General features: G+C 60.6%; 227 protein-coding genes, 3 tRNA genes, 6 pseudogenes and 1 riboswitch (1 of these 237 cut by a window edge). Of the genes and pseudogenes, 97 read left to right on the plus strand and 139 right to left on the minus strand.

The window, feature by feature from the left end:
* Positions 1–170: 170 nt before the first annotated feature.
* Entirely contained in the window at positions 171–887 is a 717-nt protein-coding gene (locus ACR1XV_RS05040) for a type 1 glutamine amidotransferase (RefSeq protein WP_480529303.1), read from the minus strand.
* A gap of 399 nt (positions 888–1,286) precedes the next feature.
* On the opposite strand from ACR1XV_RS05040, the gene ACR1XV_RS05045 reads away from it, so the two are divergent.
* Entirely contained in the window at positions 1,287–2,279 is a 993-nt protein-coding gene (locus tag ACR1XV_RS05045; protein WP_480529305.1) for a porin, read from the plus strand.
* 208 nt (positions 2,280–2,487) lie between these two features.
* Positions 2,488–3,193 (plus strand): annotated as a pseudogene (locus tag ACR1XV_RS05050) (IS6 family transposase).
* Positions 3,194–3,409: 216 nt separating this feature from the next.
* On the opposite strand, the gene ACR1XV_RS05055 reads toward ACR1XV_RS05050, so the two are convergent.
* The 3 genes from ACR1XV_RS05055 to ACR1XV_RS05065 all read right to left on the minus strand — a co-directional run bounded on the left by ACR1XV_RS05055 (position 3,410) and on the right by ACR1XV_RS05065 (position 7,229).
* Positions 3,410–4,228, minus strand: coding sequence for a hypothetical protein (locus ACR1XV_RS05055; protein ID WP_480529307.1), 819 nt, complete (start codon positions 4,226–4,228; stop codon positions 3,410–3,412).
* A 71-nt stretch (positions 4,229–4,299) separates the two neighbouring features.
* Positions 4,300–5,970, minus strand: coding sequence for a sulfatase-like hydrolase/transferase (locus tag ACR1XV_RS05060; RefSeq protein WP_480529309.1), 1,671 nt, complete (start codon positions 5,968–5,970; stop codon positions 4,300–4,302).
* On the minus strand, positions 5,967–7,229 hold the full coding sequence (locus ACR1XV_RS05065) for a DUF3179 domain-containing (seleno)protein (protein ID WP_480529310.1): 1,263 nt from the start codon (positions 7,227–7,229) through the stop codon (positions 5,967–5,969). Before ACR1XV_RS05065 ends, ACR1XV_RS05060 begins: the two co-directional genes overlap by 4 nt.
* Before the next feature lie 426 nt (positions 7,230–7,655).
* On the opposite strand from ACR1XV_RS05065, the gene ACR1XV_RS05070 reads away from it, so the two are divergent.
* On the plus strand, positions 7,656–9,008 hold the full coding sequence (locus ACR1XV_RS05070) for a tetratricopeptide repeat protein (protein ID WP_480529312.1): 1,353 nt from the start codon (positions 7,656–7,658) through the stop codon (positions 9,006–9,008).
* 41 nt (positions 9,009–9,049) lie between these two features.
* On the opposite strand, the pseudogene ACR1XV_RS05075 reads toward ACR1XV_RS05070, so the two are convergent.
* Positions 9,050–9,211: pseudogene (locus tag ACR1XV_RS05075) on the minus strand (IS3 family transposase); the annotation flags it as partial.
* Here ACR1XV_RS05075 and ACR1XV_RS05080 point away from each other — a divergent pair.
* Positions 9,207–9,407 (plus strand): annotated as a pseudogene (locus tag ACR1XV_RS05080) (transposase); the annotation flags it as partial. The pseudogenes ACR1XV_RS05075 and ACR1XV_RS05080 overlap by 5 nt on opposite strands.
* A gap of 169 nt (positions 9,408–9,576) precedes the next feature.
* Here the strand turns inward: ACR1XV_RS05080 and ACR1XV_RS05085 are convergent.
* Positions 9,577–9,755, minus strand: a pseudogene (locus tag ACR1XV_RS05085) (integrase core domain-containing protein); the annotation flags it as partial.
* 164 nt (positions 9,756–9,919) lie between these two features.
* Positions 9,920–11,380: an alginate lyase family protein gene (locus ACR1XV_RS05090; protein ID WP_480529314.1), complete on the minus strand. Its 1,461-nt coding sequence runs from the start codon at positions 11,378–11,380 to the stop codon at positions 9,920–9,922.
* Between the two features lie 398 nt (positions 11,381–11,778).
* Between ACR1XV_RS05090 and ACR1XV_RS05095 the strand changes: the two genes are divergently transcribed.
* The 3 genes and pseudogenes from ACR1XV_RS05095 (at position 11,779) to ACR1XV_RS05105 (ending at position 16,070) form a co-directional block, all read left to right on the plus strand.
* Complete coding sequence (locus ACR1XV_RS05095; protein ID WP_480529315.1) at positions 11,779–14,145, plus strand: alginate lyase family protein; 2,367 nt, start codon at positions 11,779–11,781, stop codon at positions 14,143–14,145.
* 163 nt (positions 14,146–14,308) lie between these two features.
* Positions 14,309–14,437 (plus strand): annotated as a pseudogene (locus ACR1XV_RS05100) (IS3 family transposase); the annotation flags it as partial.
* A 685-nt stretch (positions 14,438–15,122) separates the two neighbouring features.
* Entirely contained in the window at positions 15,123–16,070 is a 948-nt protein-coding gene (locus ACR1XV_RS05105) for an AEC family transporter (RefSeq protein WP_480529317.1), read from the plus strand.
* A gap of 159 nt (positions 16,071–16,229) precedes the next feature.
* On the opposite strand, the gene ACR1XV_RS05110 is transcribed toward ACR1XV_RS05105, so the two are convergent.
* A complete protein-coding gene (locus tag ACR1XV_RS05110; RefSeq protein WP_480529318.1) occupies positions 16,230–16,586 on the minus strand; it encodes a putative quinol monooxygenase in 357 nt (118 codons plus the stop codon).
* A 420-nt stretch (positions 16,587–17,006) separates the two neighbouring features.
* Between ACR1XV_RS05110 and ACR1XV_RS05115 the strand changes: the two genes are divergently transcribed.
* The 6 genes from ACR1XV_RS05115 to ACR1XV_RS05140 all read left to right on the plus strand — a co-directional run bounded on the left by ACR1XV_RS05115 (position 17,007) and on the right by ACR1XV_RS05140 (position 26,851).
* A complete protein-coding gene (locus ACR1XV_RS05115; RefSeq protein WP_480529319.1) occupies positions 17,007–20,366 on the plus strand; it encodes an adenylate/guanylate cyclase domain-containing protein in 3,360 nt (1,119 codons plus the stop codon).
* A 34-nt stretch (positions 20,367–20,400) separates the two neighbouring features.
* Positions 20,401–21,342 carry a hypothetical protein gene (locus tag ACR1XV_RS05120; protein WP_480529320.1) on the plus strand — a complete coding sequence of 314 codons (942 nt, stop codon included), beginning with the start codon at positions 20,401–20,403 and terminating at the stop codon, positions 21,340–21,342.
* On the plus strand, positions 21,329–21,805 hold the full coding sequence (locus ACR1XV_RS05125) for a hypothetical protein (RefSeq protein WP_480529321.1): 477 nt from the start codon (positions 21,329–21,331) through the stop codon (positions 21,803–21,805). Before ACR1XV_RS05120 ends, ACR1XV_RS05125 begins: the two co-directional genes overlap by 14 nt.
* Entirely contained in the window at positions 21,802–23,706 is a 1,905-nt protein-coding gene (locus ACR1XV_RS05130) for a GMC family oxidoreductase (RefSeq protein WP_480529322.1), read from the plus strand. The genes ACR1XV_RS05125 and ACR1XV_RS05130 overlap by 4 nt, the downstream gene beginning before the upstream one ends.
* Entirely contained in the window at positions 23,703–24,785 is a 1,083-nt protein-coding gene (locus ACR1XV_RS05135; protein WP_480529323.1) for a ferritin-like domain-containing protein, read from the plus strand. Before ACR1XV_RS05130 ends, ACR1XV_RS05135 begins: the two co-directional genes overlap by 4 nt.
* Positions 24,786–25,120: 335 nt before the next feature.
* The gene (locus ACR1XV_RS05140; protein WP_480529324.1) at positions 25,121–26,851 is read left to right on the plus strand and encodes an AAA family ATPase; all 1,731 of its coding nucleotides are present in this window, start codon (positions 25,121–25,123) and stop codon (positions 26,849–26,851) included.
* A gap of 24 nt (positions 26,852–26,875) precedes the next feature.
* Here the strand turns inward: ACR1XV_RS05140 and ACR1XV_RS05145 are convergent, their stop codons facing one another.
* Positions 26,876–27,934, minus strand: coding sequence for a TAXI family TRAP transporter solute-binding subunit (locus tag ACR1XV_RS05145; RefSeq protein WP_480529325.1), 1,059 nt, complete (start codon positions 27,932–27,934; stop codon positions 26,876–26,878).
* Positions 27,935–27,959: 25 nt separating this feature from the next.
* Complete coding sequence (locus tag ACR1XV_RS05150; RefSeq protein ID WP_480529326.1) at positions 27,960–30,503, minus strand: coiled-coil domain-containing protein; 2,544 nt, start codon at positions 30,501–30,503, stop codon at positions 27,960–27,962.
* A 629-nt stretch (positions 30,504–31,132) separates the two neighbouring features.
* Here ACR1XV_RS05150 and ACR1XV_RS05155 point away from each other — a divergent pair.
* On the plus strand, positions 31,133–33,478 hold the full coding sequence (locus ACR1XV_RS05155) for a S8 family serine peptidase (protein WP_480529327.1): 2,346 nt from the start codon (positions 31,133–31,135) through the stop codon (positions 33,476–33,478).
* A gap of 52 nt (positions 33,479–33,530) precedes the next feature.
* On the opposite strand, the gene ACR1XV_RS05160 is transcribed toward ACR1XV_RS05155, so the two are convergent.
* The 6 genes from ACR1XV_RS05160 to ACR1XV_RS05185 all read right to left on the minus strand — a co-directional run bounded on the left by ACR1XV_RS05160 (position 33,531) and on the right by ACR1XV_RS05185 (position 40,146).
* The gene (locus tag ACR1XV_RS05160) at positions 33,531–33,893 is read right to left on the minus strand and encodes a hypothetical protein (protein WP_480529328.1); all 363 of its coding nucleotides are present in this window, start codon (positions 33,891–33,893) and stop codon (positions 33,531–33,533) included.
* A gap of 88 nt (positions 33,894–33,981) precedes the next feature.
* On the minus strand, positions 33,982–35,727 hold the full coding sequence (locus tag ACR1XV_RS05165; RefSeq protein ID WP_480529329.1) for an adenylate/guanylate cyclase domain-containing protein: 1,746 nt from the start codon (positions 35,725–35,727) through the stop codon (positions 33,982–33,984).
* A complete protein-coding gene (locus ACR1XV_RS05170; RefSeq protein ID WP_480529330.1) occupies positions 35,724–37,160 on the minus strand; it encodes a pyridoxal phosphate-dependent decarboxylase family protein in 1,437 nt (478 codons plus the stop codon). The genes ACR1XV_RS05165 and ACR1XV_RS05170 overlap by 4 nt, the downstream gene beginning before the upstream one ends.
* A gap of 1 nt (position 37,161) precedes the next feature.
* Positions 37,162–38,271, minus strand: a complete 1,110-nt coding sequence (locus ACR1XV_RS05175; RefSeq protein ID WP_480529821.1) for a PLP-dependent cysteine synthase family protein — start codon at positions 38,269–38,271, stop codon at positions 37,162–37,164.
* Positions 38,272–38,381: 110 nt separating this feature from the next.
* The gene (locus ACR1XV_RS05180; protein ID WP_480529331.1) at positions 38,382–39,956 is read right to left on the minus strand and encodes a winged helix-turn-helix domain-containing tetratricopeptide repeat protein; all 1,575 of its coding nucleotides are present in this window, start codon (positions 39,954–39,956) and stop codon (positions 38,382–38,384) included.
* Positions 39,957–40,072: 116 nt separating this feature from the next.
* Positions 40,073–40,146: transfer RNA gene (locus ACR1XV_RS05185), tRNA-Cys, on the minus strand.
* Positions 40,147–40,372: 226 nt separating this feature from the next.
* Between ACR1XV_RS05185 and ACR1XV_RS05190 the strand changes: the two genes are divergently transcribed.
* The 3 genes from ACR1XV_RS05190 (at position 40,373) to ACR1XV_RS05200 (ending at position 43,375) form a co-directional block, all read left to right on the plus strand.
* Positions 40,373–41,026, plus strand: coding sequence for a protein-L-isoaspartate O-methyltransferase family protein (locus ACR1XV_RS05190; protein WP_480529332.1), 654 nt, complete (start codon positions 40,373–40,375; stop codon positions 41,024–41,026).
* A gap of 97 nt (positions 41,027–41,123) precedes the next feature.
* Entirely contained in the window at positions 41,124–42,542 is a 1,419-nt protein-coding gene (locus ACR1XV_RS05195; protein WP_480529333.1) for a TolC family outer membrane protein, read from the plus strand.
* Positions 42,543–42,616: 74 nt separating this feature from the next.
* Positions 42,617–43,375: a hypothetical protein gene (locus ACR1XV_RS05200; protein WP_480529334.1), complete on the plus strand. Its 759-nt coding sequence runs from the start codon at positions 42,617–42,619 to the stop codon at positions 43,373–43,375.
* Between the two features lie 3 nt (positions 43,376–43,378).
* On the opposite strand, the gene ACR1XV_RS05205 is transcribed toward ACR1XV_RS05200, so the two are convergent.
* Positions 43,379–44,836: a cobyric acid synthase gene (locus ACR1XV_RS05205; RefSeq protein WP_480529335.1), complete on the minus strand. Its 1,458-nt coding sequence runs from the start codon at positions 44,834–44,836 to the stop codon at positions 43,379–43,381.
* Between the two features lie 59 nt (positions 44,837–44,895).
* Between ACR1XV_RS05205 and ACR1XV_RS05210 the strand changes: the two genes are divergently transcribed.
* Positions 44,896–45,465 (plus strand): cobalamin biosynthesis protein CobQ, encoded by a 570-nt coding sequence (locus tag ACR1XV_RS05210; protein ID WP_480529336.1) that lies wholly within the window; start codon positions 44,896–44,898, stop codon positions 45,463–45,465.
* Between the two features lie 66 nt (positions 45,466–45,531).
* Here ACR1XV_RS05210 and ACR1XV_RS05215 read toward each other — a convergent pair whose 3' ends face one another.
* Complete coding sequence (locus ACR1XV_RS05215) at positions 45,532–45,852, minus strand: DUF6280 family protein (RefSeq protein WP_480529337.1); 321 nt, start codon at positions 45,850–45,852, stop codon at positions 45,532–45,534.
* Between the two features lie 219 nt (positions 45,853–46,071).
* On the opposite strand from ACR1XV_RS05215, the gene efp reads away from it, so the two are divergent.
* Entirely contained in the window at positions 46,072–46,635 is a 564-nt protein-coding gene (efp, locus tag ACR1XV_RS05220) for an elongation factor P (protein WP_480529338.1), read from the plus strand.
* A 47-nt stretch (positions 46,636–46,682) separates the two neighbouring features.
* On the opposite strand, the gene ACR1XV_RS05225 is transcribed toward efp, so the two are convergent.
* Entirely contained in the window at positions 46,683–47,621 is a 939-nt protein-coding gene (locus ACR1XV_RS05225) for an ABC transporter transmembrane domain-containing protein (protein WP_480529339.1), read from the minus strand.
* Between the two features lie 106 nt (positions 47,622–47,727).
* Positions 47,728–48,465 (minus strand): CAF17-like 4Fe-4S cluster assembly/insertion protein YgfZ, encoded by a 738-nt coding sequence (ygfZ, locus tag ACR1XV_RS05230; RefSeq protein ID WP_480529340.1) that lies wholly within the window; start codon positions 48,463–48,465, stop codon positions 47,728–47,730.
* 73 nt (positions 48,466–48,538) lie between these two features.
* Here ygfZ and ACR1XV_RS05235 point away from each other — a divergent pair, with 73 nt between their 5' ends.
* A complete protein-coding gene (locus tag ACR1XV_RS05235) occupies positions 48,539–49,213 on the plus strand; it encodes a TIGR04283 family arsenosugar biosynthesis glycosyltransferase (RefSeq protein WP_480529341.1) in 675 nt (224 codons plus the stop codon).
* Between the two features lie 7 nt (positions 49,214–49,220).
* Here ACR1XV_RS05235 and ACR1XV_RS05240 read toward each other — a convergent pair.
* Positions 49,221–49,976 (minus strand): annotated as a pseudogene (locus ACR1XV_RS05240) (hypothetical protein); the annotation flags it as partial.
* A gap of 165 nt (positions 49,977–50,141) precedes the next feature.
* Here ACR1XV_RS05240 and ACR1XV_RS05245 point away from each other — a divergent pair.
* Both ACR1XV_RS05245 and ACR1XV_RS05250 read left to right on the plus strand, forming a co-directional pair.
* Entirely contained in the window at positions 50,142–50,912 is a 771-nt protein-coding gene (locus tag ACR1XV_RS05245) for an alpha/beta hydrolase (protein WP_480529342.1), read from the plus strand.
* Positions 50,913–51,290: 378 nt separating this feature from the next.
* The gene (locus tag ACR1XV_RS05250) at positions 51,291–51,941 is read left to right on the plus strand and encodes a hypothetical protein (RefSeq protein WP_480529343.1); all 651 of its coding nucleotides are present in this window, start codon (positions 51,291–51,293) and stop codon (positions 51,939–51,941) included.
* Between the two features lie 64 nt (positions 51,942–52,005).
* Here the strand turns inward: ACR1XV_RS05250 and parE are convergent, their stop codons facing one another.
* Positions 52,006–53,964, minus strand: coding sequence for a DNA topoisomerase IV subunit B (gene parE / locus ACR1XV_RS05255; protein ID WP_480529344.1), 1,959 nt, complete (start codon positions 53,962–53,964; stop codon positions 52,006–52,008).
* 157 nt (positions 53,965–54,121) lie between these two features.
* Between parE and ACR1XV_RS05260 the strand changes: the two genes are divergently transcribed.
* The 3 genes from ACR1XV_RS05260 (at position 54,122) to ACR1XV_RS05270 (ending at position 57,354) form a co-directional block, all read left to right on the plus strand.
* Positions 54,122–54,730 carry a carboxymuconolactone decarboxylase family protein gene (locus ACR1XV_RS05260; RefSeq protein ID WP_480529345.1) on the plus strand — a complete coding sequence of 203 codons (609 nt, stop codon included), beginning with the start codon at positions 54,122–54,124 and terminating at the stop codon, positions 54,728–54,730.
* 200 nt (positions 54,731–54,930) lie between these two features.
* On the plus strand, positions 54,931–55,851 hold the full coding sequence (gene ppk2 / locus ACR1XV_RS05265) for a polyphosphate kinase 2 (RefSeq protein ID WP_480529346.1): 921 nt from the start codon (positions 54,931–54,933) through the stop codon (positions 55,849–55,851).
* 150 nt (positions 55,852–56,001) lie between these two features.
* Positions 56,002–57,354: an MATE family efflux transporter gene (locus tag ACR1XV_RS05270; protein WP_480529347.1), complete on the plus strand. Its 1,353-nt coding sequence runs from the start codon at positions 56,002–56,004 to the stop codon at positions 57,352–57,354.
* A gap of 56 nt (positions 57,355–57,410) precedes the next feature.
* Here ACR1XV_RS05270 and ACR1XV_RS05275 read toward each other — a convergent pair whose 3' ends face one another.
* On the minus strand, positions 57,411–58,613 hold the full coding sequence (locus ACR1XV_RS05275) for a pyridoxal phosphate-dependent aminotransferase (RefSeq protein ID WP_480529348.1): 1,203 nt from the start codon (positions 58,611–58,613) through the stop codon (positions 57,411–57,413).
* Positions 58,614–58,704: 91 nt separating this feature from the next.
* Here ACR1XV_RS05275 and ACR1XV_RS05280 point away from each other — a divergent pair, with 91 nt between their 5' ends.
* The 3 genes from ACR1XV_RS05280 to ACR1XV_RS05290 all read left to right on the plus strand — a co-directional run bounded on the left by ACR1XV_RS05280 (position 58,705) and on the right by ACR1XV_RS05290 (position 59,926).
* Positions 58,705–59,097, plus strand: a complete 393-nt coding sequence (locus ACR1XV_RS05280; protein WP_480529349.1) for a helix-turn-helix domain-containing protein — start codon at positions 58,705–58,707, stop codon at positions 59,095–59,097.
* A complete protein-coding gene (locus ACR1XV_RS05285) occupies positions 59,094–59,351 on the plus strand; it encodes a succinate dehydrogenase assembly factor 2 (RefSeq protein WP_480529350.1) in 258 nt (85 codons plus the stop codon). Before ACR1XV_RS05280 ends, ACR1XV_RS05285 begins: the two co-directional genes overlap by 4 nt.
* 77 nt (positions 59,352–59,428) lie before the next feature.
* Positions 59,429–59,926: a MarR family winged helix-turn-helix transcriptional regulator gene (locus tag ACR1XV_RS05290; protein ID WP_480529351.1), complete on the plus strand. Its 498-nt coding sequence runs from the start codon at positions 59,429–59,431 to the stop codon at positions 59,924–59,926.
* Here ACR1XV_RS05290 and ACR1XV_RS05295 read toward each other — a convergent pair.
* From ACR1XV_RS05295 to ACR1XV_RS05305, 3 genes are read right to left on the minus strand one after another with little or no spacing between them, the layout of a single operon-like run.
* Positions 59,873–60,637 carry a DUF1194 domain-containing protein gene (locus tag ACR1XV_RS05295; RefSeq protein ID WP_480529352.1) on the minus strand — a complete coding sequence of 255 codons (765 nt, stop codon included), beginning with the start codon at positions 60,635–60,637 and terminating at the stop codon, positions 59,873–59,875. The two genes, ACR1XV_RS05290 and ACR1XV_RS05295, sit on opposite strands and share 54 nt — an antisense overlap.
* The gene (locus ACR1XV_RS05300; protein ID WP_480529353.1) at positions 60,634–61,338 is read right to left on the minus strand and encodes a DUF1194 domain-containing protein; all 705 of its coding nucleotides are present in this window, start codon (positions 61,336–61,338) and stop codon (positions 60,634–60,636) included. The genes ACR1XV_RS05295 and ACR1XV_RS05300 overlap by 4 nt, the downstream gene beginning before the upstream one ends.
* Entirely contained in the window at positions 61,335–61,763 is a 429-nt protein-coding gene (locus tag ACR1XV_RS05305; protein ID WP_480529354.1) for a VOC family protein, read from the minus strand. The genes ACR1XV_RS05300 and ACR1XV_RS05305 overlap by 4 nt, the downstream gene beginning before the upstream one ends.
* A 177-nt stretch (positions 61,764–61,940) precedes the next feature.
* Here ACR1XV_RS05305 and thyX point away from each other — a divergent pair, with 177 nt between their 5' ends.
* Positions 61,941–62,852 (plus strand): FAD-dependent thymidylate synthase, encoded by a 912-nt coding sequence (gene thyX, locus ACR1XV_RS05310; protein WP_480529355.1) that lies wholly within the window; start codon positions 61,941–61,943, stop codon positions 62,850–62,852.
* Positions 62,853–62,974: 122 nt separating this feature from the next.
* On the opposite strand, the gene ACR1XV_RS05315 is transcribed toward thyX, so the two are convergent.
* The gene (locus ACR1XV_RS05315) at positions 62,975–63,181 is read right to left on the minus strand and encodes a cold-shock protein (RefSeq protein WP_010439113.1); all 207 of its coding nucleotides are present in this window, start codon (positions 63,179–63,181) and stop codon (positions 62,975–62,977) included.
* A 213-nt stretch (positions 63,182–63,394) separates the two neighbouring features.
* Between ACR1XV_RS05315 and ACR1XV_RS05320 the strand changes: the two genes are divergently transcribed.
* Positions 63,395–63,712, plus strand: coding sequence for an ArsC/Spx/MgsR family protein (locus ACR1XV_RS05320; RefSeq protein ID WP_480529356.1), 318 nt, complete (start codon positions 63,395–63,397; stop codon positions 63,710–63,712).
* Between the two features lie 42 nt (positions 63,713–63,754).
* Positions 63,755–64,123, plus strand: a complete 369-nt coding sequence (locus ACR1XV_RS05325; RefSeq protein ID WP_480529357.1) for a hypothetical protein — start codon at positions 63,755–63,757, stop codon at positions 64,121–64,123.
* Position 64,124: 1 nt separating this feature from the next.
* Here the strand turns inward: ACR1XV_RS05325 and ACR1XV_RS05330 are convergent, their stop codons facing one another.
* From ACR1XV_RS05330 to thrS, 5 genes are all read right to left on the minus strand, one after another.
* On the minus strand, positions 64,125–64,652 hold the full coding sequence (locus ACR1XV_RS05330; protein ID WP_480529358.1) for a DoxX family protein: 528 nt from the start codon (positions 64,650–64,652) through the stop codon (positions 64,125–64,127).
* Positions 64,649–65,410, minus strand: a complete 762-nt coding sequence (locus ACR1XV_RS05335) for an HvfC/BufC N-terminal domain-containing protein (protein ID WP_480529359.1) — start codon at positions 65,408–65,410, stop codon at positions 64,649–64,651. Before ACR1XV_RS05335 ends, ACR1XV_RS05330 begins: the two co-directional genes overlap by 4 nt.
* On the minus strand, positions 65,407–66,264 hold the full coding sequence (gene bufB, locus ACR1XV_RS05340; RefSeq protein ID WP_480529360.1) for an MNIO family bufferin maturase: 858 nt from the start codon (positions 66,262–66,264) through the stop codon (positions 65,407–65,409). The genes ACR1XV_RS05335 and bufB overlap by 4 nt, the downstream gene beginning before the upstream one ends.
* Before the next feature lie 70 nt (positions 66,265–66,334).
* Positions 66,335–66,637 (minus strand): BufA1 family periplasmic bufferin-type metallophore, encoded by a 303-nt coding sequence (locus ACR1XV_RS05345; protein WP_170683089.1) that lies wholly within the window; start codon positions 66,635–66,637, stop codon positions 66,335–66,337.
* Positions 66,638–66,859: 222 nt separating this feature from the next.
* Positions 66,860–68,851 (minus strand): threonine--tRNA ligase, encoded by a 1,992-nt coding sequence (thrS, locus tag ACR1XV_RS05350; protein ID WP_480529361.1) that lies wholly within the window; start codon positions 68,849–68,851, stop codon positions 66,860–66,862.
* Positions 68,852–69,069: 218 nt separating this feature from the next.
* On the opposite strand from thrS, the gene ACR1XV_RS05355 reads away from it, so the two are divergent.
* From ACR1XV_RS05355 to ACR1XV_RS05370, 4 genes are all read left to right on the plus strand, one after another.
* Positions 69,070–69,819, plus strand: a complete 750-nt coding sequence (locus tag ACR1XV_RS05355) for an alpha/beta fold hydrolase (protein ID WP_480529362.1) — start codon at positions 69,070–69,072, stop codon at positions 69,817–69,819.
* Positions 69,819–70,811 carry an alpha/beta hydrolase gene (locus tag ACR1XV_RS05360; protein WP_480529363.1) on the plus strand — a complete coding sequence of 331 codons (993 nt, stop codon included), beginning with the start codon at positions 69,819–69,821 and terminating at the stop codon, positions 70,809–70,811. The genes ACR1XV_RS05355 and ACR1XV_RS05360 overlap by 1 nt, the downstream gene beginning before the upstream one ends.
* Positions 70,812–70,828: 17 nt before the next feature.
* A complete protein-coding gene (locus ACR1XV_RS05365) occupies positions 70,829–71,443 on the plus strand; it encodes a hypothetical protein (protein WP_480529823.1) in 615 nt (204 codons plus the stop codon).
* A gap of 84 nt (positions 71,444–71,527) precedes the next feature.
* A complete protein-coding gene (locus tag ACR1XV_RS05370) occupies positions 71,528–72,238 on the plus strand; it encodes an alpha/beta fold hydrolase (RefSeq protein WP_480529364.1) in 711 nt (236 codons plus the stop codon).
* On the opposite strand, the gene ACR1XV_RS05375 is transcribed toward ACR1XV_RS05370, so the two are convergent.
* Both ACR1XV_RS05375 and phaZ read right to left on the minus strand, forming a co-directional pair.
* Positions 72,235–72,813 carry a DUF6151 family protein gene (locus tag ACR1XV_RS05375; protein ID WP_480529365.1) on the minus strand — a complete coding sequence of 193 codons (579 nt, stop codon included), beginning with the start codon at positions 72,811–72,813 and terminating at the stop codon, positions 72,235–72,237. The two genes, ACR1XV_RS05370 and ACR1XV_RS05375, sit on opposite strands and share 4 nt — an antisense overlap.
* Positions 72,810–74,084 carry a polyhydroxyalkanoate depolymerase gene (phaZ, locus tag ACR1XV_RS05380; RefSeq protein WP_480529366.1) on the minus strand — a complete coding sequence of 425 codons (1,275 nt, stop codon included), beginning with the start codon at positions 74,082–74,084 and terminating at the stop codon, positions 72,810–72,812. The genes ACR1XV_RS05375 and phaZ overlap by 4 nt, the downstream gene beginning before the upstream one ends.
* Before the next feature lie 111 nt (positions 74,085–74,195).
* Here phaZ and ACR1XV_RS05385 point away from each other — a divergent pair, with 111 nt between their 5' ends.
* The 4 genes from ACR1XV_RS05385 to ACR1XV_RS05400 all read left to right on the plus strand — a co-directional run bounded on the left by ACR1XV_RS05385 (position 74,196) and on the right by ACR1XV_RS05400 (position 78,043).
* Positions 74,196–75,998, plus strand: coding sequence for a PHA/PHB synthase family protein (locus tag ACR1XV_RS05385; RefSeq protein WP_480529367.1), 1,803 nt, complete (start codon positions 74,196–74,198; stop codon positions 75,996–75,998).
* A 131-nt stretch (positions 75,999–76,129) separates the two neighbouring features.
* Positions 76,130–76,576, plus strand: coding sequence for a phasin family protein (locus ACR1XV_RS05390; RefSeq protein ID WP_480529368.1), 447 nt, complete (start codon positions 76,130–76,132; stop codon positions 76,574–76,576).
* A 136-nt stretch (positions 76,577–76,712) separates the two neighbouring features.
* On the plus strand, positions 76,713–77,264 hold the full coding sequence (phaR, locus tag ACR1XV_RS05395; protein ID WP_480529369.1) for a polyhydroxyalkanoate synthesis repressor PhaR: 552 nt from the start codon (positions 76,713–76,715) through the stop codon (positions 77,262–77,264).
* A gap of 8 nt (positions 77,265–77,272) precedes the next feature.
* Complete coding sequence (locus ACR1XV_RS05400) at positions 77,273–78,043, plus strand: trypsin-like serine peptidase (protein ID WP_480529370.1); 771 nt, start codon at positions 77,273–77,275, stop codon at positions 78,041–78,043.
* On the opposite strand, the gene ACR1XV_RS05405 is transcribed toward ACR1XV_RS05400, so the two are convergent.
* Positions 78,031–79,230 (minus strand): DegT/DnrJ/EryC1/StrS family aminotransferase, encoded by a 1,200-nt coding sequence (locus tag ACR1XV_RS05405; protein ID WP_480529371.1) that lies wholly within the window; start codon positions 79,228–79,230, stop codon positions 78,031–78,033. The two genes, ACR1XV_RS05400 and ACR1XV_RS05405, sit on opposite strands and share 13 nt — an antisense overlap.
* A 228-nt stretch (positions 79,231–79,458) precedes the next feature.
* Here ACR1XV_RS05405 and ACR1XV_RS05410 point away from each other — a divergent pair, with 228 nt between their 5' ends.
* The gene (locus ACR1XV_RS05410) at positions 79,459–80,268 is read left to right on the plus strand and encodes a M90 family metallopeptidase (RefSeq protein ID WP_480529372.1); all 810 of its coding nucleotides are present in this window, start codon (positions 79,459–79,461) and stop codon (positions 80,266–80,268) included.
* On the opposite strand, the gene ACR1XV_RS05415 is transcribed toward ACR1XV_RS05410, so the two are convergent.
* The 4 genes from ACR1XV_RS05415 to ACR1XV_RS05430 form a co-directional block, all read right to left on the minus strand.
* Entirely contained in the window at positions 80,265–81,071 is an 807-nt protein-coding gene (locus ACR1XV_RS05415; protein WP_480529373.1) for an ABC transporter permease, read from the minus strand. The two genes, ACR1XV_RS05410 and ACR1XV_RS05415, sit on opposite strands and share 4 nt — an antisense overlap.
* On the minus strand, positions 81,068–81,955 hold the full coding sequence (locus ACR1XV_RS05420) for an ABC transporter permease (RefSeq protein WP_480529374.1): 888 nt from the start codon (positions 81,953–81,955) through the stop codon (positions 81,068–81,070). The genes ACR1XV_RS05415 and ACR1XV_RS05420 overlap by 4 nt, the downstream gene beginning before the upstream one ends.
* 82 nt (positions 81,956–82,037) lie before the next feature.
* Positions 82,038–82,787, minus strand: coding sequence for a transporter substrate-binding domain-containing protein (locus tag ACR1XV_RS05425; protein ID WP_480529375.1), 750 nt, complete (start codon positions 82,785–82,787; stop codon positions 82,038–82,040).
* 37 nt (positions 82,788–82,824) lie between these two features.
* Positions 82,825–83,601 carry an ABC transporter ATP-binding protein gene (locus ACR1XV_RS05430; RefSeq protein WP_480529376.1) on the minus strand — a complete coding sequence of 259 codons (777 nt, stop codon included), beginning with the start codon at positions 83,599–83,601 and terminating at the stop codon, positions 82,825–82,827.
* 286 nt (positions 83,602–83,887) lie between these two features.
* Here ACR1XV_RS05430 and ACR1XV_RS05435 point away from each other — a divergent pair, with 286 nt between their 5' ends.
* Entirely contained in the window at positions 83,888–84,322 is a 435-nt protein-coding gene (locus tag ACR1XV_RS05435; protein ID WP_480529377.1) for an HIT family protein, read from the plus strand.
* Positions 84,323–84,382: 60 nt separating this feature from the next.
* On the opposite strand, the gene ACR1XV_RS05440 is transcribed toward ACR1XV_RS05435, so the two are convergent.
* The 6 genes from ACR1XV_RS05440 to secG all read right to left on the minus strand — a co-directional run bounded on the left by ACR1XV_RS05440 (position 84,383) and on the right by secG (position 88,576).
* Entirely contained in the window at positions 84,383–84,820 is a 438-nt protein-coding gene (locus ACR1XV_RS05440; protein ID WP_480529378.1) for a tellurite resistance TerB family protein, read from the minus strand.
* Between the two features lie 21 nt (positions 84,821–84,841).
* Positions 84,842–85,291 carry a tellurite resistance TerB family protein gene (locus tag ACR1XV_RS05445; RefSeq protein ID WP_480529379.1) on the minus strand — a complete coding sequence of 150 codons (450 nt, stop codon included), beginning with the start codon at positions 85,289–85,291 and terminating at the stop codon, positions 84,842–84,844.
* Positions 85,285–85,467, minus strand: a complete 183-nt coding sequence (locus ACR1XV_RS05450) for a hypothetical protein (protein WP_480529380.1) — start codon at positions 85,465–85,467, stop codon at positions 85,285–85,287. The genes ACR1XV_RS05445 and ACR1XV_RS05450 overlap by 7 nt, the downstream gene beginning before the upstream one ends.
* 71 nt (positions 85,468–85,538) lie before the next feature.
* Positions 85,539–86,315 carry an isocitrate lyase/PEP mutase family protein gene (locus tag ACR1XV_RS05455; RefSeq protein WP_480529381.1) on the minus strand — a complete coding sequence of 259 codons (777 nt, stop codon included), beginning with the start codon at positions 86,313–86,315 and terminating at the stop codon, positions 85,539–85,541.
* A gap of 91 nt (positions 86,316–86,406) precedes the next feature.
* Complete coding sequence (locus ACR1XV_RS05460; RefSeq protein ID WP_480529382.1) at positions 86,407–88,050, minus strand: CTP synthase; 1,644 nt, start codon at positions 88,048–88,050, stop codon at positions 86,407–86,409.
* Between the two features lie 160 nt (positions 88,051–88,210).
* Complete coding sequence (gene secG / locus ACR1XV_RS05465) at positions 88,211–88,576, minus strand: preprotein translocase subunit SecG (RefSeq protein ID WP_480529825.1); 366 nt, start codon at positions 88,574–88,576, stop codon at positions 88,211–88,213.
* A 151-nt stretch (positions 88,577–88,727) separates the two neighbouring features.
* On the opposite strand from secG, the gene nthA reads away from it, so the two are divergent.
* Genes nthA through ACR1XV_RS05480 form a run of 3 tightly spaced genes read left to right on the plus strand, consistent with a single transcriptional unit; the run spans position 88,728 to position 90,348 of the window.
* Entirely contained in the window at positions 88,728–89,342 is a 615-nt protein-coding gene (gene nthA / locus ACR1XV_RS05470; RefSeq protein WP_480529383.1) for a nitrile hydratase subunit alpha, read from the plus strand.
* Positions 89,339–90,016 (plus strand): nitrile hydratase subunit beta, encoded by a 678-nt coding sequence (gene nthB / locus ACR1XV_RS05475; RefSeq protein WP_480529384.1) that lies wholly within the window; start codon positions 89,339–89,341, stop codon positions 90,014–90,016. Before nthA ends, nthB begins: the two co-directional genes overlap by 4 nt.
* The gene (locus tag ACR1XV_RS05480) at positions 90,013–90,348 is read left to right on the plus strand and encodes a nitrile hydratase accessory protein (protein WP_480529385.1); all 336 of its coding nucleotides are present in this window, start codon (positions 90,013–90,015) and stop codon (positions 90,346–90,348) included. Before nthB ends, ACR1XV_RS05480 begins: the two co-directional genes overlap by 4 nt.
* A 177-nt stretch (positions 90,349–90,525) precedes the next feature.
* On the opposite strand, the gene ACR1XV_RS05485 is transcribed toward ACR1XV_RS05480, so the two are convergent.
* From ACR1XV_RS05485 to ACR1XV_RS05745, 53 genes are all read right to left on the minus strand, one after another.
* Positions 90,526–91,626 (minus strand): phage late control D family protein, encoded by a 1,101-nt coding sequence (locus tag ACR1XV_RS05485; protein ID WP_480529386.1) that lies wholly within the window; start codon positions 91,624–91,626, stop codon positions 90,526–90,528.
* Positions 91,619–91,828 carry a tail protein X gene (locus ACR1XV_RS05490; protein WP_480529387.1) on the minus strand — a complete coding sequence of 70 codons (210 nt, stop codon included), beginning with the start codon at positions 91,826–91,828 and terminating at the stop codon, positions 91,619–91,621. The genes ACR1XV_RS05485 and ACR1XV_RS05490 overlap by 8 nt, the downstream gene beginning before the upstream one ends.
* Before the next feature lie 13 nt (positions 91,829–91,841).
* On the minus strand, positions 91,842–92,321 hold the full coding sequence (locus tag ACR1XV_RS05495) for a hypothetical protein (protein ID WP_480529388.1): 480 nt from the start codon (positions 92,319–92,321) through the stop codon (positions 91,842–91,844).
* Between the two features lie 29 nt (positions 92,322–92,350).
* Positions 92,351–93,250, minus strand: coding sequence for a DNA cytosine methyltransferase (locus ACR1XV_RS05500; protein ID WP_480529389.1), 900 nt, complete (start codon positions 93,248–93,250; stop codon positions 92,351–92,353).
* Positions 93,222–93,419, minus strand: a complete 198-nt coding sequence (locus ACR1XV_RS05505) for a Com family DNA-binding transcriptional regulator (protein ID WP_480529827.1) — start codon at positions 93,417–93,419, stop codon at positions 93,222–93,224. The genes ACR1XV_RS05500 and ACR1XV_RS05505 overlap by 29 nt, the downstream gene beginning before the upstream one ends.
* Before the next feature lie 144 nt (positions 93,420–93,563).
* Positions 93,564–93,944 carry a DNA translocase FtsK gene (locus tag ACR1XV_RS05510; protein WP_480529390.1) on the minus strand — a complete coding sequence of 127 codons (381 nt, stop codon included), beginning with the start codon at positions 93,942–93,944 and terminating at the stop codon, positions 93,564–93,566.
* Positions 93,945–93,962: 18 nt separating this feature from the next.
* A complete protein-coding gene (locus ACR1XV_RS05515; protein ID WP_480529391.1) occupies positions 93,963–94,160 on the minus strand; it encodes a hypothetical protein in 198 nt (65 codons plus the stop codon).
* Positions 94,150–94,386, minus strand: coding sequence for a hypothetical protein (locus tag ACR1XV_RS05520; protein ID WP_480529392.1), 237 nt, complete (start codon positions 94,384–94,386; stop codon positions 94,150–94,152). The genes ACR1XV_RS05515 and ACR1XV_RS05520 overlap by 11 nt, the downstream gene beginning before the upstream one ends.
* Position 94,387: 1 nt before the next feature.
* Positions 94,388–94,801 carry a phage tail protein gene (locus ACR1XV_RS05525; RefSeq protein ID WP_480529393.1) on the minus strand — a complete coding sequence of 138 codons (414 nt, stop codon included), beginning with the start codon at positions 94,799–94,801 and terminating at the stop codon, positions 94,388–94,390.
* A gap of 5 nt (positions 94,802–94,806) precedes the next feature.
* Positions 94,807–96,993: a phage tail tape measure protein gene (locus ACR1XV_RS05530; RefSeq protein WP_480529394.1), complete on the minus strand. Its 2,187-nt coding sequence runs from the start codon at positions 96,991–96,993 to the stop codon at positions 94,807–94,809.
* A gap of 72 nt (positions 96,994–97,065) precedes the next feature.
* Positions 97,066–97,515 (minus strand): phage tail assembly protein, encoded by a 450-nt coding sequence (locus ACR1XV_RS05535; RefSeq protein ID WP_480529395.1) that lies wholly within the window; start codon positions 97,513–97,515, stop codon positions 97,066–97,068.
* 46 nt (positions 97,516–97,561) lie between these two features.
* Positions 97,562–97,642 (minus strand) — tRNA-Met (locus tag ACR1XV_RS05540).
* 6 nt (positions 97,643–97,648) lie between these two features.
* A complete protein-coding gene (locus ACR1XV_RS05545; protein ID WP_480529396.1) occupies positions 97,649–98,149 on the minus strand; it encodes a phage major tail tube protein in 501 nt (166 codons plus the stop codon).
* A gap of 36 nt (positions 98,150–98,185) precedes the next feature.
* Entirely contained in the window at positions 98,186–99,382 is a 1,197-nt protein-coding gene (locus ACR1XV_RS05550; RefSeq protein ID WP_480529397.1) for a phage tail sheath C-terminal domain-containing protein, read from the minus strand.
* A gap of 178 nt (positions 99,383–99,560) precedes the next feature.
* On the minus strand, positions 99,561–99,971 hold the full coding sequence (locus tag ACR1XV_RS05555; protein ID WP_480529398.1) for a hypothetical protein: 411 nt from the start codon (positions 99,969–99,971) through the stop codon (positions 99,561–99,563).
* On the minus strand, positions 99,971–100,696 hold the full coding sequence (locus tag ACR1XV_RS05560) for a hypothetical protein (protein WP_480529399.1): 726 nt from the start codon (positions 100,694–100,696) through the stop codon (positions 99,971–99,973). Before ACR1XV_RS05560 ends, ACR1XV_RS05555 begins: the two co-directional genes overlap by 1 nt.
* Positions 100,697–100,707: 11 nt before the next feature.
* Positions 100,708–101,583 carry a phage tail protein gene (locus ACR1XV_RS05565; RefSeq protein ID WP_480529400.1) on the minus strand — a complete coding sequence of 292 codons (876 nt, stop codon included), beginning with the start codon at positions 101,581–101,583 and terminating at the stop codon, positions 100,708–100,710.
* On the minus strand, positions 101,576–102,172 hold the full coding sequence (locus ACR1XV_RS05570) for a phage tail protein I (protein WP_480529401.1): 597 nt from the start codon (positions 102,170–102,172) through the stop codon (positions 101,576–101,578). Before ACR1XV_RS05570 ends, ACR1XV_RS05565 begins: the two co-directional genes overlap by 8 nt.
* Positions 102,165–103,073 carry a baseplate assembly protein gene (locus ACR1XV_RS05575; protein WP_480529402.1) on the minus strand — a complete coding sequence of 303 codons (909 nt, stop codon included), beginning with the start codon at positions 103,071–103,073 and terminating at the stop codon, positions 102,165–102,167. The genes ACR1XV_RS05570 and ACR1XV_RS05575 overlap by 8 nt, the downstream gene beginning before the upstream one ends.
* On the minus strand, positions 103,070–103,405 hold the full coding sequence (locus ACR1XV_RS05580) for a GPW/gp25 family protein (protein ID WP_480529403.1): 336 nt from the start codon (positions 103,403–103,405) through the stop codon (positions 103,070–103,072). The genes ACR1XV_RS05575 and ACR1XV_RS05580 overlap by 4 nt, the downstream gene beginning before the upstream one ends.
* Before the next feature lie 6 nt (positions 103,406–103,411).
* Entirely contained in the window at positions 103,412–103,615 is a 204-nt protein-coding gene (locus ACR1XV_RS05585; RefSeq protein WP_480529404.1) for a hypothetical protein, read from the minus strand.
* 11 nt (positions 103,616–103,626) lie between these two features.
* Complete coding sequence (locus tag ACR1XV_RS05590) at positions 103,627–104,235, minus strand: phage baseplate assembly protein V (protein ID WP_480529405.1); 609 nt, start codon at positions 104,233–104,235, stop codon at positions 103,627–103,629.
* Positions 104,235–104,765: a hypothetical protein gene (locus tag ACR1XV_RS05595; RefSeq protein WP_480529406.1), complete on the minus strand. Its 531-nt coding sequence runs from the start codon at positions 104,763–104,765 to the stop codon at positions 104,235–104,237. The genes ACR1XV_RS05590 and ACR1XV_RS05595 overlap by 1 nt, the downstream gene beginning before the upstream one ends.
* Entirely contained in the window at positions 104,762–105,241 is a 480-nt protein-coding gene (locus ACR1XV_RS05600; protein ID WP_480529407.1) for a phage virion morphogenesis protein, read from the minus strand. The genes ACR1XV_RS05595 and ACR1XV_RS05600 overlap by 4 nt, the downstream gene beginning before the upstream one ends.
* On the minus strand, positions 105,241–105,666 hold the full coding sequence (locus tag ACR1XV_RS05605; protein ID WP_480529408.1) for a gp436 family protein: 426 nt from the start codon (positions 105,664–105,666) through the stop codon (positions 105,241–105,243). The genes ACR1XV_RS05600 and ACR1XV_RS05605 overlap by 1 nt, the downstream gene beginning before the upstream one ends.
* Before the next feature lie 385 nt (positions 105,667–106,051).
* Complete coding sequence (locus ACR1XV_RS05610; protein ID WP_480529409.1) at positions 106,052–106,519, minus strand: hypothetical protein; 468 nt, start codon at positions 106,517–106,519, stop codon at positions 106,052–106,054.
* A gap of 78 nt (positions 106,520–106,597) precedes the next feature.
* Positions 106,598–107,506 carry a Mu-like prophage major head subunit gpT family protein gene (locus tag ACR1XV_RS05615; RefSeq protein ID WP_480529410.1) on the minus strand — a complete coding sequence of 303 codons (909 nt, stop codon included), beginning with the start codon at positions 107,504–107,506 and terminating at the stop codon, positions 106,598–106,600.
* A gap of 48 nt (positions 107,507–107,554) precedes the next feature.
* Positions 107,555–107,947 (minus strand): hypothetical protein, encoded by a 393-nt coding sequence (locus tag ACR1XV_RS05620; RefSeq protein WP_480529411.1) that lies wholly within the window; start codon positions 107,945–107,947, stop codon positions 107,555–107,557.
* Between the two features lie 44 nt (positions 107,948–107,991).
* Positions 107,992–109,044: a phage protease gene (locus ACR1XV_RS05625; protein ID WP_480529412.1), complete on the minus strand. Its 1,053-nt coding sequence runs from the start codon at positions 109,042–109,044 to the stop codon at positions 107,992–107,994.
* Positions 109,045–109,381: 337 nt separating this feature from the next.
* Positions 109,382–110,605 (minus strand): phage head morphogenesis protein, encoded by a 1,224-nt coding sequence (locus ACR1XV_RS05630; protein WP_480529413.1) that lies wholly within the window; start codon positions 110,603–110,605, stop codon positions 109,382–109,384.
* Positions 110,598–112,169, minus strand: coding sequence for a DUF935 domain-containing protein (locus ACR1XV_RS05635; protein ID WP_480529414.1), 1,572 nt, complete (start codon positions 112,167–112,169; stop codon positions 110,598–110,600). Before ACR1XV_RS05635 ends, ACR1XV_RS05630 begins: the two co-directional genes overlap by 8 nt.
* A complete protein-coding gene (locus tag ACR1XV_RS05640) occupies positions 112,162–112,332 on the minus strand; it encodes a hypothetical protein (RefSeq protein ID WP_480529415.1) in 171 nt (56 codons plus the stop codon). Before ACR1XV_RS05640 ends, ACR1XV_RS05635 begins: the two co-directional genes overlap by 8 nt.
* 137 nt (positions 112,333–112,469) lie before the next feature.
* A complete protein-coding gene (locus tag ACR1XV_RS05645) occupies positions 112,470–114,137 on the minus strand; it encodes a hypothetical protein (RefSeq protein ID WP_480529416.1) in 1,668 nt (555 codons plus the stop codon).
* Positions 114,134–114,703: a DUF3486 family protein gene (locus ACR1XV_RS05650; RefSeq protein WP_480529417.1), complete on the minus strand. Its 570-nt coding sequence runs from the start codon at positions 114,701–114,703 to the stop codon at positions 114,134–114,136. Before ACR1XV_RS05650 ends, ACR1XV_RS05645 begins: the two co-directional genes overlap by 4 nt.
* A 2-nt stretch (positions 114,704–114,705) precedes the next feature.
* The gene (locus ACR1XV_RS05655; protein WP_480529418.1) at positions 114,706–115,023 is read right to left on the minus strand and encodes a VpaChn25_0724 family phage protein; all 318 of its coding nucleotides are present in this window, start codon (positions 115,021–115,023) and stop codon (positions 114,706–114,708) included.
* Complete coding sequence (locus tag ACR1XV_RS05660) at positions 115,020–115,271, minus strand: hypothetical protein (RefSeq protein WP_480529419.1); 252 nt, start codon at positions 115,269–115,271, stop codon at positions 115,020–115,022. Before ACR1XV_RS05660 ends, ACR1XV_RS05655 begins: the two co-directional genes overlap by 4 nt.
* Position 115,272: 1 nt before the next feature.
* On the minus strand, positions 115,273–115,641 hold the full coding sequence (locus ACR1XV_RS05665) for a hypothetical protein (protein ID WP_480529420.1): 369 nt from the start codon (positions 115,639–115,641) through the stop codon (positions 115,273–115,275).
* A complete protein-coding gene (locus tag ACR1XV_RS05670; RefSeq protein ID WP_480529421.1) occupies positions 115,614–116,045 on the minus strand; it encodes a hypothetical protein in 432 nt (143 codons plus the stop codon). The genes ACR1XV_RS05665 and ACR1XV_RS05670 overlap by 28 nt, the downstream gene beginning before the upstream one ends.
* A complete protein-coding gene (locus tag ACR1XV_RS05675) occupies positions 116,035–116,256 on the minus strand; it encodes a TraR/DksA C4-type zinc finger protein (RefSeq protein ID WP_480529422.1) in 222 nt (73 codons plus the stop codon). Before ACR1XV_RS05675 ends, ACR1XV_RS05670 begins: the two co-directional genes overlap by 11 nt.
* On the minus strand, positions 116,253–116,537 hold the full coding sequence (locus ACR1XV_RS05680; protein WP_480529423.1) for a hypothetical protein: 285 nt from the start codon (positions 116,535–116,537) through the stop codon (positions 116,253–116,255). Before ACR1XV_RS05680 ends, ACR1XV_RS05675 begins: the two co-directional genes overlap by 4 nt.
* Positions 116,534–117,115 carry a holin family protein gene (locus ACR1XV_RS05685; protein WP_480529424.1) on the minus strand — a complete coding sequence of 194 codons (582 nt, stop codon included), beginning with the start codon at positions 117,113–117,115 and terminating at the stop codon, positions 116,534–116,536. The genes ACR1XV_RS05680 and ACR1XV_RS05685 overlap by 4 nt, the downstream gene beginning before the upstream one ends.
* Positions 117,106–117,717 carry a holin-associated N-acetylmuramidase gene (locus ACR1XV_RS05690; RefSeq protein WP_480529425.1) on the minus strand — a complete coding sequence of 204 codons (612 nt, stop codon included), beginning with the start codon at positions 117,715–117,717 and terminating at the stop codon, positions 117,106–117,108. Before ACR1XV_RS05690 ends, ACR1XV_RS05685 begins: the two co-directional genes overlap by 10 nt.
* A 79-nt stretch (positions 117,718–117,796) precedes the next feature.
* Entirely contained in the window at positions 117,797–118,231 is a 435-nt protein-coding gene (locus ACR1XV_RS05695; protein ID WP_480529426.1) for a hypothetical protein, read from the minus strand.
* Positions 118,232–118,277: 46 nt separating this feature from the next.
* Positions 118,278–118,913: a regulatory protein GemA gene (locus tag ACR1XV_RS05700; RefSeq protein ID WP_480529427.1), complete on the minus strand. Its 636-nt coding sequence runs from the start codon at positions 118,911–118,913 to the stop codon at positions 118,278–118,280.
* Positions 118,910–119,482, minus strand: coding sequence for a hypothetical protein (locus ACR1XV_RS05705; protein WP_480529428.1), 573 nt, complete (start codon positions 119,480–119,482; stop codon positions 118,910–118,912). Before ACR1XV_RS05705 ends, ACR1XV_RS05700 begins: the two co-directional genes overlap by 4 nt.
* Positions 119,479–119,715, minus strand: a complete 237-nt coding sequence (locus tag ACR1XV_RS05710; protein WP_480529429.1) for a hypothetical protein — start codon at positions 119,713–119,715, stop codon at positions 119,479–119,481. The genes ACR1XV_RS05705 and ACR1XV_RS05710 overlap by 4 nt, the downstream gene beginning before the upstream one ends.
* Positions 119,705–120,367 (minus strand): DUF3164 family protein, encoded by a 663-nt coding sequence (locus ACR1XV_RS05715; protein ID WP_480529430.1) that lies wholly within the window; start codon positions 120,365–120,367, stop codon positions 119,705–119,707. The genes ACR1XV_RS05710 and ACR1XV_RS05715 overlap by 11 nt, the downstream gene beginning before the upstream one ends.
* 26 nt (positions 120,368–120,393) lie before the next feature.
* The gene (locus tag ACR1XV_RS05720; protein ID WP_480529431.1) at positions 120,394–120,708 is read right to left on the minus strand and encodes a helix-turn-helix domain-containing protein; all 315 of its coding nucleotides are present in this window, start codon (positions 120,706–120,708) and stop codon (positions 120,394–120,396) included.
* Complete coding sequence (locus ACR1XV_RS05725; RefSeq protein WP_480529432.1) at positions 120,708–121,718, minus strand: AAA family ATPase; 1,011 nt, start codon at positions 121,716–121,718, stop codon at positions 120,708–120,710. The genes ACR1XV_RS05720 and ACR1XV_RS05725 overlap by 1 nt, the downstream gene beginning before the upstream one ends.
* A gap of 33 nt (positions 121,719–121,751) precedes the next feature.
* The gene (locus tag ACR1XV_RS05730; RefSeq protein WP_480529433.1) at positions 121,752–123,695 is read right to left on the minus strand and encodes a transposase domain-containing protein; all 1,944 of its coding nucleotides are present in this window, start codon (positions 123,693–123,695) and stop codon (positions 121,752–121,754) included.
* A complete protein-coding gene (locus tag ACR1XV_RS05735; RefSeq protein WP_480529434.1) occupies positions 123,692–124,513 on the minus strand; it encodes a ParB/RepB/Spo0J family partition protein in 822 nt (273 codons plus the stop codon). Before ACR1XV_RS05735 ends, ACR1XV_RS05730 begins: the two co-directional genes overlap by 4 nt.
* 1 nt (position 124,514) lies before the next feature.
* A complete protein-coding gene (locus tag ACR1XV_RS05740; RefSeq protein ID WP_480529435.1) occupies positions 124,515–124,853 on the minus strand; it encodes a hypothetical protein in 339 nt (112 codons plus the stop codon).
* A 256-nt stretch (positions 124,854–125,109) separates the two neighbouring features.
* Positions 125,110–125,379, minus strand: coding sequence for a hypothetical protein (locus tag ACR1XV_RS05745; RefSeq protein WP_480529436.1), 270 nt, complete (start codon positions 125,377–125,379; stop codon positions 125,110–125,112).
* A gap of 109 nt (positions 125,380–125,488) precedes the next feature.
* Between ACR1XV_RS05745 and ACR1XV_RS05750 the strand changes: the two genes are divergently transcribed.
* The 3 genes from ACR1XV_RS05750 to ACR1XV_RS05760 all read left to right on the plus strand — a co-directional run bounded on the left by ACR1XV_RS05750 (position 125,489) and on the right by ACR1XV_RS05760 (position 128,252).
* Positions 125,489–126,166, plus strand: a complete 678-nt coding sequence (locus ACR1XV_RS05750; protein WP_480529437.1) for an XRE family transcriptional regulator — start codon at positions 125,489–125,491, stop codon at positions 126,164–126,166.
* Positions 126,167–126,717: 551 nt separating this feature from the next.
* A complete protein-coding gene (locus ACR1XV_RS05755) occupies positions 126,718–128,010 on the plus strand; it encodes an adenylosuccinate synthase (protein WP_480529438.1) in 1,293 nt (430 codons plus the stop codon).
* Positions 128,010–128,252, plus strand: a complete 243-nt coding sequence (locus ACR1XV_RS05760; protein ID WP_480529439.1) for a DUF2842 domain-containing protein — start codon at positions 128,010–128,012, stop codon at positions 128,250–128,252. Before ACR1XV_RS05755 ends, ACR1XV_RS05760 begins: the two co-directional genes overlap by 1 nt.
* A 56-nt stretch (positions 128,253–128,308) precedes the next feature.
* Here the strand turns inward: ACR1XV_RS05760 and ACR1XV_RS05765 are convergent, their stop codons facing one another.
* Together ACR1XV_RS05765 and ACR1XV_RS05770 are read right to left on the minus strand one after the other, a co-directional pair.
* Positions 128,309–128,851 carry a GNAT family N-acetyltransferase gene (locus tag ACR1XV_RS05765; protein ID WP_480529440.1) on the minus strand — a complete coding sequence of 181 codons (543 nt, stop codon included), beginning with the start codon at positions 128,849–128,851 and terminating at the stop codon, positions 128,309–128,311.
* A gap of 225 nt (positions 128,852–129,076) precedes the next feature.
* Positions 129,077–130,768: a hypothetical protein gene (locus ACR1XV_RS05770; protein ID WP_480529441.1), complete on the minus strand. Its 1,692-nt coding sequence runs from the start codon at positions 130,766–130,768 to the stop codon at positions 129,077–129,079.
* Between the two features lie 122 nt (positions 130,769–130,890).
* Here ACR1XV_RS05770 and ACR1XV_RS05775 point away from each other — a divergent pair, with 122 nt between their 5' ends.
* Entirely contained in the window at positions 130,891–131,598 is a 708-nt protein-coding gene (locus ACR1XV_RS05775) for a thiamine diphosphokinase (protein ID WP_480529442.1), read from the plus strand.
* On the opposite strand, the gene ACR1XV_RS05780 is transcribed toward ACR1XV_RS05775, so the two are convergent.
* Genes ACR1XV_RS05780 through ACR1XV_RS05790 form a run of 3 tightly spaced genes read right to left on the minus strand, consistent with a single transcriptional unit; the run spans position 131,543 to position 134,574 of the window.
* The gene (locus tag ACR1XV_RS05780) at positions 131,543–132,457 is read right to left on the minus strand and encodes a DMT family transporter (RefSeq protein ID WP_480529443.1); all 915 of its coding nucleotides are present in this window, start codon (positions 132,455–132,457) and stop codon (positions 131,543–131,545) included. The two genes, ACR1XV_RS05775 and ACR1XV_RS05780, sit on opposite strands and share 56 nt — an antisense overlap.
* Positions 132,458–132,500: 43 nt before the next feature.
* On the minus strand, positions 132,501–133,874 hold the full coding sequence (locus tag ACR1XV_RS05785) for an L-serine ammonia-lyase (protein WP_480529444.1): 1,374 nt from the start codon (positions 133,872–133,874) through the stop codon (positions 132,501–132,503).
* A gap of 1 nt (position 133,875) precedes the next feature.
* A complete protein-coding gene (locus ACR1XV_RS05790) occupies positions 133,876–134,574 on the minus strand; it encodes a glutathione S-transferase family protein (protein ID WP_480529445.1) in 699 nt (232 codons plus the stop codon).
* A 167-nt stretch (positions 134,575–134,741) separates the two neighbouring features.
* Here ACR1XV_RS05790 and rpiA point away from each other — a divergent pair, with 167 nt between their 5' ends.
* From rpiA to ACR1XV_RS05820, 6 genes are all read left to right on the plus strand, one after another.
* The gene (gene rpiA / locus ACR1XV_RS05795) at positions 134,742–135,527 is read left to right on the plus strand and encodes a ribose-5-phosphate isomerase RpiA (RefSeq protein ID WP_480516078.1); all 786 of its coding nucleotides are present in this window, start codon (positions 134,742–134,744) and stop codon (positions 135,525–135,527) included.
* A gap of 129 nt (positions 135,528–135,656) precedes the next feature.
* On the plus strand, positions 135,657–137,015 hold the full coding sequence (gor, locus tag ACR1XV_RS05800; protein WP_480529446.1) for a glutathione-disulfide reductase: 1,359 nt from the start codon (positions 135,657–135,659) through the stop codon (positions 137,013–137,015).
* A 72-nt stretch (positions 137,016–137,087) separates the two neighbouring features.
* Positions 137,088–138,230 (plus strand): FtsH protease activity modulator HflK, encoded by a 1,143-nt coding sequence (hflK, locus tag ACR1XV_RS05805; RefSeq protein WP_480529447.1) that lies wholly within the window; start codon positions 137,088–137,090, stop codon positions 138,228–138,230.
* Positions 138,230–139,108 carry a protease modulator HflC gene (hflC, locus tag ACR1XV_RS05810; protein WP_480529448.1) on the plus strand — a complete coding sequence of 293 codons (879 nt, stop codon included), beginning with the start codon at positions 138,230–138,232 and terminating at the stop codon, positions 139,106–139,108. Before hflK ends, hflC begins: the two co-directional genes overlap by 1 nt.
* On the plus strand, positions 139,108–139,302 hold the full coding sequence (locus tag ACR1XV_RS05815; protein ID WP_480529449.1) for a DUF2065 domain-containing protein: 195 nt from the start codon (positions 139,108–139,110) through the stop codon (positions 139,300–139,302). The genes hflC and ACR1XV_RS05815 overlap by 1 nt, the downstream gene beginning before the upstream one ends.
* 184 nt (positions 139,303–139,486) lie before the next feature.
* Positions 139,487–140,923, plus strand: coding sequence for a Do family serine endopeptidase (locus tag ACR1XV_RS05820; protein WP_480529829.1), 1,437 nt, complete (start codon positions 139,487–139,489; stop codon positions 140,921–140,923).
* Positions 140,924–141,151: 228 nt separating this feature from the next.
* On the opposite strand, the gene ACR1XV_RS05825 is transcribed toward ACR1XV_RS05820, so the two are convergent.
* The 5 genes from ACR1XV_RS05825 to ACR1XV_RS05845 form a co-directional block, all read right to left on the minus strand.
* On the minus strand, positions 141,152–141,820 hold the full coding sequence (locus tag ACR1XV_RS05825; protein WP_480529450.1) for a Crp/Fnr family transcriptional regulator: 669 nt from the start codon (positions 141,818–141,820) through the stop codon (positions 141,152–141,154).
* Between the two features lie 108 nt (positions 141,821–141,928).
* Positions 141,929–142,534, minus strand: coding sequence for an inner membrane-spanning protein YciB (locus ACR1XV_RS05830; RefSeq protein ID WP_480529451.1), 606 nt, complete (start codon positions 142,532–142,534; stop codon positions 141,929–141,931).
* Positions 142,535–142,550: 16 nt separating this feature from the next.
* Positions 142,551–143,453, minus strand: a complete 903-nt coding sequence (locus tag ACR1XV_RS05835) for an EamA family transporter (RefSeq protein WP_480529452.1) — start codon at positions 143,451–143,453, stop codon at positions 142,551–142,553.
* An 88-nt stretch (positions 143,454–143,541) separates the two neighbouring features.
* The gene (ftsY, locus tag ACR1XV_RS05840) at positions 143,542–144,648 is read right to left on the minus strand and encodes a signal recognition particle-docking protein FtsY (RefSeq protein ID WP_480529453.1); all 1,107 of its coding nucleotides are present in this window, start codon (positions 144,646–144,648) and stop codon (positions 143,542–143,544) included.
* A gap of 57 nt (positions 144,649–144,705) precedes the next feature.
* On the minus strand, positions 144,706–145,344 hold the full coding sequence (locus ACR1XV_RS05845) for a lysoplasmalogenase family protein (RefSeq protein WP_480529454.1): 639 nt from the start codon (positions 145,342–145,344) through the stop codon (positions 144,706–144,708).
* An 88-nt stretch (positions 145,345–145,432) separates the two neighbouring features.
* Between ACR1XV_RS05845 and ACR1XV_RS05850 the strand changes: the two genes are divergently transcribed.
* Positions 145,433–145,864 carry a hypothetical protein gene (locus ACR1XV_RS05850; protein ID WP_480529455.1) on the plus strand — a complete coding sequence of 144 codons (432 nt, stop codon included), beginning with the start codon at positions 145,433–145,435 and terminating at the stop codon, positions 145,862–145,864.
* Positions 145,865–145,866: 2 nt separating this feature from the next.
* Here ACR1XV_RS05850 and ACR1XV_RS05855 read toward each other — a convergent pair whose 3' ends face one another.
* Together ACR1XV_RS05855 and xseA are read right to left on the minus strand one after the other, a co-directional pair.
* Complete coding sequence (locus tag ACR1XV_RS05855) at positions 145,867–146,508, minus strand: glutathione S-transferase family protein (protein ID WP_480529456.1); 642 nt, start codon at positions 146,506–146,508, stop codon at positions 145,867–145,869.
* A gap of 3 nt (positions 146,509–146,511) precedes the next feature.
* Positions 146,512–147,999 (minus strand): exodeoxyribonuclease VII large subunit, encoded by a 1,488-nt coding sequence (gene xseA, locus ACR1XV_RS05860; RefSeq protein WP_480529457.1) that lies wholly within the window; start codon positions 147,997–147,999, stop codon positions 146,512–146,514.
* A gap of 75 nt (positions 148,000–148,074) precedes the next feature.
* Here xseA and purD point away from each other — a divergent pair, with 75 nt between their 5' ends.
* Positions 148,075–149,337, plus strand: coding sequence for a phosphoribosylamine--glycine ligase (gene purD, locus ACR1XV_RS05865; RefSeq protein ID WP_480529458.1), 1,263 nt, complete (start codon positions 148,075–148,077; stop codon positions 149,335–149,337).
* A 93-nt stretch (positions 149,338–149,430) separates the two neighbouring features.
* Here the strand turns inward: purD and ACR1XV_RS05870 are convergent, their stop codons facing one another.
* Together ACR1XV_RS05870 and ACR1XV_RS05875 are read right to left on the minus strand one after the other, a co-directional pair.
* On the minus strand, positions 149,431–150,195 hold the full coding sequence (locus tag ACR1XV_RS05870; protein WP_480529459.1) for an FG-GAP repeat domain-containing protein: 765 nt from the start codon (positions 150,193–150,195) through the stop codon (positions 149,431–149,433).
* Positions 150,195–150,518, minus strand: a complete 324-nt coding sequence (locus tag ACR1XV_RS05875) for a 2Fe-2S iron-sulfur cluster-binding protein (RefSeq protein WP_298388772.1) — start codon at positions 150,516–150,518, stop codon at positions 150,195–150,197. The genes ACR1XV_RS05870 and ACR1XV_RS05875 overlap by 1 nt, the downstream gene beginning before the upstream one ends.
* A gap of 251 nt (positions 150,519–150,769) precedes the next feature.
* Here ACR1XV_RS05875 and ACR1XV_RS05880 point away from each other — a divergent pair, with 251 nt between their 5' ends.
* Positions 150,770–151,717: a hypothetical protein gene (locus tag ACR1XV_RS05880; protein WP_480529460.1), complete on the plus strand. Its 948-nt coding sequence runs from the start codon at positions 150,770–150,772 to the stop codon at positions 151,715–151,717.
* A gap of 37 nt (positions 151,718–151,754) precedes the next feature.
* Here ACR1XV_RS05880 and ACR1XV_RS05885 read toward each other — a convergent pair whose 3' ends face one another.
* A complete protein-coding gene (locus ACR1XV_RS05885) occupies positions 151,755–152,444 on the minus strand; it encodes a glutathione S-transferase N-terminal domain-containing protein (protein WP_480529461.1) in 690 nt (229 codons plus the stop codon).
* A 129-nt stretch (positions 152,445–152,573) separates the two neighbouring features.
* Positions 152,574–152,651: riboswitch (SAM riboswitch) on the plus strand.
* 59 nt (positions 152,652–152,710) lie between these two features.
* Here ACR1XV_RS05885 and metZ point away from each other — a divergent pair.
* The 5 genes from metZ to ACR1XV_RS05910 all read left to right on the plus strand — a co-directional run bounded on the left by metZ (position 152,711) and on the right by ACR1XV_RS05910 (position 159,360).
* A complete protein-coding gene (metZ, locus tag ACR1XV_RS05890; protein WP_480529462.1) occupies positions 152,711–153,901 on the plus strand; it encodes an O-succinylhomoserine sulfhydrylase in 1,191 nt (396 codons plus the stop codon).
* 182 nt (positions 153,902–154,083) lie between these two features.
* Positions 154,084–155,187, plus strand: coding sequence for a GTP cyclohydrolase FolE2 (gene folE2 / locus ACR1XV_RS05895; protein ID WP_480529463.1), 1,104 nt, complete (start codon positions 154,084–154,086; stop codon positions 155,185–155,187).
* 274 nt (positions 155,188–155,461) lie between these two features.
* Positions 155,462–156,286 carry a hypothetical protein gene (locus ACR1XV_RS05900; protein ID WP_480529464.1) on the plus strand — a complete coding sequence of 275 codons (825 nt, stop codon included), beginning with the start codon at positions 155,462–155,464 and terminating at the stop codon, positions 156,284–156,286.
* 51 nt (positions 156,287–156,337) lie between these two features.
* A complete protein-coding gene (locus tag ACR1XV_RS05905) occupies positions 156,338–157,786 on the plus strand; it encodes a TrkH family potassium uptake protein (RefSeq protein ID WP_480529465.1) in 1,449 nt (482 codons plus the stop codon).
* A complete protein-coding gene (locus ACR1XV_RS05910; RefSeq protein WP_480529466.1) occupies positions 157,786–159,360 on the plus strand; it encodes a thiamine pyrophosphate-binding protein in 1,575 nt (524 codons plus the stop codon). Before ACR1XV_RS05905 ends, ACR1XV_RS05910 begins: the two co-directional genes overlap by 1 nt.
* A gap of 57 nt (positions 159,361–159,417) precedes the next feature.
* On the opposite strand, the gene ACR1XV_RS05915 is transcribed toward ACR1XV_RS05910, so the two are convergent.
* Positions 159,418–161,154 carry a serine protease gene (locus ACR1XV_RS05915; RefSeq protein WP_480529467.1) on the minus strand — a complete coding sequence of 579 codons (1,737 nt, stop codon included), beginning with the start codon at positions 161,152–161,154 and terminating at the stop codon, positions 159,418–159,420.
* 195 nt (positions 161,155–161,349) lie between these two features.
* On the opposite strand from ACR1XV_RS05915, the gene ACR1XV_RS05920 reads away from it, so the two are divergent.
* Positions 161,350–162,279 carry a glycine--tRNA ligase subunit alpha gene (locus ACR1XV_RS05920; RefSeq protein ID WP_480529468.1) on the plus strand — a complete coding sequence of 310 codons (930 nt, stop codon included), beginning with the start codon at positions 161,350–161,352 and terminating at the stop codon, positions 162,277–162,279.
* An 8-nt stretch (positions 162,280–162,287) separates the two neighbouring features.
* Here the strand turns inward: ACR1XV_RS05920 and ACR1XV_RS05925 are convergent, their stop codons facing one another.
* Positions 162,288–162,920 carry a MarC family protein gene (locus ACR1XV_RS05925; protein WP_480529469.1) on the minus strand — a complete coding sequence of 211 codons (633 nt, stop codon included), beginning with the start codon at positions 162,918–162,920 and terminating at the stop codon, positions 162,288–162,290.
* Positions 162,921–162,998: 78 nt separating this feature from the next.
* Here ACR1XV_RS05925 and ACR1XV_RS05930 point away from each other — a divergent pair, with 78 nt between their 5' ends.
* The 9 genes from ACR1XV_RS05930 to glmM all read left to right on the plus strand — a co-directional run bounded on the left by ACR1XV_RS05930 (position 162,999) and on the right by glmM (position 175,205).
* A complete protein-coding gene (locus ACR1XV_RS05930) occupies positions 162,999–163,520 on the plus strand; it encodes a DUF6446 family protein (RefSeq protein WP_480529470.1) in 522 nt (173 codons plus the stop codon).
* Between the two features lie 3 nt (positions 163,521–163,523).
* Positions 163,524–164,732, plus strand: a complete 1,209-nt coding sequence (gene gltS / locus ACR1XV_RS05935) for a sodium/glutamate symporter (protein ID WP_480529471.1) — start codon at positions 163,524–163,526, stop codon at positions 164,730–164,732.
* Positions 164,733–164,789: 57 nt separating this feature from the next.
* Complete coding sequence (gene glyS / locus ACR1XV_RS05940; protein ID WP_480529831.1) at positions 164,790–166,940, plus strand: glycine--tRNA ligase subunit beta; 2,151 nt, start codon at positions 164,790–164,792, stop codon at positions 166,938–166,940.
* A 58-nt stretch (positions 166,941–166,998) separates the two neighbouring features.
* A complete protein-coding gene (locus ACR1XV_RS05945; RefSeq protein WP_480529472.1) occupies positions 166,999–169,539 on the plus strand; it encodes a putative PEP-binding protein in 2,541 nt (846 codons plus the stop codon).
* A gap of 186 nt (positions 169,540–169,725) precedes the next feature.
* Positions 169,726–170,364: a cell wall hydrolase gene (locus ACR1XV_RS05950; protein WP_480529473.1), complete on the plus strand. Its 639-nt coding sequence runs from the start codon at positions 169,726–169,728 to the stop codon at positions 170,362–170,364.
* 73 nt (positions 170,365–170,437) lie between these two features.
* Entirely contained in the window at positions 170,438–171,811 is a 1,374-nt protein-coding gene (locus tag ACR1XV_RS05955) for a multicopper oxidase family protein (protein WP_480529474.1), read from the plus strand.
* Positions 171,812–171,914: 103 nt separating this feature from the next.
* A complete protein-coding gene (locus ACR1XV_RS05960) occupies positions 171,915–172,835 on the plus strand; it encodes a dihydroneopterin aldolase (RefSeq protein ID WP_480529475.1) in 921 nt (306 codons plus the stop codon).
* Entirely contained in the window at positions 172,832–173,830 is a 999-nt protein-coding gene (gene folP, locus ACR1XV_RS05965; protein WP_480529476.1) for a dihydropteroate synthase, read from the plus strand. The genes ACR1XV_RS05960 and folP overlap by 4 nt, the downstream gene beginning before the upstream one ends.
* Before the next feature lie 31 nt (positions 173,831–173,861).
* Positions 173,862–175,205, plus strand: coding sequence for a phosphoglucosamine mutase (glmM, locus tag ACR1XV_RS05970; protein ID WP_480529477.1), 1,344 nt, complete (start codon positions 173,862–173,864; stop codon positions 175,203–175,205).
* Here the strand turns inward: glmM and ACR1XV_RS05975 are convergent.
* Positions 175,202–176,104 (minus strand): DMT family transporter, encoded by a 903-nt coding sequence (locus tag ACR1XV_RS05975; RefSeq protein WP_480529478.1) that lies wholly within the window; start codon positions 176,102–176,104, stop codon positions 175,202–175,204. The two genes, glmM and ACR1XV_RS05975, sit on opposite strands and share 4 nt — an antisense overlap.
* 78 nt (positions 176,105–176,182) lie before the next feature.
* Between ACR1XV_RS05975 and ACR1XV_RS05980 the strand changes: the two genes are divergently transcribed.
* Both ACR1XV_RS05980 and ACR1XV_RS05985 read left to right on the plus strand, forming a co-directional pair.
* Complete coding sequence (locus tag ACR1XV_RS05980; protein WP_480529479.1) at positions 176,183–176,491, plus strand: ArsR/SmtB family transcription factor; 309 nt, start codon at positions 176,183–176,185, stop codon at positions 176,489–176,491.
* Entirely contained in the window at positions 176,488–176,943 is a 456-nt protein-coding gene (locus tag ACR1XV_RS05985) for an SRPBCC family protein (protein WP_480529480.1), read from the plus strand. Before ACR1XV_RS05980 ends, ACR1XV_RS05985 begins: the two co-directional genes overlap by 4 nt.
* Positions 176,944–176,988: 45 nt before the next feature.
* Here ACR1XV_RS05985 and ilvC read toward each other — a convergent pair whose 3' ends face one another.
* Positions 176,989–178,011: a ketol-acid reductoisomerase gene (gene ilvC, locus ACR1XV_RS05990; protein ID WP_480529481.1), complete on the minus strand. Its 1,023-nt coding sequence runs from the start codon at positions 178,009–178,011 to the stop codon at positions 176,989–176,991.
* A gap of 131 nt (positions 178,012–178,142) precedes the next feature.
* On the opposite strand from ilvC, the gene ACR1XV_RS05995 reads away from it, so the two are divergent.
* Positions 178,143–178,598, plus strand: a complete 456-nt coding sequence (locus ACR1XV_RS05995; protein WP_480529482.1) for an Lrp/AsnC family transcriptional regulator — start codon at positions 178,143–178,145, stop codon at positions 178,596–178,598.
* Positions 178,595–179,053, plus strand: a complete 459-nt coding sequence (locus tag ACR1XV_RS06000) for an Lrp/AsnC family transcriptional regulator (protein ID WP_480529483.1) — start codon at positions 178,595–178,597, stop codon at positions 179,051–179,053. The genes ACR1XV_RS05995 and ACR1XV_RS06000 overlap by 4 nt, the downstream gene beginning before the upstream one ends.
* Here the strand turns inward: ACR1XV_RS06000 and ACR1XV_RS06005 are convergent.
* Positions 179,050–179,751: a GntR family transcriptional regulator gene (locus tag ACR1XV_RS06005; protein WP_480529484.1), complete on the minus strand. Its 702-nt coding sequence runs from the start codon at positions 179,749–179,751 to the stop codon at positions 179,050–179,052. The two genes, ACR1XV_RS06000 and ACR1XV_RS06005, sit on opposite strands and share 4 nt — an antisense overlap.
* Positions 179,752–179,982: 231 nt before the next feature.
* Between ACR1XV_RS06005 and ACR1XV_RS06010 the strand changes: the two genes are divergently transcribed.
* Positions 179,983–181,110 carry an aminotransferase class V-fold PLP-dependent enzyme gene (locus tag ACR1XV_RS06010; RefSeq protein WP_480529485.1) on the plus strand — a complete coding sequence of 376 codons (1,128 nt, stop codon included), beginning with the start codon at positions 179,983–179,985 and terminating at the stop codon, positions 181,108–181,110.
* A 31-nt stretch (positions 181,111–181,141) separates the two neighbouring features.
* On the opposite strand, the gene ACR1XV_RS06015 is transcribed toward ACR1XV_RS06010, so the two are convergent.
* From ACR1XV_RS06015 to ACR1XV_RS06025, 3 genes are all read right to left on the minus strand, one after another.
* Entirely contained in the window at positions 181,142–182,338 is a 1,197-nt protein-coding gene (locus ACR1XV_RS06015) for a UbiH/UbiF family hydroxylase (protein WP_480529486.1), read from the minus strand.
* 74 nt (positions 182,339–182,412) lie between these two features.
* Complete coding sequence (locus ACR1XV_RS06020) at positions 182,413–182,661, minus strand: hypothetical protein (protein WP_480529487.1); 249 nt, start codon at positions 182,659–182,661, stop codon at positions 182,413–182,415.
* Positions 182,662–182,750: 89 nt separating this feature from the next.
* Positions 182,751–183,395, minus strand: a complete 645-nt coding sequence (locus tag ACR1XV_RS06025; RefSeq protein ID WP_480529488.1) for a pyrimidine 5'-nucleotidase — start codon at positions 183,393–183,395, stop codon at positions 182,751–182,753.
* A 101-nt stretch (positions 183,396–183,496) separates the two neighbouring features.
* Between ACR1XV_RS06025 and ACR1XV_RS06030 the strand changes: the two genes are divergently transcribed.
* Positions 183,497–184,144: a GntR family transcriptional regulator gene (locus ACR1XV_RS06030; RefSeq protein ID WP_480529489.1), complete on the plus strand. Its 648-nt coding sequence runs from the start codon at positions 183,497–183,499 to the stop codon at positions 184,142–184,144.
* On the opposite strand, the gene ACR1XV_RS06035 is transcribed toward ACR1XV_RS06030, so the two are convergent.
* Complete coding sequence (locus tag ACR1XV_RS06035; protein ID WP_480529490.1) at positions 184,128–186,005, minus strand: glycosyltransferase family 2 protein; 1,878 nt, start codon at positions 186,003–186,005, stop codon at positions 184,128–184,130. The genes ACR1XV_RS06030 and ACR1XV_RS06035 overlap by 17 nt on opposite strands.
* 80 nt (positions 186,006–186,085) lie before the next feature.
* Positions 186,086–187,252, minus strand: coding sequence for a glutamine-hydrolyzing carbamoyl-phosphate synthase small subunit (gene carA, locus ACR1XV_RS06040; protein ID WP_480529491.1), 1,167 nt, complete (start codon positions 187,250–187,252; stop codon positions 186,086–186,088).
* Positions 187,253–187,435: 183 nt separating this feature from the next.
* On the opposite strand from carA, the gene ACR1XV_RS06045 reads away from it, so the two are divergent.
* Positions 187,436–187,918: a GatB/YqeY domain-containing protein gene (locus ACR1XV_RS06045; protein WP_480529492.1), complete on the plus strand. Its 483-nt coding sequence runs from the start codon at positions 187,436–187,438 to the stop codon at positions 187,916–187,918.
* Here the strand turns inward: ACR1XV_RS06045 and ACR1XV_RS06050 are convergent.
* The 3 genes from ACR1XV_RS06050 to ctaD all read right to left on the minus strand — a co-directional run bounded on the left by ACR1XV_RS06050 (position 187,915) and on the right by ctaD (position 190,822).
* Positions 187,915–188,394 (minus strand): DUF2244 domain-containing protein, encoded by a 480-nt coding sequence (locus ACR1XV_RS06050; RefSeq protein WP_480529493.1) that lies wholly within the window; start codon positions 188,392–188,394, stop codon positions 187,915–187,917. The genes ACR1XV_RS06045 and ACR1XV_RS06050 overlap by 4 nt on opposite strands.
* 46 nt (positions 188,395–188,440) lie before the next feature.
* Positions 188,441–189,040 (minus strand): DsbA family protein, encoded by a 600-nt coding sequence (locus ACR1XV_RS06055; protein ID WP_480529494.1) that lies wholly within the window; start codon positions 189,038–189,040, stop codon positions 188,441–188,443.
* A 123-nt stretch (positions 189,041–189,163) separates the two neighbouring features.
* Complete coding sequence (gene ctaD / locus ACR1XV_RS06060; protein ID WP_480529495.1) at positions 189,164–190,822, minus strand: cytochrome c oxidase subunit I; 1,659 nt, start codon at positions 190,820–190,822, stop codon at positions 189,164–189,166.
* Positions 190,823–191,086: 264 nt separating this feature from the next.
* On the opposite strand from ctaD, the gene ACR1XV_RS06065 reads away from it, so the two are divergent.
* A complete protein-coding gene (locus tag ACR1XV_RS06065; protein ID WP_480529496.1) occupies positions 191,087–191,506 on the plus strand; it encodes an HIT family protein in 420 nt (139 codons plus the stop codon).
* Positions 191,507–191,848: 342 nt separating this feature from the next.
* On the opposite strand, the gene lipB is transcribed toward ACR1XV_RS06065, so the two are convergent.
* Positions 191,849–192,505: a lipoyl(octanoyl) transferase LipB gene (lipB, locus tag ACR1XV_RS06070; RefSeq protein ID WP_480529497.1), complete on the minus strand. Its 657-nt coding sequence runs from the start codon at positions 192,503–192,505 to the stop codon at positions 191,849–191,851.
* 39 nt (positions 192,506–192,544) lie between these two features.
* Positions 192,545–193,204 carry a DsbA family oxidoreductase gene (locus ACR1XV_RS06075; protein WP_480529498.1) on the minus strand — a complete coding sequence of 220 codons (660 nt, stop codon included), beginning with the start codon at positions 193,202–193,204 and terminating at the stop codon, positions 192,545–192,547.
* Between the two features lie 131 nt (positions 193,205–193,335).
* Here ACR1XV_RS06075 and ACR1XV_RS06080 point away from each other — a divergent pair.
* Positions 193,336–193,422, plus strand: a tRNA-Leu gene (locus ACR1XV_RS06080).
* A gap of 965 nt (positions 193,423–194,387) precedes the next feature.
* Here ACR1XV_RS06080 and ACR1XV_RS06085 read toward each other — a convergent pair.
* The 6 genes from ACR1XV_RS06085 to ACR1XV_RS06110 form a co-directional block, all read right to left on the minus strand.
* Positions 194,388–195,383, minus strand: a complete 996-nt coding sequence (locus ACR1XV_RS06085) for an ABC transporter ATP-binding protein (RefSeq protein ID WP_480529499.1) — start codon at positions 195,381–195,383, stop codon at positions 194,388–194,390.
* Positions 195,380–196,414, minus strand: coding sequence for a Gfo/Idh/MocA family protein (locus ACR1XV_RS06090; RefSeq protein ID WP_480529500.1), 1,035 nt, complete (start codon positions 196,412–196,414; stop codon positions 195,380–195,382). The genes ACR1XV_RS06085 and ACR1XV_RS06090 overlap by 4 nt, the downstream gene beginning before the upstream one ends.
* On the minus strand, positions 196,411–197,250 hold the full coding sequence (locus ACR1XV_RS06095) for a carbohydrate ABC transporter permease (RefSeq protein WP_480529501.1): 840 nt from the start codon (positions 197,248–197,250) through the stop codon (positions 196,411–196,413). The genes ACR1XV_RS06090 and ACR1XV_RS06095 overlap by 4 nt, the downstream gene beginning before the upstream one ends.
* 10 nt (positions 197,251–197,260) lie before the next feature.
* Complete coding sequence (locus ACR1XV_RS06100; protein WP_480529502.1) at positions 197,261–198,175, minus strand: carbohydrate ABC transporter permease; 915 nt, start codon at positions 198,173–198,175, stop codon at positions 197,261–197,263.
* A gap of 69 nt (positions 198,176–198,244) precedes the next feature.
* Complete coding sequence (locus ACR1XV_RS06105) at positions 198,245–199,495, minus strand: ABC transporter substrate-binding protein (RefSeq protein ID WP_480529503.1); 1,251 nt, start codon at positions 199,493–199,495, stop codon at positions 198,245–198,247.
* Positions 199,492–200,415 carry an N-acetylmuramic acid 6-phosphate etherase gene (locus tag ACR1XV_RS06110; protein WP_480529504.1) on the minus strand — a complete coding sequence of 308 codons (924 nt, stop codon included), beginning with the start codon at positions 200,413–200,415 and terminating at the stop codon, positions 199,492–199,494. Before ACR1XV_RS06110 ends, ACR1XV_RS06105 begins: the two co-directional genes overlap by 4 nt.
* Positions 200,416–200,565: 150 nt before the next feature.
* Here ACR1XV_RS06110 and ACR1XV_RS06115 point away from each other — a divergent pair, with 150 nt between their 5' ends.
* Genes ACR1XV_RS06115 through nagA form a run of 4 tightly spaced genes read left to right on the plus strand, consistent with a single transcriptional unit; the run spans position 200,566 to position 204,355 of the window.
* Positions 200,566–201,453 (plus strand): glucosamine kinase nucleotide-binding domain-containing protein, encoded by an 888-nt coding sequence (locus tag ACR1XV_RS06115; RefSeq protein ID WP_480529505.1) that lies wholly within the window; start codon positions 200,566–200,568, stop codon positions 201,451–201,453.
* Positions 201,440–202,195 (plus strand): GntR family transcriptional regulator, encoded by a 756-nt coding sequence (locus ACR1XV_RS06120; RefSeq protein ID WP_480529506.1) that lies wholly within the window; start codon positions 201,440–201,442, stop codon positions 202,193–202,195. Before ACR1XV_RS06115 ends, ACR1XV_RS06120 begins: the two co-directional genes overlap by 14 nt.
* A 13-nt stretch (positions 202,196–202,208) precedes the next feature.
* Positions 202,209–203,237: an SIS domain-containing protein gene (locus ACR1XV_RS06125; RefSeq protein ID WP_480529507.1), complete on the plus strand. Its 1,029-nt coding sequence runs from the start codon at positions 202,209–202,211 to the stop codon at positions 203,235–203,237.
* Positions 203,234–204,355, plus strand: coding sequence for an N-acetylglucosamine-6-phosphate deacetylase (gene nagA, locus ACR1XV_RS06130; protein ID WP_480529508.1), 1,122 nt, complete (start codon positions 203,234–203,236; stop codon positions 204,353–204,355). The genes ACR1XV_RS06125 and nagA overlap by 4 nt, the downstream gene beginning before the upstream one ends.
* Here the strand turns inward: nagA and ACR1XV_RS06135 are convergent.
* Positions 204,352–204,654 carry a DUF6476 family protein gene (locus tag ACR1XV_RS06135; protein WP_480529509.1) on the minus strand — a complete coding sequence of 101 codons (303 nt, stop codon included), beginning with the start codon at positions 204,652–204,654 and terminating at the stop codon, positions 204,352–204,354. The two genes, nagA and ACR1XV_RS06135, sit on opposite strands and share 4 nt — an antisense overlap.
* On the opposite strand from ACR1XV_RS06135, the gene ACR1XV_RS06140 reads away from it, so the two are divergent.
* The 6 genes from ACR1XV_RS06140 to ACR1XV_RS06165 all read left to right on the plus strand — a co-directional run bounded on the left by ACR1XV_RS06140 (position 204,653) and on the right by ACR1XV_RS06165 (position 210,030).
* Entirely contained in the window at positions 204,653–205,687 is a 1,035-nt protein-coding gene (locus tag ACR1XV_RS06140; protein WP_480529510.1) for an RluA family pseudouridine synthase, read from the plus strand. The two genes, ACR1XV_RS06135 and ACR1XV_RS06140, sit on opposite strands and share 2 nt — an antisense overlap.
* A gap of 147 nt (positions 205,688–205,834) precedes the next feature.
* Positions 205,835–206,731 (plus strand): RNA polymerase sigma factor RpoH, encoded by an 897-nt coding sequence (rpoH, locus tag ACR1XV_RS06145; protein WP_480529511.1) that lies wholly within the window; start codon positions 205,835–205,837, stop codon positions 206,729–206,731.
* 124 nt (positions 206,732–206,855) lie between these two features.
* The gene (locus tag ACR1XV_RS06150; protein WP_480529512.1) at positions 206,856–207,830 is read left to right on the plus strand and encodes a Gfo/Idh/MocA family protein; all 975 of its coding nucleotides are present in this window, start codon (positions 206,856–206,858) and stop codon (positions 207,828–207,830) included.
* Positions 207,831–207,886: 56 nt separating this feature from the next.
* Positions 207,887–208,156, plus strand: coding sequence for a DksA/TraR family C4-type zinc finger protein (locus ACR1XV_RS06155; protein ID WP_480529513.1), 270 nt, complete (start codon positions 207,887–207,889; stop codon positions 208,154–208,156).
* Between the two features lie 12 nt (positions 208,157–208,168).
* Positions 208,169–209,059 carry a DMT family transporter gene (locus ACR1XV_RS06160; protein WP_480529514.1) on the plus strand — a complete coding sequence of 297 codons (891 nt, stop codon included), beginning with the start codon at positions 208,169–208,171 and terminating at the stop codon, positions 209,057–209,059.
* Between the two features lie 299 nt (positions 209,060–209,358).
* Entirely contained in the window at positions 209,359–210,030 is a 672-nt protein-coding gene (locus ACR1XV_RS06165; protein ID WP_480529515.1) for a Crp/Fnr family transcriptional regulator, read from the plus strand.
* Between the two features lie 50 nt (positions 210,031–210,080).
* Here ACR1XV_RS06165 and ACR1XV_RS06170 read toward each other — a convergent pair whose 3' ends face one another.
* From ACR1XV_RS06170 to ACR1XV_RS06180, 3 genes are all read right to left on the minus strand, one after another.
* Positions 210,081–211,901, minus strand: a complete 1,821-nt coding sequence (locus ACR1XV_RS06170; RefSeq protein ID WP_480529516.1) for a M3 family oligoendopeptidase — start codon at positions 211,899–211,901, stop codon at positions 210,081–210,083.
* A gap of 79 nt (positions 211,902–211,980) precedes the next feature.
* Positions 211,981–212,952, minus strand: a complete 972-nt coding sequence (locus ACR1XV_RS06175) for an alpha/beta fold hydrolase (RefSeq protein ID WP_480529517.1) — start codon at positions 212,950–212,952, stop codon at positions 211,981–211,983.
* Complete coding sequence (locus ACR1XV_RS06180; RefSeq protein WP_480529518.1) at positions 212,952–213,242, minus strand: SCP2 sterol-binding domain-containing protein; 291 nt, start codon at positions 213,240–213,242, stop codon at positions 212,952–212,954. Before ACR1XV_RS06180 ends, ACR1XV_RS06175 begins: the two co-directional genes overlap by 1 nt.
* A gap of 30 nt (positions 213,243–213,272) precedes the next feature.
* On the opposite strand from ACR1XV_RS06180, the gene ACR1XV_RS06185 reads away from it, so the two are divergent.
* The 6 genes from ACR1XV_RS06185 to ACR1XV_RS06210 all read left to right on the plus strand — a co-directional run bounded on the left by ACR1XV_RS06185 (position 213,273) and on the right by ACR1XV_RS06210 (position 219,176).
* Positions 213,273–213,881, plus strand: coding sequence for a tetratricopeptide repeat protein (locus ACR1XV_RS06185; RefSeq protein ID WP_480529519.1), 609 nt, complete (start codon positions 213,273–213,275; stop codon positions 213,879–213,881).
* Positions 213,882–213,902: 21 nt separating this feature from the next.
* Complete coding sequence (locus ACR1XV_RS06190) at positions 213,903–216,719, plus strand: helicase-related protein (protein ID WP_480529520.1); 2,817 nt, start codon at positions 213,903–213,905, stop codon at positions 216,717–216,719.
* A 6-nt stretch (positions 216,720–216,725) separates the two neighbouring features.
* Complete coding sequence (locus ACR1XV_RS06195) at positions 216,726–217,091, plus strand: RNA-binding S4 domain-containing protein (protein ID WP_480529521.1); 366 nt, start codon at positions 216,726–216,728, stop codon at positions 217,089–217,091.
* A 65-nt stretch (positions 217,092–217,156) separates the two neighbouring features.
* The gene (gene fdxA, locus ACR1XV_RS06200; RefSeq protein WP_170682977.1) at positions 217,157–217,495 is read left to right on the plus strand and encodes a ferredoxin FdxA; all 339 of its coding nucleotides are present in this window, start codon (positions 217,157–217,159) and stop codon (positions 217,493–217,495) included.
* 285 nt (positions 217,496–217,780) lie between these two features.
* The gene (locus tag ACR1XV_RS06205) at positions 217,781–218,290 is read left to right on the plus strand and encodes a CarD family transcriptional regulator (protein WP_170572040.1); all 510 of its coding nucleotides are present in this window, start codon (positions 217,781–217,783) and stop codon (positions 218,288–218,290) included.
* A gap of 124 nt (positions 218,291–218,414) precedes the next feature.
* On the plus strand, positions 218,415–219,176 hold the full coding sequence (locus tag ACR1XV_RS06210; protein ID WP_480529522.1) for an ion channel: 762 nt from the start codon (positions 218,415–218,417) through the stop codon (positions 219,174–219,176).
* Here ACR1XV_RS06210 and cobS read toward each other — a convergent pair.
* A protein-coding gene (gene cobS / locus ACR1XV_RS06215) for an adenosylcobinamide-GDP ribazoletransferase (RefSeq protein WP_480529523.1) crosses the window boundary here: on the minus strand, positions 219,173–219,280 show its 3' portion. 657 nt of this gene lie beyond the right edge of the window; only the last 108 of its 765 coding nucleotides appear in the window; the start codon falls outside the window, past its right edge; the stop codon is at positions 219,173–219,175. The two genes, ACR1XV_RS06210 and cobS, sit on opposite strands and share 4 nt — an antisense overlap.

Consider the following 219,280-nt stretch of genomic DNA (forward strand, 5'->3'; position numbering starts at 1 on the left):
GTCCATGAAGCCCAACACGGTGGTTTCGCTGTCCAGAAGCCGGTCCTCAATGGCGCGTTGCAGAATTTGGTGCTCTCGGTTCATGGGGCGGCTCCGGGGCTTGGTGAATTCACTTTGGCTTAAATGAAAACGGCGGCCCGGATGAGCCGCCGTGAGTTGACTGCGTCTGACTATGCGGTCTTGCGCTGGCTTGCGGCCGGGTTGAGGAATGCCGCCATCCAGCCGACACTGACCGGCGTGTCATCCGGCCCGTCACATGATGTCAGCGCAGTTTCTGCAACTGCACCGATGCGTTCGATGCGTTTGAGGATCAGATCGCGATTGATATCGGGATTGAAGTCCGGGTGCTGCTGAATGGCCAGTAAATGCTGACCGATGGTGAAACCGCTGACCGGGCAGAAGTCACTGCTCAGAAAGATCTCGGCCCCTTCGGGCGCGGTGGCCACTTGATCCTGATGCATCGCGTGCAGCATGATGTCGTCGGCCCGTGCGGCAAAGCCGGTATCACGGGTCACGGACACTGGCATCAGACCAACGCCCCAGCCCTTGGGGCTGCGCTCCACCGCGCCGCCAAGTGCATGGGCGATGGCCTGATGCCCGTAGCAGATACCGATCATGCTGATCTTTTGTTCGTCCACCGCTCGGATGAAATCGAACAGCCGGTCCTGCCAATCCAGGTCTTCAAACACCGAGTATTTCCCGCCGGTGATGATATAGGCGTCAAAGGCCGCAGGCTGGGGCAGCGTGTCCTTGACGGCGCTGACGACCGTCCAGTTTGCGTTGGGCAGATGGGGTTCAAGCGCGTTTCTGAACCTCTGAGGCGATGGCAGATGCTTGGGCTTTTCGCCGGGTTCCGTATGTCCGATGTGAAGTATGCAGATATCCATGATGTCCTCCGGGGGCGTTTGGTATCCCATAGGGCGGATTGCGATGGCAGAATACTTTATTGCATTGCCTTATCGCGCCATAAGGCCGATCCCATAATTTCATCTTATGCCCGCCTCGGGTAATTTAATAAGATTTCGATCTTCCGAGACCCAAGCCATAAGCTGGCCAGTCGGATTCGAAAATGAGGTTTGCACATCAATCCAGACATACAGCCAGACCACCCGGGCAATGATCTGGTGTGGATATCGGCGGCACTTGTGACCGACCGGCGGTGTTTTCGCCGCGGCAGACCGAGCCCGACTTTACCCAGCGCGCATGTTGACCAGCCCCGGGCTGACACCTGGCCCAAGCGTGCACCGAAAGAAAACTCCGAAAATCAGAGGAGGAATGAGAGGACTATGATGAATAAGACCCTGTATACACTGACGCCCTTGCTGCTGGCAGCCAGTGTCACCACCGCAGCCGCCGAGATCAAGTTCAGCGGCTACGGACGCTTCGGTATCGGCTATCTCGAGGACCGTTCGACCACCAACGACAACATTTCCGACACCATCCTGGTCTCGCGCTTCCGTCTGAACCTGGACGGCGTTGTCCAAACCGACGGCGGGATCGAGCTCTCGGCTCGTGTTCGTCTGCAGGCTGACGAAAGTTCGACCACTGGCGAAGCTGGTGCGGCAGGGCTGAACGGCGCGCGCTTTTCGATGATCTACGAGGGTCTGCGTGTCGACGTGGGCAACGTCGGTGGTGCCATCGAGAACATGCCGAACCGGTCCGGCAACCAGCCCGGCCTCGAGAGCTTTGTCGATCAAAGATCCGGCGACAACTATGAAATTCTGGGCTACACCTCGACTGGCACGGGCGACAATGCCGTTTTCTTCAAATACGCGATCGGCAACTTCGCGGTCGGTGCATCCTATGACCAGAACTCAACCGACAACGGCAATGTTGCGTTGGGCGGTGCCGATCAGTGGGATGTAAGCGTTCAATACAGCTTTGAGAACGTCACCGTGGCACTCGCCTATGGTGAAACCGACGGACCCGCAGATGGAATCGATCCCAGCCTGCTGATTTTCACGTTGGGGGCGGATCTCGGAGACTTCTCGGGCACTCTCCTTCTGGCGCGGGATGACGACACCGAAGTGAACTCGCTGGGCGAGGAAACCGACGGCACGGCCTACGGCGTGTCGATAGCCTATGACTTGGGTGCGGCGACCACGATTCTGGCGTCGTACGGCGATGGAACCGCGGATGGCGACACCCAGGAAATCGGGATTGGTGCGATCTATGATCTTGGCGCGGGCGCAACACTCCGCGGTGGCGTCGGTAGCATCAAGGAAGGATCCGCTGACCGCCAGATCCGCGCGGACTTTGGTGTACGCTTCAATTTCTAAATCGATTTACAGAGCTGGTTTCCATGCTAGCTCTGTTTTCAAGGCGTGGGGAAAAGGGGCTTGAGGTTGAGGCGCGTCCGTCGACTTCGCTACCGGTTCGAATTGACCAAAACCGGTAATGAGATGCTACCCACTTAAATGTCCTTTGCTAGGGGGTGTCAGAATAACGTTGCTTGAGTGGGGCAGGGCGGTTGCATAGCATTTAGGAATGACTAAGCCTGCCTCCCTCAAGTACTTCAAAACCAGTCCCGAGATTATCCGCCTGGCGGTGACGCCGTACATTCGATTTCCGCTTTCGCTGCGGAATGTCGAAGATTTTCTGCACGAGCGAGGCATCGGCGTGAGCCACGAAACCGTCGCTATTGGTGGATAGGTTTGGCCCGATGTTTGCTTCTGAAATTAGGCGAAAGCGGGTGTAACAATTGCGCGCATTTTCGAAATGGAAGTGGCACGTGGATGAGGTTTTCGTGAAGGTGAATGGCAAACGCCACTATCTCTGGCGTGCGGTCGATCACGAAGGCGAGGTGCTTGAGGCCGTCGTCACGAAGCGTCGAAACAAGGCTGCTGCTTTGAAATTCCTCAAGAAATTGATGAAGCGGCACGGCTCGGTGGACGAGATTGTCACGAATCGGTTTGCGTCTTGTACAGCAGCGCTCCGCGAGCTTGGTGCGTTGAGCAAACAGCGTACGGGCAGATGGCTCAACAATCGCGTCGAGAATTCACATCTTCCGTCCCGACGACGTGAACGCGCAATGCAACGCTTTAGGCGGATGCGAAGTTTGCAGAAATTCGCTGCCGTTCATTCTTCCATCCATAACCATTTCAACCAGGAAAGATCGCTCTCAACTCGAGACACATTCAAGCTGACACGCACGGCCGCTCTTGCCGGGTGGCGTCAGCTTTGCTCCGGATAGGTTCACGGTTTCCGCGGCAAGCTGAGATTGGTTCGAATTTGCCTAATGGAACTAAAGTGTTAAAAGTCAACGAGTTGCTGTAGACTAATGCTCCACGGAAATCTGATGATCGGGTCCGCGGGCGAGATGTACGGTGGCCGCGTCGGCAGATGCTCGTAGGATGCGCTGCCTGTCTTCCAGGTCCCGGCCGGAGATTTGATGGGCAACAGAGTCGGCCTAGTTGAAGAAAACCTTCACGCCGAAATATGGCCCGTGCTGCGTGACGTCATAGGCGAAATCGCCGGTATCAAGTGTGTCGCTGTAATCGACGCTAAAAAAGCGGTAGCCGAACGTAATCGCTGTGTTCTCCCAAGGCTGATAGTCAAATCCGATATTGGCACCGACCTGAAGGTCGTTGCCTCCCGCCCCGAAACCGCCGAGATCCAGCGAAGCGATGGTCGTCCAGCGTTCGTTTAGGCGCCACATACCGCGGGCGCCAATCACAGGCTCAACCCAGTCCTGATCGCCGCCCAAGATGGGTGGGTTTGCGGGTCCGAGCCTTGTGAAATTGATCTCTTGCCGAATCGAGTTATAGCGGACACCCCCCTGCAGATCGACTGTGTACCGTTGGTCGTTCGCACCGTGGGTTCCGTCCGCGACGCGATATGCGCCCAGGATTGCAAACCATTTCTGTCGGACATCCACATTCGCGGCCGAAGCGCGCGGGCCGGGAAGTGTCGCATCCTCTTCTATGCCAACGTAGTTGGCGTCAACGATGATCCCAAGATCACCATTCCATGCCTCGTACCGCCCGGCAGCGGCGAAATCCAGAACGTTCAGCACGTCGCCCAAGTCCAGGTCAAGATCTGCGGAAACGCCCGCGACTGTCGAGGTGCCCGTGGTCCTGAGCGGGGTGAACAGGTAGAAACCAAGCGTATGCCGCCAGCCCTCGTCGTCCTCCCCCGGTGCGGGCAGCGATTGCGCTGATGCACCATAGGCCATTATGCCGGACAAGATAGTGGCGCCTGCGATGCAAGTAATTGAATTCATGGGCATGTCTCATTCTCCTTCCGCGTTTCCCGCTTCCAAGTGGGCGTCCGGCGATGCTTGGTCTTGAACTGTTCTGGTTACTTGCTGGCCGAAGATTGTTTGAGCAGGAACGCTTCCACGGCGGCCTGAGTTTCGGGACGAAGATTTTCGATACCTTCATAGGGAACACCGCGTGCAGGTTCGGTATCGGGGTACTTTTCCTTTCGCTTCAAATGCCGTCCGAGAATGCGCACAAACTCTTGGCCGCCCCAGGCCCCGACCTCGGTTGAAACGGGGTATTTTTCGTGCGTGTCGCGGTAGACGTCAAAGAAATCCGCAAGGATCGCGCTTTCGCCGGCACCCGGAATGCGCAGCTTTAGCTGATCCTTGATAATCGCCTTTGGTGAGTTGACCGAATAGACGATCAGGTGATCCCGCCTGCCTTTGGTTTCGCCCAGCAACAGCAGGGCAGATTGATCGACACCGTCTACCAAACGGTCGCGCGGAATTTCGGAATCCGCGCCCGCAAACCGCGCAAGCGTGGTGTAGAGATCGGAAACATGAACGATATCGCCAACGATCCCGTCAGCTTCGATCATTCCCGGCCAGCGAATAAAGCTATCGACCCGGATGCCGCCTTCGGAGACGTCGCCTTTGCCACCAGCGAAGACCATTGGAGTAAAACCGGATTGGGGTGAGTACTTTGTGAAATGACCATTGTCACCCATCACCACCACGATGGTGTTTTCCGTAAGACCCCGCGCCTCCATCTCGTTGAAAATATCTCCAAGCCAACTGTCGAGAAGCTGCATCTTGTCCACGTAAAGCCCGCCATTTGGAGATTGCGGTCCCGACCGACCCGAACGGGTATTATCGAGAGGGATCAGCGGCCAGTATTGGAGGAAGAACGGTTTATCCCCGCCTGCAAGTTCTCGTAGCTTTTCAAGCGTTTGATCCTGGTAGCGTTGGTTCATGTCGTCGTATTTTTCGGCGGTCCAGCGTTCGCCCGCGGTCATATCAACCTCGCGCGCGATACCGCCTTTTTCAGCTTCAAGACCAGTGACCATGGCTGCGGGGTCGGGGCGAAAGAAATTGTCCAAAACGAACCGGTCATCGAAGTCCGATATCCCGACCGAGACTTGCTCTTTGATCGCGTCGTCATTGAATATCGTCAGTTGCCCCTGTTGGTGCACCGGGAAACCGGCCCAGTCGAAACCCTGATTGTGAGGCCAGGCTTCGGGAATGTCGCCCATGTGCCATTTGCCAACATGGACTGTCGCATAGCCAACATCCGATAGAACCTCAGCCAGAGTGACCTCATTGGCGGGCAACCCGAACCCGGCAATGTCCACGGTGGTATCGCCCATCCCCATCCGAACCGGCAGCCGCCCGGTCATCATCGCAACCCGCGTTGGCGTGCAGGACGGCTCGGTATACATGCGCACCATCCGCATCGCCTCGTCCGAAAAATCGTTGATATGCGGGGTAGAATATCCACGCACGGCATTGAGTTCTGGAATGCCCAGATCGCCAAAGCCGATATCGTCGATCAGTATGTTGAGAATATTCGGCGGCTTGCCCTCATTCGACCTTTGGAACTTTTCCAGCAACTGGTCGACCTCGGCATTGTCCTCGGCCCATTGTTCAGCGTTTTGCGCTTCGAGGATGTAGTATTCTGCGTCGTGGATGATCGGCGTCTCCTGCGCCATCGCGATGTTCGCCGTAAGACAGATGAGAGCCGACAAGCTCGTGGTTTTGGGGCTTTTCATTGGCTCTGCTCCGGTTTGGTTTGATTTTCGGGTTCACGATTGCGCGTGGTTTCAAAGGCATCGGTTTTCTGCCGGTCGATGCGATTGATATCCGTGTTGGGAAAGAACTCGACCCAGACGTGCCAGAACATCCCTGAGCGCAGGGTTTCGACACGGTTCAGCTTTCCGCAATTTGCATTTCCGAAGAAATCGATCTCGGTGACTGGCGCACCGCTGTCATTGTACCAGACGCCGACGCTTTCATAAGCCGGGTCATAAGACACCACGACATCGCGACCACCCACCGTGGCGTTGATCAGCCCGTGATGCGCTGCAATGAAATCATCGGTCCAGCACACCGCGTCACTATCAATCGTCACCCCCCAGACATAGGTCTTGTTTGGAAGGCGATCATCGCTGTGGCTCATGTTATCCATGACCGGCGCGGCCTCTTGATGCTGCTTTGCAATACCCGAGGAGAACACCGTTTCGGTGAATGTATCGAAGAGCCTTAGCAGGGGGTTTGAGGAAGGTTTGTTCAAAAACACCTCTCCATCAGGGTAGGCCTTCTGAAATCCACGAAAACTCATCCGGAAGGTCGGCCAAGGCTGCATCCCGGATCGCCTCGAGGCGTCGCTGTCGAAGTGGCCATAAATCTGCTGGATCGGCTCACCGGTGATGTTGTCGCGCAGGATCAGATTGTTGCCGTGCTGCGCCAGCACCTCGAGATCTAGTCTCTTGCCATCCACGACGGGCTTGTAGGCCAAGCCCAAATTGGCCATCGCGCAATAGGTCATCACGATGTCATCGCCACCCAACCCCCTTGCATTCCCTGCAAGATGCGGGCGCATCAATTGTGCGTCGGAGTGCGCGCGCGCGTGGCCATTGTTCTCGATCACCAGAACGCTTGCGGATGGGTTGATGTAATCGCGCGCTTTCGAGATTGGGAAGTATTGCGCGCTGTTTTGCTGATTGCGTAGACCGATATGCACCCAGACCCAAGGGAAGACGAACAGGAAGATGATCAGCAACGCCACAGCCGGCATGCCTAGGAAAAACAGCCAGCCGGGGCCGCCGCCCATCAGATGACCAACAAGCATCAGGACCAGCGCTCCGATACCAGCAGCCAGATAGGTTCGTTCGTTGCGAATAAAGCGGATCATGTTGTTCCGCTTCACCTTCAATACCATCTGACTGATGTCGCCGAGGTCGCGGAAATACATAAACCCGATGGTCAACGATACGATAAGTCCAACGTAGAACAGAAGATTGGCTAGCATCTGGATCGCCTTTACTGTGCTCTGTTTAGCCTTTGGACGGTTTGGACCCGAACGCGAGGTATCGATGTATCTCGTCCTCAAGTCCGCGAAGGCTATTGTTTAAATCTGAGTAGGTTGGATCGCCGGCATCGCAGGGCAGTAGGGCGGTCAGGCTTTCATAGTCAGCGCAGATTTGAGCGAACACTGTGTCCACACTTCGCAAACGTCCGATTTCGTTCACCCGATCCGGAAACAACTTCGACAGCGTATCCATAGTGATCCCCAAAATGATGTGATCCGAAATCTTGCCTCGCAACGAAGCGCGTCCTCTCCTTTCCTTGCCAATGTTGCCGAAATTTACTTACATATTCAGGTATCTTGACGTATGTTACGACGTAACATGATATTTTTCAGATACTTACGATAATTCTGAAAGCTGCCAGCAGGATGCCGTTAACAAGTTTGCAGACAAATTCGGGTCTTGATCCGAGCGGTCCAAAGCCACCGGAAAGTGAAATCCGACATGCTTTGAAGAGGATTCTGGATAGCCCTGAATTTGATGGCGCTGAGCGTCTGCAATCCTTTCTGAGTTATGTCGTCGAGAAGTATCTGATGGAGCAGGCCGAAGACATTCGTGCCAAATCAATTGCCGAGGACGTCTACGGCAGATCTCTGGACGCAAGTGGCGACCCGATGGCGGTCGTACGTGTTGACGCGGGCCGTATGCGGCGACGGCTGGCCACCTATTACTCCAACTCCGGCAAAGAGCAGCGCCTGCGCGTGCATGTAGACCCCGGAGGGTACGTGCCCCGGTTTGAGCTGCTCGAAACTGGGCGCGGCGAAGGCCAAAAAGTATCGCGGTTGAGATACCTCTTGTCCGGAGCGGCGGTTTTGGCGGCGTTGACCATTGTGGGAGTTGCCATTTTCAAGCAGCCGGACGTGCCGAAAGATGATGGCACCCGGTCGGAACATGCTTTGAAACAGCAAGCCGTTCGAGAAGCGTTGTTTTCGACAAATCCCACAAAACTGCAGGCCGTTAACCTGGCTTCCGAGGCGCGCCCATTGATGTTTCCGGTTCTGGATCGCGAACGGCTGCAAGCGGTTCGCGGTATGTTTGAGCGCGCCATAGAACTGGATGAGACGTATTTCGGTGGCTTCGCAGGCTCTGCGCAAGCGATAAGTATTCTCGCGATCACTATGCCGCCCGGTGATGAGAAGGGTGAATTTCTAAAGCTCGCAAGGACTCGTGCCGACAGGGCCGTAGAATTGGCACCCGATGAGGGGTGGAGCCACTCGGCACTTGCATTGGTCTCCTTCGCCAATCGGGAATTTGCTGCAGCCCTCGAGCAATCAGCGCGCGCGACCAGTCTTGCAGCCGACGACATCCATGTCACAAATTTCGATGCCTTGTTTGCATTATTTGGCGGCGATTTTGACCGCGCCATCATCTCAGCCAATCGTGCGCAGAGCATCGATCCAAACAACAGAAGGTTTCCTTACAGAAGCGTATTGGCATCAGCGAGTTTTCATCTTGGAAACTATCAAGAGTCTGTGGATCGGTTTAATGAGGCAATAAGGCTGGGTGATCCTGTAAGCGCCATTTCCATCGGATATCTTGCGGCAGGATACCAACAGCTCGGCGATTACGAGCAAGCAAGAGCGACCGTGCTGCTTTTGGATGAAGCATGGCCAAGCACTTCCTTGGATACTTTGTTTCGAGCGTTGTTTTCAGATCAAAGCCACGCCGATGATATACTGAAGCCGCTGAGCGAAATATCGGAGGGGCGGCGCGGCAAATAAGCTTTCCGAAACAGTGTGAGGACTGAGGTGCCCCTAGTTTCCTAGGCACCTGCCTTTGTCAGTTTGTGCTGTCTGATTTCGAAGTCAACGGGTGACAGCATGCCGTTATTTGTGTGCTTGCATTTCGGGTTTTAGAAGAGCTCGATGTATTCGAACACATCGCGCCGGGCGTCGCGGGTCGGATAGGGGTTCTTGCGAATACGCGCATGTATCCCTGGTCGGAAGCAACGCAAGGCCACCGTCAAATATGACAAACGCCGCTACAAACGGCGCAATCGGATCGAGATTATGTTCGGCAGGCTCAAGGATTGGCGGCGTGTGGCAACCCGCTATGACAGGTGCCCAAAGGTATTCTTCTCCGCCATCGCTCTCGCCGCCACTGTCATATTCTGGCTATGAAACAACAACGAGTCCTGCCCCTAATTTTCATTTGGTTTGCATCAGCATTACAGAAGCTTACCCCACATCTATCTGATTGCACGACAGATGATAACTAAACAATATTTAATTTGACCTGAGCCCCAAGTTTTTGGCCTTACGCGGCCAGTTTGTCCATCATCGTTTGCTCTGCAAATTCTCTGGGCGTCAGGCTTCCAAGCGCCGAATGTGGTCTGTTGGTGTGTAGTCCTCCTGCCATGCTTCCAGCGTGTCACAGACCTCGGCCAACGAGCCAAAGAGCGTCTCGTTCAGGCATTCATCACGCAACTTGCTATTGAAGCTTTCGATGAGCCCGTTCTGTTGGGGCTTCTCGCCAGCCTCCTGCTCTTTGATCATCTGGATGATCTGCTCGTCAGTGAATCTCGCCTTCATTTGTCCATCCTTTAGTTGGGCGGACTCTACGCAAAACTGGAGGAGTTTCAGGGGCTCAGGTCAGCACATTTGCTGGAGAATCGAAATAGAGGCAGGGAGGCTCAATTTCGCTTGGCCTGCCCTCGCTGCTTTTTCCGGCGGCTCTTGAGTTCCTTAACTAGTAGCCAGGGCATAGCAATAGGTGCTAGAAGAACAATATAGGGTATAGTAAGAAGGTTCGCTCGGCGCTTGAGCTTTTTTCTCTCTCTTACAGAAAGCTTGTAGGCATCTAGTGCTTTATCCCGCTCACGAATCGCTTGATCTCGTTGCAGTTCGGCAGCTGTAGGCTGCTGCCGAATGTGGGCCAATGCCTCAGGTTTTTTCAGAGCATCCCGTGTGTTCTTGAGGACGCGCGCCAGCAAGAGGATGTCAAGTTCGGCGGGCCAACTAGATTTGGATTTCTGTTCCCCGGCATCGGCTAGTTTCGACATTGTGTGACGTGCAGTCATAGACTCTGCCGTGGCTCCAAGCCAGTCTCGCGCTGCCGTCAGTGCCTTGCCAGCCTCGACTTCAGTTGTCAGAGGGTCGACGCCCTTTTGTGATGCAGCAGCTTCGATTAGAGAAACGCCCAGAAGACTGAATGCTGTGTAGTCATGCGGACGGTTACGCTCCAGTTCGACTGGTATGCTCCCATCTGTATCAATCTGTTCAGCAATCGCATCCATCTGGTGCTTTAGAAGATCGGTTGCGCGATCGTCGTCGCCCAAAAAGCTTGCAATGACATAGCAGGAAGAAAAATACCAAACTGTAATGTTGTTCTTTCCGCCGGCCGCTTTTCGGCCCTTTTCACTGTTGAGTAGCCAAGAAAGAAGTTTGGCAAACCAACCTTGTAGACGCTTATGTGTTTCCTCGTCTATGTCCCCTGTCGCAACAAGCATTTCTATTGCTTCAATTACCTGGGACAAGTAACGCACCTCAATCAGGCCGCGCGCCGTTAATTCTTTTCTATCAGGAACGGTTTGGGCATATTCGAAATGAGGAGTCTGAGCTGTCGAAGGATGCAAAAACCAAGCACCAATCTTATTAGCCGCCGCCGAACCTAGCTCGCGATCGGAAGCAAGATATGAGGCGAGCGCCATCGAAAAGACGTCATTCGACAATCTAGTCCAGCGCCCGTAGTCGTAGTTTTCGCTGAAGCAATCCGGATTTACGTGGCCATCGCGCCGCACGTAGGTGGTGTTCTCCGCGTTTTCGTTTTTGGGCCACCAATACTTGGCAAGACTGACATAGTCGTTGGGCGCGTCGGGTTGAAGGCCCGGTTTGTCCCTGACCGTTTCTACTCGGTGCGACACTCCTGATCTCGCCGATGCGACTAGATGCGTTATGGCGTGCCGGACAGATGTTTCCCCCTGATCGTAGAGGTTCCTTAGGTGTTGTAGCTGTGCGCCGCGCAGCACTATCGTGTTTGGCCCACTGTTTTTGCCGTTGTACTCAAATGTCTCTACTGCGGTTTGCAATAGTCGCCGACCGATAGAATCTCGACAGACCAGATCCAGGAGCAACGCGAATTCAAGGGTTGGCATGCATTTTCTCCCAGTGAAGGTAAAAGGGCTGTCCGATAAGGCTATAATGCATTCGAAAACTACCGAAAGCGCAAAAGGTAACTATTTCAGGAAAATCGTGTCGTCGATCAGGTCGCTGAGGTGTGTCATGAACTCAGCGTGTTTGGCTTGGCCCACGCCCTGCTGTCTTCTCTATATCGTTACTGGTTTCACACTCAGGACCGCAAAACACGGCAGCCGACGCGTGTGCAGCGCTGTTATTACTTCTGGTGAGCGGTATTTGGGTGAAACCTTCAATGCATTCACTGTCTGAGGTTGCACTTCCCAAAAGTTAATGAGATTGAACAGCAGTATTTTGAGGACCAGTGATTTCGGAAGCTCGTGTACCGCTTCACCAAAGGCAGAGTCAGGTTGAATAAATGAACATCAAACTGAGAACTGAGACAGAAAGATCCGAGCCATCTCTGGAGGAGCGAATCCGCCGGAAAAAAAATCGCAACTTAACACTCATTCTTCTGTCGCCCGTATTGCTCGTCTTATTTCCCGTGTTGCTGCCAATCTATTTTGTTCACCGCAAACGCAAGCGAAACATGCAGCTTGCAGAGCAAAAGTGGCCCGCAGCACGACGGCGTCTAAAGCCCCGCATGGGCCAAATAGCCGGATCACTTGAGGCCGTTGCACCCGCGGCGAGGGACGAAGCGGAAGAGGATCGCGTTAACTCTTTGCCTGATACGTTTGCTCTTTGCCGCATCATTGGCAACGACCTGATTCCCCGACACCGCGCGGGTCAATCTTTGGCGAACGTGAAGTTTATTCTGGAAAACGAACCTGAGTTTGAAGGCTGCACCAAGCTGTGGATCCTCAACCGAATCTTCGATCCCGAGAACGAATCTAAGCTCGTTGCGCTTCTGGATAAATATCAACAGGTCTATGAGAAAATTCCTTTCGACCCTGAGGAGTTGCAAGCGACCGGCTATGATTTTGAAACATTTGAAGACCCATTGGTCCTTTCTGATGGGACGCTCAGTGCCGTGGATGAGGAAACTCGGGACCGAATGATAACTCAGGCATATCGGGCCAAGAACAACTATGTGATGAATAACAACGGCGCGAGAAATGCAGCGCTTGACCTGTGCTTACGTCACGCCAAATGGGCGCTACCGTTCGACGGTAATTGCTACTTTACCAAGAGCGCTTGGGATTTATTTCACGACGACATTGTTGCAAATAGGGACAAGCGGTATTTTACTGTTCCGATGGCTCGGATGCAGGACAATGCGGAACTCCTCAAGGATGGAACCACGTTCAATGCGACTGAAGAGCCACAACTGGCGTTTCGGTGCGATGCCCCTCTCCGGTTCGACGAGAGGCACCCCTACGGGCGCAGGCCAAAAGTTGAACTTTTTGTGCACCTTGGCATCCAAGGGCCCTGGCAAAAATGGCCGGTGGAGTTTTTTGATGTACCGCCGCGAGCAGTCAGCCCCGAAGGCCACCGGGTGGCGCAGGCAGGCTGGGTAGCGCGACTGTTTTCCGGGCATTCGGTCCTGGAGAAAGAAGACACAAAGAGCTTCAAAAACAGAGGGTTGGCGAGAAATGACGCAATTCGTGCGACTCTGGATATGCTTGAAGCCCGCAAAGTGACCGAGAAATTGAACGACCATGGTCAATTCTTCTACGATCCGGTGCGGCTAGAGGCTTTGTCGACAGAGAACGAAAGTCCGGACTATGCTGCACTACGGTCTGCCGCAGATGAGGCGATGACGAGAGGTCCGTACTCTGTGACCGATAAGCCTGAGCCAGCGCCAAGTGGTGACCCGCATGATTACTATCATCCTGCGCCGTATTGGTGGCCAAATCCGAAGAAGAAAAACGGCCTGCCCTATATTCGTCAAGACGGGAAACGAGTACCTGGGACGCAGCTCTATGAGGCCGCCAGCGAACGCTATGATAGAACCCGCTTGCAACGGCTTTTTGACGACACAACGGTACTTGCTCTTGCGGCGTGTGTGACGGGAGAGAAAAAGTACTCCGACAAGGCAGAAAGTCTGATTCAAACTTGGTTCATCAACGAAGAAACAAAGATGAATCCCAACCTGAATTTCGCTCAGGTTCGCAGAGGACATCAGGGAGACAAAGGGCAAGCCAGGGGCCTGATTGAAACAAAGGATTTCTACTTCTTTCTTGACGCAGTACGACTGTTGGAAAACGACCAGCTTATCCAAGGTTTGAAAGCTTGGTGTTCCGAGTTCATGAAGTGGCTGAGCGATAGCGAACAAGGTATTGATGAATGTAGCGCTGCGAATAATCACGGTACCTGCTTTGACCTTCAGCAGGCATCTATCGCAGTATTTCTGAATGACGTTCAGGCCCTGCAAGAGATCAATCTGAGAGCGCAAGCACGAGTACTCGGCAGTATCACACCGGACGGCGAGCAACCGTTGGAGATGGAGCGTACACTGACTCAGCACTATTGTACATTCAACTTGCAGTCCTGGATAAACCTGTTCAATTTGCTCGAAAACGTGGGACTTCGTTCTTGGAACAGCGCCGCCGGAGAAAGATTGATTTCAGCAATGAAGAGTCTTCTTTCAGAGTCAGTAGCCGGGTGGAGCCATCCGCAGATTGATCCATTCAATGTGGCGCGACTATCTCCAATTGATTGCGCATTGCGCGAGCGGACTGGAGGCGGAATATGGACTACTAATGATGCACCATGTTTCTATTTTCCTCATGACGGGGTCGCACCTTTCTGGCGTCAAGCAAGCGGATACAAAATCTCCCATTGAGCATGGCAGCCCCCCCAAGTCGAATGTCGATGGTGGTCGTCCGCCACATTGGAGTGGACCACCCTTATGTTTAGGACAACGGAGGGTTCACGGTGCGAGATAACTCATCCCTGAACCGGCCACCGAAGCCACAACAGTATCCATTCTCCCACGGGCCCCCTAGTTCACCAGCCGCGAGTGGCAGACGTTGCTCCGACACCCCAATCTGGTACCACGCATGAGCAGACGCAGGAACTGTCACGACAACGCCGCCGCAGAGAGCTTCTTCCAACTGCTGAAGAGAGAACGGATAACCGCTGGCATTCGCTAGTGGTTGAGCGATTGCCGGTTCTGGATTGCGTAAGTTCGGCCAACCTCTGATTTTGCGTGCGCGGGCAACGTGAGGTCCAACGTGTCGCGCAGAGGCCTTATCGACTGGAAGCAAATGGCAGGTCTGGGCTGAAACTAAACAACAGATCTTATGTCGAAGTTGTCGAAGCCAGCGCATTGGACAAGCTGACCAGCTTTTCCCCCGGCACCTATGTTCTGCCCACCTTCCTACCCGGCGATTTCAGCGAGGAGGGCGATCCGAACGTAGCCTATGTCACCTCGCCAGTATCGGCGGCACGGTGCCGAGCAGTACATTTTATACCGGTCGTTGACGCGTCAGACCACGACATTGTCGAATGCCTTCAGACGATTGCGACGCAAAACTACATGGCGCTCGACGCAGTTCTGATAAGCAGGAGCCGAGCGCCGCGACACCCGGCAGTTAAGGACTAGCCCCTGACGGAAGACGTTGGCCAAGACTTCGAGAAACCAAACAAACTGTCCAAAGCTGACAATTGGTTGTCTACCATAAGGAACTTGGATTTCGTCGCAGATCGAGACCAGAAATCGAAGATTTGGCATTGAGCTTGGGTGCTGGCTCGGCGTTTCACTATGGGCTAATGTTGGTCGAACGAACACTAAGTGCTCAAAGACAGGTAGCGTAACAAGTGCAATTTGAAAGCCTGTTCGATTCATTTATCGTGATGCTTGCCCTGATCGGGGCCGCGATCTGGTTTCGGCAAAAGAACGTTATTCAAGCGCATGAACAAGGCGTATTCGCGCGCCTTGTTACGGACTTCGCTCTTCCCGCGCTGATATTTGCAAACCTCAGCAGCGAACCGTTCAAATTTGACAATCTTAAACTGGCTTTCGTCATCTTCATTTCAATCGCCTTGGTCATGGTGGTGGCCTGGACAGCCGGACGGTGGATGCAGTTGGAGCGTCCTGTCCTGGGATCGGTAATCCTGGTTTCGGGAGTTGGAAGCACGTCCACGTTGGGCTACTCGCTTGTTCACGGCATATTCGGCGAAAATACACAGGTGATGAGCCAGCTTGTAATCATGGGCGAGGTTGGTGTCGTCCTGCCGCTTTTTACAATTGGGGTCGCGATTGCCAGCTATTTTGGCGCTGATACGGAAGATGGCCCGGATGTGGTCGATGCGACGAAGTCTTTTGTTCGATCTCCGATCTTCATCGCCTTTGTTCTGGGGATTCTGGTTTCGTCCTTTGATCTCGCTCCGGATCATAAGGTCATGGATCTGCTGACAGGTGCGCTGAGGATTGCAAGCGACTCGCTGACATTTTTGGTCGCTTTCACAATCGGTCTCATGTTGAAGCCTATCTCATTTCGGGAAATTGCAGGGCTGCTTTTTCTGGTATGTGGATTGAAGCTGATCCTTGAACCTGCTGCGGCGGCAGTTTTTGCGCTTGCGCTTGGTTTATCCGAGTTTCAGAAGGACATTCTGATTATCGAAGCGGCTATGCCGTCGGGCGCCTTGGCCGCGGTGATCGCTGCGCGATATGGATGTGATGCGGCCGCGGCATCGGCCCTTTTGATCGCGACCTATGCATTTGGACTATTCGCGATCCCCATTGTCGGTCTAATTGCGTTGTGACGCCACATATCGGGCTTGATGGTTCCAACTCATTGCGTGTTCTGCGACAAACCGAGACCGGTCCGCATTCGTCTGACAGCAGCACCATCGATGCATTCGCGATCCCGCCGCATTTCTCAACTGACCATTTTCGGACTGGTTCGTGCTGCGCAGGTTGTCTTACCCACCCGCCTCGGGGCGCAGAAAGCCCTGAATGCGGTCGATGTTCTGGACCTGTACGAAGGGGCTGTCGCCGCCCGGGCCGGGTTGAAACAGTTTGCCGTATTCTGTCATGAACGCGGAAAAGGTAGGGCCTTGGACATGGTCCTCATAGGCTGTCTCGTCCTTGTAAATCTCAACGAAAACAACGGTGCCCCCGGCGTTTGGGGGCGACGACTTTGCACCACCCGAATGGACGAGGTATCCCCATGTGTCGGGTTCGTTACGTTTGACGTCTTTGGCAAGCTGGCGGAGGGCCGCGATACCCTCGGCTTCGCATTCGGGTTTCAAATACCATGTTGCGATTAAGCTGAACAATTGGCGTTCCTTTCAGGGGTCAGGCTGAAAACTCGTAGCCGGGTCAATGGTCGCGTCGCCATCTTGTGGCGATACGTGGACGACGGGGATGCAGATTGCGGATGCCCCTGCTGGGGGCACCGAACGAACCTGATTATCCGGCGCAATGGGCCGGGCCCGTCTGTTGCCAGCTTAGGCGGTGGGCGGAAGATGCGGCAAGCGGTTTTCCCGCAGCAGAAACCCTTGGGGGTCGCGGCCCATTCTGGCGGTATTCGGGACCTGCGGCCAGATGACTCAATCTGACCGCGTCGACCTAGCCAACGACACAATTGACAATTGATAGGCGACGGATTGTGGACGGTGTGTTACAAGAGGCGAAGAAATTCAGTTTTTGTTTCAAAATTTGTTCTGTTTGACCAACGAATAAAGGCGGCCAGATTGGTGAGTTCTGACGTCAACTGCCCACAGTGCGGTTCGGCCAACCCGGTCGGATCGAACTTTTGCCATAGCTGCGGAAGCGCGCAGGCCCCGGTATGTGGCGCGTGCGGCGAACCTGCGGTGCCCAACGCGAAATTCTGTACGGCCTGTGGCACGTCCCTGTCCGCTCCGAAGGTGGAACGGGGGGTATCCCAGGCAGACGACGCCCCGCAGGCCGGGGCCACCCCCGGAGATGTGGCCGAGCGGCGGCAACTGACGGTTTTGTTCTGCGATCTGGTCGGGTCGACCGCCCTGTCCGAGAAATTCGATCCCGAGGATTATCGTGATCTGATCACCCAATACCGCGATCTGGTGGGCCGGACGGTCGCCAAATATGGCGGTGAGATCGCGAATTATGCCGGTGACGGTGTCGTGGCGATCTTCGGTTACCCGATAGCGCAGGAAGCCAGCCACTATTCGGCGGCGTTGTCTGCGCTTGAGATCGCCAATATGGCACGTGACATTGATGTGGGCGTCTCGGGGCAATCGGTGTCGACCAACGTGCGCATCGGGATCCACACCGGGCCGGTCGTCGTGGGTACGGCCAACAGCGCGTCGATGGATGAAAAGATGTGGTTGTTCGGGGACACGCCGAACGTGGCCGCGCGTATCCAGTCCGTCGCCGATGTGGGGCAGGTGGTGGTCTCGGAAGTGACCCGCCGGTTGATTGGCGAACGTCTGGAGTTTGTCTCGCTGGGCAGCCCGTCGCTGGCCGGTGTCAGCACCCCGCTGGAGCTGTTTCAGGTTCAGCAGAACGTGTCGGGGTTCGAAACGGCCCGCAAGGATTTTTCGCATGACAAGACCCCGATCATCGGCCGGACCGCCGAGATCGCTCTGGTCCGGTCAAGATGGGAGGGCGCGCTGGAAGGCGAAGGGCAGGTGCTGCTGCTGACCGGCGATGCCGGGGTCGGCAAATCCAAGATTGCCTTTGGATTGAGCGACGAGCTGGAAGACGAAGGTGCCTCGCAATTCGTCCTGTTCGGCTCGCCGCTGCATCAGAGCAGCGCGTTTTATCCGGTGAAGAATGCTTTGACAGCGCTGACCGGCATGTCCCCGGATGATGGGCTTGAGGAAAGCCGGGCCAAGGTGACGGGTTTTCTGGCTGGACTTGGGCTGGATGACGCGGGCTGCGCCGGTCCGATCCTGCGGCTGCTGGCGTTGGAAGACACCAGCGCCCCCGCCGAACCGATGGCGCCCGAGCGCGAGAAAGGTGCCCTGATCGAGGCCTTGTTGCGGCTCTGCGCGGGGCTTGAACAGGGCTCGCCGCTGTTGCTGTTGCTGGATGATGTGCATTGGTTCGATGCCTCGACGCTGGAATTCGTCGATGGCTGGGTCGAGCAATTGTCGAACCGGCGTTGTCTGGTCCTGATGACCGCCCGCAGCGAGTTTCAGTCACCCTGGCGCAACCAGTCGCATGTCACCACGCTGGAGCTGAACCGTCTGGTACGGCGGGATATTTTCAAGCTGGTCGAAAGCATCTCGGGCGTCCGGCCCTCGGACGAGATCCTTGGCCAGTTGGCGGACCGAACCGACGGCGTGCCGCTGTTTGTCGAGGAACTGACGAAGATGGCGATGGAGGCCGGGTTACTGGCCAGCCGTGGCCAAAGCAAAGATGAGTTGTCGATGGCCATCCCCGAGTCGCTGCAGGATTCGCTCATGGCTCGGCTGGACCGGTTGTCAGCCAGCCGCGAAATCGTGCAGGTGGCCGCAGCAATCGGGCGAAATTTCGAACGCAACCTGCTGAGCCATGTGCTGGAATGGAGCGAGCAGGATATTGCAGCCGCGCTGGACCAGTTACTTGAGACCGAACTGATCGTTCCGGCGGGGCTGCACGGCGAAGAGGATACCTATCGTTTCCGCCACGCGCTGGTGCAGGATGCGGCCTATCAGTCCATGCTGCGGTCAACCGCGGCGCGGTGGCATGGCCGGATCGCGCGGATACTCGAGGATCATTACGGTGACACGGTCAAGCGCGAGCCGGAAATTCTGGGCCATCACTATAGGCGCGCGGGTGATTACTCTGCGGCCGAGCGAAACCTGATGATCGCCGCCCGTCAGGCGCTGGATCATTCGGCCAATGTCGAGGCGATCAACCATCTGCAGCACGCGTTGGAATGCCTGCAGAAACTGCCCCCGTCGCAAGAGAGGGACCGCTGCGAGATCGACCTACAGATCATGATCGCCGTGCCGCTGGCCTTTGTGCGCGGCTACGCGCATGAATCCGTGCTGTCCGCCTACGCCCGGGCACAATCGCTGTGCCGCGAATACGGCGAGACCGAGCGGCTGTTCAAGGTTGTTTATGGCCAGTTCCGGTCGACGATGCTGGGCGGGGAGTATGCCATCTCAAAGCAGAATGCGGATCGTCTGGTTTCGCTGTGTCAGGATCAGGCCAGCCCGCTGGCTCTGGTTTCGGCGGAACGGTCGCACGGGGCGCTTCTGACCTATCTGGGCCACCCGCGCGAGGCGCTGGCGCATCTGGAGAAAGGGATCGAGCTTGACCTGTCGCTCGAGCATCGGTTCATGGGACTGGACTATGACGTGGTCGATCTATCGGTCGCGCTGCAGGGTTATCGCGCACTGTCGAGCTGGTTGTCGGGCGACACCACCGGCGCGCTTCAGGCGATCCGGGCGGCGCTGACCCATGCTGAAGAGACCGCGCATCCCTTCAGCCAGTCCTTTGCGAATGCCTTCCTTGGATGGATTTCACAGTTTCGGGGCGACGAGGCGACGGTGCAGGACAGTTCCGCCAATCTTATCGCGCTGTCCGAGGAGTATTCGTTTCAGTTCTGGCGCGGCTGGGCGCGGGTGATGAACGGCTGGGCCCGGCGCAATGAGCTGGGCGAGGGCGCGCTGAATGAAATCGAACTGGGGTTGAAGGAATGGCGCGACACAGGTTGCCGGCTGGGCCTGAGTTTCTTCCTGTATCTCTACGCGGATGCGGCCCTTCTGCACGGGCGGCTGGAACAGGCCGAGCAGCTTCTGGACGAGGCTGAAAAGTTCGCGCTCGACAGTGGCGAACAGTTCTGGATCGTCGGGCTCACCCGGCTGAGGGGCAGGCTGGCACTGGCCCATGGCGATGATGAGGCGGGTCTGCAGCAGTTCGAAAAGGCCGTGACGCTGGCGCTGGATCTGGGTCATTTCGGCCCGTTGCTGCGCACTGTTCGGGAATTGGCTGACCTCGACCCCGGTCCGGATTGCCTGAACCGGATCGCCAAGGCGGTCGACGATGCCCCCGGAACCGATATTCCGGCTCTGATTGAGACACATGCCATTTTGAAAAAACTGACAACCGCAATGACGGCGAGTTCTTCGGAGAAAATTTAACAAAGTCATAGCCAGTGGGGAGGACACAGCCAAGATGACCAGGAAGAAATCCAAAGGCGACCGGTGCCATCAGACGGATGTCACCGGCGTGATGCCCAAGCTGCCCAAGCAGTTCGATACGTTCCCCTTCTACTATGCCTCTCTGCAATGCCAATGGATGTATTGGTATACCTCGGTCGAACGGGCCAAACCCTTTGTCGAGGGCACTGGTTTGTGCGTCGCCGAGTTTCCAGACGGCAAGGGCCAGAACAAGGCCGTCATCCTGCTGAACTTTCAACGCTATACCGCGCATTACGACAACTCGCTGGGGACTGTGAACGAGGTTGAATTCAACCTGCTGGCCTATCCCTCGAACCGGGTGCCGGGGGTTCCGAAGATGACCCTGACCGAATATCTGCACGGGCGCGATCAGACCAAGACCATCGGCCATCTGCGGATCCATGTGGCGGCGGACAATGCGATGGCGGTCAAGGCCGGGCGGCAGGCATTTGGCGAGCCCAAGTTTCTGGGGCAATTCAACTACAAGGTGCCGTCGCTGAACGCCAAGATGAAGGGCCAGCCGCCGATTTCCCCGAAAAACTGGTGGATACAGCTGGTCAACCCCGACGACCCTCAGACCATCGTCTACGATCTGACGGCGGATCTCGGCCAGCTGACGGGCGATCAATGGACGATGACGAACTGCACGCCGATCCCCGAGTTTGCAACGGGTCTAGGCCGTACGGTCTGGACCAGATGGACGATCTCGGGCCTGTTCGAGACGGCGATGCTGACCAACCGCGATGGCAAGCGGGTGGCCAAGAGCTTTGAGCTGAAACTGGGCAAGAACGACTTTCCGATGACCCGCGACATGCGCGCATTGTTCACCGACAAGACCCCGGTGGCGGTGCAGGTCTTCGAGAGCCCACCCGCCTGTTTCGAACCGCGCGGCTTCTACGTGGACGCCATCGACGGAGATCGCCATGACCATGCATGACCAGACGCCCGACTATCAGGCCTTTTTGACCGTCAGCGCGGCCCTGACCGGCTATGACAGCGCCGAGCTACAGGGCACGGGCTGCGCCACGGAATACTGGCATCAGTTGCGGCAGGTCCTGCCGGCTGAGATATTGAAACGCTTCCTGTCGCATGCCCCGGCGCTGGGCAAAGGGGAGGATGACGGGATCATCCGCCGGGCCTATCTGTCCGACAAATGTCTGGGCCCGGTGGCCCGTTCGCTGATTCAGCTTTGGTATACCGGGCAATGGGTTCCGCTGCCGCAGGACTGGCGCGAAAGCTACGGGGCCTCGCGCTTTGACGTGGTCAAGATCATCTCGACCCGGTCCTACAAAGAGGGGCTGGTCTGGGACGCCATCGGCGCACATCCGATGGGGGCCAAGCAGCAGGGATTCGGGGCGTGGAGCCTTGAGCCTCCGGCAAAGCGGGGGGCAGACCAATGAACGCGGTAACCGACGACGAGACCACCTATGATGTCGTGATCGTGGGCGCGGGGTTTGCGGGCGGCATTCTGGCGAAGGAACTGGTCTCGGCAGGTCATACCGTGCTGATCCTCGAGGCCGGTGCAGACCATGGCAAGACATGGGAAACCTATCGGTCCTATCTGGATCAGTATTACCTGTCGCTGGCGAAGACGCCGAACTCACCCTACCCCGATCTGCCGACGCTGCCGTCGCCCTCGGTCCTGGACATCACCGCGGTGCGGGGGACCGAGCCCGACACAAATGGCTATTTCGTCCAGCGCGGGCCGCTGCCGTTCGGCAGCAACTATCTGCGCGCCTATGGCGGCACCTCGCTGCATTGGCTGGGGACCAGCCTGCGGATGATGCCCGCCGATTTCGAAATGCAGACCCGGTTCGGCAAAGGGGTAGACTGGCCCTTTGGCTATCAGGACCTGCGCGCCGATTATGAGCGGGCCGAGTGGGAAATCGGCGTCTCGGCCGATGCGGATGAGCAGACGCCCAAGGCGCTGGGCATTCGCACCTCGGGCCCGCATGACGACCGGGGCTATTTCGCCAAGGGCTATGATTTCCCGATGCATTCGGTGCCATCGTCTTATGTCGACAACTTCTTCGCCCGCGCCGACGGCACCCCGATCGAAGTCGGTCAGGACGCGCGGGATACGGTCAAGCTGAAGGTGTCTCGCACACCGCAGGGCCGAAATTCGACCCCGCGACGCCCCAAAACTGCCAAAGGCATTCCGGTCGGGGGCGAGATGCGCCCGCAGTTCCGCCCGCGCGGCGCGACGGGGCCATTTGCCTATATGGGGCAGCGGTGCGAGGGCAACTCAAGCTGTATCCCGATCTGTCCGATTCAGGCGAAATACAACGCCATGAAGACGCTGGAGGATGCCAAACATACCGGCAAACATCTGATGACCACGGTCACACAGGCGGTGGCCTCTAAGGTGGAGCTGGGTGAAAACGGCCGGGTGTCGGGCATCGTCTACAAGAAATACCCGTTCCCCGGCGTTGCCCAATACGATCTGCGCCGCGCCAGAGGCAGGCAGTACGTGCTTGCAGGCGGCGCGGTCGAGAATGTGACACTGGCCCTGTCGTCGGGCATTTGCCGCACCAGTGGCGAGTTGGGGCGCAACCTGATGGACCACCCCTATATGATGACATGGGGCGCAGCGCCCGAACCGGTTGGCCCGTTTCGCGGGCCGGGCTCGACCTCGAGCTATGCGAATTTCCGGGACGGCGTGTTTCGCGACAAAACCGCGGCATTCCGGCTTGAGATCGGCAACTGGGGCTGGAACTTTGCCACCGGTGCGCCGAATTCGGATGTGGCGCGGCTGGTCGAGCAGGAAAACCTGTACGGCAAGGCGCTGCGCGACAAGCTTTATCACGATGTTCAGCGGCAGGTCCGCATCGGAACACTGGTCGAGCAACTGCCCCGCGCCACCAACCGCGTGACCATCGACCCGGCCTATCGCACGCCCATGGGCGAATATCGCCCGGTGATCAGCTATGACATCGACGACTACTCGCGCGCCGGGCTGGCTGCCGCGTCAGACGCCACCGCGCAAATCTTTCAGCGGCTGGGTATCCGCAACCATACGGCCTATGACCCGTCCGATGCCGGGTATTTCACCTATGACGGTCGGGGATACACCTTCTTCGGGGCCGGTCATCTGGTCGGAACCCACCGGATCGGCACCGACCGGCACAACTCGGTGACCAACGACGTGATGCAGGCCTGGGATCACGACAATCTGTGGCTGGTGGGGGCGGGCTCGATGCCGACGATTGCGACGTCGAACCCGACGCTGACCCTGTCAGCCATGGCCTACAGGGCCGCAAGGGCCATCAGGGGTGCCGTTCCGAAAGGGGTTGCGAAATGACTTCGAAGGACAAATTGACCGAGACGCGCAAGCGGCTGTGCGGCCTGCTTCAGGACGCGCTGATGCTCGAGCTTTCGACGATCCCGCCCTATGCGACGGCCTGCTATTCGATACTCGAGCAGGGACAATACGACCGGTCCGAACCCACCATCGTGAATGCCGAACCCATCGAGGTGATCCGCCAGGTCATGGTCGAAGAGATGCTGCATATGGTGCTGGTCGCCAACGTCATGAACGCCATCGGCGGCAAGCCGCAGCTGAACAACCCCGCGCTGTTGCCCAGCTACCCTACGGCCTTGCTGGGCGGGCGCGGCCCGACGGTCCGCCTGCGCCGGTTCACGCCGGAACAGGTCAAAAGCTTTCGCCTGATCGAAGCGGCACCCAAGGATACCGGCCCGGCCAAGAAGGGCGACTACCACACGATCGGGGGGTTCTACATCTACATCCGCGATCAGTTGGAGAAAGCCTGCGATAAGTTCGGGGATGCGGCGATCTTCGTTGGCGACGACAAGCGGCAGATCACCAACGATGACTATTTCGGCGCAGGCGGCGAGGTGATCGAGGTGACCGGCAAACCGCCGCAGCGCCGCAAGGCCGCGCTGAAGGCCATCAAAGAGATCATGGAGGAAGGCGAGGGCGCCGATCTGGGGCATCGGGCCGGAGATGGAGACATCATTCCCGGTCCCGAAGGGCACGAAGACATCGCGCATTACTTCAAGTTCAACGAGATCCTGCACAGCCGCTACTATCACCCCGATGACGGCGTGAACGACCCGCCGTCCGGTGGCGATCTGATCGTCGACTGGAGCGCAGTTTCCCCGATGCGCGACGATCCATCCGAGCGTGATTTCCGAAAAGCCCCCGAGATTGCGGCAATATCCGCCGAGTTCAACCGCGCCTGGACCGGTCTGCTGGACGGGCTGAATACCGCCTTCAACAAGGACAAGGCGGCCCTGCGCATGTTGATCCCGGCGATGTATGACATCAAGTCTCTGGCGCAGAAACTGATGCGCATACCCTTGCCGGACGGATCAGGCGAAACCGCAGGCCCGACCTGGACATATCTAGTGAAGGAATGAACGATTGTTGCCGGTGAGGGGACATTCAGGTCTTAGCGACCGACAACGTGTCATCTCGTTGACGGGGTGACGGCGTGACCCCTGAGGAAAAGCGGGACCTGTCCTTTCGGACCGCTTTTCCCGGCGTCTTGAGCCTAGATTTAATGCTCTTTTTCCGGCAAAATACAACGTGTTGGTTGCGACTGGTGCGGCGCTGACCTCTGACATCGTCCGAGACGGCTTTTAGCACCTTTCGACATCGGCAAAGGGTTCAAGAGTGTGTGGTCATCGGTCGAAACTCGCTGTTTCGGGGCCACAACGGTAAGTGTAGCGGCGTAAAGGGCGAGTTGGGGGATATGGAAGGGACTAAGGCGCAACCGGACGTATCTTCCGGAGCGATTGCCAGGTCAGACGAGCGCGGCCCGGTCTATTGGAGCCAGGCGCATAAACTTGCGTTTGAGCGTCTGAATTTTGCGGTGACCAGCCGGGCCCCCATGACGGTTTTTGTCGGCCGCGACGGGTCCGGGCGGACCTCGATGGTTCGTGAACTGATTGCCAGAAACACCTCGGGTTTCGTTGTCCGGGCGCTGTATGCCGTGGATCAGTTTTCCGGCGACGCGATGGCCGATGTCCTGTCGGCTTTTGATCCCAAAGGCCAGCCGTCAGAAAATGCCAACCGTATCCGGGCCGAATTGGTTCGCCTGCTAGAGTCACTTCACGCGGCGCAAAGGTTTCCGGTTCTGGTTGTCGATAATGCCGATGAGCTGTCGAACCTGTATCTTGGCGCGCTGTGCGAATTGTGCGCGCAGAATGCCGGAGATCGCCCCTTGTTGAAGCTCGTCTTTGTGGGTCGCCCGGGCATGACCGACGTCTTGTCAGGGGTACGGCCCGATCTGACGGGGCCGGCCTTTACGCTGGATTTCATGAACGAAGACGACGTCGCCGGGTATATCCGCGCGCGGTTCCCTGAAATCGAGCAGGGCGACCGGCGGCTTGGCAAGGATGCAATACACGAGATTTTTGGTCTGACCAGCGGGCATCCGGCAAGGATCAATGCCATCTGCGGGCAAATTCTGGACCAGGCCGATCAGGGCGGTCTGCCCAAATTGGACAAGGCGCAGGTCCGCCGTATCGCCGTTCTTGCCGGGACCAAGCGTCTCGATCAGCAGGCCGCCAGCACAGAAGGCGCAGAAGGGTCTGGTGCGGTCCTCAGGCACGCGCTCTCGGGTGCGGGTTTCGAATCAGATGCGCCGGGGTTTGAAACAAGCGCCGACTCTGCTCAATCAGGCGGGGTAGAGAAGGGAACTGGCCGCAAGCTGGCGGTGGCTGCGGCGGTTCTGTTGGGAGCGGCGGGAGTGGCTTGGACGCTGTCGGGGCCGGTGCGCGCGGTTTGGGAGCAACTGGCTGCTTTGCGTGACGAAGCAGCCGCCGGATCGCAAGAACTGACCGATGATGCGCCTGCGGTTGAGGACGTTATTGCTGAGCCACCTCCGCAATCCCGTGGGGCCGGAGCACATGAGGTCCGGCTGGCCCGGATTTCGGACGCACTTGCCGATGCCGAACCGACTGCGACGGGGCAATATCTGGCGGCTCTGGATTTGGCCGCTTCAGCCTCGGATGCGGCGGTTGTCGGCTATGCGCGCGCGGCTCTTTTGGGGCATGCGCGCTCGGCCTACTACCTTGGGCAGATTTACGAGACGGGCGAGGGGGTGCCGGTGGACCTTGTGTTGGCGCGGGCGTGGTATGACATGGCCGCTACCGGGATCGACGGGGCAGCCAGCCGCCTTGAAGACCTTCCTTTGCCCTTCGAAGGCGGGGCGCTGACCGAGCCGTCTCCGCTCTTTGCGCGTAAGCTGGTGGATGGTTCTGTCGAACTGGTCTGGACAAGCGCGGAAGGGGCTGATCCGGCGTCCTACCGTGTCGAACTTGCATCGGCTTCGGGGGATACCGTTCTGAACCTGCCCGATCTGGTGACCTCGGCTGTTCGCACGACCGCGCCCGATGAGGCGTGGCAATGGCGCATCATTGCGCAGGACGGCAGCGGTGCCGAGGTGGCCTCGGACTGGTTCGCGATCGGGCCGGAATAGCACCCGATCGCGCCACGGGTTGGCTTAGCAGCCGATGACTGCGCAGATTCTGCTCCGGTAAGCGGCGTTTGCCTCGCTTTCGATATTGGGCTGTTCGGTCGATGCGGCGACCGGACCGCAATCAAGCTGATAGTCAGCGCTGAGGCCTTCATTGACGCATTGAGAAATATTCCATCCGGGCGGAATGTCGTTGAGATCGACATCATTCCATTTCGGATGGCCCGAGGCCTGCAAGGTCTTGAACTCTTTTGCAATCAGATGGGCAACATCCGACACCGCCTTGCAGCTTTCGCGGTGATAGGCGTTGCGCTGCGGCGTGTATTCATAGGTCATGAGAACGGCCTTGACCGCAACAACATCGATGGTGTCCGTCTGGAACGGGTAGGTGCCCGCCTCAATCTTTGACGGGGTGTAGACTGCCGATAACGTGGGATCGGTTACCGAGAGCAGGTGCAGTTTTTCGGGGTCTATCGCATCGGTCTGGAAAATCTTCGTCGGTGCGCCCGCGACGTAGAAGAAGGCGTCAATCGTGCCATCCTGCAGCATCTGCAACGAGGTGTCGGCATTGATGGTCAGACGCTCGGCCGGGACCACTCCGGCAAGGTCCAGAACCAGCGATGCGGTCAGGAATGTTCCGCTGTCTTCGACTCCAACGGCGACACGGCGGCCATTCAGATCGGCCAGCGAGTTGACGTCGCGCTTGGCCAGAATGTGAACCTCTTCGTTATACAACGGAAATGCGATCCGGACGCCGAAAATGGCACGGGCTATCTCGGGGTCTTCGCTGGAATAGGTTTTCAGATACTCCAGCACATCGCTTTGAACGATGCCCAGCTGCGTGTGCCGACGCTGGCGGACCCCCAGAAAGTTCTCAAGCGACCCGGCGCTTTCGCGGACGTTCAATTCGATGCCACAGGCCGAGGCCAAGCCGCTCATATCGCCACCGATCTGAATATATGTGCCTGTCGGACCGCCTGTCAGAATGTTACGCTCGAACGCCGATGTGGCGGCGGGCGCGGCGATGCTGAAAGCCGCCAACAGCGCCGCACGGCCGAGGAGCTTTCTCAACTTGAACCAATCCATTTTATCCTCCCTTAAACAACAAAAACTAACAGAACTCTCCTGACCTGACCAAATGGAGCAGGGTGTGCCGGTTGATCTCGCCGACAGCGGCTTGCAGCGCGTCAACGGCGCATGTCCCGCTGGCCAGATCGGCGGCCAGCGCGTCCACGATCCCTCCGGGCAGCTCGGCCAGACCGGGTGCGCCGCTCAGGATGGTCCTGACCATATCAATGGATTTTTCATCCCCCCGCACAGAAGGAACAGAAAGAGAGGCAGCGGCGGGCTGCACGATCTGATCCGTTGGCGGAGTGCTCACCTCTGGCACAGTCTGGATCTGGTCAGTGGATTGCGGGGGTTGCGGTTCGACCGCAACCGCGCGGCGCTGCAACTCTCCCAGATTGGTTGCAATACTGGACAGCTCATCGCGATAGGCAGCGGCCTGCTGGCGCAATGCGTCCAACTCGGCACGGGCGGCGGTTGCGCTGGTTTCCACCCGGGCCAGTTCCGCCTGACTTGCCTGTTGCTGTTGTACCGCAGCTTCGGCGGCCTGCTTGGCACGGGTCGCGGTTTCTTCCAACTCAGCAATCTCGGCTGCGGCCGCGTCCCTTTGTTGCGTCGCTGCCGCAGCCTCTTGCGTCGCGCTTTCCAGTTCTGCGCGGGCGGCATCGATCTCGGTCTGCGTCGCGCCCAGCTGGATCTCCGCCTCTGCAATCCGGGCCGTCATATCCGCGAGGGATTGCTCGGCCTCTGCCGCCTCGGCAGCGCGCGCTTCGGCGCCCTGAATGTCGGCGGTCATGCGATCAAGTTCGGCCTGACCTTCCTCTAACGCGGCCTGAAGCCGGGCCAATTCCTGCTCGGCTGTCGCTGCGTTGTCCGAAGTCTGCTGAAGGCTGGCCGAGATGCGATCGCGTTCCTCGGCCGCGGCCTGCGCCTCGGCGTTAAGGTTTGCGGTCTGGGTTTCCAGTTCGGCGGCCTCGGACCGCGCGGCGTCACGCTGGCCAGTGACCTGAGTGACGTCTTCCCGCAGCGCCAGGAGTTCATCCGTCAGCTCGTCGCGGTTCCGACGAAGATCGTCAACAGACGCTGCCAGATCCAATCTGGCTTGTTCGCCGGTCTCAAGGTCATCGGACACGGCTTGCAAGGCGGTGGTCAATTCCGCCAGCCGCGCCTCTTGTCGGTCAAGTTCGCTGCGGGCCGACGCGGATTGCGCGCGCAACGTCTCCAACGCGTCATTTGCGCTGTTTTGCTGCGATGTTTGCGCGTCGATATCGGTTCTCAGCCCCTCAAGCGTCGTGCGCGCCTCGGCAATCTCTGTCTCAAGCGCTTGTTGTTGCGCAAGACTCTCTTCAACATCAGGGACCCGCTGCTGCAAGAGGGCCAGTTGGGACTGAATTTCAGAAAGCGCCGCCTCGGCCTGCTCTTTCTCCTGCAACGCGCTTTCGGTTGCATTCTCAGCGCGCGACCGCGCCGCAGCAAGCGATGCCATCTCGACCGACATCGCCTCGCGGGTCTCGGTCAGTTCGGACTGCGCCGCCGCAAGTTCCTGCTGGACCTCTGTCAGGCTTTGCTCAGCCGATGCCTGCTGGCTCTGGGCTGCGCCCAGTCTGGTCTCGGAATCGGTGATGCTCGCGCGCAGGGCCGCCAGTTCCTCGCCGGTACGTATCAGATCGGCCCCCAGTTTCTTCTTTTGCTCATCCAGGTCCTGAACCGACTGCTCTGCCGAAGCGACACGGGCTGCGGTGTCGGTCGAGTTCTGGGACAAGCCGGTGCTTTCGGCCTCGAGCTTTTCAAGGTCGGCCCGCATCCTGTTTTCCTGTTCCTGCAACGCGTTCAGCGTGACCTCAAGTTCTTCTTTCTGCGCGCTGGCCGCGCTGATTGCAGATTTCAGCGTTTCCTCTTCGTCCCGGCGCAACTGGACCGCCTGTTGGACACGTTTGAGGTCGGCGGTTACCCCCTCGATATTCCCCTGCAACCCCGTCAGGATTGACTGGGCCTCATCAGCCGCGGCCTGCCGTTCGGCCACCGCGGTGGTCAGTTGATCAAGCTCGCCGCGTTTTTCCGAGATGTCAGACGTCATCGCCTCCAGATCAGCCCGGGTCGAGGCCAGCGTTCCGCCCAGCGTGTCCAGCTCGATATTCGCCTCGACCTGGCCGCGGGTCAGGGTGGCGACTTCGGCCTTCAACTCTTCGGCCAGCATACGATCCGCTTCCTTCTTGCTTTCAAGGTCGCGTATCTCAAGCCGGAGCTGTTCCAGGTTGCCGGTATCCGCCGCCGCCGTCTCAAGCTCAAGGTTCAGCTCTGCCAACTGGACCGAGGCCGCTTGGGAAGCGGCCTGCAGGTCGACCAGTTCTGCGCGCTGGGCCGCGATCGTCTGTTCGTTTGCTTCAAGCTCCTTCGCCAGCAGGCTGCGGGCTTCTTCCAGTTCGGCGATACGCGATGCGTTCTCAAGCCGTTCGGAATCGGCTGTGGCGATCTGGGCCTGCAACTCGGACAGGCTGACCTCGGCCGCAGAAATATCTTCGGCGATCCGATCCTTTGAGGACTGCGCGCGCGCAATCTCCTGCTCGAGCAGCGCCAGTATCTTTCGCAATGATGCCGCTGTTTGCGGCTCATCCCCGGGATTTATGGATGGCGTCTCAGCATCTTGTGCCAAAACCACCGGCGTCCACACACCAAAGCTAAAAACAAAAAACGTCAAATAAATCAGCCGCGACGGGACCATACCTCCACTCTCCAAACAAAAAACGGCCCGATAAGCGTCTCACAGAATTGCGAAAAAGTCGAATCATAGCGCGGCTGTTGGAACCAGGGCCGGTCTTGCTGCCGCCGGGACCGTGTTTGGCGAACTCTGGCGATCCTGCCTCAGAGCCTGATCGCGGCCTTGATTTACTGCGGCGACACCCGGCGACAGGGTCTGCCTGAGCGGTTGCGCCTCGGGGATTGGCCGGCGCGCATAGGCGGTCACCTTGAAATTTCGTCACTAACGTGATAAGAGAAAGCGATAAAAATAATTCCCGGAGCGGTATAGTGCCGGGTGCGGAAAATCAGCAAGTGTCCGAGTGTGATCGCACTTGGCGCATTGCAGCAGACTATTAGTTCATAGATTTCAAATTGGTGAGATTACGCGCACAGCGTCGATCACCGGACCATTTCCTGCTTCGGACCATATTTCACAACCGGTCCGGTATCTCGCCAGCTTCTATTTTCAAGGAGTGTATCATGGCGAAGACCCCAAAGCCCAAGACCCGGCGTACCGGAGATAACGACACGATCAGTTTCGAGGTCATTCCGAAATCCGCCAACAAACCGTCGCTGCTGTCGGCAACAGAGCTTTCGGCGGCAAATGTCCGCCAGTATTTTGCCGACCGTGCCGCGATTGACGAGGCCTGCCGCAGGCTGAAAAACGCCAATCTTGACGTTGTGCGGGTCGGTAACACGTCGATCACCGTGCAGGCTCCGGCAGCGCGCGTTGCCAGCCATTTCGGCGTCGAACTGGCGGCCCGTGATGTCGGCATCTTCCAGAATGCGCAGGGGCTGAACGAGACCGCCCCGTCCTTCTTCATCTCGGGCAAGTCCGAGGAAAAGGTGCTGCACGCGGCCGACGATCTGAGTGAGGTTGTCGATGCCGCCGTGCTGCCGACGCCGCATGAGTTCATGCAATCGCCGTTGCCGCCCAGTGTCGGGTATCACCATCTGGACATTCCGGGTGACGTGAACCTGTTTCTGAATACCGACAAGGCGCATCGGCTGGGCTTTAGCGGAAAAGGCGTCCGTGTGGCCATGGTTGATACCGGGTTCTACCGCCACCCGTTCTATATCTCGCGCGGTTACAATGTGGATCAGGCGGTGTTGTCGCCGGACAGTCTGGGAACCAATCCGCTGGACGATCTGAACGGACATGGGACCTCGGAACTGGGTAACGCCTGCGCGGGTGCGCCAAATGCGCATTTCATGCCGGTGAAAACCAATCTGGCGAACGCGACGGCTGCCTTTGCTACTGCCGTGGACCTGCATCCCAACATCATTACCAACAGTTGGGGGCGCAGCCTGCCGACGCCGCCGTTCAACGCCATACCCCCGGACGAGATCCCGCTGGCCGCGGCCATTGCCGAGGCGGTGGCGCGCGGTATTGTTGTCTGCTTTTCGGCGGGGAATGGGCATATCGGCTGGCCGGCGATGCACGAGGATGTCATCGCCATCGGCGGCGTCTTTGCCCACCCCGATGGCACGCTCGAGGCTTCGGACTATGCCAGCAGCTTCACCACGCCGATTTTCCCCGGGCGGCAGGTGCCTGATGTGTGTGGTCTTGTCGGGATGCAACCGCGTGGTATCTACATCATGTTGCCGCTGCAGCCCGGAAGCTCGATCGACACGGGGCTGTCGGGGGGTGCGTTCCCCAATGGCGACGAGACTGCTGCCGATGACGGCTGGGCCTGCATCAGCGGCACGTCGGCGTCTTGCCCGCAGGCTGCGGGTGTCGCTGCCCTGATGCTTGAATGCTGCCCTGATCTGAAGCCGCATGAGGTCAAAAGCATCCTTTCGGGCACGGGCCGGGACGTGACGCAAGGCGCGACCAATGCCGCTGCTAACCAGCCGCCGGGGCCGCATAACGCAACCGTGGGTCCCGATCTGGCGACAGGCGGAGGTCTGATCGACGCGACGGCCGCGGTGGTTGCCACGATGGCGCGCTGCGGGAACAAATGTGGCTGTAGTGACAAGGACGACGGCAAGGAAGAAGAAGAACTTGAGCGTCTCGATTACAAGGTCAAGTTCGTTTGCGGTTGTGCCAAGCCCGGGGTCGTTGCTGCGGGGCGGTACTTTACCGCGATAAACATCATGAATCCAGGCAATGAAACGATCCGGTTCCGCAAGCGTGTCTCGGTTGCGCTGCCAAATGAAAAGCCTGGCCATGTCAGCAAGACATCTGTCCTGCGTCTGGGGCCGAATGAGGCGCTTGAGATTGATTGCGCGGACATCATGGATGCGGTCGGCCTGCCCGAATGCTGTTTTCTGAAGGGTTTTGTAACCCTTCAGTCGCGCGCACCGCTTGAGGTGGTGGCGGTCTACACAGCCGCGGGTGCCGATGAACAGGTCGAGACGCTGGAGATCGAGACGGTTGAACCGACCCGCATCACCAAGAAGAAGTGCCCGCCCGAGACGCCGCCGGAAACGCCGCCGGGCGAGGACCCGGGCAAGAAGCTGCCCGATCTTGTGCCGGTGCCGCCTTTCCCGCCGGGGCCGCCATTCTTCCCCTCCAACTTCTGTGAGACACCGCAGAACCTTGCCATTATCGTGCGGAACCTCGGTCCGGGGGCTGCGGCGGCAACCACGACGCGGGTCGAGTTTTCCAATGTCGGCGGGGCGGTCGAGGTGCCGACGCCACCTTTGGCACCGGCAGGCCAACCCGGCGCCGAGGCCCAGATCTCGGTGCCAATCCCCGGGCGCTGCTACAATCCCGAAAGCTGCGAGTTCCGCATCACGGTGAATGCGGTGGCCGGCGACGGTGTGCTTGAGTCCAACACCGCAAACAATTCGGTCAGCAGCAACTGTGTCGTGCTGCTGTGATTGACGGTACCGTCAGGAAAGCCCCCTCGGGGGCTTTCCGCTGACAATGCGATCAGGGGAAGGTTTCGTGCCGCGTGGGGATTTCGATGCGATCCACAAACGGCGCAAGATCGGGTGGGATGACGGCTGGGTTCCCAATCGACTTCAGCTGCCCGTCGGCCCCGACCTCAAGCTGCAACCCAAACACATTGGCAAGCTGCTCGGGTTGCGCGTTGACGGTCAGCGCCATGGGGCCGCCGGGATAGACCTCGAACCCTAAACGGCGAAGTCCATTTCCCGCCTGCGTCATCACAGTATCGTCGGGGGCACCATGCCCGGAGATGAGAACGGCGATGACCGAGACTGTTTCCATGGTGATATCCTCCTGCTTGGACCGCCCGGCACAGCTGTGCTTGCGGCGGTCATGGGTGAACATCGTGGAGGCGAGCCGTGCCAGAGTGTCATGGCCCTGCCTCTGATAACCAATGTTGGTTGCGGGGGATGCGTTGTCAAGCCAATGGCGCTTAGCGTTCGGGCATGCCCAGCTGGCGCAGATAGACCGATATCCGTTCAAGCGCGGGTGGTGAAAAGACCATAGCCTGTTTGTAGCGTTCGATGGTCAGGTCGGGGAATTTCGAGAACAGGATGGCCTTGGAGGCTTCTGCTTCGGCCTCGCGTCCTGCGGCCAGAAGGACCGGGGCCAGATTGCGATGAATCCAGTAGGCCGTGGGGCGCTCGATAATAGCGCGCTGGAAATAATCGGCGGACAGGTCATAGTTTTCGGTCAGCTGATGCACGCTGGCGATGCCGACATAGTTGTTGAAATTCATCGGGTCCAGTGGGCTGAGCCGGATCGCCTGCTCGAACTGCGGCAGCGCCGCAGCCGGGTTGTCCGAGTAAACCTCAAGCCAGCCCAGCCGCGAATGGGCCCAGGCCGCGTTCGGATCAAGCGAGATGGCGCGCTCCAGCAGGACGCGGGCGATGTCGTAATTGCGGGCAAAGGTGTGGACCGTGCCCAGAACGGCCAGGATCAGCGGGTCCTCGGATGACAGGCGGGCGGCGCGCTCGGCCAGATCCAGCGCCTTTGACTTGGCGGCGCTCATATCCTCGACCCAGTTATAGACGGAATGCTGCGCCCAGCACCACGCGGACAACGCCAGCGCCAGCGGATAGTCCGGGTCGATGGACAGCGCCTTTTCCAGATGCCCCAGCGCGGTCGCGGCCTCGTTCTTGTCCAGCGCCCAGACATGGCGCATGGCCCGCATCGTGTGGTCATAGGCCCCAAGGCTGCCGGGCGGCTTGCGCGAGACCCGTTCGATCTCGGCCTTCTGGATCGAGGGCAGGATGGCCCCCGCCACCTGCTCGGTGATCCGGTCCTGCAGTTCGAACAGATCGTCATCCGATCCGTCATAACGCTCGGCCCACAGATGGGCGCCGGTCGAGGTCTCGATCAGCTGCACGGTGATCCTGATCCGCCCCTGCGCCCGCTGGACCGAGCCTTCAAGCAGGTAGGCCACGCCAAGCTCGCGTCCGATCTGGCCGACATTTATGGGCGTTCCCTTGTAAGCAAAGGCAGAATTGCGGGCGATCACAAAGAAGGATCGGATGCGGGACAGGGCGGCGGTCAGCGCCTCGACCACACCATCGGCGAAATACTCCTGCGAAGGATCGCCGGACATATTGTCAAACGGCAGAACCGCGACCGAGGGTTTGTCGGGCAGGGTAGGGGCCGGGCGCGGGGTCGGGTCATCCGCCGCCTCGGCGGGCCACAGAAAAACCCGTACGGGCTGCGCGATGTTCTTCAGCGCCCGCTCGCCGCCATTGGCGAAGCCTTCGGTGGTCTTGCCGCGCACCTGCTCATGCGCGCCGGCGCTCAGGGCGATCCCGCCAGGGGCGCAGATTTCCTGCAGCCGGGCGGCGATGTTGACGCCGTCGCCATAGATGTCGCTGCCTTCGGTGATAATATCGCCCAGCGTCAGGCCGATGCGCAGGCGGATGTCATCGGACCCGGTTCGGCGCAGCGCCTTTTGCATGGAAATGGCGGAATTGGCGGCATCGACGATGCTTGAAAACACGATGATTGCCCCGTCGCCCATGACCTTGACGATGCGCCCGCGATAGGCGGCCGTTTGCGGCGATACCACCGTCTGACGCAGGTGCTTCAGCCGGTTCAGCGTGCCTTCTTCGTCAAGGCCCATCATTCGGGAATAGCCGACGACGTCGATCATCATGATCGCCGCCAGACGTCTGTCAACCTGAGGTCCGGTCATGGCACCCCCCCGCCGGTCAGCGCCATATCGCGCTGAACTTCGGCCCAGCTTGTCAGGATCAAATCGGCAACCTTGTCGGCCGCCGTGGCCTGCGTCGCATCGCAAATGACCGAGATGCGCATCACCCATTCGTCGCGCCATTTGCTGCCGCCGACAAAGATCGCGCCCTGCGCGGCGATTCTGGCGATGACGGCCTCGGTTGCGGCCTTTCGCTGTTCAACCGGGGCCTCCGCCGGGCCAAAACTGACGACAATCTGGTTCAGCACGACATCGTTCAGAACCCGCACTCCATATGCGTCGCGCAGGCGGGTCGCGATGCGAGCCGCGAGCGTGCAATGACGTCCGACAAGATCCTGCACGCCCTTGCGGCCCAGCGATTTCAGCACAGCCCATGTGGGCAGGCCGCGGGCGCGGCGGGACAGTTCGGGGGTTAGAAAACAGGGCACACGGTCGTTTTCATCCTGAACCGGCAGGTAGCTGGCATTGATCCGCATCGCCTTTTGCAGCGCGGCTGTGTCCCGAACGATGGCATAGCCACTGTCGAACGGGGTCTGCAGCCACTTATGGCCGTCGACACTCCAGGAATCCGCGTGTTCGATATCCGCCGTCAGATGCCGGTAAGCCGGATGGGCCCGGGCCCAGAGGCCGAATGCGCCATCCACATGCACCCATGCGCCTGCGCGCCGGGCAATCTGCGTGATCGGGCCGAACGGGTCGAAGGCCCCGGTGTTGATCTGACCCGCTTGCGCCACGACGATGGCGGGGCCGGTTTGGCCTGCGATCTGACGTTCCAGATCGGTGGCGATCATGCGACCTTCGCCGTCGGTTTCGATACGCTTGACCCGCCGCCTGCCAAGGCCAAGATACCCCAGCGCCGACAGGACCGAGGTATGGGCGTCATCCCCCAGATAGACCGTGATGGGCGGGGCGCCGAACAGGCCGTCGTCATCCGGGTCCCAGCCATGGCGGCGCAGAACGGCCCCGCGCGCGGCGGCCAGCGCGGTGAAATTGCCCACGGTGCCGCCGGTGACAAACCCGACCGCCGCCGCGCGCGGCAGGTCCAAGACCTCAAGCAGCCATCGGGCCGCCGTTTCCTCGACTGCGGCGGCTGTGGGCGAGGACCGGTGAAAGGCCGAATTCTGCCCCCACGCGCTGACCAGCCAATCTGCCGCCACCCCCACCGGGGCAGAGCCGCCCAGAACCCAGCCGAAGAACATCGGATGGACCATATGGGTCAGGCCCTGTTCGCCCCGGTCGGCGAGATCACGGATGACCGCGACCTCGTCCAGCCCCTCTGCCGGAAACGGTTCGTCAAAGACGGCGCGCATCTCGGCATAGGTTTTCTGAGGCGGGCAGGGCCGGTCCTGCACACCTTGCCGATAGGCCAGCGCCCGCTCGTAGGCGGTGCCGAGGGCTGAGAGACGGGCGGTCATGTCAGGGCATCTGATAGCCGGGTGTGGATTGCGAGATCGTGACCTCTTCGTCGGTCATGTCCTCGGCGATGCCGTCGAATAGCGGCGTGCTGAGGTACCGTTCGCCCGTATCCGGCAACATGCACAGCACCGACGCGCCGGGTTCGGCCCTTTCGGCGATGCCGATGGCGATGGCAAAGGTGGCCCCGCCCGAGATCCCGGTCAGGATGCCTTCCTGGCTGGCCAGTTTTGCGGCCCATTCCACGCCGGTCGGGCCGGGGACGGGAATCAGCTCGTCAAAAAAGCCGTTGTCGATGGATTCCTGCAGGACCGCCGGGATGAAGTCCGGGGTCCAGCCTTGAATCGGATGCGGCTCGAACGCCGGATGGCTGGCAAGTGGATCGCCGTCCTGTCCCCGCTCGGTGGCGACGCCGCTGCCGATCAGCTGCGCGTTTGCGGGTTCGGACAGGATAATCTTGGTCTCGGGCCGCTCCTTGCGTAGAACGCGGGCGACCCCGGTGACGGTTCCGCCGGTGCCATAGCCGGTGACGAAGTAATCCAGCCGCTGACCGTCGAAATCGCCCAGAATCTCCTGCGCGGTGGTGGCGGCGTGAATTTCGGCATTGGCCTCGGTCTCGAATTGCCGGGCCAGCAGCCAGCCATGGGCCTCGGCCAGTTCGGCGGCCTTGCGGTACATGCCAAAGCCCTTTTCCGCGCGCGGCGTCAGCACCACCTTGGCCCCCAGCATCCGCATCAGGCGGCGGCGCTCGACCGAGAAGCTATCGGCCATGGTGACGACCAGAGGGTATCCCTTCTGCGCGCAGACCATCGCCAGCCCGATGCCGGTATTGCCGCTGGTAGCCTCGACAACCGTATGACCTGGCTTCAGGGCACCGCTGCGTTCGGCGGCCTCGATAATGTTCACGGCCAGACGATCCTTGACCGACCCGGCGGGATTGAACGCCTCGAATTTCACGAACAGGTTGACGCCTTTGGGCCCCAGATTGTTGATCCGGATGACAGGCGTGTTCCCGATCGTGTCCAGAACACTGTCATAGACACGCCCGTTACCCTGTGTTGTTCTCAGCTTTGATCCGTCATCGCTTTTCCTTACTTGATCGGTTGGCCGCAGCGAACATACCGGGCCGGGATGGGTCCAAGTCTAACGCTGACACTGTGGCCAGGTCCTGAGCGGGTTCTGAGGAAACTCTGTAAAATGACCCTTTCCGGGCCTGTTCATGCTCAGGTTTCGGGGATGCCCTGCTTGGTCAGAGCATCGGAAAAGCGGGTACGGACGTCCGGGTCAGCAAAGGGGAAGGACCGGAAGAAATGGTGCTGCGTGATGTCCTGCCGCGCGGCGCGGGCGCGACCGGCCCACAGCGCGGCCTCGGCGTGATTGCCGGCCAGTTCGTTGGTGAAGGCGGCAATCAGGCTGATCAGGTCATGAGCCCCCGGGGCGTTCGCCGCGCGCACGGCCCAGTCTGCAGCCTCGATATCGCGGCCCTCCATCGCCAGGCTCATGGCGCGGGTCCCCAGCATGGCATAGAGCAGCGGGTCCAGCGGGCTGAGCGTGCGGGCATCGTCGGACAGACGCCGCCCAATACCGCTGGCGCCCGAAACGGTCTCGGTCCAGGCACGGGCATAGATGCCCTGCGCGAAATTCGGGCTCAACGATGTCGAGCGGTCCAGCCAGGTCTTGGCGCTGTCCAGATCGCCGACCAGCCACATTGCGCGGCCCATGTTGAAATTGGCAAACGGGTCCATCGGGTCCAGTTCGACCGCGCGATCAGCGGCTGCGCGGGCGGCCTTCATCGGGATGGTCCGGCTGTCGGAATAATGCATGAAGGCGGTCTTGAAATGGGCAAAAGACAGCGCGCCATGGGCTCGCGCAAAGCCGGGCTCAAGCGCGATGGCCTGTTCGAACAGCGCCACCGCACGGTCATTTTCGTTCGCATCAAACCGGTACAGCGATTGCAGGCCCAGATGATAGGTCGCCCAGGCGTCGATATTCTCGGGCGACCTCAGCCGCGCCTTCGAGGCCTCGTTCAGCGGTATCTGCACCTCGACGGCAAAGATCACCTGCGAGATGATGCTTTCACGAACATCATGCACGTCCTCGAGTTTCGAGTTGAAGCGATCCGCCCAGATCACCTCGCCATCCGCCGTGTTCGACAGCATCACGCTGATGGCCACGTTCGGACCCAGCACCTCGACGCTGCCGGTCAGGCAGTACCTGGCCCCAAGATCACGGCGAATCTCGGCGATGTCGGGCCTGCCAGAGTGAAACCGAAACGAAGACCCCCGCGCGATCACGGCAATCCAGCGCAGCCGGGATATCGACGCGATCAGTTCATGAGGGATCGCGACGCTCAGGGTTTCGGCCTCGGGGGTCGCGCCCATCGTCTCGAACGGAAGAATGGCAATCGTCGGTCGGGCGGCGGCTTCGGACCATGTGTTGTCGCTGTGATCCAGATCCCTTTGCGCGGTGGCGACCTTAGCTGGTTCGCTGACAGTGCTGACGGGGATCATCCAGCGCAGCCCCTTGCCGTGCACGGTCTTGATGACGTCCTGCCGATCCCCCGCATCCTCGACCGCCCGCCGGGCCGATTTGATGCATGTCGAAAGGGCCGCATCCGAGACGATCCTGTTGCCCCAGAGGGCGGCAAACAGTTCCGTCTTGGTGACAAGTCTTTCCCGGTTTTCCACCAGCAGCAGCAGCAGTTGAAACGCCAGCGGTTCGATTTCTACAGTGGATGCGCCGCGCCAAAGCTCCTGACGAGAACGATCAAGCCTGAAATCCCGGAACTGGTAAATCATATTGAGACAATAGCAAACATTCAGGATGCGTCGACTGTTGATCTGCCTGAAACCTTGGGCAAATCCGATAGGAGGCGTCCGGTTTGAATGTCGCGGCGGGTTTGTTGGTGGAGGATTGGAGGCGAGTACCGGAATCGAACCGGTGTACACGGATTTGCAATCCGCTGCGTCACCACTCCGCCAACTCGCCTTTTCAAGTAAAATCAATCACTTGCTGTGGTGTGGAGGGCGTTCTAACAGCTTTCCCGGCGAAGGTCCAGAGCTTTACGTGTGAATCTGGGCCGGTACCTCGACAAAATGACTGCGCGTCCGGCCTGACGATTTTGCCGCGGCGGGTTTCGTCGGATGGCCCGTTGCCGCAGGGGGGCGGATGTGGCACAAGCCCGGTAACTGAGCGAAAAAGAATGAGCGATCACATGACAGATTTCGCAGCCCGGCGCCACACGATGGTTGATACGCAGATCAGACCTTCGGACGTGACCAAATTTCCCATCATCGACGCCATGTTGACCGTCAAACGCGAAAACTTCGTGCCCGACGCGCAGCGCGAGGCTGCCTATGTCGGCGACCTGATTGAACTGGGCGGGGGCCGTTGCCTGCTGGAGCCTCGGACACTGGCCAAGATGCTGGATGCGGTGAATATCTCGAACGACGAGGTGGTGTTGGATATCGCCCCGGCGCTTGGCTATTCGACCGCCGTGGCCGCACGCATGGCAGAACTGGTGGTGGCCGTCGAAGCCGATGAGGCGATAGCGACCGAGGCACAGACGTTGTTGATGGAAGCGGATGCGGACAATGCGATCATGCATACCGGCCCGTTGGAAGAGGGCGCGGCTGAGCACGGCCCCTATGACGTGATCATGATCCAGGGTGGGGTTGAAAACGTACCCGACGCGCTGCTTGACCAGCTCAAGGATCACGGGCGGATCGTCTGCCTGTTCATGGAAGGCGATCTGGGCACGGTGCGGGTCGGCCACAAATCCGCAGGCCGCGTATCCTGGCGCTATGCCTTTAATGCCAGCGCCCCGGTATTACCCGCATTTTGCGCTGAGTGTGCATTTTCGCTATAGTCGAAGCATAGAAGTTTTTTTGACGTCTTGATTACTTGAAAACAAGGGCGCAAACTGCTTTGGCGGTTGCGTAATTTCGATTTGAGAGGATTTGGTCATGCGCGGGATGGCGACAGGAAAGTTGGTCAAAGGGCTGGCTTTGACGGCAGGTATTGTGTTGGGCACGGCGTCCGGCAAACCTGCTTGGGCTGATAATCTGACCGATGCTTTCATCGGTGCGTACAACACCAGCGGTCTGCTTGAACAGAACCGCGCGCTGTTGCGGGCGGCCGACGAAGATGTCGCCATTGCCCTGTCGGCGCTGCGCCCGATCATCAACTGGACCGCACAGGTGAGCCAGGATTACACCCGCGCAACGAACAGCGGCGTGGTGACGCGGAGCGAACCATCCACTTTTTTCACCGGCCTCACGCTGAGCCAATTGGTCTATGACGGCGGCTTCTCTGTTCTGGGCAAGCAGTCGGCGCAGGAAATCGTGCTGTCCACGCGCCAGAGCCTGATTGACATCGAACAGCAGATTCTGTTCCGCGCCGTGAATGCTTATCTGGACGTGGTGCTGCAGGAAGAAACCGTTCAGATTCAGTTGAATGACGTCGAGGTGTCGGCCGAGGAACTGCGGGCCTCGCAGGACCGCTTTGAAGTGGGTGAGGTCACCCGCACGGACGTTGCATTGTCCGAGGCGCAGCTTGCCAGCTCGCAGGCGGAGCTTGCGGTCGCGCGCGGCAGCCTGAGCTCGGCGCAGGCGGAATATGTCAATGCGGTCGGCAAACAGCCCGGGCGCACATCGGGTCAGCCCAAATTGCCGGCTCTGCCGGGATCGGAAGCCGAGGCGATATCCTTCGCGCGCCGCAACCATCCGGCCATTCTGTCGTCTCAGCACGAAGTTCGGGCCTTTGACTTGGGCGTTCAGCAGCAGCGGGCGAATCTGGGTCCGAATGTCAGCCTGAACGCGGATGCCGGGATCACGGAAAGCTATGACAACGATGACAATATCGAAGATGCCAGCATTTCGTTGACGTTCAACCAACCCATCTACGCCGGTGGCGGTCTGGCCGCTGCGGTGCGCCGTGCCATGGCGACCCGGGATGCCTCGCGGGCGAACCTGTTGAACGTACAGAAGAACATCACGCAGGGCGTGTCCGAAGCCTATGCCAACTTCCAGGCCGCCTCGGCCAGTTTGCGAGCGTCGACCGAGCAGGTCCGGGCATCGCAGGTTGCCTTTGACGGTATCCGCGAAGAGGCCACGCTGGGTGCGCGGACCACGTTGGATGTTCTGAACGCGCAGCAGGATTTGCTGGATGCGCAGTTGAACGAGGTCGCCTCGCGCACGGAACGGTCCCGCGCGGCTTATCAGTTGCTGCAGGCGCAGGGGTTGCTGACGGCGGAGCGTCTGGGTCTGGCGGTCCAGATCTATGACCCGACGCTGTATTACAACCTGGTGAAAAACGCTCCGTCGCAGGTCAGCAAGCAAAGCCGCGATCTGGATCGGGTGCTCAAGGCGTTGCGCCGCGACTGATAGGCATCGCTACCGGTTGTGGTGTGCGCCCGGATTGGCTACAATCGGGCGCAGGGCAAGAGCGGTAGTGAATAATGTCAGATAGTGTTGTAAATACCGGTTCTCAGGACGTTCTTTCATCAGTCAAACGACTGGTCGCGGAAGATACGCATGAGGAATCAGAGTTTATTTTCATTCCATCGGCTCCGGCGCCCAAGCCGGGGCGGTTGGTTCTGACCGATGCGCTGCGGGTCAGCGACGAACCGCTCATCGCGGAAAAGCCTGCACCGCTCAAACTGATGCCGCAGCACAGTGCCGTGGACAATGCCCCTGCTGACGCTGCAAATGAACCCAAATCACCGGCCGAGCCGATGCGGTTGCAGCCCCGGGATGTGGTCCGTCAGGGGGATGTAGCGGCCAGCGTTCAGACCCCGGATGCCGCACCGAAGCGCGATCTGGCGGGTAGTCTCAGCGCCAAGATCGAGGCGCTGGAGGCTGCGATTGCGCGGACCGAGGATCAGTGGGAACCCGATGGCGAGAGTGATGACGATTATTCGGGTACCAAGACCAAAGCTGTGGAGTGGCCCGTCGACAACGCTTCGGCACAATCCGCAATCGCCGCGCCGAAGGACGAGCCTGTTGCCACCTTCATCCGCGACCCTGCGGTGAAGGAAGGGACTAGCGGCAAGTCCGATTTGCTGCTGAACCTCGGCCAAGACGAACTGCGCGACCTTGTTGCCCAGATTGTCCGCGAGGAATTGCAGGGTGCGCTTGGCGAACGGATCACGCGAAATCTGCGCAAGATGGTCCGGCGCGAGATCGCCCGGGTCGTGACGGAACAGAGCGTCGATTGAACCTCAGCCGCGATGCGGCTCTTGCGCCAGCGACAGCAGCAGATCCAGATCCATGTGCTGTTCCAGATGATCGGCAAGATCGTCCAGTGCCTGCTCGACTCCATCCTCATATGCCGTTTCCGCAGTCACGCCCAGACCCGCCAGGTAGCTGGCGCGAAACGCATCTGACGTGAAGATCCCGTGCAGGTAGCTGCCGCGCACCCGGCCATTGGCGCTGGCGGCTCCTTCGGGCCGTCCGTCGATCTGCAGCCAGGCGCGGGCGCAGTCGGGGCCATTGGTGCGGCCCATGTGGATTTCGTATCCGCGCACAGGTTCGTGACCGGGCAGGGCGGTCGCCTCGCGTAGCGTGACCTGCTTTTGACCCGCCATCGTGGTGCTGACATCCAGCAGGCCCAGCCCCTGGACCATACCGGGGCGTCCGTCGACCCCGTCGGGATCTGCGATGGTCTTGCCCAGCATCTGATATCCGCCGCACAGCCCCAGCACATGACCGCCGCGCCGCACGTGCGCATAGAGGTCGATGTCCCAGCCCTGCGCGCGGAAATAGGTCAGATCGCCGATGGTGGACTTGCTGCCCGGCAACAGCACCAGATCCGCATCGCCGGGCAGGGGGTGACCTGCCGGGATGATTTCGACTGTCACCCCGGGTTCAGCGGACAGCGGATCAAGGTCATCGAAATTGGCCATCCGTTCGAGTTGTGGGACCACGATCTTGCAATCTCCACCCGCATGAGACCGGATGTCCATCATATCCTCGGCGGGCAGTTTCCACGCATCCTGAAACCAAGGCACAACGCCCAGACAAGGCCAGCCGGTACGAGCGGCGATATCGTCGCGCCCGTCATCGAACAGCGACACATCCCCCTTGAACCGGTTGACGGCAAAGCCCCGGATCATGGCCAGATCATCGGCCTCCAGCACCGCCTGAGTGCCCACGATCTGCGCAATCACGCCGCCCCGGTGGATGTCACCCACCAGCACCACGGGGACATTGGCGGCGCAGGCAAAACCCATATTGGCAATGTCCCCCTTGCGCAGATTGGTCTCGGCCGGGCTGCCCGCACCTTCGATCAGCACCAGATCGGCGTCGTCACACAGGCGGCCAAAGCTTTCCAGCGCAGCGCCCAACAACTTGGATTTGTCCTTGCGATAATCGCCCGCCTTCATAGTGCCCGCCCGCTGGCCCTGCACGATGATCTGCGCGCCGGTATCGGTCTCGGGCTTCAGCAGGATCGGGTTCATATCCGTATGGGTCGGCCTGTTCGCGGCCCATGCCTGCAGCGCCTGCGCCCGCCCGATCTCGCCCCCGTTTTCCGTCACCGCTGCATTATTCGACATATTCTGCGGCTTGAACGGAGCGACCCGCAGCCCCCGCCGCGTATAGGCACGCGCCAGCCCGGCCACCAGAACCGATTTCCCGACATTGCTGCCGGTGCCCTGAATCATGATGGACCGTACCATGGGCGCTCTCCTATGCTGAGGCGCAGATGACCTGATTTGGCGGCAAAGGAAAAGCCCGGATGAACACGCCCGCGCATCTTTTGATCGGCGCTGCCGCCTTTGCCCGCCCCGCCCGGGGGGGTGTCCTGTGGGCGGCGGTGCTGGGGTCGTTGCTGCCGGACCTGTCGCTGTATCTGATGGCCGGTGTGTCGCTGTTCATCCTCAACATCCCCGAGCAGGTTGTGTTCGGGCAGCTTTATTACTCAGCCGCATGGCAAACGGTGTTTGCGATCGACAATTCCTTTGTTCTGTGGGGCATCGCGCTGGCCGTGGGGCTGTGGCGTGGCTGGCGGCTGCTGACGGTGGGCGCGGGGGCAGGTGTGCTCCATCTGATGCTGGATTTCCTGCTTCATGCGGGGGATGGGCGTCCGCAATTCTGGCCGCTTAGCGATTGGGTTTTTCACAGCCCGGTCAGCTACTGGGACAGTAGCCACCATGCGCTGTGGGTGGCCCCGGCCTCGGTCGGGGTTTGCGTGATCGCCTATGGGGTCTTGTGGCGACGCGGTCTGTCCGTTCCGGCCAAACTGATATTCGGGCTTATGCTGGCGGCCGAACTGTGGGTTGCCCGGCAATGGCTGCTGTTTTTCTGACCCCTGGGCAAAGAAAAAACGCGCCCAGTTGAGGGGCGCGTCTTTTGCACGAAATGCAACAGGTGATCAGGCGGCTTCGGCCTGCTGGGCTGCATGTCGGCGTTCGCTTTCTTCCCGCGACAGCGCGACCGAGGTCCGCACACCGCGGCCCACGAATTCCATCAAGCCGTCCACGACGCGTTCGTTCGGGTCGATACCGGCGCAGGACAGCACCTCGCGCCCGTCACGAGAACGGGCCCAGCGGGCGATCTGTTCGGGGCCGTTGCCGTATTTCTTGTCATCAGCAATAGCGTCATCCAGAGCAGCCAACACAACGGCCGCGAAAAGCTTGCGCGCACGATTGCCTTGCTCGTTGTTAAAGGCAGTGCCGTCAACGAAATCTCTCATCTCGTCTTCCTTGTTTTTCTTGCTCTTGCAATTTTCGGCGTGACGGTCCTTATGACCTATTCGCAGCGATTCGGATACAGCTAAAATGCATAGTTGCGTTGCATTTTTTGCATGGCTCGCTGCAAGTGCAGCACTAGGTCTCGTTGTCTTGCCAGGTGTGTTCCCGCCAGATATAGGGACGGCAACTGACGCATCAACCGTTTGTGAAGGATTTAAGTCATGCCCAAGATAAATGGGAACGAAATTCGCCCCGGCAATGTGCTTGAGCATAATGACGGACTGTGGGCAGCGGTCAAAGTGGATCACGTAAAGCCCGGGAAAGGTGGCGCTTTTGCCCAGGTCGAACTGCGCAACCTGCGGAATGGATCAAAGCTGAACGAACGGTTCCGCTCGGCGGACAAGGTCGAACGGGTGCGTCTGGAACAGAAGGATCAGCAGTTCCTGTACGAATCCGACGGCATGCTGGTGTTCATGGATTCCGAGACCTATGAGCAGATCGAACTGCCCGCCGACCTGCTGGGCGAACGCCGCCCGTTTCTGCAGGACGGCATGACCATTGTGGTCGAATTCTACGAATCCGAAGCGCTGAACGCCTCGCTGCCGCAGAAAGTGACCTGCAAGATCGTCGAGACCGAGCCGGTGGTCAAAGGTCAGACCGCTGCGAACTCGTTCAAACCGGCCGTGCTGGACAATGGCGTCAAGGTCATGGTGCCGCCCTTCATCGGTCAGGATGAGATGATCGTGGTGAATACTGAAACCATGGAATATTCCGAACGCGCCTGATCGAAGGCCGTTCCGGTATCAAAGGGGCTGCAGTGCGGCCCCTTTTTCTATGGGGTGGTGCGACGATAGCGTTCGGGATGGTCGCCAAACAGCTCCAGCACCAGTTCGTATTTGATGCGGTTGGCGCTGACCTGCCGGTAAAACGCGATCAGAAAGGCCGTCGGCCCCTGGATACGGCTCAGCCCGCTGGTTGCGGCTACGACGGTGCCCACGTCGGTCTTGCCCTGCAACACCAGCCAGCCGCCCAGCATCAGAACGCCCACGGTACCCGCGCCGTTGATGACGCTCAGCAGGAATTTCGCAGACAGCTTCCACAGGAACATCCTGCGGCGTGTCTCATAAATATCGTCAAACTGTTCTAGAATGGCGTCCGAGGCGGCCTCGATATCCGTTTGCGTCAGCCGGTCGGTCGAACTGCGCAGGACGCGCACACGTTCGGCCACAAACCTGTTCACCTTGCGTTGTGAAACCAGCACGATAATGATCTGCGGCACGATCATGGAAAAGGCGATCAGGCCCAGCCCCGGTTGGGTCGACGAGATATAGCCGATCACGCTGATCAGCGTCCCGATCTGCACCACGGGGTCGGAAAAGGCCCCTCCGGCGAACTTGCCAAGCTCTTCGGCTTCGGCGGATACGGCGGTGGTCATGGTGCCGGACCGCAGATCCTGCCCCGCCTTGTCGATATCCACCGCCCGCGCCAGCAACCGCCCCCGGATCAGGCGGATCAGGTCTTCGCCCAGCGTTCCGGCCCGATACCCAAGCACCCATTTCAGCCCGAGGCTCAGCAGGATGACCCCCATCATGCCAGCCCCCAGCAGGATCAGGTGGTCGACCGAGATATCGTCCGAGGTCAGATGGTTGATGATATCGCGTTGAAACTCCAGCGGGGCCGCCGCCAGGGCCGCGACCGCCAGCGATAGCAGGATGAGGATGACCTGCCGACCGGCGCTGACGCGCCAAATGGTGGTATAAAGGCGTAACATGCGGATATCCCCAAAGATCTGATGACCTTAGTGATACCGCGCGCAGGGTGGGGTTCAAACACGCATGAGGCGGCAGGTGAGGGGCCCGTGCCGCTTGGGCAACAAGTCAGCCGGGCAGCCGCAGGGTTGCGTCCCCCGCCCGCATGTCGTCGCCCGCGCGGTCCAGACGCAGATAGGCGATGGCCCTGCCGCCGGACTGGGTGAACAGCACGCCCGCCGGTTTGCCGCCCGATTGGATCTCGGTGCCAACCGGCGCTGTGCCCGAGACCTTGACGACCCGCAGACCTTTGCGCAGCTCGGTCTTGTGCTTCATGCGCGCGGTGACTTCCTGGCCGACATAGCAGCCTTTCTTGAAATCTAGGCCGTTCAGCGCCTCGAATCCGGATTCGAGGATATAGCTGTCAGTGGTCAGCTCGATGCCGCTTTCGGGGATGCAATGCTGTACCCGGATGGCGTCCCAATCGGTGCCGTCGTCGCTTTCGGGGGCCGCCGAATAGGCGCGCCAACCCAGATCGGGGTGGCGCGGATCGGGCAGGGCGCCTTCGGGCGCGGGGCCGGTGCCGCGCTGCAGGTTCAGATCGGTGGCCTCGATCGTCACATCCGCGCGCAGCTTATACATCGTCAGGCGCTTCGCCAGCCCGTCGGCAAGGGCGTCGCTGACGTCCAGCAGCACCGCATCGCCGTCGCGTTTCAGAAAGAAATCGGCCAGATACTTGCCCTGCGGCGTCAAGATCGCTGCATAGACCAGCCCATCTTGCAGTCGCTGCACGTCGTTTGTGATCAGCCCTTGCAGAAAGCTGTCCGTGTCCTTGCCGGTCAGGCGCAGAATGCGGCGATTGGGCATGGGTTGATCCTCGTCATATGGTCTGGCCTCGTGATATAGGAGATCGCACCGCCATGACCAGAGGGTTTCAGACGTGTCCGCTCCGATCTCTATCGTGATCCCAACCCTGAATGCGGGGCCGGCGTTGCCCGCGACGTTGCAGGCGCTGATCGAGGGGTTGCACGCCGGGCTGATCCGCGAGTTGATCGTCAGCGATGGCGGGTCAACGGATGCCACGCTTGAGATGGCTGATGAGGCGGGGGCCCAGATCGTGACCGGCCCGCCCTCGCGCGGGGGGCAGTTGCGGGGTGGTTGCGCCGCCGCCAAGGGCGAGTGGCTGCTGATCCTGCACGCCGATACCGAATTGCAAGCAGGGTGGAGCGGTGTGGTTGCCGATCATCTGCCCTCGGGCCGCCCTGCCGCGTTCCGGCTGCGGTTCCGCGCCAGCGGCTTTGCCGCGCGTTGGGTCGCGGGGTGGGCGAACCTGCGCAGTCGCCTGTTGGGCTTGCCCTATGGCGATCAGGGGTTGCTGGTGCGCCGCACCGAGTATGACGCGGCGGGGGGCTATCCCGATCAACCGCTGATGGAGGATGTCGCGCTGGTCCGCGCCCTGCCGTCAGTAGCTCTGTTGAAGGCCGACGCCGTCACGAGTGCGGAACGCTATACCCGTCAGGGCTGGTTTCGGCGCGGGGCGCGGAACCTTTGGACTCTGACGCGGTATTTTCTGGGCGCTGATCCCGAACGGCTGGCGCAGGCTTATCGGCGTTGAAGGCCATGCGCAGTTCGACAAGCGATTTGCCCAAACGGAAGGGGGCCGCAAAGCTGACCAGACACAGCGCGATGATCTGCAGCACCAGTATATGCGCATTGGCCTGCAGGTATTCCCATTCATCCTTCAGCTTGCCGACCTGTTCGATCAGGTCATCATAACTTTGGGCAAGGATCAGATAATCCCCGGCGATGGCGGGCACTTTGCGGCGCATATTGTCAACGGCGGCCTGTGTCGTGTCGTCCAGCGTTGTGAAGACAAGAAACTGATCGATGCTGAACGCATCGGCCTTGGCGGCCATATCGCGTGCCTCGTCCATGTCATCTTTCGACGCGCCGCCGAACAGGAAATGCAGCCCCTGCAGCGGGGCAACTTCGTTTGTGACCGCGATAAACAGGGGCAGGTCAGCATTGCTGGCGGTTGAGGCCGACAGGAACTCGACCTTCTCGCACAGAACCCCGGTGTCGGGGTCATAGGCCGGGTCGCAGAACCGCAGGCGGAACCGCGCGGCGTCGCGGTCAAAGGCCAGCGTGGCGGCGTAGGCCACGTCGATCTGCCGGTCCAGCCGCGAACTGTCCGAGGTGTAAAGCCCCGCCAGCACCGCCACCAAAGCACCGATCCCGCCCAGCACGACCCAGACCAGATCGGCCAGCTTCCACGCCCGATGCCCCGCAGGCTTGCGGAACAGAAACCCGGTGCCGATCAGCCCGACCAGAAAGAACAGGATCAGCAGCGGCAGTTGGTTTTCGGCAACAAATGTCATGGCCCTGAGTGTACGTCCTGCGCGCAGGCTGGCAACCATCCTCACGCGCAGTTGTAACACATGCGATTGTGTTACGGTCCCGGGGGCGGCCCTGCGGCAGGCCCGCTGGGGCCTTGCTGGATGGGCCCTTCTTCTCTCATAGTGGCGTGAAAGAAGGGGGATTTCATGACCAGAGAGATTGTTCTTATCCACGGGGCCTTTGCCGGGCCGTGGTGTATGCAGGATTACGCAGACTTTTTCCGCGCGCGCGGCTGGACGGTGCACACACCCGCGCTGCGCTATCACGGCGGAGATCCCAAGGCCGAGCCCGATCCCGGCCTGACTGACACCAGCGTCATGGACTATGTCAATGATATTGCAACGTTTATTCAGAATCTCGACAGCAAGCCCGTGCTGCTGGGCCACGCTATCGCGGGGGTGGTGGCGCAGCAGGTGGCGTCTCGGGGGCTGGCCAGCGCCATTGTCCTGATCAACCCGAACGCGGCCTGGGGGACGTTGCCCGAAACCGACGACGAACGCGCCGTGCCGCGTGCTCTGATGGAGGGCGGAGCGTTCTGGAAACAGCCCATGCGCGTCGATTTCGACCTGATGGCCCCCTTTGCGCTGAACAAGATGCCCGAGGCGCAGCAGCATGAGGTGTTCGACCAGCTTGGCCCCGAAAGTGGGCGGGTGATGTTCGAGATGTTCTTTTGGATGTTTGACGACCACCACGCGATGAAGGTGGATATCGACAAGGTCGACTGCCCGGTTCTGATCGTTTCCGGCACCGAGGACCGGGCCGTGAACCCTAACACCTGCCGCGCTTTGGCGAAGCTTTACGGAGACCGCGCGACGTTTCTGCCCGTCGAGAACCATGCACATTTTCTGTTCATGGAGCCGGGGTGGGAGGGGCCAGCGGGGCAGATTGCGGAGTGGTTGGACGGGGTGTCGGATTGACGTCCGATCAACCGGAAATCGGGAATTGTATGGTTTGTACGTTATCTCGGATGGGGTTTGTTCGGATTGTAAAAAATTATTGGGGCGGTGAGTGTTTAGAATCCGTTAGGAATTGGAGCGTATAAAGGACGGAACCGGAGGGCGTTTGGAGTGCCGGGCTGAAGCCCGGCCTACGGGGAAGTGGACTGAGATCGGACGCAGGGATTGTGGTGATGTAGGATGGGTGTTTACACCCATCTTGATGTGGCAAATTTGATGGGTGTGAACACCCATCCTACGATTGCTGTTCATTCGAGGTTAGGAAAACCCGACTTTCAAGAAGCCAGTTGGTAGCTTCAAATGCAGCTTAGGATTGGAAAGCAACAGGATTGACGCTCATTGTTTGACGAAAAGACAGCGCGGATCTTGCTTTCAATTGTTGGGCTGTTTCTTGTCTGTGGCCCAGCAAAGGCCGAGATTGGCACATCTGAAATCTGGTCGGAATGCCGACCAACGGCTTCTTGCGCAATCGAATTCAATCATCTCTCTACTCAAGACGTCGAACCATTTCTGTTTTTAGGCCGCGTTGTTGATCGCGATCACCCTAGATGGAGGCAGTATCGAAAGGCCATCCGGAAGTTTCCAGATGTGCAAAGCTGTTTGACAAAAGAAGAACAAAAGAAAGAAACCCCAAGCTTGTTAAAGCTTGATTGGGAAAGAGTAGGTTACTCGACAGGTGCAGACGTCTGTATATATCGGATTTCGCGTAGTCTGGGTACTCTCGATAGAATTCAAAGCTGGATGAGTTATCACGACTTCCGAGTGGTGGGATACAGTAGATACAGAAGTGAGAACTTTGTTACTACTAGAATAAACCAACCTGTCGGGAATGTCGCAGGCTATTGGACCGTGGAGCAGTATAGGGAGAAGAACCCCACTTTGTTGTGGCGTCTCTTCGAGTTTGATCTGATTTATAGCTACGGAGTTGTCTTAGGTGTTTCAGAACAGTTCCAAGTTGTGGGAGCTCATGTCGTCACGCCAACCAAATAGACTTATCCGGTAGGCCCAAGCTAATTTCTCGACCAACATACGGAGTGTTGGGGGGCTCATTACATCAAACATCCAACTCCTCCACAAACCGCGCGTTCTCTTGGATGTACTGGAACCGCAGTTCAGGCTTCTTGCCCATCAGGCGCTCGACGAGGTCTCCGGTTTCGCCGGGTTCGTCCTCGTCAATTGTGACGCGGATCAGTTTGCGGGATGCCGGGTCCATTGTGGTTTCTTTCAGGTCCTTGGCGTCCATTTCGCCCAGACCTTTGAAGCGCGAGACGTCGATTTTGCCTTTGCCGCCCAGACCTTTTTCCAGCCATTCGTCGCGCTCGGCCTCGTCGAGGCAATAGACGCGTTTGGCGCCTTGGGTCAGGCGGTAGAGGGGCGGGCAGGCGAGATAGAGGTGGCCCGCGTCGATCATCGGGCGCATTTGGGTGAAGAAGAACGTCATCAGCAAGGATGCGATATGCGCGCCGTCCACATCCGCGTCGGTCATGATGATGATCTTGTCATAGCGTAGGTCGTCGACGTTGAACTTGGTGCCAAGGCCCACACCCAGCGCTTGGGTCAGGTCGTTGATCTCGGCATTGGTGCCCAGTTTCGAACTGGCCGCACCCAGCACGTTCAGGATTTTGCCGCGCAGGGGCAGCAGGGCCTGGGTTTTGCGGTCGCGGCCCATTTTGGCGGAACCGCCCGCCGAGTCGCCCTCGACGATGAATAATTCGGTTCCATCGCGTGTTGAACTAGAACAGTCCACCAGCTTGCCGGGGAGACGAAGTTTCTTAGTGGCGGACTTGCGTTGTGTTTCCTTCTCGGCCCGTCGGCGCAGGCGTTCCTCAGCCCTTAGGATGAGGAAATCCAGTATCGCGCCGGCGGATTTTGTGTCGGCGGCCAGCCAGTTGTCGAAATGGTCGCGGACCGAGTTTTCGACCAGCCGTTGCGCCTCGACCGTGGCCAGACGGTCTTTGGTCTGTCCGACGAATTCCGGTTCCGAGATGAAACACGAGACCAGCGCGCAGCCGCCGGTGATCAGGTCGTCGCGGGTGATCTGACCGGCCTTTTTGTTGTTGATCAGCTCTCCGTACGCCTTGATGCCCTTGAGGACGGCGGCCCAGAAGCCTGCCACGTGAGTGCCGCCTTCGGGGGTAGGGACGGTGTTACAGTAGGACTGGATGAAGCCGTCGCGCGAGGGTGTCCAGTTGATCGCCCATTCGACCTTGCCGGGGGTGCCGAACTTTTCGTTGAAGTCTACGGTGCCGGCAAAGGGTTGTTCGGCATAGGTCGAGGAGCCGTTCATCGTTTCCTTGAGATAATCCGACAGACCGCCGGGGAAGTGGAAGGTGGCCTCGGTCGGGGTTTCGCCATCGTCAATATGGGATTTCCAGCGAATCTCGACGCCCGAGAACAGGTAGGCCTTAGAGCGGATGGATTTGAACAGGCGGGCGGGTTTGAACTTGTGGTGGCCGAAGATATCCGCGTCAGCGTGGAAGGTCACGGTGGTGCCGCGCCGGTTGGGGGCGGCGCCGATCTTTTCGACAGGACCCAGCGGGATGCCGCGTGAGAAGCGTTGTTCGAACAGTGTTTTGTCGCGCGCCACCTGCACGACCATCGAGTCGGACAGGGCGTTCACCACCGACGCGCCCACGCCGTGCAGACCGCCCGAGGTCTGGTAGGCTTTTCCTGAGAATTTGCCGCCCGCGTGCAGGGTACACAGGATGACCTCGAGCGCGGATTTGTCGGGGAATTTGGGGTGCGGGTCGATCGGGATGCCGCGCCCGTTGTCGCGTACGGTCAGGGCGTAGTCTTCGTGCAGCTCGACCTCGATCCGGTTGGCGTGACCGGCGACCGCCTCGTCCATCGAGTTGTCTAGGATTTCGGCGACCATATGGTGCAAAGCGCGCTCGTCCGTGCCGCCGATATACATGCCGGGGCGTTTGCGGACCGGTTCCAGACCTTCGAGCACCTCGATCGAGGAGGCGTCATAGGTGGTGGTCGCTTCGGGCGTCAACAGATCGTCGGGCATGGGTGCTGCTCTTGTTTTTGAGTTTCCCCCATTATGGCAGGTGATGTGGTCCGGGGGAAGAGGGGCCCGAGGTGTTGTAGGTGGTTTGCTGATGCTGCCGCGTTGCAATCCGGTGAAATCCCGGCTCAAGTGGTTGATGAAACAGGAGGTGCAGGTGATGAGCTGGATCAGGACAATTCCATTTGACGAGGCGACGGGCAGGTTGAGGAAGCTCTATGAGCGGGTGACCGGGCCGGACAACAATGTGGACAACATCATGATGGCGCATTCGCTGCGGCCACATACGATGGAAGCGCATATGGCGGTCTACAAGAACGTGCTGCATCACTCGGCCAATCAGGTGCCGAAGTGGTTTCTTGAGGTGCTGGGGGTTTGGGTCAGTGCCTTGAACCGGTGCGGCTATTGTGTCGAGCATCATTTTGCCGGGTTGCAGCGGTTGCTGGGGGATGAGGCGCGCGGCAATGCGATCCGTGCCGCGATTGAGGCGGGTGAGCCGGGCGACGCCCCGTTGGATGCGGCGCAGGTTGCGGCGATGCGCTATGCGCGGGTGCTGACCGAGGCTCCGGCGGAGTTGACCGAGGCGGATGTCGAGGCGTTGCGGGGCGCGGGTTGGGACGATGGAGAGATATTGGAGATCAATCAGGTGTGTTCCTATTTCTCTTATGCCAATCGGACGGTGCTTGGGTTGGGCTGTTCGACCGAGGGGGATGTGTTGGGGTTGTCGCCGAACAACTCGGATAACCCGGATGATTGGGGACATCGGTGAGGGCTGGAGCGAGGGGCGCTGCCCCTCGCGCTCCCCGGGATATTTGTGGCCAGATGAAGGTTTGGATCTGTCTTTTGTGGTTGGTCGGGGCGGCGGTTCGCAGAGGGGGTAAAAGGTAAGTCACTTTGACACCAATCAAAGCGGAGATGCGGTGGGTCTGCTAAGCCTTGGGCCAGACAGTGAAACGCAGGAGAACATGCATGGACGCAACGCCCCAGACCCCGTCTCAGACCAATGTGGTCCCGGCCAATCAGCAGGATGCCACCGCGCCCAGCCCCGAGAAGATCAGGCAGGCTTTTGAGAGCGGCAGATATCCCTATGGTCGCAAGATGGCCCGCAAGACCTATGAGGCGGAGAAGGCCGAGTTGCAGGCTGAGCTGCTGAAGGTTCAGCTGTGGGCGCAGGAAACCGGCCAGCGTTTCGTGCTGCTGTTCGAAGGGCGTGATGCCGCCGGGAAGGGTGGGACGATCAAGCGCTTCATGGAGCACCTGAATCCCCGTCAGGCCCGTGTGGTCGCCCTGAACAAGCCGACCTGGGAAGAGAAGGGTCAGTGGTATTACCAGCGCTATGTGCAGCAGTTGCCCACCGTGGGCGAGATGGTGTTCTATGACCGGTCCTGGTACAACCGCGCCGGTGTGGAGCGGGTGATGGGCTTCTGTTCACCCAACGAATATCTGGAGTTCATGCGGCAGACGCCCGAGCTGGAGCGGATGCTGGTGCGGTCGGGTATTCAGCTTTACAAGTATTGGTTCTCGGTGACGCAGGAAGAGCAGCAGCGCCGGTTCAAGAGCCGCGAAACCGATCCTTTGAAACAGTGGAAACTGTCTCCGATCGACAAGGCGAGCCTGAGCAAGTGGGATGATTATACCGAGGCGAAGGAGGCGATGTTCTTTTATACCGACACCGCCGATGCGCCCTGGACCATCGTCAAATCCAATGACAAGAAGCGCGCGCGTTTGAATTGTATGCGCCACTTCCTGTCGACGCTGGATTACCCCGACAAGAACGACAAGATCGTCGGCGAACCGGACCCGCTGATCGTGGGGCAGGCGCATCATGTGATCCATCGTTCCGAACATATCCTTGGGGCGACGCTGAATCCTGACGCCAAGACAGGCTGATCCGGGCACCCCCTTTATGCGAAAGCCATGGCCGCGGTGCGGGCGTGGCTTTTGCTGTTTTTGGCGAGGGTAGTCTCAATATGAAATTAGTCTGATCCACTCTTGTCTCGGGCTGCGGGCGGGCCTAAGGCTGGCGGGATGAACAAGGTGATGACATATCCCGCCCATTTCCGGGCGATTGCAGTGCTGGGCCTGCCGTTGATCGGCGGGCATCTGGCGCAGTTTGCCATTGGCCTGACCGATACCATCATGCTGGGCTGGTACGGGGTTGATGCGCTGGCCGCGGTGACGCTGGCCAACAGTTATTTCTTTGTTCTGTTCGTGTTCGGCGCGGGGTTCGGCTGGGCCGTGATGCCGATGGTTGCGACTGCTGCCGCCGAAGAGAATGAGACCAGCATTCGCCGGTCGACCCGTATGGGGCTGTGGCTTTCGCTGATCTATGCGGCGGTGATGATGCCGCTGTTGTGGTGGTCCCATCCGATCCTGATCGCGCTGCAGCAAGAGCCTGAGGTGGCCGAGACCGCCGCGAAATACCTGCGTGTCGCCGGGTGGGGGTTGTTCCCGGCGCTGCTGGTGATGGTGCTGAAATCTTATCTGGCCGCGTTGGAGCGGACGCAGATCGTGCTGTGGATCACGGTTGTGGCGGCTCTGGTCAACGGGGTGACGAACTATGCATTGATCTTCGGCAATTGGGGGGTGCCCGAGCTGGGGGTGATCGGTGCAGCCATTGCTTCGGTGGTGACGCAGATCGTGTCGCTGGTGGCGGTGGTGATCTATGCGGTGCGGGCGCTGCCGGAACACAGCCTGTTCCAACGCTTCTGGCGCCCGGATTGGGAAATGTTCCTGAGCGTCCTGCGTCTGGGCGTTCCTATCGGTCTGACGACGCTGGCCGAGGTGTCCTTGTTTGCGACCTCGGCCGTGATGATGGGCTGGTTGGGGCCGGTGCCGCTGGCGGCGCATGGGATTGCGCTGAACCTCGCGTCGGCGACGTTCATGGTGCATCTGGGCCTGTCGAACGTGGCGACCATCCGGGCGGGCAATGCGCTGGGCCGCCGGGATCGGGCGCATCTTGAGAAGGGGGCGATCACGGTGACGGGGATGTCGCTGGTGATGTCGGTCCTGACCGTCATCCTGTTTCTGACCTGTGCCGAGCCGCTGATCTCGTTGTTCATGGAATCCGACGATCCGCAGCGGCCCCAGATCCTGCTGATCGGCAGCGGATTGCTGGCGATGGCGGCGTTGTTCCAACTGGTCGATGGCGCGCAGGTGATTGCGCTGGGCCTTTTGCGGGGCTTGCAGGATGCCAAGGTTCCGATGGTGATGGCGGCGCTCAGCTATTGGGTGGTGGGCATCCCCGCGTCGTATTTCTTTGGCTTCGTTCAGGGGCTGGAAGGGATCGGCGTCTGGCTGGGCCTTGTGCTGGGGCTGGCCTGTGCTGCCGTTCTGCTGATGGCGCGGTTCTGGCTGCGATCGGTGCGCGAGGTCGGAGGCGTTCCGGCCTGAGCGATCAGGCCGCCTGCCCGGAACACCGCCGCGCCAGTTTCACCGGCGCGGAAGCCTCAGGTCAATGACGCACAGAAACGCTGGATGCGGGTGCAGGCCTCGGTCAGTGCCGCGTCCGAGGTGGCATAGCTGATCCGGAAATTCGGCGACAGGCCGAAGGCCGCGCCGAAGACCACGGCCACATCGGCCTCTTCCAGCAGGGCCGTGGCGAAGGCCTCGTCTGTGTCGATCAGCGTGCCAGCGGGCGAGGTCTTTCCGATCAGCCCGGCGATGGAGGGGTAGACATAGAACGCGCCCTCGGGCGTGGGGCAGGTGATGCCGTCGATCTGGCCCAGCATATCGACCACCAGATCGCGGCGGCGTTTGAAAATCTCGTTATTGGGCGCAAGGAAGGCTTGCGTGCCGTTCAACGCCTCAACCGCCGCCCATTGGCTGACCGAACAGGGGTTCGAGGTGGATTGCGACTGCACCTTGCGCATCGCCGCGATCAGCTCGACCGGACCGGCGGCATAGCCGATGCGCCAGCCGGTCATGGCATAGGCCTTCGACACGCCGTTGCAGGTCAGCGTGCGGTCATAGAGCCCCGGTTCGACCTGCGCCGGGGTGCAGAATTCGAACCCGTCATAGGCCAGATGTTCGTACATATCATCCGTCATCACCCACACATGGGGATGGCGCATCAGCACATCGGTCAGCGCCTTCAACTCGTCCCGGTTGTACCCGGCCCCGGTGGGGTTCGAGGGCGAGTTGAAGATGAACCATTTGGTGTTGGGCGTGATTGCGGCCTCAAGCTGCGCGGGCGTCAGTTTGAAACTGTTATCAAGGCTGGTCTCCACGACCACAGGCGTGCCCTCGGCCAGCAGCACCATGTCGGGATAGCTGACCCAATAGGGCGCGGGGATGATCACCTCGTCGCCGTCGTTCAGCGTGGCCATCAGCGCGTTATATAGCGTCTGCTTGCCCCCGGTCCCGACCGAGACCTGCGCGGGCGTGTAGTCCAGCCCGTGATCCCGTTTCATTTTGGCGCAAACGGCCTGTTTCAGCTCGGGGATACCGTCGGGGGCGGTGTATTTCGTCTTGCCCGCTGCGATGGCGGCGACGGCGGCGTCCTTGATGTTCTGCGGCGTGTCGAAATCGGGCTCACCCGCGCTGAGGCCGATGACATCGCGCCCGGCGGCCTTTAGCTCGGCCGCCTTGGCCGTCATGGCGATGGTGGGCGAGGGTTTGACGCGCGACAATGTCGCAGAAAGGAAACTCATGGCGGCCTCGGTTTGTATGTCGGGTCCGACTGTCATAGGGTGCGCCCGAATAACGATCAAGCCATATGACATTTGAGGATTGGAGACAGGTATGACCGAGGAAAAAGACTGGTACGGGCCTGATGCAGCCACGTTCGGTGACCGGGTCGCAGGCGCGCGCGAGTTCGCGGGAATGACGCAAGTGCAACTGGCCCGCAGGCTGGGTGTGAAGAAAGCCACGATCGCCGCATGGGAAGACGACCTGTCCGAGCCGCGCGCGAACAAGCTGTCGATGATGGCGGGGCTTCTGAACGTCTCGATCATGTGGCTGCTGACCGGCGAGGGCGACGGCATGGACGCCACCAGCCTGACCGGCGAAGTGGATTCCGAGCTGCACGATCTGGTGGCCGAGCTGCGCACCATCCGGGGCGAGATGCGTGCCAGTTCCGAGCGTCTGGCCCGGGTCGAAAAGGCGCTGCGCCTGAAACTGGAGCGCGAGCAATGAGCGAAACCCGCGACACCCGCATCAAGCGCATGAAGATGCGTTCGATGCGGCGTGGCATCAAAGAGATGGACCTGATCCTGACGGCTTATGCCGACCGCAATCTGGCCGCGATGGATGAGGCCGGGCTGGATACCTATGATGCGATGCTGCATGAGAATGATCAGGACCTGTACCAATGGGTGACCGGGCAGGCTGCCCCACCTGCGGAACTGGCCGATCTGATCGCAGATATCGCCCAAACCTTTCAGAAATAATGATTATTTCAGCTTAACTGATTTTTCGGGAATTCACGCCATCCTGCCAAAAGCAGCGCGATGAATCGGAGGATCGGATGAGTATGGAACTGCAGGTTTCCGCGCCCGGGACCAAGGGCTTCATGTCCAGTTATCTTGAGGCGCTGGCGCTGGTCGAGCGTCTGCACCGATTGCTTCTGGACGTGATCAAGGATGAATTTGAACGCGTCGGCGTGTTGGAGATCAACGCGGTACAGGCGCTGCTTTTGTTCAATATCGGCGATCATGAGGTGACGGCGGGCGAGCTGAAAAGCCGTGGCTACTATCAGGGCAGCAATGTCAGCTATAACCTCAAGAAACTGGTCGAGATGGGGTATATGCACCACAAGCGCTGCGAGATTGACCGCCGGTCTGTCCGGGTGCGGCTGACGCCGCGTGGGCGCGAAATTCGGGATATCGTGGCCGAGCTGTTCTCGCGCCATGCCGAGGGGCTGCAGAACCGTGGCGTGATCGGGGCCGAAGGGATCGAAGAGATTACCAGTTCACTCCGACGGGTCGAGCGGTACTGGACGGATCAGATCCGCTATATTTACTGATGGCGCTGGCGCGTTGGATAAAACGATCCCTGCCAGTTCCCGGATCAGCTTGCGGGTCATCGCCTGTTCGTAGGCTTCAAATTCCAGCGCGGCCTCGACGAAGGCATCCGCGCCCAGAACGACCCAGGCGGTGTAATAGGCGGAAAGCTCTCCGACCTGTACATAGCGTACGTCGCCAGTGGCGGGATCGTCGGCACCAATCACAAGTGCGTTGATGGTGATCCCGGAGGTTTTCAGCGCCGCCTTCACGTCGCGCGGGTGGGGGCCGAGGTTGTGCTTGCCATCGCCGGACAGGTCAAGCGTGTGCCGCCAACACTCGGCCTGTTCGGCCAGCATGTCGGCCCCGGCCAACATCGCGGACCCAACCGCGGTTCCTTGCGGGGCCGAGGACCGTTGCGTGCTGTTCAGCCTCTGAGCGATCTGTTGCAGGTCGTCGGGTGAGCGAATATCGGTCCAGTCCAGCACCATGCGCTGATGGCCCGGTTCGCTCCATTCGAACACAGCAAGGCGCACGTAAGTCGCGGGGGTGGACAGGATCAAACTGGCGACCTCGGGGTGGAGCAGGGCGGCGGCCAGACCGTCCAGTTGCAACCGATATTCATGACTGTCGACCGAGCCCGACACGTCCAGGCCCAGCGCCAAAGCCTGCCGACACTGGGCCGAGAGTGGGCTGGCCATCAGACACAGAAGGGTGGCAAGCGCACGGATCATTCAGACACGCGCGGGCTGAGTTCGCTGAGTTCGAGCCCTTTCAGCTCACGTTCCAGCTTGCGGCGCATGGCGCGTTCGAAATCCTCGAACCCGGCGGCGATCTCAAGAAAGGCGCCGGGGCCGTGCAGGACATTGTTCTGAAAGAAGGGGATCAGGTCGATCTCGCCTTCGAAATCGGCGGCGTTGATGACCAACCCGTTGACCGTTGTGTTCCCGAACGGAAAGTGTTTGTAGGCGATTTGCGGCCCATAGCCGTCATTGTTCTTGCCATCGCCCGAGATATCGATGGTCTGAAACAGACATCTGGGCGCGCGTTGCATCAGCCGGGCCCCGTAGGCCAGCGCGTGCCCCATCGCGGTTGGCCAATCGTTCGCTGAGCGTTTGGACTGGCCGATCCGTTGCGCGGCGGCCAACAGATCGGCTCGCGTTTCGATCACCAGCCAATCCAGCAGCAGAGACTGGTTGGAGCTGCCTGACCATTCGTAAACCGCAAGGGCAACCGGCTGTGGGGATTGAAAAAACGCCTCTTGCACCTCGGGCGCGATCAGTGCGGCGGCCAGCCCCTTGCGTTGCAGCGCGTCCTCGGCGGCGTCCACCGAGGTCGAGATATCCATGGCAAGCGCCAGCGCCAGACGGCAGGGCTCGGCCCAAAGGGGGCTGCCCGCAAGGGCCAGCCCCGGCGCTGCCAGCCAGCGGATCACCAGTGACCGGTGCTTTCCATGCTGGCCCAGGGTTCAGCCGGTTCCAGCGCCTCGCCATTCTGCAGCAACTCGACCGAGATATTGTCGGGCGAGCGCACGAAGGCCATACGACCGTCGCGCGGCGGGCGGTTGATCACGACGCCATTGTCCTGCAGGTGCTTGCAGGTCTCGTAAATATTGTCGACGCCGTAAGCCAGATGTCCGAAATGGCGGCTGTCGCTGGGCAGATCATTATCGCCGTCCCAGTTGTAAGTCAGCTCGATCGGGGCGTCCTCTTGTCCCGGTGGGGCGAGGAAAACCAGCGTGAACCGAGCCGCTTCGCTTTCATAGCGGCGGGTCTCTTTCAGGCCCAGCAGCGTGTAGAACGCCAAGGATTTCTCAAGATCCTTCACGCGGACCATGGTGTGAAGATATGTCAGCCCCATCGCTGTTTTCCTTGCTTTGATTGTGATGTTCAGCAGCTTAGCGCGCCGTCACTCCATGTCGAGGGGCCGGTCGGACACATTTTGAGATTTACGCGATACGCCGCACATATCGCGGTTCCGATGCCGTGCTGACCGATATATAGTAGTGGGCGACTCATTGCTGGAAAGGATAATTTCATGCCGCTGTCTGCCGACCAACTGGCCGAGATCGAAGCTCAACGCGCACAATCGAGCCCGACCCGCCGTGTCGTCGCCGAAGGTATGGAAGACCACCTGTACACGGCGCATCAGGTTCTGGACCATGGGTTTGTCCGTGTCATCGACTATATGGGTGACGATGCCGCGATCTGTCAGGCGGCGCGCGTGTCTTACGGTAAGGGCACCAAATCGGTGCAGAATGACGAGGGGTTGATCCGGTATCTGATGCGGCACTGGCACTCGACCCCGTTCGAGATGTGCGAGATCAAGCTGCATGTCAAACTGCCGGTTTTCGTGGCCCGTCAGTGGATCCGGCACCGGACGGCAAATGTGAACGAATACTCGGCGCGGTATTCGATTCTGGATCGTGAATTCTATATCCCGGCGCCCGAACACGTCGCCGCGCAGTCCGAGGTCAACAATCAGGGCCGGGGCGACACGCTGCAGGGGGAAGAGGCTGCACGGGTTCTGGAAATCCTCAAGGCGGACAGCGCCCGGTGCTATGACAACTACGAGGCGATGATCGGGCAGGATGGTCAGCAGGGGCTGGCGCGTGAACTGGCGCGGATGAACCTGCCGGCAAATATCTACACCCAATGGTATTGGAAGGTGGACCTGCACAATCTGTTCCACTTCCTGCGTCTGCGCGCCGATCCGCATGCGCAGTATGAAATCCGGGTCTATGCCGAGACCATGTGCAAGATCGTCGCCGACTGGGTGCCGTTTGCATTCCGCGCGTTCGAGGACTATCGCCTTGGCGCGGTCAACCTGTCGGCCCAGATGGTCACCTGCCTGCGCCGCATGATCGCGGGCGAGGCGGTTACGCAAGAGAACTCGGGCATGACAGCGCGCGAGTGGCGCGAGTTCGAGGCGGTCATCCGGGAGAGCTGAAGCTGGCAAAACAACAAAGAGCCGCGTCCCAAAGCGGGCGCGTTTGTTTGGGTGATGTAACGGTTAACGGCCGGAAATTGGCCGCTAACCTTATTTGACCTTCCCGTCGCGGCGGGTTTACTTCAAAGCGGCTTTAAATCAGACGCCATCTGGCGGCCATCACGTCCGTCTTCCAACTCGTACGAGACTTTCTGATTGTCAGCGAGTCCGGTCAGGCCGGATCGTTCTACGGCCGAGATATGAACAAACACATCTTTGCCACCCTCATCGGGCGCAATAAAACCATAGCCTTTGGTTGTATTAAACCATTTCACGGTGCCGGTTGGCATTTCCCGTGTCTCCTTCTACTTACACGTTGTCCCACAAATTGGTGGGGGCCGTCATGACAAGACCGCAACACATCACTGTTCGCCCACACGATACAGCCCGGATTGCGTGTTTCGTCTTTTTCAACATTGCACGGTGAAGTAAAAAATCAAGAATAACCGGGGCGAGCCACGCGGTTTGCCCGAAATTGCAGCGAATACAGGATCAGCCGAACCATGCGTCTATTTGGGTTAAAGACCTGCGACACCTGCCGTAAAGCATTGAAATCTCTGCCCGATGCCGAATTTGTCGACGTGCGGGCACAGGGCGTTCCCGAAGATGTGATGTCGGCGGCGTTCGAAACCTTCGGCAAAGCCTTGCTCAACACCCGCTCGACAACCTGGCGTGGATTGGACGAGGGCGCGCGCAATCGGCCGGTGCTTGAGCTGCTGGCGGATCACCCGACGCTGATGAAGCGGCCGCTGATCGAGGCGGACGGGCAGATGTATCTGGGCTGGACACCGGAAACCCGCGCAGGGCTTGGTGTTGCCTGAACGACTGCCTATGTGATTCAGGGGCAATACGGAGACCTGTTTATGCGCAACGCAGCCATGATACTCGGCGTGATCGCCGGGCTGATCGGAATGATCGTGGGATTTTTCGGCTACGGCTTTGTCGAGTTCATCGACCGCTTTGGTGAGATCGACGGCATCGCCGAGCAGGTGGACAACCCCGGCCTGATCCAGACGGCCTCGATCATGGCCCCACTGTTGGCGATTGTCGGCGGCGCGATGGCCCATGCTCGCGCGCTGGTCGGGGGTGTTTTGCTGATGATCTCGGCGGCGGGGATGTATTACGCCTTTGGCTTCGGCGTCTTTACCATGTTCCCGATCGCATTCGCGGGCGTGGCGGGTTTGCTTGGGCTCGCCGCGGGTAAACCGGACGAGCCCAAGGCGCATTTCTAGCTTACTTCAGGCGCAGCGCCCGGTCGACCGACAGCGGGCCCGCGCCGTTGATCACGATCACCAGCAACAGGAAGGTCCACATCGTCCGCTGATCCAGAATATTGGGTGCGGCGGTGAAGAACTCACCCAGTTGCGCGCCATGCCCGGCGACGTCCACGATGGTCTGCACCCAGATAAAGCCGATCATGCCCAGGGCCGCCAGCCGCGACAGCAGGCCTACCAGCACCAGCGCGGGCAGCAGGAATTCAGCCCAGGTTCCAGCCAGAGCAACGATCCAGTGGAAGAAGCCCAGTTGCGAGCTGTCATAGCTGACGGCTTCCATCGCTTTGGGGAAGATTTGCACATAGGCGCCATCGGAGGGGAACAGGAAGCCGAAAAACCCGCTGCCGAGTTTTGTCGAGGCCGAGTTCCAATAGTAGATCAGCAGAGTTGCGGCAAAGACCAATCGGGCCAGAGTGGGTGTCAGCCAGCCGGAAACAACGTCCAGCTTCCCCAGAACATTATTGTGAATTGAGATCAGGGCAGTCATGTTTCCAGCCTTTCGATAGTCACAGAAGTTATTGCACCGCCTTGTAAAAGCAGTGCCAGAGTGGTTCCCAGGTCAAACTCGGGCGTTTCCGCCACGGTTGCCTCGAATGCGTCGCCAATGGTTTGGCCGTCCTGAATCCGCGTGATCCACGCCGCACCGCCTGCAGGCAGCAGATGGGGTTCGGGATCGTATTCGGGGCGGGTGATCAGCACATCCTGCGCCTCGGCCTGCGGCTTGGGGGCGTCGTCTTGGGTGTTGAACCGCCAGATCGCGTGGACTGGCCAATCTGACCGCAGGATCTGCATCGCCGGGGCAAGGGCCAGCTTGGCTTGCATCAGATCCTCGGGCGGGATGGCCAGCGCGTCGGCCTCGATCGGCGGCGCGTCGGCGGCGTGATAGGACCGGCGCAGCGCCAGTTCCAGCCGGGCGACATCGGGCAGGTATCCCAGATGCGAGAGCTGCTGCATGTCTTGCAGAAAGGCCGGGAAATCTTCGCCGTAGAACATCATCAACGGGGACGAGGGCGGGTGTTGGCGCAGGAAAATCCCTGCCAGACCGTCCATGTTCTGCGCCCCCAGCAGTTTGGTGATCACAGGAAAGGCCTGATGCATCGCTTCGGTCAGCGAGACGGCCACGTTGTTGCGGTAGACGCTGAACCGACGCCCGGCGGGCTGGGCCTCGGCGTCGAGCAACCCGTCGGGGATGGGTTGGCCGGCATCCAGCAATGCGCTGTGGAAGGTGGTCTGCGACACGCTCATGCGGGCACGCGGTCCAGTGCTTGTTGAGCGCGTTCGGCCTCGGCCCGCAGGATGGGCCAGTCGGGGACGTCGGTGTCCCATTCGATCAGCAGCGGTTTGGGGCCGGATTTGTCCAAAACGTAATCCAGCAGGGCCCAGACCGGATCGACCACCTCGCACCCGTGGCTGTCGATCAGCAGGGGGTGACCGTGGTCGTCCTCATCCTCATCATGGCCGCCCAGATGAATTTCGCCGACCTGATCCAGCGGATAGGCGTCGATATAGCCCTGCGGCGAGAAATCCAGATTGGTGGCCGAGACAAAGACGTTGTTCACATCCAGAAGCAACCCGCAGCCGGTGCGGCGGGCGATTTCGCGCAGGAAATCGGGCTCGGACCAAGTGCTTTCCTCGAAGGCCAGATAGCTGGAGGGGTTTTCCAGCAGCATCTGCCGCCCGACAACCTCCTGTACCTGATCAATATGATCGCAGACCCGCGCCAGCGTGGCGTCGGTATAGGGCAGGGGCAGCAGGTCGTTCAGGAAGTGGCTGTCATGGGTGGACCACGCCAGATGCTCTGAGAAGCTGGCGGGGTTCAGCCAGCCGACCAGATGTTTCAGCCGGGCCAGATGATCGGGGTCCAGCGGGGTTTCGCCGCCGATGGACAGGCCGACGCCGTGGACGGAAATGGGGAATTGTTCGGACAGATGGCGCAGCTGCGCCAGCGGGCGGCCGCCGTCGCCCATGTAGTTTTCGGCATGGATTTCCAGCCATGCCACAGGCTTGGCCTGCTCGAGGATCTGCGCGAAATGCTGCGGTTTGTAGCCGACGCCGGGGGCGGCGGGCAACCGGTTCGACCTGAGTGCGTCATCCAACATCTGCAAATCCTCTGATCATGACAAAAGGGCGGGCGAACCTGCCCGCCCTTCGTAATTCATTCGGACAACCTTATGCGGGCAGGTCGCGATCCAGCGGCTCGAGCGAGCCTTTGCGGTCCGAACCGTCTGCCGTCTTGGGCAGTTCGATATCGGCACAGGTGCCTGCGTCGACCAGGGTCCATGCGTTGCCCTGATAGTCGACGGTCGAGGTGCCCGCGCAAGTGGTGCCGGGGCCCGCGGCGCAGTCGTTCTGACCGGCCAGCGAAACGCCATAGCATTTCTCTTTCGCTTGGGCAGTTGCGGTTGTGGCTGCGCCCGATACGGCGGCTGCAACGGCGCTTGCGATAACCAGGGTTTTTGCGGTGTTCGACATCTCGAGTAATCCTCTTGCTGACTGCGTTTGTCTGCTTGTGACACTGATCAAGTTAGTGGCTTGGGGGCCGGGTTTGAATTCACGAGCCCGTGTCTCACAAGCGCGTCAAAGATAGTCATGCCATCTTGCGCGTTAACAAGCTGTTTTTGAAGGGGAAAAGTGAAATTGTTTCAATCCGGCCCCGTGTTTGGGGCCGGATTTCCGGCGATATGATGCCGAATGTTACAGCAGATCGGGCGGGGTTGCCGCTTGGGAAAGTTCGATTGTTACAGAGTCAAGCGGTTGAACCTGCGTCTGTTTTTCGCCCAGACGGCGCACGCTGACGGTGCGTTCCTCGACCTCGCGGTGGCCGACGGCCAGAATCACGGGGACTTTACCGACCGAATGTTCGCGGACCTTATAGTTGATCTTCTCGTTGCGGATATCGGCCTCGGCGCGGACACCGGCGGCTTTCAGGGTCTCGACCACTTCGGCGACATAGGCATCAGCCTCGGAGGTGATCGAGGCAACCACGACCTGACGCGGGGCCAGCCAGAAGGGCAGCTTGCCTTCCCAGTTTTCGATCAGGATGCCGATGAACCGTTCGAACGAGCCCAGACAGGCGCGGTGCAGCATATAGGGACGGTGCCGGTCGCCATCAGCGCCGACATAGGTCGCGTCCAGCCGCTCGGGCAGGTTGGGATCAACCTGGAATGTGCCGCACTGCCAGACCCGGCCGATGGCGTCGGTCAGGTAGAAATCCAGCTTGGGGCCGTAGAATGCGCCGTCGCCGGGTTCCAGCGTATAGTCCCGGCCCACCGCCTTGATCGCGTTTTCCAGCGCGCCTTCGACATAATCCCAGCTTTCATCGGTGCCCACGCGTTTTTCGGGACGGGTGGCAAAGCGGATCTCGAACTCTTTGAAGCCGAGCTCGTCATAGACATTTGCCAGAAAGTCGATGAACCGCGCGCATTCCTCTTGGATTTGGTCCTCGGTGCAGAAGATATGAGCGTCGTCCTGCGTGAACCCGCGCACGCGCATGATCCCGTGCAGAGCACCCGACGGTTCAAACCGCGAGCATGATCCGAACTCGGCCAGCCGCAGGGGCAGATCGCGATAGCTTTTGAGGCCCTGATTGAACACCTGCACGTGGCAGGGGCAGTTCATCGGCTTCAGCGCGTTGATCCGGGTCTGATCGCGGTTCTTCGAGCTGGCGTCGTCATTCTCGCCGTCTCGGCTTTCGTCCACTTCGACGAGGAACATATGGTGCTGGTACTTCTCCCAGTGGCCCGAGGCCTCCCACAATTTGCGGTCCACGACCTGGGGGGTGTTGATCTCGTTATACCCGCCTGCGCGCTGTTTGCGGCGCATGTAGTCCTGCAGTTGGGTGTAGATGGTCCAGCCGTTGGGGTGCCAGAATACCTGACCGGGGGCTTCTTCCTGCATGTGGAACAGGTCCATCTCGCGGCCCAGCTTGCGGTGGTCGCGTTTGGCGGCCTCTTCCAGCATGTGCAGGTGGGCTTTGAGCTTTTCCTTGCCGGTGAAGGCCACGCCGTAGATGCGTTGCAGCATCTGGCGCGAGCTATCGCCGCGCCAATAGGCGCCGGCGATGGACATCAGTTTGAAGGCATCACCCGGCAGCTGACCGGTGTGCTGCAGGTGCGGGCCGCGGCACAGGTCCTGCCAGTCGCCGTGCCAGTACATGCGCAGCGGCTCATCCCCGGGGATGGCCTCGATCAGTTCGACCTTATAGGGCTCGTCATTGGCGGTGTAGAAATCGATCGCGCGCTGACGGTCCCAGACTTCCGTTGTCACGGCGTCGCGCTTGTTGATGATTTCCTTCATCTTTTTCTCGATGAGGCCGAGGTCTTCGGGGGTGAAGGGTTCGGCGCGGTCGAAGTCATAGTACCAGCCGTTTTCGATCACCGGGCCGATGGTGACCTTGGTGTCGGGCCAGATTTCCTGCACGGCGCGCGCCATGATATGGGCCAGATCGTGGCGGATCAGCTCATTGGCCTGCGCCTCGTCCTTCATGGTGTGGATGGCGATTTGCGCGTCGGTGCTGATGGGCCATTGCAGGTCCCAGTGTTTGCCATCGACCGTGGCCGAGATGGCCTTTTTGGCCAGCGAGGTCGAGATGTCAGCCGCCACCTGTGCGGGCGTTACGCCTGCGTCATAGGATCGTGCATTGCCATCGGGGAAGGTGAGTGAGACGGATTTTGAATCCAGGGCCATATTGGCTCTCCTCGTCGGTTTGGCGCCCACTGAACGCCCGGTTGCGGGTTATGTGTGTTGCGCTGCTTTGGCAGGTGGTGGTGCGTGTGTCAAGGGTTGGAGCAAGGGGCGCTGCCCCTCGCGCTCCCCGGGATATTTATGGCCAGATGAAGGGGGATCGGGGAATTGCGGCTGGGGTCGTGACGTGCATGATGTGGGGGACTAGCAGCGAGGGTTTCATGGCTGAGGCAGAATTTCTGGAGACGGCGCAGGGGCGGCGGTTGGCGTATCACAAGAGTGAGGGCGCAGGGCCGACCGTGGTTTTTCTGGGCGGGCTCAAGTCGGATATGGAGGGCACCAAGGCGGTGCATCTTGAGGCCTGGGCGCAAGCGCGCGGGCAGGCGTTTTTGCGGTTCGATTATTCGGGGCATGGGGAAAGTTCGGGTGCGTTCACCGATGGCTGCATCGGGGACTGGCATGAGGATACGCTGGCGGCGGTGTCTCGGTTGACCGAGGGGCCTTTGGTTGTCGTGGGGTCGTCCATGGGTGGTTGGCAGGCGCTGTTGCTGGCGCGGGTGGTGCCCGAGCGTGTTGCAGGGATGGTGACCATCGCAGCGGCGCCTGATTTTACCGAGGATGGGTATTGGGCCTCGTTTTCCGACGAGCAGAAGGCGGCTTTGGAGGCTGAGGGGCAGGTTGAGCTGCCTTCGGATTATATGGAGCCCTATGTCATCACCAAGCGGATGATCGAGGATGGGCGGCAGCGGTTGGTGTTGCGGTCAGCCCTGGAGTTGCCGTTTCCGGTACGGTTCTTGCAGGGAACGGCGGATACGGCGGTTTCGGTCAGCACGGCGGTGCAGTTGATCGAACACGCGACCGGCCCGGATATGCGGCTGTTGCTGGTGAAGGAGGCGGATCATCGGTTCTCGGACGGTCCCTGTCTGGGGCTGATCGAACAGGCCGTTCTGGATGTGATGGGTGAGGCCTGATGCGGCGTTTCGGCTGGGTCCTTGGGCGGGTGCTGTTGGGCCTTGGGCTGGTTTGCGGGCTGATCTATGTCTTTGGCCCGCGCGAGCCGGTCGATCTGCATCCGCGGTTTGATCCGCGCAGGTTTGGCGAAGGGGTTCAGGTTTATTTCGAGACTGTTGAATCCGCCTATGCCGACATCGTTCCGGGCGTCGAAAAGCGCGTTGTGTGGCAGGACGGATTCTATGAACGCCGCACGGCTTATTCGGTGCTGTATGCTCATGGGTTCTCGGCCTCGTCCGAGGAGATCAGGCCGGTGCCGGACAGGGTTGCCGATGCCTTGGGGGCCAATCTGGTCTATGCGCGGTTGCAGGGGCATGGCCGCGACGGGGCCGCGATGGCGGATGCGACCGCATCGGGGTGGATGCAGGACATGGCCGAAGGGCTGGCTGCGGCGCGGGCGGTGGGGGATCGGGTGGTCGTGATCTCGACCTCGACCGGGGGCACCTTGGCTGCTGCGGCGGCGTTGGATGCCGAATTGAGCGAAGATGTGGCGGCGATGGTGTTTGTCTCGCCGAATTTCGGGGTCAATATGGCGGCGGCTTGGGTTCCGTCTCTGCCCTGGGCGCGCAGGTGGTTGCCCCTGTTGATGGGGGATGAGCGGGACGTTTCGGGGCCTGACCCCGAGAAGAACAGGTACTGGACGGTGGTCTATCCGTGGGAGGCGGTGGTGCCCATGTCGGTGCTGGTGGATGCGGTTTATGCGCTGGATTTCTCGGGCGCGCAGGTGCCGGCGCTGTTCTGGTTTTCGGATGATGATCAGGTGGTTCGCCCGGATCGCACGCATAGGGTTGCAGCGGCGTGGGGTGGTCCTGCGACGGTTCATCTGGTGACGATGGGGCCGGGGGATGATCCGGCCTCGCATGTGGTTGCGGGGCGGCTGATGTCGCCGGGGCAGACGGACGCGGCGGTGTCGGGGATACTTGACTGGTTGGCGGCACAGGGGATCGAGTGATGCGCAAACCCGGCAGTATGTGGAGCCTTGAGACGCTGGGCCGGGTGCGTCTGTCGAAGCATTTCTTCATGCGCGATTTCCTGTATTCCGAGATTGGGAATTTTCACCAGAAACAGAATATCCCCGAGAATCCCGACCTTGCGATCGAGACCGGGCGGGCCTTCTGCGAAACGCTGATGGACCCGCTGGAGGAAACCTTTGGCCGGGTTGCGGTGCGGTCGGGGTACCGCTCGCCGTCGTTGAACCGGTACGGCAATGAAAACCGGCTGAACTGTGCCCGCAATGACAACCCGCTGGAGTGCCATATCTGGGACTGGGGGCAGGGCGAGGCGCGGGTTGCGGGGGCCTCGGTGGTGATACCGTGGTTTGCGGATCGTTATGCGGCGGGCCGGGATTGGCGCGATCTGGCGTGGTGGATGCATGACCATCTGGACTATTCCGAGATCTGGTTTTTCCCCAAGCTGTGTGCGTTCAATCTGGTCTGGCGGCCCAAACCGCAACGGCGGATCGACAGCTATATCGCGCCGCGCGGTTGTTTGTTGCGCGCAGGGGATGAGCCGGGCGAAACACTGGCGCAACGGCAGGCGCGATATGCTGATTTCCCGGCCTTTCGCGGTATCCGCTATCCGTGAAAATTGCGCTTGCCGCGCGCGGGCAAAACTCTCATCCTGAGGCAAAACAAGACCGTCTGAACCGTCGAACGAGGGAGGCCCCGCTTGATCGAGCCGCTGGTTCTGCTGCCCGGATTGATGAGTGATGCAAGGCTGTTTCGCCCGCAGATCGAACGGCTGTCTCAGGAGCGGGCGGTGATGGTTGCGCCGATCTCGGGCGGGGAGCGGATGGAAGAGATCGCCTCGGGCCTGCTGGATCAGTTGCCGCAGCGATTTGCGCTGGCGGGGCAGGGGATGGGCGGCATGGTTGCGCTGGAGCTGATCCGGCGCGCGCCCGACCGGGTGACGCGGTTATGCCTGATGGCCACGGATGCGCAGGCTGACACGCCTCAGATCGCGGCGGGGCGGGAGGAACTGATCATCGGCGCGCAGGCGGGGCGGCTGGAAGAGGTGATGCACAAGGCCATCGGGTCGGACATGCTGGCCCCCGGGGCGCAGCGTATTCCGATCTTGCAGGACGTTATTCAGATGGCGAGTGAACTGGGCCCCGATCTGTTCATCCGCCAGATGCGCGCGCTGCAACGCCGACCGGATCAGCAGGCGGCGCTGCGGCTGATCAAGGTGCCGGTGCTGGTTCTGTGCGGGGTGCATGACACGCTGACCCCGGTCAGAAAGCATCGGTTCATGGCGGACCTGATCCCCAAGGCCGAGTTGCAGGAGTTGGATGATGCGGGTCATCTGCCGACGCTCGAAGCACCGGGCGCGGTTAATGCTGCGATGCAGCAATGGCTGCAGGTGCCGCTGCGATTGTTCTAGTCGTACAGCGCGCGGCGTTGTTCTTTGGTCAGAACGGTTGGTGTGACGACCGGTGCGGCGGTCTGGGCCGAGAAGAACTGAGAGGTTTTCCAACGGCCGGATAAGCGTGAGCCAAGCGTCCGCCGGATCAATCCGATGGCCGCATAGCGCAGCTTTTCATGTTTCTGCTTGCCGTCCGGTCGGGGCGCAAAACCGCGTGTAGTGATCGGACCCAGCGCCGAGGGATCGGGAATGCGTTTGACGATGAACCCGGCAAACGGGAACTTGGAGCTATGCGGCGTGGTCGCCAGCGGTGCGCCGCAGCAATCTGCATACCAGCGCAACATCCCCTTTGGGCTGAGTTGCATGGCAGCCAGATGTTCGGCCCCCTGTTCGATGCGGATGTCTTCGGGTGTGGTCTGCAGGATATCGACCGGGCCGGGGGCCGGGTCGGGCTGTTTGAAATACAGTTGCGCGGCGCGGCAATCGTGGCAGTAGCACCCGACATGGGTGCCAAGCTTAACTCCTCGGGGCGTTATGTGCCCCCGCAGCGCGCCGCAGGTGCAGGAAAAGGCTAGGGTGCCAGCCCCGCTCATGCCACCTTGTTGCTGTTGGCGGCGCGGCGGTGGGGTTTCTTGCGGCTGTTTTCGTTCATGAAATCAATCACAAGCGGGCGGATGTTGTCGCGCCAGCTGCGGCCTGCGAAGATGCCATAGTGGCCCGCGCCGGGTTCCACATGGCTGGCCTTTTTGCTGTCCGGCAGGCCGGTGCACAGATCCAGCGCCGCGATGCACTGACCGGGGGCCGAGATATCGTCGTTTGACCCTTCGACCGATTTGACCGCCACATCTGTGATCTTGCCGATATCGACCTTGTGCCCGGCAACGACAAATTCGTTGCGCGCAATCTCGCGGTTTTTGAAGACCCGTTCGACCGTCGACAGGTAGAATTCAGCCGTCATGTCCATCACGGCCAGATATTCATCGTAGAACCGGTTATGGGCATCGTGGTCCGACGCCTCGTCCCGGATCACACGCTGGATCTGGTCCGAGAAGGCCTTGCTGTGCCGCTCCGAATTCATCGACATGAACGAGGCCAGTTGCAGTAGGCCGGGATAGACCATGCGGCCCACGCCTTTGTATTTGAAGCCCACGCGCTGGATCATGGTTTCTTCCAACTGGCCCATGGTCACGCGGCGGCCAAAATCGGTGACCTCGGTCGGGGTAGCGTCGGGATCGACAGGGCCGCCGATCAGGGTCAGGGTGCTGGGCTGGGCCTTGGGCTCGACCTCGGCCAGATAGGCGGTTGCGGCAAGCGTCAGCGGCGCGGGTTGGCAGACGGCGACGACATGCGTATCGGGCCCGAGCTCTTTCATAAAATCGACAAGGTAGAGGGTGTAATCCTCGACATCGAACTTGCCTTCGGACACGGGGATGTCGCGCGCGTTATGCCAATCGGTGATGTAAACTTCGCAATTGACCAGCAGGCTTTTGACGGTGGAGCGCAGCAGGGTCGCGTAGTGGCCCGACATCGGCGCGACCAGCAGAACCTTGCGCGGCTGTTCCTCGCGCCCGTTGACGCGGAAATGGATCAGGTCGCCAAAGGGGCGCTCCAGAACGGTTGTGATGTCGACCAGATGGTCCTTACCGTCTTCGCATGTAAAGGTGCGGATACCCCAGTCAGGCTTGACGATCATGCGTTGGAACGTGCGCTCGGTCACCTCACCCCAGGCGGCCATCCAGTTGAATGCGGGGTTCGGCGTCATGGAAAACAGCGGGTAAGAGGCCATCGCGCTTGCAGTTGCACCAAGCCATTGGTTGGTGTTACGCATGGTTTCCATCAGGTCGTAGGTCATCATGTAGCGCATCGAATGTGCCTCCTGCGTATCAGCCTGAGAGTTCGGACCATTCGTCGCTTTGCCGCCCGACGCCCACGACGTTATTCTGCACAGCAGCGAGATTAGGTGGGAATTGTTAAAATGACAACTACTGACGGCCAGACACCCAAGTTGACCGACGAACATATTGAACGGCTTAGGGAAAATATGGGCAAAGTTGAAGAATTGTCCAAGCGCCTTGTCGAAGTCATGGCGGGCAAGACGCCGCATACCCCCGCGCTGGATGGCCCGAATCAAGAGCTTTTTGCAAAAGCAGCAACGGCCTATTGGGCCGAGGCGATGCAGAATCCGACCAAGCTGCTTGAGCATCAGATCGAGTATTGGGGCAAGTCCGTTCTGAACTTTGCCGAAGCGCAACAGGCGCTGACCGCAAGTGAAGACGACGCACCTCAGACTAAGTCCAAGGACAGACGGTTCTCCAACCCGATGTGGGACACCAACCCCTATTTCCGCCTGATCCGCCAGCAGTATCAGACCAATGCCGAGGCCATCTCGCAAGCCGTTGCCTCGGTCGAGGATCTGGATACCAAGGACAAACAGCGCCTTCAGTATTTCTCGCAGCAGATCATCGACATGATGGCACCCACGAATTTCCTGGCCACCAACCCCGATGCGCTGGAAAAGGCCATCGAGACCGAAGGGCAGTCCTTGATACAGGGGCTGGAGAACCTGGTGTCGGACCTTGAGGCCAACGATGGCGAGATGGTTGTCAGGCTGGCCGACGAAAGCGCGTTCGAGATTGGCGGCAACATCGCCACCACCCCCGGCGATGTGGTCTATCGCAACCGGATGATGGAGCTGATCCAGTACAAGCCGGTCACCGAGACGGTGCACGAAACACCGATCGTGCTGTTCCCGCCGTGGATCAACAAGTTCTATATCCTTGACCTGAAGGCGCAGAACAGCCTGATCAAATGGGTGACCGAACAGGGCTATACCCTGTTTGTGGTCAGCTGGGTCAATGCCGACAGCTCTCATGCCGATATCGGGATGGAGGACTATATTCAGGACGGGTTCCTGACCGCCATTGAAGAGGCCAAGAAGATCTGCAAGGTCAAACAGGTCAACGCGGTGGGCTATTGCATCGCGGGCACGACACTGAACCTGACCCTGTCGCTGATGAAACAACGCGGCGACAAGTCGGTGAAGTCTGCGACCTTCTTCACCACGCTGACCGATTTCGGAGAGCAGGGCGAATTCACGCCCTTCCTGCAGAACGATTTCGTCGACGGGATCGAGGATCAGGTTTCGAAAGACGGTGTGCTGAAGGCGTGGATCATCGGGCGGACCATGTCCTTCCTGCGGTCGCGAGACCTGATCTATACGCCGGCGATCCGCAACTACATGATGGGCGAAACGCCTCCTGCCTTCGATCTGCTGTTCTGGAACGGGGACGGGGCAAACCTGCCGGGACGAATGGCGGTCCAGTATCTGCGTGGCCTGTGTCAGAGCAATGATTTCGTCACCGACGGGTTCGAGCTGATGGGGCACAAGCTGCATATCAAGGATGTCGACGTGCCCCTGATGGCGATCACCTGCGAGACCGACCATATCGCGGCGTGGAAAGATTGCTATCGCGGCGTGCAGCAGATGGGGTCGAAATCCAAGACCTTTGTGGTGTCGGAATCGGGCCACATCGCTGGCATCGTGAACCCGCCCAGCAAGAAGAAATACGGCCACTATACCAACCCCGATATGAAGGCTGATGCCGACACCTGGCTGAAAGAGGCCGACTTCCACGAAGGCTCGTGGTGGCCGATGTGGGAGGCCTGGCTGAAGAAGCGGTCCGGCAAGCAGGTTCCGGCCCGCGATACCGGCGATTCGGATCACCCACGTCTGTGCCCCGCGCCGGGGACCTATGTTCTGGTCAAGGCAAACCGCTGATATCATTTTGAAACCCAGTTTTTTCTGCGTCGCAGCAAGAAAAAACTTGCAATGCTGCGGCGCAGCAATCATATTGTCCTCAAGCTGATGAAAACCGGGGTGGGCCCGGACTGGCTAAGAGGATTAGGACAATGGCAAAGACCCAAGACTTTACCGCGACCCTGAAAGACATGATGGGTGCATTCCCGGTTGACACGACCGCTCTGGAAGATGCGTTCAAATCGACCGCTTCGCTGAACGAAAAGCTGTCGGGCGTTGCCCTGGACGCAGCTGAGAAGTCGGCTGAAATCTCGAACAAATGGACCAAGGAAACCCTGGCCAAGCTGACCGAGATGTCGAAAGCAAAAGCAGAGCCTGCTGACTACGCCAAAGCCGCAACCGACTTCGCAAGCGCGTCGGCTGAAGTTGCTGCCGAAAACATGGCGGCTTTCGCTGAAATCGCGAAAAAAGTTCAGACCGAAACCGTTGAGCTGCTGATGGCTGCTGGCAAAAACGCTGCAGAAGACGCAACCGCAGCTGTCAAAAAAGCCACCAACGAGGTGACTGCCGCTGCCAAGAAAGCTGCAGCTGCAAAGTAAAATAAGAACTGCGAAGGGCACCCATTCCTCCCAAATGGTGCAATCGCTGCGGGCAGGTCGCTTGACCTGCCCTTTCTTTTTGTTCTGCAGTCGCATAACCTCTGCTGCAACGCATCATCCTTGGGGAGGGTAAACGGTGTCAGACCAAGAAAAGCCGTTGTTGATCAAGCGCTATGCCAGCCGTCGGCTGTATAACACCGAGACCAGCGACTATGTCACGCTTGAAGATATCGCGGGCTTCATCCGCGATGGGCGCGAGGTGCAGATCATCGATCTGAAAACCGGGGACGATCTGACCCGCCAGTATCTGCTTCAAATCATTGCCGAACATGAAAGCCGGGGCGAAAACGTGCTGCCGGTGAATGTGCTGAATGATCTGGTGCGCAGCTACATGGTGCCCGGCGGTGGCATGATGCCGCAATTCCTGCAAAGCTCGTTCGAGATGCTGCGCGAGAGCCAGTCGAAGATGATGGAGAACATGAACGCGATGAACCCGATGTCGCAGATGCCGGGGTTCGAGGCGATGCAAGCGCAGCAACAAGCCTTTCTGAAAGCCATGACCGGCGGTTTGTCAGGCAACTGGTCTGGTCCGGACGCCGAAGGCGAGGCGTCCGAGCCGAAAGAAGATCTGGACGATATCAAGAAGCAACTGGCCGAGCTGCAGCAGAAGCTGTCCAAACTCAGCTGATCGCTTTGATGCGCTGGCTGGCCGCGATTGCTGCGCTGCTTTGGGTGCAGGTCGCGCTGGCGCAGGGGCAGTTTTCGGAGGTGTGGGCACCGGTGTGCACGTTGGGGCAAGATGCTTCGGCGGGGTGTGAGGATATTCGCAGCCGAGAGATTCTGGACGCTGCGGCGGTGCCTTGGCGCGTCATCGGGCGGGTCAATTTCGCCAGTCGCAGTCAGCGGTCCCATTGCACCGGGGTGTTGGTATCAGACCGTCTGGTTTTGACTGCGGCGCATTGCCTTTATAATTCTGGCCGCAAACGCTGGATACCGCCTTCGAGCATTCGCTTCGCGGCAGGGTATCAGCGCGGGCAGGCCGTTGCGGTTTCGACCGTCAATGCCTACCGGCTGGACCCGGCGCAGGGTGTGAACGGTGCCTTTGACAATACTGCTGATCTGGATTGGGCCGTGTTGGAGCTTGCCGACCCGGTTGGCGCAGAGGTCGGGTTTCTGGCGATCGCCGGGGAGGCGTCAGACGAAGGGTATGTTGCAGGCTACCCCGGCCTGCGCCCGCATGTCCTAAGCCGCACCGGGACCTGCACATCCGACGCGCTTGGGGCAGATCTTTTGCGTGCGATCTGCCCTGTCATGATGGGGGATTCCGGTGCGCCGCTGTTGATCGAGACGGATCAGGGGCCAGCGGTGGCGGGGATATTGTCGCGCATCGCGCCGACCCCGCAGGGGATCGACGCGTTGTTCTTGTCAGTTCAACTGTTTGATTTATCGGGAAATCAGGTGCCGTAGACCGGCATCGGGCCCACCACCTCACCGACCGAGGCCAGCAGGATATCCGCGATCACGTCCAGTTCCTCGCGCGTCAGCCGCACGGGCAGGCGCACGTCGCAGGCGCTCATCAGCATGGCGCGGGTTTGCGGCAGGTCGACCTGTTCGGGCAGGAATTGCCAGTTCCAGAAGGCGCGCGCGTTGTCTTGGCTCAGGCCGAAGATCTGCACCTTGACGCCGCGCGCCTCGGCGGCGGCCGAGAAGGCCTTGATCTCATCATCGCTGAGGTCGACCAGATTGAACTGGATCGAATCCGGCGCGCGGCGCTCGGGCGTCAGCGGCGCGGGTACGTCGATGTAAGGTGATGTATTCAAACGATTTGCGACGTAGTCATGGTTCGCCAGCCCATCACGCACCCGGCGCGCCAGTTCAGGGATCTGAGGCCGGATCACCGCGGCGCTGAGGTTGCTCATGCGCAGGTTATAGAGCGGCAACTGGTTCTGCCAGCGGGCAAAAGCCTGCGCCAGCTCGGGCGCGTCCGCGTGTTTCTTCCAGTTATGTTCATACGCGCCGGACATGATCACCGCGCGGGCGACCAGATCGGCGTCGTCGGTGATCAGAATGCCACCTTCACCGGCGTTGATCATCTTGTAGGACTGGAACGAGAAACAGCCGATCTTGCCGATGGTGCCGATCTTGCGCCCGTGCCAGGTGGTCCCCAGCGAATGGGCGGCGTCCTCGATCACTGGGATGTCGCGTGCGTCACACAGCGCCATGATCGCGTCCATATCCGAGGTATGTCCACGCATATGGCTGATGATCACCGCCTGCACGCCGTCCAGTTTGGCGGCGAAATCTTCCATGTCGATGCGGTAATTCTCGCCGACCTCGCAAAGCACCGGAATGCAATCCGCATGAACGATCGACGATGGTACCGCGGCGAAGGTAAAGCCCGGAATCAGCACCCGCGCATCGCGCGGTAGGTCCAACGCCTTTAGCGACAGGAACAAAGCGGCAGAACAGGACGACACGGCCAGAGCATATTTACTGCCCAACAGCGCAGCGAATTCGGCCTCAAGCAAAGCGACCGGTGCATCCTGCGGCGCGGTATAGCGGAACAGGTCGCCGGATTGCATCAGCGCATCGATGGCCTCGCGCGCGGCGGCGGGGATGGGTTCGGCGTCATGGACGTTGGGGACAAGCGTCATATTTGAAATTCCCGAATTTTACCTTTGGTAAATATAAATTCAAAAATCGCTCAGACCAAGACCTGTTTTTGGTCTTGGCAAAATTTCACCGAACTGTCGTATTGGGCTGCGATAACCCAAGCGAGGAATACGGGTTTGTACGCGCCTCAAACTGCGGTTTGTCCGGTTTGTACCACCCCGATCCGGGGCCGATTGTGTCCGCCCGCGCGATCCGTGTAGGGTCTGACCATGTTGATCTTTCTCACCATTGTCTTACTCGTCGCGGGCGCTCTGGCCTATCACCTCTGGTCGGGGCGGCAGGCCCGCGCCGCGCTGCTGGCGACACCGCTGAGTGACCATCAGCGCGCCGTCATCGACCGTCAGGTGCCGATCATCCGGCGGCTGCCGCCGGACCTGCGCGCCCGGCTGGACGGCAAGGTGAACCTGTTTCTGGATCAGGTGAGCTTTTACGGCTGCGACGGGTTGGAGGTGAGCGAAGAGATGGAGCTGTCGATTGCCGCGCAGGCCTGTCTGTTGGTGATCAACAGCGACCTTTGGTACGACAATCTGACCACGGTTCTGATCTATCCCAACGCGTTCAAATCGAAGCAGCAGCGGCACTCGGGCTTTGTCGTCACGGAAAAAGAGATCGTGCGCACCGGCGAAAGCTGGGACCGGGGGCCGGTCATCCTGTCATGGGCGCACAGCCAGCGGGGCGCGCTGGATGATCGGGACGGGCAGAATGTGGTGCTGCACGAGTTTGCGCATCAGATCGACGATCTGTCAGGCGGCACAAATGGCGTGCCGATCCTGAGCGAAGGCCAGAGCTTTGCCGAGTGGGAGCGCGCCTTTCTGACCGCCTATGACGCCCATGTGCAGGCGGTCGAGCGGGGGCAGCCGACGGTGATCGACCCCTATGGCGCGACCGGGCATGAAGAGTTCTTTGCGGTCTCGGTCGAGGTGTTCTTTGAGCGACCCCGCGCGCTGCAACGCGAGGTGCCCGAGGTTTACGAGCAACTGTCGAAGCTGTTCCGACTGAACCCCGTGACCTGGGTTTAGCGCGCCAGATTCAGACGGAAACGCAGCCTTGACCTGCGCGCGGCGGGCAGGTGGCGGTTGAGGCGTTTGTTGATCCGGCCAAAACACCACACGATCGCCAGCGTCAGCAGGATGAAATAGAAGGCCAGAATCGGGTAGGGGACGAAGGGGTTGAACGTCTTGTCGGCGAAATAGCTGGCGTAATACAGCGCATCGCCGCGCTGCTGCCATGCCGGGAAGGCCGAGAAAAAGACCAGCGTGGTGGCCTGGAACAGAAAGATCGCCTCGTTCGTGTAGGCGGGCCAGGCCAACCGCAGCATGGTGGGCCAGACGATGCGGCGAAACCGCGCCCAGCCGGTCATGCCATAGGCATCCGCCGCCTCGATATCGCCCTTGGGGATCGAGCGCAGGGCGCCATAGAAGATCTCGCCCGAATAGGCGGCGGTGTTGAGGAACAGCACGATCAGCGCGCCCAGCCAGGCCGAGGTCAGCGCGTCGAACATCGGATAGGTCTTCTTCAGCGACAGGAACAGGAAGTAGGCAAAGAAGAACTGGATGAACAGGGGCGAGCCGCGGAACAGGAAGATGAACCATTCGGACGGTTTGCGCAGCCATTTGTTGGGTGAGGCTTTGCCGACCGCCAGCGCCGTGGCCATGAAGAACCCTGTCACCAGCGCCATGAGGCCGAAATAGACGTTCCAGATCATGCCCGAGCCGATCAGGGTGAAATGCTCGCACAAGGTGAAATCGGTCTTGGGCAACAGACGCTCGCCATAGCCGATGGACCGCAGGCCGTAATCCTGAATGGTCTGGAGGCAGCTCATGCGGTGGTCTCCTTGCGCAGCAGCTCTCCGCCGGATGTGGCCTGACCGTGGGACAGGCGGCGCATCAGTTTTTCAAGCCCAAGCTCGGACACGCGGGTCATGCCGAGGTAAAAGATCAGCAGAGCGAGGAAATACCACATGCGCCAGTCGCCATGAGGGTATTGCGTAAATTTCGAGGTTTTTGTGCCGCCCAGTTCGCGGGCCCAATAGACGATGTCTTCGATGCCCAGCAGGAACAGCAGCGGCGTGGCCTTGATCAGGACCATCCACAGGTTGCTGAGGCCGGGCAGGGCATAGACCCACATCTGCGGCACAAGGATGCGCCAGAAGGTCTGGCGGCGGGTCATGCCATAGGCCTCGGCGGTTTCCAGCTGCGCGTGGGGCACGGCGCGCATGCCGCCGAACAGGACGTTGGCGGCGAAGGCGCCGAAGACGATGGAAAAGGTGATCACGGCCAGCGCGAAGCCATAGGTTTCATGCACCCATTCGGGGGCCGTGCCCAAGGGCAGCTTGGCGGCCTGACAGACGATGAAATCGTTGCCCTGCCGGATCGGGTCGGTCCATTCCGGGCACAGGACCTTGTGGCGCAGCCATTCGAACCCCTGATCCAGAGCGATCACGAAGAACAGGAAAAACGCGATGTCGGGAACGCCGCGCACGATGGCGATATAGGCCTTGCCCAACCAGCTGAGCGGAGGGAAATGCGACCGCGCCGCCATCGCCCCTGCAAAGCCGAAGCTCAGCGCGACCGGGGCCGTGACGGCCAGCAAGCCCAACACTTTGAGGAAAGACAGGTAGAACGACCAGTGGACGCCATTGGTCAGATAGCACGAGAACCAGCGGAACGTGCCCAGCGTGTCGGGATCAGCGCAATACGAGAACATTAGGCGTCTTTCGAACGTCTGGCCCGGTCTCAGGTCCGGGCATGTCCGGCGCGCTGACGCGCCGGACCGTTGGTCGGAGGGCTTAGTTGGTTACAACCGAGCCGTCAGCGTTGTAGGTCGCGATGCCTTCGCCGAACCATTTGACCAGCATCTCGTTCAGCGAGCCGTCTGCTTTCATCGAGGTGATCGCTTCGTCGAACTTGCCGCGCAGCTCACCGTCGCTTTCGCGCAGGCCCATGCCGATGCCGCCGCCCAGCGGAACCAGATCGCCGACAAAGACCAGCTCGCCGCCGGATTCCTCGACGATCGGGACCAGGAAGTCATAGTCGGCCAGAACGGCATCCGCCTCGCCGTTGCGCACGGCGGCGATGGTTTCCTCGGGGGTTGCGAACTCGACCAGAGTTGCGCCCGATTCAGCGACGTGACCGGCCTGGATGGTGGCGGTCTGCGCGGCAACAATGCCGCCCTTCACGTCCGCGCCTTCAGCGGCGGCAACATAGGCCGATGCGGTCGGCGGATAGTAGTTCTGGGTGAAGTCGATGACCTCATCCCGTTCGTCGGTGATCGACATGCCCGCGATGATGGTGTCGTAGTTGCCCGAGACGAGGTTCGGAATGATCGAATCCCAGTCGTTCTTGACCCATTCGCAGTCCAGATTGGCGCGTTTGCACAGCTCGTCGCCCACTTCACGCTCGAACCCGTCGATCTCGCCGGCGTCGTTGATGAAGTTGTACGGAGGGTAGGCGCCCTCGGTGCCCATGCGCACGGTTTGGGCCATGGCCACACCGGCGGTCAGGGCCAGTGCTGCGGTGGTCAGAATCAGGTTTTTCATGAGTTACTCCCCTTTATATGTTGGTTCTGTCCTGAAGTTATGCCGCCTGAGTGGCGGAAAGAAAGCCCCGAAGCCGTTCGGATTCGGGGGCGGTGAAGATGTCTTCGGGCGTGCCCTCTTCCTCGATCCGGCCCTGATGCAGGAACACCACGTGGCTGGAGATATCGGCCGCCATTTTCATGTCGTGGGTCACGATGATCATGGTCCGGCCTTCGGCGGCCAGATCCTTGATCACGCGGATCACTTCCTGCTCCAGTTCGGGGTCCAGCGCCGAGGTGGGTTCGTCAAACAGCAGCGCCTCGGGCTCCATGCAAAGCCCGCGCGCGATGGCGGCGCGTTGCTGCTGACCGCCCGACAGCTGCGCCGGGTAGACGTCGCATTTGTCGCCGATGCCGACCTTGTCCAGATACTTGCGCGCGCTGTCCTCGACCTCGGCCCGGTCGCGGCCGAGCACGGTCACGGGGGCCTCCATCACGTTTTGCAGGATGGTCATATGGGCCCACAGGTTGAACTGCTGGAACACCATCGACAGGTTGGTGCGGATGCGCAGCACCTGCTTGGGATCGGCGGGGCGGCGGCTGTGATTCTTGCCGGCCCAGCTGACCGGTTCGCCCTTGAACAGAATCTCGCCCTGCTGGCTGTCTTCCAGCAGGTTGCAGCAGCGCAGCAATGTGGATTTTCCGGACCCCGACGAGCCGATCAGCGAGACGACGTCGCCGCGATGGGCTGTGATATCCACCCCCTTGAGCACCTCGAGAGTTCCGAAGCTTTTGTGCAGGTTCTTGATCTCGATGACGGGTGCGGTTTCTGTCACGGGCGGTCCAGATATTGTGAATGCTATTGGTCCGGTACTAGGGCCGAAAAAACGAGCCAATGCAATGCGCAAATGACAAATTCGGGGATTGATTTCGCCAAATTGACCAGTGGCTTTGATCAATATCGTCAGTTTGCTGTTTGGGGTGTGTTGTGAATTGCGCGTGTTGGGGTGATTGGGTGGAGCGCCTGAGGTGAGCAGGGCGGGCGAAACTGCCGTTCCAATTCAATTCCGAAAACTCTACGTTGCTTGGTAGTGTCAAATTTCTTCGGGCGACTTCAAGAATATGAATGACCACTGCCTTTTTTGCCGAATTGCTACCGGAGAAGTCCCCGCGCATGAGGTGTTTCGGAACGACCGCATCTTGGCGTTTATGGACACTGGTCCAATTCGACCGGGTCATCTTCAGATCATTCCGACGGCTCATATCGAGTATTTTGAGAATATCCCGGAAGATATTGCGTGCGAAATCATGTTGCTGGGGCAAAAACTGGCGGTCGCTCAAAAGAAGGTTCTTGGCGTGGAGCGAGTAGCATTTCAATATTCGGGTGGTGATGTCGCCCATGCGCATGCGCATCTGATACCGCTTGTAGAAAAGTACGATGTCACCTCGCGGCGCTACATTGAGCAAGAGGTGATCACCTTCAAGCCAATGCCCAATCCGGGTGCCGCCGAGCTGCGAACCTTTGCCAATCTAATCGCGGGTGCTCTCGGGCCATAAAGCCAATTTGGCCTCAATAGTCGCCCCTCGCACACCAGAGATGTATCAACCCGGTTGAGATCAGGCCTTCGCAGCCCTTTGCCGGGCCAGCGCCGAATCGACGTCGCTGACGCCCAGCAGGCTGACCACAAGGCGCAGCAGCGAATCCTCTTCGCCGGTGCGGTGGCCGTCTGCCAAAGCGACCGACCACATGGCCTGCACCACCGCCAGGCGGTCGTCATAGGCGACGGCCTCTTTGATGGCGCGGGTGAAGCGGACGGTGTCGGGGGCCTCGGCCTCGAGGTCTTCGGCGCGGGCGCGCAGGGCGGCGGCCTCGAACGGCGAGAGGCCATAGCGTTCTGCCGAAATACGGTCGATCCGGGCCATTTCGGCGTCGGCATAGTCGTTGTCGGATCGCGCGATGCGCACCAGAAGGGCGGTCAGGGCCAGACGGGCGTCGTCTTCGACAAGCGGATCGGGCTGGGGCTGCGTGAGCCGGGACAGGAAATCACTGAACATTCTGAACCATATAGTTGTTGGTTAGGTCGCTTCCAACCGGCTTTGCACGCGTTCGCGCGCGGCCTTGCTGTCGTTGAAGCTGAGGCCCATAGCGGCGCGGGCCTCTTCGACGATCTTGATCTCGCCCTCGTCCGAGTTGCCATCGGCCAGAACGACCTCCCACAGGGCATCCAGCGCGGCCAGACGTTCCTGCAGGTCGGTGGTTTCGCGGATCAGCTTGCCGAACGTGTCGGTCTCGGGCGCTGCGGCGTGCAGCTTTTCGCAGGTGGCGCGCAGCTTGGCGGCCTCGATCGCGTTGTGCTGATAGAGGCGGGCGAGGATGCGGTCGATCAGGCTGATCTCTTCCAGCTTGTAATCCCGGTCCGCCTGCGCCACGCGCACCATCAGCGCCCCCAGCGCCAGTTCGGCATCGGGGTCGGGCAGTTTGTCATGTTCCGGCGGGCGGAAGGCCTGAAGGAATTTCTTTAACATACGGTCAGGATATTCCCTAAATCGAGGCGCGCCAAGCGGCGCTGGCCCTCGTGACCCCGATTGATCACAAGATCGCCGGTCGAGACCGGATCGCGCAGCGCCTTGGTGGCGCTGTGGGGCGTGTCGGTCTTGGTGTCGGCCAGATCGGCCGGAGCGACCCAGTATCCTGTGGGCATCGGGTGTCCTCTTGCGGTGTCAGGCGCAAGGTGCGGAGGAACGCCGGGGAATGCAATCCCCTAAAAGTGGATCAGCCGCCCGATTGCAGCGCCGCGCGGGCCTGATCCTGCAGCCAGGCGGTCATCTGCCTGTAGGGCACCGGGCCATAGCTGATGCGCGCCACGCCAAGCCCCGCCAGCGTGGCGGTGTCGGGGGTGCCGGGCAGGGCGATAATGTTGACGGGCAGGTCGGTGGCCTCGCACAGACGGCGGATCATCGCCTCGTCCTTGAGGCCGGGGGCGAAGAAGCCGCTGGCACCGGCCTCGGCATAGGCCTGCGCGCGGGCCATGGCGTCGTCCAGCATCGCCTCGTCATGAGTATCGGGCGCTGCCTTGAGGAAGATATCGGTGCGGGCGTTGATGAAGGCCGGAATACCGGCGGCATCGCAGCTTTCGCGCATGGCGGCAACGCGGGCGGATTGGGTTTCGATGTCATAAAGCTGTTTGGTGCCAACGATCTGGTCTTCGAAGTTAAACCCGATCACGCCGGTCTCCAGCGCGCGTGTCACATTGGCCGAGATACCGAACGTATCCTCGGCATAGGCCCCTTCTAGGTCCATCGTGACTGGAAGATCCACCGTGTTCACGATGCGGCGGGCGTTTTCCAGCGCCGCATCAAAGGGAAAGTTCTGCCCGTCGGCAAAGCCCTGCGCCATGGCGACCGGCGCGCTGCCGGTGGCGATGGCTTTGGCCCCCGCGTCGCGCACGGCGGCGGCGCTGCCCGCGTCCCAGATGTTATAGAGGATGACCGGATCGCCCTTCTTGTGCAGGGCGGCAAACTGTTTCGCGTGAGTCATCTGGTCGGTCATGGCCGGTCTCCTGTCGCTGCTATGGCGGCAGTTAACCGTGCAAACCCTCGGCGCGTAAAGATGTTTCGCGCCGAGGCATACAATCGCGTGATCAGACCAGTCGCGAGGTGTCTTTCGCGGCGCGCACGAATTCGCGGAACAGGGGGTGCGGGTCGAAGGGTTTGGATTTCAGCTCCGGGTGGTACTGAACGCCGATGAACCAAGGGTGATCCGACCATTCGACAATCTCGGGCAGGCGGCCATCGGGCGACATGCCCGAGAAATTCAGGCCAGCCTTTTCCAGCTTGTCGCGGTACTTGATATCGACCTCGTACCGGTGACGGTGGCGTTCCTCGATCGCGGTGCGGCCATAGACCTCGGCCACTTTCGATCCATCGGCCAGAACCGCGTCATAGGCGCCCAGACGCATGGTGCCGCCCTTGTCGTCACCGACCTTGCGTTCAACCTTGTGGTTGCCCTGCACCCATTCCTTGAGGTGATAAACCACCGGTTCAAAACGTTTTTTCCCAGCCTCGTGGTCGAATTCTTCCGAACCCGCCTCGGTTATGCCCGCCGCATTCCGGGCAGCTTCGATCACCGCCATCTGCATTCCAAGGCAGATGCCCAGATAGGGCACTTTATGCTCGCGCGCGTATTGGGCAGCCTTGATTTTACCCTCGGTGCCACGCTCACCGAACCCGCCGGGGACGAGGATGGCGTGGAAGCCTTCCAGATAAGGGGCGGCGTCTTCGGTGTCGAACACCTCGGCGTCGACCCATTCGATCTTGACGCGGACGCGGTTGGCCATGCCGCCATGGGTCAGGGCCTCGGCAATCGACTTATAGGCGTCTTCCAGCTGAGTGTATTTGCCGACGATGGCCACCTTGACCTCGCCTTCGGCGTTGTGGATGCGGTCGCTGACGTCTTCCCATTTGGCCAGATCGGGTTTGGGGGCAGGGCTGATCTGGAATGCGTCCAGAACCGCCTGATCCAGACCTTCCTTGTGATAGGCCAGAGGGGCGTCGTAGATGGTGGACAAATCCTGCGCCGCGATCACGCTGTCGGGGCGGACGTTGCAGAACAGGGCGAGCTTCTCACGTTCTTTCTTCGGGATCGGGCCTTCGGAGCGGCAGACCAGAATGTCGGGGGCCAGACCGATGGACCGCAACTCCTTGACCGAGTGCTGGGTCGGTTTGGTTTTCAGCTCGCCTGATGCCTTGATGTAGGGCAACAGGGTCAGGTGCATGAACAGGCACTGGCCGCGCGGCTTGTCTTGGCTGAACTGACGGATGGCTTCGAAAAAGGGCAGGCCTTCGATGTCGCCCACGGTGCCGCCGATCTCACAGAGCATGAAATCGACCTCATCCTCGCCGATGGCGATGAAATCCTTGATCTCGTTGGTGACGTGGGGGATCACCTGAATGGTCTTGCCGAGGTAATCGCCGCGGCGTTCCTTCTCGAGCACATTCGAATAAATCCGACCGGAACTGACCGAGTCGGTCTTACGCGCCGCCACACCGGTGAAGCGTTCGTAGTGACCGAGGTCCAGATCGGTCTCGGCGCCGTCATCGGTCACGAACACTTCGCCATGTTCAAAGGGCGACATGGTGCCGGGATCGACGTTCAGATAGGGGTCCAGCTTGCGCAGCCGCACCGAGTATCCCCGGGCCTGCAACAACGCGCCCAAGGCCGCCGAGGCCAGCCCTTTGCCCAAGGACGAAACCACACCACCAGTGATGAATATAAAACGCGCCATGATTTTTCGGCTGCTCCCGTGAGAGGTCATTATCTGCTGCCCGACGGCTTGAAAAAACCGCAGCATCACGGGACTTCACGTATAAAGGATTCGCGCCCAAAGCGCAAGAGAACCGCAAGATGCTGTTGCAGTTCTCCTCCGTAATTCTAGGTTTTGTGGCTCAGTCCGCTTGCGGGATCAGCGGTGCATTGTCGCCCTGCGCCGGCGGAAGCAGGTCATCCGCCGCCGGAACCGCGGGCGCGCTTTCCTCGGTCGCGGCCGGGGCGGGAACGCCCAGACGGTCGATGACCGAGCTGCCCGAAGATTTCTGGGCCGCCAGGATGGTCAGCGTGATCGAGGTGACGATGAAACACCCGGCCAGAATCCATGTGACCTTGCCCAACGCGGTTGCTGCGGCACGGCCTGTCATAGCGCCGCCACCGCCGCCGCCCATGCCAAGGCCTCCACCTTCGGACCGCTGCATCAGAACGACGGCGATCAGGCCAAGGGCCAGAAGAAGATGGATGATGAGAACGACGTTTTCCATGGGTGTCCCGTACAGCGTGGCGTGTATCGCGTGGTACTTATGCAAGTTTGGTTCCGGGGGCAAGGGACGAGTTGGCATCACGGATGGTGATGTTGCACATCACGGCAAAGGGACTGGACAGGGCGTTGATCTGTAACGCAGGCTGCGTCTCATGCCACATGACGATCACGACCACCCGCACGCCCTTTTGCCTCCTGAACCTGCGCTGCGCGTCAAAGCGCTTGAGACGATTCTGACCCGCAAGGGGCTGATCGATCCGGAAGCACTCGATGAAATCATCGACACCTATCAGAACCGGATCGGCCCCCAGAACGGTGCCCGCGTCGTTGCCAAGGCGTGGAGCGATCCCGCATTCAAGGCGGCCTTGCTTGAGGATGCCACACCGGTTGTGGCCGATCTGGGCTATTTTGGCCGTCAGGGGGAGCACATGGTGGTGGTCGAGAACACGCCGGAACAGCACAACATGGTCGTCTGTACCTTGTGCAGTTGCTATCCGTGGCCGCTGCTGGGTATTCCTCCGGGCTGGTACAAATCCGATGCCTACCGCGCCCGCGCGGTGCGCGAGCCACGAAAGGTGCTGGCTGAATTCGGCGTGACGCTGCCTGAGGAGACCTCGGTTCGTGTCTGGGATTCGACCGCCGAGATGCGCTATCTCGTGCTGCCGATGCGCCCGGAAGGGACCGAGGGGCTAAGCGAGGACGCGTTGGCCGCGCTGGTCAGCCGCGACAGCATGATCGGCACCGGACTGGCGCGGGTGCCCTCATGACCCGTGTGCATGATATGGGCGGACGGTTTGGCGATGGTCCGATCAACCCTGAAGCCGAGGATGCCCCGATCTTTGCCGAGGACTGGCACGCGCGGGCGCTGGCGGTGACTCTGGCCTCGGGCTTTCTGGGGCAATGGAATATCGACGTCTCGCGTCATGCGCGTGAATGCCTGTCGCCCAAGGATTACGCCCGGTTTTCCTATTATGAGAAATGGATGGCCGGACTGGCCGACCTGCTGGTGAAGCAGGGCGTGCTGACACTGGATGATCTGCGTGGAGAAGCTGCGGACACGGGTCACCCGCTGGCCTCGCGCAAGCTTAAGGCCGAGAATGTGGCGACCGCGCTGGCCAGAGGCGGCCCGGCAGATCGTCCGTCGAATGTCGCCGTGCAGTTCGAGGCCGGGCAAGCCGTCCGCACCGTCCGCCCCACCGCAAACCGGCTGGTCGAGGGTGGCCATACCCGCCTGCCGATCTATGCCGCCGGAGCAACGGGCCGCATCTTGCGCCTGCACGGCACCCACGTTCTGCCCGATTCCAACGCGCATGGGCTGGGCGAAGCGCCCGAGCCGCTTTACGCGGTGGTATTCCCCGCGTCCGAGCTTTGGGCCGATCCGGAACACTCCCGCGATGAGGTCGTGCTGGACCTGTGGCAATCCTATCTGGAACCGGCATGAACGAGTGTATCACCCATTCCGCGCCCGAGCCTGTCTTCGCCGAACCCTGGCACGCGCAGGTCTTTGCCGTCACCGTAGCGCTGAGCGAAGCGGGCCGCTTTGACTGGCCCGACTGGGCCGCGCGCTTTTCGCAGACGCTGAAACGCAATGGTTTGAACAAAGAGCTGGATGGCGGTGACGACTACTTTCACGCCTGGCTTGAAACGCTCGAGTCGCTTCTGACCGAGCAGGGCGATGCTGCCCCCGACGACATCGCGGCTCTGCGCAATGCTTGGGAAGAGGCGTATCTGACCACGCCCCACGGCGAACCTGTGCGCTTGTCGCAAGGTTAGAGGGGGCTCTGCCCCCGCCGCCCGTTGGGCGACTCCCCCGGGATATTTTTGGCCAGATGAAGCAGGGGATCCGCTCTTCATCTGGCTATAAATATCCCCGCCGGATGTAGCGGAAAATTTGCTCCGGCAAATTGGATCACTTGGTTTGTCAGGAAAAATTTTCCTGTAGCGTCGCGGTTATCGATCGAGGATCGAGACGTATTCACCTGATTGCCTGCGGCTGCTCTTTTTCTTGTTGGCATCATCCTTATCATCTTTTTCGTCCATGCCAAACTCTGCTTCAATCGTTGTCGTCGCGCCCCCGCCATCAGCGTAGTCCCAGACGTGCCGAACGGCAGAGGCGATCCATTCGCCATCCGCATCAGGAGCCACGCCCAGAACGCTGATAGGAGCCTCTGCACGGGCTTTTGGATCGCCTACCAGAGTTAGGGACAATTCACCTTCTCCGGCGCGCAGTTCTTTGACTTTGGCATCCGCAGCCTTTGCGGCTTCGGGGTCACTCTGAAAGGTCTCTCGAAGGGTTATCGAAGGCCCTTCGCGACCCGTTTCAAGAACCACCTTTCGCGTTTTGCCTGCGCCGCGATCCTGCCAGCGGGCGATCACCTTACCAAACCGAGACCGAGGCTTGATGCGGACCCAATAAGCGCCCTCTCCGACCAGGCGCATTGGGGTCACGATGATGGCGGGCAGATCGCGTCCAGATGCGGTTTTCCCCGACCGCCGATCGGTCACAAGCAGGTGGCCATCCTTCGGGGCAACCACAGCGCCAATCCTGCGGCCCAGACGGGTCAGAAAATTCTGATCGCTTTCCTCGGTTTGCGCAGCATACGGGATGCTATGCCGGGCCAAGGCCTCAGCTATCGCTGGTTTGAGCCCGTGAGCCTGTGCAATCGACCTGACGATATCGCCAAAGGTCACAGCCTCCCATGCGCGGGTTTTGGGCTCTTTCAGCGTCTTCGCATGATCGGCGGCTTTGGCGATCAGTGTGAAGGTTCGTTCATATCCATCCCGTTCGCTCTCTTCGAAGATATAGGTGCCAACATAGATCGGTGGCCCCCATTCCCTGAAACCAAGGCTCAGTTCGTATTGCGCGCCTTCCCTCGGCCGAGCGATCTGGGGCGGTGCATCGTCCAGGACAAGCCGGAGCTCATCGCTTTCAAATCCCGCTTCGTCCGAGACCTCGATGCGCATCACGCGTTCTGAGGGAAAGGGTTTTCCGTCTACCTTCAGAAGGAATGTCGGGGTCTGGGCTTGAAGCGGGATTGCCGGATCAATCATAGAGCTTCACCGTCTGGATAGGCGCGCTGTCATCAATGTCGGGCAACGTGATCAGCAGACCCTCGGGAAGGATCAGAGGCTTGTCTGCCAAACCTCTGTTCGCTTCGAGAATGATCTCTGTGGTGCCGTCATGACGCCCATAATGCTTGTGCGCGATGGCGTCGATCGTATCCCCTTCGATGGTGCGATAGGTCTCGGGCATGTTTCATATCGGGCTAACCCGACCTCCTCTTACATGGTTGGTCTGATCGGTCTTCGGCCCATAGAGCAAACGGATCATAGGAAGTGCCAATAGGCCGCATTTCCAGATCAGCCACATTTTCTAGCTCAACGATGACCTTGAGGTCAGATGCGGATTGCGCCAACTCCATCGTATGGTCAGGCAACCCTACGAATTCTCTCAGAGTGACGGTCTCGCCAGAAAGCAAACCACCACCCAAGGTATGCGAGAACTGGGTATAGCTTGCCGCCAGAGCTTTGGGTCGATCAACCGACCAAAGTTCGTAGCGAACGATCGCACCACCAAGATCAGCGCTCATGTCGTTTGTGATGGTAAGGTCAAATCCAATCGCATCTACTTCGACGCCGGCACTCGCCGCTGTCACTTCGACGTTCGATCTTATGCAATCATCTACTTGATCAGCCACGCAAGGCGAGGCTGAACAAGCAACAAGACCAAGGGCAATAACACGCATTCTAATTCTCCGTTTGCGGTAGTTCGGAGTTACCTTCCGAGTTCAGCTCGCAAAGCGCAATACGCATGTGCCGCAGCCAAAGGGACCACTCCATTACCCGCCGCAGCGGATCGGTCCATCCCGAAGGCCACCCCATCATCCAATCCGTGAAGGCAGGGTTTAAGGTGAGGGGATCGCTTGAGTGTTTCTCCCCATTCAGCAAGATCACCCGGAAGCGGTGGGAAGAGTGGAAGCGCTGCGGCGTCCACCCGGCCGCCGTCATCAGTTCCCACATCAGCGTCCAGGCCGAAGCCGCATTCTTGATGCCAACCTGCGATCCGGTTTGGTTCTGATCCGTCTTGAACTGAATACCCATAGGGCCGCCCACGATGCAGGCCCGGTTTCCCGATCCCTTGAAGGTCGGCGTGGGCCAGAATGAACAGCCTTTCGCGGGTGTGCGACCCGCCAACTTCCGCCGCTGATACGACGCGCGCTGCAACCCTGTAGCCCATTCCTTGAAGATCTCGGGTGACGTCTTGGAAGCCGAGGGTGAGATGTCCGGGGACGTTCTCGAAGAACAGCCATTCCGGTTCGATTTCACCAGCGATGCGCCGGACTTCCGGCCATAGGTGGCGGGGGTCGTTCTCGCCCTTTCGCAAGCCTGAGAAGGTGAAGGGCTGGCATGGATAACCGGCAGTGATGATATGAACTCTGCCGCGCCACGGTCTGCCGTCGAAGGATCGCAGATCGTCCCAGACAACAGCCGGTGCCAAGGTCTCGTCCGCCATCCGTGCCACGATATCGGACGCGGCGAAACTGTTTCGCTCGACAAAACACACAGTTCGATATCCGGGTTCTGCGATGTGCAATCCGAGGTCGAGACCTCCGACGCCGGCGCAAAGGCTGATGCCGCGAAAGTCTTCATGTCTTTGGGGGGGATGAACAGCCACATGGGGCCTCCTTTCCATCGCGCTCTGGGCGCTCTGGTTCGGGGCTCTGTGATGGCCTCAGAATATTGATGGACCGACAGCGCGGGCATTTGATTGACAACACACCGCGCAGTGCCATCGGTTCCATCTTGAAAAGCAGTTTCACGCATTGCGTGCATCGGATTTCCACTTGCCTCAATAGGGCGACTCACCTCATTAAGCCGCTACCCTGATCAGGGTTGGGGGCGGCCATGAAACTCATCTGGTCGGCGGGGTCGGTTGTCAGAATTTCGGCCCCGTGTTGAGGGGCGTTTGCGCGCCCCTTAGCCCCCCGTCAGTCAGCTTTGGCCCGGACCATGCAATCCTTGGCTTCCAGCAGCTTGCGCAGCCCTGCGGACTTTTCAGGCCCGTCTGGCAGGTCCTCGTTCATGTCCCGCGCCAGTTCGGCAAACGGGCGACTGACCTTTTGCAGCTCTACCGGCAGGTTGCGGTAGTCGAAGAACTTCATGATGGGATTGGGCTTGTTGGGCACGGGGATGACCTCTCGTTTTCCTACGTGGTTTTGCTGGGTGACAACGCCTTGGGCTTCCATGGCAGCCATGAGCTTCGCAGCCTCGACGTAGGGAAGCTGAAGGCTGCGGTGTATGAATGAGGTGCTGGCGATGCCGCTGCGCCGGACTTCGGCGATAGCTGCGCGCAACAGGGCGTCGTTCATGTTCTTTCCCTCTCTGCTCTACTCTGTTTCGATCGACCAACCGGCGGCTTCCAATTGCCGCCACATCAGGGCCAGTAGATCGCCATCGACGATTTTGCCGGTAGCTTTTTTGACCGCATCGGCCTTGGCCTCGCCCTCGGTCGGGAAGTACCAGGAATGTTTGAACCCACGGTTTGTTCGTCCGTCCGGTTTGTTGGACACCCATCTAAACGCCATGATCATCACCCTCGGCCGGGTTGCAGATCGGGCACGGCAGGCCGCGCTTATTTTCGGAAATCGATCGTTCGTCGCCGATCCAGCCGGTGTCGTGGCCGCAATGCCCACAGACAAACCGGATACCCTTGGTTCCACCCGGCATGTGACCTGCGTCGGCGACGTGCATCATCTTCCGGCGGGGTTGGCGCGGCCTTTCAAACCCGGGGAATGTGGATTGCCGAGCCATGTCAGAACACCTGAATGCCAAACACGCTGAACCCGCTTGGCGCGCGGGTCAGTGTGATCTGGGTTGTGATCTTCTGGAACGTGCCGTTGGGCAGCACATGGGTCTTTTCGGCGGCGATCTGCTGGATCAGGTAGAACCCGTAGAAATGCCCCGATCGGGATATCAGCGGTACGCGCAAGCCACTGCGCATCCAGAGGCGCATCTGCTCGATCTGGGCCGGGCCACCGGGCGACAGCACCTCTTTGTAGATTGTCGCGTCCAGGACGATATTGCGATCACCGGGCCCCAAGAATTGCTTGGTCGGCATGGTCAGCGCGCGGTTCATCGCCGCGATCCGCGCGTCCTCGGTGTCTTCGAGGCGTTCCAGCGCCTGAGTGTCCAGTGCGATGCGAAAGGGACCAAGGGCAAACAGCATGGGCGTTACTCCGCCAGCGCGGCGTCATCGAGGCCGCGACGGATTGCACGTTCGGTTTCAGCTCCGACCCGCTGGCCAGCCTGTTTGGCCAGTTCCTGATTGCTGATCTGCTGATCGCGGGTGATCGAAATCGGCATGTCCAGACTGACCTTCACATCCAGTTGCGGGTTGTTCTGGATGCTGACACCGGTCTGAGCGCTTGGATTACCCAAACCGGGTCCGGCAAGACCTTGTTCTCTGCCTCTGTTGATGGCTTGGGTGATCGGGGCCAGTTCCGCTTGCAGCAGCAATAGTTCCTCACGCAGGGGCTGCCTCAGAGTAGCGGCCAACGGGCCATCCTTAATCTGTGCAATGCGAGCTTGCAGGGCTGCTATTTCGTTGGAAACTGCCTCACGGTCCGCCAGCAGGTCAGATTGCGAACGGATAGGCCGTGGCCCTTTTGGTTCGCCTCCGCCCCAGAAATCTAAGTCTGGGATAATCGCGCCCCAATCCCATTCAGGCAGTTTGTCCAACCAGTTAAAAGAAAACCAATGGCTCCAATCGATATCGGGGATGTACTTGTCCCATCCGAGAGGTTTGATCAGCAGCTTCCACATAAGTTCGCCTGCCAAGGCCGCCCAACCGATACCTGGAATAAACCTCAGCCCAGCACGGCCAGCCCACATGAGCGGTGTGATCAGCTTACTCCATTTCAGAGTGCCCGCCAGAGCGCCCCAGCGTATCGCTGGGATTATCGAGGTGGTCCAACGCAGCGGCGTCAATGCCCACTTCAACGGACTCCGCATCAGCCGTGCAAGCGTTCGATAGCTGCGCGCCACCAGCGATACGTTTTTACCCGCCTTGTTGAACTTGAAGAACAGCGATGCGGTGCGCAGCAGGCCGCCACCCATAACCGCCAGACCAAAGCTGATCACCCGCGCTCCAACACCGAAGGCCAGCAGTGCGGCAGTGCCTTTGACAAGCGTTTCGGTCAATTCGGGATTGGCGGCGGTCCACTCCGCGACGGTTTCGACACCCATGCGCATCTGGCTCATGATGTCGGTGAAAATGGGCAGCAGCACGCCGGATTTCGTGGTCAGTGAAGCAACCGAATTCTTGAGCTGACGCCACTCTTCGTTAAAGCCCTTCATGACCTTTTCGAAGTCTTTATCAACCACCCCGTCAGCGCCCAGGGCTTCCTGTTTGATGCGCTGGTATTCTTCCATGTTGGGGATCATCGCGCGCAGGAAATCCAGCACCTGTTTGTCGGCGAACAGCTCACCCATCTTGAAGGCATCGCCGCCGGTCATTTCCCGGATGACCAGGAGCATGTGTTCGAGAGGATCAGCGCCGCGTTCCAACGCGATCTTCATTTCCTTTTCGACGTTGACCCCGAAATCACGGAATTTTTTGACGGTATCGGGCGCGGTGATCTTGCCCAGAAAGTTCGTCATGTTGGTTGCGGCCTGATCCTCTGACCCGGCGGCTTTCATGGCGATCTGCAACGCGGCCGAGAGGGATGCAACCGAATCGACGCCTTCCATCTTCAGGGATTTTGCCCCGGCGGTGATCTCGGGGAATTTGCGGGCCATTGCTCCTAGTTCGAACGAACCTTCCTTGCCCGATTTGGCCATAATGTCGAAGGCCTGACGCAGGCGTTCGGGATCAACACCAAGGTTGTCCATGACGGCGAAACCGGAATTGGCCATTTCACCCATGGCCGAGCGGTATGCTTTTGCGGCCTTGCCGGTGGCTTCCATCCCGGCCAGTGCCTCATCCAGCCCCATACCCTTGCCAACGTAGGCTTCCAGCCCCAGCAGGACATCCAGCTTTGATTGCCCGGTGGTCTTGCGTAGGGCATCGAGCTGCGCATCCAGCTTTTTGACGCGTTCCTCGCCGATCTCGGCAAGGTTGGCGAAGTCGATCAGCCGTTCCTGATAATTCCCGGCCTGAATGACCGGCGCGCCCAGTGTCACAGCCATCGCACCGGCACCCAGCAGGCGTTGCCGGTGCTTGGAAATCCGGGTTTCAGATCGGGTCAGTGCGGCTTCCAATTGTGCCTCGCTGAACCCGGTTTTGACCTTACGCCCCAGATCCCGCTGCATGGTCTTGGCGCTCTGGGACAGGCGGCGCATGGAATTGCGCACTTTGTCGGCTGGGCCGGACCATCCGTCCATCAGACGGAGCAACATGGAAAAGCTAAGATCGCTCATGGTCCGGTTCCATTTCTTTGTGGATGCGCTCTATCTCCGCGTGCCAGGACAACAGGTTGTCCCAGTAATCATCTAGGAGCTGGTCTCGGTCCCATTTGAAGGCGTAGGCGATGTTGGCGACGAGCTGTCGCCATGGTGCGACGATCCTGCGACCTCGGCCTCGAACTTGCGGCGCAGGATTTCTTCCATCTGCTCCCCGGCGGCGACCAGCTCCGTCCGCACCTTCTCCGGCAAAAAATCGAGGACTGTTTCCGACACCTCCATGTGATCGTCCTGATCGAGCGCATCCAGAACTTCCTGCGGCTGATCGGTGAAAGAGGCCATCAGGCGTTCGAACTGAAATCCGTTCTCGCCCATGGCGTCCTGCAGTTCGCCCACTTCCCGTGCGGTTTTGCGCATGACCGTGATGGTATCGAGCTTCTCACCATCGACCAGAAGCGGGAAATCCAGAGGCACGGCTTTGAACCGGGGCCGATCATTCGGAGCAAATTCGATCTTGGGGGTGGTGGCTGTTTCGGTCATACCGTTTTTCCTTGCAATAAAGCGCCCTTTGAAAGGCGCTTGAAACTGGTTGCGGGGGCGGTGAACCGTTCGCTGCGCTCACCCTTCAGCTTATGAGGCTGACGAGCTACCGCTGCTCTACCCCGCGCTCAGATCAGAGGCCGAGGCCGTTGCGGATGTCCGACCAGACATCAACACCGTCCACGATCCCGATGAAGTTCATCAGATCGACCTGATGGATGACCTGCCCATCAATCGTGTGCTTGTAGAAAAAGATGGTGCCGATCTTGTATTCGTCCTTCGGCACCGACTGGGCCTGCCAGCCCGCGTTGTTGGCGTTCAAACGACCGGTGATCTGGATCACTTCGTCCTGCTGCGATCCGTCGATCTCGGACTTGCCGACAGAGCGGAAGGTGATCTTGCGTTGCTGGCCGGGAACCAGACCGACATGCTTCATCAGTTCCTTTTCGCGTGCGGTCACCTTGATCATGGCTTCCATTTTCTGAAAGCCCAATGGGATATCGACGCCGCCTATCAGGCCACCGGCCTTGATCTCTTCGACCACATCCTGAAGGTTCGGCGGCGTGATGCCTTCGATCATCAGATGGGTCGAAAAGCCTTCGACAAAAGCGTTAAAATTGCGCTGGATTTGCATTCCGGGTTCTCCTTACAGCCCCGCCGGAAACCGGCCTTAGGCCAGTTTCTCGACTGCGCTGATCGCTTCGCGGGCGAGTTCGGCGTAGTAGTTGGTGTTGCGGTTGAACTGGAAGATCAGGCGTTGCAGCGGTGCCGGCGCTTCGCTGTCGTAAGACACGAACAGGTCACCGTTCAGCCAGGTCTCGCGCGTGTTCAGTGCGGGGTCGATCCAGACATCGTAGCCAAGGGTCCAGCCGCGCGCTTTCATCTGACGCAGGAAACCATTCACGGTTTCGGCGATGTCGGTGATCAGTTGCAGCGAGAACGGCTTGTCGCGCGCCCAGCGGTGCGCACGTGCAACGCTGTCCATGATGATGTCATGGACACGCACAACCGGCAGAAACTTGTTCAGCGGCTCGGTGTAGAGGGTTTCATTGCCCCAGACGCGGAACCCACCGTCGCGAATGATTGTGCCAATCTTCTGGCGCGTCAGGAAATCGGCCTCAGTGTTGGCGTCGCCATCAGCATAGTCGATCCCGCGCGCAGTTCCGGTGATACCTATGATCTCATGGTTGGACGGGGAATGATGCACCCCGAAATCGCGATCAACTCGCAGAATAACACCTGCGATGGTCGCGCTTGCAGGCTTCACCACGTTGGCACCGTTACGATACACCTTTACTGCCGGATCAGTCATATAAATGCGATGCGACCCCCAATCCTGAGCATAGGTCACGGCGTCTTCTTTGGTGGTGTTCGGGCCATCGGCCAAGACAACCCCACGCCGTTTTGTCGCCAGCGCCAGCATCGCTGAAACCGCCGGATTGCGTGCGTTACCAGGACGTTGTGACGTGAACCCGGGCGCAAGGTACAGGCGAGGCGTCAGGCCCAGTTCTGATTGTGCGGCATCCAGTGCATAAATGCCGGACTTGTTGGCAGCCGAACCGACGATGTTGGCCATGGTCGCGTCTGCGTCTACGCCTTCGGCGACGCGGACACCAACAGCAGTCATGCCAACGCCCTCAGCCACGATTTGCCGGATGATGTCAGGACCCGTTCCGGTATCTCCCATATCTTCCAGAAGATCAGCGCCCCCGACCATCGCCAACGGCTGATTAAGCGGGAACTTAGCGTCATCAGCGTCCGGGGCCGTAAAAGCGAAACCCAGAGCCGACGCCTGGGCGAGTTGCACCGGGCGACCACCTTTCAGGTTTTCGATTGTCCCGATGCCTTTGTGAAAGGTAACTGCCATGTAATCACTCCATCTGCCGAGATGATCTCGTTCGTTGGGAGTGGTTCTCGCACGCGCGCGCGCAACCAGCAGTGGTAGCGCCTGCTACCACCTTGAGACTCTGGAGTTTTGGGAAGGTACTGCCCGGATACACCGACCGGGCAGCTTGTCGCAACGATTATCCGCTGATCAGGTCAATTCAGCGATATGTTGCAAGCACCTCATCCAATGAGGCGTAGCAGTCCCGATAGACGAAACTGCCGAACTGCCCGCCGATGCGAACGGCGATGTAGAAGATCAGGCTTAGGAGGATGGCGGGCGGCGCAGCAATCAGCCACAGGATACCAGGCGCGCCAGCGGCGGTATCCTGTGTCACCGCATCGCGCAGCATGGCCCGCAGGAATTTCCAATCGCAGCGGGCGCGGTCCCAGCGATCGCCCCCAACGGCATAGCCGAAATCATGATGCCGCCAGCTTGCGCTGCGAAAGAACCAACTGGCGGTCTTCGTGATCCATCGACGGGCTTTGGTGGGCAGCCAATAGGGGCCGATGCCATTGCCGAAGTTGCCTTGTTGCGCCGGCGTCAAATCCGTGAAGGCCGGGCGACACATCAGTTTGCCGCCTCCTGAATACCTCTCAACTGCTCCATGGCCTGCGCCTGAAGCGTTTGCAGATGCGCGATAGCCTCATCGAGCTTGCTTTCATCCTCAGCCGCCGGGATCAAGGTCTCCGCCAATCCTTCCATGCCTTCGATCAATTGGGTGGCGCGGAAGAACATCGAGTTCTTGGCGATGGTTCGATCCCGCAGAGCGGTGGCGGTGGTGTTCTTGACAGTCGCCTCGATCTGGAAACCCGCCTGTGCCTCGGCGGCGATTGCTGCCAGCGGGCCATTGGCGTCGCCGCCGTCCTCGTGCGCTTTCCAGATCAGCGCATAGGGCACCTTGTTGACCCATGATATCGCGCGCTCGATCGGGGCGTTTTCAGCGACGGTTTTGCGGATGTCGATTGCGATCTGTCGAGCCTCGGCAATCGCCGCCGCCTTGCGTTCGTCAAGCGTCAGCGGGGGCATCACGGTCAGGGCATTGTCGGGCAACGGCCCCAGCCCCTCGACCACATGCTCGGAGCGGTCAGCAAGCCAGTAGGTCTCGCCCCGGTGATCTTCGACCATCACCCAAGCATCATTCTCGCGTTTCGGCCATTTGCCCTCTTCGGGATCGGGCACCGGATCAGTCGTGGCATTGCCCGGAATGACCCAGCGGTCAGGGTTGCGCGGATCGCGCCGGGCGTCCCGTTCGCCGAGAAACACGCCGTCTTTGTCGTAGTCGTAAATCTTCATGATGATCCCCTTTAGTACGCTCGGAACACGGCCATGTAAGCAACGCTGCACGGGCGCGTTTCACCGGCGAAATTGCCCTCGGTTTGGCCGCCATTCGAACCACCTTCGTCGTAGGTGATTGCCGGGCTGTCGAAACCGGGGCTAGTGTTTGCACCGCTACTCCAGCCGCTATCGTTAACGCCGGGCATGGAGGCTCCAGACCCCGTACTCGTGGGCAGCAAGTGGGTATGGTATTCGACCGCATGATCCTGCCACGAGCCGAGCAAGCGCCCGGCATCGACACCCCGCCCATGATCCCAGAAACGCAGGAACTCACCGCGCGTTTCAGGCATGTCAAAGCTGGTCGACCCATCACCGGGACCGAACATATAGACAGTTGCGCCGGTTGGGTCGTACATCGCCGAGGTCTGGATATAGGTCCACAGCAACGGATAATCGGCGCGCAGGTATGTGCCTCGATCACCTTCCAGTGAGCCGTAAGGCGCAGCATCGTCGGTCCAGATTTTGACCTCACCGATGGGTGACGCCTTGCGCAGCTCATCAATGACCCACGCGGAGAAGTCGCCTTTGTCGTCCAGCGCCGCCGCGATTTCGTTCAGGGTATCCAATGCGCCAGGCGCACCGCCGATCAGGGCGTCGATCGCGGCTGTGATATCGGCGGGTTTGGCGTAGAAACCCGGTGCTTTCAGGGTATCAACTTCACCTTTGAGGTAGGCAGTCCGGTCCGCAAGCGCTTGAGCTTGACGGTTCATCGTGCCGCCGCCGGTCGCGTCATTGATGTCGCCACCGGTCGGCAGATATCCGTCCTCAAGCTTGAACACCTGCGGCACCCAGCTAGAGCCATCGTCCGCCAGATAGGTTTTGTTATTTGGATCAAAATCAGGCATCCAGCGCCTCCCAGAAGTAAGTTGCCCCGAGCGCGACATCGCGCCCGAGTTTCCATTGCCCATCGCCAATGGTGAATTGAACGCCGCGCACCGTGATTGAGCGCAGGCGGCACCTGACGGGCACCACAGTTGATGCGATCGTCGCAATCTGCACCGCCGCTCGCAGGGTGATTGGCTGCGTCACCTCGATCCAGTAATCCGCCCAATGCACACCGGTCACACCAAGACGCCAAGTGTCACCCAGTGGCTTCGGCCCGCCGATCGTCATCAGCTCCTTTGCCTCGGTCACGAGGGCATCGCCGTAGCCGATGGTTTTCAAAGCGTGCTTCAGGGCGCGCAGAGTGCCTTTCCAGCGGTGGATTTCGACGGCGTTGCGGATTACATCGCGGCGTATGTGTTCCGGCCACTCGGGGTCCCAGTGGTCCACAGAAAACGCCCATGCCAGATAGGTCAGCACCTCGGCGGGGCATGTGTCCGGGTTCCACATCGTGCCAACCAACATCGGAACATCGAAGTGCTTGGCAATCACTCGCTCAATGGCCCGCTCAAGCGGCGTGGCATTGGCCGGCAGAAGCACAGCGTCAGACATCTTCGCCCCCGACCGTGATCTGAACGTCGGTGCAGAATGCTGCCTGACCCGTGGCGCACACGATGTCTGCGGCGGGCGATGTCAGATTGATGTTCTGCACGCCCGGCTGAAACAGGGCGTGGTAGATGCCGGCAAGGGTCACATCATAGCCGTCTTTGTGCTGACCATCTGCATAGGCTTGCGCAGCGGCTGAGGCTTGCGCCAGAACCTCGGGCTGATTGTAGGCGGGAAGGAATGTCAGCTCAGCGGCGATCGTGTATTCTGTGACCGCCGTCGATACTGCAATCAGATCGGTGCAAAGCGGGATACGCTCCAGGACATAAGGCCTGACCACATTCAGCAACTCGGCACTGGCAGTACCGTTGCCGGTGCGTGACAGAACGGACATCACGGCCTCACCGGGCTGGCCACGTTTGATCCCGATATCCTTCACATTCGGCGACGCGGCAAAGCCATGGGACTTGTATGACCCCGGAGACCCGGCAACAGTAAGGCCTTCACTGGCCAACTGGATGCGATCACGGAATACATCGTCCGCCTCAAGTGTCGGCGGCACCGGCGGGATCGCGTCAGCATCGCCGGGATCGACAACATGGCGGGTCAGCCCCCAGAAGGCGGCGAAGTTATCCAGACTGGACCCGAAGGCATGGGCCAGCGTGTTGTTGCGCGCCTCATCATTCAGCAGGCCAAGTAACCTGACCTTCTCTGCGGCCAGCCGTTGCAGCAGGATAACAAGCGGTTCGGTTTCCAGATTTATGACGTCAGCCACCGCTGGAAAATCGGCCAGCAGATCGGCTTTCATCTGCGCCAGCACATCCTCATACGAGATCTGCTTGACTGTTTCAGGGAACGCCATTTCACGCAGCACGATGCGGGTCAGGTTGGATGACGTGAAACTCATACGGGAACCCCAATGGCTTGAGCCGCGCCGGATGCGCGCTCGATGATGTCGACCATGATTTCCGCGTTGCCATCTTCGTCGGCTTTGACCAGGCGAAAGCCCTTCAGCTCAACGCGTGGCTCGTAAGCGTCGATCGCTTCGGCAATGGCCACAAAGAAATCCAGAATGGTTTCGGGATTGGCGGGACGGTCCTGAAGCTCGGGCCCCACGGAACCGACCGCGCGCCGCTCAAGGCGCGTGCCGATCCGCGTGGTGAACAACACCGCGAGGGATTGCGCGATATGCGCACTTCCCGCGATGCTGCGCCCGGTGTTTCGATCCATCCCTGCCATGCTCGATCAGCCCTTGGTCTTGGACGGTTTCGAGGTGGCCGAAGCCTTGGCGTCATCCGCTTTCTTCCGCAGGATGTGAGGTTCGTAATACCGGGCCTCGTCTTCAGTTTTCCAGACGGTTTCTTCGCCAGCTTCCCTCAGGTGAGGGCCGTCCCAGAAAGTCTTGATGACATCGTATTCGAACGTCTTGGTTTTGGCTTGGCTGGTCATGATCTGTTTCCTCAGTTTGGTGTGCCGGTGTTTGACGGTCCGGGCTCGATGCCCGAATGCCTGTGGGTCGCGCCAATGTTGACGCCATTGTGGGTGAAGGTTGCGCCAACGGTGGTCAGGCCGCCGTTCAGCGCGAGATCACCGTTGATTTCGACATCGCCGGTGATCGTGACATCCCCGACGATATCGATGCCGCTGGAACTGACATGGACGGACACACCGCCGACCTCGATCAATGATCCATCGTCCTTGGTGGTGATCGTGACCGCGCCAAAGGTGTAGACCGTCGCATCGCCGTCACCGGATGGGGCCCCATTGTCGCCGGTGAATCCACCATGAACGGCAAGCGACTTCTCATCGATGTCACCGGCGGGTGAGAGAACGGTCATCAGCTCACCTACGCTTGGCGGGTTCCAGGTCTTGCGGGCGCCGGCGCGTTCGGTCCATCTGATCCATGGGGTTTCAAGGGGGTTGCCATCGTTGCCGACGTCCACCTTGACGCGCTGATTGCCCGCATCCACCGAAACCACGCGCCCGGATCGGATCACGTTCGCCTGGGCGCGTTGCAATTCGGCGATTTGCCGGGCCATGTTCGCGATCATCTTTTCGATACCGGCCATCACAGACCCTCGGGCAGTCGGGTGATATCGATGTTCAGATCGACATCAGCGGGAATTACGGCTGCGGGATCGGGGGGCAATCCCGGCGCTGCGCTGTCGCCCAGACGCAAGCTTTGCGTCCAGGACACGGAATGCAGCGACAGACCTTTGTCATCGACAGCGCCCGAATAGAGCGCATCCATGCGCAGATTGGACGGAAGGCCAACGCCATATCCATCGCTGAACCGGTTCAGCTCGATCCGTTCAGCAACAGCCTGCGCGAGATCCACGCCCTCGGTCGCGCGATCCCGCCCTTCGGTGGCGATGAATACAGCGAAAGCGCCCTCAAAGCGCCGGGTTTCATCCGCTTTCGGCTGGGTGCGTGGTGCACCCAGAAAGGCGATCCGGAGCGCGGGCGGGCGGAAGCTGCGGCGGGTGATTTCGCTGACGTCGAAGCGGCCGGGGCTGATCGCAATATCGCGGACCTCGGAGCGCGGAAAGACAGCGGTCAGATCGTCTTGGATCGCAGTCAGTAAGGTTGAGATTTTCATTGCAGCAACTCCTTTACGAAGTCGGCCACAACGTCCTCAATCTCTTCGGCATTGTCGGCACTGATCCCCAGATAGGGGCGCGCAGGCATAGTCACGCTCTTGGCGAACACGGTGTCATTGCCTCGCCTGAAGGCCAACGCCTTTGCAATCTTGGCCTTGATGACACCGCCAAAGTGGTGGATCGCGGCATAGACCAGCGGCGATCCGACCGTGATCTGACCAAGCCCGGTCTGATAATCGATGCTGTCATGCAGCGCGCCGGTGGCGTAAAGCGTCGGGGATTTCTGGTAGTTTTCTGGCCACTTGGTGCCGTCAGGCCCTTCCTTCTCAACCTCGATGCGCCGGCGCGTCTGCAACTGGATCAAGCGCCCGATCGTATCCATCAGCTCGAACCGATCCCAGCCGGTCACGCGCTCGATGGTCCGAGACGCGCGGTCCAGATTGTTGAGCTGCATATCAACGGCGAGGTCGGCCATCAGCCACGGCCCCGACCAAAGCGGCGCGAGCGCGCGGTGAAATCTGCGCCAGATGATGCGCCGATCTCCGAGCCCTCGACAACGGCGCTGGGTTCGTCCGTGCCCAAGCCAACGATGCCCTTGCTGATTTTGGTTAAGAGGGAAATGGCCTGATCGTACCGGGTTTCCATGGTGTCAGTGAGGCGGGCATGGGAATTGGCGAGGATATAAACCGCGATGTCGATGCAGGGGCGACGCAACACCTTGAGCTCACCGGTCAACGGCAGAGTGTAGCGGGTCGACAGATACCCGTCGATTTCACCCGAGGCATCAGACAAGGCTTCATCAACCGCCGCGTCAGGATCGGCCACGTCAACCGGCGTGATGTCCTGAAGAAACTCAGCGCCGTAAATCCGCTGGATGTCGTCTCGGGTGGCGTAAGGCATTTCAGTCCTCGATCATGCGATGTGTTGGGGGTGAGCTATGGCTCCTACCTTCGAAGGTTCCCTGCGCCGGTGGCTGGGATCGACCCCAGCCCGTCTTGAAACCGGCGGTCTATGGGTGCTGACGGACTTGCGACCCGGATCAGACCCCCTCTCTCGCTGGTATGTCAGGCGTGCCCGAGGCGACGGGCACGTTTCTTGGCTTTGCGTCTCCGCGACCGGCGCGCATCGCGGGCAACAGTCATCTTGGACTTGCCAAACGGCGGCGAATGGAAATTTGCGTCCGGCATAGGCGGCGACGGCTCAGGCATCGTCAGCGCCGCCAATATGTTGGCACCGAAAGCACTGAAAAACGGGAACGAGCGATTAAGCATGGGGCCCCTCTGGATCAGTCTTCTGCTTCGCGAGCGACCGGGGCCACTTTCAGCAGCGGATCGTCATTGATCGCATCACGCTGGGCTTCAGTCAGCTTTGAGGCATCCAGCGTGACACCTTCGCGCGTGAAGCGCATACCGGCGCGACGGCGTGGATGGTCCTGCAAGGTCGACACGCGGACGAATGGGCCTTCGGTGATCAGCAGCTCAGCATCAACCGAGACCTCGCCTTTGCCGTCATCTTCGCCAATGACCACCGCAGCATCACCCAATGCGATCTGTTTGCCATCAACTTCGATGCTGACATCGGTTGCGGTTGCCTCGGATGGCTGCTGTGGTGCGTCGCCAGTACCATTCTCAGCCGGTGCCGCCGCTTCGGTCTGAGGCACCGCGTCGGTGCTGGCGGGTGTCTTCACCTCGTCCTTGACCTGATCCGAAGCGGCAGGTTTGCGGCGGCTGGTCTGTGTGGTTTTGCGGGCCATGTTCAACTCTCCTGTTGATCGGTTGAATGAAGCGGACCCCGAATGCGCAAGGGGTCCGCTCTGACAACCGACCGACTGTTATGCAGCCAGCCAGGGTGACATCAGGATTTCGGCTTTGCCGTAGTTCTTGTTGTCCTTGCCGCCATCGGTGCGTTTCACCTTCAGGACTTCTTCCGCGTCGTCTTCCAACGCAGGCGGAACAACCAGCAGGTTGGGCACAATCCCCAGCGGACGGCCCTGATCACCTTTCAGCGATGCCATGGCCTGACGCGCTGCGGCGAAACTGTCGGCGTTCAGGGTATCTTTGGACCCGAATGCAAGTTGCCAGTAAGAGTAGCCAGCGACACCGCGTGAGCGCGCGCCGTACAGATATTCATCCTGCATGAACGTGTGGTGCGACGTCTTGGGGTCATCCTGCGCGACCAATTCCGGGTCTTCGCGGTTCTGATAGATGATCGGATTTACCGACTTGTTGGTGCACAGCAGGAACCAGGCGGGGCCAGCACCGGCCTGCATGTTGGACACCGAGACCTCTTTGCCATCCACCATCACCGGATGATCATCGTCAAAGAAGTTCTGCCCATCAAAGCAGGGGTTGTTGAAGCCCGCCGCCAGTGCCTGAAAATTCAACTCGTCAGGATGGGTGGCCGCTGCCGAGCCCAACCCCTTGAAGGCCATCGAATAGGTGCCAAGCTGATTGTCCGAAATCGCGTCCCGGCTCACAGCGATGGTGCTTTCGAATTTCTTGTTCTTCAGGGTGTAGGCGTTTTCGTCCAGGCGATGGATGAACCGTTCGCCGATCCATTCCCGCATTCCGGGGATTTGTCCCAGCCATTCGTATGTTTCGATCTTGGTGGTGGAGTTCACCTCTTCGGCGATCTTCTTCCACATCGGATCGACCTCATCGAACGCATTCTGATAGATCGCTTTGAAACCGGTTGTGGCGCGGCTCAATTGTTCCGGTGTTACGTGCTTTCTGACGGGCATATCTCTTGTCCTTCGTCGTCTGAGAAAAGGGTTAAGGGCGGATCAGGATCAGAATTCGATCCAGACCTTGCCGCCCTCGATGTCGCGCACCACGCCAGCTTTCGACCGCGCATTTCCGCCATTGGTCTTGGCGACGGTTTCGTCATCGACCAGATAGCACTCGGCACCGATGTCAGCGGCGGTCAGTTCGTCAGCACCTGCGGAGTTGTCGAACTGGAAAGTCCCGCGACGGACCTTGACCTTTTGATCGCCAGCCGACTGATCGGCCGTTTCGATGCAGACGCCGACGGTGGTGACCGAGGCATTTGCAAAGCCCGGTTTCGCGGCACCGGCATCGAGGCACACAATGGCCCCCTTGTTGATCTTGACCCCGACAGCGAGGTCAAAGGCAAAATCAATGCCCTGCCGCCATGGGGTGTTGCGTTCGCCAGTTGTGGCCATCGGTCAGTTCCTCGTGGTTAGAAAGGGTGGTGGGGAAAGGCCGCTCAGGTGCGGCCTTTGTCGCGGGCAAGCTGTTTGGCGTAATCCTCTTCCGAGACGCCCAGCATCGAGCACATTTCCTTGTCCTCTTCGCTCAGCCCGTTGGCGTCGGTCTCGGCGTCGTCAAGCGCAGACGGGTCAGTGATCTTCGGCAGGGTTTCGGTCAACTTCTTGACCTCATCGAACCCGGCGTCGCTGGACGAGGCCAGCGCCACGTAATGAGCCTTGGAGGCCGGCGCGATCTTCCCAGCCGTCACAGCAGACGCGATCATGGTATCGATCTCGTCTTTACGGGCGGCGGTCTTTGCCGTTTCCAGTTCGCCCTCGGCCTCTTCTGCACGCGCCAGAACACGGTCGTAATCCGCGCGCGGCATGAAGTCATTTGTTGAGGGGGTTTTCGACGCCTTGGCGGTTTCCAATTCCTCATCCTTTTTCTGGATGGCGGTCAGGATTTGTTCTTCCGTGGCGTCTTCAGACAGGCCGAGGGCAGCGGCGATGGCTTTCAGCATTGGGGTATCTCCGGTTGTGCGGGTTTGAGCCCGTGCGAGGGCTTTCATCTGGAAGGCAGGGCGATTGACCAGAGCAAGCGCATCAAGCGCCGCAATCTCTTTGGTTTTCTTGTTCACCCGGAATTCAGGACTGACGAACCGCCATTCGCGACCGGCAATCTGTTCCGCCGCCCGAACGGTCCAGGCGACACGCGCCCAGACCTCGCCATCACGCACTTCCAGTTCCTCGATCCACCCTGCGGCGGTCTGGTCGCCATTCTCTTCGACCATGAAGCTCGACAGGTGATCGAAATCGACAAGAATGGGCTTCGCGCTGGACACATCCTGCGATGCAACGAAGGCGTCGGGGTCGGACATCTTGAATGACCGGCCATCCACCGTTGCCAGCTCGGGTCCAGCCGGGAAAATCTGCACCCAGTCCGGCGCGACGGATGCGCCGGCATCCTCGGTCAGTTCGAACGCAAGGGCGCGCTCCAGAAATTGCGCATCGTCATCGGCGCGACTGGCAAGATGCGAGGCGAATTCAGGGGATGTGCGGTTCGTTTTCATGGGACATGGAATGCCCCATGCGGGATCGCCTCACATTGGTAGCGCGCGCTACCACTCGCAGCGAATTTAGACCGCTATGGCAGACTTGGGGGGATGTCACCACTCATAGGCTGTCAGCTTCGATTTTGAAAGCGTTTTGAAAGCGTTTGAAAGCCCGGAGAGGGGTTTCGGGTATGGTGGGGCATTTTTGAAGGCTACGCGACTCAGCGGGCCGCTGAGCGCGTTTGGCGTTTTGTGGGGAGATTCGAGGCCGGAAGGTCACAACATCCTTCGCGGGATATACCCGGCTCTGTATGGCTCGGCCTCGATCAGAATATAGCACCACGCCCATCAACATTCAATCCATCGACAGATGACGCCCGGTTTCCCCGAACTGCTCCGACCGGATGCGGCGGAAGCTCTTGAGGTAGATCTCGCGCTGATCCCGCGTCAGTCGCAGGATTGCCGCCCAGGGCTTGCCGTCGATCAGCGCCTGCACAACGAAGGTGCTGGCGCTGGTGGCATCCTCATAGAGCTGACCGTTCTCGATCATCCATTGAACCTGAGCATAATCCGTAGCTTCGATCTGGGCGCGCTTACCAACCTGCTTATGTGCGTCAGCATTGGAAAACAGCACAGTGCGGGTGCGGGCACCGATCACATTCTGAAACCCGGCTGGCAGGATCGCCACGGGCAAGGCCATACGGCCCCGCTCGATGTTCGCCGGGCTGCGATCGGCGGGGCCGTCATAAGGCAGCTCTGCCCGCGCCAGCGCCCGAAACGGCTTGGCCCCCACGAGGTCCTGCACGGCCACATCACGGGCACCGGCGGGCAAGACGTCCAGGCGCTCAGACAGGAACTGCCGCAGGTTGTTCGCGCGGGTCGCTCCCGGATTGGTCTGCCAGCCAGGGTCTATGCCCTCGGGCACCTGAAACCGTTCCCCCGTCCGTTTGTTCGTCCAGGACCGTGTGACAACCTGCGGCCCACCGGTGCTGGGATCGTAGCCAAGGCTTTCGGCTTCGCGCTGGCTGATCTGACGAACACGGCACTGGCACAGCCAGCCATTCGGTGGGTAATGCGTCTGCCAGAACGGGTCATCAACGGGCAGGATGATGCCCACCCATTGCTGATGCTCCGGACGCCGTTTCTCGGCGCGGGACAATTCATAGATCAAGAACGGCAGGCCGCGCTTGGTGCGCTGGATGCGTTCCCATTCACCTGCGGCGCGCGCGGTGCTCACATTGGCCCAATAGATCGTCCGCAGGCGGCGCAACGATCCCAACTGGACGAGTTGCTTGCCATCGGGCCCATCAACAACCTGACGGCCCCACCAGCCCTTCTTGCGCAGGATCGGTTCGAGCTCGTCAATGAATTCGCCATAAGACCGAAAGTTCACAATGGCGTCGCGGGTGGCCGTACGCACATCTTCGAGGATGTCGAATCCTGCCGATTTGGCCACGGTGAACGCGGTTGCGTGTTCATGCGGGGCGACGTCGCGCCAATCCCAGCTCGGCTGGCTGCCCTTGGCATCAAAGTACCGCCTGACCTCTTCCGGGGCCTCTTTGAAAACCGCGTCAGCCATCGGTTTCGCCGTCGCCGCGCGCCTTCATGGTCTGGATCGCAACCCGGTCGGCCATTGTGGCCATGTCCGGCGCGATCTGGCTGAGACCGGTCAGGAAGTCATCGTAATTGTCCGCTGCTTTGGCGGCGGCCATGATGGTGGCAACGGTGGGGCCTACATCGGCTTCCCAGTGTTCCAGCGCCTCGGACACCAAGGGGTCCTCTTCCGTCTCGGCCGAGGCAAGGTGACGTTCGCCGCAGGATGGGCAAGCATGGGGTAGCCGGTGGGCGCGTTCAGTGGTCGATGGGTCTGTCGGAGTGGTGGCCGGCGCGAGCTGAAGAACCGCCTCGTCAGGATCAGGCACCCGGAACCCGAGCAGTTTGTTGACATCTGCCGAAGCCACGCGAACGCCCAAGGGGACAACCTTGCTCAAGGCGCTTGTTAGGACCTCGATGTCCTCGGCGTCCTCAACGGGAAGGCTGACCCACGGGGCTTTTACGTCCCAACCCCAATTGAACCCGACAAAGGGTGCGATCAAATCCCGGTTGATGGTGGTGGTGAGCTGGCGGGCATCGGCCTTCTTGATGTCGCCCCGCACCTCGTCATGGGTTTCCGATTGGGATTTGGATGACCCCTCATCGGTGGTCATGGTCTGGCCGATCACCGCCTTGGAAATCTGTTTGTCCAGATAGTCGGTCATCGCGCCGAACACTGCGTTGCCCTGACCGCCTTTGGCTTCGATGAAATCGATCTCCATACCCTTCGGAATGATGGCGGCGGCGTCCGACCCCAGATCCCGCACCGCCCGCAACAGGATGCGTTTTTCCCCGGCGCTTGCGGTGTCATCGTATTTGCCCAGGCGCAGGGGCATCCCGAACACCTCAAGGAATGCGGCCCAATCCTGCAAGGTGAACGTCTTGAGCATAAAGCACCACGCCACCACGCGCGCCAGACCACCACGCACGGTGAGGCCGGATTTCAGCTTGGGGCGATGGATGATCCAGCCATAGGGGTTCATCTCCAGACCATCGGAGGTGCTGTCGTCACGGATGCGCATCTGCCGCCCGGTCTTCTTGTCGAACTGGAAGTGGCGCGGATCGCGATGAACATACTCGCCCGGCTCCCACCGATCGGGGCTGAAATCCCACATGATCTCAACAGACGAATGGCCTTTGGCGATACCATCCAGAAGATCATCCACCATGTCGGCAAAGTCGGGCGCGTTCACCAGTTCCTCAACCGCATCGGCGATGTCCTGGTCCTGCTTGTCCTTGCTGACAGGCGTGACAATCGGTTCGATCCCCGAGACCGCGCGCTTACGTTGCCCCAGAACAGACGCATAATGGGCGTCCCGTTCTTCCATCTCTTCGGCCAGAGTGAGGAAGTCGCGATTGTCCCCCTCGTTGGCGGCTTTCAGAAGGTGGGCCAGTTTGACGGGATCCAGCCCTTTCGAGACCGTGTCCGCCCAGGGCGACCGAACGCCGGTCGCGGTGGGCGCGGCCTGTTCTTCGGTCAGGGTAGACACCTTGAATGGCTTGCCATGCTCATCAAGGATCGTGGACGTGCGGGTGGGTGCTTTAGCCATGGCTTTGCGATCCTTTATGATGGCCAGTGTCGAAAAGTGTGGTTGCATTCACGGCGACGACAGTCTTGCGCGTGATGCCCCATGCCAAAGAACTGATCGCAACCGGCAGCAGTGTATGGTTTCCCCCAACGGTGAAATCCGATTCGGCAAAGAAATCTTCCAATCATCAAATCCCCTCCTAAAAAGCTGGCGTACGATCTCGCCCACAGCGACAACACTGGTAGCGCTTGAAAGAACCAGAGCAGGGCTCCCAATCATGGCGACAAAGCAAAAGCTTGAGCTTGAGAATGAACGACTGCATCACCAAAGCCCCCCTGATCTGCGAAAACTGCCCTCATCCGACTGGCCGAATTCATCATCCCAGCCGTCATCGTCGCCATCACCATCCAGCGACTTGACGGACGCATATTCGTAAGTGCTGACAGGCTGGCGGCTGGCGAAGTAAGCCAGCGCCCCGGCCACCGCCGTATCGCCGTGGCGGTTGAAACCGTCCGACCCCTTGAAGCGGAAGCTTTGCGGAACCCGGATCACACCATCGACAAACTGCAACGCCTGATGGTCCTGAAGAACATCGGCATGGCGCGGCAGGATGACGGTGCCGTCGCCAAACGCGGCGATGTAAGGCGGCATTTCCTGCCGGTACCATTCCTGACTAAACGACACCTCGACGATCTTCTCGCCATAGCGCTGCGTTGCGACCTCGGCCAGATAGGCCCCGTTCCCGGTGCGGTCCATCGCGCCTTTGACGAATTTCGGCAGGCGGTCGAGAATGTAGAACAGGATCTCGCGCTGCTGATCGAACGGCACGTTGCGGAGTTCGGCAATCAGCTTGGTCCGGCGTACCAGGTCATTGCCGATTTCCTTGATCACGATATCGGTGGCGTCACCCGATCGAGCAAAGTCTTCGCCCATGACGTGCTGTTTGTTCGGATCAAGGGATTTCAAAACCTTTTCGAGATGCTTTCGACACCAGTCCAAAGCCTCGGCCGTGCGGAATGCGCCAGGCGCATTCTTGAAATCATCGTCGCAGGTGAACCGCTCGAAGGGGATGCCATCCTGCATACAGGCCTCGATCTGAACGCGGGTCAGCGCCGCGCCCTCGGCCTCGGCCGGGATCGCGTCCAGCTCCTGCCGCATGGCGGCGGTGCGCACACCATAGGAACCGCGCACGATGTTGGTTTCCCAATCGTCCTGCTTTTCCTGCGTCCACTCCCAGCCCTTGATCAGGCATACCCGTTTGTAGAGGCCGTTCTTAACCGCGGTGCCGAATGGTATGTGATGGATGGAAAACGGGTTCTTTCCGGCACGCGCTTCCAGGATCAATTCGTTGAACGGGTTCAGCACCCCATTATGGGTCGAAATCACCCGGACCTTACCGCCCCAGATCAGCAGGGCGTTCACGGCATCGATGACCGCGCGCACGTCGCGGTGGAACGCGGCCTCATCGATGACGACAACACCCTGAAGGCCGCGAATGTTCGCCGGATTGCTGGACAGCGCTTCGACCCGGTAGCCGCTGGCGAACTTGATGCGGAAAGCCGAGATGTGTTTGGTCGATCCGTCCGCCTGTTCGTCCTCGAACAGGAATTCTTCGATCTCAGCCAGTTCCTTTGAGACGATCTTGGCGAAGTGGGCGACATAGCCGATGAACTCGCGGCCCTTGTCTTTCGTGTCCCCGATATAGAACACGTTGTCGCCGCCCGCTGATCGGGAACTGGCGGCGATGATCGTATCATCCAGCGCCTCGGCAAACGTGATCCCGGTCCGTCGCCCTTTCTCGGCAAGCTTCAGGTCGCTTTTGTCAGCAAGCCATTCCTGCTGGTGGCGCATCAGAATGCCATCGGCCAATGGGTCCAGATCGTCAGGAACTTCCGCGCCTCGGGTCAGCCCATCCGGCAGGACATTTGGATCTCGATCGAGAACCGGTTTACCAGCTTGGGTGGTGGGATCGGCGGCAAGCGCATTCACGACTTCACCCCCAGAACCTCATCGCGGAAGAACTTGGCCTGCTCTTTGGTCAGACCCTTCTCGCTCTGCACCTTCTCGATGGCATCATCGACCTGCGTTTCAAACTGCGCCTGCAACTGGCGCTTGCGGTCCAGTGACAGCTTTTGCGAGCTGACAGCCGATTGCAGCGCACGAGCCAGTTCCATCGCACCTTTCGGGCCAAGCTGCGCGCCGCCATCTTCCATCATCTCGAAGATCAGCGTCTTGATGGTCTCGGCCGCCATGATGGTCAGATCGTCGGTTTCACCGGGATCAAGCCGTTCGGTCAGCGCCGAGGTGATCGCGCGTACCTCTTCATGTCGGCGCGCCATCGAGGCCAGCCGGATCGAATGCCGATTGAACGCCGACAGCGAAATGGGGCCCAGACCCAGTTCGGCAAGCTGTTCATTGAACTCGGCGTGGATGTCCTTCTGCAGGCGGTCGCGATCTTTCAGTTCCTGAAACGCCCAGGCGACAATGCCATCCGCCTCAGATGGCAGCATGTCGATCGAGGAAAGACGGCCCCGGCCTTTGCGGCGCGCGCTCATGATCAGGCCTTCCGGCGCGAGGGACGATTGATCCCATCAATCAACACCTTTCGGCTGAGATGGTCTTCACCCTGTTGAGTTATCTCCGCAACCAAGATGCTGCCAGCGGGTGTGATGTGAACCGCCTGTGCCTGTGTTTCCATCCAGCGCAATTGCGTATGCACATATTCCCGCGTCCGGTTGATCGCGAAGCTCTCCAGCAGCTTCATGATCATTGTGGAGTTCAAACGCCCGTCCGGTTCTTCGGACAGCGCGCGCAGGATGATCAGCCGAACATCGGCATTCAGGTGATCTTCGTACCCTTCAAATTTGAGGCTCATATGCTCGTTTCCTGTTGATTGGCGTCTTCTTCGCGTTCTTCTTGGGGACGGCAATCGGTGATTTCATCGACAGCCAGATTTCTGAACCCACCATCGTGGAACTCGGAGGTCGGGCGCACCCAGCGCTGACCGTCCCACAGGCTTTCGTAAATGGTCGCGGGTGTTAGGTCCGCCTCGATCAGGCAATCTCCGACAACGCGATACAAACCACCGCTTTTGACGTGCTGCCAGATTTCGCTTTGTTTCATCTCAGCGTTTCCCTTTCGATAGAGTGATCAGGAAATCCTCTATTCTGACGACCCCGGCCTTTGTGGCCTGTGTGTTGCTCTCCAGCACTGCGATGCGTCCGAGCGTCCGCTGATGAGCCAGCTCAAGCCCGTGTATCTCCTTGAGTGTCGGCAGATTGCGTACGTCTTTCTCGACATCCCCGACCCGCGAGCCAAGCGCGTCGACCTTCTCGGCCAGCTCCGCGAGCTGGCCCGAGGACACGATCTTGCTCCGGTCCCCGGCCAGCCAACCTTTGTAACGCAACACGAACCCGATAATCAGAACCGAAACCACCACCACCGCGCCGATCGGGCCGCCGTCCTCTAGGATTGGTAAGAGGTACTTTTCCATGCGAGATAGGCTCCTGAAATTGCGCAGACGCCCGCGAGCAGGCTGTAGTTGAGATTGGCTGTGGTTGGCAGGTTAGCGCCCCAGAAGTTCCATGCGATGACGGTCCAGCACCCAGAGGCCAAGGCCATTGCGATAAACCGAAACTCCAACGCGTAGGTGCGAGGCCAGAGCATGGCGGCGAACTGGAACACTCCGGCAGCGCCGAAGAAATACGCCCAGGTGAAAGCCTCCGATCCGACAAACCCACGATAGGCGTTGTGATCCAGAATGCCGGGCATGATCAGCAAGAGTTCGGCCCAAGCCAACAGGTTCAACGCCGAAAACAACTCAAGCAACCGAACCTCATCATGGAGCGTAAACCGCCAAATGGCGCGGGCCGCGCGGAAACCTAGTCTATCGTGCATACTGACGTGCCTCCCGCTCTGATGCGGTCTGGCATTCCAGACAGCGCTTCGCAAACGGTGCCGCCGCTCGGCGCGCCTCTGAAATCAGTTCACCGCAGTCCTCGCATTCCGCTGCCCCGGAGCCGGATACAGCGGTTGTGGCCATGTTGACGAAGTGATCGCGCTCCTGATCTACGCGAGCTTCGCTGAATTCGAGAAACCGGTCGCTCATCCCTGACCCTCACAGGTTGCTTTGGCGACATCGACGATTGCGCCATTTGCTGACAGTTCCGCGATTTGGTTCAATTGCGGCACAAGGGCGCGCTGATCCAGTGCAACGGCGAAACCGCAGATGTCGCCAAAGACCACAGCAGCGACGGCCCCGATCTGCGTCAGATTGGGGTCTTTGATCCCCGCAGCTTCAAGCTGATCTCGGATCAGCGCGTGAATGATGGCGGCAACATCCTTCCGGTTGACGCCGGGCAGCAGAGCTTGCAGTTCGGCTTCGGTCACTTGCCCGCCTCACTTCTCTTCCAGGCCTCGACGGCCAAGTTTTCGTCATGGGTGGTGACATCCTGCGCAAGTTCCGAGTCCGTGCCAGTATCTGCGATGCCCGGACTGGTGGCATTCAAACCCCGCAGGGCTGCGATGTTCTCGACAACCACCGGCGCGCGCGAAAGCGTCTCCGCAATCGACCTCTGGAACTGCTGGGTTTTCATCTGATGTCGCGCCCCAAAATAGAACGAGACGACGACGCCCATCAGCCACCAAAGCGGCTCTGGCACCAGCGCAAGCCCTTGCATCCGGGCGGCAAACCAAACCGGATCAGTCATCGCCGATGCAAACAGGAAGATAACCGACAGCGCCATCAGCGGACGCGGGATGCGATTGACGCCATCAACCAGACTGTCAAACCGGGTCGTTTTTGCCGCTGCGAATTCGGCGGCGAACTGAGCCAACGTGGCCTGATCATATTCGGACGAACGCTGCGCCCCAGCCTCAGTATTCTCCCGGAACACTTCGGCAGTATCCTTGATCACATTCCGCCCACCGCCAAACAGAAGGCCCATCACACCGTCTATCAAGCCCATCGTGAAACCCTTTCCTCGAATTCGCGGTCTCTCATGCGGAACTCAGGCCGCATGAATTCCTCGGCGCGCTTGATCCAGCCGCCTTTGCCACCTGCGCGCGTGCGCGCATATTTGCGGGATGCGGCGCGGCGATCTGCCAGCCGGAAATAGTAGTTGCGCCGGGCGATCCCATAGGCATCCACCAGAAAGAGCCCGGCCTTGTCGTAGGCGAGTTGAGCGGCTTTCGCGGTCACTGGCCCAAGAGCACCATCTACCGCCAACGGATGCCCGAACTGACGCAACAGTCGCTGCAGGATTTTTACAGCGTTGGCCCCGGCATTCACGTGCATATCGAAAACCGAGGCCTGCAAGGGCTCGGGCAGCAGATTGATGCGAGGCTTGGTGAAGTAATGCTGAACGAAGATATCGACAGCCTGATTTCGGGACAGCTTGCGAACATCCTGAACGTCCACATCGCCGTCGCGGTCCAGGTCCAAGCCCAAACGCCGCATCGTGTGGATGGTGACGCCAAATTTGGTGGCACCACCCGGATCGTCAGGATCGTTAACAAAGCCGCCTTCGCGGCCAACGATCTCTTGGGCAATGTCTCTTACAGATTTCACGAAAAAGCCTCCGACCATTTGGGTCGAAGGCAAACTATTCGCTCTGAGCTGCAGGGGATTTGGTAGCGCGCGCTACCCCTTAGCCAAATAGATCAAGCTGACCATCATCAGGACGGAGGGGATCGCCATCATCCTCGGACCTGCCTTCCAGCATGGCCTTGCGGCGGAACACGGTGGTCCGGTGAACCCGCGCGATCTGAGCGATCTTATCTGCGGATACGCCATCAAGGATCATCTGGTCAACCTTCCTGCGGATTTGGTTGATCGATGATGAAGGCCCAAGCGGCAGATCAAGGACGGCACCCGTGGTCCCGCCATAGCCGGCCCGGTAATGCGCACTGATCTTTTCGGCGGCTTCCAGACCAACCGCCTGCACCAGCCAATGATCCGGTTTGATCCGAGCTGGAATAGTCACACGACGCCCCCCGCGCGCATCCGCAATCGCAAGCGCGGCGTTTACACCGGCCACGTCTGCGATCTCGCTTAGCAATGGGGGAAGCCACGAATAGCTCATGCCAACGGCTCACACTGATAGAAATCAATCGAGATAGGGTGCCACATCATGAAACACCTTCTGATTGCAAGGCTCGAATGATATCACCAAGCGCATTCATCACGTTGATCCACCCACTGCGGGTCACATCTGCGAGAGTGGCCGCGCCGGTCACCGACCGAACGAACGCTGGAAAGGTCTGGCTGCTGAAACGGCTGGGCCCGCCCGCATACTGCCACTGGGCAATCGCGATCTTGAAGCCAGGCTGGCGGCTGTAGTCAGGGTCCAGGCGACCGTTTGACCAGTTAACCCCCCGGCGCTCCAGCATCTTTTTCAACGCCTCAATGACCGCAACCGCATCTTCATGATCGCGTATCCAGTTCGCATGGCTGACGCTGGCCTGTTTGACTGCGAATTGGTTCAGCGCCTTGTCGTCGCGGGTGTCGATAAGGCCGAAGTTCCAGCAGGCGATCCAAAGCGCCTGTATCTTCTTGGCATAAGGTCCGGACAACGTATGCTTGCGCACCGATTTGCCCCCACTCATGTCATCCAATGCGGCCAGCAGCGCCCGCGCCTGCTTTGAGGTCAGGTTACGGGTGGACCGCTGACCCGTGTGTTTCTCGACAAAATCGCGCCAGGCCTCATCCTCTTTCAGGGAATGGACCTGACGGCGTTTCGCGTGGATGGCCTTGAGGTGGCTCACTTTGCAGCCCTCCGTTCATCGATGCGCTCGATGAACTTCCGCGCGGCGGCGTGCGCCTCGTGTTCGGTCGTGGCCTCGGGGATGCCCGGCACCAACAGCGTTTTGCCGTCATAGGCATGACGCGCCAGCACCTCAACGATGGGCTTCACCTCATCAGGCTTCCCCGCGGCCAAGCGCACGAGCCCCTGTTCCTGCGGATTGTCGGAATAGCTGATCACGCCATTGCGACCACAATAGACAAAAACCGTCTCGGCGGACTTCGCCTCGTGGGCTTTCATCTTGCGCCGCGCCTGTGCGATCCAGTTCCGGCAAGCACCCTCAAACCCTGCGGTGCAGGTGGAACGGATGCCAAACATGGATATCCGCGCGCCGCGCCAGTCGTCGGCGGCAGAGGCTGGCCATTGTGGATGGTTGTTTAGGTGATTGATCAACGCCGAAATCGCGTCGCTGCGCTTTTGCTTCGAGCGCTCCCACGCACTGTGATCAATGGCGGGCAGCGCATCTGCCAGCCGTTCCAGATCGTCGGCGCATTTCAGGATGGCGGCAGGATCGTGCTTGGTTTTGCTCATGAGATCACCCCCATGTGCGGCACGGATGCCAGAGGCGTCTCAAAGGCCATCTCAGGCAGCGTTTCACCCGGCTCCAGGGGGCGCAGGCCGAGGCAAGCCAACAGCACGGCCATGGCCTCGATCTCATCGTAGGTGCAGCGCTCAGCGCCGCGACGCCCATACTTGTCGATCTTGCCCATCGCCCGGCCGGCAAGGGTGAACATTTCGAGTTCGGTGAACCGGTCAGTCGGCATCTTTGGCCTCCTCGGCATTGGCCAAGTTGATCTGCATCGCCCGGAAGCCAGACTGTGTGTCGGGCCGGGTCGAGATGCGGACAAACTCGCGGGTGCTTTCCACGCGCTGGCTGTCCTTCACGGCTTCCATGGCGCGCTTCCAGGTCGGGTGATCAATCTCAAGGCGGCGCAGGGTGTAAAGCGCGTCGCGGTTCACCTTGCCTTGCTTGTCGACCTCAAAGGCATGGTTCAACAGCGCGCGCACCTCGTCGGGCACCCCTTCGCTGACCTCGTGGATATACTGGTCGACCAGCTTCTTTGCGATCTGCAATTCGGGGCCATATTCGACGTAATCCTGAACGCTGATTTCAACCTTGATCAGACCGTCATAGGATTTGAAGCTGACGTTGCCGCGCCCCCCATCCTTCATGCCGCGCATCTGGGTACCATACTGCTCTGACAGCAGCTCCATCAGCGCCCCCAGATCGTCATAGGTATGACTGCGGAACCGGGCAATCTGGCTCATCAGCTCAACGGCGTAGCGGTGGATCTCGCGCACCGTCTCATCGATCTGCCGGTCGCTTGGTTTGACCAGGTGATACGGCACCTGATGACCCTTGCTATTGATCAGGAATTCGGGGTCAGGGCGGAGTTCGTTTGCAGGCTTGTTCATTGCTGAACCTTTCATCTGAGTGGGGTTTAATGACCGGCTGTTTTCAGCAGCGCGGTTTCAAGAAGCTTCTGAGCCACTTCGGACGGCGACAGGCCGGAACGCTCGGCTTCGCGGACAAGCAGCGAGTTCAAGCGGTTGTTGATGACGATTGATGAAACCGAAGCACGTTCCGGTGGAGCGGCATTAACCGTCCTGAAATGCGGAATTTCGGTACCGTTGGAACGGGCCCAGCGGATGGCCGAATAAACCTTGTCCACATTGCAGCCCAGAAGGCGCGCTATCGAAGCCGGCGGCATACGTTTCTTTGCCAGATCAACGATTTTGACTCTTGAAACGGTCATCAGACGGGACCTCCGCCTCGGCGCTGGTACGCCGCGCGCAAATCCTCCGCCATCAAACCCCGGTCCATGCCGCGAGCGATCATGCAGGCCGCTTTCAGTGTTTGAGTAAGAGCCCTGTATGCGCCGGGTCGCGAAGCGATGCTGATTGCGACCTCGCGGATATCCTTTTCGTGGATATCCCAAGCATCCAGAATAAGCCCCACATCGTCGCGATCTGAGCGCATAATGCTCAGGCGATCCCCAACGCGACTGATGACCTGAGGGGACGCATGGCGCTGATCACGGCTGGCATAGGGCGTGGTTGTTTCATCGTTGCCCAGCAAGACGATGCCGCAATCAGCGAGATCGCCAAAGGTTCGCAACTGGTTAATGCAGGCCTCGTTCAGGTTCTGCGCCTCATCAACGATCAGCAATGCGCTGAAACCGTCGCGAGACAGGGCCTTGGTGATCAAGCCTTCCAGTTCCACGGCATTTGACGTTTTGATCCCCAACTGCCGCCCGATCGCGACCATCATCGTGTTGGGAGTACGGCTGGACGGGCTCAAGGTGACGTGAATGACATGCGGGCGGCTTCTGGTGAAAGCGCGCGCGGCCATGGTTTTTCCGAGACCCGAGACAATCGTAACGATCGACATCGTGGACAGAGCCTGCGCGTATGCAAATGTCTCGAACAAGCGGCGCGCGACCGATGTCTGAACAAAGCCGGGGTCAGCCGGAAGCGATGAGGCCGCTTTCGATGCCTCCGCATAAGAGGTCAGGAAGTTCTCGACCCGCAGCGTTGTCGTGTCGTAGCGGCCATTATAGGTGCCATCATACCAGCCTGAGAAAGTGCCGATCGCGATATCAGCGCGGCGGGCCACCTCGGATTTTGTCCAGCCGTTTTCTGCGGCATAGTGGGATACGCGCTGAGTGGCACTTTTCCAACGGTCCATCAAATCGGTATCGTCGATCTGCGGTGTCTTTTTCGGCTCGGGCCAGCCGCCGATTTCTGTTTTCGTTTGCGCATTCATGTCAACTCTCCTCAGGTATTGATCACGGACGGTTCAGCCGTCCGGCTTCTGGTTGCTCGGGTGGTCAAAAATGCTGGACACGCCCAGCGATGCGGCCAGACCGCGCCCGAAGGCGTCTGATATGGACGTGTCGGAAAGGGTCGTGTGGGCGGTGGTCTCGGTATGCAGGCCAACCACCTTGGGATGTTCGATAACATCCGGGTTCACCTTCGGAAGTTTTGCGGCGACTTGTGCCGGTGTCAGCAGGCGACCTAGCCGTAAAACCTCGCGCTGTGCCTTCAAAAACTCGCGTTTTAGCTTGGCATGTTCCCGCGCCGCTTCGGCGTCGTTGAACCCAACCGCTTCAATGCATGGCGCGCGGTCGATGAACACTCCGTCCATGGTGTAGACAAACAGATCATCATGCAGGTTTTCGGGGTCGAACCGCACCATCAGCTTCTTGCCCGCATATGCAATCAGGTGTTCGGACCAATAGCGATTGTCGGCGAGATGGATCTCGCCATTGCCGCGCCGCGCAGTCTTACCTTCGCCCGCCAAAAGAAAGAACTGGCGCTGCAGGGCAGTAGCCTTGCGAACAATGACGCCGGGTTGTTCGAGGCTTTCTTTAAACACCGCGGCGAAACTGCGTCCTTTAGCGGTTTGAGTGTTGCGATCAGCCCGAGCATTGTGCCGCATGATCTGCTCCGCTACGAACTTGCGAAATTCATCTATTGGGATTGCACGGGAGCGGTAGTTCTCGGGCTTTGCATCAATATGGTTGCCCGTAAATGCGCCGTCTACTTCGGGGTGCCGGCTGATGCGATCCACCATGTCACGCCATGCCCGTTCAATCGGTTTGGCCTGTCCATGGTAAGGGGTGGTGTTGTGAACTTCGACGCCAAGCTGGGTCAGAACACCTTTCGGTTCTTCCTCTTTCACCTTGAACCGAAAGCGGTGTTTCATGCCGCCGGTGATCCATTTCGACATGAACGCACGCCCGTTATCGAAATAGACATGATCCGGGATACCCCAGCTTTCGATCATGTCGGCGATAGCGAGGCGGGTGGTTTCCTTATTCTCAGTTCGAGAAATCCGGTGGCTCAGCACCATGCCGGAATAGACATCCTGAAAACCGATCAGACAGGGGCGACCAATCGAGCCATCATCGAATTTCACGAACACATCAAAGACGTGACCATCCGCGTTGACCGCTTCCATTGCATGAAACACGGTGCGATCGCGGGTCTGGGCAGGATAAAGCTTGGCAGCTTCCGCTTGCCCCTTGCGCGCCAATACGATCGCGGACTGACCGATCTCTTTCTCAATGCGACGTTTCAGAGTGGGCTTGGAAGGGATCGGGCTCCAACCATTGGCTTCAGCCGCCTCTTTCATACGCTCATAGGAACTGGCGAAGCTTGGTTCAGATGGCCGCAAATAGTCACTCACCAGAAAATCGAAGGCGCGGGTATCACAGGGCGCTGTGGCCGTTCGCCCTTTGAAGTCAGGTAAGAGCGCAGGGAGCCAGTCGTTTTTGTGGAGCCCCCGCACGGCATCCATCCAGCGATAGAGTGTCCGCTGAGGGGTCTGCGTCTTGGTCTCAACAAGTGCCATCGCAACACCTTCCTGTTGCGTTTCGCGCAACTTGGCCACGCGTTGCACAATGAGGAGACGGCGCTTCGCTTCTTCCTGACAAGAACCAGGCGATCGACCGAAGCGCAGCCATAGGGTTTCGGAAATCAGCTCGGATCGTTCGTCGTTTTGGTTCAGTTCGGCTTCTTCAACGAGGTGCTTTGCGATGATGTGATCAATCACCGGCTTGGGCAGTATTGTATAGAAATACTCCCGGCGGGTGCCGCCGTTCCCTTCGACTTCACGGCAGCGGTTGCAGTCATCGTTCCAGTCCCTTTCGTCGGCAAATTTTCGCAACCCAAACAGAGTTTTGGGAAAGCTTGGATGCTGCAATGCCGCCAAGTCTGAAATGGACCACCATTCTTTCATTGGGCAGCCTCCTCTGAATCAAGCTCTGCGAGAAGGACCCTCAGATCATTTGCAAACTCGCGTACAAATTCACGCTTCCAGGCTTTCTTGGCCTGCCCCCAAGCGGAGGTTTGTTTGGTAAACCACTGATCGCTTGGCGCCACCGGTTTGGGCTTGTCACCTTGATCGCCAACAGCGATGCGCCAATCACCTACTGTCGCGTAGGGGCCATCAAGAAGAGCGCGCGCGCAGGCCCTTTGTTGATCGGGGGCAAGCTCGGATATCGCCCTAATTTGGACTTCGTTGTCGGCGACGGGGCCTTGCGCTAAGAGGTTCAGTGCATCTGGGTGCAAGAGCTTGTATAGCTTGCGAGCGTTGTAGATTGCGCGCCGACTAAGGTCTAACTTGGACTGCAAGTGCTCTGTTGGATTTTCAAAGTGCAAACTTTGCACTTTGAATTCCTCGCTTCGCCGATCACCGCCTTGCTGTCGGTCTGGGTTGTTCCGCGCGAACAGCTCATCGCTCTTGCCGATGAACTTAATGCGTGCTGCTTTCGTCAGTTCAGCTCGAACGAGATTGCTATCAATCTCGATCCGCTCGGCCTCGCTATTGCTCAGTTTACGGACATCGCATTTGATTTCGTCGAGGCCCAGCAGTTCATGCGCCCGGTATCTATGTGCACCATCTACAATGGTGTATTCACCATCACCCAGCGAACGAACGATAATCGGATAATTCAGGCCGTTTTCCTTGATGGAACCAGCCATTTCCATGGCTTCGACGTCATCCACATGGCGCAGACGATTATGAAGTTTGATAGCATTCAGAGATATCAGCACCTTAGTCGTCTCCATCCTTATCCGCACCGGAAAGGAGTTCGATCAACTCACCGTAACAATCATCTAGAAAGGACGCCGCGATCGTTCTGAAATTGTGGTGGGCTAAGAACTGCTGATTGCGGGCGTAAGTGTGTGCTTCTGTTGCTGTTTCGTACGACCCATCAGGATCATCATATTCGATTTGGGCTTCCCTGACTTTGATATCTGCAAGCTCGACCTCGCAATGAGCCCGCCTCATGACGACGAGCGCCTTGATCAGTTTGTTGTTTTGACTGCTACCGGACTTCATTTCAAAATCTCCCCAATCCAGAGCCCGCCAAAGAGAATGACGAACAAACATGCTGCGCCGATCACGTCGCCAAAGATCTCGGTGAGCGGGTTCCGACAAAGGCGACGCCAGATCGAAACCGGGGCTCGTTGGCCCTCAGTCGATCCGGCGTCGCAACCGCTCGGGAATTGGTGTTCCGTGAGTGACGAGCGGGTGACTGGAAAGGTCCTCGAGGGCCGAGCAGAACCCTCGGGGAAGTTTGCCCGACCAGAGGACAGGTCCTGAGGCAGGTCGGTCGGGCTATGAGAAGTGCGATCGGTTTGCGGCATCATGAAGCTCCATTCTTGAGCTTCTCGGCCTCTTCCAACATGCGAGTGATGTAGAGGTGCTCAACCATTTCGCGGCCAACGAGATCGATGATCCGCTCGCGAAACTCTGCGGCCTTGTTGTTCATGGACATGCCAAAACACGCGTTGCGGAAATGCGTGTAATCCAAGCCGTTCTCCTCAGAGATTGCTTTGGCCGATTTGTTTTGGATGCGGAGAGCGCCCATTATCGCGCCCTGCAGGATTGCACCGGGTATCATTTCAATTTTCATAGGCTTCGCCTCGTACTCTTAATACGACCCTAATGCCATTAATAATACTGTATCGTCAATACTCAAAATACGATTTGCCCGAATCGTATTTCATGGGCACAAAGCCCAAATGGACCAATACCTTACGAATTTGAGTGAACGCATGAGGGCCGCAGCAAGAGCAAAGGGCTATACCATTGCGGATATCGCGGCTGCCTTGGAAATGAAGCACTCTGCGGTAAGTCACTATTTCAATGGCATAAATGAGCCTAAAACACGAACTTTGCTTAAGTTCTCCGAGATTGTCGGGGTCTCTATTCAGGACCTCTTGCAGCCAGCAAGTGAAACGACTGAAGATGCTGAAGAGGTCGATCTCACAGCCGATGAGTATGTCAAACTTCCAGTGCGGGACGGTACGGTCGAGAGCGGTTCGGGAAGCAAACCAGCTCTAAACGAAATCATAGGCCAGATGGCGTTCAGCAAATCATGGCTTGATGCACATGGCATGGCACCCTCAGAGTGCTCGTTGATTCTGATCCAGGACAAACAAATGGCACCCACGCTTGTCCCTGAAGATATTGTTCTGATCGACCATCGAAAAACAAACCCTGTTGGGAAAGAAGTTTACGCGCTTCGCTCGGATGACGGACAACTCTGGGTTCGAAGATTAGAGGTCGAACTAGATAAGTTGGGTCTCTTTGTACACTGCGACAACTCTGAATATCGGACCCTTCTAATACCCCACGATAAACGCGAGGCCAGCCCGATCATCGGGAAGGTTGTATGGTCTTCTCGTAAGTGGCCTTAATTGACAAAATTCTGTTGCCACCTTGATTTAAGTACGCCCAAACGAAATAGCGCGTTTACGCCCTATTTCGTTGATCTTTAAAGAGTTTCACGCTGCGCTTTCAAAGGTAGCAACTGAGTTGCCACCTTGTCTTCGCAGGCCTTTCAAAACCGGAGTCGACTTTGAAAGATGCTTGATTTCCTGGTTGCCTTGTTTCATTGGGTTTTGAAGCCGTTTTGAAAAGCTATCGAAAGCCGCTCGAAGCCGAGGCGAAAATGTCAGAGCAAGTTTGTCATCGCCCCGAATTCGCACCGCGCTGCCAGTTCAAGTTTTTCGCGCGGCTTGTTGGGTTTCCGGGCAATGTGCCCTCAATCGCCTTGTTTTGTTGGGCTTCCGGGTAATTCCGTGTAAAACCACTTAATCCCGTTTAGTTGTCAATTCATATGTTTCGTAACACCGGAGGCACCGCGCGGCACGCGCGGTTCTGATCTGCGGCGAATTATCGGTTTCCCTGCCGCGGTCGCGCCGCTATACGAGCCGGGTTTGAAGACTCAGCGTAAAAAGGACCGGATATGGCCAACGTGGTTGTTGTCGGCGCCCAATGGGGTGACGAGGGAAAAGGCAAGATCGTCGACTGGCTCAGCGAGCGGGCGGATGTGATCGCGCGTTTTCAGGGCGGGCATAATGCCGGGCATACGCTGGTGATTGACGGTGAGGTTTACAAGCTGCACGCGCTGCCTTCGGGTGTTGTACGTGGCGGCAAGCTGAGTGTCATTGGCAACGGCGTTGTTCTGGACCCGTGGCATCTGATCAAGGAGATCGGCACGATCCGGGCGCAGGGTGTGGATATTACTCCTGAGACGCTGATGATTGCCGAGAACACGCCGCTGATCCTGCCGTTCCATGGTGAGTTGGACCGGGCGCGCGAGAGTCAGAACTCGGTGGCCAAGATCGGGACCACCGGTCGTGGGATCGGGCCGTGTTATGAGGATAAGGTGGGGCGTCGGGTGATCCGGGTGGCTGATCTGGCTGATGACGCGACTTTGGCGTTGCGGGTGGATCGGGCGTTGGTGCATCACAATGCGCTGCGCAGCGGGCTGGGGCTGGAGCCGATTGACCGGGATGGGCTGATCGCGCAGCTGAAAGAGATTGCGCCTGAGATTCTGCCGTTTGCGGCTCCGGTCTGGAAGGTGCTGAATGAAAAGCGCAAGGCGGGTAAGCGTATCTTGTTCGAAGGCGCGCAGGGCGCTTTGCTTGACATTGATTTCGGGACCTATCCGTTTGTGACCTCGTCCAACGTGATTGCCGGTCAGGCTGCGACCGGCGTGGGGATCGGGCCGGGGTCGATTGATTTCGTGCTGGGGATCGTTAAGGCCTATACCACCCGCGTGGGTGAGGGGCCGTTTCCGACCGAGCTGGGCGATGCCGATGGGCAGCGTCTGGGTGAGCGGGGGCATGAGTTCGGCACCACCACCGGCCGGAAGCGCCGCTGTGGCTGGTTCGATGCCTGTCTGGTGCGTCAGACCTGTGCCACAAGCGGTGTGAACGGCATTTCGTTGACCAAGCTGGATGTGCTGGATGGGTTCGAGACGCTGAAAATCTGTGTGGGGTATGAGTTGGACGGCACCCGCCTGGACTATCTGCCGACCGCAGCCGACCAGCAGGCGCGCTGCACGCCGGTCTATGAAGAGATGCCGGGATGGAGCGAATCCACCGAGGGCGCGCGCAGCTGGGCCGATTTGCCCGCCAATGCGATCAAATATGTGCGCCGGGTCGAGGAACTGATCGACTGCCCCGTCGCGCTGCTGTCCACCAGCCCGGAGCGGGAGGACACCATTCTGGTGACCGACCCGTTTGCCGACTGATGAGCGGGGACGATAAGCCCGGCCTCAGCTATAAGGCGCGGCGGCGGTGGTCGCTGGTCATTCTGGTGGTCGGGCTGCCGCTTTACATCATGGTTGCGGTGCGGGTGATCAGCCTGTTCGACCGCCCGCCGATCCTGATCGAGTTGTTGGTCTATATCGTGCTGGGTATCCTCTGGGTGCTGCCGTTCAAGTTCGTGTTCCGCGGGGTTGGCAAGGAAGACCCCGATCAGGATCAGAACTGATCCCTGTAGGAAATAGCTTTGGTCGGGGGTGCAAGCCATGTCGCAGGCGCTGGCCTTCAGTTTCCGACCCTGAACACCGCCCGGGCAAAGGCGTGGTATTCGCCCGCGATCTCTTGCGCCATGCTGAAGGGGGTGGGCCAGGGCGGGGTGAGCCGGGCCGCGATCTCTCCGGTCGTTAGGTTCAGATCGGCACGGTGTTTGAGCGCCAGGCGGCGCATCCTCTGATTGGTGGCAAGGCAGATCATGTGCACCTCGCGGATGCCCCGGTTGCGGGCTCCGGCGATGATGCGCGACAGAAGGGCGTCGCCGATGCCGCGGTCCTGCCAGGGGGCCTCGACGGTGAAGGCGGCCTCGGCGCTGCGGGGACGGTCGCCGGTCAGAGGGCGCAGCTCGGCCATGCCGCGCAGGCAGGGGTCGGGGAACGCGCCGTAGACCAGCGAGGGGCCGTCGAACACGGTTTCGGCGTAGTGCTGCAGGAAATCGGCGGGAACGGGTGCCCCGAAACGTGACCGCAGCGCATCCGCGCCAAGCGTGCGCAGATGGGTTGCGACAAGGGGCTTGTCAAAGACGCGCAGGCGTCGGATGGCCAGATCATTCATGCCGGATACCTCGGGGGCGGTTGCGGATCGAGCGATGACGTCATTTCCGGAGCAGAGCCTAGCAGATTTCTGCGGTGCAGCGTCAACCGACGCGACGTCAGTCAGCGAATGACAGGGTAGAGCCCGTGCCGGGGCACAATATTCAGGCAAACGCACAAGCAAAGGGCCAGAGTTGCCTCTGGCCCTGTCGCGTTTCGAGGGGGGTATTTCTGTGTGGCCGGGGGCTTAGCCCGCGGCGCGTTCGTCGTCATCGGGGCGGAACCCGATCTGGGTCGACGCCGCAAAGCGCCCGCCGCCGGCCTTTTCGATCTTGCCGTCGCGCAGCAACTGGCCGAACGACCGCAGGCTTTCTTCGCGGTTGAACGCCTCTTGCTTGAGCGAGCGGACCTTGTTCATCAGCTGCGGCCGCGAGAACTGTTCCTGGCCTTCGATGAAGGACAGGTATGAGGCCGCGGCCTCGAGCAGGTCGGGCAGCGACTGGGCACCCTGTTCCTGCGCGAAGGTGGCAAAGCCGCCTTCTTCATCGGCAGCACCTTCTTCGACCGTGGTTACGCGGCGCGGGGTCACCGGGGGGGCGTCGGCGTCGTCATCCGAGGCGTCGACGCGCTGCTCGGCCACCAGTTTCAGCGGTGCGGCAGCCGGGGCCGTCGGGCGGGCGCTGGTGACGTGAACCTCGGGGCGGCGGGGGCTGACGACCGAGGCCAGATCGCCGCGATACTCATCCTCGGGGCCGGTGGCGGTGTCGCCACCCTTGGCGCGCTCGGCCTCGGTTGCGGCAACGGCGGTGCGCAGGTGCGAATAGGTTTCGCGCTGATCGCTGGTGGCCGGATCGTCCAGCCGCGCGCCAGCGGTGTCCATCAGGCGCGAGACGTCCTGATCCAGACCCGACATCGGTTCGGTCGGGGTGGCGGCGGCCAGTTCGGATTCGACCAATGCGATTTCATCCAGCAGCAGCGCCTCGTCCTCGGCCGAGATCACGTCGCGGGCGATATCGGCCAGCGCCTCGGAGGGGGCCTCGTCCGCGTCGGTCTCGGCGCTCAGGATGTTGGGCTCGTCCTCGGGGGTCTCTTCGGCGTCCGGGGTGTCGTCGAGATCCGAGAACAGGACGTCACTGTCTGTCACGTCACTTTCTGCAACTTCAGCGGGCGTATCGTCCTGTTGTGCGGTCTCGTCTTCCTCGACCTCGGGTGCGGAGACCAGAGCGGTCAGGTCGATGTCGTCCTCGGTGGTTTCGTCCTCGTATGTGTCGTCTGCCGCCAGGGCCGAGGTCAGGTCGGCAAGGTCGACGCCATCCTGTTCGATGTCTTCAACCGGTTCCTGGGCAGGGGCGGCGCTGTCTTCGGCCTGTTCCGGCAAGGGGGCCGGTTCGTCCAGATCGGCGGGGCTGAGGGCGCCGGCCTCGAACGCGGCCGAGATCGCGTCGACCTGCGGTTCGGCGGGCTGGAGATAGCTGGTGTCCTCATCCTCGGCATAGGCCGGGGGGGTGTCGTGGGAATGCGAGACCACGGCGCGGATACGCTGCAGCTTGGCCGCGATACTGTCGGCAGCCGGTGCGGGCTCGGCTGCGGATGCGGCCGGGGGCGTGATGCTGGTGGCGGGCTGCGCAGGTTCGGGGGCCGGGGCAGGCGCGATGGCAGCGGGGGTCGGTGCTGCGGCGGTGGCCTCGGTTGCGCGCAGCAGCAGGCCGCTGTCGCTTTGGCTGGCTTCGACCCGGCGGGCGACATCGCGCTGGGCGATGCGGGTCAGCATTTCGGCGTCGGGCTGAGGGGGTTCTGATCCGAAATAGCGGTCATCGGCCGCAAGATCGCGGAAGTATTCGGCAATGGCCTTCATCGTTTCAAATGAATCGTCGAAGCCTTCCAAAGTGCACGAGAAGGTCCCGTAAGAAACGGTTAATACCTTGTTGTTCTGTACCATCAGACGCACGTCCTCTACAAACTACCAAGTCACATTGCCCAACACAGCTTTGGGCAATCGACTTCAAACTGTAGCTATGAGTCTATCATTTTGTGGTCTCATTATGTCCAAAACCGGGAAATATGGTCAATCTTGCGAAAAATGCGTCAATTGTTCGGGCCGAGGGGGCAATCGGGCTGTTTGGCGGTGGGGAAATCGGCCCCAGTGACGTGAATCTGGTGCTGGAGCGGGTCGATTCTGCCGTCGCGGCGGATGGCGGCGCGGCGGCGCTGCTTGATTCGGGGCGTATTCCGGATGCGGTGATCGGGGATTTCGACTCGCTGACGGCAGCCCATCGGGCGCGGATTCCCGAGTATCGGTTGTTTCCGATCCAAGAACAGGACAGCACGGATTTCGACAAGGCGCTGCGCCATGTTCAGGCCCCTTTGGTGCTGGCTGCGGGGTTTCTGGGCGCGCGGGTTGATCATCAGTTGGCGGCCTTCAACACCCTTGTGCGTTGGCCGGATCGGGCCTGCCTGCTGCTTGGCGCGCATGAGGTCGTGTTTCTGGCGCCGCCCCGGATCACGCTGAATATGGCCGCAGGGGCCACCGTGTCATTGTTTCCATTTCGGCGCATAACGGGGCGCAGTCGGGGGCTGGAATGGCCGATTGACGATCTGGTGCTTGAGCCGGACGGGCGGGTCGGGACCTCGAACCGGGTGGTCGGAGAGGTAACGCTTGAGGTGGACGATCCGGGCCTGCTGGTGATGGTGCCGCGGGGGGCGTTGGATCAGGTCATGCAGGCGTTTCTGTCGGGCCGGTGCGGGCATTGGCCCGCTCGTGCAGGATGACGTAAAGCCCGGCGGCGATGGTGATCAGGATGCCGAGGGCGGCCAGCCCGTTGGGCAGGTCGCGGAAGATCAGCCAACCGATCAGGGTGGCGACGGGAATTTCCAGATATTGCATCGGGGCCAGCGTCGCCGAGGGCGCATAGCGCAGCGACCATGTCATCAGCAGATGCGCCACCGTGCCCAGAACACCGATGGCCAGCAGCAGCCAGAGCGTCTCGGCGTTGGGGGTGATGAACGACATCTGACCGACACCTGCGCGCGTTCCCAGCAGCAGGACCGGCAGCAGGATCACCGTTGCCATCCCCCCGGACACGGCCTGCAGCGCGATGGGGTCGACCTCTTTGGCGATCTGCCGCGTGACCAGCATGAACAGGGCAAACACCACGGCAACGATCAGCGGCAACAGGGCGGGGGCTCCGACTTCGGCAAAGCTGGGCTGGATCACCAGCAAAGTGCCGATGAAGCCGACGATACAGGCGCTCAGACGGCGAGGGCCGACCTGTTCGCCCAGCACGAAGCGACCCAGCAGAAGCATGATGAAGGGCATGACAAAGGCGATGGCGACCGCATCGGCCAGTGGCAGGAACAGCAGTGCGCTGAACATGGCCGAAATACCGGCGATATGCAGCAGCGTACGGATCACCGTCAGCCGCAGAACGCGCCCGCGCATCCGCCACGGGCGGCCCGTTGCCGCAATCAGCGGGGCCAGAATGATGACCTGCACCAAAAAACGCACCCAGACGAGCAGGGCGATGGGCGTGGTCTCGCCCAGCACTTTGGCCATGGCATCACCCAGCGGGGCAAGCACGCAAAAGCCAAGCATCAGAAAGATGCCGAGAATGGGACGATCCTGGGTCATGTCGGGCACGCTAGGTTAAGGCGTGCCCGGGGGAAAGGGTTATTCAGCAGTTGGGGACGTTGACGGCCAGCCCGCCCAGCGAGGTTTCCTTGTATTTCTCATGCATGTCATGGCCGGTCTGGCGCATGGTCTCGATCACTGCGTCCAGCGGGACAAAGTGGTGTCCGTCACCACGCAAGGCCAGCGAGGCGGCCGAGACCGCCTTGATCGCGCCCAGACCGTTGCGCTCGATACAGGGCACCTGAACCAGCCCGGCAACGGGATCGCAGGTCATACCCAGGTGATGTTCCAGTGCGATCTCGGCGGCGTTCTCCACCTGCTCGGGCGTGCCGCCCATCACCGCGCAAAGCCCGGCGGCGGCCATGGCCGAGGCGCTGCCGACCTCGGCCTGACACCCGGCTTCGGCGCCTGAGATCGAGGCGTTGTACTTGACCAGACCGCCAATGGCGGCGGCCGTCAGCAGGAAATCCTCAATCCGGGTTTCGGACGCACCGGGCACGTGATCGAGGTAATAGCGCAGCACCGCAGGCAGCACGCCTGCCGCGCCGTTGGTGGGGGCGGTGACGACCTGTCCTCCGGCGGCGTTTTCCTCGTTCACGGCCATGGCGTAGACGCTCATCCAGTCGTTGATCGTGTGCGGGGCGTTCAGGTTCATGCCGCGTTCGGCCACCAGCGCGTCGTGGATGCCCTTGGCGCGACGGCGCACATGCAACCCGCCGGGCAGGATGCCGTCGGTGGTCAGGCCACGCTCGATACAGTCGTTCATCACCTGCCACAGCCGGGCAGAGCCTTTGGCAAAGCTTTCCGGACAGCCACGGGCAATTTCATTGGCGCGCTTCATTTGTGCGATGCTTTTGCCGCTGGCGCGCGCCATATCCAGCATCTCGACCGCCGATTTGAACGGGAAGGGCACCGGTTTGCCTTCATCCGTGTCCTTGCCTTCGGCCAGTTCCTCTTCGGTCAGGACAAAGCCGCCGCCGACCGAGTAAAACACCTGCCGCAGAATCACGTCGCCCTGCGCGTCGGTGGCCATCAGGATCATGCCGTTGGCATGGCCGGGCAGGTTGTGTTCGAAGTCAAAAACCAGATCGGTTTTGGGATCGAACCGCAGCTTTGGCAGGCCTTCAGGCGACACCGTGTGGGTCTCATGTATCTGGGCCAGCGCGGCCTCGGCCTTGTCGTTGTCATAGGTGTCGGGAACAAAGCCCGCGAGGCCAAGGATGGTGGCGCGGTCGGTCGCGTGGCCGACACCGGTAAAGGCCAGCGAGCCGTGCAGCGATCCGCGCAGGCCCGAGAACTCGAATGGCGATTCCCGCATCATGTCGAGGAACCTTGCGGCGGCAACCATGGGGCCCATGGTATGAGACGAGGACGGGCCGATGCCCACTTTGAACATTTCGAAGACAGAGAGAAACATGTCAGGTAGCTGAGCCTTCTGGTGGATTGGCATGGGTCGGAGAGGTGAAGGGGGTGGCCCCCAACCCCTCGGCTTTGATTGCGGCGCGCGTTGCGGGGCGCATTTCCAACTGCATCAGGATGGTCTGCAGATATGGGGTGTCGGCCAGTTGATACCAACTGCGGTCGGCCTGTGCGGGATAAAGCGCCATCCAGCGCATCATGCAGGCGACGTAATAGGTCAGAACCGAGGGCTGCGTGCTGAACCAGTCGGGGCCTTGATGGGCCAGCGCGTCGAGCACTTGCAGGTGCTGGCGCAGCCGGGGGCGGATGCCCCCGCGTAAGGCTTCGGCCTGTGCGGCCTCAATGTATTTCTCGGCGTAGAACAGGATGCGCAGGTCGGCGTGCAGGGTGTTCGAGGCAAAGAACAAGTATTTCAGAAACGCAGCGCGGTCGGGGCTGTCGGGGCCGGGGGCCATCTGGCTATGCGTATCGCCCAGCCACAGCAAGATCGCGGCGGTTTCAAAGATCGGGCCCTGTGGGGTTTCCAGCACCGGGATCAGCCCGTTGGGGTTCAACGCCCGATAGGCCGCACTGTCCTGTTCGTTCCGGGCGCGGTCGACCAGAACGGTGTCATAGGGCAGGCCCATCTCTTCCAACACCAGCCGGATCACCAGCGAGGCGTTGTCGGGGGCGTAATGCAGGCGGTGCGGCGTCTCCATGACCTCTATCTATGTGCTGCGGCGGCGGTACGTCACCCTGATTGCGACGTTTCCTATCGGAAAGGCGTATTCCAGCGGCATGTTAGCACAGGTGCGGGGCGATTTGCCTCTCGCAGTCGTTGGGGGCATTCCGTATAAGGCGGGCAGAATGCTTGGGGGATGTTGTCATGAGCAAAGATTTGTCGCCGATCGACAAAGCCAAATATGTTGCGGCCTACCGCGCTGCCGATCTGGTCGAGGACGGGATGCGCGTGGGTCTGGGCACCGGATCGACCGCCGCGTGGTTGGTCAAGCGTCTGGGTGAGCGCGTGCGCGACGAAGGGCTGAAGATCAAGGGCGTGCCGACCTCGACCGCCACGGCGCAATTGGCGCGTGAGGTGGGGATCGAGGTGGTCTCGCTGGATCAGGCCGGGTGGCTGGACCTGACCATTGATGGCGCGGATGAGTTTGATGATGAGTTCAATCTGATCAAGGGCGGCGGTGCGGCGTTGCTGCAGGAAAAGATCGTGGCCACGGCCAGCGATCAGATGGTGGTGATCGCCGATGCGGGCAAAGAGGTTGAGACGCTGGGCGCGTTCCCCTTACCGGTCGAGGTGATCCCCTTTGGCTGGCAGACCACGCGCACCCTGATCGAGGAAGCGCTGGACACGATGGACGTGCTGGGCACCTCGGTCACGTTGCGCATGAATGGCGAGGCCCCGAAGGTGACCGACGAGGGCAACCACATTCTGGACCTGCACCTGAAACGCATCGGGAACGCGCGGCAACTGGCACTGGTGCTGAACCAGATCCCCGGGGTGGTCGAGAACGGGTTATTCATCGATATCTGCGACAAGGTTATCGTGGGCTATGGCGATGGCCGGGTCGAGCTGCGCGACCTCAACGCGGGCACGGTTGAGACCGATTTGCTGGGCGAGAGCGGGGACAACCTGTTTTCCGATCTGGCGGACTAAGCGCCGGGCGGGTGGTTTGGCAAGCAGCGGAAGAAAAATCGCAATTTCGGCAGCCGGGGGTTGGCAGTTGGAAATTTGCGCCCAGATATCCAGTGAATTTTGGTCACGCGGAATAAAAGGAACGCACCTATGAGCTTTGACTATGATCTGTTCGTCATCGGTGGCGGCTCGGGCGGGGTTCGGGCCGCGCGTGTGGCGGCGGGTGAGACCGGGGCCAAGGTGGCGCTGGCGGAAGAGGATCGCTATGGCGGCACCTGCGTCATCCGGGGCTGCGTTCCGAAAAAGCTGATGGTCTTTGCCAGCGAATTCTCGGGCATGGTCGGCGACGCGCAGGAGTATGGCTGGGACATTCAGCCGGGTGCGTTTGACTGGAACACCTTCCACGGCAAGCTGGTCGCCGAGCTGGACCGGCTGGAAGGTATCTATCGCAACATCCTGAAAAACAACGGCGTCGAGAGCTTTGATCAGCGGGCCCGTGTGGTTGATCCGCATACGGTCGAACTGGCTGATGGCACGCGCAAGACGGCCAAGCATATTCTGATCGCCACCGGTGGTCGCCCTGTCGTGCCCGAGTTTCCGGGGTCTGAACTTGCCATCACGTCGAACGAGATTTTTCATCTTGAGAAGCTGCCCGAAAGCATCCTGATCGTCGGTGGCGGCTATATCGCCTGCGAATTCGCCGGGATCATGAACGGGTTGGGGATCAAGACCACACAGTTCTATCGCGGGGCGCAGATTCTGCGCGGTTTCGATGATGAAGCACGCGGGCTGATCAGTGAAGAGATGTGCCAGAATGGTGTCGACCTGCATCTGGGCACCAATGTGCTTGAGATGGCCAAGGACGGCGACAAGATTCGCGTGAAGGCCACCAACGGGTCCGAACAGTCGTTTGATGTGGTGATGTATGCCACCGGCCGCGCGCCGAATGCGGATGATCTGGGGCTGGAAGGCTTGGGCGTTGAACGCGGCCGCAAGGGTGAGATCATCGTGGATGAATACAGCCAGACTGGCGTGCCTTCGATCTATGCTATCGGAGACGTGACGGACCGGGTGAACCTGACTCCGGTCGCAATCCGCGAGGGTATGGCCTTTGTCGAGACCGTGTTCAAAGGCAACCCGACACCTGTGGATCACGAGCTGATCCCGACCGCGATCTTCACGCAGCCGGAAATGGGCACTGTGGGTATGAGCGAAGAAGAGGCGGCGGCGCAGGAACCGATCGAGGTCTATGCAACCTCGTTCAAGCCGATGCAGAAGGCTTTTGCGGGTGGCACGCAGCGCGTTCTGATGAAGCTGCTCGTGTCTCAGGCGACGCGCAAGGTTCTGGGCTGTCACATCGTGGCGCCGGGCGCGGGTGAGATGATCCAGCTGGCCGGGATCGCGGTCAAGATGGGCGCCACCAAGGAAGATTTCGACCGCACGGTTGCGGTTCATCCGGTGATGGCCGAAGAACTGGTGACAATGCGGCAACCTGTACGCACGGCTTGATTTGCAACCGCGCGCACACACGTTACAAGGGAAGCCGTGATCACACGGTCCAACACAAGGGAAAAAACACATATGGCGGGCAACAGCGGCGGCCCCTGGGGGGGCGGAGGCTCATCCGGTGGCGGAGGAAATCGGGGTAACAACGGGGACGGGCGCAAGCCCCCCGAAGGCGACGGCCCGCAGATCCCCGAGATCGACGAGCTGATGAAAAAGGGTCAGGAGCAGCTGCGCGTCCTTATGGGCGGCCGTGGCGGCGGTGGCCGTGGCACCAACGGCTCAGGCGGCGGCGGTGGTCCGGCGTTTACCAAGGGGACCGTTGCGATTGGTCTTGTGGCCGCTGCGGTCTTGTGGGGGCTGGCCAGCTTCTACACCGTCAAGCCCGAAGAACAGTCGGTTGAGCTGTTTCTGGGAGAGTTTTCGGCCGTGGGTAACCCCGGTCTGAACTTTGCCCCGTGGCCGTTTGTGACCGCCGAGGTTATTCCGGTCACCCGCGAACAGAACGAAGATATGGGCGGCGCGCGCGGCAGCGACGATGGTCTGATGCTGACCGGCGACGAGAATGTGGTCGATATCGACTATCAGGTCGTCTGGAACATCAATGACCCGGCCAAGTACCTGTTCAACCTGCGCGACCCGCGTCAGACGATCCGCGCCGTGTCGGAATCGGCCATGCGTGAGATCATCGCGCAAAGCGAACTGGCCCCGATCCTGAACCGGGATCGCGGTATTATCGCCGAACGTCTGCAGGAGCTGATTCAGCAGACGATGGACAGCTACGACTCGGGCGTGAACATCGTTCGTGTGAACTTTGACAAGGCCGACCCGCCGCAGGACGTGATCGCCGCCTTCCGCGATGTTCAGGCCGCTGCGCAGGAACGTGACCGTCTGCAGAACGTCGCTGACGCTTATGCCAACCGTGTGCTTGCCGAAGCCCGCGGTGAGGCCGCACAGGTTCTGGAAGAGGCCGAAGCTTATCGCGCCCAGCAGATCAACAGCGCGCAGGGTGAGGCCAGCCGTTTCAGCGCGGTTCTGGAAGAATACTCCAAAGCGCCGGATGTGACCCGCAAACGTCTGTATCTGGAACGGATGGAGCAGGTTCTGGGTGACGTGGACAAGATCATTCTGGATGAGAACTCGACCGGATCGGGGCAGGGCGTCGTGCCGTATCTGCCGCTGAACGAGTTGCGCCGCAATTCCGGACAGGAGAGCAACTGATGCGTAAAGCAACATTCATTCTGCCGGTTATCGTGATTGCGATTGTCGGTATTCTGTCCTCGATCTTTATCGTGGACGAGCGCGAGCGTGCGCTGGTTCTGCAGTTTGGCCGCGTTGTCGCGGTGAAGGAAGAGCCCGGTCTGGCGTTCAAGATCCCGCTGATTCAGGAAGTGGTTCGCTATGACGACCGCATCCTGTCGATCGATGTGCAGCCGCTGGAAGTGACGCCTCTGGACGATCGTCGTCTGGTGGTCGACGCCTTTGCCCGCTATCGGATTTCCGATCTGGAGCAGTTCCGTCAGGCCGTTGGTGTCGGAGGCATTCCGGTGGCCGAGGATCGTCTGGACCGCATCCTGCGCGCAGAAACGCGTGAGGTTCTGGGTTCGGTATCCTCGCGTGACATCCTGAGTTCCGACCGTGCCGCGCTGATGCTGCGTATTCGGAACAGTGCGATTGCCGAAGCCCGCGCGCTGGGCGTGAGCGTGATCGACGTGCGTCTGAAAGCGACCGACCTGCCGCAGGCCAACCTCGAAGCGACCTTTGACCGGATGAAGGCGGAACGGGAACGTGAGGCCACTGACGAACGCGCCCGCGGTAACGAGGCCGCGCAGCGTGTGCGTGCGCAGGCCGACCGGACCGTGGTCGAACTGGTATCCGACGCAAACCGCGAGGCCGAGATCATTCGCGGTGAGGCCGACGCCGAGCGCAACGCGATCTTCGCCGAAGCCTATGGCGCGGACCCGGAGTTCTTTGAATTCTACCGCTCTCTGACCGCGTATGAAAAAGCGCTGGGCGGGGGCAACAGCTCGATGGTGCTGAGCCCGGATTCAGAGTTCTTCAACTACCTGAAGTCACCCACAGGGCAGGCATCCCGGTAATGGGTATGATCCTTCTGGCCTTCGGGCTGGTGCTGATTGTCGAGGGGCTGGCCTATGCGCTGGCCCCTTCGCTTATTGAACGCATGCTTGAAGCACTGCGGGCGCTGCCCGAACAGGCGCGGCGGCTGATGGGGTTGCTGTGCGTGGTCAGCGGTTTCATCCTGCTGTGGGGCGCGTATCAGGTGGGGTTTTAGCGTCTGGCCCTCACGTGCCGGTGATTTCCCCGCGATCCCGAGTTGCGGGCTTGGCCAAACTGACTACATTGGTTGCCAAGGGTGGGCTGCAAGCTAGGTCCCCGTGAACAGGTTTCGACAAGGAGAACCCCAAGTGCAGGCGAAAGCGCGCGTTGTGTCCGTCCGGCGGGACGAGGTTGGTGGAATGGTGCGGCTGATGTGGCTGGCCTTGGCGGGGATGCTGCTGGTGCTGGCGCAGACTGTGGCAGCACAGGCGCGCGAAAGCCTTGCGCCGCTGGCCGAACAGATCAGCCCGGCGGTGGTGAACATCACCACCTCGACCCTGATCGAGGGCCAGACCGGCCCACAGGGGATCGTGCCGGAGGGCTCTCCGTTCGAGGATTTTTTCCGTGAATTTCAGGACCGCAACGGCGGCGATGGCGAAAACCGCCCGCGTCGCAGCAATGCGCTGGGATCGGGGTTCGTGATTTCCGAGGACGGATTCATCGTCACCAACAATCACGTCATTGCGGAAGCCGACGAGATTCTGATCGAGTTCTTCCCGGGTGACGGGCAGCCGGTCAAGGAACTGGTGGCCAAGGTGATCGGCACGGACGAAAAGACCGACATCGCGCTGCTGAAGGTCGAGGCCGAAGGGCCGCTGCAATATGTGAAATTCGGCAACAGCGACACCATGCGCGTCGGCGATTGGGTGATTGCGATGGGCAACCCGCTGGGGCAGGGGTTCTCGGTTTCCGCCGGGATTGTCTCGGCCCGGAACCGGGCGCTGAGCGGGTCTTATGACGACTACATCCAGACAGATGCAGCGATTAACCGGGGCAACTCGGGCGGGCCGCTGTTCAACATGAATGGCGAGGTGATCGGGGTGAACACCGCGATTCTGTCGCCCAATGGCGGCTCGATCGGTATCGGGTTCTCGATGGCGTCGAATGTGGTGATCAAGGTGGTCGATCAACTGCGCGAGTTCGGCGAGACCCGCCGCGGCTGGCTGGGTGTGCGCATTCAGGACGTGACCGAGGATATGGCCGAGGCGATGGGGCTGGAAAAACCCGGCGGCGCGCTGATCAGCGATGTGCCGGATGGCCCGGCGAAAGACGCTGGTCTGTTGGCGGGCGACGTGATCATCAGCTTTGACGGGGTCGAGGTCGAGGATACGCGCGGTCTGGTCCGGCAGGTCGGAGAGACCACCGTGGGCAAATCGGTGCGCGTCGTGGTGCATCGCGACGGTGGTACGCAGACCGTTCTGGTGACGCTGGGCCGCCGCGAGGATGCCGAGCGCGCCGAAGAGGGCGGCGAGCCCGAGGCCGAAGCGCCGGTCGAGGAGGATAAGGACATTCTGGGCCTGACCATCGCACCGCTGGGCGACAGCCAACGCGAGGAGCTGGGGCTGGATGCCGATGCCGAAGGGCTGCTGGTGACCAATGTGGACGAGGCCTCGGAAGCGTTTGAAAAGGGCCTGCGCGCCGGTGATCTGATCACCGAGGCGGGGCAGCAGAAGGTGACCTCGATCGCGGATCTTGAGGCGCGGATGGATGAGGCGCGCGAGGCGGGGCGCAAGTCGCTGCTGTTGCTGGTGCGCCGGGGCGGTGAGCCCAGATTCGTCGCGCTGAGCCTCGAATAGAGGACGCCGATCAGGAACAAGGGCCGGGGCCCCGCGTCCCGGCCTTTTTCTTTTTCGGGCTGGAAAAGGAAAAAGCCATATGCCCAGGAAGGCATATGGCTTTCGTACAGGGAGAGGTCGGTGGACAGATATCGGGGATGATAAACCCGACCTCCTACGGTAACAGGATTGACGTTAGGGCAATCTGGGGGCGACGTATGTGAAGCGGATCACATCTGTGCCGAAAATTTAGATTAAATCGGATTCGGCCAGTTGTCGCAGCGCGTCGAAATCGTGAATCTGCAGCCCCCCGCGAGAGGCTTCGACCACATTGTTCCGTTTCCAGGTCGAGATGGTTTTGGACACCGCCTCGCGCGTGGCGCCGACGAACTCGGCCAGTTCGCTTTGCGACAGGGTGATGCGGGCCGAGGGCGTGTCCTGCTGGCCGGCCAGATGCAGCAGCTTGCGGGCCAGCCGGATCGGCATCGGCAGAAACACCTGTTCGTTCAGCTGATCGCCCATCCAGCGCATCCGCAGCCCGGCCAGCCGGATCAGGTCGACCGCCAGATCGGGGTGCTGGCGGATCTGGTCCATCACATCCTTGTGCCGCACTTTCAGCACGCTTGCGGGTTCCGCCGCGGTGATGGTTGCGGTGCGGGGGCCGCTGTCGAACAGCGCGATCTCGCCAAACACCTCGCCGGGGCGCATCAGCCTCAGCGACAGCTTGCGCCCGCTCATGGCCAGAAAGGACACCTCGAGCGTGCCCGAGAGGATGGCATAGAGCGCTTCGCCCGGGTCGCCCTGTTCGAACAGGATATCGCCGCGGTCCAGCGTGACCTCGGACGCCTGCGCGGCCAGCATGGCACGCAGTTCCGGCGATGCCTCGGAGAGGAATCCGCTGTTGGGAAAGGCCATCATTCGGGCTGGTTTCTCCGGCTGAGTGGTGTGGGTGGTGCCCCAGCTTTCCACAGCTTTGACGCTAAGCCAAGAGATTTCATCGGAGATTTCAGCCGCCACGGCCCACCGCTATTGCTGGTCGGGGTCGTCCATATAGCGTTGCAACATGCTGAATTGCAGCATCAGGAAGGCCATCAGGGCGATGGGAAACCCAAAGGTTTCGATCTTGACCCAAAGGTCGGTCGACAACGTACGCCAGACCAGTTCATTGGCCACCGCCAGCACCGCGAAGCAGGCGCAGAGGCGTCGGGTCAGGATCATCCAGCCCTCGTCGCGCATGGGCAGCATCTCGTCCAGGACATAGGCCAGATAGGATTTCCCCTGCAAAAGACCGATGCCGAGGATGGCCGAGAAGAAGCCGTAGACCAGCGTGGTTTTCATCTTGAAAAACCGCTCGTCATTGAACCAGGCCGTGAGGCCGCCGAAGAAGATCACCATGAAGGCGGTGAAGATCTGCATCCGGCTGAGCTTGCCCGTGAGGTACCACAGGATGCCCATTGCGGCCAGCATCAGGGGCACGAACAGGATGGTGGCGACGATGAAGCCCGAATATTCGGTGCCGCCGATCACGAAATTGTCATCACGCAGGCGCAGGTAGATGAAGAAGAAGGCGAGCGGAGGCCCGAGCTCCAGCACCTGTTTGAGGAAGGGGTTGATGTCTTTTTTCTCTGCCATGATTCCGACCTGCTGCTTACCCGCCCATTTCAACTATTACGGCGCCGAGTGCAATCAATGCCATGAGCGCAACGCGCCTTGGGCCGACGGTTTCCTTCAGCACCAGCCAGCCGATGAGCGCGGCGAAGACGGTTGAGGTTTCGCGCAGGATGGCGGCCTCGCCCACTTTGTCGAGGCGGGTGGCGAGCATGATTGAGCCGAAGGACAGTGGCGCGATGATGCCACCGGCCAGCCCGCGCAGCATCAGCGGCCCGAGCGCGGGGCGGTGGATCATGGCGCGGTATCTGAGCGCGGCGTATAGTGGCATGGCGGCCCCGTCGATCATGAAGAACCACGCAAGGAAGGTGAAGGGGTCGGCGGTCGCGCGGATGCCGTAGGCGTCATAGGTGGTATAGAGCGCCACGAACAGGCCCGTGGCCAGCGCCAGCGCCAGCGCGATGCCCAGTGTTTCGCGGTTGGTTTCGAGATAGCGCAGGTTATAGGCGGCGAGGCCAAAGATGCCGGCCATCAGGGTGGCGACGCCGAGCCATTGGATGGCCGTGAAGGTTTCCTGAAACAGCAGGTAGGCTCCGATCACGGTGAAAAGCGGGCCGGTGCCGCGGACGACCGGGTAGACGACGGTGTACGAGCCTTTGGTATAGGCCGCTGCCTGCAGAACCTTGTAGCCGATATGGATGAGCCAGACGACGGCGAAGATGGGCCACATATAGGGTTCGGGCCATGGGACCACGAAGAAGGCGAAGGGCATAGCCATCAGGCAATAGCAGGCATCGATGGCACCGCGCGACATCCATGGGTCGTGGCGGCCCTTTTGTAGCGCGCCGAAAGCGGCGTGCAGGAAGGCGGCCATCAGTGCGAGGCCGAGGGCGAGGTGATGGCCGGCTTCGGTGCCTTCGAGGGAGATCAGCCAGGTGCTCAACTGCGGGCCTTTGTCTGGGTGGAGAGCGTGGGGGGCTGTCTGCCCCCCACACCCCCCGAGGATACTTCTGGCCAGATGAAGGTCTGGATCAGGTTTGCAGGCCCGTCAGGGCGGCGGCGAAATCTTCGGGGTCGAAGGGGGCGAGGTCGTCGATTTGTTCGCCAACGCCGATGGCGTGGATCGGCAGGCCGAACTTGTCGGCTAGCGCGACGAGTACGCCGCCTTTGGCGGTGCCGTCGAGCTTGGTCATGACGAGGCCCGAGACATCGGCCAGTTTACGGAAGGTTTCGACCTGGCTGAGCGCGTTCTGGCCGGTGGTGGCGTCCAGCACCAGCAGGGTGTTGTGGGGGGCGGTGTCATCGACCTTGCGGATGACGCGGACGATCTTTGCCAGCTCTTCCATCAGGTCGGCGCGGTTTTGCAGGCGGCCTGCGGTGTCGATCATCAGCAGGTCTGCGCCGTCGTTTTGCGCTTTGCTCAGGGCATCAAAGGCGAGGCTGGCAGGGTCAGAGCCTTCGGGGGCGGTGAGCACGGGCACGCCCGCGCGGTCGCCCCAGACTTGCAGCTGTTCGACGGCGGCGGCGCGGAAGGTGTCTCCGGCGGCGATGACGACTTTTTTGCCTGCGGCTTTGAACTGGCTGGCAAGCTTGCCGATGGTGGTGGTTTTGCCAGAGCCGTTGACGCCCACGACCAGCACGACCTGCGGGCGTTTGGGGTAGAGGGGCATGGGCTTGGCCACCGGTTCCATCACGCGGGCGACTTCCTGCGCCAGCAGGTGCTTGATTTCCTGCGTCGAGAGTTTGCGGCCCAGTCGCCCCTCGGCCATGTTGGCGGTGACGCGCAGGGCGGTGTCGACGCCCATGTCCGAGGCGATCAGCAGCTCTTCGAGTTGTTCCAGCATGTCGTCGTCCAGTGTGCGGCGGATCGCGGTTTGGCTGTCGCTGCGGCTGAAGAGGCGGCCTAGCAGGCCTTTGGATTCGGTTGGGGCCGGTTTGGGCGCAAGTGTCGGCGGTTCAGGCGGCTGGGGTGCAGGTTCGGGGCTGGCGGCCTGCGGGCTGGGTTCCGGTTCGGGCTGTTGGGGCACCGGGTCGGGTGCGGTTTCCTCGCCGCCATCCTCGACAATCGCGTCCAGCCCCTGTTCGAGGCGCGAGGAGGATTTGAACAGCTTGTCCTTGAGCTTTGAGAAAAATGCCATTTTGGTCTCCGCAGATGGTCCCTTCACCTAATGCGGATTGGTGGCAGTTGCAAAGGGTCAGGTGAAGGCGATCAGGAACCCGGCCTGCGCGCCCCAATAAAGCGGCCAGACCAGATAGGGGGTCAGCCGCAGGGCGGGATGGTTTGCGGGCAGCAGGAACTTCTCGGTCGCGAGGATCAGATCTGAGGCGATGAACGCCAGCGCGGCGGGAAGGGCCCAGCGGAGGGGGCCTGTGTCGGGAAGGGCCAAAACGGTGACGCCCATGCCGAGGATGATCGGGACATAGGCCAGCACGGGGGCCTTGAGGTCTCCGGCGCGGGGGGCGAGCAGGGTGGCCATGACGATGCCGAGGATCAGGAGAGACCAGAAGATCGCGGGGTGGGTCAGGATCAGGCCCGCATCGCTGGCGGGATGGGTCAGGAACAGGGCGATATAGGCCAGATGCCCGGCGGCGAAGGCGGCGATGCCGGCCATGAAGGTGACCTCGGTCTCGCGCGACAGGAGCGCGTCGCCGATGGCGCAAAGGGTGAGGGCGGCGATCAGTAGCCCCGGCGCGTCGGTGAGCGCAGCGATCAGGGCCAGCAACGCGACGGAGGCGGTTTTCAGCCCGGTGCGCAGGGGGCCGGCCGGGCGGGTGGTCAGCGGCAGGTAGGCTAGCGCCAGGGCGGCGGCGGCCCAGAGCAGGAATGTCGACATGGTCTGTCCCCGTTTTTTGCTGCATGTCCGCATGTTTACGTGGGTCGGGCAAGATGTGACGTCGGGGGAGCCGCCCGCGAAAGGGTGAATGGCGCGTTGGGGCGGCATCTGGCAGACTGTGGGTATGGTCAGGATGTGGATGATTCTGCTGGTTCTGACTGCGCCTTCTGTCGCGGCGCAGTCGCCTATGTCAGGGGCCGAGTTTGATGCCCATACCCGGGGCAAGACGCTGTTTTTCGGGTTTGGCGGGCAGGTTTACGGGGCCGAGCGGTATCTGCCCGGCAGGCGTGTCATCTGGTCCTATCTGGACGGCGACTGTCTGGAAGGCATCTGGTACCCGCATGAGGGGCGGATTTGTTTCGCGTATGAAGGGCGGGCCGATCCGCAATGCTGGGTCTTCACCGAATCCGGCGGGCGGCTGACCGCACAGCGCGACGATGGTCAGACCGCCACTGAGCTTTATGAGGCCGGGGAAGTTGATGCGGAAATGGTTTGTTATGGGCCGGAGGTCGGGGTCTGAGTTCAGTGAACGCGCAATTCGTCGTATCCGATCATAATGTGGTCTCGGAATGCGGGCCGTTCGGTGAGGTTCCGATAGTATTGCCGCAGGTTCGGTAGCGCGGCGCGCCGAATGTCAATGTCGTAATAGCGATAGAGGATATGGCCCAGCTGAATATCGGCCAGCGTAAAGGTCGGTCCGGCGAGGTAGGCGGTCTGCGACAGCTGCTGGTCGGCGATCTTCAGTTTCCGTTCCAGATCGGCGACGGCCCGCCTAATGGCGGCGCTGTCCTGCTGGGCGGCGGCGGTGCGGACAACGCGCCAGAAGACCGGCACCGTGAACGCCATCGCCACGTTGATCTTGGCCCATTCGGCCCATTTGTCGACCGCAGCGCGCTGCAGGGGGTCCGGGGGCCAGAACTGGGCATCTCCGTGTCGGGCGGCGAGGTAACGCAGGATGGCTCCGGTTTCCCAGATCGGGGCGGCGGTGCCGTCCTGCAGAACCGGGATCGTTCGGTTCGGGTTCAGCGCCGCGAATTCGGCGTTGTCCAGCCCGCCGAACCGGTGTCCGGCATCATGGCGCTGATAGGCCAGGCCCAGCTCGCCGACGCACCACATCAGCGCCTGTACGTTGGATGATGTTTTGCGCCCCCAGATCGTCAGCATGGATCAGAACAGTGACCCCTGATCCGGAGCGGGGGGCTTGGGGGTGCGTTTGGGTTTGGCCGGGCTGCCGGGGGCGGTGCTGAGGGTGCCGTCGGCGAACTCGATCTCGAAGGTGCTGTGTTTCTCGGCCTCGGCCTTGCGGGTCAGAACCTGACCGCCCGCGCGGATGACGGCATAGCCACGATCGAGCGTCGCCTTATAGCTGAGGGTTTCGCGCAGGCGGTCGGTGGCCTCGAGCTGTTGGTGCAGGCGGTCCAGACGGGTGGTCTGGGCGGTGTTCAGACGCTCGGTCAGGCGGCTCAGCGTGTCGCGGCGGGTTTGCAGCTCGCGCTGGATGGGACGCAGCGACAGGCGCGAGGACAGGTTGCGCCAGCGGTCGCGGCGGGTTTCGACCAGGCCGCGCAGGGTCGAGGGGCGCAGATGGGCCGAGCTGTCCAGCAGTTTGACGCGACGGGTCTGGACGCCCCGGATCAGGGCGTTGGGCAGGCGTTCGGCCACCTGATCGAGCCGTTGGCGAGGGCTGTCCAGCAGCGTATCGGGGCGCGGCAAGGCGCGGGACAGGTCGCGCAGGCGCTGGCTGCGGCGCTGCACGGCGTCGGTGGCGGCCCGCGAAAGGCGCGCGCCTTGCTCACCGGTCCAGGCCAGCAGTTCCATGCGGACGGGTACGGCCAGTTCGGCGGCGGCGGTGGGCGTGGGCGCGCGGCGGTCCGAGACATAGTCGATCAGGGTCGTGTCGGTCTCATGCCCCACGGCTGAAATCAGCGGGATGTCCGAGGCGGCGGCGGCGCGGGCGACGGTTTCTTCGTTGAAGCCCCAAAGGTCCTCGATCGAGCCACCGCCGCGGGCGACGATGATCAGGTCGGGGCGCGGAAGCGCTCCGCCCGGGGTGAGTTGGTTGAAACCTTCGATGGCGCGGGTGACTTCGGCGGCGCAGTTTGCGCCCTGCACGGCGACCGGCCAGATCAGAACCTTGCGCGGAAAGCGGTCGCGCAGGCGGTGCAGGATGTCTCTGATTACCGCACCCGAGGGTGAGGTCACGACGCCGATGATCTGCGGCAGATAGGGCAGGGGTTTCTTGCGCTCGGGCGCGAATAGGCCCTCGGATTCCAGTTGTTTCTTGCGCTTTTCCAGCAGCGCCATCAGCGCGCCTTGTCCGGCGACGGTGACCTCATCGACGTTGAGGTTGTATTTCGACTGCGCGCCAAAGGCGGTCAGGCGGCCGGTCACGACGACCTCAAGCCCTTCTTCGGGAACCACGGACAGGCCCGAGATCTGGCCTTTCCACGTGGTGCAGGCCAGCACGTTCCGGTCGTCTTTGATGTCGTAATACAGGTGGCCAGAGCGGGCTTTGAACACGCGCCCGACCTCACCGCGCACGCGAATGCGGCTAAAGCTGCCTTCGAGTGTCCGCTTCACTTCGCCCGAGATGTCCGAGACGGTGTATTCGGGGGTGTTCTGGCCGGGAATGGGGTCGTCAAGCAGGTCGGACATTTCAGCGCCTTGTGTCGAATGTCTGCGCAGCTTAGAACGCCGCGCAGGCGAGGCCAAGCAGATCGGAGAGCTTTCATGAACATCCTTATTCTCGGCAGCGGTGGGCGTGAACACAGCCTGGCCTGGGCGGTGATGCAGAACCCCAAATGCGATCGTCTGATCGTGGCACCGGGCAATGCCGGGATCGCTCAGATTGCTGAATGCGCGGCGCTGGATATCGAGAATGGCGGCGCGGTGGTCAGCTTTGCCGAGGAAAACGCGATTGATTTCGTGATTGTCGGCCCCGAAGCGCCTTTGGCAGCCGGAGTTGCGGATCGTTTGCGCGAGGCCGGGGTGTTGGTCTTTGGACCATCAGCGGCGGCGGCGCAGTTAGAGGCGTCGAAGAGTTTCACCAAGGAGATCTGCGATGCGGCCGGTGCACCTACGGCGGCGTATGCCCGTTTCACCGAGGCCGAACCGGCAAAGGCGTATATCCGGGTGCAGGGCGCTCCGATTGTCGTGAAGGCCGATGGGTTGGCTGCGGGCAAGGGCGTGATCGTGGCGATGGACGAGCAGGCTGCATTGGACGCGATTGACGATATGTTCGGGGGGGCCTTCGGCGGGGCCGGGGCCGAGGTGGTGATCGAGGAGTTCATGGAGGGCGAAGAGGCATCGCTGTTCGTGCTCTGTGATGGCGAAGAGGTGCTGTCGATCGGCACAGCGCAGGACCACAAGCGTGTGGGCGAGGGCGATACCGGGCTGAATACGGGAGGCATGGGGGCCTATTCTCCGGCCCCGGTGCTGAACGCTGAGGTCGAGGCGCGTGCGATGGACGAAATCGTGCGCCCGACCATGGCCGAGATGAAGCGGCGCGGGATGCCGTTTCAGGGGGTGCTGTATGCGGGTCTGATGATCAAGGACGGGCAGCCCCGGCTGGTGGAATACAACGTGCGGTTTGGCGATCCCGAATGTCAGGTGCTGATGATGCGGCTGGGTGCGCAGGCGATGGACCTGATGCACGCCGCTGCCGAAGGGCGGCTGGGTGAGACGCGTGTGAACTGGGCGGACGATCATGCGATCACGGTGGTGATGGCGGCGAAGGGGTATCCGGGGGCTTATGAGAAGGGCTCGGCTATTGGTGGTCTGGCGGATCTGCCCGAGGACAGCAGCAATATGGTGTTTCACGCCGGGACCAAAGCGGCGGATGGGCAGATTGTGGCGTCAGGCGGTCGGGTTTTGAATATCACCGCACGCGGGCAGAGCTTGCAGGAAGCGCGGGACCGGGCCTATGCGATGGTCGATGGGGTTGATTGGGCCGACGGGTTTTACCGGCGGGATATTGGCTGGCGGGCGCTGTGAGCTGATTGTCGGGCTGCGCCCGGCTTTATCTGTGGGACGAGGGGCGCTGCCCCTCGCGCTCCCCGGGATATTTGTGGCCAGATGAAGGGTGGATCAGCAGTTTGGGGCTGAGGTCAGGTCTTTGCGGTTGCGCAGCGGGCCGAGGTCGGTGGTTTGCCAGCCATTTTTGTAGGAAACGCTGATGATGCGGGACCAATCCGAGCTTGCGAGGATAAGTTCGGGACCTGTCGCGCAATAGCGTAGTCCGCCAGCGATAAAGGCATCTCCGATACGGTGATTGGTCAGGCCGGGAAGGGTTGCGATTTCGGTCAGGTTGCCGTCTGAGTAGCGCCAGATACGCAGGGTTTTGGCCAGGTGTGGGCGATCCACATAGGCGATTTCGATTTGGCCGTCATTGTCCAGATCCCAAATCCCTGCCGGGGCGAGCCAGCGGTAGCGCGTGCCAATATGTGGCGTGGCAGCTATCTTGTCGCCGCGTGCGTTGTAGATGGCGAGTTGCGCGCCGGTGTTTTCCTGCGATTCGACGACGATGACCTCGTTCGTTCCATCAAGATCAACGTCTGATAATCGGGGGGCGAGGTCCTCGAACACCCGGTCCTGTGGCAGCCGGATCGTCAGTACCATCTGTTTGTTGGGGTCGGCGTTCTCAACGGTGATTTCCAGTGCACCATATTCGATATTGTCGCCCAGCACGCCATGGGCATAGCGTGTGGTGGGTTCGGTATACCGGGCAGAGGTGATGGTTTCGGCGGCAGAAGCAGAGGCTTGTCCGGCCAGCCACATGCACAAGGTCAGAAGCGCGCCGCGGGCCCGGCGTTGCCATAGGCGGATGGGCGGGCGCGGCGCTTTGGAGTGCATCAGATCTGTTTTTCCGGCATTTGAACCACAAGGCCATCCAAGGCGTCGGTGACCTTGATCTGGCAGGTCAGGCGCGAGCGGGCGGGGTCGGGTTCGTAGGCAAAATCCAGCATGTCCTCTTCCATGTCGTCCTTTGCGGGAACTTTCTCGACCCAGTCTGGGTGGATATAGACATGGCAGGTCGAGCAGGCGCAGGCGCCGCCGCAATCGGCCTCGATGCCCGGAATATTGTTGTCACGGGCGCCTTCCATGACGGTCAGTCCGTTGGCGACCTCGACTGTGTGCTCGGTACCGCCGTGCTCGACATAGGTGATCTTTGCCATTGCGTGCGTCTTCCTTTTGCGATGTTCGAATTCTTCCTTAGTCAAGGGAGTTAGGTGTTTCCAGTGGCAATTGCGACCCGGAGTGTCGTGGGTGGGTCTTAATCGTGATAATTCGGGTTTCGTTTCGGTGGCGGCGGCGGTCCGTCGGGTGGGGGCGCAAAAGCCCTGACGGTGATCTGTGGTGCTGCCAGGAGCCACTTTCCTGCCTTGATTGTGTGAGACAAGTCGACTCAATCTCAGGGAATAAGATTATGCAAAACAGATATTTGTACCGGGTTTTTCGACTGCGGCGGCTGGTGGCGACGTGCCTAGTCATCATGGGTCTGGGGTTTTTGGCCGGAGAGACGCTCTTTGGGCGTGCTGAGATACTGGCCGACCTTTATGTCAGGGCGGGCGTCGGGCTGGTTTGCGTGGGAACAATTGCGGGCCTGATCCTGGTCTATCCCCGTGTCTGGTGGGAGACGGTCTGTGCCGCGATGGTGCTGGGGCTGCTGTTGATGTTTCTGCCTCTGATCGAAATCCTGCCCGACTATATGCCGAGGGACGAGGGGATCATGGCTGTGCTGTGGCTCACCTTCATTGTGTCGTTCGGGGCGATATTCCTGTGGCTGGGATTGTACCTGTGCATGTTCGTGCTATTTGCGATTCCGTCCAGTTTCATGCGCGATAAATCCCGCGTGTCTGTGCCGATGTCGACAGAGGCGGCCTTTGAAATCCTGAAATACAAGCCAGACTCGGATGACGGGTTTCATGCGACCGGGCCCGTCGACCCAGATGGGTTTTTCACGACCTCGTTCAAGACGAACACCTTCGACACGGCAACTTATTTACCGATCACGGAAACCATGTCGGTGCGCACGCGGATCGAAGAAGAGGGCGCGGGTCTGCAACTGACTATGTCCGGGTACGATATCGAGGGCACGTTAAGATACGATCTGAACCAGTTGACCGTCGTGCTGAGAAAGGGACGCGCCGTCTGTGTCAGCATCACGCAGAAAAGCGAATCGAACCTGTTTGAGAGCATCGGTTTTTGGGTCCAGGATTTTGGCTCGGACCACCTGCTGTCTCACCTGAGGAAATCTCAGGGGCTGCCATCCGTGTGCATCCGTGATCTGCCCTATCGCAGCCCTATGTACGATCTTGCGCGGTATTTCGGGGGTGGTCAGGATGATGCGGGGAACCATTCGCCCGGCTACTGACGGTTTTGCACGGGCCGCGTTTGGGCGGCCCGGTTTGTCACCGCTTGAACAGGACCCCCTGCGATTGCTTATCCCGGTGATCGCCGCGCAGGTCGGCATGCAGCGCGCGGCCTGCCTGAACCGCGGGGCGGGCGCTCATCATCTCGAGCCAGCGGCTAAAGTGGGGTTTGTCCTCAAGCACCTGTTGCTGGCCTTCCCACAGGCTCGCCCAGCCCCAGATCGAGATATCGGCGATGGAGTAGAAATCGCCCGCGACGTATTCGTTTTCGGCCAGTCTACGATCCAGCACGCCGTACAAGCGTCCGACCTCGGTGCGATAGCGGTCCTGAGCGTAGGGCAGGTGCTGGGGCGGGTCCAGTTGGGGGGCGTATTTCAGGAAGTGATGCGCCTGACCAGCCATCGGGCCAACGCCGCCCATTTGCCACATCAACCATTCCTCGACGGCGATGCGGTCGCGCTCCGTCTCGCCATAGAGCCGTCCGGTCTTGCGGGCCAGGTACATCAGGATCGCGCCGCTTTCGAATACGGAAACAGGCGCGCCGTCGGGGCCGTCGGGGTCGACGATGGCGGGCATCCGGTTGTTGGGAGAGATTTTCAGGAACTCGGGGTCGAACTGATCGCCCTTGCCGATGTTGATCAGGTGGGTGGTGTAGGGCAGTTCCATCTCTTCCAGGGAGATGGAAACCTTCCAGCCATTCGGCGTGGGCCAGAAATAGAGATCAATCATGGGGCCTCCTGCGTTTGGGATGATCATGAGGGTTTGGGACCATTCGGCAAGAGGGCGCGCAACCGTGTTACGAAACCGTGACCAACGCGCCGCCGGGCTTGACGATGGCCGGGACGGGGCGTAAACGCATCGGCACCACGTGGCGATTTGTTACCGGATTGCGGGCCACGCTAAACAACACCGCTAAAAGGTCAGGATGAAAGACCCCTTTCGCTTGGCCGCGTCTGGGGTTTTTTGTTTGCCCCCAAGGGGCTGAAAGGAATGACATGAGCGAGAGCTGGAACAAGCGCACCCAAGCCGTCCATGGCGGCATCCGTCGCAGTCAGTATAACGAGGTCAGCGAGGCGATCTTTCTGACGCAGGGCTTCGTTTACGACAATGCCGAGCAGGCCGAGGCACGGTTCATCGAGACCGGCCCGGATGAGTTCATCTATGCCCGCTATGGCAACCCGACCGTGTCGATGTTCGAACAGCGTATCGCGGCGCTGGAAGGGGGCGAGGATGCCTTTGCCACAGCCTCTGGCATGGCGGCGGTGAATGGCGCGCTGACTTCGGTGCTGAAGGCGGGGGACCACGTGGTCTCGGCCAAGGCGCTGTTCGGGTCTTGTCTGTATATCCTTGAGAATATTCTGACGCGGTACGGCGTTGAAGTGACCTTTGTCGACGGCACTGATCTGGATGCGTGGAAGGCCGCGATCCGGCCCGACACCAAGGCGGTATTCTTCGAATCCATGTCAAACCCGACGCTTGAGGTGATTGATATCGCTTCGGTTTCTGAACTGGCCCATGCGGTCGGTGCGGTTGTGATCGTGGACAACGTATTCTCGACCCCCGTCTTCTCACGCGCGATCGAACAGGGCGCGGATGTTGTGGTGTATTCGGCGACCAAGCATATCGACGGGCAGGGGCGCGCGCTGGGCGGTGTGATCATCGGCACCAAGGAATTTATCCGCGGCACGGTCGAGCCTTACATGAAGCACACAGGCGGCGCGCTGAGCCCGTTCAGCGCTTGGATCATGGTAAAGGGGCTGGAAACCATGGCGCTGCGCGTGAATGCGCAGGCCGAGAGTGCCCAGAAGATTGCCGAGGCGCTGGAAGGGCATCCCGCGCTGGAGCGCACGCTCTATCCCGGTCTGAAAACCCATGCTCAGAATGCACTGGTGCAGGAGCAGTTGGGTGGCAAGGGCGGCACGGTTCTGTCGCTGGATATCAAGGGCGGCAAGGCGGCGGCTTTTGCCTTCCTGAATGCGCTGACGATCCCGGTGATCTCGAACAACCTTGGTGACGCCAAGTCGATTGCGACGCATCCGGCCACCACCACGCACCAGCGTCTGAGCGAGGATCAACGCGATGAGCTGGGCATCACACCGGGCCTGATCCGGCTGTCGGTGGGGCTTGAGGATGCAGGTGATCTGCTGGCGGATATCGAACGCGCGCTGGCGGCCTCACAGGGCTAAGCGCACAGTTGTGACGTGCGGTCAGGCGGTATGGAACTGCCTGATTGGGCGTTTTCGGTTGAAAAGTGACGGTTTCCCGCCTCTAATTTCGATCCGGGATGCTATCCCGCGCGTATCGTTCCGTACTGGTAAATAAACCCCGGTCGTATATAGTCCGTCGGCCTAGCAAGGGACCCGTGCCTATGAACATTCATCCGCGCGATATTGACGACACCCCCGATCACGATCAGGCCGCCGCTGCGCTAAAGCTTCTGCGGGCGTGGGCGAAAACCGCCTCGGCTGCGGAAATCAGCCAGCTTGATCCGGCTGTGGCGCAGCTTGTGCCCGGGCTGATGGCATCGAACTATCCGGCCCTGTCGCGCGAGTACCCCGAGGGTTTTGAGGCGGATGCGGCGTACAAGGCGACCTTGCCGGATCTGCAAAACGGCCCGTCCAGCCTGATCCGTGGCGCGCAGCAGCAGATTCAGCATGTTGGTATCTCGAACTTCCGCTTGCCGATCCGGTTTCACCGGAAGGACGGCGCGGATCTGACGCTTGAGACCTCGGTGACCGGGTCCGTCAGCCTTGAGGCCGAGAAGAAGGGCATCAATATGTCCCGGATCATGCGGTCCTTCTACAAACATGCCGAGCGGACCTTTAGCTTTGAGGTGATGGAGGCCGCGCTGAACGATTATATGTCCGATCTGGACAGTCTGGATGCGCGTATTCAGATGCGGTTTTCCTATCCCGACCGGGTTGAGAGCCTGCGTTCGGGCCTGTCGGGCTATCAGTATTACGACATCGCGCTGGAGCTCGTCGAGCAGGGCGGCGAGCGTCTTAAGATCATGCATCTGGATTATGTCTATTCCTCGACCTGCCCCTGTTCACTGGAACTAAGCGAACATGCACGCGCCACGCGCGGGCAGCTGGCGACGCCGCATTCGCAGCGCTCGGTGGCGCGGATTTCTGTGGTGGTCGACTGCAACGCCGATTGCCTGTGGTTCGAGGATCTGATCGCACTGTGCCGTCGCGCTGTGCCGACCGAGACTCAGGTGATGGTCAAACGCGAGGATGAACAGGCCTTTGCCGAACTGAACGCAGCCAACCCGATCTTTGTCGAAGATGCTGCGCGTCTGTTCTGTGCCGAATTGCAGGCCGATCATCACGTCGGTGATTTCCGTGTGATCGCCAGCCATCAGGAAAGCCTGCACAGCCATGATGCGGTATCGATTCTGACCGAAGGCCCCACATTCGATTCCGCCAGCCTGGACCCCAGGTTGTTCACGACCCTGTTTCATGTGGGCTAATTGACCTTACGGAAGCTGCTGTAAAATCAATCAAAAATAGCCGGTTGGCGCTTTATTGCCGCAATGCAGCAAGAAATGCTGCAGTTGCGTCAAGATTCGCGTTAGACTGAGCCCGAATGCAGCTGCTGTGTGCCCGTTTTTGTCTGGTGTGCAGCCCGAAGGGAAGCCGGGACGTGCCAAGCCTTGGACCGCGAACCTGCAGAACCGCCCCCGGCGACCGGGGCGGGCGGAGGCCTTTTTCGTGCTGCATCGGTTTTATCAGGAGAGACATGCAATGAATCCGATTTCCCAACCGCTTGAGTTTCAGGCAGCGGCCATCCGAATGGCCGGTTACGCGATGGCCAGCCAGATGGAGATCATGCAGATCATGACCCGTGCGGCGTTTGAACTGCCGATGGCGCCGCTGCAGGGGCTGAAGACAACCGGGGCGCCTGCGCCTGCGCCGCGCAAGGCGGCACCGGCCAAACCTACGGCCAAGGCGAAGCCTGCAGCCAAGCCGAAAGTTGTGGTCAAACCGAAGGCTGAGGCTGCCAAGCCCAAAGCAGTTGCCAAGCCCGCGGCCCCCAAGGCAAAGGCTGCGCCAAAGGCGAAACCTGTTGCGGTCAAGCCCGCACCTGCGGCGAAACCTGCCGCTAAGGCTGCTCCGGCGAAGACACCCGTCAAAGCACCGGTTAAGCCGGTCTCGACCGCTGCCAAGGCTGTCGCGGCGGTGAAATCGGCTGCTGCGGCCAAAACCAAGGCGGCCCCCAGCGCGCCCAAACCTGCGGCGGCGGCGAAGCCTGCGCCCGCCAAGCCGGTGGCTGCCAAGCCCGCCGCGAAACCTGCGCCCGCGAAGACTGTTGCCGCAAAACCCGCTGCGAAACCTGCGCCGATGAAGGCCGCCGCCGCAAAGCCTGCCGCAAAACCCGCCGCGCCCAAGGCTGCACCCGTTGCAGAGGCGGTAAAACCGGTCGCTGCCAAGCCCGCTCCGGTCAAGGCAGCAGCGCCCAAGCCTGTCGCCGCAACCAGTGCCGAAGCGCCCAAACCCGCAAATCGCCGGACGCGCGCGCCGTCGAAACCGCCTGCAATGCCGTCCTCTGCGGCAAAATCCGACACCTGACGCGGATCATCTGCTTGACACTGTCGGGCTGGCGCGCCAACGCTGCCCGTCATGATGGATCTTCGCCCGGTCGGATATGTGATTGGCCTGCTGGTCGCCATTCTTGGGGCGACCATGCTGCTGCCGATGCTTGCCGACCTGATCGAGGGCCGGGGCGAGTGGCACGTTTTCTTTGAAAGCGCGGTCATCACGCTGCTGACCGGCAGCGTTCTTGCGATGAGCTGCTCGAACGGGGTGGGTGAAGGTCTGACCATCCGTCAGACCTTTTTGTTGACCTCGGGCGTTTGGGTGGCCCTGCCGGTCTTTGGGGCCATCCCCTTCCTGTTCGGCGAGACGGAGCTGCGCTTTGTCGACGCCTATTTCGAGGCGATGTCGGGCCTGACCACTACTGGCTCTACCGTGATCTCGGGGCTCGACGATCTGCCGCAGGGCCTGTTGCTGTGGCGCGGGGTGCTGCAATGGCTGGGCGGCATCGGCATCATCGTTGTTGCCATGGTGTTCCTGCCTGAACTGCGGGTCGGGGGGATGCAGATCTTCCGGTCCGAAGGCTTTGAGACCATGGGCAAAATCCTGCCCCGCGCGCAGGAGATCGCCGGGCAGATTTCGCTGATCTACGTGTTCCTGACCGCCGTCTGCGCGCTGGTCTATGCCGGTTTGGGGATGGGGTTCTTCGATGCGGTGGTTCATGCGCTGACCACCATTTCGACCGGAGGGTTCTCGAACTACGACGCCTCGTTCGGGACGTTCTCGGGTCCGGCGGAATATGCTGCCGCCGTGTTCATGATCCTGGCCGCGCTGCCCTTCGTGCGCTATGTGCAGCTGGCCAATGGCCAGACGAGCTCGTTATGGAAAGACAGCCAGATCCGCGCGTTTCTGGCGACCATCGCGGTTCTGGTTCTGGTGATGTCGATATTCCTGACCTCGGTCTTTCCGCATCACTGGGAACAGGCGGTGCGCGAGTCGCTGTTCAACATCACCTCGATCATCTCGGGCACCGGTTATGCCAGTGTCGATTACATGGGCTGGGGATCGTTCCCGATCATGCTGTTCTTCCTGATCGGCCTGATCGGCGGCTGCGCGGGTTCGACCGCGTGTTCGATCAAGATATTCCGCTATCAACTGCTGTTTGCCTCGATCAAAACCCAGATCCGGCGTATCCGCTCGCCCCATGGGGTGTTCGTGCCGCGCTATGACGGGCGGGCGATCAGTCGGGACGTTCTGACCTCGGTCATGAGTTTCTTCATGTTCTTCGTGCTGTCGATGGGCGTTCTGTCCTGGGCGCTGGCGCTGACGGGGTTGGATTTCATCACCTCGGTGTCGGGCGCGGCCACGGCGCTGGCCAATGTGGGGCCGGGGCTGGGGGATCAGATCGGGCCTGCGGGTAATTTCGCCGGGCTGAATGATGGAGCCAAGTGGTTGCTGACCATCGGCATGCTGGTCGGGCGGCTGGAGCTTCTGGCCGTCTATGCAATCTTCACACGTCAATTCTGGAGAGGGTGATGAAGCGACCTCTGGGGGCTCAGATATCTCATATGCTGAAGGATCGCGGCGTTGATGTGATCTTTGGCATTCCCGGTGTTCATAACCAAGAGATGTATCGCGGCATCGAAGAGGCCGGGATCACCCATGTTCTGGCCCGGCACGAGCAGGGCGCGGGGTTCATGGCCGACGGCTATGCGCGCGCAACGGGCAAGCCGGGGGTGGCCTATGTGATCACCGGGCCGGGGCTGTGCAATATCATGACGCCGATGGGGCAGGCCTATTCGGATTCTGTGCCGATGCTGGTGCTGTCATCCTGTCTGGACGAGGTGCAGGCGCAGCGCGGGCAGTTGCACCAGATGAAAGATCAGCGCGCCGCGGCTGAGACGGTGGCCGACTGGTCCTGTCAGGCGCAGGACGCGCAGGCCGCCTATGGGCTGATCGAGCGGGCGTTCGAGGAATTCGAACTGTCGCGCCCGCGTCCCAAGCATATTCAGGTCCCCATTGCGCAGCTAGAGGCCGATGCCGATCCTGCGCCCTTCCCGAACCAACCCGCGTTGCGGAACAAGGTGCTGCCGCCCGATGTGGCCTCGGTTCTGTCGCTGCTGAATATCGCGCAGCGGCCTTTGTTCATTCTGGGCGGTGGGTGCCGGTCGAACCTATGGCGGCAGATCCTGACGCAGCTGGGGGCGGCCTGTTTCACCACCTATGCCGGGCGCGGGCTGGTCGGGGCCGACTATCCGCTGGATTTCGGGTCCATGCTGCCGCGACCGGGCAGCGCCGAGGTGATTGCCTCGGCTGATCTGGTTGTGGTTGTCGGGGCCGAACTGGGCGAGGTCGATCTGTGGCGGCACGATCTGGGGCACACCGCCAACATGGTGCGCGTCGATCTGGACCCCGAGGTCCTGTCGGATCGCCACCGCGCGGCGGTCAAGCTGCAGGCGGATGGAGAGAGTTTTGCCCATGCGCTGTGGGCCTCGGCTGAGAAGGTGAAGCCCGCGACCGGCTGGTCCGAAGCCGAAGTCAGCGCCGCCCGCGCGCGTTGGCGGGCCGAGGTGGATGCCGGGCGTCCGGGCATCGTGCCGGTGATCGACGCCTTGCGCGCGGCGATGCCTGCCGAGACGATGATCTATTCGGACATGACCCAATTCGCCTATGTCGCCAAAGAGGTCTGGGACATGGCCGTGCCCTATCACTGGCACCACCCGACCGGGTTTGGCACGCTGGGCTACGCGCTGCCTGCCGGGATCGGTGGAGCGGTGGCGCGGCGGGGTAAGCCCACGGCGGTGATCGCGGGGGATTACGGGTTCCACTACACGATGCAAGAGCTTGGCGTTGCTGTGGAACTTGGTCTATCGCTGCCCATCATCCTGTGGGACAACGGCAAGCTGAAAGAGATCGAGGACAGTATGGTGCGCGGTCAGATCGCGCCCAATGCCGTCGTCGCGCGCAACCCGGATTTCTGCAAACTGGCTGAGGCATTTGGGGCCTTGTCCGCCGCGCCGGGGACGCTGGATGAGATGCAAGAGGCCGTGCGCGCCGCGTTCGAGGCCGAGGGGCCAACGCTGATCCGGGTGACGCCGGACATCCTGTAAGTCCAAGAAAAAAGGCGCCGCACCGGGGTGCAGCGCCTTTTCATCAATCCCGACAGCTTAGTCCCAGCAGTGAACCAGAACGGTCATGCCATTGGCGCGACGGCTCAGCTCATTCGGCGAAATCTGGGCCGAGGCCTGCGCGGGTTGGCCTGCGATGCCTGCCTTGGTGAGAACTTCGGTCAGACGATCCACATTGGCGGCAAGGCTGACCGAACCGGGCAGGGCGCGCCCGTCCGACGGCTTGGGCAGCAACATGCCGACGACGCTGCCGCTGTCGTCAAAGACGGGTCCGCCCGCGTCTCCGGGCTGCGATGCCAGTGCGAGGCGTTTGACGCCGTCCTCGCCGTTCAGGCCGCGGATATCTGCGATTTCGCCAAAGGTTAGGGTGGGGGCTCCCAACGCGCCTTCGTAGGAAAAGCCCGAGACGGTGACCGGAGACTGGATGCGCGGCTGATCCGCCCGGAATTCGGCAACACTGATCGGGGCAAGTGTTTGTTTGGGGCGCAGAACGGCGATGCCGAGGGCTGTGTCCTGCCATGCGACCTGCAGCTCCTGATCGCCGTCCAGCGTGATGCGGGTGCAACTGTCGGCGGCCTCGGCGACGGTCAGAACCGTGCCGTTGGTATCGGCAAAGAAGCCCGAGCGCGACAGGCGCGGTTTGCGGATCTGCAGGCCCGAGACCAGATCGATGCGCTGTTCCGCATCCGCCCCGGCACCGGCATCCAGCACGGCATCGGTGGTGGTAAAGCTGGCCCGCATCGCGGCCAGAACGCGGGCACGGCGGGCGTCGTCGCCTTCGGGCCAGACCAGCGTGAAGCCTTTGATCTTGCCGTCTTTCAGCCCCGCCTGCGTGTAGGACACGGTCCCGTTGCCGCGTCCTTCGATGGTAAAGCTGTTGCCGCGCAGGGCGCGTTCACCATCCAGCGGAATGATCTCGAGCGACTGCATCACCTGATAGAGTGCGCGAAGGGTGGCGGGTGAGCCCTCTTGCGAGATCAGCAGCGCCTTGGCGTCCAGATCGGAACTGGGTTTGAAATGGGCGAAGGGGGCCTCATACCGGTCAAATTCCAGAACGCCCAGCGGCAGGTCCAGTTCAATCCCGGCTTGCGGGTCGGTGTATTGCTCCATCCCGACGCTGATCAGTGGGGCGTTGTAATCGTCCAGCAGGGTCTTGCGCTGCAGGGTGGTCAGAACGCCTGTGGCCTCGAACCCGTTGAACCGCTGCCAATCGCTCATCGAGCGGCGGGTGCCCTGACCGAAGGCTCCGTCGATGGTCGAGTTGTAGAACCCGGCGGCCTGCAGCGCGGTCTGCAGGTCTTTGCGCTCTTGCGCGGTAAGCAGGCGTTCGCCCTGCAGCGCCTGCGCGCGGGTTTCGTCCGAGGCTTGAGGCGTCAGACCGGCCTGCGGCTGTTCCTGCGGTTCGGGCTGGACCGGGGGCGTGATCACGCCGCGGTTCAGGATGTTGGCCCCAATGGGCCAGAATTGTTGCCCGAAGCTGCTGGAAAAGGCGATGAAACTGTCTGCGGGGATTTGCCGCTCGGTCCGGTAGACGCGCAGAACCTGCTCGGCATCGTCACGCAAATAAGGACCAATAACAATGGCATACCAGCCAGAGTTCAGGCGAAATCCATTCACATCTGGCAGGGAGTTCGCATAAACCTGCGCCCGGTCCTGCGCTTCGCGCAGCGAGGGTTGTGCCTCGACCTGAACCCAGACGCCAGCGTCCTGCTGGGCAAAAGCGGCGCGCAGGCCGAAGAGGAAAAAGAATGTAATAACCGTAAATACGCGTGTCATTGTCTGCCCGTGTTATGCAGTGTTTTCACTTTGGCGCAGAGTACGCGGAATCGCGGCCTGATTGCCATGCCCGGAATACGGGGAATTCTGGGTGTGGCTGCGCAGCGACAATAGGGGCGGATTGGCCCGTTGACGCCCCTTGGTGGCTTGCATAGGAAGGGCCGAACCCACCGGAACCCTCCCAAGGGGAATGATATGACCGAACCCAGCAGCGCACCTCGTTCTTTTCAGGAGATCATCCTGCGGCTTCAGACCTATTGGGCCTCGAAAGGCTGCGCGATCCTGCAGCCCTATGACATGGAGGTCGGCGCGGGCACGTTCCACCCTGCGACGACTTTGCGCGCTTTGGGGTCCAAGGCGTGGGCCGCAGCTTATGTGCAGCCTTCGCGTCGTCCGACGGACGGGCGGTACGGTGAGAACCCGAACCGGTTACAGCACTATTATCAGTATCAGGTGCTGATCAAACCCAGCCCGCCGGATTTGCAGGACCTGTATCTGGGCTCGTTGCAGGCCATCGGCATCGACATGGACCTGCATGATATCCGCTTTGTCGAGGATGATTGGGAGAGCCCAACGCTGGGTGCCTGGGGTCTGGGCTGGGAGGTCTGGTGTGACGGCATGGAAGTCAGCCAGTTCACCTATTTCCAACAGGTTGGCGGCCATGATTGCGCGCCGGTGTCAGGCGAGCTGACCTATGGGCTGGAACGTCTGGCCATGTATGTGCTGGGCATCGATCATGTGATGGACATGCCGTTCAATGATCCTCAATCCCCCAGCCCGCTGACCTATGGCGACATCTTCAAGCAGACCGAAGAGGAATACGCGCGCTGGAATTTCGACGTGGCCAACACCGAGGTTCTGTTGCGCCATTTCGAAGAGGCTGAGGTCGAGTGTGCCGCCATTCTGGCGCAGGAACATGACGATCCCAAGACCGGCAAGCGCATTGTGATGGCGCACCCCGCTTACGATCAGTGCATCAAGGCGTCTCATATCTTCAACCTGTTGGACGCGCGCGGGGTGATCTCGGTGACCGAGCGGCAGGCCTATATCGGCCGCGTCCGAGCGCTGGCCAAGCAATGCGCCGATGCGTTTGTGCAGACCGAGGCCGCCGGGTTCGAGGCCTGATGCCGCGCCTAGGCCAGACCGGGCAGCAGCGCCTTGAGGCCATCGGCGATCATGCTGATGGCAATGGCCGACAGGATCATGCCCATAAACCGGCTCATGATCACGCGCGCGTTGTCCGACAGCCGCTGCGCCAGCCAGGCGGCGTTCCAGAAGGTCACCAGAAGCAACGCAACGACGGTCAGAAAAACACCAATGTAAGCAACGGCCTCAGTCGGGGTCTTGATGTGATGCGCGTAGAGGATCAGCGTTGTGATCGTGCCGGGGCCGACCAGAATGGGAAAGGCCAGCGGGTAGAACGCGACGGTCTCGGGTTCGGGGTAGCTTTGCTTTTCCCCGTCGGTGCCGTGGTGCGAGGTGCTTTCGTTGCCGTTCAGCATATTCAGCCCGATCATCAGAACGACCAGCCCGCCCGCGACGCGCAAGTGATCGACGCTGATGCCAAAGAGCCCCAGTGCCTGACTGCCGACCGAGGCGAAAGCGCTGCCCAGAACGATGCAGTAAATCGCTGTTTTCACGGCGACTTTGCGCTGATCCGCGGCGGGCAGGTTCTGAGTGACGCTCAGAAACACGGGCAAGTTGGTGATCGGGTTCATGATTGCGAACAGCGCGCCAAAGAACCCGACGGCAAGGGTGGTTTCCATATCTGTCGCCTTATATCAGCCCGTAATGGGCTGAAATCTGGATTATTTCCGCACAACATGAAAGAGGCTGCGTAAGAGATGACCGGGAAAGTGCTGGCGCTGATCCTTCTGTTCTCGGCCCTGTTGGCGGGGGCGGGCATGTATTACCTGCAGGTTTACGGGTTCTACTATGATGTCGAGCCGCGTCCCGGACAGGATGTCGCGCTGCTGGCGCAAGGGGCCGATGCGCCCGAGGCGATCAGCTATGGCGCGTTTCAGGCGATTGATGCCGACAGCTCTCCGATCCGGTATCGGGCGTGTTTTGAAACGGACCTGACGCCTGACCAGATGACCGGATTTACCCCCGTGGAAAATGCCGAGCCGCTGACCGCGCCGGGTTGGTTCGATTGCTATGACGCCGTTGCGCTGGCCGATGCGTTGAAATCAGGGCAGGCGCGGGCGTTCATGGGTGCGAAGAACATCCACTATGGCGTCGACCGGATCGTTGCGATCACGCAGGACGGCAAGGGCTATGTCTGGCACGCGCTGAACAATTGCGGTGAGAAAGCCTATGACGGCACGGTGGTGGGCGAGGAATGCCCGCCCCGACCGCAGGAATAGCGCATGGGGCAGGCCGTCGCGATCCCGGATTTTCTGACCGCAACGCTGGGCTTTGCGGTCTACCTGCTGGGGGCCGAGATCAATGCCCGCGTCGCGACCTTGCGCAATTTCAACATCCCGGAGCCTGTGACCGGAGGTCTGCTGGCCTCGCTAGTGGTGCTGATGCTCTATCTGATGTTCGGGATCGAGCTGTCCTTTGGCCTGACCGCGCGGGATTTCCTGCTGGTGCTGTTCTTTGCGGGGATCGGCCTGAATGCCCGGCTGTCGGATTTGATTGCGGGCGGCAAGCCGTTGCTTTTGTTGCTGATATTGACCCTTCTGACCATCGTCGCGCAGAACGTGATTGGTGCTGGTGGGGCGGTTCTGTTTGGCTATCCCGCGCAGGCCGGAGTGCTGTTCGGCTCGGCCGCCCTGATCGGAGGGCACGGCACCGCGATTGCATGGGCCCCCGAAGTGGCCGAGGCGACTGGGCTGGCGGGCGCGACCGAACTGGGCGTGGCGGTGGCGACTTTGGGCCTTGTTTTAGCGGCGCTGGTCGGTGGCCCCATCGCGCGGCTGCTGGTCGAGGGACGCAAGCTGAGCCCCAACCGTCCCGAGGAAGAGCATACCGTGGGTCTGCCCGATGAGGTTGACGCAAAAACGGCGATTGATCATCAGACCATCATGCGGGTGCTGCTGCACCTGAACCTCGCGATTATCGCGGGCTATATCCTCAGCGATTTTATCAGCGCCGCGGGGCTGAAACTGCCCCTGTTCGTGCCTTGCCTGATCATGGGCATTGTCATCGCCAATCTGCGTAGCGCGCTGTTCCCCAAAGCGCCGCCCGTGGCGCGCACACCGTCGCTGGCGCTGATCTCGGAATTCGCTCTGGGCGCGTTTCTGGCCATGTCGCTCATGAGCTTGCAGCTCTGGACCATCGCCGAACTGGGCCTCGCCATCGCCGCGATTATGACCGCCCAGACCCTGTTCGCGGTGGCCTTCGTGCTCTGGGTGCTGTTCCCGCTGATGGGCTCGAACTATCGCGCCGCTGTGCTGGCTGCCGGGTTCGGCGGCTTCGCCCTGGGCGCAACCCCCACCGCTATCGCGAATATGACCGCCGTGACCAAGCGATATGGCCCGTCGCCTATTGCCTTTATCGTGCTGCCCCTTGTATCCGCCTTCTTTGTGGATATCGCCAATGCCATCGTCATCCAGACGATTGTAAGTTTCTAAGGACCGACTATGCCCGACCTGCTGATCGAACTGTTTTCCGAAGAAATCCCCGCGCGGATGCAAGCCCGCGCCGGTGAGGACCTGAAAAAGCGGATCACCGATGGTCTGGTCGAGGGCGGTCTGACCTATGCCTCTGCCGCTGCTCTGACCACGCCGCGCCGCCTGACGCTGGCTATAGAAGGGCTGCTGGCCGAAAGCCCCACCATCCGCGAGGAACGCAAAGGTCCCAAGGTTGGCGCGCCGGACAAGGCCATCGAAGGCTTCCTGCGCGGTGCGGGTCTGACCCGTGACCAGTTGGCGGAACGCGACACCCCCAAGGGTGCGGTCTATTTCGCCACCATCGAAAAACCGGGCCGTCCGGCGGCCGAGATCGTGGCCGAGGTGCTTGAGGCCACCATCCGCAACTTCCCATGGCCCAAGTCGATGCGCTGGGGCGCGGGCTCGATGCGGTGGGTACGGCCTTTGCATTCGATCCTTTGTATTCTTAGCGATGAAGCCGGTGCACAAGTTGTGCCGTTGGAGGTTGAGGGGATCACGTCCGGGGACTCGACCCAAGGTCACCGGTTCATGGCTCCGAACCGGTTCGCGGTCACCTCGTTTGACGACTACGCTGCCAAGCTGAAGCGCGCCTTTGTGGTGCTGTCGCCTGAGGAACGCGCCGAGCATATCTGGAACGACGCCCAGAACCTCGCTTTTGCCGCTGGTCTGGAAGTGGTCGATGACAAGGGTCTGCTGGCCGAGGTGGCCGGTCTGGTCGAATGGCCGGTGGTGCTGATGGGGCAGATCGATGACGAATTCCTCGACCTGCCGCCCGAGGTGTTGCAGACCTCGATGAAAGAGCATCAGAAATTCTTTTCGGTGAAGAACCCCAAGACGGGCCGGATTGAGCGGTTCATTACGGTGGCTAATCGCGAGACCGCAGACAATGGCGCGACCATTCTGGCGGGGAACCAGAAGGTGCTGTCGGCCCGTCTGGCCGATGCCAAATTCTTCTGGGAGAATGACCTGCGCATCGTTCAGTCCGACGGGTTCGAGCCGTGGGTTGAAAAGCTGGATGCCGTGACATTCCACGCCAAGCTGGGATCTCAGGGGGAACGCGTGAACCGGATCGCGGCGCTGGCGCATGAACTGGCCCCGGTGGTTGGGGCCGATCCGGCGCTGGCGATGATGGCCGCACAGGGGTGCAAGGCGGATTTGTCATCCGAGATGGTGTTCGAGTTCCCCGAGTTGCAGGGCCTCATGGGCCGCTACTATGCCGATGCTGCTGAACTGCCTGCGGAAGTGGGGCAGGCGAGCGAAGAGCATTACTCGCCGCTGGGTCCGTCCGATGACGTGCCGACCGCGCCGGTATCGGTGGCGGTGGCGCTGGCGGATAAGCTGGATACGCTGACGGGGTTCTGGGCGATTGATGAGAAACCGACGGGCTCGAAGGACCCGTTCGCCCTGCGCCGTGCTGCGTTGGGGGTTATTCGGTTGGTGCTGACGAACGATTTGCGCCTTTCCCTGAAAGACACCTTCGCGTCAGGATTGGGCACTCTGTTGAAGTTGCCGGAATGGCAGGCGGCGCTGCTGGAGGCCAAGGCCAAGCAGGCGACTGCCGAAGATAAAGATGCCACCGCCCAACAGGTGCACGGGCTGGCGCATCAGGTTGAGGCGGCGACCTCGATTGTATCTTCAGCTCCGTCCGATTTGCTATCCTTCTTCCACGACCGCCTCAAGGTCTTCCTCCGTGACGAGGGCATCCGCCACGACGTAATCGACGCCTGCATCGCGATGGAGGGCAATGACGACCTCAACCTGCTGGTCAAACGCGCCCGCGCGTTGAATGCGGTGATTGCGACCGAGGATGGGGAGAACCTCGTGCAGGGGTTCAAGCGGGCCAATAACATCCTGTCTCAGGCGGAAGAGAAGGATGGGGTGGAATATTCCTACGGCGCGGATGTGAAATTCGCCGAGACCGACAGCGAAAAGGCGCTGTTTGCAGCGCTGGATGCGGCGCAGGTCAAGATCGACCCAGCCTTGCAGGCCGAGGATTTCCCGGCTGCGATGGCTGCTATGGCCGCGCTGCGGGCTCCGGTGGATGGGTTCTTTGAGGATGTGCAGGTCAATACCGACAACGACATCCTGCGCCGCAACCGCCTGAACCTGCTCAGCCAGATCCGGCAGGTCTGTTCCAGCGTTGCCGATCTGACCAAGATCGAGGGATAACGCCCTTGCGCCAAGGGCGCAGGGGCTTATGCTGCGGTGAAACAAAAAAGGTGCTGCATTGCAGAATAACCCGCACACCACGCTGATCACGTCCAAAGCACCCGTCGCCGCCAACACCCATGGCGGGCGGGCCAAATGCCTGCAACGTCTGGTGCGGCTGGACATGCCGGTGCCGCGAACGGTGGCGTTGTCCTTCGATGCGGTTCAGGGCATCGCCAAGGGACAGGTGCCCGACATCGCGGCGGTGCTGACCCAGTTCCAGGATGAGGCGCTGTTGTGCGTCAGGCCCAGTTCCGAAGATCCTGACTGGGGCGGGCCGGGCGCGGTGCTGAATATCGGCATGAACGATGCCCGTTATGTCGAGCTGTCGGCGGATATGGGGGCAGATGCAGCGGCGGCGCTGTATCTGCGGTTCGTGCAAAGCTATGCCATCCATGTGGCGCGTCTGGACCCGGACGTATTCGACGAAATCGACGCGGACGGGCGCGAGGGGCTGGGCCTGTCGCTGCGCGCCTATGAGGATGAGACCGACGAAGCCTTTCCGCAGGACCGTGGCGAGCAACTGATCGGCGTGCTGCGGTCTATGGCGCGGGCCTGGGACGGGACCTCGGCCCGCCTGTTGCGGCAGGCCCGGGGCGCGCCTGTAGATGCGGGGCTGGGGCTTGTCGTGCAGGAGATGATTCCGGGTGTCGGGCAGGGCGAATGCGGCTCGGGCGTGCTGCAGTTGATCGACCCGGCGACGGGGATGCCGCAGATCACCGGTCGCTACTTGAGCCAGAGCCAGGGGCGCGATGCCCTGGGTGAGGGGGTCTCGGCGCTGTATCTGGAAAAGGACGCGCGGGGCCAATCGCTCGAGGATGTGGCGCCCGAGGCGTTTGCCGATCTCAAGGCCCATGCCGCCCTGATGCGCCGGAAGCTGCGCGAAGAGATGCAGGTCGAATTTGTGGTCCAGAACGGCCAGGTGCACATTCTGGATGGCGTCCGGGTTCAGCGCGGCTCGCGCGCGGCGATGCGGATCGCGGTGCGGTTGGCCGAGGACGGGATCATCCCGCCGCAAGAGGCGGTGATGCGGGTTGATCCGCATTCGCTGAACGAATTGCTGCACCGTCAGGTCCACCCCGACGCCCAACGTGACGTGCTGACCACGGGTATCGCCGCCAGCCCCGGTGCGGCCACCGGGCGGATCGTCTTCACCGCTGCCGAGGCGCAGGCGAGTGCCGCGCGCGGAGAGCCCTGCGTTCTGGTGCGCCGCGAAACCTCGCCCGATGATGTGCGCGGGATGCACGCGGCGGTGGCGGTGCTGACTGAAAAAGGCGGGATCACCAGCCACGCGGCGGTGATTGGCCGGGGGCTGGGCTTACCCTGTATCGTTGGCGCGTCCGAGATGCGGTTTCAGACCAAGAAACGGCTGCTGACCGCGCCGGACGGGCGCGTGTTCAAAACCGGTGATGTGCTGACGATCGACGGCACCTCGGGTCAGGTTTTGGCCGGACAGCCCGAGATGCTTGAGGCGGCGCTGGACGATTGTTTTCAGACCCTGATGGGCTGGGCCGATGCCGAGCGCGACATTGCCATCCGCGCCAACGCCGACACGCCGGCAGATGCCCAGACCGCGCTGAACTTTCAGGCCGAGGGGATCGGCCTGTGCCGGACCGAGCATATGTTCTTTGACCCCGGTCGTCTGACCGTGATGCGCGAGATGATCTTTGCCCAGACGTCGTCGGGCCGGGCTGCGGTGCTGGAGCGCCTGCTGCCGATGCAGCGGCAGGGTTTCGTGCAGCTGTTTCGCATCATGGAGGGGCAGCCGGTCTGTATCCGCCTGTTCGACCCGCCACTGCACGAGTTCCTGCCCACCACCCGCAGCGGTCAGCGCGAACTGGCCGAGGCGCTGGACCTGCCGGTCTCGGACGTCGAGCGCCGGGTCGAGGCGATGAGCGAGTATAACCCGATGCTGGGCCTGCGCGGCGTGCGTCTGGGTGTAACCGTGCCGGAAATCTACGACATGCAGGCGCGCGCCATTTTCGAGGCGACGCTTGAGGCCAGCAAGGATGGTGCGCCGGTGGTGCCCGAAATCATGATCCCGCTGGTCTCGGCCAAGCGGGAGGTGGAACTGGTCAAGGCCCGCATCGACGCGGTCGCCGCCGAGGTCACGTCAGAGCGCGGCACCGAGTTCGATTACCGGCTGGGCGTCATGGTGGAGACGCCGCGCGCCTGTCTGCGCGCCGACGAGATCGCGCCGCAGACCTCGTTCCTCAGTTTCGGGACCAACGACCTGACCCAGATGACCTATGGCCTGTCGCGCGATGATGCGGGACGGTTCATGTCGGCATATGTCCGCTTAGGCGTGTTTAACGAAGATCCGTTTCACGTTCTGGATGCGGACGGGGTGGGCGAGCTGCTGAAACTGGGGGCTGAACGTGGCCGCCAAGCACAACCAGACGTTACACTTTCTGTCTGTGGCGAACATGGGGGTAACCCCGAATCAATCGCCATCTGTCGGGCGCTTGGATTCGACTATGTGTCCTGTTCGCCGTTCCGGGTGCCGGTCGCTCGGCTGTCTGCCGCTCAGTTGGCGATTTCGTCCAAACTTGGGGGTTGACTAACTGTCTCTCCTCTAGAAATAGTGCTTTCTGATACGTTCCGCTGTCGATGAATTTTGACCGCGTGAGCGGTTTTTTTCTTGCTTTTTCCAGAAAGCTGGACGTGTACCCCCAAGTGGGGTATCAGCCTCGTCGCGCCCGCCGGGGGAGGGTTTGGCGCGTTTGTGCCTGTGCGAGGTTATCTGATGAGACGCTACATATTGGCTGTTGCCGTGGGGGCCGCAGCCTTGCTGCCGAATTTGTCCGTCGCTGAGAAGCCGGACACCGATCCGTCTGCCCAGCTGGTTGCTCGTAACGAGTTGCCGGGACAGAGCTTTCGTGACTACCTAAGCCTGTTCAAACCGCGCAAATCGCCGGAACGGATCGAGATCGCCTATACCAAGGATTGGCTGGATCAGCAGCCCAAGGCCACCGGAGACGAAGATTTCCTGTGTCTGGCCGAGGCGCTGTATTTCGAGGCGCGCGGAGAAAGCGTGCGCGGCCAGTTTGCCGTGGCCGAGGTGATCATGAACCGGGTCGACAGTGGCCGCTTTCCGGATTCGCTGTGCGGTGTGATCAAGCAGGGAACGGGCAAGCGCTATCAATGCCAGTTCACCTATACCTGCGATGGCCACAAAGAGGTCATCCATGAGAAACGCGCCTATGAGCGTGTGTCCAAGGTGGCTCGCGCCGCGATTGACGGTATGGCCGAAGAAATGACTGCTGGCGCCACGCATTACCACACCAAGGCGGTCAAGCCGTCCTGGTCGCGGGTCTACAAGGAAACCGCGCGGATCGGTGTGCATATTTTCTACCGCCACAACTATCGCACCGCGAGTAACTGATTGACGCACCAGCGCTGGAAGGGTGCTGGTGCGATCCGGTTTTCGCCTTATGTTGCGGGCCAGGAGGTCCGCAATGTCATTATCCCGCAGACAGTTCATGCAATCGGCGCTGGCTCTGTCGATGATGCCGCGTGCGGCGTTGGCATCGGCCGATGCGCTGATCGCGCAGCAAGCAACCCAACAGATCGCGCCTGACGGCTATCCCGCGACCTCAGTCTGGAGCTATGGCACAGGCGTTCCTGGCCCTGAAATCCGCCTGCAACAGGGCGCGCGCGTACGGCGACGGTTGGAGAACACGCTGCCTCAAGCGACGTCGGTTCATTGGCATGGTATTCGGATCGACAATGCGATGGATGGTGTGCCCGGGCTGACGCAGGACGCGGTGCCGACAGGGGGCGGGTTCGATTATGATTTCGTGGTGCCGGATGCGGGAACCTATTGGTATCACGCCCATAACCGCTCGGTCGAGCAGGTGGCGCGGGGGCTCTATGGCCCGTTGATCGTGGATGAGGCCGCGGGGCCGGATGTCGATCAGGACCTGACGCTGATGTTGGACGATTGGCGGCTGGACCCCGAGAACGGGCAGATCACGGATGATTTCGAGAATGGTCATGACCAAAGCCACGCGGGGCGGCTGGGTAATCTTGTTGTGGTGAACGGGCGGTTTGATCCGTCCTATCCCGTGAAATCCGCCGAGCGCCTGCGCCTGCGGCTGATCAACGCCGCCAACGCGCGGATCTTCGACGTGGCGCTGGACGGGCTGACGGGATGGATCGTAGCGCTGGACGGGATGCCGCTAGAGATCCCGCTGCCCATGGAAGACAGCTTTCCGCTGGCACCTGCTCAGCGCGCGGATCTGATTGTCGATGTCACGGCCGAGGCTGGCCAGGCCGCAAGTGTCGTCAGCGTCGAGCGGGACGGGGCGTTTGGGCTGATCGGATTCGACGTGACCGGGGCGTCTGCGAAGGTGGCGAGGAGCGGTGTCAAGCCATTGCCCGCGAACCCTCTGCCAGCGGTCGAGGTGCAGGATGCGCAAACGCATCGCATGACGCTGCAGGGCGGGGCGATGCGCTGGCTCGACAGCGCCATTCTGGGTGAGACCACGCTTTCGGGCCGCGAACTGGCGCAGCTGGGGCGGTTCTGGGCGCTAAATGGCTATGCAGAACGGCCCGCTGATCCGTTTCTTGATGCGCAGTTGGGCGACACTCATATCATTGAGTTTGTAAACGAAACGGCCTTTCCGCACGCGATGCACCTGCACGGGCATCATTTCCGGCTGATCCTGCCCGATGGCAGTCTGGGGCCGTGGCGCGACACCGTGTTGGTCGAGCGGGGCCAGACCCGGCAGATCGCATTGGTGGCCGACAATCCCGGTGACTGGCTGTTGCATTGCCACATGCTGGGCCATGCCGCATCGGGGATGATGAGCTGGTTCCGGGTGACCTGACGCCGCATTCGATGGCTGGAAAGGCGTTTGTTGCGGTGCTATACGCCCGGCAAACGCCTAAAGTGGGCTGATCAGTCCAACCGAGCCCGAAAAGGTCCGTCAGATGAGTTCCGAAATCCGCCTTGCCTTTGCGCACCCGTCCGAGCGCTCTGAGGCGACCGCATCGCGTGGTCCGCTGGATCGCATCTCGCTGCGTGATCATATCGTCGAGGTCGAGATCGGAGCCTTTCAGGCTGAACGCGGCACCACGCAGCGCATCTGTTTCAACATCGTGGTCGAGGTGCGCCCGCTGACCGACCCCATCGACGACGACGTGGACCGAATCCTGTCCTATGACCGGGTGACCGAGGCCATCGCGTTCGAACTGGCGGCCGAACGCCTCAACCTGCTTGAGACGCTGGCGGATCGCGTGGCGGAGCGAATATTGCTTGAGCCTCAGGCCGTAAGGGCTTTTGTTCGCATTGAAAAATTGGATCGTGGCCCCGGTGCGTTGGGGGTTGAGATCGTGCGCGGGAAAGATGCGGGCCATCATGAAATCACCGAAGAAGAACGCCCCCATCCCCGGCTGGTGTTCCTGTCGAACGAGGCGATTGCCTCGGGCAATCTGACCGGCTGGATCGACCAGCTTGAGAACCGCCAGCGCCCGCTGATCCTGTGTGTCGGGGCCTCTGATCTGGTTGTGCCGCAGACGGGGCACGCGATGACCCAGCGCCGCATCGACCTGCTGGCGATTGAGCAGAACGCCTGGGTTCTGGCCGCGCGGGATCATCGTTGCGTGGTGGTCTCGACCCGGACCGAGCTCGATTGGGCGATGAAAAACGGTCAGATTTGCGTCTGGGCCCCGTCCAAGATCGTTTTGGATGCGGTGGATGGTCCCTCGGCGGCTCCGTCGGACGCGGTGGCGCTGGCGGCATGGTTTGCCGCAACTTTTGAAGCCAGCGAGATGCTGGTGATCGGGGGCGACCTGCCTGAAGCACCCAAAACACCGCTGCGCGCGGTTCCGGTGGAGCAGGCGCAGCTGTGACGGTCTACTACCGACCGCTGGTGCAGCATGGGCCGCTGCGTCCGGAGGGAGCGGTGTCGTTGGCCGGGCAACCCTTGTGGTTTACGCATGCTGAATGTCTGCAGCGGGGTAAGGCGCCTCGCATTGTTGATATTGTCGAAATTCCAGATGCTTATCTGCATAAGCTCACCCGGCTGCACGCGCCTGTTTCCGGGCTGGATATGGCGCAACCGCAGATCATGGGCATTCTGAACGCCACGCCCGACAGCTTTTCGGATGGTGGCGTTCACGACTCGGTCGAGGCCGCCCGCGCTGCCGCCGCTGCGATGGTGGCACATGGGGCGAGCATTCTGGATATCGGTGGCGAATCCACACGACCCGGTGCCAGTTTTGTTCCCGAGGACGAAGAGATCGCCCGTACACAGCCTCTGATCGAAGCCATTCGGGCCGAGACCGATGCCTTGATCTCAATCGACACGCGCAAGGCCAGCGTCGCCCGTGCCGCGCATCAGGCCGGTGCAGGACTGATCAACGATGTCTCGGGCTTCACCTTTGATCCGCAGCTTGCGCCGTATTGTGCCCGGATCGGAGCGCCGGTCTGTGTGATGCATATGCAGGGCGATCCGGCCACGATGCAGGACGATCCGCAATATGATAACGTCTTGCTGGACGTGTACGATTTCCTTGAGGCGCAGATTGCGCATCTGGAAAGCCTCGGGCTGAGCCGCGATCTGATTATCGTCGATCCGGGCATAGGTTTTGGCAAAAACACCCAGCATAACCTGACCCTGCTGCGCAATCTCAGCCTGTTTCACGGGCTGGGTTGCCCGATCCTGCTGGGCGTGTCCCGCAAGGGGATCATCGGTAAAATCGGCAAAGAGCCGCGCAAGGATGCCCGTGCGCCGGGCTCTATCGCGGTGGCTCTGGCAGGATTGTCACAAGGCGTGCAGATTATACGGGTCCATGACGTGGCCGAGACGGCTCAGGCCTTGCGTCTGTGGGCCGCCGTCCGGTAGGGCGGGTGCACGTAATCAAGGAGTAGATCTGATGCGCAAGCTGTTCGGAACCGACGGGGTGCGGGGCACCGCCAACACGCATCCGATGACGGCTGAGATGGCCTTGCGCATGGGGGCCGCCGTGGGCCGGTACTTCCGCCGGGATGCAAGCGGCGTGCACCGGGTCGTCATTGGCAAGGACACGCGGTTGTCGGGCTATATGCTGGAAAATGCGCTGACGGCAGGTCTGACCTCGACCGGGATGAACGTGCTGCTGCTGGGGCCGGTGCCGACGCCTGCGGTGGGCTTGATGACCCGGTCGATGCGGGCGGATCTGGGCGTGATGATTTCGGCCAGTCATAATCCGGCAGAGGATAACGGGATCAAGTTTTTCGGCCCCGACGGTTATAAGCTGTCGGATCAGGCCGAGCTTGAGATCGAGCGGTTGATCGAAGAGGGCGTAAACCCCGCACAGGCCAAGAACATAGGCCGTGCGCGCCGCGTTGACGATGCGCGCTTCCGCTATGGTGAGCGAGTGAAATCGTCGTTGCCGCGGGAGGTGCGGCTGGACGGGCTGAAGGTGGTTGTTGATTGTGCCAACGGGGCTGCACACCGCACCGCGCCCGAGGTGCTGTGGGAGTTGGGGGCCGACGTGATCCCGATTGGCGTCGCGCCGGATGGCAAGAACATCAACCTGGGCTGCGGGTCCACGCAGCCGCGGATCGCGGCCGAAACCGTGGTGGCCCATGGGGCCGATGTGGGGATCTGTCTGGATGGCGACGCAGACCGCGTTGTGGTGATCGACGAAACCGGCGTGGTTGCGGATGGCGATCAGCTGATGGCCTTGCTGGCGGGCGCATGGTCGCGTGCTGACCGGCTGAAGGGCGGGGCTCTGGTGGCGACGGTGATGTCGAATCTGGGGCTGGAACGGCATCTGGCCGGGCAGGGGCTGCGGCTTGAACGCACGGCGGTTGGCGACCGCTATGTGGTTGAACGGATGCGAGAAGGCGGTTTTAATCTGGGCGGCGAACAATCGGGCCATATCGTGATGAGCGACTATGCCACCACCGGCGACGGGCTGATGGCGGGCCTGCATTTCCTGGCCGAGATGGTGTTGTCGGAAAAGAAAGCCTCGGAACTTGCGCATCAGTTCGAAACCGTTCCGCAGTTGCTTAAGAATGTGCGGTTCACGGCCGGGCAGGCTCCGTTGGAGGCGGCCAATGTGCAGACTGCCATCTCTGAGGCTGAGGCGCGGTTGACCGGGCAGGGTCGCCTGCTGATCCGCAAGTCAGGCACCGAGCCCCTGATCCGCGTGATGGCCGAGTGCGAGGACGCAGCCCTGTTGACGCAGGTGGTCGACGGTATCGTGGCCGAGGTCGAGGCCGTTGCGGGCTAACGCCCGATCAGCATCCTGCGCAGGCTGAACCACTGGCTGATCGCCAGCCCGGTCAGGATCATGACCAGCGCGATGTAGAACCGCAGCGGCAGCGCCTCGGACAAGACCCAAGCGCCGAAGACCATCGACCAGATGGGCACCTGATAGTTGACCAGCGTCATGAAGACCGACCCGGCGCTGCGGATGATCGACACGCGCAGCAGCGTGGCAAAGGCGGTGGGGATCAGGCCCAGCGTGATCAGCGCCAGACCCGGGCGGGCACCTTGCCACGTAGGCACCCCTTCGATCATCAGCATGATGGGCAGCAGGATGACCGCGCCCACGACCAGCGTCAGCGCCGACAGTGTGACCGGATCAATCGGCGGGCAGCGGCGGGTAAAGATCGATGCGAAGGAATAACACAGCGCCGCCCCGATACAGGCCAGCTGCGCCAGCGGTTCGGTGCCCTGACCCAGCTGCGCCAGACCCGGCCCGATCAGCACCAGCGCCCCGGAAAAGCCCAGCGTCACACCGAACAGGCGGCGCAGGTTCATCGGCTCGTCCGAGAAGAAATGCGCCAGCGGCAGTACCATCAGCGGGATCGAGGCCATGGACAGCCCCGCAAAGGCCGAGGGCACATATTGCTGCCCCCAACTGAGCAGGACGAAGGGCAGGGCGGTCGACAGCACTCCGATCACGATGATCGAGGTCCACAGGGCTGCGTCGCCGCCGGGCAGCCTGCGCCCGGTCAGGCGCATCAGCACCAGCAATGTAACCGCAGCCAGAGTGGTGCGGGCGGTGGCCACGGTCACGGGGCCATAACCCTCCAGCGCTATGGCGACGACCATAAACGTAGCGCCCCAGATCAGGCCCAGAGCGATCACGCCGCCCCAGTCTCGGTGGTTGGGTTGTTGAACCATTCCATCCCCTTATCCCGCGCCTCGGGCCATGTCACGTGCTGATCTTGACTTTCCGTTAGTTATGACTTACGGTTAGCAATGGCTTACGAAGAAGTGTTTTCAGCACTGGGTGACGCAACCCGCAGGCAGGTGTTCGAGGCGGTCGCGGATCGCCCCCGCGCGGTCGGGGAATTGGCCGCCGACCTGCCGGTCAGCCGCCCCGCCGTATCTCAGCATCTGAAGGTTCTGTCAGAGGCTGGGCTTGTGGTGTGCCGGGCCGAGGGCACCCGCCGGATCTATGCGGCCCGGCCCGAAGGGTTGGCGGAAATGCGTACGTGGCTGGAGCGGTACTGGACAGATGTGCTGGGCCGTTTTGCGGATGAGATCAACGAAGGGCGGGAAACATGACCGAACCTATTGTCAAAACTGTTGTCGTGAACGCATCGTCAGAGCGGGCGTTTGACGTATTCGTCAACCGTATCGCGAAATGGTGGCCGCTGGACGGGCACGCGGTCTCGGCGTCACAGGGCCAGCCCGCACTGGCGGTGGTGATCGAGCCCCGCGTGGGTGGCGCGATCTACGAGACCATGTTCGACGGCACCCGCGCGGATTGGGGCGAGGTGCTGGTTTTCGAAGAGGGTAGACGTCTGGCCTTCAGTTGGCATCCCGGCACCAACAAAGACCGCCCGACGCGGGTCGAGGTGGCGTTCGAGGCGCATGACTCCGGACAGACAGAGGTGACGCTGACCCATTCCGGATGGGAGGTCTGGGCAGCCGAGGCGCCAGACAAACGCCGTGGGTACGACAGTGGTTGGGATCATGTGCTGGGCGAATGCTTCGCCAACGCCGCCGCCGCATGAAAAAGGGCGGCCACCGGGGCCGCCCTTCGCTGACTGAGGTCAGACTTAGTTCTTTTCTTTATCGACCATTTTACCGGCCGAGATCCACGGCATCATGCCGCGCAGCTTGGCACCGGTCTCTTCGATCATGTGCTCGTCATTGGCACGACGCGACGCTTTGATGGTCGGCTGGCCAACGGCGTTTTCCAGCATGAAGTCGCGAACGAACTTACCCTGCTGGATGTCGTTCAGAACCTCTTTCATACGCGCTTTGGTCTCGTCGTATTTCAGGATACGCGGGCCGGTGACGTACTGGCCGTATTCAGCCGTGTTCGAGATCGAGTAATCCATGTTGGCGATGCCGCCTTCATAGATCAGGTCAACGATCAGTTTCACTTCGTGCAGACACTCGAAATAGGCCATCTCGGGCGCGTAACCGGCCTCGACCAGCGTTTCAAAGCCACAGCGGATCAGCTCAACCAGACCACCGCACAGGACGGCCTGCTCACCAAACAGGTCGGTTTCGCATTCTTCGCGGAAGTTGGTCTCGATGATGCCCGAACGGCCGCCACCGATGGCCGAGCAATAGGACAGGCCGATTTCAAGCGCTTTGCCGGTTGCGTCTTTGTCGACGGCCACCAGGCAGGGAACGCCGCCGCCTTTGGTGTATTCGCCGCGCACGGTGTGGCCGGGGCCTTTGGGGGCCATCATGATGACGTCGACGCCTTCTTTGGGCTCGATCAGGCCGAAATGCACGTTCAGGCCGTGGGCGAATGCGATCGCCGCGCCGGGCTTGATGTTGTCATGGACGTATTTTTTGTAGGTCTCGGCCTGCAGTTCGTCGGGCATGGTGAACATGATCAGGTCGCACCAGGCGGCGGCATCTGCGATGCTCATGACCTGAAGGCCTTCGGCTTCGGCTTTCTTAGCCGAGGGCGAGCCTTCGCGCAGGGCGACGACAAGGTTCTTGGCGCCCGAGTCGCGCAGGTTCAGCGCGTGGGCGTGGCCTTGGCTGCCGTAGCCCAGGATGGCCACTTTTTTGTCTTTGATCAGGTTGATGTCGCAATCGCGATCGTAATAGACGCGCATTTTGCCGGTCCTTTCAGTTTCGATTGCGGCGTTTCTATCCTGAGGTTTTGGTATTGGCGAGAGCGTTGGGATCGAGTATTTGGGAAAAAGATGAAGAATAATTCTTCAAATAAAAAATATGTGAAAAAATCATGCTTGATGATGTTGATCGGCGTATTCTGCGCCAGTTTCAGGCCGAACCCAGCCTGACCACGGCAGAACTGGCCGAGCGCTGCCGCATCAGTACCGGCGTCTGCTGGCGGCGGATCGAGAAGATGCAGGCCGCAGGGGTGATCGAGGGGCAGGAGGCCGTTATCGACTGGGCGGCGCTGGGATACGCGGTCGAGGTGTCCTTGCGGGTGACGCTGGACAAGACACAGGCGCGGGCGTTCGACGAATTCACCGCAGCGGCGCGCGAGGTGGCCGAGGTAATCGAGATCCAGACCTTTCTGGGCCGGGTCGATGTGCGCCTGTCGGTTCTGGCGCGGGACATGAACCATTATCAGAAAGTCTATCGCGACCGTATCCTGACCTTGCCTCATATCGCCGATATTGAGGCGCTGATGCATATCGCCCGGGTCAAGCGGGATGAGGTGCTGCCGGTATGATCGAGTTGGATGAGATCGACCACAAGATCCTGCGCGCCTTGGTGCAGGATGCCACGCAAAGTGCGGGCGCGTTGGGGCGGCGTTTTGGCTTATCTCAGCCCGCGACATGGCGGCGGATTCGGAGGCTGGAGCAGGCGGGTGTGATCAAGGGGCGGCGGCTGCGCCTGAATGCCGAGGCGCTTGGGTTTGGTGTGACCGTGTTTCTGGGCGTCAAGCTGGCGCGCAAGGGGCAGGTCAGCCTTGAGGATTTCGAACGCGCCGTCAGCGCAATCCCCGAGGTGCAGACGGTCGAGCATGTGCTGGGCCTCTATGACTACCGCCTGCGCGTCGTCGCGAGGGATCTGGCCGATTTCGAGCGGGTGCTGCGGCGGCGGGTGATGACGCTGCCCGGCGCCGGAGAGGTCGAAGCCAACGTACTACTAAGCGAGGAACGCCTGCCGGGGCCGATCGGTTAGTACTTGGTGCGGATGCGGAAGCCGGGATGATGCGTCATCCGGGCGAAGGTCATCGGCTGTCCGTCCTTCCACGTTGTCCGCTCAAGCTGAATCATTGAGGTGCCGGTGGTGGTGCCCATGAAATCGGCCAGACGGTTGTCGGCTGAGATGGCGCAAAAGGCGATCTCGGCCTCGGTAAAGGGGGCGGCGTTCAGCAGCCATTCATGCGGGCCGCTTTTGTTCAGATCGGCATGTTCAACATCGGGCACGGCTTCGATGTTGATCCAGCGTTCTTCAAGCTGAAAAGGGCGGTTATCGGCATAGTGCATGCAGATCACGTGCAGAACGCGGGCGTCGGGCGCGACACTGAGTTGCGAGGTCAGCCAGCCGGGGCTGTGCACCACCTTGCGTTCCACCAGCGCATAGCGATAGGCCGAGTTCTGGTTTTCCACCGCCTGCCGGGCCAGCGATATTTCCAGCTTGGCCTGGCGGCGCGGCTCTTTCTTGACCCGGGTTCCGCTTTTGCGCTTGCGTTCGACAAAGCCCTGTTCGGCCAGTTCCCGCAGGGCGCGGTTGACCGTGGCGCGGGCGCAGTTGAACTCTTCTGCCAGTTGCGTTTCGGTGGGCAAGAGCGACCCCTGAGGCCAGATGCGGGCTTCGATCCGCCGCTTAACTTCGTCCCGGACGACCTGAAAACTAATCCGCTTTTGCGCAGTCACGTGCTGAAATGCCTGTTCTTGTTCAAAGTGAGTGTATCTGTTCAGAAACACGTCAGAGTGTAAAGGTGGGGTGACACTGTTTGGCGTCATTTCTGCCATTTGTTGCATGGGAAATATCAAAACAAAACCATGGGTTGCGGTTTCCCTTGGGTCAACAACCGGCGGTCTTTGGTGCTTTACCCAAGCCCCCGGACAGGGCAGAAACAGGTAACTCAAAAGAAAGGATGTACGATGGCTGCGTTGCTGGAAACTGTTGACCCTGATGGCCTCGAGGAATTCTCGGTGGTGTTTACGGATCGCTCGCTGAACCATATGTCCGCCAGTTTTCAGCAGGTGATGCGCGACATCTCGGGCATGTTGCGCGAGGTGTATAATGCCGACGGCGTGGCGGTGATCCCCGGTGGCGGCACCTATGGGATGGAGGCCGTCGCGCGCCAGTTCGCCCGCGATGCCAATGTGCTGGTGGTGCGCAACGGCTGGTTTTCCTACCGCTGGAGCCAGATCATCGAATCCGGCGCGCTGACGGCGCAGGCCACGGTGCTGAAGGCGCGCGAGACCGGCAATGCCAGCCCGTCGCCCTTTGCGCCGGCCCCGATTGATGAGGTTGTGGCGACGATCCGCGAACAACGCCCGGACATTGTCTTTGCGCCGCATGTTGAAACCTCGGCCGGAGTGATTCTGCCCGATGATTACGTGACCGCGATGGCGGCGGCCGCGCATGAGGTCGGGGCGTTGATGGTGCTGGACTGCATCGCCTCGGGCTGCGCGTGGATCGACATGAAGGCGACGGGCGTGGACGTGCTGATCTCGGCCCCGCAAAAGGGGTGGAGTGCGACGCCTTGCGCCGGTCTGGTGATGCTGTCCGAGCGTGCCGAGACGCGGTTGGAGCAATCCAGTTCGGACAGTTTTGCAATTGATCTGAAGAAATGGCGGCAGATCATGCAGGCTTATGAGGCGGGTGGTCATGCCTATCATGCGACCATGCCGACGGATTCTTTGCGCGCCTTCCGCGATACGATGGCCGAGACCCGTGATTACGGGTTCGAGAAGCTGCGCGCGGCGCAGTGGGCGTTGGGCGATGGGGTGCGGGCCTATCTGAAGGACAAGGGTGTCATGTCGGTGGCCGCCGATGGCTTTGGCGCGCCGGGCGTGGTGGTCAGCTATACGACGGACCCCGAGGTGCAGAATGGCAAGAAATTCGCCGCTTTGGGGATGCAGATCGCCGCCGGTGTGCCGCTGCAATGTGATGAGCCCGAAGGGTTCAGCACTTTCCGTCTGGGTCTGTTCGGGCTGGATAAGCTGTATGATGTGGATGGCACGATTGCGCGGCTGAAACGGGTTCTGGATCAGGTGCTTTGAACGGGGCGGCGGGCTGAAGCCCGCCCTACGTCTAGCGGACGCCGAGGCCCATTTGCATCAGCGTCTTGCGCACGGGCGGTAGGGAATAGAGCGCATTCAAACCCATCGCCCGCGCATCGCGCAACGGACGCGCCTCGATCATCGAGGCGCGGTTCAGCAGGTCGATGCCTTTGACGCGCAGCTCGATCTCGGTGTGACGGGCTTTGTGATAGGCCGCCAGCATCTGCGCGTCGCCCAGACCTTCGGGGCGGGCTTGCGCCAGTTCCAGCAGGCTGCGCAGATCACCCAGCGACATATTCAGCCCCTGCGCGCCGATGGGCGGCACAACATGGGCGGCCTCGGCCATCAGGGCGACGCGTTCGCCTGACAGGCGTTCTGCCGACTGGCTGATGATTGGCCAGATGGTCCGACGTGAGGCCAGTTTCAGCGGCCCGAACAACCCGCAGGAGCGTTCGGTCATCGCAGCCTCGAACGCGCTGTTGTCGAGGTTCAGCAACTCAACCGCGCGCGGGCCGCGTTCCATCCACACAATCGCTGACGAGGGCTGCCCGTGCCAGTCGGGCAGGGGTACCAGCGTGAAGGGCCCGCCCGAACGGTGAATCTCGGTCGAGACATTATCATGCGGGATCGGATGCGTGACGGCAAAGGCCAGCGCTTTTTGTCCGTAGCGCGTTGTGTGGACATTGATCCCGGCGGCCTCGCGCATCGGAGAGTTGCGACCGTCGGCAGCCACCACCAGCTTGCAGCGGATGCGGCTGCCGTCGCTTAGGCCCACGCGCGCCTCGGCGGTGCGGGTGAACAGGCTGACGGTGCCGGTGCCGGGGCGGAAATCGACATTGGGCAGTTCGGCCAGACGCGCCACCATTTCGCGGCGCAGCAGCCAGTTGGGCAGGTTCCAGCCAAAGGGCTGGTCCGAGATATCGGCAGCGTTGAAATCGCGCACGACGCGGGGTTGGGGCACATCGCCACCCGCGTCCACGATGCGCATGATCTGCAGCGGCGCGGCGTGGGCGTCCAGCCGGGCCCACAGGCCGCATTGTTCCAGCAACCCATGGGCGGGTTGCAGGAAGGCCGTGGTGCGCAGGTCGGACCCGTCCACATCGCGTTCGGTGATCGGCGGGGTGGGGTCGACGCAGATCACGTCGAACCCGGCCGCACCAAAGGCGGCGGCGGCGGTCAGTCCGGCGATGCCGCCGCCGGAAATCAGGATGTCACAGCTGTCAGTCATGAGGGCAATTCTCCGTTGCCGCAGACCCTAATGCCGATGTGCGGCGGGTGCCAAGTGACATCCTGTCCCGTGCCTTATCCGCGAGAGATCAGGACCAGGATCAGGAACATCACCGGCACCATCATCAACGCCGGGATATAGAGGCCGGGCAGACCGAACAGCATCACCGAACAGCCCCACATGCTGACGACCGCGGCTGCGGTGTAATAGAGGTCTTCGGCCTGCCCATGGGCGGCGTCGCGGGCCAGCCAGCCAAACAGGGGGATTGCAAAGAAAAGGCGCTGCCACAGGGGCAGGCGCGCGCGGATGTCGAGCGCGGTCATTGGGGTCTCCGGGTTATCTGTTCGTCGCTTTGGCGCATATAGGGCGCGCTCGGCCCTTTGCGCAGGTGCAGATCGTCGCAGCTTGGCCCTCAGACGAGGCGTGACAGGAACCGGGTCAGATCGTCGGTGTGGTGGTGGATGTGATCGGCCTCGTGCGGGTCAGGCGCGACATGCACCGTGCGCATCCCCATTTCGTGCGGGGCGGCCAGATTGCGGGGGTCATCCTCGAACATCGCGGCCCTTTGGGTGGTGATTCCGTCCTGTGCAAAGATCGCCTCGAACGCGGCCTTTTCGGGCTTGGGGCGATAACCTGCGTGCTCGACCCCATAGATCGCGTCGAACAATCCGCTGAGCCCGCGCGCGGCCAGAACGCGTTCGGCATAAGGGGCCGATCCGTTGGTATAGACGATGCGGCGACCGGGCAGGGCGCGGATATGCGCGGCGAGGTCTGCGTCGGCCTCCATATGGCTCATGTCGACCTGATGGACGGCGTGCAGATAGGGGTCGGGGTCCAGATCATGCTCGGCCATCAGGCCCGCAAGGGTGGTGCCGTATTGCTGCCAGTAGTGATTGCGCAGCCGGTCGGCCTCGGGCCGGTCGACGCCGATCGCCTGCACCACGTAATCCGTCATCAGCACCTCGATCTGGTCGAACAGGCGCATATGCGGCGGATAAAGCGTGTTGTCGAGGTCGAACACCCATTGGGTGACGTGAGCAAAGGCAGGTTTGACCATGGTTTGGGTTTAGGGCGGTCGCGGCCTCTTTTCAATGCCGCTCTTGATCGGGGGGGCAAGAGGCGGCTAGACAGGTCCGAACGAGGAGGCCGAGACAGCCGATGCCCCAATCCCGACAGTCCAACACGGACGCTTACACACTGATACTCGAAGCGATTGATGTGGGCGTTTACAAGCCCGGTGACCGGCTGGTGGAAAGCGAACTGGCCGAGCGGTTTGGTGTGTCCCGCACCCCAATCCGCGAGGCGCTGCAGCGGCTTGAGACACAATCGCTGCTGGAACGCGACGGGCGGTCGCTGATCGTTGCTTCGCTGGACCACAACCAGATGGCCGAGTTGTATATCGTGCGGCGCGAGTTGGAGGGGCTGGCCGCGCGACTGGCGGCCAAGCACGCCACCGAAGAGGAAATCCGGGTACTGCAAGAGATGGTGGCCGCCGATGATGCGCTGGTGAATGATCCCCCCGCCTTGTCCCGCGCCAATCGACGGTTTCACGAGCAGATTCATCTGGCCTCGCACAACCGCTATCTGGTGCAGCAGCTTGATCTGGTGCATCGGACCATGGCCCTGATGGCGACCACTTCGTTGGCTGTTGAGGGACGCGGAGAGATCGCCCAGAGTGAGCACAAGGGTATCGTTCAGGCCATCGCCGCCCGCGATGAAGACGCCGCGGCCAAGGCGCTGCAGGACCATATCTCGGTCGCGTTCATGACCCGGCTGAAACAGGATGCGGTCAGGCGCGAGAAATGACGGCCTCGCATTCCTCGACCGCATGGCCGTGCTGGGTCTTGTCCCAGAAGAACGGGTTGACCGCCAGTTCCCACAGGCCCTTGTAAGCGGCCAGCACGCCCAGCGGGTAATATAGCACCATTGTCGGCACCCATGGCAGCAGGAAGCGGCGGTTGCCGGCGATCACGCCAAGCATCCCGACCAGAAGGTTGGCGGCTTCGGCGACTAGAAACAGATAGACGCAGCCGGTCAGAAAGCCGGGCGTCATGATGGGCTGAAACGGGTGCGACAGGCCGAGGAAGATCAGCCAGAACACCCACAGGACCGGGGCCAGAAGAAACTGACCCAATGTGCCCAGAAAGAACGCCTGCAGCCCCAGAAAGCGCAACGGCCCAAGATCGCGCAGCAATTGACCCGGCGTGCGCATATGCACGAGATAGGTCACCATGAACCCCTTGAGCCAGCGCGAGCGCTGTTTGACCCAGGGCCAGGCGCGAAAGTTGGCCTCTTCATAGGTGGCGGTGTTAACGATTTCGGTCCGGTATCCGGCGCGGCTGAGGCGTACGCCCAGATCGGCGTCCTCGGTGACGTTATGGGCATCCCAGCCACCCAGTTCCAGCAGCTCGTCGCGGCGGAAGAAAAAGGTGGTGCCGCCCAAGGGGACGACCAGCCCCAACCGGGCGATGCCTTTCAGGATCACCCGGAACCAGCCGCTGTATTCAATGGTAAAGCAGCGCGACCGCCAGTTGGTGCGGGGATTGTAATAGTCCAGCACGCCCTGCAGGCAGACGACATCCTCGGGCGCGGTCGCAAAATGGCGGGCGACGGTTTCGAGTTGGTCGCGCACCGGTGCGTCTTCGGCATCCCAGACGCCCAGAATCTCACCGCGGCAGAAATCCAGCGCATAGTTCATGGCGCGGGGTTTGGTGGTCAGATCCCCGCGCTGAGGCACCACGATGGCGCGCATCCAGCTTGGCAATTCGACCTTTTCAAGCGCCGTTTTGGTCACGTCGTCCTGTTCTTCCAGCACCAGAATGACGTCCAGCAGCGCCTTGGGATAGGTCAGGCGACGCAGCCGGGCGATCAGGACATCCGCGATCTCACGTTCCTTGTAAAGCGGGACAAGGATCGAGACGCAGGGCAGGCGGATCGGACCGTCGGCAGCCGGTCGGGCCTTGCGTGGCAGCAGATAGGCGATCAGGCCCGACAATCTGAGCGCCAGAAACAGCGCCAGCGTCAGCAGCGTTGCGCCCAGTAACAGGCTAAGACCGATGGTCGGAAACAGGGCGAAAAGAGTGGCCAGTACCAACATCCCCAGCACCGGGCCGGTCCGTGCCCGGGCCGACCAGTTGCGGCAGCTTTGTTCGACCTGCACTCTCGTCTCTGCCGCCTGCGCCAGTGGCGTCGCATAATGCCGGGCGATGGCGGCGTCGATCTGCTCGGGCCCGGCCAGAACCGGGACGATGGTCTGACCGCTGTCTTTTAGGGCTTCAGCAATGGCGGGGAATGCGTCCGGGCGCGCGGTCGCAACCAGCAGGATCGGACCCACCCGCATCCACGGCAGCACATTGTGGGTCAGCCAGAACTCAACGGGTTTCAGCGCGCAAAGCTCAGCCGAGGGCGGGGTCTGCTGCAGATCGGCGATCTGCAGGCCGGTTTGTTCGGACAGGGCTGCAAGAACCTGCGCCCGGCTGGCCCAGCCTTCGCCCACCAGTATCTCGCCCAGCGGCGCGTTTTGGCGCGCCTGCATCCGCAGGGCCTGCGCCAGTTGGTCCGAGGTGATGATGCCTTGGTCCAGCAGGCAGGTGCCCAGTGGCTTGCGCGATTGCGGCCCGGGCACCGGTCGCGCCGATGTCTGACGCTGGAGATTCAGTTCAACCATAAGAAAACCCTGCCGCAAATCACGTTGGGCAGGGTTGCTCAAACAGGGTTAACGCGCAGTTAACGCTGATGATTTCGGCGTTAAGCCTGTGCTTTTTGATCCGCCATGGCCGCTGCGAACCGTTCAAACAGATAGAAACTGTCCTGCGGGCCGGGTGAGGCTTCGGGGTGGTATTGCACGGAATAGACCGGGCGATCGGTCATGCGGATGCCGCAGTTCGATCCGTCAAACAACGAGCGGTGGGTTTCCACCACGCCATCGGGCAGGGTTTGTGCATCAACGGCAAAGCCGTGATTCATCGAGGTGATCTCGACCTTGCCGGTTTCCAGATCCTTGACCGGGTGGTTCGCGCCGTGGTGGCCGTGGTTCATCTTGACGGTCTGACCACCCAGAGCCAGCGCCAGCATCTGGTGGCCGAGGCAGATGCCAAAGACCGGCAGGTCGGTGGTGTCCAGCACCTCTTTGATCATCGGCACCGCGTATTCGCCGGTGGCGGCTGGGTCGCCGGGGCCGTTCGACAGGAAGACGCCATCGGGGTTATGCGCCAATACCTCGGCTGCTGTCGCGGTGGCGGGTAGGACCGTCACGTCGCAACCGGCCGAGGCGAGGCAGCGCAGGATGTTCCGCTTGGCCCCAAAATCCAGCGCGACGACCTTGTGCACAGGCGCTTCCTGACGAGCATAGCCATCGGGCCAGGCCCACCGCATCTCGTCCCAGCGATAGCTTTGGGCGCAGGTGACGTCTTTGGCCAGATCCATGCCCTCCAGCCCGGCAAAGCCGCGTGCGGCGGCGACCAGTGCTTCGATATCGAAATTGCCCTCGGGGTCATGGGCCAGCGCCACATGCGGCGCGCCCTGCTGGCGGATCGCGCGAGTCAGGCGGCGGGTGTCGACGCCGCCGATGGCGATGCGACCGCGACGCGCCAGCCAATCCTTCAATTGATCCGCCGAGCGCCAGTTGGATGGCTCGGTCGGGTCCCATTTGACGACCATACCCGCGGCCACCGGATCGCCGGTCTCGTCATCCTCGGGGTTCACGCCGACATTCCCGATGTGGGGGAAGGTGAAGGTCACGATCTGGCCCGCGTAGGAAGGGTCGGTCATGATTTCCTGATAGCCGGTCATGGCGGTGTTGAAACACAGCTCGGCCACGGTCTGGCCGGTGGCGCCGAAGCCTGCGCCGTAGAACAGCGTTCCATCGGCCAATGCCAGACATGCGGTGGGCTTGGACGGGGCGTTCTGGGCCATGGCGCGACTCTCCTGCAAGGTAAACGGACGCATACCTAAGGGGGTTACAGGCCCGGGTCAAGACTGTTCAAAATTTGGGCTATTGTTATAAATCAACAAGTTAGCTGTATTCACCCCCTGTTGTGCCTGCCTTTTTGTTTCGATATGGTCGGGGTTCCTTTGCCATGGGGATGGACAGACCATATGGATATGCGATCACGGGTGAATGCCGCCCTGAAGCAAGCAATGAAAGACAAGGCCGCCGAGCGCCTGTCGACGTTACGCCTGATCAATGCGGCGATCAAGGACCGCGACATTGCCTCGCGCGCCTCGGATAATGAAGAGGCGAAAGGCTGCGGTGATACCGAGGTTCTTGAAATCCTTGGAAAAATGACCAAGCAGCGTAAGGAAAGCGCCCGCGCCTATGAAGAGGGCGGACGCCTTGATCTGGCCGAGCGCGAACTGCGCGAGGTCGAGGTGATCGAGGAATTCCTGCCCAAGCAGCTGGACGAGGATGAGGTCAGCAAGGCCATTCAGACCGCTATCACGGCCACCGGCGCGGGCTCGATCCGCGATATGGGCAAGGTGATGGGCGAGTTGAAGACGCGCTATACCGGCCAGATGGATTTCGGCAAGGTTGGCCCGATGGTCAAGGACCATCTGTGTGCCGCCTCGAACGGCAGCTAAGCGCGTAGTTTCCGGGTCAGATCATCGAACAGCGCGATCCGCTCGTCTTCGGAAAGGAACGCGCCAATCTCGACCTCGCGCCCGTCGCCGATCAGGGTGACATAGTGAGGCACCGGCCCGCCATGCGTGTGCATCTCGGGGCGGGCCCAGTGACGGTTGCACGACCATTCCTGATCGCGCCCGCGCGGGTCGTGATGTACCAGCCGCGCCTGAGTCCGGTCCAGCGTCAGCACCTCATGCACGCTGCGGGCGCGGTAGTTCATCTCGAACGCCAGCCACAGGCCCAGAACGGTTAGCAGCAGGAAGGGCAGCAGCCCCCACAGGATGGCCGAGCCCAGCACCGCAAACAGCGGGATCAAGCCGAACAGGAACACCGCCAGCACAACCCCCATCGCTCCGCGCGGGGGCAGCGAGTTATGCGGCCAGAGGCGCAGTTCCTGTTCGGTATCCGAGGTTTGTTTCCAGCGATATGGCATGGCGCGAACCTAGCCCAGTGGGTTGTATTGGCGAAGCGTTAAATCTTCAGACCACATGCCCCACGCGCACCCAGGACAGCGCGTCGTCCAAACGGTCGTCCCCCCAAAACACCTCGCCCCGCACCACAAAGCTGGGTGCGCCGAACACACCCAGTTGGATTGCGGTGCTGGTCTGGGCCTCGAGGGCCTCGACGATGTCGGGGCTGCGGGCGCGGGCAAGGATCAGGCGCGGGTCCTGCTGGCAGCGATGCAGGGCTTCGGTGATGGCGGTTTCCGACCCGGCCTCGACGCCGTCCTCGAACCAGATCCCATAGAGCGCCTGCGTGTAGGCCTTGCCCCAGCCCTCGGTCATGCCCAGCAGGGCAACCTGATTGGTCAGCGCAAGGTCCGAGATCGGGTAGGGCGCGGGCAGGTTCGCGCGGATGTGGTATTTGACGGCGCGGCGTTCGATATCGCGCCACATATAGGCCGATTTGACCGGCTTGCCTGCGAAGGGGATGTTCTGCTGCTCGGCCATGACGGTGCGCACGTTGAATGGGCACCAGTTGACCGTGGCGTCATGTTCGGCGCACCAACCGTCCAGACGTTTGATCGTCAGAAAGCTGTAAGTGCTGCCGATGGAATACCAAAAGTCGATCTCGGGCATCGTCTGAGCCTCCGACAGGATTGCCGGACGATGATAGCCGATTTTGGCTGAAATTGCGACTTTGCGGCTGGGCAAAGAAAAACCCCGCCTCGAGGGGCGGGGTTTTCTTGGATCAGGTCGGGATCAGTGCGCGTGGCCCTTGTCCCAGTCTTCCTGCTTGGGCAGCTGCTCGAACGTGTGTTCGGGCGGCGGCGAGGGCAGGGTCCATTCCAAGGTGTCCGCGTATTCGTTCCACGGGTTCGGACGGGTCTCTTTCGCGCCACGCAGCAGGGCGTAGATCACGATGCCGAAGAACAACAGGAACGAGGCGAACGAGATGAACGCACCAATCGACGAGACAAAGTTCCACTGGGCGAACGCCTCGGGGTAGTCGATATAACGGCGCGGCATGCCCTGACGGCCCAGGAAGTGCTGCGGGAAGAAGGTCAGGTTGGCGCCGATGAAGAACAGCCAGAAGTGAACCTTACCCCAGAATTCCGAGTACTGACGGCCCGTCATCTTCGAGAAGTAGAAGTAGACGCCTGCGAAGATCGCAAAGACCGCACCCAGCGACATCACGTAGTGGAAGTGCGCCACCACGTAGTAGGTGTCGTGATAGGCCCGGTCCACACCTGCCTGCGACAGAACAACGCCGGTCACACCGCCAACGGTGAACAGGAACAGGAAGCCGAAGGCGAACAGCATGGGCGTCTTGAACTCGATGGAACCGCCCCACATGGTCGCGATCCACGAGAAGACCTTAACGCCGGTGGGCACCGCAATGACCATAGTGGCCAGCATGAAATAGGCCTGCTGACGCAGCGACATGCCAACCGTATACATATGGTGCGCCCAGACGACGAAACCCAGAACACCGATTGCAATGATCGCCCAGACCATCGGCAGATAGCCAAAGATGGGCTTGCGTGAGAAGGTGGCGATCACGTGGCTGATGATGCCGAAACCGGGCAGGATCACGATATACACTTCCGGGTGGCCGAAGAACCACAGGATGTGCTGATACAGGATCGGATCGCCACCACCGGCCGGATCAAAGAAGGTGAAGCCGAAGTTGCGGTCCATCAGCAGCATGGTGATTGCGCCCGCCAGAACCGGCAGAGACAGCAGAATCAGCCACGAGGTGACGAAGATCGACCAGCTGAACAGCGGCACCTTGAACAGGGTCATGCCGGGGGCACGCATGTTCAGGAAGGTTGTGATCATGTTGATCGCGCCGAGGATCGAGGAGGCGCCCGATACGTGCACGGCAAAGATCGCAAGGTCCATGGACATGCCGCCCTCGGTCGTGGACAGCGGTGGGTAAAGGACCCAGCCAACGCCCGAGCCAAGCTGGTCGTTACCACCGGGGCTGAGCAGCGAGGCCACGCCCAGCGATGTACCGGCCACATACAGCCAGAAGGACAGGTTGTTCATCCGCGGGAACGCCATATCCGGCGCGCCGATCTGCAACGGCATGAAATAGTTACCAAAACCGCCAAACAGGGCGGGGATGACCACGAAGAACATCATTAGAACACCGTGATAGGTGATCATCACGTTCCACAGGTGCCCGTTTGGTGTACAAGGGTCGGCCATGAACCCTTCGAGGCACATATACTGCACACCGGGGTGCATCAGCTCGAGCCGCATATAGACGGTCATCAGAACCGAGATCAGACCGGCGATGGCCGAGACGATCAGGTAGAGAATCCCGATATCCTTGTGGTTGGTCGACATGAACCAGCGGGTGAAAAAGCCGCGCTGGTCTTCATGATCGTGACCATGAATGGCTGCGTCTGCCATTAGGTGCCTCCTGTTGCAATTCAACCGCGCAGCCGGACCTCTCCAACGCGCGGGATTCCTGCTGGTTTTAGAATGCGAGGGGGCGACCTTCAATGGCCGAGTTTGATCTGGATCAAGATTAATTGTCGCGGGCAGTTTGCTGCGCGCGGGAATTTGACGCTCAATGCCGCGTATCTGGGGATTGCTGTGGCGATTTCAAGGGGCTTGACCCGCCTTGGGGGTCGGATCAGAACTGAGGGGACGATCCAACCCCGGAGACCCGCGATGACCGCCTATGATCCCGAAAACATCTTTGCCAAGATCCTGCGCGGCGAGATTCCGTCGAACCGCGTTTATGAAGACGATGACACGGTAGCGCTGATGGACATCATGCCCCGGTCCGACGGTCATTTGCTGGTCATCCCCAAGACGCCCTGCCGCAACATGCTGGATGCCACGCCCGAGCAGTTGGCGGCAGTCATGGCAACGGTTCAGAAAATGGCGCGTGCTGTGAAGGCAGCCTTTGACGCGGATGGCGTCACCGTCCAGCAGTTCAACGAGGCGGCCGGCGGGCAGGAGGTGTTTCACCTGCATGTCCACGTGCTGCCCCGGCACGAGGGTGTTTCCATGCGTCCGTCGGGTAAGATGGGCGATTTCGAGCTGATCGCAGAACATGCCGACAAAATCCGCGCCGCATTGGCCTGAGGCGCGCGGGTTCCGGTGTTGCGGAAAACAGGGGCCCTAAAACGAGAATTGCCGTTCCGATATGGGGTCGGAACGGCAGACTCGTAACCAAAACACTTCACGGATTTCGCCGGGCAGCCCTGCGAGCACCGGTAACACACCACTCACTCTTGAACGGTCCTTACATACTATGTGGTCAGATGGCGTTTGTAAGGAGATGATGTGAAGAATCCCTGAATTTGAGGCGAATTGGGGCAATTCAAAGGAAACAGCCGGGGCGTTTGCGAAACAGAGCGTCTCGAAATCTGGGATTGTTGTTTTTCCAGTGTGACCGGGCCGATTCGAGCGGATGGATTCGCCGCCTCAAACGCCCTCAGCCACGAAAACCTGGTCAAAGGTCTTTCTCAACGCCACATCCACGTCATCCATCGTCACCGGCAGGCCGAGATCGACCAGCGAGGTCACCCCGTAGTCCTGAATGCCGCAGGGCACGATGCCGGTGAAATGCGACAGATCGGGTTCGACATTGATCGAGATGCCATGAAAGCTGATCCATTTCCGCAGGCGAATGCCAATCGCGGCGATTTTGTCCTCGGCGGTCTGGCCGGTCACCGTCAGGGGTTTGTCGTGACGCTGGACCCAGACGCCGACGCGGCCCTCGCGGATTTCGCCGGTGATGTTGAATTCGGCCAGTGCGGAAATCACCCATTCCTCAAGCTGTTGCACGAAGCGGCGCACATCATGGCCGCGCTTGCCCACATCCAGCATGACATAGACGACGCGCTGACCCGGCCCATGATAGGTATATTGCCCACCGCGCTTGCTGTCATAGACCGGAAAGCGTTCGGGGTCGGTCAGGTCTTCGCGCTTGGCTGACGTGCCCGCGGTATAGAGCGGCGGGTGTTCCAGCAGCCAGATGCACTCGTCCGCTTCGCCCGCCGCAATCGCGGCAACGCGCGCCTCCATAAAGGCGGTTGCGTCGTCATAGTCGATCAGGCCGTCGGTGGTCTTCCATTCCATGGCCGTTCCTTAGACCGTCTGCGGGGCAGGGGGAAGGGGTCAAGCGGCCTCGGCCAGGCAGCGCTGCAGAACCTGCGCATATGTTTCCGTGCCCTGCGCGCCGGTCAGCAGGTATTTTCCGCCGAACACCATCGAGGGCACGCCCGAGATGCCCCGGCTGGTCCAGAACTGCTGCTTCTCGCGCACCGGCTGGGCATGTGCGCCCGAGGCCAGCGCTGCGCGCGCCGCATCGGGGTCCAGCCCTGCGGTGTTGACCGCGTTCAACAACACCTCAGGGTCCGAGACGTCATGTTGCTGGGTGAAATAGGCGTCGAAAAGCGCCAGCTTGAGCGGGTGCTGACGCCCCAGCGTTTCGGCCCAATCCAGCAACTGATGCGCGGCGAAGGTGTTCACGACGCGGCTATCGTCGTTGAAATTGAAGATAAAACCCAGTTCGATGCCCAAAGCGGTCAACCGATCCCGCGCCTGCTGGCTCTGCTCGGGTGTCGAACCATATTTTTCGGCAATATGCTCGCGCAGGTTCTGACCTTCGGGACCCATGTTTGGGTTCAGTTCGAAAGGGTGCCAGCGCAGACGGGCAAGCACATTCTCTTGCTTGAGGGCTGCGTCGAGTTGACGAAACCCAACAATGCACCACGGGCAAACCACATCCGACACAACGTCGATCTGAACGGTAGGACGGGGATCGGACAGTGTCATGGGGTGCTCCGGGATTGCGATGTCTGGCGCTAAGATATGACCGGGATCCGTGAATTCAATCGCGCGTGTTTTTGCCTCTTCACATCGCGCGGTTCAGGGTCTATACGCCCCTCTACCAAGTCATTGGCAGTGCGGTCGTGGCGGAATTGGTAGACGCGCAGCGTTGAGGTCGCTGTGGGGTAACACCCGTGGAAGTTCGAGTCTTCTCGACCGCACCAGAAATTAATCCTAAGTATTTGATTTTGGGATAGATGTGTTTTTTGGTAGGCGCTCAGCCCCCCATTTTGTCCCCCATAGGATCGATAAATTCACGCACCTAGGCCGTGCCGACGAACGACATCGTTCCCATATCGCGTATCGCTATTTTCTAGTGTTTTTCCCATTTTTGATCATCGAGCAATACACCCTGAAAACTGCGTTCACCTCGGCCGGGCTGAAATACTCCGCGCTCTTTGCAATAGATGTTTCTTCCTTTTTCGGCTCGAGGGGCAAGAAGGTTATCGTGTTCCACCATCCCCAATATCATTCCACCATTGGGCAGTAGAGTTTGCCGGAGGAATGCGCTCTAAGGCAACAGCGTTATCCCCAAGGGCCTCGGGTAGCAAACAGTTCAGATGTTCATAATGAATTGTTAACTGAGCGTTAACGGGGTGTTTAGCGAGCATTCAGCTGGTCCCGGATATCAAGATGATTAACGGTCGCGCCCGATGATCTTGGAGGCGCTGTCAAATCTGGATCAATTCATGTTTAACATCGCAATGACGTTCATTACCGCCACTTTTGCAATCGTCAGTGCTTTCCTAGTGTGCCTTATCGTATCTCACGGCACGGCAGAGAAAGGCACATACAAACCGTTTGCCCCGGTTGGCGGAGACGTCGTTGCAGACTTAGTTCAGGTGAACGGAGGAGGCCCTTCGCCAAGGCCCTGGTTTGCCTTGCCCTCGCGGGCTGCCCTTTCTGGCTTCTAGTGCGAATTCTACCAAAACTGAAAAGCTTGGGTCGTCAAGCTTGGCGTTTTGTCCTGACTGTTTGTCGTGCTCATCCTGCCAGTTCAGGTCGGCCGTCCCATATCAAATCGTCCTAGACTGGCCCGCTTGAGCCGATGGTGGAAGTCGCAACACAGAAATGGGGTGAGTCGAGCTCCGGATCTACTCCTTCTGGGTCAACCTAACCCACATCCGGATCAGCCGAGGCGTGCACCCTGTGCATCAAAGCGATAGGTGCGATCTGCGGCGTATCCGAAATGGACGGCTTCGCCCGACGCCACCTGATGCTGGCCGAATAGTCGCGCCGTGATCTGATGGTCCTGCATCATCGCGACCACGTTTGTATCGCCGCCCAAATGCTCAACATGGGTGACTTGAGCCGCCAGAGGGCCGTCCTGGGTCAGGCGCAGGTCTTCGGGGCGGATGCCCAGCGTGGTATCCGCGCTCTCGCCGATCAGGCTGGCGGGGAAGAAATTCATAGAAGGTGCGCCGAGGAACCCTGCGACGAACTGGTTGGCGGGGTTGTTATACAGCTCCATGGGGCTGCCGACCTGTTCGACCCTGCCGTCGCGCAGGACGACGATCTTGTCTGCCAGTGTCATCGCCTCGGTCTGGTCGTGGGTCACGTAGATCATCGAGGCGTCAAGCTGTTGGTGCAGGTTGGCGATCTCCAGCCGCGTGTTCATGCGCAGGGCGGCGTCCAGGTTGGACAAAGGTTCGTCGAACAGGAATAGCTTGGGTTCGCGCACGATGGCGCGGCCGATCGCGACGCGCTGGCGTTGGCCGCCGGACAGTTCCGAAGGGTAGCGGTGGATATAAGGCTCGAGGTTCAGCATCTTGCTGGCCTTGGCGACGCGTTCGTCGATAACCTGCTTGCTCTGGCCTTCTTGTTTCAGCGCCAGCGACATATTCTTGCGGACGTTCAGGTGCGGATAGAGCGCGTAGCTCTGGAACACCATCGCGATGCCACGTTTTGACGGCGGGGTGAGGTTCATCAGGTCCCCGCCGATGCGAACCTCGCCCGAGGTTACATCTTCAAGCCCAGCGATCACGCGCAGAAGGGTGGATTTGCCACAGCCCGAGGGGCCGACGAAGACAACGAATTCTCCTTCGTCGACTTCGATATTGATGTCTTTCAGGACCTCGACGGGGCCAAAGGACTTGTTCACGTTTGTCAGCGTCAGGGCGGTCATGGGCGTGCCTCTTTCAGCGAAATGGGTTGGCCGGTGCGGATGCTTTCATCGGCGGCCAGACAGATGGCCAGCGATTGCACGGCGTCGTTCATGTGGCGGGTCAGGTCGATGTCCTCGGCAATTGCGCGCAGCATGTAAGCTTGCTCGGCATCGCAGAGTTCCTGATGGCCGGGTTCATCGGGCATGTCGATTGTCTGGTCGCCCTCGGGGCGGTGAACCAAAATGCCGCCGACTTTGGTGTGGCCGTCGATATCGGCCGATGCGCCCTTATTGCCGTCGGTGATCGAGACCGAACCGTTGGGCGAGACGATGTCTTTCACGAAGAACGCGGTCTCGGACATCATCGGCCCCCAGCCAGCCTCGTACCAGCCGACCGAGCCGTCCTCGAAGATCACCTGAAACTGGCCGTAATTGTACATGTCATCGGCGATCTCATCGCTCAGGCGCAGGCCCATGCCGTGGACGCGTACAGGGTCGGAATCGGTGATCTGGCACATCACGTCGACATAATGCACACCGCAATCGACGATGGGCGATGTGGTTTGCATCAGGGCTTTGTGCGTTTCCCACTCGGCACCGCTGCTTTGCTGATTGAGGTTCAGGCGGAACACGTAAGGCCCACCAAGGCCGCGGGCTTCAGCGATCAGGCGCATCCATGAAGGGTGGTGCCGCAGGATGTAGCCGATGACCAGCTTGCGGTTGGTTTCAATGGCCTTTGCGACGACGCGCTTGGCATCGGCCACGGTGGTTGCCAGTGGTTTTTCTACGAAAACATGCGCTCCTGCGTCCATCGCCGCGCAGGCATAATCGGCGTGGCTATCGGAATAGGTGGCGACGACCACAAGATCGGGGCCTGTCTCGGCCAAAGCCGCGTGAAAATCGGAAAAGGCTGGATAACCCGCAAGATCTGGATGGGCCACGCGACCGGATCGGTTCACCAGCCCCACGATCTGCGCGTCCGGGTGGTGGTGGTGGGCCAGCGCATGGCTGAGGCCCATGTTGCCGAGGCCAGCGATCAGAACTTTGGTCATTTGACAGCTCCAGAAGTGATGCCGCGGATCAGTTGGCGCGAGAAGATGACGTAAAGCACCAACACCGGCAGGATCGCCATCGATAGCGCCGACAGAACCGCGTTCCAGTCCGTGACGAACTGGCCGATGAAGACCTGGCTGCCGAGCGTGAGTGTTTTGGTCTCCTCAGCGGGGGCGAGGATCAGCGGGAACCAGAGGTCGTTCCAGATGGGGATCATGTTGAACACGGCGACCGTCGCCATGGCAGGACGGACGAGGGGCAGGACCAAGCGGAAGAAGATGGTGTATTCGGACAAGCCATCGACGCGGCCCGCGTTTTTCAGATCGTCTGACACCTGCCGCATGAACTCGGACAGGATGAATACGGCCAGCGGCAGGCCTTGCGCTGTGTAGACTAGGATCAGCGCCCAGAGCGTGTTCACCAGCCCGGTGGCGACCATCATTTCAAGGATCGCCACGGTGCCGATACGGATCGGGATCATGATCCCCAGCGCAAGATAGAGGCCCATGAGGGTGTTGCCCTTGAACTTGTACTCGCTCAGCGCGAACGCAGCCATGGCCCCGAACAGCAGGATGAAGGTCAACGACACCACGGTCACGATCATCGAGTTCTGGAAATAGAGAAAGAAGTCCCCCTGTTTCATCACCGTCTGGTAACCGATCAGCGAGAAGCTCTCGGCGTCGGGCAGGGCGAGCGGTTCGCGAAAGATGGCGCGGCGGCTTTTGAAGCTGTTGATGATGATCACAAAGACCGGGAACAGGGCGATCAGCGTGTAGATGATCAACGCGCCATGCATTGCGGCGGTGTTGAGTGGGTTGGAACGTGCTTTGTTCATCGCTTGGCCCTCACAACTGATACCGGCGCATCCGGGACTGGATGCCGAAGAGGTAGATACAGACACCCACAAGAATGATCGCGAACATGGCTCCGGCGATGGCCGATCCCATATGCGGGTCGCCCAATTGTAGCTGGAAGCCAAAGAAGGTGCGGTACATGAAGGTGCCGAGGATGTCGGTCGAGAAGTCCGGCCCCGCCAGCGCGCCTTGCGAGACATAGATCAGGTCAAACGCGTTGAAATTGCCCACGAATGTCAGAATCGAGATGATCCCGATTGACGGCAGGATCAGCGGCAGTTTGATCTTCCAGAAGGCCGAGGCTCCGGTGATGCCGTCGATCTCTCCGGCCTCCAGGATTTCTTCTGGGATCGACAGCAGGGCGGCGTAAATCAGCATCATCGGGATGCCGACGAATTGCCAGACTGACACCAACGCCAGCGTGGTCAGCGCGTACTCTTCTTTGCCCAGCCACGGGGCGAACAGGGATTTCAGGCCGATGGCGTCCAGCATCGATGGGGCGATGCCCCACAATGGCGACAGGATCAGTTTCCAAGCGAAGCCTACGATCACAAAGCTGAGGATCGTCGGGATAAAGATGGCCGACCGATAGAGGGCCGCAAACCGTAGACGCGGATGTGACAGAAGCGCAGCAAGCGCGATACCAATGGGGTTCTGAACCAGCATGTGGATCAGGAAGAACCAGAAGTTGTTGCCGAGCGCGTTCCAGAACTGCTCGGACCAGATCGGATCGAAAAACAGGGTGCGGAAATTCTGCAAGCCCACGTAGACGCGCGCCTGATCAACTTCGGTGAACAGCGCCAGACGCAGCGTGTTGAACAAAGGGAAGATCATCACCGCCGTGTAAACCAGCACCGCAGGGGCGAGGAAAACGGCAATGCGCCAGCGTATGCGGCGGGTTTGCATGGGAATCTCCGGGGGGATAAAGGCCCGGACGCGACACGGGTGCCGCGTCCGGTGTGAGTGGTTCAGGTTTTACTGGTGCGGTGCGTACCAGCTGGCCAAGCCGTCCTGCAGTTGCTGACCCAGCGCCTCGGGTGACTCAGCGCCCTTGATGGCGGCGACCGATGCACCCCAGGTCTCGTTTTCGAGGTTCGGCGTGCCGCGCGACAGGATCTGGTAGGTCGAGCGGATCGTGCTTTCGCACTCATCCCGCCAGCCGACGATTTCCTTGGCCAGCGGATCTTCAAGCTCGACCGGAGTGCTGGAGAGCGGGAAGAAGCCCGGAAGGGCGTTGCCGAAGATGCTGGCGAATTCAGGGCTTGCGACCCAGGCCAGGAAGGTGCGCGCAGCCTCTTGGTTTTCGCTGGCGGCGTTCATGCCGATACCGATGTCGGTGTGGTCCGAGATATAGCAGGTGTCGCCCGCGTTCTGGACCGGCGGCTTGAAGGCACCCATTTCGAAATCAGCCTGCGTGTTGAAGCCCGAGATTTCCCAGCTGCCCGCCGGATAGATCGCAGCACGGCCCAGCGTGAACAGGTTCTGGCTGTCGGGATAGGTTTGTGCCTCGTACCCGTCGCCCAGATACGCGCCCCACTTGGCCAGCGTCTCATAAGGGGCAACCCACTGAGGATCGGTCAGTTTCTGCTCGCCTTTGATCAGCGCCAGACGGCCTTCCTCACCTTTCCAGTAGTTCGGGCCGATGTTGTTATAGCCCATCGTGGCCGCTTCCCACTGGTCGTTGGTGCCCATCGCCATCGGGATATAGGTGCCGTCTTCCTTGATCTTTTCGAGGGCGGCAAAGAACTCGGCCTCGGTGGTGGGAACGTCGATCCCCAGCTCGTTGAAGGCGTCCTTGTTGTAGATGAAGCCGTGGATCACCGACGCCATCGGCACGCAGAAGCTGGCCGCGCCATCGTCTGTCTGCCATGCGGATTTTGCCACGTCCGAGAAGTTGCCCATCGCGTCCAGATCAGACAGATCGGTCAGGTGACCCGCTTCATACAGCGCCAGCGAGGCGTCGAACGGGCGGCAGGTGATCAGGTCGCCCGCCGATCCGGCCTCAAGCTTCGAGTTCAGAACGGCGTTGTACTCGGCCGGAGCCGAAGGTGAGAACACAACCTTGATGCCCGGATGCTCGGCCTCGAAGGCCGGGATGATCTTGTCCTGCCACAGGGCGAGGTCGTCGTTGCGCCAGCTTTCAATCGTCAGCGTGGCGTCTTGCGCGTAAGCGCTTGAGACCAGCGCGGTGCTCAGCAGAGCAAGGCCCAGAACTTTGCGTGTCATTTGGTGTCTCCCAGGTTGATGGTTTCTTGGTTTTGTTGAAGCCGCTCCAAGGCGGGGCGGAGGTGGTCGTTGGTGTCGCGCAGCATCGATTGCGCCTCGGTCAGGGTGGGCGCACCCGCCGCCAGCAGCGCGGCGCATTTGAGGTTGCCTTCAGCCGTGTTCAGCGCAGCCGCTGCGCGGTCGGAACTGACGCGGGTCAGGTGGCAGACAATGCCATTCGCTCGCGCGCGCAGTTTATCATTGTCGGCCCGTAGGTTGATCATCATACCGTCCTGAATGTGCCCAAGCTCCATCGCCATCAGCGTCGAGAGCATGTTCAACGCGATCTTCTGTGCGGTGCCCGCGCCCATGCGGGTCGAGCCGGAAATCAGTTCGGGCGGTGTGGGCAGCAGAATCGGGTGATCCGACAGCTGCAAAAGCGCGCTGTCTGCGTTATTGGCGATGCCGATGACCGCAGCGCCCTTGTCTCGCGCGATGCGGGCGGCTGCAGTGGTGTAGGGGGTGGTTCCGCTGGCGGAAACCGCAATCAGCGTATCCTGTGCAGAGAGGTCAGAGAGTTCGTCGGCCAGACTGTCTGCGCTATCCTCGACATCGCCGGGCATTTCGGCGCTGGTGGGCAGGCCGCCTGCCATGTGGATGCGGATCTGCGCTGCCGGGATCGAAAACGTGCCGCCAAGTTCCAGCGCATCAGCGGCGGCCATCAGTCCGGACGAGCCAGCCGCCAGATAACGCAGAACGCCACCCGCGCGGATGGTATCGGCCATGGCCACAGCACCCTTGCAGATCGGGTCCGTCGCGGCCAGCGGGGCCGAGGCGGCCTCGGCCTGGGATTGCGCCAGAAGCGCTGCGGCATCCGCCAGCGGACGGGCGTCCAGCCCGATCGCGTTCCGGTGCAACTGTTCTGTCACAGGTGTGGCCAAGTGATTCTACCCCTCCAGTCTTTCGGCATCATACCTTTTAGATACCATTAGTCTACCAGTTTGTTCAATGGCGCGATTGAGGGCGAGTTTTGGGAGTTTGGTTGTATTTGGGTCTTCAAAAAACGCAAAAGGTATTATAAAGGTCTTTCTATGACTCGCGCTTCTGATACCATTGTTCTGGCCGTGGATGGCGGCGGCACGCGATGCCGGCTCGCCATCTCGGACGGGGATCGGCTTTGGCAGGTCGAGGTCGGGGCGGCAAATGTCTCAACCGATTTCGATGCGGCCTGTGCGCAGTTGCAGCAGGGGCTGAACGTCGTGCAGCAGCGGGCTGGGATTGATCCGGCGCGGATTGCTGCCGCGCCTGCTTATCTGGGGTTGGCGGGCATCACCGGTCAGCCCTTGGCGGATCGACTGGCCGCCGCGTTGCCGTTGTCGCATGTGCGGATCGAAGATGACCGGGCCGCAGCCCTGCGCGGGGCGCTGGGGCCGCAAGATGGGTTTGTGGCCCATTGCGGAACCGGGTCGTTCTTGGCCGCCCAGCATGGCGGCAAACCACGCTTTGCCGGGGGCTGGGGGCCGGTTCTGGGCGATCAGGCTTCGGCCCAATGGGTGGGGCGGCAAGTGCTGTCGCAGGTGTTGGATTGCGCCGACGGGGTGCGTGCGCCGTCTGAATTGTCGGCGCATCTGCTGTCCCGGTTCGACGGAACGGCGGGCATTGTGGAAGCGGCATCCGGGCTGTCACCGACGGAACTTGGCGCTTTGGCACCGATCGTGACGCAGTACGCCGGGCAGGGGGATGCGCTGGCGCTTTCTATCCTGCAGGCGGGGGCCGGATATCTGTCGGATCGGATGGTCAGGATGGGCTGGGTCCCCGGCCTTCCGATCTGTCTGACCGGAGGCATTGGCCCGCATTACGCCGCCTATCTTCCCGAGGATATGCAGTACGCGCTGGCCGAGCCGCTTGGCGACCCGTTGTCGGGCGCAATCGCGCTGGCCCACGCGTTCAGAGAGGAGATCGAACATGAGCGTTGCTGATTTCCTGAGACCCGAAGGCTGGCTGGGCCAGACCGCCGGTCCCCGCTATGTGCAGCTGCGCCAACGGCTGGAACAGGGGATCGCCGAGGGCATTCTGCCCCCCAACAGCTCGCTTCCGCCCGAGCGTGAGATTGCCGAACTGACCGATCTGTCGCGCGTCACCGTGCGCAAGGCGATTCAAGAGCTGGTGCGCAAGGGAACGATTGAGCAGCGGCAGGGATCGGGGTCTTTCGTGCGCGAACCGGTCGCGCGGGTCGAACAGTCGCTGTCGCATCTGACCTCGTTCACCGAAGACATGGAGCGGCGGGGGTTCGAGACGACCTCGACCTGGCTGGAGCGCGGTATTTTCCTGCCGTCGCCGGATGAGATGTTGGCATTGGGTCTTTCTGCCGATGATCAAGTGGCCCGCATCCACCGCCTGCGCGCGGCCGGGGGGCGACCGATGGCGCTGGAACGCGCGGCGCTGCCGCTGGATATTCTGCCGAACCCGACCGAGGTCTCGGGGTCGCTTTATGCGTTTCTGGGTCGGTCGGGGCACCGCCCCGTGCGGGCGATCCAGAAGATCTCGGCCATTAATCTTGAAGCCACCGAGGCGCGGTTGCTGGAGGTCGCCGAAGGCACCGCCGGGCTGCGCATTCAGCGCACGTCCTATCTGGAAAGCGGACGTGTCGCGGAACTCACCCGATCCATCTATCACGGCGATGCCTACGATTTCGTGGCAGAGCTGCGTCTGTCAAACTGAAAGGCCGGGCACGATGTCCATCCCAACCACCCAAATGCGGCATGAGATCAATGAGATACCTCACGCTGTTGATAGACTATTAACCGATGGTGCCGAGGCCATCGAAGCCGCAGCGCAAGCGGTGCGGGATCATGATCCGAGCTTTCTGATCTCGGTCGCGCGGGGGTCGTCCGATCACGCCTGCAGCTATCTGAAATACGCGTCCGAACTGCTGCTGGGGCTGCCGATGGCCTCGGTCGGCCCAAGTGTCAAGTCGATCTACGGCGTGGATATGCGGTGCCCCGGCGCGCTGTGTATCTCCGTCTCGCAATCGGGCCAAAGCCCCGACATCGTGCGGTTGACGCAATCCCTGACGCAGGGCGGGGCCTATTCCGTTGCCATCACCAACAACACCGACTCGGCGCTGGCTGGCGCGGCCTCGGCAGCGCTGCCGATCCATGCGGGGCCGGAACTGAGCGTTGCGGCGACCAAGACATTCGTCACCTCGCTGGTTGCGGGGCTGTGGCTGCTGGCCGAGGTCAAGGGGGATCGAGAATTGCTGTCGGCGATCCGCGATCTGCCTGACTATCTGGCGCAGGCCATCACCTGCGACTGGGGGGCGGTGGTTGAGGCGGTGGATGGGCAGTCGCTATTCACGCTGGGACGCGGGACGTCCTGGGCGATTTCGAACGAGGCTGCGCTTAAGTTCAAAGAAACCTGCCAGATTCACGCTGAAAGCTATTCGTCGGCTGAGGTGCTGCACGGGCCGGTTTCCATCGTGGATCAGGGGTTCCCGGTGCTTGCCTTCTCATCCGGGGATGCTGCCGAGGCCAACATTGCCGAGGTGGCGGATGCGTTGGCCGCCAAGGGCGCAAAGGTCTTTGCCACGACCGACCGGGTGAAGGATGCGGTCGCGTTGCCGCATGTTCGGACGGCCCATTGGATGACCGACCCGATCGCCTCGATCGCGTCCTTCTACGGCATGGTCGAAACCGTCGCCACCGGTCGCGGCATCAACCCCGACACCCCGCGCCACCTGCGCAAAGTGACGGAGACGGTATGAGCGCGTCGATCCTCACCTTTGCCGGCGGTCCGATCTTTGACGGAGAGGTGCTGCTCACCGACCATGCCGCCCGGTTCGTCGAGGGAACGCTTGAGGCCATTGTGCCGGTGGCCGACTTGCCGCCGGAGACCGAGATCGAAGACCTGTCAGGAGATATCCTCAGCCCCGGCTATGTTGATCTGCAGGTGAACGGCGGCGGCGGGGTGATGTTCAACGATGATCCCTCGGTCGAGACCCTGCAGCGCATCGCTCAGGCGCATCGCGGGCTGGGGGCGGTGTCGATCCTGCCGACGCTGATCACGGACACGCCCGAGAAGACCACCGCTGCCATCGAGGCCGCGATCAAGGCCGTTCAGCGCGGTGTTCCGGGCATTGCGGGGCTGCATCTTGAGGGGCCGCATCTGTCGGTCAAACGGAAGGGCGCGCATGATGGGGCGCTGATCCGGCCGATGGAAGAGGGCGATTTTGACCAGCTTCTGGCTGCTGCCCGCGCATTGCCTGCCCTGATGGTCACGCTGGCACCCGAGAATGCCTCAGACGATCAGGTGGCGGCGTTGTCGCGGGCGGGCGTCATCGTTTCGCTCGGGCATACCGACGCGCCGTTCGACACCTGTATGGCCTATGCAAAAGCCGGCGCGAGCTGCGCGACACATCTGTTCAACGCCATGAGCCAGTTTGGCAGCCGCGACCCCGGTCTGGTCGGCGCGGTGCTGTCCAACGGCGATCTGTCCTCGGGGCTGATCGCGGACACAGTGCACGTTCATCCCGAATCGATGCGTGCGGCGTTTGCTGCCAAACGCGGTCCCGGGCAGATCTTTCTGGTCAGCGACGCGATGGCTGTGGCGGGGACCGATCTGCCGGAGTTCCGGTTGGAAGGGCGGCTGATCCGGCGAGAGCAGGGCAGGCTGACGCTGGAAGATGGCACTCTGGCCGGGGCCGATCTGGACCTGACCACGGCGATCCGAGTGCTGACGCGTGACGTGGGTATCCCGTTGGCCGACGCATTGGCGGCGGCCACGCGCATTCCCGCCCGGCTGATTGGCGCGGATATTGCTCCGATGACGCTGGGCAACGCCATTCGGATTGCGCCAGACCTGAGCCGTGCGCGTCCGGCTTAATCCAGCGTGATCTCCTGACGCTGTTTTCCCGTCGCCTTGTCGAAGATCAGGATGCGATTGTCGTCGGTTACGACCGCGTACCAGTTGTTCCCGATGGTCAGCGCCTGCGCGCGCGCGCCGTCGGGCAGGTCGATCTGATCCGGCAGCGTCGGGGTGCGATCCGATAGGCGGATGACAATCAGGGCGAATGTCACTAGAACCCCGCCAATCATAACCGCGGTCAGCAGCATGACCATGCGCCGCAGCAACCGAAGCTGCGGGGTTTCCTGCGGTTCCTGAGGTTCGGAAGGGACAGTCATGGGCACCCGCCTGATAGAGTTTCATATCGCGGCCGCGCCGCCGCCCCGCCTTGATAAGGCGCTTGCGCGGGATGTGCCAGCGGAAGAGAACTTGTCGCGCACCCGGCTGACCCGTTTGATCGGCGACGGGGCTGTGACGGTCGATGGCGCTGTCATTGACGACCCAAAGGCGCGGATTGCAGAAGGCGCGCAGATCGGGATCACCGTGGCCGAGGCCGAAGACAGCCATATCGGCCCCGAGGATATCCCGCTGGATGTGGTCTATGAGGATGACGATCTGATCGTGATCAATAAACCCGCGGGGATGGTGGTGCATCCGGCTCCGGGCTCTCCGAACGGGACGCTGGTCAATGCGCTGCTGCATCATTGCGGGGATGATCTGTCCGGTGTGGGCGGCGTCAAGCGTCCGGGAATCGTGCACCGGATCGACAAGGAAACCAGCGGCCTGCTGGTGGTGGCCAAGTCGGACGCGGCGCATCATGGGCTCGCTGCCCAGTTCGAGGCGCATACGGTCGAACGCTACTATCGCGCGGTCTGTTACGGTGTGCCCGACGCCAACGATCCCCGGTTACGCGGCATCAAGGGCGTCAGCTTTGAACCGGGCAACATCATGCGCTTGACCACGCAGCTGGCGCGGCACAAGACCGACCGGCAACGGCAGGCTGTGCTGTTCCACGGCGGCCGCCATGCGGTGACGCGGGCGCGGATCGTCGAGGTGTTCGGGACGCCCGGCGGTCTGTCCCTGATCGAATGCTGGCTGGAAACCGGTCGGACGCACCAGATTCGCGTCCATATGGCTCATGCCGGTCACGGCTTGGTGGGCGATCCGGTTTATGGCGGCAAACGCAAACTGGCCGCGCGGGCCTTTACACCTGCCGCCGCCGAGGCCGTGCGCGCCTTTCCCCGACAGGCGCTGCACGCTGCTGTGCTGGGCTTTGAACATCCGGTCTCGGGCGAGATGCTGCGGTTCGAGGCCGCGCTGCCGCAGGACATCGAGGACCTGCTTGCGGCGGTCCGGCAACCGGTGAAATAAACCGCAAAGCCTTGTGAGACGGGCAATTTTAGCTTTTATTTACATCTGGTTAATTCCAGACTGATAGATGATCCTCTTGAATGTGTTGGGTCTGCTCCCCATATCCCATGTTAAGGGCTTAAACATTTGTCCAAGGGACGGAAATAAATGGCAAATTACTCAAATCTTCCGGCACCGACACCCGAGGGTGGTCTGAACCGCTATATGCAGGAGATTCGCAAGTTTCCTCTGCTGGAGCCGGAGGAGGAATATATGCTGGCCAAGCGCTGGGTCGAGGAACAGGATACCGAAGCTGCGCATAAAATGGTCACGTCGCACCTGCGTCTGGCAGCGAAAATCGCCATGGGCTATCGCGGCTATGGCCTGCCGCAGGCCGAGGTGATTTCCGAGGCCAATGTGGGCCTGATGCAGGCCGTCAAGAAGTTCGACCCCGAGAAAGGGTTCCGTCTGGCGACCTACGCCATGTGGTGGATTCGCGCCTCGATCCAGGAATACGTCCTGCGGTCGTGGTCGATGGTGAAACTGGGCACAACCTCGGCGCAGAAAAAGCTGTTCTTCAACCTGCGTAAGGCCAAGGCGCGTATTGGTGCGTTGGAAGAGGGCGATTTGCGCCCGGAAAACGTGGCCAAGATCGCCGAAGACCTTGGCGTGACCGAAGAGGAAGTTATCAGCATGAACCGCCGGATGTCCGGTGGCGATGCCTCGCTGAACGCGACCGTGGGGTCCGAGGGCGAGGGCACCATGCAATGGCAGGACTGGTTGGAGGATGAAGACGCCGACCAGGCGGGCGATTACGAGGCGCGCGACGAGCTTGAGGCCCGGCGCGAGTTGCTGGCTGCTGCGCTGGATGTGCTGAATGATCGTGAAAAGGACATCCTGACCCAGCGCCGCTTGATGGATCAGCCTGTAACGCTTGAGGAGCTCAGCACGCAGTACCATGTCAGCCGCGAACGCATCCGCCAGATCGAAGTGCGCGCGTTTGAGAAGCTGCAGAAAAAGATGCGCGAACTGGCCCGCGAAAAAGGCATGCTGGGCGCGGTCTGATCTGATCGCATTTTAGAAACCAAGACCGGTCTGACGTTGTCAGGCCGGTTTTTTATGCGGATGACAGGTCCGTCGCACGCTGCTACACAGCCGATAGCGCTAACGCCATGAGGGAGGGGCCGTGATGCACAAGCCAGTTCAATGGGGTATTCTGGGAGCATCGAAATTCGCGCGTCAGCAGATGGGGCCCGCGATCCATGCGGCGCATGATGCGCGGCTTGCGGGTTTGGCAACGTCCGATCCGGCCAAGGCCGAGCCGTTTCAGCAGTTCTGCCCTGATTTGAATGTCTATGACAGCTATGACGCGTTGCTGGCGGATCCGGCAATCGAGGCCGTCTATATCCCTCTGCCGAACCATCTGCATGTGGAATGGAGCCTGAAGGCGCTGGACGCGGGCAAGCATGTTTTGTGTGAAAAACCGATGACCATGCGGGCCGCGGAATTTGACCAACTGATCGAGAAACGAGATCAGACCGGTTTGCTGGCGGCCGAGGCTTATATGATCGTCCATCACCCCCAATGGCAGTTGGCGCGCAAGCTGATTGCCGATGGGGCGATCGGCAAACTGGTGCATGTCACTGGGGTGTTCAGCTATGATAACCGCGCGGACGTTGGCAATATTCGCAACCGCCCTGAAACTGGCGGTGGTGGGTTGCGCGATATCGGCGTCTATGTGATCGGTGGCGCGCGGTTTGCGACAGGGCAAGAGCCCGCCTCGGTCTCAGGTGCAATCCGGTGGGAGAATGACGTAGACGTGTTCACCGAAATCCGGGCGCGGTTTCCCGATTTCACCTATTCGGCCTACGTCTCGACCCGGATGCACCCGCATCAAGCGATGGAGTTTCACGGCGAAGGCGGCGTCATCCGTCTGACTGCACCGTTCAACGCCCGGCTTTTTGGCGAGGCACGAGTCGAACTGCATCGCCCGGGGCTGGAACTGCAAGTGACGCGTTTTCCCGGCGACGATCACTATGAGCTGCAGGTCGAGGCCTTTGGTCAGACGGTGCGTGAGGGTGCCGAGTATCCCTGTCCGCTGGAATTCGCGCGTGGCACACAAGCGGTGATTGATCAGGTCTTTGACAATGCCGTGACGCTGTAACTTGCCATGAGCCAGGCGCATCGACTAGTCTGGTCCGAGCGATCAGGAGGGGTGCAATGGCGGGCGGTTGGGCGCGCGACGGCGCGGTAAGCGAACAGATCGAAGCATCAATTTCGGACGAACTGGCGCGCATGCAAGCGCAAAAGCGCCCCGTGGGCGAAAGCCTGACCCATTGTGCCGAATGCGAAGAACCCATCCCCGAAAAACGCCGTCTTGCGCTACCGGGCGTTAAGCTGTGTCTCGATTGCCAGCAAGAGCGGGACGGTGCCTACAAAGCGCGTTCGGGCATCAACCGACGTGGGTCGAAAGATAGTCAGCTGAAGTAACCCGAGGTCCCCTTGCAGCACCGGTCGCAGAAATCGTCATGGCTGCAAAACGGCCTGCTGCTGGGCTTTCTGGCCGCATTTCTGTGGGGCACGCACAGCGTTATCGTCCGCTACCTGACCAACGATCTGGGCGGGTTGCAGATCGCCGTGTCACGGTTGTTCATCGCGGCCTTGGCGATCTATCTCCTGTTGCGGCTGATGGGGGCGCAGGTTTCCGTCCGGTTCAAGGACTGGAACTTCCGGCTGGCGGTCCTGTCGACTGTTGTGAACTACATCCTGTTCCATATCGGATTGGAGCATACGGGGGCCGCCAATGCCATGGTGCTGGAGAACACGGCGCCCTTCTTTGTGTTGATTTTCCTCTATTTCTTCGCGGATACCACCATAAGGCGCAGGGATGTGCTGGCCACCGTGCTGGCGATCCTTGGCGTGTCCCTGACCGTCTATCGCGATTTTCAGGGCGGCGGCGAACCCCTGCTGGGTGACCTGATGGAGATCGGGGCGGGGCTAAGTTGGGCGGTCTTTCTGATCTCAAGCAGCCGGGCGATGCAGGCATCGGAAACCACCGCTGAGCGGCTGAATTTCCTGTTCGGGATATTCCTGTGCTCGGGTGCGCTGCTGGTGCCGCTGGCGGCCCTTACATTGCAAATGCCCACGGCCAACGATCTTGTCTTCCTGATCCTGCTGGGCGTCTTGCCGACCGCGCTGGCCTACTACCTGTGGTACGAGGCCGCGGCCCGTGTATCGACGCTGACCGCGACGCTTTTATTCGCGGCCTCGGTTGTATTCACCTTTGTCAATTCGGCGGTATTCCTCGGGGCGACCATCACGCCGCTTGCAATCGTGGGTGCGATCCTGATCGTCGCGGCGATTTTTATCACATCTGTGAAGCAATCCGGCTGAGCGCTTCAACGGGGACACGCTTGGGCATTCTGCGGGCCGATCCGAGCAGGGATCGCGTATAAATCGGGCATCTGGTCGAAGTTTGGTTCATTTTTAATGCTGGGACCCGCGCATTTGTTTCGGATTGAGAGTGGTGCGCTAAGCCAAAGAATTCGTTTCTGTTTTGCCTATTATTTGGGCGCATAAATTCGAAGAATTGAATAAATGTTTTCTAAACAAATGCTTACGATTTGACATGAATCAAACTGATATAAATTGGCTTCCGCTAGCAGAGTGTTAGACCACAGCCGGATTAAGCCATGTTTGACTTCAGCCAGGATGCTCTGCAGGACAGCTCACTTTTGGATCAGCTGTCGCCCGAAATGCGCAAAACCCTGCTTTCCCGTGCTCAAAAGAGGGTTTTTACCCGCGGGCAGACGATCTGTTTGCAGGATGAACCCTGCAGCAGCCTGAAGATTGTTCTGGACGGTTGGATCAAACTCTACCGGGTTTCGGCCTCGGGTCACGAAGCGCTGCTGGCGATGCTTCAAGGCGGGCAGAGCTTTGATGAAATCTCGGCGTTACGTGGGGTGCCAATCACGGCGAACGCCGAGGCCGTAACGGATTGTGAGGTACTGTTCGTTGACATCTCGGCCGTCTGCGACTGCCTTGATGCGAGAACCGAGATCGCTGTGGCCGTTCTGTCTGCCGCTTCCTCTCATCTGCAGGACATGATGCATGAGGTGGAGTCGCTGAAGGTCCTGACCGGTTATGAGAGGTTGTGCAATTTCCTGGTGCGGCTGTCGGAAAAGCAGGGTGACCGCAACAGGCTTGAGTTGCCGTTCGAGAAGGTTGTTCTTGCGTCCATGCTGGGGATGAAGCCCGAGAGTCTTTCGCGCGCGTTTGGAAAGCTGCGCAAGATTGGTGTTGAAAGCGAACTGAAGTCCGTTGTTATCCGCGACTTCGGGCAGCTGGAAAGCGTGGTTCAATAAAAAACGCGCCCGGGTTTTATGCGGGCGCGTGGCTGTTTGTCTGGAAAGCCTTATGCTTCCATCGCCTCCAATTCGTCAATGAAGCCCGAGATCATCGACAGGCCCTTGTCCCAGAACTCCGGGTCGCTGGCGTCCAGTCCGAACGGGGCCAGCAATTCCTTGTGGTGCTTGGACCCTCCGGCGCGCAGCATCTCGAAATACTTGTCTTCAAACCCTTCCGCACCGCTTTCATAGACCGAATAGAGCGCGTTTACGAGGCCATCGCCGAACGCATAGGCGTAGACGTAGAAGGGCGAGTGGACGAAATGCGGGATGTAGGCCCAGAAGGTCTCATAGCCCTCCATGAACTCGAATGCCGGCCCAAGGCTTTCGGCCTGAACGCTCATCCAAAGGGCGTTGATGTCATCCGGGGTCAGCTCACCCTCGCGGCGCGCGGCGTGGAGTTTGCATTCGAAATCATAAAACGCGATCTGGCGGACGACCGTGTTGATCATATCCTCAACCTTGCCTGCCAGCAGCACCTTGCGCTGTTCCGGGGTTTCGGCCTGATCCAACATTTTGCGGAAGGTCAGCATTTCACCGAAGACCGAGGCGGTTTCGGCCAGCGTCAGCGGGGTTGAAGACAGCATCTCTCCCTGATCGGCGGCCAGTACCTGATGCACGCCATGGCCCAGTTCATGCGCCAGGGTCATCACGTCGCGCGGCTTGCCCAGATAGTTGAGCATCACATAAGGGTGCACCTCGGTGACGGTGGGGTGGGCGAACGCACCCGGCGCTTTGCCGGGCTTCACCGCCGCATCAATCCATCCTTTCGAGAAGAACGGAGACGCAATCTCACCCATACGCGGATCAAAGGCGTTATAGGCGTCCATCACCGTTTGCTCGGCCTCGTCCCAACCGACAATGCGGGTGTCTTCCATCGGCAGCGGCGCGTTGCGGTCCCAGACCTGCATCACGTCCAGACCCAGCCATTTGCGCTTCAGCTCATAGTACCGATGGCTGAGTTTGGGGTAGGCGGCCACGACCGCCTCGCGCAGGGCCTCAACCACCTCGGGTTCGACATCGTTCGACAGGTGGCGACCGGTCTGCGCGGTTGGCATGTTGCGCCAGCGGTCGACGATCTGTTTTTCCTTGGCTTGCGTATTATGAACGCGCGCGAAGGTCTTGATGTTGCTTTGGAAAACGCTTGCCAGTTCGCGCGCGGCAGCCTCGCGTTTGGTGCGGTCCTGCTCGGTCAGCAGGTTCAGGGTGCCTTCGATGTTCAGCTCGTCGCCATCGACGGTGAAAGTCAGGCCTGCGATGGTCTCGTCGAACAGGCGTTCCCACGCATCGCCAACAACGCCGAGGTCATGCAGGAATTTTTCCAACTCGTCGGATAGCTGATAAGGCTTCATTGCGCGGATCCGGCGGAACACTGGTTCGTACCGCGCCAGGTCGGCGTTGGTGTCGAAATGTGCCTTCAGCGCATCATCGTCCAAGCGGTTGATTTCCAGTGTGAAGAACACCAGCGGGGTGGTGAATACGGTGATCTTTTCCTGCATGTCCGACAGAAACTTCGCCCGGTCCGCATCGGTAGTCAGCTGGTAGTAGCGCAGCCCGGCAAAGGACATGATCCGCCCGGCGATGGCGTTGATCTTCTCGTTGCGCAGCACGCAGGTCAGCAGACCAGCGGCATCTAGTTCGGCCAGCTTGCCCTCGTAGTCCGCGGCGAAAGAGGCGCATTCACCCTCAAGCCAGTCCAGATCGCGGGACAGTTCAGGCGCGTCTTCCGAGGTATAGAGATCCGTCAGATCCCATTCCGGCAGGTTGCCCAGATCATCGGTGCCACCGCCTGCATTTGCGTCACGAACGGGGAAGGGAAGGTCGCGCATGGGTCACCTCGAATAAACTGCGTTGGCAAACATTTAGGCCTGACGCGCGCGGATCACAAGCAGCCTGTCCGGGCGGGCCTTACACGCAAGGCTCGGGCTTGGGGTCGGCCTTGGCCGCCGAGAAATGGGTGGCCAGTTGATCAAAGACAGGCCCGCGCACCTCGGGGGCTTCCATCAACACTTCGTGTTCGCCGTCCGGGATTTCGACCAGAGTGCCGCTGGGCCAGTTCGCCATGCGGGCGCGGATGGCCTTGCGGTCCACGATCTGTTCGTGGCTGCCAAGGAAGGTCAGGGCCGGGATGTCGGGCGCGGTCTGCTCCATCAGCCAGGCGCATTCGTCCAGTGCCTCGCGCAGCCAGATTGTTGAAGGCGCGCCGAGCGCCAGATCGGGATGGGCCGCCAACTGATCCCGCATCATCTGGTACATCGCTGGGTCGCGGGTCAGGACATTGCCTTCGAAGGGCTGCGAGACGACATAGCTTTCCAGTGATGTTGTCGGCGGTGTTTTTTCTCCAAGCCCCAGACGCGGCCCCCAATAGGCGGTCAACTGGCTGAGCGGTTTCATGATCGGCGTAAAGAAGATACCCCACATCGGCCCGGTAAACGCGCAGGTGGCAAAGTCCGAGCCTTCCAGCACCGCGCGCAGACCGATGGCTCCGCCCATGGAATGGCCGATCACGTGCCACGGTCTGGGCAATTCCAACTGCCGGGCCAACGCCAGCGTGGCACGCACATCACGTTGAAAATCGGTAAATTTCTCGACGTGGCCAATGCGCGGGTCCGGCAGCAAACGGTCCGCAAGACCCTGTCCGCGCCAGTCGACAGACAGGCTGGCAAAGCCACGGCTGACAAATTCGCCTGCTGCATTGCCATATTTCTCGACATATTCCGTGCGGCCGGGGAACAGCATCACCGTACCGCGTGCATCACCAGCGGGGCGCCAATGCCCAACGCGGATGCGTTTGCCGTCTTCGGTGGTCAGCCAATGTGCCACACCACCGGCAGGGCCGCCGGCCACGTCTTCGAACAAGGGGGCCGGCGAGAACTCCATCAGGCCAGCACCGAGGCAAGTTTCATGGCGACACCCATATCTCCATCCACGCTCAGCTTGCCGGACATGAAAGCCCCGGTGGGGTTCAGGTCGCCGCTGAGGATTTGCTCGAACGTATCGGCATCGGCGCTGAGCGTCACATCGGCGTCTTCATCGCTGACGCGCGCGCCGTTTGCATCCAGAACGATAGCGCCCAGATCGGCGATTGCAAATTTGGCTGACGCGTCGAAATCACCGCCCGACAGTTTCTCATTCAATGCCGCTGCGGCTTTTTCCAATGTGTCGCTCATGGTCTTCCTCATTTTGTTAGTGCGCCGTGAATGGACATCCCCGGTCGCTACGCTACACTGACCATTGTTATGGGCATTGCAATCACCAATCTCAAAGGTACCGTTGCGGCACTTGCTGCGATAGTCATGTTTTCCACCACCGGCACCGCGCAACAGGCGGATTTGCGGGACGAGGCCGCGCTGTTGCAGCAACTGGCGCAGTCCACGCCCGAGCAGGCGGTCAGTTTGGACCGCCAGTTGCAGGCGTTGTGGGCGCAGTCGGGCTCGGCCTCGGCCGACCTGCTGCTGGAACGCGGCCGCGAGGCTTTGGACGATGGCGATGTCGAGGCTGCGATTGATCACCTGACCGCGCTGACCGATCACGCCCCGGGCTTCGCCGAGGGCTGGCACGTGCGCGCCTCTGCGTTCTTCAGCATTGATCGTTTCGGCATGGCGGCGGCGGATCTCGAGCACACTTTGACACTCAACCCCAACCACTACGAGGCGATCTATGGTCTCGGCCTGATCTTCGAGATCGTGGACAAGCCGGAACAGGCGCTTGATGCCTATTCGCGCGCGCTGGCTATACATCCCCATCACGAAGAAGTAACCAATGCCGTGAATCGGCTGAAGCCTCGGGTTGAAGGCAAGGCCCTTTAGGTTCCGGATCAGGGGGCAAAGGTGAGCGGGTCATCCCGGGTAGTGGCCGTACTTGGCCCGACCAACACAGGCAAAACCCATTACGCAATCGAACGTATGCTGGGCTATCGGACCGGCGTCATCGGTCTGCCGCTGCGACTGCTGGCGCGTGAGGTCTATGACAAGATCGTTGCCATTCGCGGACCGTCCGTCGTGGCGCTGGTAACGGGCGAAGAACGCATCGTGCCACCGCGCACGCAATACTGGGTCTGCACGGTCGAGGCGATGCCCGAAGGCATGGGGGCCGATTTCGTCGCCATTGATGAAATCCAGCTGTGCGCCGACCCCGAACGCGGCCATGTCTTTACCGACCGGCTGCTGCGCGCCCGCGGTACGCATGAGACGCTGTTTCTGGGCTCTGACACCATGCGCGGTACTATTGCCGTGCTGGTGCCCGAGGCACAGTTCGTCCGGCGCGAGCGGATGTCGCAACTGGTCTATTCGGGCTCCAAGAAGATCAGCCGGATGCCCGCGCGCAGTGCGATCGTCGGATTCTCGGTCGATAACGTTTACGCCATTGCCGAACTGCTACGCCGCCAAAAGGGTGGGGCAGCCGTGGTCATGGGCGCGCTTAGCCCGCGTACCCGGAACGCACAGGTCGATTTGTACCAAAATGGCGAGGTCGACTATCTGGTCGCCACCGATGCCATCGGAATGGGGCTCAATCTGGATGTGAACCACGTGGCGTTCTCGTCCCTGACCAAGTTCGACGGGCGACGGATGCGTCCTCTGGCCCCCAACGAATTGGCTCAGATCGCCGGGCGCGCCGGGCGCGGTATGTCGGATGGCACTTTTGGCGTCACGGGCGAGGCTCCGCCACTGGACGAGGGCACAGCTCAGGCGATCATGGACAGCCGCTTTACGCCGATGAAAAAGCTGAACTGGCGGAATGCCGCTTTGCGGTTTGGCTCGATCGAGGCGCTGATCACATCGCTTGAGGTCAGCCCCAACAGCGAACATCTGATCAAGGCGCGGCCTGCCGACGACCTGAACGTGTTGAAATCCCTGTCGCAAGCGACCGAAGTGATGGCCCGCGCCAGCGACCCGCAATCGGTCAGGTTGCTGTGGGATGTGTGCCGAATCCCCGATTTCCGGGGCATCAGCCATGCCGAGCACGCAAGCTTGCTTGAGGTGATCTATGGACACCTGCACGAACGCGGGTCCATTCCCGATGACTTCATGGCGCGGCAAATCCGCCGGATCGACAGAACAGACGGGGATATTGATGCGCTGTCCAAACGTCTGGCATATATTCGCACCTGGACATATGTTGCGCAGCGAAATGGCTGGGTGCGTGACGAATCCCATTGGCGCGAGGAAACGCGCACTGTAGAAGACAGGCTGTCGGACGCTCTGCATGACCGTTTGACCAAACGATTTGTGGACCGGCGCACATCCGTCTTGCTGCGCCGGCTCAAACAGAAGGAGGCCCTTTTGGCCGAAGTAAATGACAAGGGTGAAGTGACCGTCGAAGGCGAATTCGTCGGTCGTCTGGAAGGGTTCCGGTTTACCCCGGACAAAGCCGCGCAGGGGACCGAGGCGAAAGCCTTGAAATCCGCGTCTTTGCAAGCACTCGCGCCGCAATTCCATCTGCGTGCCGACCGTTTCTACAACGCGCCCGATACCGAAATTGATTTCACTGATCAGGGCGGCCTGATGTGGGGCGAATATGCTGTTGGCAAACTGGTTGCAGGGGCCGAACCGCTGAAACCGGTTGTCGAGGTCTTTGTAGATGAGGCCGCAGGCCCGGACGTCGAACAGAAGGTTCAGCGCCGCTTGCAGCACTTCGTCGACCGCAAGGTTGCCGCGCTGTTCGAGCCGCTGCTGAACCTGTCGCGAGACGAGGAACTGAGCGGTCTCGCCAAAGGCTTTGCCTTCCGCATGGTCGAGGCGCTGGGCGTGCTGCCCCGCGCGCAGGTCGCGCAAGAGGTCAAGGATCTGGATCAGGACGCCCGCGGCGCGTTGCGCAAGCACGGCATCCGGTTTGGCCAGTTCACCATCTTCATGCCGCTACTGCTGAAACCCGCGCCGACGCGCCTGCGTCTGGTGCTGTGGGCGCTGTCGGGTGGTCTGCAGGAATTCCCCGAAGCGCCGCCTCCGGGTCTGGTCACCGTGCCGGTCGCCAAGGATGCGCCGGCGGGATATGACACCATGTGCGGCTACCGCGATGCCGGTGAGCGTTCGATCCGCATCGACATGCTGGAACGTCTGGCCGACATGCTGCGCGCCGAAGACAGCCGGGGCGGGTTTGAGGCCAAGGCCGACATGCTCTCGATCACCGGTATGACGCTGGAACAGTTCGCCGACCTGATGCAGGGGCTGGGCTACAAAGCCGACCGTGGCGAGCGCGAAAAGGTCAAGGCCGCACCGGTCGAACAGCCTGCCGCAGAAGCGCCCGAGCAACCTGCCGTCGAAGAAACCCCGGCAGACGCGGTTGCGACCGAGGAGGCGAGCGCGACCGCCGATGCGTCAGCCGAGGCCACCGAAAGCACCGAGGCGGCAGCCGAGGCCCCGGCGGTAGAACAGCCGGCGGAATCTGCATCGGACGAACCCGAGGTTGAGGTTTTCTATACCTTCACATGGGGTCGCCAGCGTCAGCCGAACCGTGGTCCGCGTCGTGAACAGGGGCAAGGCAAGGGCAAGCCGCGTGGGAAACCTCAGGGCAGGCCGCAGGGTAAGAAGGGCGGCAAGCCTCAGGGTGCCAAATCCTTCTCGTCGCGGCCTCCGAAGAAGGAAAAGGCCATCGATCCAGACAACCCGTTTGCCGCCGCGCTGATGGGTCTGAAGGACAGCAACTAAAAGCCGATGGCCGAGGCCAAGCTGCGGATCGACAAATGGTTGTGGCAGGCGCGGTTCTTCAAGACCCGCAGCCTGGCCGCCAAACAGGTCAGCGGCGGCCATGTCCGGCTAAACGGAAACCGGGTATTGAAACCGGCGCAAGCCGTGGCCCCCGGGGACGTTCTGACCTTTCCACAGGGCCGGATCGTCCGGGTGGTGCGCATCGAAGCATTGGGCGAGCGGCGCCGGCCGGCCCCCGAGGCCCAGGCTTTGTACTTCGATATGACCGAAAAACAGGACGCGCCGCCCAGGAATCCCGGTTTTGAGGGAAAAGGTCGCCCAACTAAGAAAGAACGGCGTGCGCTTGACCTTTCTCGCACCCCAAAGGGGTGATCTTCTCTTGAAGAGGCGGGCAGACTGAATTAGCTAGTCGCCAAAGCGCAAACGGGAAATCCGACATGACCTACGTTGTCACCGAAAACTGCATTGGCTGCAAATACACCGACTGTGTCGAGGTATGCCCGGTGGACTGTTTCTACGAAGGCGAGAACACCCTGGTCATTCACCCGGACGAATGCATCGATTGCGGTGTCTGCGAACCCGAATGCCCCGCCGATGCGATACGCCCCGATACCGAGCCGGGGATGGAGCAGTGGGTCGAGTTCAACCGGAAGTTCTCGGAAATGTGGCCGGTGATCGTAACCAAGAAAGATCCCCTTCCCGAGGCCGAAGAACGCGACGGCGAAGAAGGGAAGATGGAGAAATATTTCTCGGAAGCGCCGGGCGAAGGCGGTTAAGCGATTCGGCGGTCAAGATCGTCGAAATGACAAGTGATCCACGCGCTAAGGCGCTGAAATAAAAATACTTTACCGGCTTGAATGCAGGTCGGCCTTTTGAGTGTCGCAATTTTGTGATATACTCTACCACGAATGATGACTGTGATTGGGATGTGCTCCGTAAGTATGCTCGCTTTGGAGTTCTGATTTTATGACAAAAAAGCCGCCTGACGGGGCCGTATATGGCCTCGGCTGGGGTGTTTTTGTCGTCTCATGTCCCGGTCTCGTAACGAAGGATGTATCTGAATGTCGAAGTCCAAGAAGCTTGAGTTCCGCCCGAACGATTATGTCGTCTATCCCGCCCATGGCGTGGGGCAGATCATCTCGATCGAGGAACAGGACGTTGCGGGGTTCTCGCTCGAGCTGTTTGTGATCTCCTTTGAGAAGGACAAGATGACCCTGCGCGTGCCGACCAACAAGGTGACCGAATCCGGTCTGCGTTCGCTCAGCTCGCCGGATGTCATCTCTCAGGCGATGAAAACGCTGAAGGGCAAGGCGAAGGTCAAACGTGCCATGTGGTCGCGCCGGGCGCAGGAATATGAACAGAAAATCAACTCGGGCGATCTGATCTCGATTGCCGAAGTTGTCCGTGACCTGCACCGCACCGACGACCAGCGCGAGCAGAGCTATTCCGAGCGTCAGCTTTATGAGGCCGCGCTTGAGCGCCTGACCCGCGAAGTTGCCGCCGTATCCGGCGCGGATGAGATTTCCGCCGCAAAGCAGGTGGACGAAGTCCTGACCTCGCGCGCCGCCTGATCGCGATTGCGCAATGGTATGGGTCGTTCCGGTATCCGGAGCGGCCCTTTTTCATGGCTGAACGCTTGGTCCGCTGATGCTTGTCGGGTATTTTCCTGTTACCGCAGGAGGATACGGGGCCACGATGAAGCAAACTGTAAAGTTCCTCTATATCAGCCACGAGCCGGTATCGGTCTGGTTCCGCTATGGCCTGATCCTGTTCGACATCGCCTCGATCATCTTCTTTGTCGCCACCGCAAACATCCCGCATGGGCCCGGGCTGACGGTGGCGAGTATCGGGGTGGGGCTGATCATCCTGCTGGATTTCTCGGCCCGGATGTGGATTTCCAAGGACCGCTGGAAGCTGCTGCGGCAGATTTATACGCTGGCCGATATCGTGGTGATTGTCTCGTTGATCCTCGATCCGTTTCTGACCGGAAATCTGGCCTTTCTGCGGATCTTGCGGGCGCTGCGTCTGATCCATTCCTATCACCTGCTGCGCGATCTACGCCGCGACAGCCCGTTCTTTCGCACACATGAGGATGCGGTGATTGCGGCGATCAACCTGATGGTTTTTGTCTTCGCGACCTCAACCGCCGTGCTGGTGTTCTTTGTCCCCGAGGATGCGCAGACCCCCTATATCGACGCGCTGTACTTCACCATGGCGACGCTGACGACGACGGGGTTCGGGGACATCACGCTGACCACGCCTGCGGGCAAGCTGTTTTCCGTCTTTATCATGGTGGTCGGCGTGGCGCTGTTCGTACGGCTGGCGCAGGCGATCTTCATGCCGCAGAAGGTGCGTTACAAATGCCCCAGCTGTGGCTTGTTCCGCCACGATCCCGACGCGGTGCATTGCAAGCATTGCGGAGAAACGCTTCGGATCGAGACCGGCGGCGCGGCCTAGAGCGATGCGGTCAGCGCCAGAAGGAAGGCAATTTCCGAGACCTGTTGTGTGGCCCCCAGAATATCGCCGGTCTGACCTCCGATCTTGACCTTGGCAAGCCGGGC

The sequence above is a fragment of the Ruegeria sp. AD2(2025) genome, assembly GCF_056542385.1.

Bases quoted from the DNA above. Each gene is read 5' to 3' on its own strand.
- ACR1XV_RS05610 (WP_480529409.1), bottom strand. From the start codon at position 106,519: ATGGCCCGCAAAACCACACAGACCAGCCGCCGCAAACCTGCCGCTTCG.
- ACR1XV_RS06125 (WP_480529507.1), top strand. From the start codon at position 202,209: ATGTCCATCCCAACCACCCAAATGCGGCATGAGATCAATGAGATACCT.
- ACR1XV_RS05885 (WP_480529461.1), bottom strand. From the start codon at position 152,444: ATGATTGATCTCTATTTCTGGCCCACGCCGAATGGCTGGAAGGTTTCC.
- ACR1XV_RS05925 (WP_480529469.1), bottom strand. From the start codon at position 162,920: ATGGAAACCACCCTTGCCGTCGGGTTCTTTGGCGCGCTGTTCGCAATC.
- ACR1XV_RS05345 (WP_170683089.1), bottom strand. From the start codon at position 66,637: ATGTCGAACACCGCAAAAACCCTGGTTATCGCAAGCGCCGTTGCAGCC.
- ACR1XV_RS06105 (WP_480529503.1), bottom strand. From the start codon at position 199,495: ATGACACGCAAAGTTCTGGGCCTTGCTCTGCTGAGCACCGCGCTGGTC.
- ACR1XV_RS05400 (WP_480529370.1), top strand. From the start codon at position 77,273: ATGCGCTGGCTGGCCGCGATTGCTGCGCTGCTTTGGGTGCAGGTCGCG.
- hflC (WP_480529448.1), top strand. From the start codon at position 138,230: ATGCGTAAAGCAACATTCATTCTGCCGGTTATCGTGATTGCGATTGTC.
- ACR1XV_RS05460 (WP_480529382.1), bottom strand. From the start codon at position 88,050: ATGGCGCGTTTTATATTCATCACTGGTGGTGTGGTTTCGTCCTTGGGC.
- purD (WP_480529458.1), top strand. From the start codon at position 148,075: ATGAACATCCTTATTCTCGGCAGCGGTGGGCGTGAACACAGCCTGGCC.
- ftsY (WP_480529453.1), bottom strand. From the start codon at position 144,648: ATGGCATTTTTCTCAAAGCTCAAGGACAAGCTGTTCAAATCCTCCTCG.
- ACR1XV_RS05130 (WP_480529322.1), top strand. From the start codon at position 21,802: ATGAACGCGGTAACCGACGACGAGACCACCTATGATGTCGTGATCGTG.
- ACR1XV_RS06085 (WP_480529499.1), bottom strand. From the start codon at position 195,383: ATGACCGCCCTGACGCTGACAAACGTGAACAAGTCCTTTGGCCCCGTC.
- hflK (WP_480529447.1), top strand. From the start codon at position 137,088: ATGGCGGGCAACAGCGGCGGCCCCTGGGGGGGCGGAGGCTCATCCGGT.
- ACR1XV_RS05225 (WP_480529339.1), bottom strand. From the start codon at position 47,621: ATGTTACGCCTTTATACCACCATTTGGCGCGTCAGCGCCGGTCGGCAG.
- ACR1XV_RS05140 (WP_480529324.1), top strand. From the start codon at position 25,121: ATGGAAGGGACTAAGGCGCAACCGGACGTATCTTCCGGAGCGATTGCC.
- ACR1XV_RS05330 (WP_480529358.1), bottom strand. From the start codon at position 64,652: ATGACTGCCCTGATCTCAATTCACAATAATGTTCTGGGGAAGCTGGAC.
- ACR1XV_RS05930 (WP_480529470.1), top strand. From the start codon at position 162,999: ATGACCGGGAAAGTGCTGGCGCTGATCCTTCTGTTCTCGGCCCTGTTG.
- ACR1XV_RS06095 (WP_480529501.1), bottom strand. From the start codon at position 197,250: ATGAACAAAGCACGTTCCAACCCACTCAACACCGCCGCAATGCATGGC.
- thrS (WP_480529361.1), bottom strand. From the start codon at position 68,851: ATGGCCCTGGATTCAAAATCCGTCTCACTCACCTTCCCCGATGGCAAT.
- ACR1XV_RS05515 (WP_480529391.1), bottom strand. From the start codon at position 94,160: ATGGCGTTTAGATGGGTGTCCAACAAACCGGACGGACGAACAAACCGT.
- ACR1XV_RS06025 (WP_480529488.1), bottom strand. From the start codon at position 183,395: ATGGTCAAACCTGCCTTTGCTCACGTCACCCAATGGGTGTTCGACCTC.
- ACR1XV_RS05180 (WP_480529331.1), bottom strand. From the start codon at position 39,956: ATGATTTACCAGTTCCGGGATTTCAGGCTTGATCGTTCTCGTCAGGAG.
- ACR1XV_RS05245 (WP_480529342.1), top strand. From the start codon at position 50,142: ATGACCAGAGAGATTGTTCTTATCCACGGGGCCTTTGCCGGGCCGTGG.
- ACR1XV_RS05520 (WP_480529392.1), bottom strand. From the start codon at position 94,386: ATGGCTCGGCAATCCACATTCCCCGGGTTTGAAAGGCCGCGCCAACCC.
- ACR1XV_RS05365 (WP_480529823.1), top strand. From the start codon at position 70,829: ATGTGGAGCCTTGAGACGCTGGGCCGGGTGCGTCTGTCGAAGCATTTC.
- ygfZ (WP_480529340.1), bottom strand. From the start codon at position 48,465: ATGCCCAATCGCCGCATTCTGCGCCTGACCGGCAAGGACACGGACAGC.
- ACR1XV_RS05630 (WP_480529413.1), bottom strand. From the start codon at position 110,605: ATGGCTGACGCGGTTTTCAAAGAGGCCCCGGAAGAGGTCAGGCGGTAC.
- ACR1XV_RS05545 (WP_480529396.1), bottom strand. From the start codon at position 98,149: ATGCAAATCCAGCGCAATTTTAACGCTTTTGTCGAAGGCTTTTCGACC.
- ACR1XV_RS06035 (WP_480529490.1), bottom strand. From the start codon at position 186,005: ATGGTTGAACTGAATCTCCAGCGTCAGACATCGGCGCGACCGGTGCCC.
- carA (WP_480529491.1), bottom strand. From the start codon at position 187,252: ATGGCCCAGAACGCCCCGTCCAAGCCCACCGCATGTCTGGCATTGGCC.
- ACR1XV_RS06020 (WP_480529487.1), bottom strand. From the start codon at position 182,661: ATGACCGCGCTCGACATCCGCGCGCGCCTGCCCCTGTGGCAGCGCCTT.
- ACR1XV_RS05985 (WP_480529480.1), top strand. From the start codon at position 176,488: ATGACCGAACCTATTGTCAAAACTGTTGTCGTGAACGCATCGTCAGAG.
- ACR1XV_RS05555 (WP_480529398.1), bottom strand. From the start codon at position 99,971: ATGTGTCGCCCGGCCTTCACGGATTTGACGCCGGCGCAACAAGGCAAC.
- ACR1XV_RS05495 (WP_480529388.1), bottom strand. From the start codon at position 92,321: ATGCGTGTTATTGCCCTTGGTCTTGTTGCTTGTTCAGCCTCGCCTTGC.
- ACR1XV_RS05425 (WP_480529375.1), bottom strand. From the start codon at position 82,787: ATGAAAAACCTGATTCTGACCACCGCAGCACTGGCCCTGACCGCCGGT.
- ACR1XV_RS05485 (WP_480529386.1), bottom strand. From the start codon at position 91,626: ATGATTGATCCGGCAATCCCGCTTCAAGCCCAGACCCCGACATTCCTT.
- ACR1XV_RS06010 (WP_480529485.1), top strand. From the start codon at position 179,983: ATGGCTGCGTTGCTGGAAACTGTTGACCCTGATGGCCTCGAGGAATTC.
- ACR1XV_RS06210 (WP_480529522.1), top strand. From the start codon at position 218,415: ATGAAGCAAACTGTAAAGTTCCTCTATATCAGCCACGAGCCGGTATCG.
- ACR1XV_RS05670 (WP_480529421.1), bottom strand. From the start codon at position 116,045: ATGCACGATAGACTAGGTTTCCGCGCGGCCCGCGCCATTTGGCGGTTT.
- fdxA (WP_170682977.1), top strand. From the start codon at position 217,157: ATGACCTACGTTGTCACCGAAAACTGCATTGGCTGCAAATACACCGAC.
- ACR1XV_RS05415 (WP_480529373.1), bottom strand. From the start codon at position 81,071: ATGAGCTGCCTCCAGACCATTCAGGATTACGGCCTGCGGTCCATCGGC.
- ACR1XV_RS05955 (WP_480529474.1), top strand. From the start codon at position 170,438: ATGTCATTATCCCGCAGACAGTTCATGCAATCGGCGCTGGCTCTGTCG.
- ACR1XV_RS06165 (WP_480529515.1), top strand. From the start codon at position 209,359: ATGTTTGACTTCAGCCAGGATGCTCTGCAGGACAGCTCACTTTTGGAT.
- ACR1XV_RS05065 (WP_480529310.1), bottom strand. From the start codon at position 7,229: ATGCTAGCCAATCTTCTGTTCTACGTTGGACTTATCGTATCGTTGACC.
- ACR1XV_RS05720 (WP_480529431.1), bottom strand. From the start codon at position 120,708: ATGACCGTTTCAAGAGTCAAAATCGTTGATCTGGCAAAGAAACGTATG.
- ACR1XV_RS06195 (WP_480529521.1), top strand. From the start codon at position 216,726: ATGGCCGAGGCCAAGCTGCGGATCGACAAATGGTTGTGGCAGGCGCGG.
- ACR1XV_RS06155 (WP_480529513.1), top strand. From the start codon at position 207,887: ATGGCGGGCGGTTGGGCGCGCGACGGCGCGGTAAGCGAACAGATCGAA.
- ACR1XV_RS06100 (WP_480529502.1), bottom strand. From the start codon at position 198,175: ATGCAAACCCGCCGCATACGCTGGCGCATTGCCGTTTTCCTCGCCCCT.
- rpoH (WP_480529511.1), top strand. From the start codon at position 205,835: ATGGCAAATTACTCAAATCTTCCGGCACCGACACCCGAGGGTGGTCTG.
- ACR1XV_RS05730 (WP_480529433.1), bottom strand. From the start codon at position 123,695: ATGAAAGAATGGTGGTCCATTTCAGACTTGGCGGCATTGCAGCATCCA.
- ACR1XV_RS05195 (WP_480529333.1), top strand. From the start codon at position 41,124: ATGCGCGGGATGGCGACAGGAAAGTTGGTCAAAGGGCTGGCTTTGACG.
- ACR1XV_RS06015 (WP_480529486.1), bottom strand. From the start codon at position 182,338: ATGACTGACAGCTGTGACATCCTGATTTCCGGCGGCGGCATCGCCGGA.
- ACR1XV_RS06075 (WP_480529498.1), bottom strand. From the start codon at position 193,204: ATGACACTGTCCGATCCCCGTCCTACCGTTCAGATCGACGTTGTGTCG.
- ACR1XV_RS05535 (WP_480529395.1), bottom strand. From the start codon at position 97,515: ATGACCGAAACAGCCACCACCCCCAAGATCGAATTTGCTCCGAATGAT.
- ctaD (WP_480529495.1), bottom strand. From the start codon at position 190,822: ATGGCAGACGCAGCCATTCATGGTCACGATCATGAAGACCAGCGCGGC.
- ACR1XV_RS05755 (WP_480529438.1), top strand. From the start codon at position 126,718: ATGGCCAACGTGGTTGTTGTCGGCGCCCAATGGGGTGACGAGGGAAAA.
- gltS (WP_480529471.1), top strand. From the start codon at position 163,524: ATGGGGCAGGCCGTCGCGATCCCGGATTTTCTGACCGCAACGCTGGGC.
- ACR1XV_RS05170 (WP_480529330.1), bottom strand. From the start codon at position 37,160: ATGACCGCCCGTCTCTCAGCCCTCGGCACCGCCTACGAGCGGGCGCTG.
- ACR1XV_RS05830 (WP_480529451.1), bottom strand. From the start codon at position 142,534: ATGGCAGAGAAAAAAGACATCAACCCCTTCCTCAAACAGGTGCTGGAG.
- ACR1XV_RS05905 (WP_480529465.1), top strand. From the start codon at position 156,338: ATGATGGATCTTCGCCCGGTCGGATATGTGATTGGCCTGCTGGTCGCC.
- metZ (WP_480529462.1), top strand. From the start codon at position 152,711: ATGAGCGAGAGCTGGAACAAGCGCACCCAAGCCGTCCATGGCGGCATC.
- ACR1XV_RS05725 (WP_480529432.1), bottom strand. From the start codon at position 121,718: ATGAATGCGCAAACGAAAACAGAAATCGGCGGCTGGCCCGAGCCGAAA.
- ACR1XV_RS05160 (WP_480529328.1), bottom strand. From the start codon at position 33,893: ATGTTCACCCATGACCGCCGCAAGCACAGCTGTGCCGGGCGGTCCAAG.
- ACR1XV_RS05980 (WP_480529479.1), top strand. From the start codon at position 176,183: ATGGCTTACGAAGAAGTGTTTTCAGCACTGGGTGACGCAACCCGCAGG.
- ACR1XV_RS05675 (WP_480529422.1), bottom strand. From the start codon at position 116,256: ATGAGCGACCGGTTTCTCGAATTCAGCGAAGCTCGCGTAGATCAGGAG.
- ACR1XV_RS05510 (WP_480529390.1), bottom strand. From the start codon at position 93,944: ATGAACGACGCCCTGTTGCGCGCAGCTATCGCCGAAGTCCGGCGCAGC.
- ACR1XV_RS05595 (WP_480529406.1), bottom strand. From the start codon at position 104,765: ATGAAAATCTCAACCTTACTGACTGCGATCCAAGACGATCTGACCGCT.
- ACR1XV_RS05285 (WP_480529350.1), top strand. From the start codon at position 59,094: ATGAGCGAAACCCGCGACACCCGCATCAAGCGCATGAAGATGCGTTCG.
- ACR1XV_RS05580 (WP_480529403.1), bottom strand. From the start codon at position 103,405: ATGGCAGGGATGGATCGAAACACCGGGCGCAGCATCGCGGGAAGTGCG.
- ACR1XV_RS05850 (WP_480529455.1), top strand. From the start codon at position 145,433: ATGGCGCGTTGGGGCGGCATCTGGCAGACTGTGGGTATGGTCAGGATG.
- ACR1XV_RS05565 (WP_480529400.1), bottom strand. From the start codon at position 101,583: ATGCCTGATTTTGATCCAAATAACAAAACCTATCTGGCGGACGATGGC.
- ACR1XV_RS05740 (WP_480529435.1), bottom strand. From the start codon at position 124,853: ATGTTTGTTCGTCATTCTCTTTGGCGGGCTCTGGATTGGGGAGATTTT.
- nagA (WP_480529508.1), top strand. From the start codon at position 203,234: ATGAGCGCGTCGATCCTCACCTTTGCCGGCGGTCCGATCTTTGACGGA.
- ACR1XV_RS05650 (WP_480529417.1), bottom strand. From the start codon at position 114,703: ATGAGCGCGCGCCGCAAAGGCCGGGGCCGTCTTTCCTCGATCGACATG.
- ACR1XV_RS05410 (WP_480529372.1), top strand. From the start codon at position 79,459: ATGTTGATCTTTCTCACCATTGTCTTACTCGTCGCGGGCGCTCTGGCC.
- ACR1XV_RS05295 (WP_480529352.1), bottom strand. From the start codon at position 60,637: ATGATCCGTGCGCTTGCCACCCTTCTGTGTCTGATGGCCAGCCCACTC.
- ACR1XV_RS05360 (WP_480529363.1), top strand. From the start codon at position 69,819: ATGCGGCGTTTCGGCTGGGTCCTTGGGCGGGTGCTGTTGGGCCTTGGG.
- ACR1XV_RS06055 (WP_480529494.1), bottom strand. From the start codon at position 189,040: ATGCCCGAGATCGACTTTTGGTATTCCATCGGCAGCACTTACAGCTTT.
- nthA (WP_480529383.1), top strand. From the start codon at position 88,728: ATGCCACATGACGATCACGACCACCCGCACGCCCTTTTGCCTCCTGAA.
- ACR1XV_RS05975 (WP_480529478.1), bottom strand. From the start codon at position 176,104: ATGGTTCAACAACCCAACCACCGAGACTGGGGCGGCGTGATCGCTCTG.
- ACR1XV_RS05200 (WP_480529334.1), top strand. From the start codon at position 42,617: ATGTCAGATAGTGTTGTAAATACCGGTTCTCAGGACGTTCTTTCATCA.
- ACR1XV_RS05785 (WP_480529444.1), bottom strand. From the start codon at position 133,874: ATGTTTCTCTCTGTCTTCGAAATGTTCAAAGTGGGCATCGGCCCGTCC.
- glyS (WP_480529831.1), top strand. From the start codon at position 164,790: ATGCAAGCCCGCGCCGGTGAGGACCTGAAAAAGCGGATCACCGATGGT.
- ACR1XV_RS05420 (WP_480529374.1), bottom strand. From the start codon at position 81,955: ATGTTCTCGTATTGCGCTGATCCCGACACGCTGGGCACGTTCCGCTGG.
- ACR1XV_RS05880 (WP_480529460.1), top strand. From the start codon at position 150,770: ATGCAAAACAGATATTTGTACCGGGTTTTTCGACTGCGGCGGCTGGTG.
- ACR1XV_RS06045 (WP_480529492.1), top strand. From the start codon at position 187,436: ATGGATATGCGATCACGGGTGAATGCCGCCCTGAAGCAAGCAATGAAA.
- ACR1XV_RS05775 (WP_480529442.1), top strand. From the start codon at position 130,891: ATGGTCAATCTTGCGAAAAATGCGTCAATTGTTCGGGCCGAGGGGGCA.
- ACR1XV_RS05855 (WP_480529456.1), bottom strand. From the start codon at position 146,508: ATGCTGACGATCTGGGGGCGCAAAACATCATCCAACGTACAGGCGCTG.
- ACR1XV_RS05060 (WP_480529309.1), bottom strand. From the start codon at position 5,970: ATGAAAAGCCCCAAAACCACGAGCTTGTCGGCTCTCATCTGTCTTACG.
- ACR1XV_RS05390 (WP_480529368.1), top strand. From the start codon at position 76,130: ATGGCAAAGACCCAAGACTTTACCGCGACCCTGAAAGACATGATGGGT.
- ACR1XV_RS05090 (WP_480529314.1), bottom strand. From the start codon at position 11,380: ATGCCAACCCTTGAATTCGCGTTGCTCCTGGATCTGGTCTGTCGAGAT.
- ACR1XV_RS06050 (WP_480529493.1), bottom strand. From the start codon at position 188,394: ATGCCATATCGCTGGAAACAAACCTCGGATACCGAACAGGAACTGCGC.
- ACR1XV_RS05210 (WP_480529336.1), top strand. From the start codon at position 44,896: ATGAACACGCCCGCGCATCTTTTGATCGGCGCTGCCGCCTTTGCCCGC.
- ACR1XV_RS06180 (WP_480529518.1), bottom strand. From the start codon at position 213,242: ATGAGCGACACATTGGAAAAAGCCGCAGCGGCATTGAATGAGAAACTG.
- ACR1XV_RS05055 (WP_480529307.1), bottom strand. From the start codon at position 4,228: ATGCCCATGAATTCAATTACTTGCATCGCAGGCGCCACTATCTTGTCC.
- ACR1XV_RS05575 (WP_480529402.1), bottom strand. From the start codon at position 103,073: ATGAGTTTCACGTCATCCAACCTGACCCGCATCGTGCTGCGTGAAATG.
- glmM (WP_480529477.1), top strand. From the start codon at position 173,862: ATGCGCAAGCTGTTCGGAACCGACGGGGTGCGGGGCACCGCCAACACG.
- ACR1XV_RS05405 (WP_480529371.1), bottom strand. From the start codon at position 79,230: ATGACGCTTGTCCCCAACGTCCATGACGCCGAACCCATCCCCGCCGCC.
- ACR1XV_RS05445 (WP_480529379.1), bottom strand. From the start codon at position 85,291: ATGTTAAAGAAATTCCTTCAGGCCTTCCGCCCGCCGGAACATGACAAA.
- ACR1XV_RS05280 (WP_480529349.1), top strand. From the start codon at position 58,705: ATGACCGAGGAAAAAGACTGGTACGGGCCTGATGCAGCCACGTTCGGT.
- ACR1XV_RS05530 (WP_480529394.1), bottom strand. From the start codon at position 96,993: ATGAGCGATCTTAGCTTTTCCATGTTGCTCCGTCTGATGGACGGATGG.
- ACR1XV_RS05900 (WP_480529464.1), top strand. From the start codon at position 155,462: ATGAATCCGATTTCCCAACCGCTTGAGTTTCAGGCAGCGGCCATCCGA.
- ACR1XV_RS05165 (WP_480529329.1), bottom strand. From the start codon at position 35,727: ATGACCGGACCTCAGGTTGACAGACGTCTGGCGGCGATCATGATGATC.
- ACR1XV_RS05375 (WP_480529365.1), bottom strand. From the start codon at position 72,813: ATGAGCGGGGCTGGCACCCTAGCCTTTTCCTGCACCTGCGGCGCGCTG.
- ACR1XV_RS05385 (WP_480529367.1), top strand. From the start codon at position 74,196: ATGACAACTACTGACGGCCAGACACCCAAGTTGACCGACGAACATATT.
- ACR1XV_RS05455 (WP_480529381.1), bottom strand. From the start codon at position 86,315: ATGACCGACCAGATGACTCACGCGAAACAGTTTGCCGCCCTGCACAAG.
- ACR1XV_RS05705 (WP_480529428.1), bottom strand. From the start codon at position 119,482: ATGAGCAAAACCAAGCACGATCCTGCCGCCATCCTGAAATGCGCCGAC.
- ACR1XV_RS05120 (WP_480529320.1), top strand. From the start codon at position 20,401: ATGACCAGGAAGAAATCCAAAGGCGACCGGTGCCATCAGACGGATGTC.
- ACR1XV_RS05155 (WP_480529327.1), top strand. From the start codon at position 31,133: ATGGCGAAGACCCCAAAGCCCAAGACCCGGCGTACCGGAGATAACGAC.
- ACR1XV_RS05590 (WP_480529405.1), bottom strand. From the start codon at position 104,235: ATGGCCGGTATCGAAAAGATGATCGCGAACATGGCCCGGCAAATCGCC.
- ACR1XV_RS06140 (WP_480529510.1), top strand. From the start codon at position 204,653: ATGGGCACCCGCCTGATAGAGTTTCATATCGCGGCCGCGCCGCCGCCC.
- ACR1XV_RS05215 (WP_480529337.1), bottom strand. From the start codon at position 45,852: ATGAGAGATTTCGTTGACGGCACTGCCTTTAACAACGAGCAAGGCAAT.
- ACR1XV_RS05745 (WP_480529436.1), bottom strand. From the start codon at position 125,379: ATGAAAATTGAAATGATACCCGGTGCAATCCTGCAGGGCGCGATAATG.
- ACR1XV_RS05135 (WP_480529323.1), top strand. From the start codon at position 23,703: ATGACTTCGAAGGACAAATTGACCGAGACGCGCAAGCGGCTGTGCGGC.
- ACR1XV_RS05685 (WP_480529424.1), bottom strand. From the start codon at position 117,115: ATGGGCTTGATAGACGGTGTGATGGGCCTTCTGTTTGGCGGTGGGCGG.
- ACR1XV_RS06120 (WP_480529506.1), top strand. From the start codon at position 201,440: ATGAGCGTTGCTGATTTCCTGAGACCCGAAGGCTGGCTGGGCCAGACC.
- ACR1XV_RS05760 (WP_480529439.1), top strand. From the start codon at position 128,010: ATGAGCGGGGACGATAAGCCCGGCCTCAGCTATAAGGCGCGGCGGCGG.
- ACR1XV_RS05525 (WP_480529393.1), bottom strand. From the start codon at position 94,801: ATGCTGTTTGCCCTTGGTCCCTTTCGCATCGCACTGGACACTCAGGCG.
- ACR1XV_RS05550 (WP_480529397.1), bottom strand. From the start codon at position 99,382: ATGGCAGTTACCTTTCACAAAGGCATCGGGACAATCGAAAACCTGAAA.
- ACR1XV_RS05815 (WP_480529449.1), top strand. From the start codon at position 139,108: ATGGGTATGATCCTTCTGGCCTTCGGGCTGGTGCTGATTGTCGAGGGG.
- ACR1XV_RS05560 (WP_480529399.1), bottom strand. From the start codon at position 100,696: ATGAAGATTTACGACTACGACAAAGACGGCGTGTTTCTCGGCGAACGG.
- ACR1XV_RS05270 (WP_480529347.1), top strand. From the start codon at position 56,002: ATGACATATCCCGCCCATTTCCGGGCGATTGCAGTGCTGGGCCTGCCG.
- ACR1XV_RS05620 (WP_480529411.1), bottom strand. From the start codon at position 107,947: ATGGCCACAACTGGCGAACGCAACACCCCATGGCGGCAGGGCATTGAT.
- ACR1XV_RS06030 (WP_480529489.1), top strand. From the start codon at position 183,497: ATGCCCCAATCCCGACAGTCCAACACGGACGCTTACACACTGATACTC.
- ACR1XV_RS06000 (WP_480529483.1), top strand. From the start codon at position 178,595: ATGATCGAGTTGGATGAGATCGACCACAAGATCCTGCGCGCCTTGGTG.
- ACR1XV_RS06205 (WP_170572040.1), top strand. From the start codon at position 217,781: ATGTCGAAGTCCAAGAAGCTTGAGTTCCGCCCGAACGATTATGTCGTC.
- ACR1XV_RS05480 (WP_480529385.1), top strand. From the start codon at position 90,013: ATGAACGAGTGTATCACCCATTCCGCGCCCGAGCCTGTCTTCGCCGAA.
- ACR1XV_RS05045 (WP_480529305.1), top strand. From the start codon at position 1,287: ATGATGAATAAGACCCTGTATACACTGACGCCCTTGCTGCTGGCAGCC.
- ACR1XV_RS05635 (WP_480529414.1), bottom strand. From the start codon at position 112,169: ATGGCTAAAGCACCCACCCGCACGTCCACGATCCTTGATGAGCATGGC.
- ACR1XV_RS05750 (WP_480529437.1), top strand. From the start codon at position 125,489: ATGGACCAATACCTTACGAATTTGAGTGAACGCATGAGGGCCGCAGCA.
- ACR1XV_RS05665 (WP_480529420.1), bottom strand. From the start codon at position 115,641: ATGGAAAAGTACCTCTTACCAATCCTAGAGGACGGCGGCCCGATCGGC.
- ACR1XV_RS05435 (WP_480529377.1), top strand. From the start codon at position 83,888: ATGAATGACCACTGCCTTTTTTGCCGAATTGCTACCGGAGAAGTCCCC.
- efp (WP_480529338.1), top strand. From the start codon at position 46,072: ATGCCCAAGATAAATGGGAACGAAATTCGCCCCGGCAATGTGCTTGAG.
- ACR1XV_RS05205 (WP_480529335.1), bottom strand. From the start codon at position 44,836: ATGGTACGGTCCATCATGATTCAGGGCACCGGCAGCAATGTCGGGAAA.
- ACR1XV_RS05585 (WP_480529404.1), bottom strand. From the start codon at position 103,615: ATGACCAGCCAAGCCAAAACCAAGACGTTCGAATACGATGTCATCAAG.
- ACR1XV_RS05275 (WP_480529348.1), bottom strand. From the start codon at position 58,613: ATGAGTTTCCTTTCTGCGACATTGTCGCGCGTCAAACCCTCGCCCACC.
- ACR1XV_RS05570 (WP_480529401.1), bottom strand. From the start codon at position 102,172: ATGTCTGACGCTGTGCTTCTGCCGGCCAATGCCACGCCGCTTGAGCGG.
- ACR1XV_RS06115 (WP_480529505.1), top strand. From the start codon at position 200,566: ATGACTCGCGCTTCTGATACCATTGTTCTGGCCGTGGATGGCGGCGGC.
- ACR1XV_RS05095 (WP_480529315.1), top strand. From the start codon at position 11,779: ATGAACATCAAACTGAGAACTGAGACAGAAAGATCCGAGCCATCTCTG.
- xseA (WP_480529457.1), bottom strand. From the start codon at position 147,999: ATGTCCGACCTGCTTGACGACCCCATTCCCGGCCAGAACACCCCCGAA.
- ACR1XV_RS05305 (WP_480529354.1), bottom strand. From the start codon at position 61,763: ATGGGGCTGACATATCTTCACACCATGGTCCGCGTGAAGGATCTTGAG.
- ACR1XV_RS05325 (WP_480529357.1), top strand. From the start codon at position 63,755: ATGCGCAACGCAGCCATGATACTCGGCGTGATCGCCGGGCTGATCGGA.
- ACR1XV_RS05605 (WP_480529408.1), bottom strand. From the start codon at position 105,666: ATGCCTTACGCCACCCGAGACGACATCCAGCGGATTTACGGCGCTGAG.
- ACR1XV_RS05190 (WP_480529332.1), top strand. From the start codon at position 40,373: ATGACAGATTTCGCAGCCCGGCGCCACACGATGGTTGATACGCAGATC.
- ilvC (WP_480529481.1), bottom strand. From the start codon at position 178,011: ATGCGCGTCTATTACGATCGCGATTGCGACATCAACCTGATCAAAGAC.
- secG (WP_480529825.1), bottom strand. From the start codon at position 88,576: ATGGAAAACGTCGTTCTCATCATCCATCTTCTTCTGGCCCTTGGCCTG.
- folE2 (WP_480529463.1), top strand. From the start codon at position 154,084: ATGAACATTCATCCGCGCGATATTGACGACACCCCCGATCACGATCAG.
- ACR1XV_RS05335 (WP_480529359.1), bottom strand. From the start codon at position 65,410: ATGAGCGTGTCGCAGACCACCTTCCACAGCGCATTGCTGGATGCCGGC.
- thyX (WP_480529355.1), top strand. From the start codon at position 61,941: ATGCCGCTGTCTGCCGACCAACTGGCCGAGATCGAAGCTCAACGCGCA.
- lipB (WP_480529497.1), bottom strand. From the start codon at position 192,505: ATGGAATGGAAGACCACCGACGGCCTGATCGACTATGACGACGCAACC.
- ACR1XV_RS05040 (WP_480529303.1), bottom strand. From the start codon at position 887: ATGGATATCTGCATACTTCACATCGGACATACGGAACCCGGCGAAAAG.
- ACR1XV_RS05950 (WP_480529473.1), top strand. From the start codon at position 169,726: ATGAGACGCTACATATTGGCTGTTGCCGTGGGGGCCGCAGCCTTGCTG.
- ACR1XV_RS05355 (WP_480529362.1), top strand. From the start codon at position 69,070: ATGGCTGAGGCAGAATTTCTGGAGACGGCGCAGGGGCGGCGGTTGGCG.
- ACR1XV_RS05825 (WP_480529450.1), bottom strand. From the start codon at position 141,820: ATGATGGCCTTTCCCAACAGCGGATTCCTCTCCGAGGCATCGCCGGAA.
- ACR1XV_RS05770 (WP_480529441.1), bottom strand. From the start codon at position 130,768: ATGGTACAGAACAACAAGGTATTAACCGTTTCTTACGGGACCTTCTCG.
- ACR1XV_RS05710 (WP_480529429.1), bottom strand. From the start codon at position 119,715: ATGCCGACTGACCGGTTCACCGAACTCGAAATGTTCACCCTTGCCGGC.
- ACR1XV_RS05290 (WP_480529351.1), top strand. From the start codon at position 59,429: ATGAGTATGGAACTGCAGGTTTCCGCGCCCGGGACCAAGGGCTTCATG.
- ACR1XV_RS05615 (WP_480529410.1), bottom strand. From the start codon at position 107,506: ATGCCCGTCAGAAAGCACGTAACACCGGAACAATTGAGCCGCGCCACA.
- phaZ (WP_480529366.1), bottom strand. From the start codon at position 74,084: ATGCGCTACATGATGACCTACGACCTGATGGAAACCATGCGTAACACC.
- rpiA (WP_480516078.1), top strand. From the start codon at position 134,742: ATGAGCAAAGATTTGTCGCCGATCGACAAAGCCAAATATGTTGCGGCC.
- ACR1XV_RS05995 (WP_480529482.1), top strand. From the start codon at position 178,143: ATGCTTGATGATGTTGATCGGCGTATTCTGCGCCAGTTTCAGGCCGAA.
- ACR1XV_RS05600 (WP_480529407.1), bottom strand. From the start codon at position 105,241: ATGGCCGACCTCGCCGTTGATATGCAGCTCAACAATCTGGACCGCGCG.
- ACR1XV_RS05125 (WP_480529321.1), top strand. From the start codon at position 21,329: ATGACCATGCATGACCAGACGCCCGACTATCAGGCCTTTTTGACCGTC.
- ACR1XV_RS05845 (WP_480529454.1), bottom strand. From the start codon at position 145,344: ATGTCGACATTCCTGCTCTGGGCCGCCGCCGCCCTGGCGCTAGCCTAC.
- ACR1XV_RS06135 (WP_480529509.1), bottom strand. From the start codon at position 204,654: ATGACTGTCCCTTCCGAACCTCAGGAACCGCAGGAAACCCCGCAGCTT.
- ACR1XV_RS05440 (WP_480529378.1), bottom strand. From the start codon at position 84,820: ATGTTCAGTGATTTCCTGTCCCGGCTCACGCAGCCCCAGCCCGATCCG.
- ACR1XV_RS05780 (WP_480529443.1), bottom strand. From the start codon at position 132,457: ATGACCCAGGATCGTCCCATTCTCGGCATCTTTCTGATGCTTGGCTTT.
- ACR1XV_RS06065 (WP_480529496.1), top strand. From the start codon at position 191,087: ATGACCGCCTATGATCCCGAAAACATCTTTGCCAAGATCCTGCGCGGC.
- ppk2 (WP_480529346.1), top strand. From the start codon at position 54,931: ATGGACGCAACGCCCCAGACCCCGTCTCAGACCAATGTGGTCCCGGCC.
- ACR1XV_RS05870 (WP_480529459.1), bottom strand. From the start codon at position 150,195: ATGCACTCCAAAGCGCCGCGCCCGCCCATCCGCCTATGGCAACGCCGG.
- ACR1XV_RS06090 (WP_480529500.1), bottom strand. From the start codon at position 196,414: ATGACCAAAGTTCTGATCGCTGGCCTCGGCAACATGGGCCTCAGCCAT.
- ACR1XV_RS05070 (WP_480529312.1), top strand. From the start codon at position 7,656: ATGCCGTTAACAAGTTTGCAGACAAATTCGGGTCTTGATCCGAGCGGT.
- ACR1XV_RS05320 (WP_480529356.1), top strand. From the start codon at position 63,395: ATGCGTCTATTTGGGTTAAAGACCTGCGACACCTGCCGTAAAGCATTG.
- ACR1XV_RS06150 (WP_480529512.1), top strand. From the start codon at position 206,856: ATGCACAAGCCAGTTCAATGGGGTATTCTGGGAGCATCGAAATTCGCG.
- ACR1XV_RS05695 (WP_480529426.1), bottom strand. From the start codon at position 118,231: ATGAGCTATTCGTGGCTTCCCCCATTGCTAAGCGAGATCGCAGACGTG.
- gor (WP_480529446.1), top strand. From the start codon at position 135,657: ATGAGCTTTGACTATGATCTGTTCGTCATCGGTGGCGGCTCGGGCGGG.
- ACR1XV_RS06170 (WP_480529516.1), bottom strand. From the start codon at position 211,901: ATGCGCGACCTTCCCTTCCCCGTTCGTGACGCAAATGCAGGCGGTGGC.
- ACR1XV_RS05655 (WP_480529418.1), bottom strand. From the start codon at position 115,023: ATGAGCCTCAAATTTGAAGGGTACGAAGATCACCTGAATGCCGATGTT.
- ACR1XV_RS05450 (WP_480529380.1), bottom strand. From the start codon at position 85,467: ATGCCCACAGGATACTGGGTCGCTCCGGCCGATCTGGCCGACACCAAG.
- ACR1XV_RS05315 (WP_010439113.1), bottom strand. From the start codon at position 63,181: ATGCCAACCGGCACCGTGAAATGGTTTAATACAACCAAAGGCTATGGT.
- ACR1XV_RS05145 (WP_480529325.1), bottom strand. From the start codon at position 27,934: ATGGATTGGTTCAAGTTGAGAAAGCTCCTCGGCCGTGCGGCGCTGTTG.
- ACR1XV_RS05960 (WP_480529475.1), top strand. From the start codon at position 171,915: ATGAGTTCCGAAATCCGCCTTGCCTTTGCGCACCCGTCCGAGCGCTCT.
- ACR1XV_RS05875 (WP_298388772.1), bottom strand. From the start codon at position 150,518: ATGGCAAAGATCACCTATGTCGAGCACGGCGGTACCGAGCACACAGTC.
- ACR1XV_RS05920 (WP_480529468.1), top strand. From the start codon at position 161,350: ATGACCGAACCCAGCAGCGCACCTCGTTCTTTTCAGGAGATCATCCTG.
- ACR1XV_RS05910 (WP_480529466.1), top strand. From the start codon at position 157,786: ATGAAGCGACCTCTGGGGGCTCAGATATCTCATATGCTGAAGGATCGC.
- ACR1XV_RS06185 (WP_480529519.1), top strand. From the start codon at position 213,273: ATGGACATCCCCGGTCGCTACGCTACACTGACCATTGTTATGGGCATT.
- ACR1XV_RS05915 (WP_480529467.1), bottom strand. From the start codon at position 161,154: ATGACACGCGTATTTACGGTTATTACATTCTTTTTCCTCTTCGGCCTG.
- parE (WP_480529344.1), bottom strand. From the start codon at position 53,964: ATGCCCGACGATCTGTTGACGCCCGAAGCGACCACCACCTATGACGCC.
- ACR1XV_RS05820 (WP_480529829.1), top strand. From the start codon at position 139,487: ATGGTGCGGCTGATGTGGCTGGCCTTGGCGGGGATGCTGCTGGTGCTG.
- ACR1XV_RS05260 (WP_480529345.1), top strand. From the start codon at position 54,122: ATGAGCTGGATCAGGACAATTCCATTTGACGAGGCGACGGGCAGGTTG.
- ACR1XV_RS06175 (WP_480529517.1), bottom strand. From the start codon at position 212,952: ATGGAGTTCTCGCCGGCCCCCTTGTTCGAAGACGTGGCCGGCGGCCCT.
- ACR1XV_RS05660 (WP_480529419.1), bottom strand. From the start codon at position 115,271: ATGAAACAAAGCGAAATCTGGCAGCACGTCAAAAGCGGTGGTTTGTAT.
- ACR1XV_RS05715 (WP_480529430.1), bottom strand. From the start codon at position 120,367: ATGAACAAGCCTGCAAACGAACTCCGCCCTGACCCCGAATTCCTGATC.
- ACR1XV_RS05765 (WP_480529440.1), bottom strand. From the start codon at position 128,851: ATGAATGATCTGGCCATCCGACGCCTGCGCGTCTTTGACAAGCCCCTT.
- ACR1XV_RS05625 (WP_480529412.1), bottom strand. From the start codon at position 109,044: ATGAAAACGAACCGCACATCCCCTGAATTCGCCTCGCATCTTGCCAGT.
- bufB (WP_480529360.1), bottom strand. From the start codon at position 66,264: ATGTTGGATGACGCACTCAGGTCGAACCGGTTGCCCGCCGCCCCCGGC.
- ACR1XV_RS05790 (WP_480529445.1), bottom strand. From the start codon at position 134,574: ATGGAGACGCCGCACCGCCTGCATTACGCCCCCGACAACGCCTCGCTG.
- nthB (WP_480529384.1), top strand. From the start codon at position 89,339: ATGACCCGTGTGCATGATATGGGCGGACGGTTTGGCGATGGTCCGATC.
- ACR1XV_RS05490 (WP_480529387.1), bottom strand. From the start codon at position 91,828: ATGCCCGAGACCTATCGCACCATCGAAGGGGATACGATCGACGCCATC.